The 177790-nt window shown below is 65.4% G+C and carries 146 protein-coding genes, 2 tRNA genes, 1 other RNA gene and 1 pseudogene (1 of these 150 only partly in view); 77 read left to right on the forward strand and 73 right to left on the reverse strand.

Going from position 1 to position 177790, the window contains the following annotated elements; genetic code table 11:
* Both lpxI and lpxD read right to left on the reverse strand, forming a co-directional pair.
* Window positions 1-38, reverse strand: partial view of a UDP-2,3-diacylglucosamine diphosphatase LpxI gene (lpxI, locus tag KA383_12170; GenBank protein MBP7746877.1) — the 5' portion only. The gene continues 829 nt to the left of window position 1, outside the view; only the first 38 of its 867 coding nucleotides appear in the window; its start codon is at window positions 36-38; its stop codon lies beyond the left edge, outside the window.
* A gap of 43 nt (window positions 39-81) precedes the next feature.
* A complete protein-coding gene (gene lpxD / locus KA383_12175; GenBank protein MBP7746878.1) occupies window positions 82-1101 on the reverse strand; it encodes a UDP-3-O-(3-hydroxymyristoyl)glucosamine N-acyltransferase in 1020 nt (339 codons plus the stop codon).
* A gap of 209 nt (window positions 1102-1310) precedes the next feature.
* Here lpxD and KA383_12180 point away from each other — a divergent pair, with 209 nt between their 5' ends.
* From KA383_12180 to KA383_12220, 9 genes are all read left to right on the forward strand, one after another.
* Window positions 1311-2513, forward strand: a complete 1203-nt coding sequence (locus KA383_12180) for a cofactor-independent phosphoglycerate mutase (protein ID MBP7746879.1) — start codon at window positions 1311-1313, stop codon at window positions 2511-2513.
* Between the two features lie 382 nt (window positions 2514-2895).
* On the forward strand, window positions 2896-4701 hold the full coding sequence (locus tag KA383_12185) for a hypothetical protein (protein MBP7746880.1): 1806 nt from the start codon (window positions 2896-2898) through the stop codon (window positions 4699-4701).
* Between the two features lie 192 nt (window positions 4702-4893).
* Window positions 4894-5283: a BlaI/MecI/CopY family transcriptional regulator gene (locus KA383_12190; protein MBP7746881.1), complete on the forward strand. Its 390-nt coding sequence runs from the start codon at window positions 4894-4896 to the stop codon at window positions 5281-5283.
* A gap of 52 nt (window positions 5284-5335) precedes the next feature.
* The gene (locus KA383_12195; GenBank protein ID MBP7746882.1) at window positions 5336-8635 is read left to right on the forward strand and encodes a hypothetical protein; all 3300 of its coding nucleotides are present in this window, start codon (window positions 5336-5338) and stop codon (window positions 8633-8635) included.
* A gap of 109 nt (window positions 8636-8744) precedes the next feature.
* On the forward strand, window positions 8745-11906 hold the full coding sequence (locus KA383_12200) for a tetratricopeptide repeat protein (GenBank protein MBP7746883.1): 3162 nt from the start codon (window positions 8745-8747) through the stop codon (window positions 11904-11906).
* 33 nt (window positions 11907-11939) lie between these two features.
* Window positions 11940-12716, forward strand: a complete 777-nt coding sequence (locus KA383_12205) for a MotA/TolQ/ExbB proton channel family protein (GenBank protein ID MBP7746884.1) — start codon at window positions 11940-11942, stop codon at window positions 12714-12716.
* A 7-nt stretch (window positions 12717-12723) separates the two neighbouring features.
* The gene (locus KA383_12210; GenBank protein MBP7746885.1) at window positions 12724-13134 is read left to right on the forward strand and encodes a biopolymer transporter ExbD; all 411 of its coding nucleotides are present in this window, start codon (window positions 12724-12726) and stop codon (window positions 13132-13134) included.
* A 13-nt stretch (window positions 13135-13147) separates the two neighbouring features.
* Window positions 13148-17035, forward strand: coding sequence for a PD40 domain-containing protein (locus KA383_12215; GenBank protein MBP7746886.1), 3888 nt, complete (start codon window positions 13148-13150; stop codon window positions 17033-17035).
* A gap of 354 nt (window positions 17036-17389) precedes the next feature.
* Complete coding sequence (locus tag KA383_12220; GenBank protein ID MBP7746887.1) at window positions 17390-23071, forward strand: PAS domain S-box protein; 5682 nt, start codon at window positions 17390-17392, stop codon at window positions 23069-23071.
* On the opposite strand, the gene KA383_12225 is transcribed toward KA383_12220, so the two are convergent.
* Window positions 23060-24823 (reverse strand): hypothetical protein, encoded by a 1764-nt coding sequence (locus KA383_12225; GenBank protein ID MBP7746888.1) that lies wholly within the window; start codon window positions 24821-24823, stop codon window positions 23060-23062. The genes KA383_12220 and KA383_12225 overlap by 12 nt on opposite strands.
* Window positions 24824-25106: 283 nt before the next feature.
* On the opposite strand from KA383_12225, the gene KA383_12230 reads away from it, so the two are divergent.
* The 16 genes and pseudogenes from KA383_12230 to KA383_12305 all read left to right on the forward strand — a co-directional run bounded on the left by KA383_12230 (window position 25107) and on the right by KA383_12305 (window position 45264).
* Complete coding sequence (locus KA383_12230; GenBank protein ID MBP7746889.1) at window positions 25107-26666, forward strand: YXWGXW repeat-containing protein; 1560 nt, start codon at window positions 25107-25109, stop codon at window positions 26664-26666.
* Window positions 26667-26767: 101 nt separating this feature from the next.
* A complete protein-coding gene (locus tag KA383_12235) occupies window positions 26768-29524 on the forward strand; it encodes a glycoside hydrolase family 38 (protein MBP7746890.1) in 2757 nt (918 codons plus the stop codon).
* A gap of 20 nt (window positions 29525-29544) precedes the next feature.
* Window positions 29545-30038 (forward strand): annotated as a pseudogene (gene coaD, locus KA383_12240) (pantetheine-phosphate adenylyltransferase).
* Window positions 30031-30699: a metal-dependent phosphohydrolase gene (locus KA383_12245; GenBank protein ID MBP7746891.1), complete on the forward strand. Its 669-nt coding sequence runs from the start codon at window positions 30031-30033 to the stop codon at window positions 30697-30699. Before coaD ends, KA383_12245 begins: the two are co-directional and overlap by 8 nt.
* A 142-nt stretch (window positions 30700-30841) precedes the next feature.
* Window positions 30842-32371, forward strand: coding sequence for a YifB family Mg chelatase-like AAA ATPase (locus KA383_12250; protein MBP7746892.1), 1530 nt, complete (start codon window positions 30842-30844; stop codon window positions 32369-32371).
* Window positions 32372-32547: 176 nt separating this feature from the next.
* On the forward strand, window positions 32548-33933 hold the full coding sequence (locus KA383_12255) for a hypothetical protein (GenBank protein ID MBP7746893.1): 1386 nt from the start codon (window positions 32548-32550) through the stop codon (window positions 33931-33933).
* 183 nt (window positions 33934-34116) lie between these two features.
* Window positions 34117-34875 (forward strand): PspA/IM30 family protein, encoded by a 759-nt coding sequence (locus KA383_12260; GenBank protein ID MBP7746894.1) that lies wholly within the window; start codon window positions 34117-34119, stop codon window positions 34873-34875.
* Between the two features lie 37 nt (window positions 34876-34912).
* A complete protein-coding gene (locus KA383_12265; GenBank protein ID MBP7746895.1) occupies window positions 34913-36664 on the forward strand; it encodes an ATP-binding protein in 1752 nt (583 codons plus the stop codon).
* Between the two features lie 91 nt (window positions 36665-36755).
* A complete protein-coding gene (locus tag KA383_12270; protein ID MBP7746896.1) occupies window positions 36756-37139 on the forward strand; it encodes a hypothetical protein in 384 nt (127 codons plus the stop codon).
* A 16-nt stretch (window positions 37140-37155) separates the two neighbouring features.
* Window positions 37156-37950: a VWA domain-containing protein gene (locus tag KA383_12275; GenBank protein MBP7746897.1), complete on the forward strand. Its 795-nt coding sequence runs from the start codon at window positions 37156-37158 to the stop codon at window positions 37948-37950.
* Between the two features lie 90 nt (window positions 37951-38040).
* The gene (locus tag KA383_12280; GenBank protein ID MBP7746898.1) at window positions 38041-39807 is read left to right on the forward strand and encodes an OmpA family protein; all 1767 of its coding nucleotides are present in this window, start codon (window positions 38041-38043) and stop codon (window positions 39805-39807) included.
* A gap of 291 nt (window positions 39808-40098) precedes the next feature.
* Window positions 40099-40968: an ABC transporter permease gene (locus tag KA383_12285; GenBank protein MBP7746899.1), complete on the forward strand. Its 870-nt coding sequence runs from the start codon at window positions 40099-40101 to the stop codon at window positions 40966-40968.
* Entirely contained in the window at window positions 40965-41867 is a 903-nt protein-coding gene (locus KA383_12290; GenBank protein ID MBP7746900.1) for an ABC transporter ATP-binding protein, read from the forward strand. The genes KA383_12285 and KA383_12290 overlap by 4 nt, the downstream gene beginning before the upstream one ends.
* A 32-nt stretch (window positions 41868-41899) precedes the next feature.
* Complete coding sequence (locus KA383_12295; GenBank protein MBP7746901.1) at window positions 41900-42790, forward strand: hypothetical protein; 891 nt, start codon at window positions 41900-41902, stop codon at window positions 42788-42790.
* Window positions 42791-42914: 124 nt separating this feature from the next.
* Window positions 42915-43988: a S41 family peptidase gene (locus tag KA383_12300; protein ID MBP7746902.1), complete on the forward strand. Its 1074-nt coding sequence runs from the start codon at window positions 42915-42917 to the stop codon at window positions 43986-43988.
* A complete protein-coding gene (locus KA383_12305; protein MBP7746903.1) occupies window positions 43978-45264 on the forward strand; it encodes a hypothetical protein in 1287 nt (428 codons plus the stop codon). The genes KA383_12300 and KA383_12305 overlap by 11 nt, the downstream gene beginning before the upstream one ends.
* 65 nt (window positions 45265-45329) lie before the next feature.
* Here the strand turns inward: KA383_12305 and KA383_12310 are convergent, their stop codons facing one another.
* Window positions 45330-45491, reverse strand: coding sequence for a hypothetical protein (locus KA383_12310; protein ID MBP7746904.1), 162 nt, complete (start codon window positions 45489-45491; stop codon window positions 45330-45332).
* Between the two features lie 226 nt (window positions 45492-45717).
* Between KA383_12310 and KA383_12315 the strand changes: the two genes are divergently transcribed.
* The 8 genes from KA383_12315 (at window position 45718) to KA383_12350 (ending at window position 53479) form a co-directional block, all read left to right on the forward strand.
* Window positions 45718-46491, forward strand: a complete 774-nt coding sequence (locus KA383_12315) for a response regulator transcription factor (GenBank protein MBP7746905.1) — start codon at window positions 45718-45720, stop codon at window positions 46489-46491.
* Window positions 46492-46495: 4 nt separating this feature from the next.
* Entirely contained in the window at window positions 46496-47884 is a 1389-nt protein-coding gene (locus KA383_12320) for a HAMP domain-containing protein (protein MBP7746906.1), read from the forward strand.
* 454 nt (window positions 47885-48338) lie between these two features.
* Complete coding sequence (locus tag KA383_12325; protein ID MBP7746907.1) at window positions 48339-48890, forward strand: hypothetical protein; 552 nt, start codon at window positions 48339-48341, stop codon at window positions 48888-48890.
* Window positions 48887-49867 (forward strand): site-specific DNA-methyltransferase, encoded by a 981-nt coding sequence (locus KA383_12330; protein ID MBP7746908.1) that lies wholly within the window; start codon window positions 48887-48889, stop codon window positions 49865-49867. Before KA383_12325 ends, KA383_12330 begins: the two co-directional genes overlap by 4 nt.
* Window positions 49868-49879: 12 nt before the next feature.
* The gene (locus tag KA383_12335) at window positions 49880-50113 is read left to right on the forward strand and encodes a hypothetical protein (protein ID MBP7746909.1); all 234 of its coding nucleotides are present in this window, start codon (window positions 49880-49882) and stop codon (window positions 50111-50113) included.
* Window positions 50114-50350: 237 nt separating this feature from the next.
* Window positions 50351-51151, forward strand: coding sequence for a hypothetical protein (locus KA383_12340; protein ID MBP7746910.1), 801 nt, complete (start codon window positions 50351-50353; stop codon window positions 51149-51151).
* On the forward strand, window positions 51148-52047 hold the full coding sequence (locus KA383_12345) for a DNA adenine methylase (GenBank protein ID MBP7746911.1): 900 nt from the start codon (window positions 51148-51150) through the stop codon (window positions 52045-52047). The genes KA383_12340 and KA383_12345 overlap by 4 nt, the downstream gene beginning before the upstream one ends.
* 1159 nt (window positions 52048-53206) lie before the next feature.
* Entirely contained in the window at window positions 53207-53479 is a 273-nt protein-coding gene (locus tag KA383_12350) for a hypothetical protein (GenBank protein MBP7746912.1), read from the forward strand.
* A gap of 6 nt (window positions 53480-53485) precedes the next feature.
* Here KA383_12350 and KA383_12355 read toward each other — a convergent pair whose 3' ends face one another.
* A complete protein-coding gene (locus tag KA383_12355; protein ID MBP7746913.1) occupies window positions 53486-56107 on the reverse strand; it encodes a hypothetical protein in 2622 nt (873 codons plus the stop codon).
* A 358-nt stretch (window positions 56108-56465) separates the two neighbouring features.
* Between KA383_12355 and KA383_12360 the strand changes: the two genes are divergently transcribed.
* The 10 genes from KA383_12360 (at window position 56466) to KA383_12405 (ending at window position 64624) form a co-directional block, all read left to right on the forward strand.
* Complete coding sequence (locus tag KA383_12360; protein MBP7746914.1) at window positions 56466-56729, forward strand: hypothetical protein; 264 nt, start codon at window positions 56466-56468, stop codon at window positions 56727-56729.
* 10 nt (window positions 56730-56739) lie between these two features.
* Complete coding sequence (locus KA383_12365; GenBank protein ID MBP7746915.1) at window positions 56740-57228, forward strand: hypothetical protein; 489 nt, start codon at window positions 56740-56742, stop codon at window positions 57226-57228.
* Entirely contained in the window at window positions 57191-58669 is a 1479-nt protein-coding gene (locus tag KA383_12370; GenBank protein MBP7746916.1) for a terminase family protein, read from the forward strand. The genes KA383_12365 and KA383_12370 overlap by 38 nt, the downstream gene beginning before the upstream one ends.
* A gap of 77 nt (window positions 58670-58746) precedes the next feature.
* Window positions 58747-60009: a hypothetical protein gene (locus KA383_12375; protein ID MBP7746917.1), complete on the forward strand. Its 1263-nt coding sequence runs from the start codon at window positions 58747-58749 to the stop codon at window positions 60007-60009.
* A 22-nt stretch (window positions 60010-60031) separates the two neighbouring features.
* Entirely contained in the window at window positions 60032-61144 is a 1113-nt protein-coding gene (locus tag KA383_12380) for a hypothetical protein (GenBank protein MBP7746918.1), read from the forward strand.
* Window positions 61132-61521 (forward strand): hypothetical protein, encoded by a 390-nt coding sequence (locus KA383_12385; GenBank protein ID MBP7746919.1) that lies wholly within the window; start codon window positions 61132-61134, stop codon window positions 61519-61521. Before KA383_12380 ends, KA383_12385 begins: the two co-directional genes overlap by 13 nt.
* A gap of 6 nt (window positions 61522-61527) precedes the next feature.
* Window positions 61528-62676, forward strand: coding sequence for a hypothetical protein (locus tag KA383_12390; protein ID MBP7746920.1), 1149 nt, complete (start codon window positions 61528-61530; stop codon window positions 62674-62676).
* Between the two features lies 1 nt (window position 62677).
* Window positions 62678-63178, forward strand: a complete 501-nt coding sequence (locus tag KA383_12395; protein ID MBP7746921.1) for a hypothetical protein — start codon at window positions 62678-62680, stop codon at window positions 63176-63178.
* 97 nt (window positions 63179-63275) lie between these two features.
* The gene (locus KA383_12400) at window positions 63276-63530 is read left to right on the forward strand and encodes a hypothetical protein (GenBank protein MBP7746922.1); all 255 of its coding nucleotides are present in this window, start codon (window positions 63276-63278) and stop codon (window positions 63528-63530) included.
* Window positions 63524-64624: a hypothetical protein gene (locus tag KA383_12405; protein ID MBP7746923.1), complete on the forward strand. Its 1101-nt coding sequence runs from the start codon at window positions 63524-63526 to the stop codon at window positions 64622-64624. The genes KA383_12400 and KA383_12405 overlap by 7 nt, the downstream gene beginning before the upstream one ends.
* An 895-nt stretch (window positions 64625-65519) precedes the next feature.
* Here the strand turns inward: KA383_12405 and KA383_12410 are convergent.
* Window positions 65520-66167 carry a recombinase family protein gene (locus KA383_12410; protein ID MBP7746924.1) on the reverse strand — a complete coding sequence of 216 codons (648 nt, stop codon included), beginning with the start codon at window positions 66165-66167 and terminating at the stop codon, window positions 65520-65522.
* A 199-nt stretch (window positions 66168-66366) separates the two neighbouring features.
* Window positions 66367-67875 carry a tyrosine-type recombinase/integrase gene (locus KA383_12415; protein MBP7746925.1) on the reverse strand — a complete coding sequence of 503 codons (1509 nt, stop codon included), beginning with the start codon at window positions 67873-67875 and terminating at the stop codon, window positions 66367-66369.
* 80 nt (window positions 67876-67955) lie between these two features.
* Here KA383_12415 and KA383_12420 point away from each other — a divergent pair.
* Window positions 67956-68042, forward strand: a tRNA-Ser gene (locus tag KA383_12420).
* A 58-nt stretch (window positions 68043-68100) separates the two neighbouring features.
* Here KA383_12420 and KA383_12425 read toward each other — a convergent pair.
* Entirely contained in the window at window positions 68101-68298 is a 198-nt protein-coding gene (locus KA383_12425) for a hypothetical protein (GenBank protein ID MBP7746926.1), read from the reverse strand.
* A 24-nt stretch (window positions 68299-68322) separates the two neighbouring features.
* Here KA383_12425 and KA383_12430 point away from each other — a divergent pair, with 24 nt between their 5' ends.
* Together KA383_12430 and KA383_12435 are read left to right on the forward strand one after the other, a co-directional pair.
* Window positions 68323-68637 carry a hypothetical protein gene (locus tag KA383_12430; protein MBP7746927.1) on the forward strand — a complete coding sequence of 105 codons (315 nt, stop codon included), beginning with the start codon at window positions 68323-68325 and terminating at the stop codon, window positions 68635-68637.
* Between the two features lie 27 nt (window positions 68638-68664).
* Complete coding sequence (locus KA383_12435) at window positions 68665-68826, forward strand: hypothetical protein (GenBank protein ID MBP7746928.1); 162 nt, start codon at window positions 68665-68667, stop codon at window positions 68824-68826.
* A gap of 351 nt (window positions 68827-69177) precedes the next feature.
* Here the strand turns inward: KA383_12435 and KA383_12440 are convergent, their stop codons facing one another.
* Window positions 69178-69744 (reverse strand): IPT/TIG domain-containing protein, encoded by a 567-nt coding sequence (locus KA383_12440; GenBank protein ID MBP7746929.1) that lies wholly within the window; start codon window positions 69742-69744, stop codon window positions 69178-69180.
* A gap of 374 nt (window positions 69745-70118) precedes the next feature.
* On the opposite strand from KA383_12440, the gene KA383_12445 reads away from it, so the two are divergent.
* The 3 genes from KA383_12445 (at window position 70119) to KA383_12455 (ending at window position 75332) form a co-directional block, all read left to right on the forward strand.
* Window positions 70119-70763, forward strand: a complete 645-nt coding sequence (locus KA383_12445) for a sigma-70 family RNA polymerase sigma factor (protein MBP7746930.1) — start codon at window positions 70119-70121, stop codon at window positions 70761-70763.
* Window positions 70764-70856: 93 nt separating this feature from the next.
* A complete protein-coding gene (locus tag KA383_12450; GenBank protein ID MBP7746931.1) occupies window positions 70857-73724 on the forward strand; it encodes a serine/threonine protein kinase in 2868 nt (955 codons plus the stop codon).
* 126 nt (window positions 73725-73850) lie between these two features.
* Complete coding sequence (locus KA383_12455) at window positions 73851-75332, forward strand: PD40 domain-containing protein (GenBank protein MBP7746932.1); 1482 nt, start codon at window positions 73851-73853, stop codon at window positions 75330-75332.
* A 69-nt stretch (window positions 75333-75401) separates the two neighbouring features.
* Here KA383_12455 and KA383_12460 read toward each other — a convergent pair whose 3' ends face one another.
* Window positions 75402-81632: an RHS repeat protein gene (locus tag KA383_12460; GenBank protein ID MBP7746933.1), complete on the reverse strand. Its 6231-nt coding sequence runs from the start codon at window positions 81630-81632 to the stop codon at window positions 75402-75404.
* Window positions 81633-82162: 530 nt separating this feature from the next.
* A complete protein-coding gene (locus tag KA383_12465; protein MBP7746934.1) occupies window positions 82163-86458 on the reverse strand; it encodes a hypothetical protein in 4296 nt (1431 codons plus the stop codon).
* A gap of 226 nt (window positions 86459-86684) precedes the next feature.
* On the opposite strand from KA383_12465, the gene KA383_12470 reads away from it, so the two are divergent.
* The 7 genes from KA383_12470 (at window position 86685) to KA383_12500 (ending at window position 97683) form a co-directional block, all read left to right on the forward strand.
* Entirely contained in the window at window positions 86685-87278 is a 594-nt protein-coding gene (locus tag KA383_12470; protein ID MBP7746935.1) for a sigma-70 family RNA polymerase sigma factor, read from the forward strand.
* A gap of 13 nt (window positions 87279-87291) precedes the next feature.
* Window positions 87292-90789, forward strand: coding sequence for a serine/threonine protein kinase (locus KA383_12475; GenBank protein ID MBP7746936.1), 3498 nt, complete (start codon window positions 87292-87294; stop codon window positions 90787-90789).
* A 97-nt stretch (window positions 90790-90886) separates the two neighbouring features.
* Entirely contained in the window at window positions 90887-91069 is a 183-nt protein-coding gene (locus tag KA383_12480; protein ID MBP7746937.1) for a hypothetical protein, read from the forward strand.
* A 349-nt stretch (window positions 91070-91418) separates the two neighbouring features.
* Window positions 91419-91748: a transporter substrate-binding domain-containing protein gene (locus KA383_12485; protein ID MBP7746938.1), complete on the forward strand. Its 330-nt coding sequence runs from the start codon at window positions 91419-91421 to the stop codon at window positions 91746-91748.
* Window positions 91749-91867: 119 nt separating this feature from the next.
* Window positions 91868-93160, forward strand: coding sequence for an efflux RND transporter periplasmic adaptor subunit (locus KA383_12490; GenBank protein MBP7746939.1), 1293 nt, complete (start codon window positions 91868-91870; stop codon window positions 93158-93160).
* A 13-nt stretch (window positions 93161-93173) separates the two neighbouring features.
* Window positions 93174-96359 (forward strand): efflux RND transporter permease subunit, encoded by a 3186-nt coding sequence (locus tag KA383_12495; protein ID MBP7746940.1) that lies wholly within the window; start codon window positions 93174-93176, stop codon window positions 96357-96359.
* A gap of 283 nt (window positions 96360-96642) precedes the next feature.
* Complete coding sequence (locus tag KA383_12500; GenBank protein ID MBP7746941.1) at window positions 96643-97683, forward strand: hypothetical protein; 1041 nt, start codon at window positions 96643-96645, stop codon at window positions 97681-97683.
* Between the two features lie 85 nt (window positions 97684-97768).
* Here KA383_12500 and KA383_12505 read toward each other — a convergent pair whose 3' ends face one another.
* The 3 genes from KA383_12505 to KA383_12515 all read right to left on the reverse strand — a co-directional run bounded on the left by KA383_12505 (window position 97769) and on the right by KA383_12515 (window position 101376).
* Complete coding sequence (locus KA383_12505) at window positions 97769-98710, reverse strand: prepilin-type N-terminal cleavage/methylation domain-containing protein (protein ID MBP7746942.1); 942 nt, start codon at window positions 98708-98710, stop codon at window positions 97769-97771.
* A 169-nt stretch (window positions 98711-98879) separates the two neighbouring features.
* Window positions 98880-99896, reverse strand: coding sequence for a hypothetical protein (locus KA383_12510; protein ID MBP7746943.1), 1017 nt, complete (start codon window positions 99894-99896; stop codon window positions 98880-98882).
* A 115-nt stretch (window positions 99897-100011) separates the two neighbouring features.
* Entirely contained in the window at window positions 100012-101376 is a 1365-nt protein-coding gene (locus KA383_12515) for a hypothetical protein (GenBank protein MBP7746944.1), read from the reverse strand.
* A gap of 195 nt (window positions 101377-101571) precedes the next feature.
* Between KA383_12515 and KA383_12520 the strand changes: the two genes are divergently transcribed.
* Complete coding sequence (locus tag KA383_12520) at window positions 101572-103005, forward strand: amidohydrolase family protein (protein MBP7746945.1); 1434 nt, start codon at window positions 101572-101574, stop codon at window positions 103003-103005.
* Between the two features lie 33 nt (window positions 103006-103038).
* On the opposite strand, the gene KA383_12525 is transcribed toward KA383_12520, so the two are convergent.
* From KA383_12525 to KA383_12535, 3 genes are all read right to left on the reverse strand, one after another.
* Window positions 103039-104220 (reverse strand): DUF1565 domain-containing protein, encoded by a 1182-nt coding sequence (locus tag KA383_12525; protein ID MBP7746946.1) that lies wholly within the window; start codon window positions 104218-104220, stop codon window positions 103039-103041.
* A gap of 61 nt (window positions 104221-104281) precedes the next feature.
* The gene (locus KA383_12530; GenBank protein ID MBP7746947.1) at window positions 104282-105226 is read right to left on the reverse strand and encodes a sugar phosphate isomerase/epimerase; all 945 of its coding nucleotides are present in this window, start codon (window positions 105224-105226) and stop codon (window positions 104282-104284) included.
* Between the two features lie 34 nt (window positions 105227-105260).
* Window positions 105261-107234 (reverse strand): hypothetical protein, encoded by a 1974-nt coding sequence (locus KA383_12535; protein MBP7746948.1) that lies wholly within the window; start codon window positions 107232-107234, stop codon window positions 105261-105263.
* Between the two features lie 616 nt (window positions 107235-107850).
* Between KA383_12535 and KA383_12540 the strand changes: the two genes are divergently transcribed.
* Both KA383_12540 and KA383_12545 read left to right on the forward strand, forming a co-directional pair.
* Window positions 107851-108441 carry a hypothetical protein gene (locus tag KA383_12540; GenBank protein ID MBP7746949.1) on the forward strand — a complete coding sequence of 197 codons (591 nt, stop codon included), beginning with the start codon at window positions 107851-107853 and terminating at the stop codon, window positions 108439-108441.
* Window positions 108442-108881: 440 nt separating this feature from the next.
* Window positions 108882-109265: a DUF202 domain-containing protein gene (locus KA383_12545; GenBank protein MBP7746950.1), complete on the forward strand. Its 384-nt coding sequence runs from the start codon at window positions 108882-108884 to the stop codon at window positions 109263-109265.
* Here KA383_12545 and KA383_12550 read toward each other — a convergent pair.
* A complete protein-coding gene (locus KA383_12550) occupies window positions 109201-110988 on the reverse strand; it encodes an SLC13 family permease (GenBank protein ID MBP7746951.1) in 1788 nt (595 codons plus the stop codon). The genes KA383_12545 and KA383_12550 overlap by 65 nt on opposite strands.
* Window positions 110989-111248: 260 nt before the next feature.
* On the opposite strand from KA383_12550, the gene KA383_12555 reads away from it, so the two are divergent.
* The 3 genes from KA383_12555 to KA383_12565 all read left to right on the forward strand — a co-directional run bounded on the left by KA383_12555 (window position 111249) and on the right by KA383_12565 (window position 117221).
* Complete coding sequence (locus tag KA383_12555) at window positions 111249-111857, forward strand: flavodoxin family protein (GenBank protein MBP7746952.1); 609 nt, start codon at window positions 111249-111251, stop codon at window positions 111855-111857.
* A 433-nt stretch (window positions 111858-112290) separates the two neighbouring features.
* On the forward strand, window positions 112291-112965 hold the full coding sequence (locus tag KA383_12560; protein ID MBP7746953.1) for a hypothetical protein: 675 nt from the start codon (window positions 112291-112293) through the stop codon (window positions 112963-112965).
* A gap of 542 nt (window positions 112966-113507) precedes the next feature.
* Window positions 113508-117221 (forward strand): hypothetical protein, encoded by a 3714-nt coding sequence (locus tag KA383_12565; protein MBP7746954.1) that lies wholly within the window; start codon window positions 113508-113510, stop codon window positions 117219-117221.
* A gap of 475 nt (window positions 117222-117696) precedes the next feature.
* Here KA383_12565 and KA383_12570 read toward each other — a convergent pair whose 3' ends face one another.
* The 4 genes from KA383_12570 to KA383_12585 form a co-directional block, all read right to left on the reverse strand.
* Entirely contained in the window at window positions 117697-118311 is a 615-nt protein-coding gene (locus tag KA383_12570) for a hypothetical protein (GenBank protein MBP7746955.1), read from the reverse strand.
* A 47-nt stretch (window positions 118312-118358) separates the two neighbouring features.
* Window positions 118359-118664, reverse strand: coding sequence for a hypothetical protein (locus KA383_12575; protein MBP7746956.1), 306 nt, complete (start codon window positions 118662-118664; stop codon window positions 118359-118361).
* Window positions 118665-118738: 74 nt separating this feature from the next.
* A complete protein-coding gene (locus KA383_12580) occupies window positions 118739-119158 on the reverse strand; it encodes a hypothetical protein (protein ID MBP7746957.1) in 420 nt (139 codons plus the stop codon).
* Window positions 119159-119322: 164 nt separating this feature from the next.
* The gene (locus KA383_12585; protein MBP7746958.1) at window positions 119323-120519 is read right to left on the reverse strand and encodes a site-specific integrase; all 1197 of its coding nucleotides are present in this window, start codon (window positions 120517-120519) and stop codon (window positions 119323-119325) included.
* 106 nt (window positions 120520-120625) lie between these two features.
* Here KA383_12585 and KA383_12590 point away from each other — a divergent pair, with 106 nt between their 5' ends.
* From KA383_12590 to KA383_12625, 8 genes are all read left to right on the forward strand, one after another.
* Window positions 120626-120907: a DUF1580 domain-containing protein gene (locus tag KA383_12590; protein ID MBP7746959.1), complete on the forward strand. Its 282-nt coding sequence runs from the start codon at window positions 120626-120628 to the stop codon at window positions 120905-120907.
* A gap of 203 nt (window positions 120908-121110) precedes the next feature.
* Window positions 121111-121746 carry an amidoligase family protein gene (locus KA383_12595; GenBank protein MBP7746960.1) on the forward strand — a complete coding sequence of 212 codons (636 nt, stop codon included), beginning with the start codon at window positions 121111-121113 and terminating at the stop codon, window positions 121744-121746.
* Between the two features lie 333 nt (window positions 121747-122079).
* Window positions 122080-122370, forward strand: coding sequence for a gamma-glutamylcyclotransferase (locus KA383_12600; protein MBP7746961.1), 291 nt, complete (start codon window positions 122080-122082; stop codon window positions 122368-122370).
* Window positions 122371-122372: 2 nt separating this feature from the next.
* Window positions 122373-122564 (forward strand): hypothetical protein, encoded by a 192-nt coding sequence (locus KA383_12605; protein MBP7746962.1) that lies wholly within the window; start codon window positions 122373-122375, stop codon window positions 122562-122564.
* Window positions 122565-122941: 377 nt separating this feature from the next.
* Window positions 122942-123895: an AAA family ATPase gene (locus KA383_12610; protein MBP7746963.1), complete on the forward strand. Its 954-nt coding sequence runs from the start codon at window positions 122942-122944 to the stop codon at window positions 123893-123895.
* Window position 123896: 1 nt separating this feature from the next.
* Window positions 123897-124400, forward strand: coding sequence for a hypothetical protein (locus KA383_12615; protein MBP7746964.1), 504 nt, complete (start codon window positions 123897-123899; stop codon window positions 124398-124400).
* Between the two features lie 105 nt (window positions 124401-124505).
* Window positions 124506-125243 (forward strand): tyrosine-type recombinase/integrase, encoded by a 738-nt coding sequence (locus KA383_12620; protein MBP7746965.1) that lies wholly within the window; start codon window positions 124506-124508, stop codon window positions 125241-125243.
* Window positions 125240-125797, forward strand: a complete 558-nt coding sequence (locus KA383_12625) for a hypothetical protein (protein MBP7746966.1) — start codon at window positions 125240-125242, stop codon at window positions 125795-125797. The genes KA383_12620 and KA383_12625 overlap by 4 nt, the downstream gene beginning before the upstream one ends.
* 95 nt (window positions 125798-125892) lie before the next feature.
* Here the strand turns inward: KA383_12625 and KA383_12630 are convergent, their stop codons facing one another.
* The 14 genes from KA383_12630 to KA383_12695 form a co-directional block, all read right to left on the reverse strand.
* On the reverse strand, window positions 125893-127065 hold the full coding sequence (locus KA383_12630) for a tyrosine-type recombinase/integrase (protein ID MBP7746967.1): 1173 nt from the start codon (window positions 127063-127065) through the stop codon (window positions 125893-125895).
* Between the two features lie 4 nt (window positions 127066-127069).
* On the reverse strand, window positions 127070-127636 hold the full coding sequence (locus tag KA383_12635) for a hypothetical protein (protein MBP7746968.1): 567 nt from the start codon (window positions 127634-127636) through the stop codon (window positions 127070-127072).
* 803 nt (window positions 127637-128439) lie between these two features.
* Window positions 128440-129063 carry a helix-turn-helix domain-containing protein gene (locus KA383_12640; protein ID MBP7746969.1) on the reverse strand — a complete coding sequence of 208 codons (624 nt, stop codon included), beginning with the start codon at window positions 129061-129063 and terminating at the stop codon, window positions 128440-128442.
* 10 nt (window positions 129064-129073) lie between these two features.
* The gene (locus tag KA383_12645) at window positions 129074-129280 is read right to left on the reverse strand and encodes a helix-turn-helix domain-containing protein (GenBank protein ID MBP7746970.1); all 207 of its coding nucleotides are present in this window, start codon (window positions 129278-129280) and stop codon (window positions 129074-129076) included.
* Window positions 129222-129425, reverse strand: a complete 204-nt coding sequence (locus tag KA383_12650) for a hypothetical protein (protein MBP7746971.1) — start codon at window positions 129423-129425, stop codon at window positions 129222-129224. Before KA383_12650 ends, KA383_12645 begins: the two co-directional genes overlap by 59 nt.
* Window positions 129426-129718: 293 nt before the next feature.
* Window positions 129719-129916, reverse strand: a complete 198-nt coding sequence (locus KA383_12655) for a MerR family transcriptional regulator (protein ID MBP7746972.1) — start codon at window positions 129914-129916, stop codon at window positions 129719-129721.
* Window positions 129917-130159: 243 nt separating this feature from the next.
* The gene (locus KA383_12660; protein MBP7746973.1) at window positions 130160-132736 is read right to left on the reverse strand and encodes a phage tail tape measure protein; all 2577 of its coding nucleotides are present in this window, start codon (window positions 132734-132736) and stop codon (window positions 130160-130162) included.
* Window positions 132737-132795: 59 nt separating this feature from the next.
* Window positions 132796-134592, reverse strand: coding sequence for a Mu-like prophage major head subunit gpT family protein (locus KA383_12665; protein ID MBP7746974.1), 1797 nt, complete (start codon window positions 134590-134592; stop codon window positions 132796-132798).
* 98 nt (window positions 134593-134690) lie between these two features.
* Window positions 134691-134915, reverse strand: a complete 225-nt coding sequence (locus KA383_12670) for a topoisomerase DNA-binding C4 zinc finger domain-containing protein (protein ID MBP7746975.1) — start codon at window positions 134913-134915, stop codon at window positions 134691-134693.
* Window positions 134915-135535 (reverse strand): hypothetical protein, encoded by a 621-nt coding sequence (locus tag KA383_12675; GenBank protein MBP7746976.1) that lies wholly within the window; start codon window positions 135533-135535, stop codon window positions 134915-134917. The genes KA383_12670 and KA383_12675 overlap by 1 nt, the downstream gene beginning before the upstream one ends.
* On the reverse strand, window positions 135532-136263 hold the full coding sequence (locus KA383_12680; protein MBP7746977.1) for a sigma-70 family RNA polymerase sigma factor: 732 nt from the start codon (window positions 136261-136263) through the stop codon (window positions 135532-135534). Before KA383_12680 ends, KA383_12675 begins: the two co-directional genes overlap by 4 nt.
* Before the next feature lie 908 nt (window positions 136264-137171).
* Window positions 137172-138227: a patatin-like phospholipase family protein gene (locus KA383_12685; GenBank protein MBP7746978.1), complete on the reverse strand. Its 1056-nt coding sequence runs from the start codon at window positions 138225-138227 to the stop codon at window positions 137172-137174.
* Window positions 138224-138667, reverse strand: a complete 444-nt coding sequence (locus KA383_12690; protein MBP7746979.1) for a hypothetical protein — start codon at window positions 138665-138667, stop codon at window positions 138224-138226. The genes KA383_12685 and KA383_12690 overlap by 4 nt, the downstream gene beginning before the upstream one ends.
* Entirely contained in the window at window positions 138667-139842 is a 1176-nt protein-coding gene (locus KA383_12695) for a nucleotidyltransferase (GenBank protein ID MBP7746980.1), read from the reverse strand. Before KA383_12695 ends, KA383_12690 begins: the two co-directional genes overlap by 1 nt.
* A gap of 107 nt (window positions 139843-139949) precedes the next feature.
* On the opposite strand from KA383_12695, the gene KA383_12700 reads away from it, so the two are divergent.
* A complete protein-coding gene (locus KA383_12700; GenBank protein MBP7746981.1) occupies window positions 139950-140336 on the forward strand; it encodes a helix-turn-helix transcriptional regulator in 387 nt (128 codons plus the stop codon).
* A gap of 23 nt (window positions 140337-140359) precedes the next feature.
* Entirely contained in the window at window positions 140360-140947 is a 588-nt protein-coding gene (locus KA383_12705; protein MBP7746982.1) for an ImmA/IrrE family metallo-endopeptidase, read from the forward strand.
* A 46-nt stretch (window positions 140948-140993) separates the two neighbouring features.
* On the opposite strand, the gene KA383_12710 is transcribed toward KA383_12705, so the two are convergent.
* The 33 genes from KA383_12710 to KA383_12870 all read right to left on the reverse strand — a co-directional run bounded on the left by KA383_12710 (window position 140994) and on the right by KA383_12870 (window position 171534).
* Window positions 140994-144014: a type I restriction endonuclease subunit R gene (locus KA383_12710; protein MBP7746983.1), complete on the reverse strand. Its 3021-nt coding sequence runs from the start codon at window positions 144012-144014 to the stop codon at window positions 140994-140996.
* Window positions 144015-144029: 15 nt separating this feature from the next.
* Window positions 144030-144707 carry a DUF2290 domain-containing protein gene (locus tag KA383_12715; GenBank protein MBP7746984.1) on the reverse strand — a complete coding sequence of 226 codons (678 nt, stop codon included), beginning with the start codon at window positions 144705-144707 and terminating at the stop codon, window positions 144030-144032.
* A complete protein-coding gene (locus KA383_12720; protein MBP7746985.1) occupies window positions 144704-146818 on the reverse strand; it encodes a DEAD/DEAH box helicase in 2115 nt (704 codons plus the stop codon). The genes KA383_12715 and KA383_12720 overlap by 4 nt, the downstream gene beginning before the upstream one ends.
* Window positions 146815-148179, reverse strand: a complete 1365-nt coding sequence (locus KA383_12725; GenBank protein MBP7746986.1) for a restriction endonuclease subunit S — start codon at window positions 148177-148179, stop codon at window positions 146815-146817. Before KA383_12725 ends, KA383_12720 begins: the two co-directional genes overlap by 4 nt.
* Entirely contained in the window at window positions 148176-149294 is a 1119-nt protein-coding gene (locus tag KA383_12730; protein MBP7746987.1) for a virulence RhuM family protein, read from the reverse strand. The genes KA383_12725 and KA383_12730 overlap by 4 nt, the downstream gene beginning before the upstream one ends.
* Entirely contained in the window at window positions 149291-151303 is a 2013-nt protein-coding gene (locus KA383_12735) for an SAM-dependent DNA methyltransferase (GenBank protein MBP7746988.1), read from the reverse strand. Before KA383_12735 ends, KA383_12730 begins: the two co-directional genes overlap by 4 nt.
* A gap of 43 nt (window positions 151304-151346) precedes the next feature.
* Window positions 151347-151574, reverse strand: a complete 228-nt coding sequence (locus tag KA383_12740; GenBank protein MBP7746989.1) for a helix-turn-helix transcriptional regulator — start codon at window positions 151572-151574, stop codon at window positions 151347-151349.
* Between the two features lie 158 nt (window positions 151575-151732).
* Window positions 151733-152275, reverse strand: coding sequence for a hypothetical protein (locus KA383_12745; GenBank protein ID MBP7746990.1), 543 nt, complete (start codon window positions 152273-152275; stop codon window positions 151733-151735).
* A 78-nt stretch (window positions 152276-152353) separates the two neighbouring features.
* Window positions 152354-152680 carry a hypothetical protein gene (locus tag KA383_12750; protein MBP7746991.1) on the reverse strand — a complete coding sequence of 109 codons (327 nt, stop codon included), beginning with the start codon at window positions 152678-152680 and terminating at the stop codon, window positions 152354-152356.
* A 4-nt stretch (window positions 152681-152684) separates the two neighbouring features.
* Window positions 152685-153383, reverse strand: coding sequence for a hypothetical protein (locus KA383_12755; protein MBP7746992.1), 699 nt, complete (start codon window positions 153381-153383; stop codon window positions 152685-152687).
* The gene (locus KA383_12760) at window positions 153371-156259 is read right to left on the reverse strand and encodes a hypothetical protein (protein ID MBP7746993.1); all 2889 of its coding nucleotides are present in this window, start codon (window positions 156257-156259) and stop codon (window positions 153371-153373) included. Before KA383_12760 ends, KA383_12755 begins: the two co-directional genes overlap by 13 nt.
* Window positions 156259-157449 (reverse strand): hypothetical protein, encoded by a 1191-nt coding sequence (locus KA383_12765; protein MBP7746994.1) that lies wholly within the window; start codon window positions 157447-157449, stop codon window positions 156259-156261. Before KA383_12765 ends, KA383_12760 begins: the two co-directional genes overlap by 1 nt.
* Window positions 157449-158288, reverse strand: a complete 840-nt coding sequence (locus KA383_12770; protein MBP7746995.1) for a hypothetical protein — start codon at window positions 158286-158288, stop codon at window positions 157449-157451. Before KA383_12770 ends, KA383_12765 begins: the two co-directional genes overlap by 1 nt.
* A 3-nt stretch (window positions 158289-158291) precedes the next feature.
* The gene (locus KA383_12775) at window positions 158292-159095 is read right to left on the reverse strand and encodes a hypothetical protein (protein MBP7746996.1); all 804 of its coding nucleotides are present in this window, start codon (window positions 159093-159095) and stop codon (window positions 158292-158294) included.
* Window positions 159096-159105: 10 nt separating this feature from the next.
* Window positions 159106-161094, reverse strand: coding sequence for a phage tail tape measure protein (locus KA383_12780; GenBank protein MBP7746997.1), 1989 nt, complete (start codon window positions 161092-161094; stop codon window positions 159106-159108).
* A gap of 3 nt (window positions 161095-161097) precedes the next feature.
* Window positions 161098-161535: a hypothetical protein gene (locus KA383_12785; GenBank protein ID MBP7746998.1), complete on the reverse strand. Its 438-nt coding sequence runs from the start codon at window positions 161533-161535 to the stop codon at window positions 161098-161100.
* Window positions 161532-161954, reverse strand: coding sequence for a hypothetical protein (locus tag KA383_12790; GenBank protein MBP7746999.1), 423 nt, complete (start codon window positions 161952-161954; stop codon window positions 161532-161534). The genes KA383_12785 and KA383_12790 overlap by 4 nt, the downstream gene beginning before the upstream one ends.
* 1 nt (window position 161955) lies before the next feature.
* Window positions 161956-162570, reverse strand: a complete 615-nt coding sequence (locus KA383_12795; GenBank protein MBP7747000.1) for a TRAM domain-containing protein — start codon at window positions 162568-162570, stop codon at window positions 161956-161958.
* On the reverse strand, window positions 162552-162779 hold the full coding sequence (locus KA383_12800) for a hypothetical protein (protein ID MBP7747001.1): 228 nt from the start codon (window positions 162777-162779) through the stop codon (window positions 162552-162554). The genes KA383_12795 and KA383_12800 overlap by 19 nt, the downstream gene beginning before the upstream one ends.
* Before the next feature lie 38 nt (window positions 162780-162817).
* Complete coding sequence (locus KA383_12805; GenBank protein ID MBP7747002.1) at window positions 162818-163303, reverse strand: hypothetical protein; 486 nt, start codon at window positions 163301-163303, stop codon at window positions 162818-162820.
* Window positions 163304-163377: 74 nt separating this feature from the next.
* On the reverse strand, window positions 163378-163794 hold the full coding sequence (locus KA383_12810; protein MBP7747003.1) for a hypothetical protein: 417 nt from the start codon (window positions 163792-163794) through the stop codon (window positions 163378-163380).
* A 54-nt stretch (window positions 163795-163848) separates the two neighbouring features.
* On the reverse strand, window positions 163849-164523 hold the full coding sequence (locus tag KA383_12815) for a hypothetical protein (GenBank protein ID MBP7747004.1): 675 nt from the start codon (window positions 164521-164523) through the stop codon (window positions 163849-163851).
* A gap of 8 nt (window positions 164524-164531) precedes the next feature.
* The gene (locus tag KA383_12820) at window positions 164532-165236 is read right to left on the reverse strand and encodes a hypothetical protein (GenBank protein ID MBP7747005.1); all 705 of its coding nucleotides are present in this window, start codon (window positions 165234-165236) and stop codon (window positions 164532-164534) included.
* 12 nt (window positions 165237-165248) lie between these two features.
* Window positions 165249-165593, reverse strand: coding sequence for a hypothetical protein (locus KA383_12825; protein ID MBP7747006.1), 345 nt, complete (start codon window positions 165591-165593; stop codon window positions 165249-165251).
* 4 nt (window positions 165594-165597) lie between these two features.
* Window positions 165598-166032, reverse strand: a complete 435-nt coding sequence (locus KA383_12830; protein ID MBP7747007.1) for a hypothetical protein — start codon at window positions 166030-166032, stop codon at window positions 165598-165600.
* 3 nt (window positions 166033-166035) lie between these two features.
* Window positions 166036-166296, reverse strand: coding sequence for a hypothetical protein (locus tag KA383_12835; GenBank protein MBP7747008.1), 261 nt, complete (start codon window positions 166294-166296; stop codon window positions 166036-166038).
* Window positions 166293-166679 carry a hypothetical protein gene (locus KA383_12840; protein ID MBP7747009.1) on the reverse strand — a complete coding sequence of 129 codons (387 nt, stop codon included), beginning with the start codon at window positions 166677-166679 and terminating at the stop codon, window positions 166293-166295. Before KA383_12840 ends, KA383_12835 begins: the two co-directional genes overlap by 4 nt.
* A 10-nt stretch (window positions 166680-166689) precedes the next feature.
* Window positions 166690-167025: a DUF2190 family protein gene (locus KA383_12845; protein ID MBP7747010.1), complete on the reverse strand. Its 336-nt coding sequence runs from the start codon at window positions 167023-167025 to the stop codon at window positions 166690-166692.
* A 101-nt stretch (window positions 167026-167126) separates the two neighbouring features.
* Complete coding sequence (locus KA383_12850) at window positions 167127-169160, reverse strand: hypothetical protein (protein MBP7747011.1); 2034 nt, start codon at window positions 169158-169160, stop codon at window positions 167127-167129.
* Window positions 169123-170649 (reverse strand): phage portal protein, encoded by a 1527-nt coding sequence (locus tag KA383_12855; protein ID MBP7747012.1) that lies wholly within the window; start codon window positions 170647-170649, stop codon window positions 169123-169125. The genes KA383_12850 and KA383_12855 overlap by 38 nt, the downstream gene beginning before the upstream one ends.
* A 150-nt stretch (window positions 170650-170799) precedes the next feature.
* On the reverse strand, window positions 170800-171168 hold the full coding sequence (locus KA383_12860; protein ID MBP7747013.1) for a hypothetical protein: 369 nt from the start codon (window positions 171166-171168) through the stop codon (window positions 170800-170802).
* 55 nt (window positions 171169-171223) lie between these two features.
* A tRNA-Met gene (locus KA383_12865) sits at window positions 171224-171295 on the reverse strand.
* A gap of 41 nt (window positions 171296-171336) precedes the next feature.
* Window positions 171337-171534: a hypothetical protein gene (locus KA383_12870; protein ID MBP7747014.1), complete on the reverse strand. Its 198-nt coding sequence runs from the start codon at window positions 171532-171534 to the stop codon at window positions 171337-171339.
* 194 nt (window positions 171535-171728) lie between these two features.
* On the opposite strand from KA383_12870, the gene KA383_12875 reads away from it, so the two are divergent.
* Window positions 171729-172388, forward strand: a complete 660-nt coding sequence (locus KA383_12875; GenBank protein ID MBP7747015.1) for a hypothetical protein — start codon at window positions 171729-171731, stop codon at window positions 172386-172388.
* 31 nt (window positions 172389-172419) lie between these two features.
* Here KA383_12875 and KA383_12880 read toward each other — a convergent pair whose 3' ends face one another.
* Genes KA383_12880 through KA383_12890 form a run of 3 tightly spaced genes read right to left on the reverse strand, consistent with a single transcriptional unit; the run spans window position 172420 to window position 175026 of the window.
* Window positions 172420-172611 (reverse strand): hypothetical protein, encoded by a 192-nt coding sequence (locus tag KA383_12880; GenBank protein MBP7747016.1) that lies wholly within the window; start codon window positions 172609-172611, stop codon window positions 172420-172422.
* A complete protein-coding gene (locus tag KA383_12885; GenBank protein MBP7747017.1) occupies window positions 172608-174884 on the reverse strand; it encodes a phage terminase large subunit family protein in 2277 nt (758 codons plus the stop codon). Before KA383_12885 ends, KA383_12880 begins: the two co-directional genes overlap by 4 nt.
* The gene (locus KA383_12890) at window positions 174874-175026 is read right to left on the reverse strand and encodes a hypothetical protein (protein ID MBP7747018.1); all 153 of its coding nucleotides are present in this window, start codon (window positions 175024-175026) and stop codon (window positions 174874-174876) included. Before KA383_12890 ends, KA383_12885 begins: the two co-directional genes overlap by 11 nt.
* 506 nt (window positions 175027-175532) lie before the next feature.
* Here KA383_12890 and KA383_12895 point away from each other — a divergent pair.
* The 4 genes from KA383_12895 (at window position 175533) to KA383_12910 (ending at window position 177083) form a co-directional block, all read left to right on the forward strand.
* Window positions 175533-175721 carry a hypothetical protein gene (locus KA383_12895; protein ID MBP7747019.1) on the forward strand — a complete coding sequence of 63 codons (189 nt, stop codon included), beginning with the start codon at window positions 175533-175535 and terminating at the stop codon, window positions 175719-175721.
* A 75-nt stretch (window positions 175722-175796) separates the two neighbouring features.
* Complete coding sequence (locus KA383_12900; protein MBP7747020.1) at window positions 175797-176159, forward strand: hypothetical protein; 363 nt, start codon at window positions 175797-175799, stop codon at window positions 176157-176159.
* 3 nt (window positions 176160-176162) lie between these two features.
* An RNA gene (locus KA383_12905) (hammerhead ribozyme type II) lies at window positions 176163-176230 on the forward strand.
* 10 nt (window positions 176231-176240) lie between these two features.
* Window positions 176241-177083, forward strand: coding sequence for a winged helix-turn-helix domain-containing protein (locus tag KA383_12910; protein MBP7747021.1), 843 nt, complete (start codon window positions 176241-176243; stop codon window positions 177081-177083).
* A gap of 8 nt (window positions 177084-177091) precedes the next feature.
* Here the strand turns inward: KA383_12910 and KA383_12915 are convergent.
* Window positions 177092-177790: site-specific DNA-methyltransferase (locus KA383_12915; GenBank protein ID MBP7747022.1), on the reverse strand; the 699-nt coding region annotated here is incomplete at its 5' end.

The following is a 177790-nucleotide window of genomic DNA, read 5'->3' on the forward strand; positions in this document are numbered from 1 at the left end:
CCAGCGATCAGGCCAAGTGGTGCGGGCAGTGGCGGCATGAGCTACAGGATACGTCGACCGCTTCGCGGCGCACAGGCGAAGCTAGACTTGCTCGGCCCGCTCGGCGAGCCGGGCCCGCAGCTCCGCGATTTCCTTCTCGAGACGCCGCACGGTGTCGTTCAGCTCGGGCAGGCGCATGATATAGGCGACCTGCCGGCGTTTGTCGCGGATGGGGATGGCCGGGGCGCCGAGCACGGTCTCGCCGTCGGGGATGCTGTTCGTGACGCCGGCCTGGGCGCCGATCGTGGCCCGGTCGCCGATGCGGATGTGCCCGACGACGCCGGCCTGCCCGGCCAGGGTGACGTGCTCACCGACGGTAACGGAGCCGGCGATGCCGACCTGCGCGACCATGAGGCAGTGCGCGCCGACCTGTGTGCCGTGGCCGATGGCGATCAGGTTACTGAATTTGCTGCCGCGGCCGATGCGCGTGCGGCCGAGCGTCGCGCGGTCGATGGCGCAATTGGCGCCGATCTCGACGTCGTCCTCGATCTCGACGTGACCGATCTGCGGGATTTTCACCCAGCGGTCGTGGACCGGCGCATAGCCGAGGCCGTCCTCGCCGATCACCGTGTTCGAGTGGATCGTGACACGGTGGCCCAACACGGTGTCGTCGTACAGCACCACGTTGGGGTAAAGCAGCACATCATCGCCCAGCCGGCAGCGCGGTCCGATGTAGCAGCCGGGGTAGAGAACGACGTTGCGGCCGATCACCACGTGCTCGTCGATCGTCACGCCGGGGTGAATGGTGGCATTCTCGCCGATCTGGGCGGTTGGGTGGATGTTGGCCGCCGCCGTGGGGGCGACCCGGCGGTGTTCGCGGTAGCCGTGCAGCTTGACGATGAGGACGGTGATGGCGGCGTAGGGGTCGTCGACCTGGATGAGGTCGAGTTGGTCGGGGGCCGCGACATCGGGGCGGAGGACGATCGCCGACGCGCGGGTCGTCTGTAACATCTTTTCGTATTTCGGGTTAGAGAGGAAGGACACGTCGCCGCCGGTGGCATCTTCGAGTGTGGCGACGCGCCGGATCCGTGTCTCGGGGTTCCCGCGGAGCGTGGGCTTCATCCCAAACTGTTCCAGCGCGGCGCAGAGTTCTCGGAGTGACGCTTCCATCTTGGCTCCCGGGACACCAAAGACCGGCAACGCTCGGTAAGCGCCGGCATTGTACGGGTGATGCCGCGGTGCGCAAAGTAGGCGGTGCGGCGGGGCCGACGAGCTTTGCGTCTTCGCGGCCAGGCGCTAAGATGCGGGTGATGATCCCGAGGCCATGAACTATGAAGTACGCGATTGTGTTGCCGGACGGGGCGGCGGATGAACCGCTCCCGGAACTTGGCGGACGTACGCCGTTGCAGGTTGCCCGCACTCCGCACATGGATTGGGTGGCGCAGCACGGCCGGCTGGGGCGCTCCGTGACGATACCTAATGGGTTCACCCCTGGGACGGATGTGGCGACGCTCAGCGTCTTTGGATATGACCCGCACGTGTGCTACAGCGGGCGGGCGCCGATCGAAGCTGCGGCTCGGGGGCTCGCAGTCCAGCCCGACGAGATCATTTTCCGGTGCAACTTCGTCAGCGTGCTGGACGGTCGCATGCGGGACTTCACGGCGGGTCACATCGCGCAGGCCGAGGCGGACGCGCTGATCGCCGCGCTGAATGCGGCGGGGGAGCGTGGCGATGCGGCGCTGCATGGATGCGTGTTTCACAGTGGTGTGAGTTACCGAAATCTGATGATCGCCGCGGGGGCGGATGAGCTGCAGGTGCGCTGCACACCGCCACACGACATTCCGAATCAGCCGGCGGCGGATCATTGGCCAACGGGACCCGGGCAAGCCCGGGTGCGTGGGATCATGGCGCGGGCCGGGGAGTTGATTCAAGAGCATGAAGTGAATCGCCGCCGGCGGGCGGCTGGTCGGGACCCGGTGACCGGCATTTGGCTGTGGGGGCAGGGGCGTCCGACGGCGCTGGAGCCATTCGCTAAGCGCTTCGGCGTGCGAGGTGCGGTGATTACCGGGGTGGACATCATCCGCGGCCTAGCCGTGCAGATGGGGATGAAGCTGATTCACGTGCCGGGTGCCACGGGGTACATCGACACGGACTACGCCGGCAAGGGCCGGGCAGCGGTCGTGGCGCTCGACGATTTCGATCTCGTGGTGGTGCACGTCGAAGCGCCGGACGAGGCCGCGCATCAAGGCAGCGCCCAGATGAAGATTGAGGCGCTCGAACGCGTGGACGAGCACGTCGTGGGGCCGCTGCTGGACAAGCTGCGCCGACGGGGCGAATGGCGGATGCTGATTGCCCCGGATCACGTGACGGCTGTGTCGAGCACGGCGCATGGCGCGGCGCCACCGCCGTTCTGCTATGCGGGGCAGGGCGTGGCGCCGGTCGAGGGGCGGCCTTTCTCCGAGGCGGATGCGGCGGCGGGCGGGCTGTTGCTCGATCCCGGTACGCGGCTGATGGACTTGTTCTTCGGGCGTTAGAAAGGCGTATGTGTCTGGCATGCACACGTCGCGGGCCGCGCGGCGCTGCATCAAATGGGCGCAGCGAATTTCTCCCGCGCTTACCGCGGCAAGTTCGTGTGGGCCGATAAGATCGCCTCTTTCAGCGGCAATTCTGCGATGATCTCCCTCCAGCGCCGGTAGCGCTGAAGCGTGCGGCCACTTGGCCGGCGCGGCGGGTCAATGCGCCACGCGGCGCCTTGAACGCAAGGGCGCCGACGACTAGGCTGAGAGATGTTCGGCGGGGTGTGATAACCTCCGCGCGGCCGCGTCGCTGAACACAGGGGCGTCGTTCCGGTCAGGACGAGGGCCCTGTTGCGTCGGCGGCGTCAGGGCCGCCACATCTTTGGGAAAGGAGCGAAACGTGCAACAAAGCGCTGGAAGTGGGCAGCTCATGGAGTGTGCATTGATCCTGGTGGTCGCCGGGCTGGCGGTTCCGGCCGGCGCATTCGTGGGCGATGAAACGGTGGCGGGCGGTTTGCCGGCGTCTTGCGCGTCGCGCCCCGCGGTGGCCGCTGCGCCCCTGGGGCTGGATGACATGCTGATGCCCAGCGCGGAGCCGGCGTTCGCGGCGCAACGCAGCGCGCGAGTCGCGCAGGATTCCGGTGCTGAGTCAATGCCCCCGGCGCCGGCGCTGGCAGAGCGGCTGGCAAGCTGGGACGCGCGCACGCGTGGCAACGCGCTCGTGGAAGTGGAATTGCCGACGGACGCCCCGGTGACGCTGCTGGCGACGGCGCGGACCGCCGAAGCGCTGTGGAATGCCGGTGACTATGACGAAGCCATCGCACTGGTGGCGCAGCTCGAAGCGGCGGGCGTCGGCGTGGCACTGGGGGTGGGATGGAAAGAGCCGCTGGACGTCGGTGGCGGGCGCGACTGGGCGGACGTGCGGATCGGGACGCGCACGGGTGGCAGTTTGACTGAGCTCGACTACGACGTCGACAGTGGCGCGCTGTTTGCCGTTGTGCGCTGGACGACCGATCGCGGCTGGGCGTTGTACCGGTCCACGACCGACGGCGCGAGCTGGGCGGAAACGTATTGGTGGTACGCGGGTCCGAGTGCGCAGGCCGTGGATGTCAGCATGGCCGTGGTCGCCGGATACGTCTATGTCGGTTACGTCGCCTCGGACTTCGCGGACGAACTGCGGCTGCGCCGCTGCTTCGCCGCGACGGGGCTCCCCGACACCGTGTACAGCTTCCAGGTTCCGTTGGACGCCAGCCCGTCCACGTTCACCGAAGTCGCGGTTGAGTCCAACGTGGACTCGTTCGACAACCGCATCTATTGCGCCGGTCGCCAAGCCACCGGCGCGCTCCGTTGGGCGTGGGCCGAGGGGGCCGACGGACTGCCGCCGTTTGACGAGCAGTCTCCCTCCGGCGTAAACGCTGCCGGCGGACTCGACATGCACTGGAATTTCAGCTACACGACCTGGTTCCTCATGCTCTCGTACGTTGGGGACGACGGTCGCGTCCATGTGTTGCGCAGAGCGCAGTCCGCGACCTCATGGGAGGACCTCGTGGTGGACAATACGTTCACCGGGTCGCACATGCGCACGTCCATCTCCGCCTGGGATGATGTCGTGATCTGCGCGTATGAGGAAGTGTACGCTAACGGGCAGGGCATCATTTACCGCATCAGCTACAACGCCGGTAATACATGGAACTTTGGCGACCTCGCGGTGCCCGGTGTGGGTGAGGCCGCGTATCAGATGGTGGATGTCACGGCCCGCGGCGGGCGCGGTACGGCCGTCGTGTATACGCATGAGACTGGTGAACCGGACGACGTGCTGGTGCGATACCGGCGCGGCTTCGCGCCGGGTCTGTGGATCCCCGCGCAACGGATCAACGACAACGACGTTGCGACCGGCAGTTGGACGGCGTTGAACTGGACGCCGCCCGAGTCCGCTATCGCGAGCGAGTTGAGCTACGGCTTGGTGTACTTCTTCGGGAGCACGCCGTACTTCCATCGGTTCCAGCGGCTGCCGGGCGACATGAATTGTGACGGCGTGCTGAACTTCGGCGACATCAACCCGTTCGTGCTGGCGCTGAGCAACCCGGCCGCCTACGAAGCCGCGTTCCCCGACTGCGATCTGGACAACGCCGATTGCAATGGTGACGGCGCCGTGAACTTCGGCGACATCAACCCGTTTGTGACGCTGATGACGACCGGCGGCTAGTGCCGGGGAGCATTGGTAAAGCCGGTCAGGGTCGAGTCCGTGGACTTGGCGCTGGCCGGCGTTTTTTTGCGCCCGGTCCGCCGGCCGACAAAATCCGACAAGGGGCGGGCCAGTTTTTTTTTGACAGCCTCCGACATGTGTAGTAGACTTATCCTACGACAGGTGTAGGAGGCTTGGTGCGGCGAATCTGCGATGACGGCACGCGAATACGAGTTGGGAACGGCTGAACTCGAGGTCCTCAAGGTCCTGTGGGACGAGGGCCCGGGCAGCGTGCGCGATGTGCTGGAGACGCTGCACGCCCGCTCGCGGATGGTGGCCTATACGACCGTGCAGACCATGTTGACGCGTCTGGCACAAAAAGGCTTCGTGCGGGCCGACAAGTCCGGGGCGGCGTTCGTGTATCGCGCCACGATCACGCGGGCTGAGATCAGCCAATCGCGCCTGCGCCAACTCCTGGACCAGTTGTATGACGGGGCGGCGGGCCAACTGGTGCTGCAACTGCTCAAGACCGAGCGGCTGAAGCCCGGTGAGATCGAGGAATTGCAGAAGCTGATCGAGCGCCTCGACGCCAAGCGGAAGTAGACGCGCTCCCGGAGCGGAGCGCGGACGGCGGTTCCCTCCGTGGAGGTCCACCATGGCGTGGATCGATTTCCTGGCAGCGCAGCTCTGGCAGCACGTCTGGGCCGTGATTCCCCTGGCCCTGATTGCCGCCGCCGCGTGTCGCCTGTCACGGTGCGGGCCGGTGACTCGGCACGGCCTGTGGGTGGTTGTGCTGCTGTGGTTCATCCTGCCGCCGCTGCTGCCCAAGGCGCCGTCCGCGGGCTGGCTGCGGGGGATCGAAGCGGATCTCGCGGCGGAAGCGCGACCAGAACCGTCCGCGTCGAAGGAAGGGGCTGCGCAAGCGAATGACATATCGGTGACGGCGCCAAAAGCGCCGGCCTCATACATCCTTCTTCGCCGGCCCGCGCGCACGATCCCGCCGCAGGCCAGTAATGGCGCGCAGTGCGCGCGGGCGGCCGTTCCGCACCAAGAGCACCCGGCGGATCGGGCGCTGGTGAACGCCAGCGAGCGTCTGCGCCCTCTGTCCGTTGAGCCGGATGCGACCCTGGAGATCGGTCGCGACGGCGTTGCCATAGACCCCTTCGAGTTGGCTGCTGACGCTGCCGCGCCGCCACGCGCATTGAACACGGACGGCGCGGCCTCCGTGACCGGCACCACGCCACCGACCGACCGACACAGCGCGATCGCGACGCGCTCTGTCCGCCCGCGGACTGGTGGCTGGTCCCAGCCGGCGACCGCACCGCCCGTGCGATCGCCCGTCGGGCGCCCCGCCGAAACGCAGGGCGTCACAGCCGCCGAGCCGCAGTCGCTGCGCGATAGCACGGTCGCCGTGCCGGCGCTGCAGCCGTGGCAAGTGTGGTGGCGCTCGTGGGTGGCGGCGGCGCTGGTCGTGCGGGCGACGCTGGCCCGGTTGCCGGCGATTCCCGCCGGCGTGTGGCTGGCGGGCGCGGCGCTGGTGCTGTGCTGGAACATGCTCGGAGTCGCGGTGTTCTGGCGGCGGATGCGTCGCAGTGTGCGGCCGCCGGCCTGGGTGGTGTCCGAGGTCCGCTGGGTTGCACGGCGTCTGAAGCTGCGCCAAGTCCCGACGATCCGCATGGTCCACGCGCGCATCCCGCCGCTGGTGTGGTGCGGCTGGCAGCCCGTGCTGGTTCTGCCCGTCGAACTGTGGCGCACGCTCGATTCGATCGGACGCTGTGCGATTCTGTGTCACGAGTTGGCGCATCTGCGTCGTCGGGATCACTGGGTCCGGCGGCTGGACATGCTCGTGGCGCTGTTGTTCTGGTGGCATCCGGTAGCGTGGTGGACGCGCCGGCGTGTCGAGGACGAGGCGGACACCTGCTGTGATGCGTGGGTCACCTGGTTGATGCCGCGTGAGCGGCGCGCCTACGCGGAGGCGCTGCTCAAAACGCGGGTGTTCATTGAGAAGACCAAACGGGCGACGCCCGTCCTGGGTGCCGCCGTGACGACGTCGGGCGCCAAGCGCCTGGCGAGGAGAGTTACCATGGTCATGACACAGAGTGTGCGGCCACGTCATTCCGTTTCGGGGTTCATGCTGGCAGTGGTGGTGGTAGGGCTGGGCTGGATGCTGACGCCGGCCGTATCGGTTGCACAACAGGCGACCGCGGTGGCTCCGGCCGCCGCGGCCGATGCGCCGGACGTGGCGGTCCTCGTGGCAAGCCCGCCGCCACCGGATAGGGCCGCGCCGGCCGCGCCGGCCGCGCCGGCCGTGCCGCTTTTCACGCCACCGGCGCGCGAGGCGCCCGCGGCGCCGTGGGTGGCGGTTGGCGGAACGTCGAGTAGCGAAGGAGCCGCGGACCCCGTCACGCGAGCGTACAAGCTGGCGCCGGGCAAGCTCGAAGCGCTGGCCGACCTGCTGGCGCGCGAGGACGTGCCGCTGAAGATCCGGCGACAGGCGGATGCGATCGAGGTGATCGCGCCAGCACGCGACCAGGAAGCATTCGCGGCGTTCGTCCGCGCGATTGACGCGCAGGAGGAAACGAAGGAATGGCGCGCGTATCCGCTGCCGGCGGGCAAGCGCGCGGCGCTGTACGCGCTGATGGCGCGACAAGATGTGCCCATCATGGTGAGCGAGGACGACGATGTGCTGCGGGCCGAGGTGACGCCGACGCAGGACGCGATTCTGCGGGATTTCTTGGCACTGATCAACCCGGAAGGCGCGACGCCACTTCCGCCGCGCGCGACATCCCGCGGTGGTCGGCAGCGCCGCACTGGTCTGGCGATTCCGGCGCCGGCGCCAACTCCGACACCGATGCGGTTCGGTGTGCCAGTGCCGACTCCGCCTGTGCCGCCGGTGGCTCCGACGCCCCCTGTTCCGTTGGTGGCTCCGACGCCCCCGCCGACACCGCCGCCGGCTCGGCCGAGTCGTCCGGAGGGGTTCGCGCGGGCGCGCGCCGAAGCGCGGCAGGCGTACGCCGAGCAGCTCCGTGCGCGTCAGGAACAGAAGCGCGAGCAGGCGGAGGCGAAGGCAGGGCGGCTGCGCCAGAAAGCGGCCGAAGTGCTGGAACAGGCGGCGCAGCTCGAAGCGCAGATTGAGAAGCTTCAGGCGGAGATCGAGCGTTTGTCCGACAGCGCCGGTGAGGGCCCCGACAATGCGGCGCGGGAGCGACAGCTCAGGGCGCAGGCCCGCGAGCTGGAGCGCAACGCGCGGCAGCTCGAACGGCAAATGGAGCGGCTGAATACGCTCTCCGAAGACCTGGAAGAACAGGCGGACGAGGAGGACGCGCGCGTCGATGAACTCAACGCCCGGATCGAGGAGTTCGAGGCACAGCTCGAGGAGATGGAAGACGAGCTCGACGAGGGCGCCGACGAGGAAGCGGACGACACCAGCGTGAGTGTGTGGGGCGCCGCTGACGCGGTCGTGCTGTCCGACCTGGCGCCCGCGTTTGCCGACCTGGCCGCCACGTATGGCAGCGAGAAGTTCTGGCAGGACGCATATCCGTTCAATGCACTGAAGGAAACATACTCCATCGGCACGCCGGGACTGCCGCTGGTCGTGCAGCCGCAGGTGAACATCGCGCTGCAGAAGGCGCTGGCGGGCGTGCGTTCGGCGGCCGGTGGGATGCGCACCACGGTGCGGGACGAGGTACGGCAGAGCCTGCGGACAGCGTTTGAGAATGCGGGCCGCGTGGTCGATCTGGCCGACCGCGATCTCGAGCAACTGGCGGAGCAGATCAGCGCGCTGGTAGATGCGAAAATCAGCGCGGCGATCGAACGCGCGCTGGCGGGCGTGGAACTCCGCGTGAGCGTGAGTGGACTGCCGTGCCAGGTGACGGCTGAAGCGGTGACGAGCGGTTGCCGGGCGGCGGGGACACATGCGGCCAGCGAGGCCGAGGAGCGGGAACCGTTGCCCTGACCGCTGGGATGGCGCGCCAATCCGAACCTGAGTGAATTGGGCCGTGGACCGGACGGTTCTGCGTCCGCGCGAACACTGAGTGATAGGCAGAGCCTGGACGAGGATCACCATGTTCCCTGGGATGCTGCGCGCGTCGCTAGGGTTGCTGACGCTGTTGACGCTGGTGCCGGCGGTTGGACGCGCCGACGGGCCGGGCGCGGGCGATGCGAGCGAGTTACGCGACTACTACAGCGCGAATGGGTTGCTGAATCGTGGCCTGACTGAGCTTGCCGCCGTGGAGTATCGCAAGTTTTTGGACGAGCATGGCGACCATGCGAAGGCGCCGGTGGCGCGGTACGGGCTGGCGGTGTGCTTGTGCCGGATGGAGCAGCCGGTGGCGGCGGCGCGGGAGCTGGTGCCGCTGGTGGCGCTGCGTGATTTCGAATTCGCGGGCGAGGCGGCCGTGCTGCTCGGCCAGTGCCGGCTGGCCGGCGGCGAATTCGACGCGGCGGCGCGGGTACTCGATGAAATGCTGACGGCGCGGCCGAGTCATGCGCTGGCGGCCGACGCGCTGGCGCTGCTGGTGGAGGCGTTGTATCGCGCCGACAAGTTCCAGGCGGTGGAGCAGAAAGCGGCCGTGTTCATCGAGCGTTGGCCGACGCATGCGGCGCACGAGCGCGTCATGCTGTTTCGGGCGCTGGCGCTGATGGGGCGGAGCGAGTGGGCGTCGGCGGCTGAGCGGCTTACGGAATTGCTGCGCGCCGCGCCGGCGGGACCGCTGGCCGAGCAGGCGGAACTGCGGCTGGCACAATGCCATGAACGGCGTGGCGCAGACGACGAGGCGGGGCGGGCCTATCAAGTCGTGCTGCAGCGCGAGAAGGGGCAGTATGCGCCGGATGCGCACCTTGCGCTGGCCGGGATCGCGCTGCGCAAGAACAGCCCGCGGGACGCCGTGCCGCTGCTGGAGCGCCTGCTCAAGGACGTGCCGGAGAGTCCGCTGCGCTGTGCGGCCGTCATCCTGCGAGCGCGGGCCGCACTGGCGTTGGAGCAGCCACAAGACGCACTGGCGGTGCTGAAGGACGTTGGGGCGCGCTGCGCAGAGTCCGCTGACCAGGTGGCGTACTGGCTGGCCAAGGCGGAGCTGCGCTCGGGTGCGGCGGCTGCTGCGGCGCAGCGGTTGGCGGAGGCGCTGGAGAAGCATCCGCAGAGCCCACTCGTCGCGGAGATGCGGTACGACCGGGCCGCGGCACTGGCGCAGCTGGGCGACGATGCGGCGGCCGCCCGCGCGATCGAGGAGTTCCTCGCACAACACGCGCAACATGGGTTGACGCCCGAAGCACTGTACTTGCTCGCGACGCTGGAGTGCCGGCAAGAGCGCTACGCGCCGAGTGCCGCGTTGGCGCGGTCGCTGCTGGAGCGTTTTCCGAAGCATCCGCGAACTGCCGCTGCGGAGTTTCTCGTAGCGGAAAGCCTGCTGCTTGGCAAACACGATGCGGAGGCCGCGACGGCGTACCAGCGATTTCTGGAAGGGCATCCAGATGATCCGCAGGCGCCAGCGGCGACGTTCCGGCTGGGCACCGTGCTGTATCGGCTGGGGCGCTTCGAGGACGCCGTGGCACCGCTGACGCGCGCGGCAGAGCAAATCGGACAGCATCCGGAGTTTCGCGACAGCCTGCTGCTGCTCGGCGACGGTTGTCTGCAACGCGGCGAGTGGAAGACCGCGGAGACGTGGCTCGCGAAATACCTGGCGACGCCGGACGCACCGGCGGCAGATGAGGCGCTGCTCAAGCTGGGCCTGGCGCGTGCGCGGCAGGGGTCGTCGGAGGCGGCGCTGGGGACGTTCGACGAACTGCTGGCGAAGCACACGGAGAGCGGGTACCGGGTGCAGGCCCTGTTCGAGCGCGGGCAGGCGTTGCTGGCGCTGGGACGCGCGGACGAGGCAGCGACGGCATTCGAGCGCGTGCTGGCCGACGACGCGGCCGGCGATTTCAAGCCCTATGCGCTGTCGCACTTGGGCGCGATCGCGTTGCAGCGGAAGGACTTCACGGCGGCGGCGGAACGTTTCGCGGGTGCGGCTGGCAGAGCACCGAACGATGACGCCGCCGCCGCCGCACTGCTGCAGCAGGGGCAGGCGCTGTTGGCGGCCGAGCAGTACGCGGACGCGGAGGCGGCGCTGGCGGCGGTTGTACAGCGCTTCCCCGCGAACGACCGGGTGGGCGTGGCCCGCGCGCAGCTCGCCCTGGCGCTGGCGCGCCAGGACAAGCCGGCCGCGGCGTTGAGGCTGATCGAGCAGGTGGAGCAGAGCGGTGGGGCATCGGACGAGTCATTAAAAAGTGGTCTGCAATATGAGAAAGCCTGGTGCCAGCGCAAGCTGGGGCAGACGGATGCGGCGGCGATGACGTACCGGGCGCTGCTGAAGGACGGTGGTGGGTCACAGCGGGTCTATGCGGCGTTGGAATTGGCCGAATTGCTCGCGGGGCAGGGGCAATGTGAGGAGGCGTTGAAGCTGCTGCAGCCGGTGCGGGCGACGGCGAGTGATTTCGGTGCGCTAAATGCGGATGCGCAGGCGCGGGCCCTGTACCGGATCGGCACGTGTGCGTTTGAAGCCGGCCGCAATGAGGAGGTGCTCGCGGCATTGGAGGAGATGCTGAAGGGCGCACCGCAGCATGCCTTGGCCGGCTCGGCGGAGTTCTTCTGCGGAGAGGTCTGCTTCAAGCTCAATCGGCTTCCAGCGGCAGTCGAGCACCTGACGCGCGTCGTAGAGGGGCACCAGAAGGACGACGTGTACGGGCCGAGCCTGCTGCGCCTGGGGGAATGCCTGGCAGGCCTGCAGCGTTGGCAGCGCAGCGAAGAAGTCTTCACTCAACACTTGCGCGAGTTCCCCGCGGATTCGCAGTGGTACCAGGCGCAGTTTGGCGTGGCATGGGCGCGGGAGAACCTCGGCCGGCATGACGAGGCGCTCGCGGCGTACCGCCCGATCGTCGAGCGGCACAAGGGGCCGACCGCGGCCCGTGCGCAATTTCAGATCGGCGAATGTCTGTACGCGCAGAAGAAGTTCCAGGAGGCCGTCACGGAATTCCTGAAGGTGGACATTCTCTATGGCTATGCCGAGTGGAGCGCGGCCGCGTTGTACGAGGCCGGGCGCTGCCTGGAGGAATTGGGGCAAGTCGCGACAGCCCGCCAGCAGTTCACGGCCGTCCGTGAGAAATACGGTGCGACGCGCTGGGCCGAACTGGCGGCGCAGCGCCTGGCCGCGAGTACGCCGACGGGTTTACCGGGCCGCGGCCGTTGATGCCTTGCGCGGCCGCAAGACAGTGGAGTCGTCATGTTGAGCCTGCTGAGTTTTGCATTGTTGGCCCAGGCGCCAGCCGCCGGCACGGGTGGGGCCACGATCGAGTCGATGTGGGACTTCGTCGTCAAGGGCGGCGTGCTGATGATCCCGATCGGCCTGTGCTCGCTGCTGGCGCTGGCGATCATCGTCGAGCGGGCCATGAGCCTGCGCCGCCGCAACATCATTCCGCCAGGCTTTCGGGCGGGGGTGGCGGCAGCATTCGGGCCGCATCGGAACGTGGCTGGTGCGCTGGAGTATTGCCGGTGTGCGAACGCGCCGGTGGGCGACATTGTCGCGGCGGCGCTCGCGCGCCTGCATGAGCCGATGGAGCTGCTCGAACGGCACATCGAGCAGGCGGGTGAGCGCGCGGTGGCGAAGCTGCGGAAGTACCTGCGGGCACTGACCGTGATTGCGTCGATCGCGCCGCTGCTGGGACTGCTCGGGACGATCTTCGGCATGATTACGGCGTTTCAGACGGTGGCGGCAGCGGCCGAGGCGCTGGGGCGCACCGAGCTGCTGGCGCAGGGGATTTACGAAGCGCTGATCACGACGGCGGCGGGGTTGATTGTCGCCATCCCGGTGATTGTTGCGTACCACGCGCTGGCGGCGAAGATCGATCGGCTGATCGGCGAGATCGATGCGCTGACCATCGAGTTCATCGAGGGCACAGTGCTGACTGGCGGCAGCGCGGTCGAGTCGCGGCCGAGTCTGCGGGTCGAGCCGGCGGCCGATGTGCAGGAGACTGAAGCGCTCCCGGCTGGCGCCTTGTGAGGTTGGCATGTTGATTCGATCCGCGGAAGCGAACGGGGGGCCGGCGCTCGACATGATGCCCATGATCGACATGGTCTTCAACCTGCTCATTTTCTTCCTTGTGGCGACGACGTTTCACCAGGTCGAGCGCGAGATGCAGATCGCGCTGCCGATCGCGCAAGCCGGCGGGCCGGTCAGTGCCGTGCTGCGCGAGCTGGTGATCAACGTGGACCAGGAGGGGACGATCTTCGTGGCGGGCCGGCGGACGAGCGCGGAGGACCTGCACACGGTTGTGAAGGACGCCGTCGCGGCGAATCGCGAGCAGAAGGTCACGGTGCGTGGAGATCGGCACGCGGCGTATGGGCGCGTGGTCGCGGTGCTGGACATCTGCAAGCAGGCGGGGATTCAAGAGCCATACCTTGATACGGTTCTGGAATAGGACGCGGAGGAGCGTGGGAGCGGGCGCGGACGGCCCGGCGCATGTCGGGCCGCGCGGCGGGTCGTCCGCGGGGGTGCTGATCGGCGGCGGAGTCGTGGTGCTGATCGCCATCGCAGCCGGGGCGTGGTGGCTGGCGCGGCCGACGACGCGGGCCTTCTATTCCGATGGCGTTACGATTCGTGAGACGGTACGGGGTGCGACAAAGCGCGACGTGCTCTGGCAACCGCCGATGAAGCTAGCGGCGGTGATCAACACGACCGCCGAAGACTATGAGCCGCGCCTGAGCTGGGACGAGAACACGCTGTATCTCGTGCGCGGCAAGCCGGGCGAGAACGCGGACATCTACATCGCGACGCGGACGCCCGGTGGTTTCGGCGAGCCGACACGGCTGGACGGCGTCTGCAGCGAGTACGACGATCTCGGGCCGGAGCCATCGCGAGATGGGCGGGCACTGTACTTCTACAGCAATCGACCGGGCGGGAGCGGTGGATACGACATCTGGGTGACGCGGTGTGTCGATGGAGCGTGGCAGTCGCCGACGAACCTGGGTCCGCGGGTCAACAGTGAATACAACGACTATGGGCCGGCCCTGACGCCCGACGGCGCGACGTTGTACTTCGCGTCGAACCGACCCGATCCGCGCGATACGCGCCAGCCGGATCCGGATGCCTGGCCGGCGACGGTGCGCGAGGACCTGTATCGCCGGACGTACGATCTCTATAGCTGCCCGATGACGGATGCCGGGCCGGGGCCGGCGATGGCGCTCAATAGGCTGAACACGCCGTTCAACGAAGGCGCGCCGTGCGTGGCGCCGGGCGGGGATTTCGTGTATTTCGCGTCGGATCGGCCGGGTGGGCGCGGGGGGTTTGACCTGTACCGCGCGCGGCTCGTGGGTGGGGTGTTAAGGGCGCCGGAGAATCTGGGTCCGGCGCTCAACACGGCGGCGAATGAGCTTGATCCCGGGCTGGCGGCGCTGGGTTTTGGCTTGTACTTCAGTTCGGACCGACCGCCGCAGCGCGTCGAACCCGCGCGCCCTAATGCGTACGACTTGTACTATTCCGCGTCGCGCGATGTATTTGTGGAGACGGAGACGACGCCGGCACGCGGGATCGACTGGGCGGCCCTCTGGAGTGCGATCGGACCGAACCTGCTGTGGGCGCTGCTCGCCCTGCTGCTCCTGCTGTTGCCATTGGCGCTCTGGCGCGATGCGCGGCGGCGCCGGGTGAGCCTGCTCACGCGTTGCCTGTTGGCGTCGCTGGCGGTGCACGCGGGTCTGCTGCTGGCGCTGAGTTTCTGGCAGGTGACCGCGGCCGTGGTGGACGTGGTTCGTGGGCGCGGCGCGATTCGGGTGGCGTTGTCGCCGGTAGGGGGTGATTCCCTGGCGGAGCAGATTCGCGGGGCGCTTACCGATCTGACGATGCCACAGTTCGCCGCTGCGGCGGAGCGACCGGCGGAGCCCGGGATTATTGTCACGCCGTCATATGACCCGGCGCAACTGGACACGGCGCGGAGCGCGGTCACATTCATGCCGCAGCCGAATGAGATCCGGGATGTGCGCATGGCGTCCACGGACACCGTACCGGTGTCCGTGCCACGCGCTGCGCCGCAGACGCCGGCGGCCAGATCTCTGGACGTGGCGTTGCCGGGCGACGTGTCGGTCGAGCATGCCGCCGAGCCGGCGATCGACGTTCGTGCGGCACCGGTGGACAACGACCAGCTCCAGGACGGGCCGCCGCTGGCAGTTTCGCCGGTCGATTCGGCGGTGCAGCTTGCCGTGCCGAGCGCCCACGTCTCGGAGCAGACCAGTCTCCCGATTACCCCGAGCAGTGTTCGGGATACCGGTGTTGAAGTTGCGATTCGGCCACTTGCCATGCCGCCGCCGCCACCTGCAATGACGGCGCTGGACGGGCTACGTGTTCCGGACATTGCTGACGCAGGCACCGGGGTGCGCATTGCGGACCGTGAACCGCAGCTCCGCACGCCGGCAGTCACTGCGGTACCCACGGCCTCGCGTGCGCCGCCGGTCGTGGACTTGTCGACGCTCGTGCCGCCGAGCGTGGCCGTTGCCACGACGCAGCCGCCGCGAAGCACGGCGCAGGACACGCGCCTGGCTGCTGATTTGTCGAGCTTGCCGGCCGTGTCCACAACAACACGGTTGATAACCCCGGCTGAATTGCCGCGCCTGCCCGCGGGTGTTGCCGCCGTGCCTGCCTTGCGGCTGCCGGACGAGGTTGCAGCGCCGGCCAGCGCGGGTGAGTCGGCGGCGTCGGCGATCGACGCAGCGCTAACCTGGCTTGCGGCGCACCAGAGTCCCGACGGACACTGGGATGGGGCCTCGTTCGACGCGGAGTGCGGCGGCTGCAGCGGTATGACCGCGCACCCGATGAACGTCACGCTCACGGGTTTGAGCACGCTGGCGTTTCTCGGCGCGGGGCACACGCACCTCAGCGACGGTCCGCACCGGGACACTGTGCAGCATGCCGTCGCGTGGCTGCGGGCGGGGCAGCGACCCGATGGCGACCTGCGCGGTTCGGAGACCATGTACAGTCACGCCATCGCGACGATGGCGCTGGCCGAAGCCCTGGCTGCTACGGGCGACGGGGAGCTGAAGGACGTAGTCGGCCGCGCGATGCAAGTCATCATCCACACGCCCGCGCTGCGCACCGCTCCTGCCGCGTCCGACCAGGCCGCAGGTGATACCGCCATCATCGGCTGGCAGGTTATGGCCTTGCACAGCGCGCAACTCGCGGGGCTAGACGTGCCGCCGGAGCCGTTGGCGCTCGCCCGGCGTTGGCTGGCGCGCGTCGAGGATGCGACGACACCGGGCGTATATGCGTTTCAACCTGGCTATCCGCCGTCGCCGGAGATGACAGCCGAGGGGCTTTTCATTCAGCTTGCGCTGGGCACGCCGCGGGATGATCCGCGGACGCGCGGCGCGCTGGCGTTTCTGCGGGACTATCCGCCGACGTGGGAGCCGGAGCCGAACGCTTACTACTGGCATTTCGCGACGCTGGCTCTGTTTCACGTGCAGGGCGAGCCGTGGGTGCGCTGGCACGAGGCGCTGACGGCGGAGCTGCTGCGTCACCAGGAGCGCCGCGGCAAGCCGGCGGGGAGCTGGCCGCCGGACGGGAAACAGGCGGCGGTGGGAGGGCGGGTGTACCAGACGGCGTTATGCACGCTGCTGCTGGAAGCGAGCGGAACGCTCTTGCCGATGCTAGCGGCGGGGCGCGCGGACGACTCGAGCGGTGGTTTGCGCGGGCGCGTGACCAGCGCGGCGACGGGCGCGCCGCTGGCCGGGGCACTGGTGCGGGCGGACCTGGCGGACGGCATTCCGGTGGCGGCGTACACGGGCCCGGACGGCCGGTACGAGCTGTTTTTCCCGGAGATGCCGGCGCACTTCGCGCTGACGGCGTCGCATCCCGAGGCGCTGCCGAAGACGGAGAATGTGGCGTCGGCGGCGCTGCGGGCCGGCGACATGGTGCTCGATTTCGCGCTGGAGCCGCGGGCCCGCGACCGGATCGTGCTTGAGCCGGTGCCGGACGTGCATCACCTGGGAAATGACCTGTTCGAGGGGCGCATCAACAGCCAGTTCCAGAAGCCGAGCGAAGGGCGGCGCTTTGAAGTGACCTTCGAGATTCCCGGCGACGCGGCACTGCGCCGCGCCCGGCTGACGATGATGACGCGCGGCGTGCAGTGTGCGCATCCGATCCGGATCAACGGCACCGAGGTGGCGCGGCTTGGCAACTCACCGGCGAATGGCAGCTTCGGACGGTTTGCCGCGGTTTTCGACGCGGCCGTGCTCCATGTCGGCGTGAATACGTTGGAGCTGCGCAGCACAACTTGTGCCGGCGATCTCGACGACTTTGAGTTCGTGAACGTGCAGATCCAGCTTGAACCGTAGGTGCGGCATCGGCGTGTAGGGGGGCGCCTCCGGCGCGCCACGCTGCGTACCGCTTCGGTTCCTGGAGCGCGGACCGCCGTGCGTGGCGGAAACGCGCAGTTCTTGCGCGTTTTCTCCAGGGGCCCCGCCATTTATACTTATAGGATCACTGGGTGGCGCGCGGCAACGGAGGCTGCGCGGCGCCAAGGCATGTCGTGCGCGTGCCACGCGTCGTCTTGCAGCGCTAGTCGGCAGGGTGTTGATAGCGCTCGAGTTGTCGGCGCTGGTGTCGAGTGAGGTGTGATCATGGAGCCCGATGGCAACATTCGGACTCACGCGCCCCCGGAATGCGCAAGCCGGTCCGCGACCCACGGCATGGAACCGTCGGGTCCGGGCGCGAGCTGGCAGCCGAGCGTGGAGCAGCTCCTCGCACTCGTGCCGCATCCCGTCTTCTGGAAAGACCGCGACGGCGTTTACCGCGGCTGCAACGACGCGTTTGCACGCGACGCCGGGCTACGCTGCGCCGCCGAGGTGGTCGGGAAGACCGACTTCGACCTGTGGCGGCCGCGGGTCGTGGCGGAGGGGTACCGGGCCGAAGATCGGGCGGTCATGGAAAGTCGCCAGCCACGCCGGGGGATCGTCGAGCGGCTGCAGCGGGTGGACGGGACCGAGCTGTGGGTCGAGACGACGAGAGTGCCGCTGCTAGATCCGGACGGGCAGCCCGGCGGCGTGCTCGGCTTCTACGAGGACATCACCGCGCGGAAGCAGGCCGAGGAGGCAGCCCAACAGGAACGGTATTTCTCGGAGTCGGCGCTGGAGGCCATGCCCGGTGTGTTCTTCGTGTTCGACGCGCAGGGCCGGATGTTGAAGTGGAACCGGAAGCTGGAGACGCTGACCGGGTACACGGCGGAAGAGATCGCCGAGCGCACAATCCTCGACCTACTGCATCCGGACTGCCGCGAACTGGTTACCCAGCGCGTGCAGGACGTCTTTTCGCAGGGTTGGGCGGTGGCGGAAGTGGTGGTCGTGTCCAAGGACGGATACGCCACCCCCTACTACTGCCACAGCCTGCGCACGATCCGGGACGGCCGGCCGTGCGTGATGGGCATGGGGATTGACATCTCCGAGCGCAAGCGGGGGGAGGATCTCGTTCAGGGCCTCAATCGGCTGAAGGAGGATTTGCTTGGTGAGGGCGACCTGAGTGCGAAGTTGCGGCATGTCACGGACGGCGTCGTCCGGCTCTTCGATGCCGACTTCGCGCGCATCTGGTTGAGTTTGCCCGGCGATCGATGCGCCACCGACTGTGTTCATGCCGGTGTTGCCGAGGGGCCGCACGTGTGCCGGCGGCGGGAGCGTTGTCTGCACCTGGTCGCGAGTTCCGGACGCTACACGCACCTGGATGGCGCGATGCATCGACGCGTTCCGTTTGGCTGTTACAAGATCGGCCGGATCGCGTCCGGCGACGAGCCGTCGTTCCTCACCAACACGGTGGCGGAAGACCCGCGGGTTCATGATCGCGAGTGGGCCAGGCAGCTTGGGCTGGCGTCGTTCGCGGGCTACCGCCTGCTGTCGGCCGACCAGGAGCCGATCGGCGTGCTGGCGCTGTTCTCCCGTCATCCGCTCAGCGCGGAAGATGACCGCCTGCTCGCCTCGGTGGCCGCGACGGCCTCGCAAGTCATCCTGGCTGCCCAGATCCAGGAGTCGTTGCGGGCCAGCGAGGAGCGCTGGCAGTTCGCGCTCGAGGGGGCCGGCGACGGCGTGTGGGACTGGAACCCACAGACCGGCGCGATCATCTGCTCCCGGCAGTGGAAGGCGATGTTGGGTTATGCCGAGCACGAGATCAACGTGACGATGGCGTGGTGGGAGCAGGCCCTGCACCCGGACGACCGGGCGCGAGCCCTGGCCGACCTGCACAGGCACCTGTCCGGGCAGGCCACGACGTACATGAGCGAATACCGGATGCGCTGCAAGGACGGCAGTTGGAAGTGGATCCTGGACCGGGGCAAGGTGGTGAGCTACACGCCGGAGGGCCAGCCCCTGCGCGTCGTCGGCACGCACACCGACCTGACCGAGCGAAAGCGCGTCGAGGAAGCGCTGCAGCTGAACGAGTCGCGGCTGGAAGCGCTGCTCGAACTGAACCAGAAGACGGACGCCACGCTGGCGGACATTGCCGAATTCGCGATGGAACAGGCGGTGCGGCTCACGCGCAGCCGCCTGGGCTACATCGCCTTCGTCAACGAGGACGAAAGCGTCCTCACCATGTTCGCGTGGTCCAAGACCGCCATGGCGGAGTGCGCGGTCCAGAACCGGCCGGTCGAATACCCGCTCCAGACGACCGGGCTGTGGGGTGAAGCCGTGCGCCAGCGCCGCTCCATCATCACCAACAACTACGCGGCCCCCAGCCCGTGGAAGAAGGGTACGCCGGCGGGGCACGTGACCCTGCGCCGGCACATGAACGTACCGGTCTTCGACGGGGAGCGCATCGTCATCGTAGCCGGGGTGGGCAACAAGGACACGGACTACGACGAATCCGACGTGCGGCAACTGACGCTGCTGATGAGCGGCATGTGGCGCAGCGTACAGCGCACGCGGGCGGAGGAGGAGTCGCGCGCCAGCGAAGCGCGGTTCCGTTCGCTGTACGCCAGCATGGCGGAGGGCGTGGCCCTGCACGAATTGGTTCGCAACGAGCACGGGATTCCGGTTGACTACCGCTTGCTCGAAGTGAACCCGCGCTACGAGCAGGTCACCGGGCTTTCGGCTGAGCGCGTGGTCGGAAAGCTGGCGCGGGAAGCCTACGGGACGCCGGAGCCGCCGTACCTGCGCGAGTTCGCGGGCGCGGTCGAGGCGCGCCAGCCGGCCGGTCTCGAGACGTATTTCGCGTCGCTGGCGAGGCACTTTGCGATTTCCATCGCGCCCCTCGAGGGGGATCGTTTTGCGACGATCTTCTTCGACATCACGGAGCGCAAGCAGGCCGAGGAGCAGCAGCGCCGCCGCGAGGCCGAGCTGCGCCGGCAGACCGAGGTGCTGCTGCGACTGATGATGGACGGCGCGCTGTTTGGCGGCGAGCTCGCGGCGGCGCTGGCCGAGATCACGGCGGCCGGCGCGGAGCTGCTCCAGACGGAGCGCGTCAGCGTGTGGTGGTACGAAGACGAGTACCGGACGATCCGCTGCGTGGACGCGTTTCAGCGCCGCAGCGGCCAGCATGCCCGCGGCGAGACGCTGCGCAGCGCGGATTTCCCGACGTACACGGCCAGCCACCGCAAGGGCCAGGTGATCGCGGCCACGGACGTGCGCAGCGACCCGCGCACCCGCGACATTCCTGCGACCTACTGGGATGCCCACGACATCGCCTCGCTCGTGGACGCCCCCGTGTGGCTGCACGGCCGCCTCGGCGGCCTGGTCAGCTTTGAGCAGGTAGGTGCCCCGCGCCAGTGGTCACCGGATGATGAGCGCCTCGCGGCGACGCTGGCCACCCTGGTGTCCCTGTGTGTGGAGAGCGCGGAGCGGCGGCGCAGCGAGGCGGCCCTGCGCGATAGCGAGGCCATGTTGCAGAGCATCTTCCGGGCCGCCCCGGTCGCGATCGGCATCGTGGACTCCGATCGGCACATTCGGTCTGTCAACGACTGCATCGTCAGGATCCTGGGCTACCGCCCCGCTGAGGTCATCGGCCGGGACATGCGCCACCTCTATTTCACCGCAGAGGAGTATGAGCTCGCCGGCCGGACGTTCCAGCAGCAGGCGCAGCAGCAGGACATCATCCAGACGGAACACCGCCTGCGACGCAAGGACGGCAGCGCCGTGCACGTCATGGTCAGCGGGGCGCCCCTGCGGCGCGAGGACGCGAGCGCCGGTTCGGTGTTCACGCTCATGGATATCACCGAGCGCAAACGCGCCGAGCAGGCGCTGCAGAGCCGGATTGTCGCGATGACACGGCCGCTGGACGACACCACGACGCTGCAGTTCTCCGATCTGTTCGACCTCGCGGAGATCCAGAAGATCCAGGACGCGTTTGCCGAATCCAGCGGCGTCGCGGCCCTGATCACCGACCCGGACGGCGTGCCGCTCACGCGTCCGAGCGGGTTCTGTCGCCTGTGCGCGGAGTTTGTCCGCAAAAGCCCCAAGGGACGTCAGCGGTGCGCGCAGTCCGACGCGGAACTCGGGCGCGTGAGCGCAGCAGGCCTGGTGGTGCGACCGTGCCTCAGCGCCGGCCTGTGGGGTGCCGGCGCCAGCATCACCGTCGGCGGCAAGCACATCGCCAACTGGCTGATCGGCCAGGTGCGCGATGAATCGCTTGACCTGGAGCGCATCAGTCAGTACGCCCGGGAGCTCGACGCCGATCCGGAGGAATTCCGCCGGGCCCTGCTCGAAGTGCCGGTGATGTCGGCGGCCCAGTTCCGCAAGGTTGCCCACACGTTGTCGGTCCTGTCGAACCAGTTGTCGATCAAGGCCTACCAGAACGTGCAGCAGGCGCGCTTCATCGCGGACCTGAAGCGGGCCGAGGATGAACGCGACCGGTTGTTCAACTCCTCGATCGACCTGCTCTGCGTCGCCGGGTTTGACGGGCGCCTCCGGCAGGTGAATCCGGCGTGGACACGCGCGCTGGGCTGGAGCGCGGAAGAACTGACGAAGTCGCCCTGGCTGGAGTTCGTGCACCCCGCAGACGTGCCCGCCACCATCGCGGCCGGCGAGCGCCTGCGGCGGGGGCTGGAAGTGCGCTCGTTCGAGAATCGCTATCGCTGCAAGGACGGCGCGTACCGCTGGTTGTCGTGGAACTCGTATCCGCTGATGGAACAGGAATTGATCTTCGCCGTGAGCCGCGACGTCACGGAGCTGAAGGCGGCGGCGGAGGAGCGCGCCCGGCTCGAAGTCCAGCTCCGCCAGGCGCAGAAGATGGAAGCCGTCGGCCAGCTCGCCGGTGGCGTTGCGCACGATTTCAACAACATCCTGACCGCAGTCTTCGGCCAGCTCGATCTCGCGGTCCAGGCGCTCAAGACCCAATACCCCACCGCGCGCAACCTGCTGGACGGCATGCACCAGATCGAGCGCAGTGCCCACCGCGCCTCGGCCCTGACGCGCCAGTTGCTGGCCTTTAGCCGGCGGCAGGTCATCCGGCCCGAGGTGTTGAACCTCAACGCGACGCTGCGCGACCTGGAGAAGATGTTGCGGCGACTGCTCACGGAGAACATCACGCTGAAGCAGATCCTGGCGCCGGACCTGGCGGCCACGCGGGCCGACGCCGGGCAGTTGGAGCAGGTGATCGTCAACCTCGTGGTCAATGCCCGCGACGCGATGCCGAACGGCGGGCGCCTGACGCTGGAGACCGGCAATGTCGTGCTGGACGAGGCGTATGCGGCGCTGCATCCGGGGGCGCAGCCGGGCGAACATGTCGTCCTGGCCGTGAGCGACACGGGCCACGGCATGGACCCCGCGACGCTGGAACGCATCTTCGAGCCGTTCTTCACCACCAAGCCGAAGGGCCAGGGCACGGGGTTGGGACTGTCGACCGTTTATGGCATCGTGAAACAGGCCGGCGGTCACGTGAGCGTCTACAGCGAACGCGGCAAGGGCACGACGTTCAAGGTCCACCTGCCCGCCGTCCATGAACCCGTCACGCTCGCGAAGCCGGCCCGGGCCGAGTCCGCGCCACCGGGCGGGACCGAGACGCTCATGATTTGCGAAGACGATCCCGCGGTCCGCGAGATGACCGCCCGCATGCTGGCGGGCGCAGGGTACCAGGTGCTGGTGGCGCCGGACGCGGCCCACGCGCTGGAGCTGGCGGCCGCGCACGTCGGCCCGCTCGCGCTCCTGATCACCGACGTAATCATGCCGGACATGAACGGCCGGCAACTCGCCGAGGCCCTGACGGGCGTGCGCCCCGGCGTCCGCACGCTGTTCGTGTCGGGCTACACGTCAAACGTCATCGCGCACCACGGCGTACTGGATGAGAGCGTTGACTTCCTGGAGAAGCCGTACAGCCGGCGGCAACTGCTGCAGAGAGTCCGTGAGATGCTGGACCGCGCAGCGCCGCCGGCCGGGCCGCCGCGCTCAAGGATGTGACGCGAGAACCGCCCGCAGAATCGGCTCGTAGGCCATGGCCATGCGGTGGAAGCCCAGATCCGTCGGGTGCACGCCGTCGACCGTGCCATTCTCCGGGCCGGCAAGCTGGGTGTCGCCCGGCAGGTAGTGGAGTCGGCTCACGCCCTCCTGGAGCAGGTCGGCGTACGCCTCCCGCAGGGCGCGGTTGCCGGGGTTGTCGGGCACGCCGAGCGGGCTTTCCACCAGCAGGATCGGGGTGGTCGGCCGGGCCGCCCGCAGGGCCCGCACGAACGGCCGCACGCGCTCGCGGACCATGTCCGTGGTCATGTTCGGCAGGCACTCCAGCACGAACAGCGCCGCGTCGAGCTCGCCCAGCAGGGTGGCCATCTCCGGCTCCATCTTGCCCGCACCGGAGAAGCCGAGGTTGATCACCGCGCGGTCGAGCCAACGCCCCAGGATCGCGGTGTGGCACATGCCGGCCCGCGAAGCGCAGCCGCCCTGCGTGATGGACGTGCCGTAAAAGACGATCGGCTGGGTGCGCGGCGCCGGCGGCCGGACCAGGCGGGCGCCCGGGTCGATGCCGATGAGCAGCTCTTTCACCGGGCTGTAGAGCGGCAGATACAGCAGATACTCAGTCAGCTCGCCGGGCCGGCCGCTCACAAGCGTGGCGGTCGTGCGCTGCGGCTGCGGTCGCCCGACGCCGCGGAAGACCCAGCGGCCTTCGCGCCGGGCATACAGATCGAGCCCGCTGTTGCCGGTGGCCGCCATGTGGTTCATGGCCGTGCCGCCGTCCCAGACGGCCGCGATGGTCCCCGAATCGGTTGCGAAGCGTACGGCCAATCCGGCGGTGCGCTTGCTCAGCGTCCAGACCGCCTCGGTGACGTGCGCCCTGGCGCGGGCGGGGAGTCGCTCGTAGAACGCTTCGGTGTCGGCCCAACCCTTGCCTTCGATGGCCAACTGCTGCGCGTTGTACCAGAGCAGTTTCGAGTCCGATTCCTGCGTTGCTTCCGCCGCATTGAGAACCGTCCCGCGGGTCGTGGCGCTGGTCAGCGCCTCGTCGAGCAGTCCCGCCCACACGCGGTAGCCGGCGTCGCTCAGGTGCAGGCCGTCGCGGGAGTACTCGGCGCGCAGCAGGCCCTGCGTGTCCGCCAGGCCGGGGTACGCCGCCACGAACGTGCAGCCGCAATCAGCGGCGATCTGTCGCAACCGGTCGTTCAGGTCGACGATCAAGGGGACCAGGTCGGCGTAGCGGTCGCGCGTCGGGAACAGATCGGCGATGAGCAGCGGGACGTCGGGTAGACGCGTGCGGATGCGCCGTACCACCTCGCGATAGCAGGTCTCGATTTCGTCCAGGGACGGCGTGCCGTGCCGCCAGAGCTCGCCCAGGTCGTTCACGCCGTTTTCGAGCACGATCACGCCGGGCTGGCAGTCGAACACGGAGCAATCCAGGCGGTGCAGGATGCCGCGCGCGCCGATCCCGATGCGGTCGGCCGCGATGCCGCGGTTGATGACGTGCCAGCGCGGCGCCAGCAGGCTGGCGTCGAAGCCCTCGACGTGCGATGAGCCGACGAGCACGACGTTCTGCGGCGGTACGTTCTCCCGCTCGAACTGCGCGACCCGGTCGCGGTAGTGCTGCGCCCACTGGTCGGCGACGGCCTGGGTGGCGGGGGCGCTTGCCGGCTGGCCGGCGGCCACCGCGGCGAAACCGGCGACACTGACACTCAGAACGGCCTGCACGATCGGGATGACGTGGCTCGACGGGTGGTTTCTCATATTCTCGGCTGCCCTCATGTCGCGGGCTCGCTGCGATCGTCACACGGGATCGAGTGTACACCGCGGAGGGCGAACTTGTCAGGGCCGATCGCGCGTGGGGGCGTTCACGCCGGCGAGGTGACCGCAGACGGTAACCGGCGTGACGGGCCGCGCATCAGGTTGGTGTTGCGTGCCGGTGCTGACAGCGCCTACGATAATCACGAAGCTGCCCGGCACCGTTGTCGAGCAAGGTGCAGTGGGGAAGTGTTGTTCGCAGACACGTCACCACCATGGAGACTCGATCATGAAGGCGCTCTTCCGCATCACGCTGACCGCGTTCATCCTCATGAGCGTGGACCTGCTCCCCGGTTTGTTCACGCTCACCCCCGCGTCCGCACAGTGGGCCCCGTTCCCGGTACGCCGGCGCCCAGCGCAAACTGACGCCATGCAGCAATCCGGCGTCGAGGTGTTGACGCGCGGGCCCGTCCACGAAGCTTTCGCCAGCCCGGTGAATCTCGACCCCGAGGCCGGCCTGCTCGCTCCACACGCCCCGCCCGACCCCCTCGACGAGGGCGTGCCCGACGAAGCCCCGGAGTTTACCGACGGCGACGCCGAGTGGATTCCCGGCTACTGGGCCTGGGATGACGAAGAGAACGAGTACATTTGGATCAGCGGCGTCTGGCGGGTTCCGCCGCCTGACGCCGACTGGGTGCCCGGACACTGGACCGCCACGCGGGAGGGCTATCGCTGGGTGCCGGGATTCTGGTCCACCGACGAGGATCGCGAACTGGAGTATCTGCCGCGGCCGCCGAAGAATCTGGACGAGGGTCCGGTGGGTCCGCCGCCGAGCCCCGACTACATCTGGGTACCCGGGTCATGGTACTTCGAGGCGAACTATGAGTGGGTGGCCCCGCCGACGGTCCGCGTCGAGCGCCGTGATGGCTACTTCTGGCGGCCGGGGTATTGGCTCCGGGCCCGTCCGGACTGGGTGTGGATCCCGGCCCGTTATGTCTGGTCGCCCGGTGGGGTCGTGTTCGTGGATGGCCATTGGGATTTCGTGGTCGAGCGTCGTGGCTTGCTGTTTGCGCCCGTGCGCGTCGCGCGGCCGCTGTTCTTCCACCGGCGCATCCACTATGTCCCGCAGATCGTCATCAGCACCGACATCTTCACGGTCCATCTCTTTACACGGCCGAGTTACGTTCACTACTACTTCGGGGACTATTACGCGCCCGACTACGTGCGGCGCGGGATTCAACCCTGGTTTGAAGTTCGGCGCGGCTGCTATGACCCGATCTACGTGACGTATGCCTGGCGGTATCGCGACAATGGGACCTGGCTCGACGGACTGCGTCGCACGTATGAGCGTCGGCGGGTGGTGGTCGCGGAACGGCCGCCGCGCACGTACCGGGTCCAGCTTGAACGGGTCCGCCGCGTGCCGGAGGCCGAGCGCCGCACGTTGATCGTGGGCCGGTCGGTGCGCGAGCTGCGCTCCGACGACGCGCGGTATCGATTCCGTACGCTGGATGAAGGTCGCCGGACGACGATCACCCGCAACGTGGACGGGCTGCGTGACCTGCGCCGGCAGCGCGCCACCTGGGAGGCGGATGCGCAGCGCCCGACGGGTGAACGCGGTCGTACGGCCCCGCGGCCCGGAACCGAGCGCGTGTCCCGCGAACCCGGGCAGGAGCGCCCGCGGAGCGAAGTCGCGGCGACGGAGCGCCCGTACCGCGTGAAGTTGCCTGCGTCTTCGATCAGTGGGCGGAAAGGGGAGGCGCGGCGCGCCCCGGCCGTGGAGCGCGCCCCCACGACGGATACGCCGACCCCGCGCAAGATCAAGCGCACCTCCGAGGGAACCCGCCGCTGAGGTCTGCCGGGACGTGGTCTTGTCGCACTCGGGCGCGGATCGCATGGCGCGACGCCTGCGTCCGCGCATCACGCGGGCATTAGCGCGCGGAGGATTAGTGCATGACATCACAACCGTCCCCCAGCCGCCGACGGGCGCCGGGTGCGGGCGCGCGTCGTTGCGCGCCCACGGGCTGCCTCGTGGTCAGTTCACACTGGGACCGCGAGTGGTACGAGCCGTTCCAGTACTACCGCAGCCGGCTGGTGGACGTCATCGACGCGCTGCTCGACCTGATGGAGCGCGACGCGCGGTTTCCCTATTTCCAGTTCGACGGTCAGACCGTCGTGCTGGAGGACTACCTGGAGATCAAGCCGGAAAACCGCGCCCGGCTGGAGGCGCTGATCCGCGCCGGACGCATCCAGGTCGGCCCGTGGTACGTGCAGCCGGATGAGTTTCTGCCCTGCGGCGAGGCGCTCATCCGCAACCTGCTGCGCGGCCACCAGCTCGCGGCTGAGTTCGGCGGCGTGATGAAGGTCGGCTTCGTCTGCGACACGTTCGGCCACAACTCGCAGTTGCCGCAGCTCTTCCGTGGGTGCGGGATCGATACGGCGGCGGTCTGGCGGGGGACGAACTACCCCACGCACCCCGGGCTGTTTCGCTGGCAGGCCGCCGACGGCAGCGAAGTCCTGACCTACGTGTTCGAGGATGTCGGCTACGGCCAGTACTACTTCGTCGTGCGGATGAAGTCGCACACGCCGGCGGGCAAGTTTGATTACGCCAAGGCGCTCGCGGGCCTGCGCCAGGTCTTCGAGATCGAGCAGCCGCGCGTTCCCGGTCGCGCCCTTCTCCTCTTCGACGGGCTTGATCACATGCCCGCCGAGCCGGCGACGCCCGAGCTCATTCGGCGGGCGCGGGCGGCGGGTTTGCCGGTGAGGCACACGACCCTGGCGGAGTATTTTGCCGAGGTGCGCCGCCAGAACCTGAAGCTGAAGGTCTTTCGCGGCGAACTGAGGGAAACCGCGGAAAAGAACGGCAACGTGATCCCGGGCGTGGCGAGCAGCCGCATCTACCTCAAGCAACACAACGCCGCGTGTGAACACCGCCTGCTGCACTGGCTCGAGCCCTTCGCCGTGCTGGCGCAACTGGCCGGCTGCGCGTACCCGCGCGGCTACCTCCGGCTGGCCTGGAAGTACCTGTTGCGGAATCACCCTCATGACAGCATCTGCGGATGCAGCATCGACCAGGTGCACCAGGACATGCTGTACCGCTTCGACCAGTGCCGGATGATCGCGGACCGCAACCTGTACTTCAGCCTGCGGGCGCTCACCGACCGGATGCGGTTGCCGCAGATCAAGGGCGACGAAGACTTCACGGTGACCATCTTCAATCCCACCGATCAGCCGGCTGACGGCGTGCTGGATTTTCCGCTGTATTTCAAGGCCGACACGAAGAACCGCTTTTCGGAGTGGTTCGGCTATGAACCGATCGTGGGTTTCCGGCTGTATGACGCGGACGGTCGCGAGGTCGAGTACCAGCGTCTGGACGTTGTGAAGCAGGCCAATGTGAAGACTTACGACCGGCTCGCGGGGTTCAAGGAGACGGTCAGCGAGCAGGTCCGCGTCGCCGCGCAGTTGTCACTGCCGCCACGCGGCTGGACCACGCTGCTCTGCAAGCCGACCACCGAGAAGACGCGCTCCGCCGGCACGCAGGTGCTCGACGATCACCAGATGCAGAACGACCACCTGCGCGTAAGCATTCGGCCAAACGGGACCATCGACCTGCTGCACCGCAAGTCGGGGCAGACCTACACGGAGCTGCTGACCTTCGAGGACCGGGCGGACATCGGCGATGGCTGGTATCACGGCACCGCGGTGAATGACGAGTGGTTCACGAGCCACGGCACCCAGGCGGAGATTGCGCTGGTGCACGACGGCTTCGCATTGACGACATTCCGCCTGCGCAGCGCGCTGCACGTGCCGGCGCGTTTCGAGCACGATCAGAAAGTCATGCGCCGCAGCAGCACGCTGATGCCGCTGGTGATCACCAGTTGGCTTACGCTGCGCGCCGGTGCGCCATACCTGGAGATCCGCACCGAGGTCGAGAACACGGTGCGCGACCACCGACTGCGCGTGCTGTTTCCCACGGGGCTGGGTGTGAAGACGTACTTCGCCGACAGTGCGTTCGACGTCGTCGAGCGCCCCGTGGCGCTGCGGCCGGACTGGTACAAACTCCACGAGCCGGAAGTCGAGACCAAGCCGCAGTATTCCTTCACCGCGGTCAACGACGGACAGCGCGGGTTCGCGGTGCTCAGCAGCGGCCAGCCGGAGTCGGCCGTCCGCGACCTGCCCGCGCGGCCCATCGCGCTCACGCTGTTCCGCGGCTTCCGGCGGACCGTGGGCACGCCGGGCGAGGACGGCGGGCAGATGCTCGGCCGCACGCGGCACACGTACTGGCTCTTTCCGCACGCGGGGCCGCTGCCGGTCGCCGAGCTGTTGCGGCTGGGGCAGCGCCTGGCCACCGGTATCGAGTGCATCTACACCGACGTGGTCCGACAGCGGCTGGTCGCGGGCCAGGTGCCGAAGCAGGCGGTGGTGTTACCCGCCACCGGATCGTGGCTGCGCTGCGGGCCGGGGCCATTGATCATCACGGCGTGCAAGGCCTCCGAGGACGGGCAGGCGGTGATCGTACGGGCGTTCAATCCGCTCGATGAGCCGGCGCGGCAACGGCTCGAGTTCATCGCCGATGTCCGCGCCGCCCACACGACGAACCTGCTGGAAGAGCCGCAGCAGAAGCTGGCCGTTCGCGGCAAGGCCGTGACTGTGACGGCGGCGCCGAAGCAGATTGTGACGCTGCGAGTCGTGCTCGCGCCGCTGGCGTGAGTGGGTACAGGATCGCTCCCATGCGCGAATTCGCGGTGTATGCCGGCAGTTTCGAGCCGCCCACGCTGGGGCACCAGTGGATGATTGAGCAGGGTGCGCGCGGCTCTTCGAGCGCCTGGTTGTCGCCGTGGGCGTGAACCCGGACAAGTCGGCGACCTATCCGCGCGAACTGCGGCTGCAGTGGTTGGCGGAGATCGCGTGGCCGTGGCCGAATGTGGAGGTCAGCAGTTGTGGGCACGAGTTCCTGGTGCGCTACGCGGAGCGCATCGGGGCGGGTTTCGTGCTGCGCGGCATTCGGAACGAGAGTGACTATGTCTACGGGCGCGCCATGCGCAGCGTGAACGCCGACCTGACCGACCGCGTTACGACGGTGTTTCTGATGCCGCCGCGGGAAATGGCCGAGGTCAGCTCCAGCCTGGTGAGGGGGATGATCGGGTCCGCTGGCTGGCGCGACGTGGTGCAGGCCTACGTGCCGGCGTGCGTGTTCGCGCACCTGGATCGGGAACATGTCTGATCCGGCGGCGCCAGCCCTGGCGGTGCGCTGGGAGCGCGTGTGCGCTGCTCTGGCGCAGACTGAGGCGCCGGCCGGCGACACCGTGCAGTCCGCAGCGCAACTGCTCTGGCACATCCTCGCGGCGCTGTACGCGCACCCCCCGCGCGTCTACCACACGCTCGAACATGTCGCCGCGTGCCTGCCATGGCTCGACGAGGCCCGGCCACGGATGGGGAACGTTGTGGGGGTGGAATTCGCCCTGTACCTGCACGACAGTGTGTACGTGCCGGGGCGGGCGGACAACGAGGCGCGGAGTGCGGACGTCGCGGCGATGTTCCTGACGCGGCTGGGCCCCATCGCGGTCCGGCACGAGCGCGCGGTGACCCAACTCATCCTCGCCACGCGGCACGACGGCACGGTTCTCGCGGGTGATGCGGCGTTGCTCGCCGACATCGATCTCGCCATCCTTGGATCCCTGCCGGACAACTATGATGCGTACGTGGCGGCGATCCGTGAGGAGTACGGCCAGGTGGACGACGCCCGGTATCGCGCGGGGCGGGCGCAGTTCCTGCGGAGACTCCTGCAACGGGCACGCATCTACCATTCGGAGTGGGGTGCTGAATGTTTCGAAGCTGCAGCGCGTGCGAATCTGGGTCGGGAGCTTGCGCAACTTGCAGGTTGACGGGGCGATCGCTCCATGACCAGAACTTCCCCTGCCCACCGTCGCCTGGGGTCACCATGGACTGGGACGTGCATCGCGGATTCGGACAGGGACCGGTTTGCTCCGCTTCTGTTCGCGCGCGTCCCTCAGTACAATCCCGCCCATGTTCGCCCGCATCCACAGCATGGCCCTCGCGGGGATCGAGGCCCATCCTTGCGAGGTTGAAGTCGACGTCACGGGGCATGGCTTTGGTGTGCCGGCGCTTGTGGGCCTGCCGGACTCGGCTGTCAAAGAGAGCATCGACCGCATCCGCAGCGCGCTCGCCAACTCCGGCTACGCGCTGCCCAAGACCCGCACGACGGTCAATCTCGCGCCGGCGGATATCCGCAAGGAGGGGCCGGCATTCGATCTGCCCATCGCCATTGGCTTGCTGCTGGCCGACGACCAGCTCCGCAGCGAGATGGCGGAGCAGTATCTGATCGCCGGCGAGCTGGCCCTGGACGGCCAGGTGCGGGCCATCAAGGGGGCGCTTTCCATTGCGCTGCTGTGCCGCGACAACGGCTTTCGCGGGCTGCTGATCCCGCGCGAGAACGCGGAGGAGGCTGCGGTCGTGGATGGCGTCGAGGTCTACGGCATCGACTCGCTGGCGCAGGCGGTCAGCCTGCTGGCGGGCGAGCTGCCGCTCGAACCGACGACGGTCGATCTCGATGCGCTCTTCGCGCGGGCCGCGCAATACGACGTGGATTTCGCCGACGTGCGTGGGCAGGAGCACGTGAAGCGCGCCCTGCTGGTCGCCGCCGCGGGAAGACATAACGTACTGATGATCGGCCCGCCGGGCGCCGGCAAGACGATGCTGGCCAAGCGCCTGCCCACGCTGCTGCCGCCGTTGTCCCTGCAGGAGTCGCTCGAAACCACGCGCATCTATTCCGCGTCCGGCAAGCTGCCCGGCAAGACCAGTCTGCTTGCGACGCGCCCCGTCCGCCAGCCGCACCATTCGATCAGCATCGCGGCGCTGGTCGGCGGCGGCACGATCCCCTCGGCCGGCGAGGTCTCGCTCGCGCACCATGGCGTGCTGTTCCTCGACGAGTTCCCCGAGTTCAACCGCAGCGTGCTCGAATCGCTCCGGCAGGTCATCGAGGACCACACCGTCACCATCGCCCGCTCGCACAGCGCCGCCGATTTCCCGGCCGACTTCCTGCTGGTGACGGCGATGAATCCCTGTCCATGCGGTTACTTCACCGACCCGCGTAAACCGTGCAAATGCTCCGCGCCGCAGATCGACCGCTACCTGGCACGCATTTCCGGCCCGCTGCTGGAGCGGATTGACATCCACGTCGAGGTGCCCGCGGTCCCGATCTCCGCCTTGCGCGACACGCAGCCCGGCACCGACAGCGCGACGTTGCGCCGGCAGGTCGAGCAGGCCCTCGCGGTGCAGCGCGCCCGCTTCGGCCAGGGCAGCACGACAACCAACGGCCGCATGACCTCGCGCCAGCTCCGCAAGTACGCCGTGATCGACGGCGACGGCGAACGTCTGTTGCGTCGGGCGGTCAGCGAGCTGGGCCTGTCGGCCCGCGCGCACGACAAGGTCCTGCGTGTGGCCCGCACGATCGCGGACTTGGCCGGCGCCGAGCACATCACGTCGACGCACTTGTCCGAGGCGATCCAGTACCGCCGGCTGGATCGGAGCCTCTAGCCGTTGGAATCCGCCGCCGAACCGCGACCGGCTTGTTCGCGCGTGGGCCCAGTGGTAGACTGAAACCATCGTCGGAGGTTCACGGCCCGTCGGGGTGGACGGGATGTGCCGGTCACCTCACAGTTCGCATGGCGCGATCTTCGCGGGCGGTTCCACCAGGCGAAGGAGGTGTCAGCATGTCGCGCAACCACGTCGCGCTCAGTGGGATGGTGGTCGGACTGGTGCTCGGCGCAGCACCGGCGGACTCCGACGTGCGCGGGGACTCCGGAGCCTGCTGCTACAGCGATGGTGAGTGTCGTGTGCTTCCAGCGGAGAGGTGCGCCACGCTCGTGGGTGACGTGAACTGCGATGACGACGTCGATCTCGCCGACGTCAACCCGTTTGTCAATTTGCTGTCCGGGGGGAGCGCGCCGGATTGCGCCTGGGCGAACGCCGACTGCAACCGCGACGGCGCGCTAAATTTCAGCGATATCAACCCGTTCGTCATGGTGCTCGTCCAAGACAGCCGGCTGACCGGGGCGTTCCTCGGCCCCGGCACGGATTGTGACCCCAATCCTTGTGTGCTGCCCGGCGACACGTGCGCCAATGCGAAGATCATCACGGGCGAGCCGTACACGGACCTGGGCAGCACGTGCGGCTATACCGACGACTATGACGAAAGTTGCCCCTTCAACCAGCCCGGCGCGCCGGACGTCGTCTACAGGTACGCGCCCGCGTGGGACACCGTCGTGGATATCACCCTTTGCCTGGCTGAAACCGACTACGACACCAAGCTGTATGTCTACGAGGGTGAGTGTCCCGGGAACCTGATTGCGTGCAACGATGACGCTTGCAGCACCGCGTCGCACCCGGCGGCGTTTGTATCCAAGCTATCCTGGGTGTTCCTCCAGGCCGGACATACCTACTACATCGTCGTGGATGGCTATGGCGGCGCTTGCGGCACGTATGAACTCCTGCTGATCCCGCCGCCTCCGTGCGTTGTCCCTTGTCCGCCGGGCGCGCTCGAGGAGGGTGAGCCGTGCGGGACAGACACGAATGGCGGCTGTGGGCTGAATCCGCCGGCCTACGGTCTGATCTCCGACGGCCAGACCGTGTGCGGCACGAGCTACTACGACGGCAACTTGCGCGACACGGACTGGTATCGCATCGAGGTCGAGCCCGGCGACCGGGTCCTGTACGGCATCACGGTCCAGGCCGAGTTCGACGTGCAAGTCATGTTCATCCGGGACGACGGGGAGGATTGCACGGGCCTGGAGATCTACTACGCCGAGGGCGCACCTTGCCAGGAGGTGTTTCTCGCGACCCCGCCCGCACCGACCTCGATCGACTACATCTGGATCGCTCCGCAGTTCACCACCCCGTTCGCGTGCGATGACGAGCACAGTCATTACTGGGTCAACGCGGTCTTCTACGCGTTCGACCCGCCGCCGGGGGCCTGCTGCATCGATGGTGTCTGCCACGACTACCTGACCATCTGGGAGTGTGCGGACCAGGGTGGCACCTGGATGGGGTACGAAGTGCCCTGCACGCCAGAGCTGTGCCAGCCGGCGGCGCCGCAGTAGTCCGGGCGCGTGGTCCGGGGGGCGGGTCGTTCCAAGATGGCTCCGTTCGTATAATTGACGCGACTGACGCAGTGGCATATAGGGTGCATTGTCCGGGCGCCGCTCCAGCCGACTCGAGGACCAGACCTGCGTCCGGGAGACTGCACGAGGCAGGCCGCGTATTTGGGAAAGGTCGGTGGGACGATGATTCTGGCCAAACTGTGGCGCTCGCTGCGGGCCCAGCTCAACAAGCTCGCGAATGCATTTTGGACGGCCGATCCGATCGCGCAGATGCAGTATGAATACGATCTGGCGGTCGCGCAGCTCAAGGAGGGGCGCGAGGGGCTCGAGCAGTACCGCGCGCTGGTGGAGCGCGTTTCCCGGCAGGTGGCGAACGATCAACAGCACGTCGCCAGCCTGGAGGCCAAGATCAAGGCCTACCTGCAGGCGGGCGACCGCGAGACGGCGGCCAGGTTTGCCCTGGAGCTCCAGAAGGCGAAGCAGCAGTACAGCGAGAACCAGGAGCAGCTCAAGCTCCACGAGCAGTCGTACAACAACAATCTGACCAAGATCAAGCACGCCAGCGGCAAGCTGGCCCGGGTGCGCGAGAAGATCCAGAAATACGACGCCGAGCTGAAGATGAGCCGGGCCGAGGCCGAGATGGCCAAGCTCGCGCGCGATTTCAACTTCGACGTGACGACGGACTTCGGGCAGATCGAGCAGGTCATCCAGGAGAAGATCAGCCTGAACCGTGCGAAGGCCCGCGTGGCGGCCGACCTGTCGAGCGAGGGCGTCGTCGAGGTCGAGCGCGAGCAGGCGATGGAAAAGGCCCTGGCGGACCAGGCGCTGCGCGAATTCGAGATCCAGGCCGGGCTGGTCACGCCCGAAACCGCACCGGTCGCCGAAGCGGCCAAGGAACTCGGGCCCGCGGCCAAAACGACGCAGTCCCAGGGCCAGGTATGAGTGGCGGCCCGGCCCCTGACCAGACGAGCACCCCCGCATGAACCGGCAGATGGCACTTCCGGAGACATTTCCCCCGTGGGCGCAGGCCCTCGCGGAGGCCTACTTCTCCGGCACCACCTGCGTGTTCATCCTGCACGGCAATGTCCACGACCTGATCGCCGGCCCGGAGGGAGCGCGCACCGCGTATTGCGGTCTGACGGAGTTCCTGGCCAGCCAGGTGTTCGGCTCGTGGGACATCGTCGTGCAGTACGACCTTTCGGGCGGCCTGCGGGCCCAGCCCGGGACCGACGCGCAGCGCCTGCAGGCCATGATGCCTTACCTGACAGCACGACTCGGCGATCCGGGCGCCTGGCCGCGCGAGCCGGACAGCGCGCTGCTCCTGCTCGACCGGCTGATGGAGCGGAACCTGCTGGAGAACGACCCGGCGCGGCAGAAAAGCATTGGCATCCTGCTCGACTATGCCCAGTACCTGGTCCCGGCGGCTGAGCCCGGCGCCCAGCCGCGCGGGGTGAGCACGAATGTCGTGCGGCTGCTGGGGTGGGCCCAGAACCCGTACATCAAGCGGGTGAACACCGCGATCTGCCTGGTTGCCGACAAGCTGGCGGAAGTGAACGATCGCCTGGTGCAAAGCCCCCACGTCGCGACCATCGAGATCCCCATGCCCGAGCGCGCGGCGCGCGCCGCGTTCATCGACTGGGCGGCGCGGGGCGCGCGGCTGGAAGCGCTCGCCGATTTCACGTCGGCCGAACTGGCGGAGGTGTCCAACGGCTTGAGCCTGGTGGGCCTGAACCTGCTGCTTTCGCAGGCGCGCCAGAGCGGGCGGCCGGTGGATCGCGCCCGGTTTCGCGCGCTCAAGAAGTCCATGATCGAGCGGCAGGGCCAGGGATTGCTCGAGTTCATCGAGCCCAACCACACGCTTGACATGCTTGTGGGGCAGGACGCCGCCAAGCAGCGCCTGCGCGAGGACGCGGAACTGCTGCAGCACGGGCGGCTGGAAGCCGTGCCGATGGGGTACCTGATCGCGGGGGCCGTGGGGACGGGCAAGTCGTTTCTGGCCGAGTGTTACGCCGGCTCGATCGGCATTCCCTGCGTGAAGCTGCGGAATTTCCGCTCGAAGTACGTGGGCGAGACGGAGGGCAATCTCGAGCACGTGTTGACGGTGCTCCGCTCACTCGGCCCGGTGGTCGTGGTGATCGACGAAGCCGACGCGGCCCTGGGCAGCCGCAGCGCCGAGGGCGACTCGGGCACGTCCAGCCGCGTCTTCTCGATGATTGCGAGCCAGATGGGCGACACGCGCTACCGCGGGCGGATCGTGTGGATGCTGCTGACGTGCCGGCCGGACCTGCTGCCCATCGACCTGAAGCGGCAAGGGCGGGCCGAGGTGCACATCCCGCTCTTCTATCCGCAGGATGACGCCGAGGTCCAGGCCATGCTGACTACCATGGCGCGCAAGAACAAGATCACGCTCGCCACCGACACGCTGCCGGCCGGCCTGGCCGCGCGACAACTCAGCGGCGCGGACATCGAAAGCGTGGTGCTCGAAGCCCGGCGGCGGGCGCTGGCGGCGCGGCGCGACGATGTCAGCGGTGCCGATCTGGATGCCGCGTTGGCGGATTTCATCCCCTCGGTGCAGGGGCTGGAGAAGGAGCTGCAGGAGCTGGCGGCGGTGCTGGAATGCACGCAGCTCCAGTTGCTGCCGCCGGCCTGGCGGCAGCGCGTCATGCCGCCGAACGGGCGCGTGCAGCTGCAGGAGCGCCTGGTGGCGATTCGACAGCTGATCGAGGCTTGACCGCGGGCGGCGCGTGGGGCGCACGCGTCGGGCCGTGCCTCGGCTTGGGAAATACAGTGGTCCGATGAGAGGACGCCTTGAGGGAGCGGCCGTGAAAAAGACCAAGAAGACCGTGAAGAAGGTGGCGCCGCGCAAGGCCGCGCGGCCTGTCCGGAAGAGCAAACCCCAAGCGGCACGCTCCAAGCCGGCGCGCCTGAGCTGGCTTGACGAAACCGGCACCACACCGCAGATCGACAGCTATGCCCGCAAGCTGCGCACCTTCATGGCGGCGCTGGCAGACGGCATTGTCGATGACGCGGAAGTGGCGGCGCAGGAGCAGCGGCTCGTGAAGCTGATGAAAGAGATCGAGCCGGAACTCTCGGCCACGTTACACGGACGGGTCACGGAGCTGTTGTGCGAGTTGACCGCGTACGACATCATGCGGCTGCTGCACGCGATGCACGCCACGCGGCCCAAGCACGTCTTCCGTGGTTGAAAGGCAGGTGCCACCGATGGCCAAGCGAACGCTGGCACGGCGCCCGCGGGTTGGCGCGCTCATGATCGCCGGCCTGGGGGCCCTGATCCTGTCGGCCGGCTGTGAGCAGAGCCCGCCGCCGCGCGCGCCCAGTGCCGCCGGCGGGGCTGTGGCGGGCGCGCCGCGCGGGGCGCGGACGATCAACCTGCCGCAGGTCGACCAGCGGCTGTGCACCGCGGTGGTGCTGCTGATCGACACATCCGGCAGCATGTCGCAGAACGTGCCTGACTCCGGCGGCACCCAGCGCCCCAAGCATGTGATCGCGCGCCGGGCGCTGGAAGGCATCGTGGACTACACGGCCGACTGGCAGCAGGCGCACACCGATCGGGTACTGCAGCTCTCCATTTGCCACTTCAGCAGCGCCGTGCACAAGCTGCTGCCCATGGGTGTTTTCCAAGCGGAGCAAGCGCGGTCCGCCGTCCGGAAGCTCCCCGGACCCGGGGGCGGCACGGCAATCGGGCAGGCCCTGGAGGCCGGGTTCAAGGCGCTGTATGCCTCCGGCTGTGTCCGCAAGTACGTCGTCTGCATTACGGATGGCGAAAACACCGTGGGACTGCCGCCCGACCGCATCGCACGGCAACTCTTCGCGCAGACCGGCGGCGAGGTCGAGATTCACTTTGTCGCGTTTGACACGTCAGCCGCACAGTTCGCGTTCCTGAAGTCCGCGAACGGTGCGGTGGTCGAAGCGGCCGATGGGGCGCAGTTGCAGGCGCGGTTGGCCGAAATCTATGAAAAACGGATCCTGGCCGAGGCCGCCGCCGAACAGCAGTGACGGCGGGGCCGGGCGGTCGCTGCGCCTGGAAGGTGTGCAGCGCGTGAGACACAATGCGGCTTCAAGGCAAACACAGCAGGGAGAAAGGCCATGGCGGGACAGCCTAAGATTCCGTTCTATATCGCACTTGGCGTGGTGATCATCGGCCTGATCGGCTTCGCGCTCTATCGCAGCGACATCCTCGCGCCGCAGGGGGCGCGGGAGGGCGGTGCCGCCCCGGTCGCGCCGGTGGCGACCCCGACCGGCGAGACCGCGTCCCAGCAGCCCGCTGGCACCGGCCCGGAGGCCGCCGACGCGGCCAGCGTGACGACGGTCAAGGAATACAAGTTCACCCCCGCCGAGCGGTTGCCGGAAGTGAAGGGCATCTCGGCGTACAAGCCGCTGGCCGACGAGACCGTGCGCTTCGCGCTGAACGTCTGGGCCGGCTGGGCGCCGATCATCCAGGCGAATGACGGGTTCAAGGCCGGCAAGGTCTGGAAGACGCCGGACGGGAAGTCCTTCAAGGTCGAGCTGGTCCTGATCGACAACCCGGTGGCGATGCGCGACGCGTACGCGGCGGGCGACGTGCACATCGGGTGGGCGACGCTCGACATGGTGCCGCTGTTCCTGGAGGGCTTCGTGGACGCCGGCGGCAAGCCGCGCGACAGCCGCGTGATGCCGCGGATTTACCAGCAGGTTGACTGGTCCAACGGCGGCGACGGCATTGTCGTCCGCGACGTGATCAAGACCGTCGCCGACCTGCGCGGCAAGAAGGTCGCGCTGGCCCAGAACTCGCCGTCGCACTATTTTGCGCTGAACATGCTCGTCGCGGGCGGGGTGCAGCCGAGCGAAGTCAACATGGTCTTCACCGAGGACGCGTTCCAGGCGGCGGCCGCGTTCAACGCGCAGAAGGACATCGCGGCGGCCGTGTCGTGGGCGCCGGACATCTACAACCTCGAGAAGGTGCGGGGCAATCGGCTGCTGGTCACGACCGCGACCGCAAACAAGCTGATCGCGGATGTGTGGTTCGCGCGGGCGGATTTTGCGAAGGACCATCCGGGCATCATCGAGGGCCTGGTGCGCGGGATTTTCGACGCGATGCAGGCGCTGCACGATGAGGATGTGAAGAAGCATTGTGCCGAGCTGATGGGCCAGGGCTACAACATCCCGCCCACGGAAGCGTTCAACATGTTCGGCGACGCGCACAACACGAACTGGGCCGAGAACTTCCAGTTCTTCATGAACCAGAACAACCCGACGAACTTCGAGCGCGTCTGGAACCAGGCGTATTACCTCTACCGGCGGATCGGGGCGATCCGGCACCAGCCGGTGTCGTTTGACAGCGTAATGGACTTCTCGCTGATCGCGAAGCTGGGCGGGGAAGAGAAGTACGCGTCGCAGAAGGACGAATACGAGATCCAATTCGCGCCCCGGACCGTGAGTGAGATCCGGGCCGAGGACGAGATTCTCACGAACACGGTCGTCATCCACTTCTTCCCGAACAGTTGGGACCTGGCGAAGACCGTCACGCGCCAGAAGGACGGCAAGAGCGTCGAAGAGCTTTACGATCCCACCGTGGACCTGGTGCTCGAAGAGGTCGCCAAGCTCGTCGGGCAGTTCGGCGCCGCCCGCATCGTCATCGAAGGGCATACCGACAGCTCGATGAAGGGGCAGGTGACGCCCAGCCTGGTCAAGGAGCTCTCGCTCAACCGCGCCAACGCCGTGAAAGAGGCGCTGGTCAAGAAGTACAAGCTCAACCCCAACCAGTTCGGCGTCGAGGGGCTCGGCTGGGACCGGCCGGCGGATTCGCAGGACCCGACCAACCACGCCAAGAACCGGCGCGTCGAGATCAAGGTCTACCCGGCGGAGAGGGCCTAGCGCAGCGCATGGCGCGCCAACTGCCGGCGTCGATGGCTGGCACTGAAGCCGGGGTGCCCCGCCCGGATATCGATGGGGCGTGAATGGAGCATGATGGATCAGCAACCAGCGAATCCAGCCGCGGGCCCCGGCGCCCCGTCCGAGACCCCGGCCGGTGCTGTGCCCGCGGATGCCCAGAACGTCGTGGCTGCGCCGCCGCCGACCCCCGTCGCGCGCCGCCGCGCGCGGCCGTTCTTTGCCCTTCGCCGGACCATTCCGCGCTGGCAGGCCGCGCTCAGCGGAGTGCTGGGCGTGGCCATCTGTTTGGGCGCGTGGTGGTTTGTGACGCGGGGCGAACCGGAGAGTCGCCTGCTCGGGCCGACGGTCCTGCCCAGCCCGCTGGAGACGTTCAAGACTTTTCCTACGCTGTGGTTTGACCGGGCGCTGACCCGCAATACGCTGGTCACGCTCAAGCGCGTGGCGCTCGGTTTTGCGCTGGCGGCACTGATCGGCGTGCCGGTCGGCGTGCTCTGCGGATGCTTCAGCCGGATCGCGGCGCTGCTGGCGCCGTTGACGCTGGTGGGGCGCAACATTCCCGTCGCCGCCCTGATTCCGCTCACGTTTTCGCTGTTCGGCATCGGCGAGCTGCAGAAGGTGATGTTCATCTTCATTGCGTGCGTCGCGTTCGTGATTTCTGACACCGCGGGGGCCATCGCGGACATCGGCGGCCAGTACCTCGACACCGCGTACACCCTCGGGGCCAGGCGTCGGCAGGTCGTGCTCAAGGTGCTCGTGCCGCTGGCGCTGCCGAGCGTGTTCAATTCGCTGCGCGTGCTGTTCGGGCTGGCATTTGGCTACATCATGCTCGCCGAGCTGGTGAAATTCGGCGGCGAGGCAGGCGGCCTCGGGGACATCATCATCACCTCGCAGCGCCGCGGCCAGCGTGAGCACATCCTGCTCGTACTGATGATCATTCCGCTCGTTGCGCTGGCGCTGGACCGGTTGATCTACGCCGTGCAGCGAAGCCTGTTCCCACACCGCTACGGTGGCGCCGGCCTGCTGTGGAAACTGGTGTGCGTTGTCCTGCACGGCTGGGAGTGCTTGAAAGGCATTTTCTGGAAACCCGCGGACGTCGAGCCGCTGCCGGCCGGACCCGGTACCACAGTGGGGCCACGCCCATGACCACGAATTCCACCCAGCCCGCGCCCGCCGCCGCGGCGCCCACCCACACCGTCGGCATGAGCCAGGTCCTGGAGCATCCGCGCACCGCGGCAGATGTCGTCCGGCCTCCGGTGGTGGAGTTCCGCAACGTCACGAAGACCTATGGCGCCGGCGGCCCCAAGCCCTACACCGCGATCAAGGAGGTGACCTTCGTCGTCGAGGACTTGCCGAACAAGGGCGAGTTTGTCTGCGTACTGGGGCCGAGCGGCTGCGGGAAGAGCACGATCCTGCGGCTGATTGCCGGTTTGGAGCCGCAGCATCCGCCGACGAGCGGCACGGTGCACGTCCAGGGTGCGCCGGTCGTGGCGCCGGGGGCGGACCGGGGCATGGTGTTTCAGGACTACACCAGCTTTGACCACCGCACGGTGCTGGACAACGTGGCCTTCGGTCTGGAATGCCGGGGCGTGCCGCGCCGGCCGCGCTACGAGCTGGCCCGCTGGTGGATTCGGCGGGTCGGGCTGCGCGCCGCCGACGAGGGCAAGTACCCGCACGAGCTGTCCGGGGGCATGCGTCAGCGCGTAGCGATCGCCCGCACGCTGATTCTCCGGCCGCGCATCATCCTGATGGACGAGCCCTTCGGGGCGCTGGACCCGCAGACCCGGATGCACATGCAGGACCTGCTGGTGGCGCTGTGGCGGGAAGTGCAGGCCACGGTGTTCTTTGTCACGCACTCGATCGAAGAGGCCGTTTTTCTTGGCGATCGGGCCTACGTCATGAGCAATTCGCCGGGTACCATCTTGCGCGAGCTGGTGATCGAGCCGGCCGACCGGCCGGTCAAGGAGATGCGCCGCCAGGCGCGCTTCCACGAGACGGTCGGCTACCTGCGCGATCTGATCAGCGAGTTGGAGGAAGGCCACTGAGGCCTGACGAGCGCTGACGAGGAATCACGACGGTGGAGCGCGGCGGCCCGCTGCATTTCGGCAGGTCTCTGAAGGCGGCGTTCACGCACCGCTGGAACCTGCTCGTTTTCTTCGGGGCCCTGGCGTTCGCGCTCATCAGCGGCCGTCCGGATGTCTGGGGGCCGCTCGTGCTTGCCGGCGAGTTGCTCTACGTGGGCGGGCTGGCTTCGCACCCGCGCTTCCAGGCCTACGTCGCCGCGCAGGCCGCCAAGACGGCGCGCCGGCAGGGCTCCGCGACTGCCGATGTGCTCCTGAGCCGGATCGTCGCGGCGCTGCCGCCCAAGTCGCTCCAGCGCTTCGAGGCCCTGCGTACGCGCTGCCTGGAGTTGCGGCAGCTCGCGGCGCAAATCAAGGACCCCGGCCGGGCGGGCGCGCCCGTGCCGCTGGAGGAGCTGCAATTGGCCGGCCTGGACCGGCTGCTCTGGATTTACCTGCGGCTGCTGTTCACGGAATACTCGCTCGACCGGTTCCAGCAGAAGACCGACCGCGCGCAGATCGAACGTGACATCGCCAACCTGGAAGCCCGGCTGCGGCAAACCGAGCGCATCTCCGACGAGGCCCAGCGCCAGAAGGTGCGCCGGGCGATCGAGGACAACCTGCAGACGTGCCGTGACCGGCTCGCGAATCTCCAGAAAGCGCTCGACAACTACGAGTTGGTGAAGCTCGAGATCGATCGCCTGCAGAACAAGATCTGCGCGCTCAGCGAGCTGGCGGTGAACCGCCAGGAGCCGGATTTCATCTCCACGCAGGTCGACCAGGTGGCGTCCAGCATGGTGCAGACCGAGCGGACGATGAACGAGCTGCAGTTTGCCACCGGCCTGGAGGCTGCCGACGATGCCGTGCCGGAGCTCGTCCGGCGCGAATCCGTTATCGCGAAGCGCTAGCACCGACCATGCCGCGCGACGGGGGCGGATATCCCACCCAATCCGCATGGCGCGCCCAATATAGGCGCGGCCGCTGCGAATACCCCCCCGGATGTCAACCAGGCTTGTGCAGGAGGGCGGGGTCATGGCCCGCGCGTGGACGTGCTACCGACATACGGTGGTGATCTTCGTGGTTGTAGTGGGGTTCGGCCTGCCCGCACTCGTCATGCGGCCCGTGGCGCGCGCGCAGGAGACCGAGTCCCCGAGCCTCGACGCGATCAGCAGGAAAGTCGTCGTCGGCGAGATTGCCGATCTGCTCATCACACACCATCTCACTCCGGACGTGGGCCGCGCCTGCGCGGACCACATCCGCGCGCGGCTGGCCGACGGGGCGTACGAAACCATCACGGATCCGACGCAGTTCGCCGGCCAACTGACGCGCGATCTGCACACGGTGGACGACGACGGCCATTTGCGCGTCGAGGTCGGTCCGCCGCACGCGTTTCTCGAAGTCGACCAGATCGACTCGGAGGAGACGCGGCAGCGCGTGTACGCCCTCTTTCGGCGCGACAACTTCGGCTTTCGCAAGGTCGAGATCCTGGATGACAACATTGGGTACCTCGAGCTGCGCCAGTTCGCGCCCCCGGAGGTCGGCGGCGACACCGCGGTTGCGGCGATGGCGTTGCTGGCGAATTGCGATGCACTGATCATCGACTTGCGCGCGAATGGCGGCGGAACCGGCGCGATGGTCCGGCTGCTCGCCAGCTATTTCTTCGATCGGCCCACGCATTTGATCAGCACGGAGACCCGCGGCGAGCCGCTCGTCACGCAATCCTGGACGCAGTCGTATGTGCCCGGCAAGCGGTTGTCCGCGACGCCGCTGTTCATCCTGACCAGCCGGCGCACCGGGTCCGCGGCCGAGGAGTTCACCTACGACCTGAAGCACCACGGCCGGGCAACCGTGATTGGCGAGCGGACCTGCGGCTCGGGGCATTCTGCCTTTCTGGCCCGGGTGGCCGACACGTTCAACGTCGTCATTCCGCAGGGCCGCCCGATCCATCCGGTGACGGGCACCGGCTGGGAGCGGGTGGGTGTGCAGCCCGACATCGATGTCGCTGCCTCGCAGGCGCTAACGCGAGCGCGCGTGGAAGCGATGAAGGTCATCCGCGCACGCGCCGGTGGGACCACCGGCAACACAGGAGAAATCCATGCACCGTGACCTGGAGGAAATGCCCCCGACGCGCGTCGCGGCGTGGCTCATCACGCTGGCGTGCGGCCTGCAAATCGCGCTCACGCCGGCTGCCGTCGGCCAGGAAAAGGAGGCCGGACGCGCGAACGAAGCGCTGCTGCCGATCAAGAACGACCGCTTCGCGGCGGGCGGCACAGCCGAGCAGCCGATCACCGATTGGACGTTTGAGTCGCTGTCCATGGACGTGAACCCGGACGACTTCAGCAGCACGGTGCGCATCGGTCCCAGGGGCGACGCGACGATTGCGATTCCCACGGATGGTACCGGCGTCACCCTGCAGGGCACGACGGACCTGGCGCGCGGCGACCTCGTGTCCAGCCCGTGCGCACTCAAGCCTTTCCGCTGGGTCAAGGTCGGGGTTGAATACGTCGTCGAATCCGGCGAGCCGCTGGTGTTCGTCTGCCTGCGGCCCACCAAGGACCGGTCGTTGGTCGATCTTGAGTTCCTGCCGAAGGCCGCGCCGGGCGAGAAGCGCAAGGCCTTCGTCCGCCTGCACACCGGCTCACTCGACGGCGACTACTCGATCGCCGTGTCCATCCACGGCACGGGGTCGGTGCGGTTCCTGATCGTCAAGGCGAAGGAGGACGGGGAATACCCGCGCCCCACAAGGCCGGCTGTCGTGATCGATCTGATGCACGAACGACCCGCGACGGAGGGACTGCATCGGTGGAACGAGATCTACAAGCTGGAGACCGTCTACGGTTTTCCAGCCATCCAGTTCCTGTCGTACACCGAGGTCACGCCGGCGAAGCTGAAGGCGTTGGATCCGGCGCTGATCCTGCTTTGGCCCTATGCCGACCGAGAGCAGAACCCGGACCGCCAGAAGGTCATCGCGGCGACCCGGGCCGCGGCCCGTCATGGCGCCCCGCTGATCGGTACCGGACTGGGGCACCAGATCCTGGCGCAGGCCGAGAAGAACGTCGCGATGGATCGGGAGGTCGAAGTCGGGCCGACACGCCTCGACATCGTCGCGGATGACCCTGTCTTCGCCGGCCTGCCGCGACCGTCGCATTTCTTCGCGGAGGAGTCGCACAGATTCATCGTGCGCGAAGTCCCGCCCGGTGCGGAGATCATTGCGAGTTCGGAGACCGTCGTGACCCAGGCGTTTCACTACACCGGCAAGCCCTGGTACACGTTTCAGCCCAACATCGAACGCGGCTGGGAGATCGCCTGCCCCGAGGCGTGCATCGTGTGGAAGAACCTGCTGCGCGGCTGGGGCCTGGCTCCGCCGGCAGAAAAACGCTGAGTCTGGCGACTGACGCTCGTTGTGCCACGCTCGGGACAACGGCCACAATGGCGGACGCCCGCCGACTATGCGCCAGAGGCGGCGGCCGCGACGAGTTCCTCGAGCAGCGTCGTCAGGACGTCGTACAACAGGCTCTCCGCGTCCAGCGCACAGGCGCTGGTCTGCACGATTACCGCTGCGCCGCCGATCAGTCCGGCGGCCCGCAGCCACTTCCAAACTTGCGGCATGAATCGTCACTCCCGGCGCCCGGCTGAACTGGCGCTGCCGACCACGCGGCCGTTGCGCCTCATGGGATGCGCCCACCAGGAGTATGGCCGTCCCCATGTGGCCGATCCATCGAGCACGCGCAAAGCTGCGCAAAAAACGGCTGACACTTCTTTACACGCCGCTGGTCGAAGCTTTGCCGAAACATCACGTGTATACTGTGGAGACGAGGTCCGTACGGTAGTGCCCATGCCGGAGCCAACCAGCGATTCCCCGGCCCCACGCCTTCTGCTGATCGATGACGATGCAGAGCTCTGCGAGCTACTGAACGATTACCTGGGAGCGGCCGGATTCGCCGTCACGGCGGCCCACGACGGCGCGGAGGGCATCCGGCATGCGCTCAGCGGCACGTACGCTCTGGCGGTGCTGGACGTGATGTTGCCCGGGCTCGACGGCTTCGAGGTGCTCCGCCGGATTCGCGCGCGGTCCGCCTTGCCCGTGCTGATGCTCACCGCGCGCGGCGACGATGTGGACCGGATCGTCGGCCTGGAAATCGGAGCCGACGACTACCTGCCCAAGCCGTTTAATCCGCGCGAGCTGGTGGCGCGCATCCACGCGATCCTGCGGCGTAGCGCAGCGCCGCGCGGCGCGCCGCCCGGGCGGCTGGTGGTGGGCGATGTCGAGATGGACGCCGGGGCCCGCGTCGTCCAGCGCGGCGGAACGCCGGTCGAGCTCACGGGGGCCGAATTCGCGCTGCTGGAGCTGCTGTTGCGCGGTGCCGGCCAGGTCGTCGAGCGCGACGAGCTCTCGCGCAGCGTGCTGGGGCGCAAGCTGATGCCCTTCGACCGCAGCATCGACATGCACGTCAGCAACCTGCGCCGCAAGCTGGGGCCGGCACCCGGTGGAGGTGAGCGCATCAAGACGGTGCGCGGCTGCGGCTACCTCTACGCCATTTCTGCAGGGCGGTCAGGCCCGGAACCCGCCGCGGAAGGCCCGCCGCCGCACGCCAACGAGAGGCCGTAGCGCCATGCGCACGCTGTTCCTGAAAATCTTCCTCTGGTTCTGGCCGGCGATGATCCTCGTCGTCGGCATCTTCGTGGCGCTCGATTTCTGGCAGCGCAGGTTGAATCCGCCCCCGCGCGGCGGGCTGCATGACACGATCCAGCTCTGCGGGCAGGAGGCGCTGGAAGCCTGGGAACGCGGCGGCGTGACGGAGTTGGATGCTTTCTGTGCGCGCCTGTCGGAAGTGACGAGCATGTGCGCCGTGCTCCTCGATGAGCAGCGCCGCGCGCTGTCCACGGCGCCCGTGCCGGACGGGGCGACGGACATTGCCGCGCGCCTGGACGCGGACCGGCCCGAAGCGCTGCAGCGTACGCCGGGTGGACCGCTGATTGCAGTGCGCGTGATCGGCCGCACCGGTGCGCCCCATGTCTTCGTGGCGCACGTCACACGCGGCCCGTGGAACGAAGCGCGGCTGGACTGGACCACCTTGAGCTGGCAATTGGCCGCGGTCATCGCGGTCAGTGGTGTGCTGTGCTACGGGCTGGCGCGCTACCTCAGTGCGCCGGTGCGACGGTTGCGGACCGCGGCCCGGCGGCTCGCGTCCGGGGACCTGACCGCGCGGGCCGGGTCCGCGACCAGTCGCCGCCGCGATGAGATCGCGGATCTGGCGCGGGACTTCGACTACATGGCGGAGCGCGTGGAGACGCTGGTGGCGTCGCAGCAGCGGCTACTGCGGGACATCTCGCATGAACTGCGCTCGCCCCTGGCGCGGGTGTGCGTGGCCCTGGGGTTGGCGCGGCGCGCCGCCGGTGACGCCGCGACCCCGGCGCTGGATCGCATCGAACGCGATGCCGAGCGTCTGAACGAACTGATCGGCCAACTGCTCACGCTCACGCGCCTGGCGAACAACGCGGAGCAGCCGGAACAGGTGCCGCTTGCGCTCGCCGAGCTCGTGGAACTGGTCGTGGCGGACGCGCGTTTCGAGGCCGGCGCGGCGCACCGCCAGGTCGTCTTCACGGCCAGCGCGGACTGCACAGTACTTGGGTCACCCGAGCTGCTGCGCCGCGCCATCGAGAACGTGGTCCGTAACGCCGTGCGCTACACGCTTGAAGGCACGACGGTTACCGTCACGCTGGACCAAGTGTCCGAAGGTGGCGCCCACCGCGCGCAGCTCGAGGTCCGCGACCGGGGCCCGGGCGTGCCGGCGAGTGCGCTGCAGGATATTTTCCGGCCCTTCTACCGCGTCGCCGACGCCCGCGACCGTCACAGCGGCGGCACCGGCCTCGGTCTGGCCATTACGGCCCAGGCGGTCCGCCTCCATGGCGGCCGCATCAGCGCGGAAAACGCCCCGGATGGTGGTCTGATCGTTCGGATCGAGCTGCCCGCCGCTCCGGGCAGTCCGGCGTCCGCGTAGCGTGGTCGGCGGGAACCCAGACTCGGCGCGGCCGGCGGTTGCCGTGGAGCGTGCGATCGCATAGGCTGGATGTCCGCTGGCATCGGTGCGGCGCGCACGCCGGCTGCACTGTGGAGAGGTGCCGGAGTGGCCGATCGGGCACGCTTGGAAATGGTCGCCCGACTTCGGAAACCCCTCTGGTTGCGTCAGAATGCGGTTTTTCTCGCTCACTTGGGCGGAAAATGCAACGTAAAATGCAACGGATCGGGGGGCGCTTCCGGGGGCATTCGTCCGGTGGCGTTTTGCCCCTGACCCCCTGCCGCTCCGGAAGCGCCGATGATCCGCCCGATGGGGGCAGGATACCACGGCGGCGGGCGAAAATCGACTACCAAACTTTCGCCTAACGCCTTGGCGGTCGGGGGGCAGGGGCTTCTAATGCTGGAAACCTGAAGCGGGTCACGCTAGGTTGGCGGCAATGGAGCCGCATCCGCTTGAGGTCAAACTGAACGCGCCCGCGTCCGACATCCTCAGCGCTATCGAGCGTGGGTTTCGGGCGCAGATTGACGTGAAGGGCAAGCTTGCTGAGCTGTATCTGAGTCGGCGACTTGAGGCGCTTCAAGAGGCAGGCAGGATCGCGGGCTTTGAATGGCAGGACGTGGACGGCAAGCCGGACTTCATCGTCAAGTATCGAGGGCAGGACTTGATACTTGAATGCAAAAACATCCGGAATGAATGTTTCACGCGGCCCGAGCGCTGCTTCAAGGTCGAATTGCAGCGGACCCGCAATAGCAAGGATGGGACGCTGACGCGCGGTTACCGCTTCGATGAATTCGACGTGATCGGCGTTTCGCTTTTCAATCAGACCGGCTGTTGGGACTTTCTCTTTGCCCCTGTCCGCCGTCTGGAGCGGCGTCCGGATCGTCCGGAGTTTCTGACGATCATGCAGCGCGTGCCGGTCACGCCGAATGCGCTTTGGACGCCCGATCCGTTCGCGGCGTTTGATGCTGCCTTGGAGTTACGGCAATGAGCCGACGGAGCGGCTTCAAACTTAAGCGCAAGGCGTTCTTTCAGACCGACCACGGCGCGGCATACCTGGGGGACTCACGCAAGCTGCTCGCCGACATACCGGATGGATCGGTCAACCTGATTATGACTTCTCCGCCGTATGCCCTTCACTTCAAGAAAGAATACGGCAACGCCGATCAGGGCGCATACGTCGATTGGTTTCTCGGATTCGCGGATGATTTCAAGCGCGTCCTGACCGATGACGGCTCGCTTGTGGTCGATATCGGTGGCGCGTGGACGCCCGGCAAACCGACTCGCTCCCTCTATCATTTCGAGTTACTGATTGCGCTCTGCCGTCAGGTCGGTTTTCACTTGGCGCAGGAATTCTACTGGTACAACCCTGCCAAGCTGCCCGCGCCCGCCGAATGGGTGACCGTCCGCAAGCTGCGCGTGAAGGATGCTGTTAACTGTCTCTGGTGGTTATCGAAATCGGAGAATCCCAAGGCGGACAACCGGCGCGTTCTTGTCGAATACAGCGCCGATATGAAGCGCCTGATTAAGCGGGGGTATCGGGCGAAGCAGCGCCCGAGCGGTCACAACATCACGGAGAAATTCGGCAAGGATCAGGGCGGGAGCATTCCGCCGAATATCCTGATCTTCGGTAACAATGACGCCAACGGGACGTATATGTCGCGCTGCAACGAGGCAGGGATCAAACCGCATCCGGCGCGCTTCCCTCAGCAATTGCCGACGTTTTTCATCCGCTACCTGACGGAGCCGGGCGACGTGGTGCTTGATCCGTTTTGCGGATCGAATACGACGGGCGAAGCGGCGGAGCGCGAGGGGCGGCGCTGGGTTTCATTCGAGCTGGACGAAACCTACCTGCGCGCCAGCGTCTACCGGTTTGATCCTGCCGGATGGGAGCCGATAGACCTGTCGAAGCGCAACGGCGACTTGCGCGGGCAGAAAGAGCCGTCCCTGTTTGACCAAACCAAGTGAGAGGGCACGCCGATGGGGCTTTTTGATTTCTTCACGCGACTTTTTCGCGGCGGGCCGGAGAAAGTCGGATGGGAAGATGGGGGCGCTGCGATTAAGAGCGTCGCGGACGGCCCGGATGCCGTCAACCGCGCTCACGAATTCGCCCGCCAAAACGGCGTGACGATCGCGCCGGGCAATCCGTCACAATTCAGGACGCGTGACGGCATTACCTACTTGAAATTCACGGTGGACAAGCCGCCGTCCTGATCCGCCAGCGGAAGTCACGCCAACGGATAGCTCTTGATTTGAGCCTGAAATCTGGTACGATGCGCGCCACAAGTGAATAACAGGTTGACCGTGGTCGATTGTTTCGACAGCCCGTCAACCGGTGTGACCATCCCCCGCTTGGTTCCCCTTCAATGGGGAGCGCGGCATCTGCTCCGTCCTAGGGAAATGGGCAGAGAACGGCGCGAGGTCTCCCACCTATAGGGAGATTTTGCGCTCATGCCAGCCCAATCTCTTCAACGCACGCGCCCGAAGTCCGCGCCCCACGTCACCGTAACGTCAACGCCGTCCGATGCGACCATTGAGGACACGTCTGTCCACAAAGAGACAGCAGTCTGTCCGCTTCCGGATGATGCCGTCCGATTATTGCGCGACGCGCTTGACGCGCCCCTGCCCGAGCCGGACGCGCCCGATGCAATCAAGGTCAAGTTTGTCGGCAAGCTCCATCGCGCCATTGAATGCGTGGGCAAGGTCGATCTTGAGCTTGCCTGCCGCAACGGTCAGGTGCTCGCAACCATCAAGCAGCGCGAGAAAAACGCCCACGGATGGGAAGCGTGGGCAGAATCGAAACTGCCCTTCAGCATCAAAACCGCCAACCGGTATATCGCGGTTTACGAAGGTCGCGAGCATCAGCGCGAGATTGCGCCGACAGACCCGCTGCCGGTCGGACTTTGGGAAGCCTACAAGCGCTATGGAGTCGTGACGGAGGCGACGGAGCCGACGGAGCCGCGCACCAAGGGCAAGCACAAGGGAAAGGGCAAGAGCAAGGGGACGCGCAAGGCGCTTGACAGGGACGTTGCGCCATTGGGCAGGGTCTATGATCTTCTGCGCGATTACCGGCGCGTCACGATCAAACACGGCAAGGTCTTTTTGCAGGGGGACGCGGCGCGATACCGCAAGATCGCCACGTCTTGCCTGACCTACGTTGCCAAGATCGAAGCGGAAGTCGCGGAGCTGCGAAAAGTCCTGACCCAAGCGGCAGCGGCGCTCGCGAAGACTCCGAAGGGGGTGAAGGTATGACGCGCCGCAACATCTATGCGCCCTTGCTCCGCGCCCCCGGCGCAAAGACCCGGTTTGGCGCGAAATGCGTTTCCCTGATGCCTGCCGATACGTTGGAATTCAGGGAGCCGTTTTGCTTCTCTGCTGCCGTTTACGCTCGCGTCCCGCCCACGATCCGACGATGGATCAGCGATGTAAATCCCGCTTATGCTGACTTCTACCGGTGGGTCGCGACCGATCCGAGCGCGCCCGCCCTCATAGAAACCGTCCGGCGCTTCGCGACCACGGACGAGCGCCAACGGATCGTCTATTTCTCCGCGTATTTTGGGCAGGCAGAGCGCGGATATCCGCTGCCGCTCGAAACCTTGATCCTGACGCGCCACGGTTATTGCGGCATCATCAGGCGCAAGCCCAATCATTCTCCCGCTGCTCACAAAAACGGTATGCGCGTGGTCAGTCCGGAGCGCGTCGCCTACTGGCGCGCCATCCTGCCAGGGACGCGGATAACCTGCGCCGACTACGAAGAGGTTGTGCTCGCGCCCGGACGCAACGTCACGATTTACCTTGACCCCCCTTACCTCTTGGGGGCGCGCCGTGACCACGGACAGCCCGTCTACCCCGGTTTCGATTGGGGATGGCGAGACTACCTACGTCTCGCGGAAGTCCTGAGGCGCTGCCCCCATCGGTGGATTATGACCGTGGATCAGAGCGTCCAGATGTATGACCTGTTTCGCAACGTTTCGGGCGCTCGATTTCTGCGGCGCGACTATACCGGCAGCGTCAATACCCCCAATCCCAAGCACGAATGGGTCATTACCAATTACAATCCACGGACAGTAGCGCGCCTGCAACCGGTCACTCGCGAGCAGGCATACGGACTTGCAACCTCTGTGTCCACGATTGGGGCCACAGAATAATTTTCAGATTTCCGCGAGATTTCTTTCGACCCGCCTTGGCGGCGGACTCGCCCATATATATAGGTAGAGTAGTGGTCAGGGCGGAGCGCCTGACCGGTTGACAGGGGCAGGACAACAGGGATGTTGTGCCTGCCCCCGGAGATTACGCCGTGAAGCAGTCTTTAGACGAGCAATTGGACGCAATAGCAGCACAGATAGAGGCAGCGCCCAAGGGCGCGGCATTCGACCTGAATGTTGAGGAGGATGATGATGGACAGCCCGTCAAGGTATGGGTGACGCCGAAGGATGCACCACGATATCCCCTTGTCCCTGTTTCGCGCCCTGAGTGAGGGCGCTTGTACCCGAAGCCCGCCCCTGCCGGTCTACGCGCGCCGGTTGCATCAGGGGCGGGCGCTCATTTTCTCAGCGGGCAGAAAAATCTTTCGCAGAAAAGAGGGCTCGCGCAAGAAACGTTGTATAATTACGCATGGGAAGATGGTCTAAGGGCAACAGAAAGAGTAGAAAAGACATTCCGCTCGTTCTGTTGCCCCCAAAACAGCGGACCATCAGCCCCACGGTAAGCGACCCTTGCCGTGGGGCATCCCATTTCTACAATCAATTAACCCTTGGGCTCCCGTAGGGTCGGGCGTGAAACACGGCAAGAAAGCCCCCTCGCGCAAGCGACGGATCGCCGACGGAAGCGAATAGCAGAAGAAAACTGCGGCAACAAATTGCAAGTCACGTCTCTACCCTGCGCGGATGCAATGGGATGACGTGGCACTCCGACGTAGCAGAGCGTATGCCGGATCGTCCTGGGGCTGTGACCACTATACTACAGGGCGGTCTTAAGCACGTCACTTCGCAGGGATAGTCCGGGAGAGCGAAGAAAAACAAGCCCGGTAGTCGGTCGGCTCCATACTTCGACGACAGAGCCGACGTTAAACCACTACCTATTTCCTAATAGGGAGTGGTCTCTCCACCTTCTCTGACAGGCTTGAAGGGACAAGCGCTCAACAGGCTTGAAGGGACAAGCGCTCGATAATCGCTTATGACACAGCGAATAAGACTGGCGTGATGGGTTACTGGGTCAAACGGGCTATCCGATGCTCTGATAAGCGAAGCGATTAGAGCATCGAATGGGCTGAGCAGTCTAGGAAACCGAAGAACGAAAGGAAACCATATGACAAATGCAGAGTATGAAGCGCTAATTCACAGATGGGAACAGCAAGCGATGAAAGCAGCGGGAGTAAATCGAGAGTATATGGAAACGTATTCTCAGGCGTTACTGAATTCAAATCGTAAGACTGATAAGCAAAGAGAAGCAGAAGCAGTGAGCAAGTCTGGTTATATCAAGTTACAGGCAGAAACAGAGAAGATCAAGGCAGACGCGCTGTTGCTTGTGATTAAGAGAATATTGTGTATAAAAGAACCGGAAAGTAAAGTCGCAATTTAACGAAGGTCATAACGACCCAGGGCGTTTCTCCGTCTGATACTTTGTCGCCTGAGGAAACGGACTTGGTAGGTCATTCTCTTCAAGCCGGATTAGTTGCGCAAGCCCTTTGTTAATCTCTTTGAGCTGGTCAACCTTGCGTCCTTGGTTACGGACGCGCTCTACGCGATCGTGATACTCGCGGTAAACGGGACCGTAAATCTGACTTGCAGGGACAGGCATACCGGTCTTATTCCACGGCTCCGGGTAGAGCGCAGGATTACTGATGCCCAATTCGAGCGCTTTCGCGACGTTGTGGTTGAAGTCGAATAAGACCTTCTCCCATCGACCCGCGCCAATAATCTGATCCATGCCCTTGTAGGACTGCCTTATCTGCTCGCTCGTCTGGCGCTGCTCCAGCTTCAAGCCCAAAATCTGAGCCCTGATCTTGTTTGCTTCTATGACCCCTTCCGTGGTGCTCTGATCTATGCTTTCGAGGATTTCAGTCAGGCGGGTGATTTCGACTTGAAGGGTCTGTTGCAGGGCGCGTAGCTGATTGATCGCGCCTATCGTCCCTAATGGCGTGGTCTCTGCTATCTGCGCCTGGAGCCGGGCGAGCTGAGATACTGACGCTGCCTCTTGGGCGGACAGGTCAAGGGTTACGCGCTTCGCGGCGTTGTCCTGTAGGCGCTTCAAATTGTCATTCAGGGCATCGACTTCGACTTGGGCTTTCTGCGCGTCCTGCGCTAACTTCGCGGGCGTGGTTTGCGTGGGGGTCTGCTCTGCCTGTTTGGCGGTTTCTTTCTGCGCGGCATTCAGGGCTTCTATCTGGCGGGTCAGGGCTTCGCGCCGCTTGCCCATTTCAGCGACGACCTTACGGTCGGTCTCGCTCAAATCATCCGCGCCAAAGAAACGGCGGACGAAACCACGCTTGTGCTCCTCAGAGTAGCGCCCGATTTCAAGGTCAAGGGTCTGACGCTCGCCCTTCAAGCGGGTTGCCTGATCTTGGGCGGCTTTGTTTCTTTGCGCGATTTCTGCGAAGCGCGCTTGTTGGGCGTCCGCCCGCTCTTGGGCTTCGATTAGTCCGCCGCGCTCCATCAGGTAGCCCGCGCCCATTCCGGCGCTGAGCCCCACGCCCACGGTTGCCGCCGCGACGCCCAAGCCCGCGAGGGCAGCGCCGCCGAGACCTGCCAGGGCGGGCGCTGCCGCGACTCCGCCCGGCGCTGCGAAACCGACGATCCGGGGTATGACCTGGGTCGCGGCGCGACCTGCGCCCGCCGCGCCAGCGCCGCCTAAGAGCTTGCCCCCTGCCCATTGCAGACCTTGCTTGCCCGCCCATCCGATGCCCTTGACCCCCAGGTAAGCGCCCACCGCGCCCGCGCCGACTTCAAGCCAGGACGCGCCTTGATCCGTCCCGATCTTGCCCGCCCATCCTGCCGCCTTTTCAATGGCGCTCGCGAGGTTGTCGATTTGGGGCGCGAGCTGATCGGCGAGTTTGACCACGAGCGTATCGAAAGCGTCGCCGATCCGTTGGGCGGCGCTTTCAAGGTTGGCGGCGGCTCGCAATACCGGGTCCATCGTTTGCGGAGCGCCAGCGAGTCCCTGAGAGGTTTTAAGGGCATTCAGAGCGGTCGTTACCGCCATGATGTTCTTGTCCGTCGCCGCGCCCATCAGCGCCCCCCGGACGTTGCCCCCGGCGGCGGTCTCGACAAACTGCCTGAGTTTGTCCGGCTCCAATGACTCCGTAACCGCCAGGATGATTTCGTTTGCCCTGTCCAAGCCGATCTTCTCAAGCGCCCGCTGCGCCGCCACGAGTCCGGGCAGCGCTTGCTCGCCCAAGGCAAACCGGGCGTAGGCGTTCTGCTGCTGAAACCTGCCCGCCAGGTCTGACGCCGCGAGCATATTCCGCCCGCCTGTCAGACCGCGCAACGCGGCGACCTGCCCGGGGCCGCCCGCCAAGGCAAGCGCGAATTCCTTTTGGACGGTCTCTTTGATCCGCGAAACCGCCGAGTAGATCAGGGAGCCGCCTGCCAAGAGCCCAAGGGTCTGTTTCAGGGAGCGCCCAAGTCCGAGACTGGCGCGCCCGAGACCCTGACTCGCCCGGGACGCCTGCGCCGACTCTGACCTGTATTTCCGTATTAGGTCAAGCTGCTCGCGCATCGGTTTTTGGGCTTGCTTGATGCTCTGCGCGACTTTCTGTTGGGCGCTCCGGTAGGCGTCCGTCGCCTTGGCAGCAGTCCGCGCCGCGCTGCCTGACCCCCTGATCGCGCTCTGATATCGCTTGATTGACGCCTCTGCCTTGCGAGTCTGCGCGATGAGGCGGTCAAGATGCTTGACGATGTTGTCGCCCTTAAGCGACTCGACCACCTGCAAGATGATCTTCTGTATGACGGGCTCTGTTGCTTCTGTGTCCATGAATACACATTCGTCGCGCAGAAAAGATTTCCTGCCAGAATTTTGAAGGAATGGGCGGCGGTCGCGTTGAATGAGTGAAAGAGGAGACCACCAATGGCACGCAAATACATACCACGCGGGACGCCTGTAGGACGCCCGCCCATTTATCCGCGAGATAGAATTGATGAAGCGGTCAAGGGCATCATCGCCCACGAGCCGCCACGAAAGCCTTACGGTGATACGGCGCTTGCCGCGCATCTAGAGGCATACCACGGGCTCCGCTGCTCGCCTTATGCCGCGAGGGAGTCGCGCAAGCGACTTGGGATAGAGCCCGCCAGAAAGCGGTGCAGACGTGACGGGTGATCGTTACCGCAATCTGCGCTCCAAGGCAATCGTATTCAGCTCTTGGGAGCCGATCGCGGCGACCGTCAGAAGCGGCAAGCGGAAGCCGGTTGAAGGGTCAAAGGGCATCGTGACGATTTCGTTTCGCAGAAACCCCGGCAAGTATACGTATCGGCTCACTCGACCTTTCACGATGAAAGAATGGTTGGCGTGGATGAGCGCCAACAGCGTCGGGCGTTGGTGGAATTTCAAATATCTAGGAAGGGTCTGACCTATGAAGGAAGCAATTGGACACGTCGTTTTTGAAATCAGGCGCGGTGAAGGGCTCGCCACGATGACCATCTGGACGGACGGAAGCGAAATGACCGTCTCAGTCCTGCCGGAAGCCCTACAGGCGTTGTCTCTTGGACTTGGCGAAATGGCAGGACAGGACGAAGGATATCGCGCCTATGTCGCTGATATCTTCACCAACCCTGACTTGCCCGATGATACTCCGGAGCCGGAGCCCGCCGACGGTGGGCTATCGTTAATCGACTAGGACGGTAACAGTGAGAGAATACGAATTAGCTACAACGTGGGGACTGCCGAAACAATCGTGGCTTGTGACGCGCCACGAGCGCGAGCGCTTCGGGCGGATGCTCCGCAAATGGAAGCGCGAAAACCCCAAGGCGACATTGATACAAGAAATGCTCGCCGAGTCCCTTGTCCGCCTGCATATCTGGGAGCAACGCCTCGTAGATCGGCGGACATTCTTTGACGGCGAGCGGACGGACTACCAAGAGGTAGCAGACCACAAGCCCGACGTGGATACCGAAGACCTAGAGCGCAAGATGAAAGAATGGAAAGAGCTTATGCCGCTCGTGATTAAATGGAAAACAGAGCTGCTGAAGCTTGCCCTTGCCAATGGCGTCAACCTGCAAATCACAGGGGACGCCCGAAACGTGAGCGCCCTATTCGGCGCGCTCGATCAGTCCGAAAGAGAAAAGGTCAATTCCTACCGTGGTAGTAGCGGAGAAAACGCGCAAGAAACAGATTGACCCGGCGCTGATCGTCGCCAGCTTCGATGATGACGAAATCGCCTTGGCGCGGTATCTCCGCGATGACCCCGTAGCATTCTGCCGCCACGTCCTGCAAGTCCGCCCCCATCGCAAACAGGTTGAAGTCCTCACGTCGCCATTGGAGCGTCAATCATCGCTGCTGCCGTGGGGCAGGCAATTCGGCAAGTCAACGGTTATTCGCTGGTACTTGGCTTGGAAGCTGTTTTCGAGCCGTGGATATACCGCCTACGTTATGTCGCCCTCAGGCGAGCAGTCCGCCAAATTCTTCGAGCGCCTGTTGGACGTATTTGAGCAATCGGCTTACCTGCGGACTTATGCCACCTGGAAGGTCAGCGGGCGGACGCTTCACGTCGGCGGCGATGAATGGGGCGCATCGGTCGAATGGTTGAAAGTAGGACTTGACGCGTCTAACGTCAGGGGACGCACAATCACAGACGGTAACGGGCTGGTTGTTTATGACGAAGCCGCCTCATTCCTTTACCCTGAGCAGATAATCGGCGTCACGTTGCCTTTCTGCGCCACGGGCGGCGGAGCCGTCTATCTATCATCGCCCGGTGAAATCGGCTCGTATTTCCACGCCCTGTATGAAGACTTCAAGGCGCAAGAGCGCCTTGCCCGTGAGCGCGGCGAGACCCCACGCCACCGCGTCTATGAGGCAGATTGGCGCGACGTTGACCACCTGTCCGCGGAATTCGTCGCGGAGCAAGAAAGATCGCTCACGGCGCAGGGGCGACGGTGGTTTTTCGAGCGCGAATATCTCGGGCGCTGGGTCAGGACTGAGGGGGCGTTTTTCAACGCATCAGACGTGAAACTCTGTCACGTCCGCGACCTGCCCCAAGGTGGCAGCGCCGACACCTGGATTTACTCGCTGGACCCCGGACTTGATAAGAGCCCTGCTGTCCTGATCGTCGCCCGTTGGAACCCTGTCCTGCGCCGCCTTGAAATCGGCGAGTTAATCAGTCTCGTGAGGGACGGCAACCGCTACGTCAGGCAGGGGTCAGAGCGGATCGCGGGCTACCCCGACCTACTCGACCTGATCTTGGAGTTACGGCGGACCCGCCCCATTCACCGGCTCTATTACGACCCCGGCATAGAGCAGACGTTAAGCGAAATGCTCGGCAACCGCTTCGGCGTTGCCACGGAGCCCGTCCGGGTCGGCGGTTACGCCGCAAAACTAACCGCCTTGCAGGACTTGCAGCGCGCCCTAAGCGCCCAACGGATCGTCTGGCAGGATCATCGAATAACGGCGCAATTGTTGGGCTTCTCCGCGCCCGTCAATCCGCTAACCGGGCGTCACGATTTCCCCACGTCGGACGCGGATATCGTGGTCGCGCTCTGCCAGCTTGCCCGCTACCTGGGGCAGCGCGTGGAAACGCCGTGGGCTTTTGAGGCGGTCACGCGGAAGGGGGCAACGTGGTAGGACTACTGCGCCGCCTTTTCGGATCGCCTGCCCCTGCGCCCGCGCCTGCCTTTGACGTGGCAGCGGGAGCCCAACGGGTGGTCGATACTCGACTCCTCTTGAATGCCCAGCGCTTCTACGTGGGCTTGTCCGCGTCGGATCGCCTGGATCTCTTCCGATCCATCTACTACGGGACGCCCCTTGCCGTCGGCGCGGTCAACGTCATTGTCCGGATGACCAATTCTCGCCCGCGCTTCAATTCCGGCAACCCTGACGTGGATCGGCGCTGCCGTCAGATATGGCAGACCTATCGGCTCCATCAGGTCAATGACTCGCTGATCCGGCAGAGTCTCATTTACGGCTACAGCATCGGTGAAGTCGTTTGGGGCGAGCGGGAGCCCCTGACCCTGGATCGCGTGGTCGTGCCGCCGTCCTACGAAATCCGAGTCCTGGCAGACGAGCGCGGGCAGCGGACGGGCTACCTGCAATTGCCGTCTATCGAGTCGATGCGCCCCCTGGATCGTCGGACGATACCGCCCGAGAAATGTATCGCGGTCACAAGAGACCCGACAGACCTACAGGACTACTACGGATCATCGCTTTTTGAAAGCGCCGTCGGGCAGTTTGATAGTCTCTGCCAAATCCTGAAAGCCCAAATCACGGTTATGCAGCGCTTGGGCAAGCCGCGCTTTCAGGTCGCAATACCGACAGAGGGCTTGTCTGAGGAACAATTCCGCGAGCGCCTGACCGCCGCGAAAAACGTCTTTGCCCAAATCGGCAGCGTTGACGCCGACCTATTTGTGCCTGCCGGAGTCGAAGTGAAGATCATCGGCGGCGAAACCTTGGGGGTCAAAGTCGCGGATGAAACCCGGCTTGTGGTTTCGATGTTGCTCGCTGCCGTGGGCATCCCGCCCGCGTTGCTTCACGTAACAATAACCGGCTCCGTGGGGACTGAGAGTTACGCCCGTCAAAGCATTCTCGTTATGCAGAGCATGTTAGACAACATTCAAGAGGCAACGGCGGCGGCGTGGAATACGTCATTCTGGCGGATCGTCCAACGCCTTGAAGGGATGCCCGTCGCGCCCCAAATGTCGTTTGAAAAGCCGAGACTGCTAGAGCAACAAATAGAGGAGCAAGCCCGCGCGCTCCGTTGGGAAAACGACCTGACGGAAGTCCGTTACGGAATTCGCGCCCCTGAATGGTTGGCGCAGCGTTGCGGCGCGGATGAAGCATACGACCCCGACTTACTGGCGGACAAGATCGAAGAGGAGCCGGAAGCGCCCGCCACGCCCGACGCTGCCCGGGCAGAGTCCACAACCAAGGGGACAGACGAGCGGGCAACCGGCAACAAGGAATTATGACAGAAACGGAGAAGTAAGATATATGCCACTACCACTACCAACGGACAAAGAAACGCAGTCGCAGTATGTTGATCGCTGCATCGACGATCGCGCCGTTAAGCGGGAGTATCCCAATTCCGCCGAGCGCCGCGACGCCTGCCGCCGCCTTTGGAATACCGCCAAGGCAAAGCGCCACAACCTGCGCGTGACGCCCATCCGCGAGCATAGCGCTACTGCGCCGGACTTGGACAAGATACGCGCCGTGGCGGGCAACGCCGATCTTGCCGCGGACGATGTTTTTGACTTCGGCGTCTTCGTTATCGCAAGATCAGGCGTCAACCGCAACGCGACCGACATAACGCCTGAGGGGCAACGCGCCGCCGTAGATGAATGGATCGGCAAGCCGATTTACTTCCGCGACCACGAAACCGAAGCCGCCAACCAAATCGGGCGCATCTATGACGCCTGGATCGAAGATCAGGCAGGCGAGACCGTCACGATGGGCAGGGGCTACGGCATCAGGACGGATGACCTGCGCGACGTTTTTGCGCGCATTGAAAACGGAATTCACCGTGAAATGTCCTGCGGTTACGAGCCCGTCCGGTCGGTCTGTAGCGCCTGCGGTGCAGACCTGGACGCGCCGAGTTTCAACGCCTGCCCCAAGGGGCATCGGGTCGGATCGGACGGCGTTTATGCCCGTGACCTTGCTTTCGTCCCTGACCATATTTCATTCGTCGGCAGACCTGCCGTTGAAGGGGCGGGCATCGTCTCTGCCGCCGACGTGGTGCGGATCATCCGCCAGTATGCCGCCGATCCAACGCCCCCGCCCGAGCTGGCAGGTGTCCTATCAGAGCTGGCGGACGCCCGCGACTTCCGAGACCACGCGCAGGCAGAATTCCGGCGCTACGCCCGTAGCAACCTGCCCGACCTGACCGAAAGTGACCTATCCGAAATCTGTGAGCGGCTATCCGCTCGAAACCTACTACGTCTGGCCCGAGCCGAGAAAGCCCGCTTAACCGCCGACCTGCCAGACGGCAAGCAACTAACGACCGTCGCGCCCGCCCCTGACCCGGAGTCAGGGAGCAGCGCGCCCGAGTATCGCAATCTCAAAGACCTGTTTTCCAACCTGAGAGGTAATAAGCAATGGCGAGTGTAAACCTATCATCCGGCGGCGTCCGCGCCGGAGTCCGGGCGGGCGCAGACCTGCCCGCCGACAGACTTTTCAAATACAGCAGCATCGAAAACGAAGTCGTTTTATGCGGCGCTGGCGAAGAGGCGGACGGTATCGTCCTGGCGGAAGTCCTGACAGGCGAGATTCTGAATGCCGAAGGGGTCTGTTACGCCCGAAAGACCACGGGGACGTTCTCTGACGTGACCATCGGCAGTAACTTCACCTGCGGCGCGGAGTTTATGTCCGCTGCCGATGGGGTCATAACCGCCTACGTCGCGGCAAGTGACAACCGCCCGCTTGGAAAGTTTCTGAGCAGCGGAAGCAGCGGCGAAACCGGCAAGATACTCTTTTATTCGAGGTAACAACCAATGGTAAAGACATACGAGAATGATCTCTTCCAACGTCTCGACGCGACCTATGAGCCCGCCGAGACCTGCGCCCGCCGCTTTACGGCAGGCGACTACTTACGCACCTTCAATGACCCTGCCAAGCGGGCGTCATTCGACAACCTGAAACTCAGCATTCAGACTGACGGACTAACGCCGCGACGCATCTACGAAGCCAAGGAATGGGCGGACTTCATCCCGACCGTTTACCTGGACCCGATCCTCGAAACGGTCACCTACCGCTCGGTCGCTTCGCAGCTTGCCAGCACGGCGAGCGTCAATACCGGTCTGACCTTCGTCTACCGGACTTTTGAGCATTTTCAACGGGCGCAGCGCGGAGCCGAGAATACCGAATTCGAGCGCCGCAAGGGTCAACGCGCCGTCCAACAGACGGGCTTTCATACGTTGGGCTTGCGCTCTTACGTGACCGAAGAGGAGACCCTCGATATCCCATTCTCCGCGCAGCAGCTTGAGCTAAATACGATGGGCGCGGCAATCGCCCTGGAGCGCGACCTCCTCTGGATGGACGCGCTGCATACCGCGACAGACGGGACCAATGCGACCACCTATCACAATCATCTTGTGAGCAAGGCGCAGCTTGACCTTGAAGGGCTCCACGGCGTGTTGACGTGGTTTGCAAGCCCCTTTGAGGCAGCGCTGACGACCATCGACCTGAGCAACTTTTGGGAGTCAGGGACGGCAGCGGAGCAAGTCGAAGGGCTTATGCGGATCGGTATGTTTCGCCCAACCGACGTGTTGGTCAATGCCAAGCTGTATTTCTCGATTGTGAATAACTCATTCTTGCAGCAGCAGAATATATGGACGAATTCGCGCATCCTCGATACCGGTGAATTGAGCGTCCCCTTGCTTGGCGTCAACATATGGAAGGTCAATACCGGTCACTTTGCCGATGCAAACGACCCCGATAGCTGGGTGCCTACCGATGACGTGATTGTCCTGGATCGCCGTATGGGCGGCGGCGGAACCATCAATCAGAAACAACCGCTTCAGGTTAGAAATTGGGCTACGCCTGAATTCCGGACTGAGGATTTTATGATCTACGAAAGACTCGGCGTCGCCGTCCAAAACCGACGCTCGCTTGTCCGGATCAGCAACGGAGCCGGGAGCTAAAGTGACGCGTGAGACCTTCAATAACGTCGAAGAGCTGATTTTGTGGTCGGGCTTCGACCACGGCGCATCATCCGGTCAGGCGAGCGTCACACAAGGGACTTTCGCCTACGGTCAATTCGAGCGCGCCTTGGACGAAGCCCGCCGAGAAATCTACCGGAAGACCGGGCAACGCCTGAATGATGAATTCGACGAAGATCGCGCCGATGAATTGAAGGAAGCCGAGCGCTACCTTGCCATTGCCCGCTTAATTCCCAACTACGCGAACCGGATGCAATTAGAGTTTCCGGAGAGCAACCTCGCAAGTGTTGGGGAAGTGACTGTTGGCGCGGATACCCCGAGCCCCTACGAAAAAGGCGCGCAATGGATTGAGAAGATGTATAGCGCCTATAGGTCGATGGGGCTTGCGTTGCTCGCCAACGCCCGCGACCACGCCGACATAGAGCTAGGCGACGACGTATCCTCTGAGAGTTACCCTTGTCTGTCCCCCTCTCCTTCAGGGTAACTCTCAAGAGCCGGGCGCGGCGAGACGAAGAGGTGTTCCGGCTTCCCACCTTTTCTAACGCCCCCCCGGCTCGCCCCTTTCTTCTAACGGAGCAACTATGACAGACCTTATCAGTGAAATCGAAACCAACGTCCTAAACATCGCCGAATTGCTAAACGACGCTCGCAGCGACCTGCATCGCCTGGTGCGACTGCGCTTCGCTTGCGAGTCGCAATATCGCGCAATCGAGAATATCGCAGACGAAGAGCAGTATCGCCACCTGCGCCGTCGGCTCTGGACCTGTCAGGCAGCGCTCAATCGCCTCATCGAAGCCGCGGACTTCGCGCTGCGGCAAAAGGGTTGGGAATGTTAGTTTTCGTTTCCGCCTCAGACCTGACGCAAAGCGCGGCGCTCGCCACGCCCACAACCAATATCGACTTGGGCTATTTCACGACCGGACGAATGGCGACGGTTGCCCTGCGCGTCGGCAACCAAGGCAGCACAAGCGCCGCTTGGAATTTGAATGCCCGCGACCCCTTCGATGACGGCGTGACCTGTGATATCTACCCTGATATGGGCTTTCTTGTGGCGGATGAAATCTCGGATACCGTCACGGTCGATATCACGTTGCCGCTGGACGCCTACGAAATAGGTCACGTCGCTGACCTGATCCTGACGGACGGATCGTCTGAGACGATTTGCGAGCTGACGTTTACGCCCGTCCAAGCAAACGTCGAAAGGCGCTCGCAGTATCCGTCACGCGCAGGGGACGCCACCCGGATCAGCGGTAACGTCATAGAGTCCCTTGGTGATACGCTCCAGGTCTACGTGTTTCAGCCCGTCGCCTACGATCCGTCAACCGACGACCTAATCAGCGTCGAATGGCAGGACAAGAGCATCGGCGGGCTCTATCGCGGAATGAAGATCGTGACCGCCGCCGATCCTTGCGAGCGCCTGAACCCGCATAACGAGCAATGGGGCTATACGGTTTGCCCGACCGTGGTCAGAGGGCAATTTCAACGCGAGTCGCCGAGCATCGTGACCACCGCCCTTGAAGCCACGGGCGCGCCCTTGCGTTACAACGTCTCGGCGTCCCTGATCCTGCCCGGTTGGGCAGAGCTAACCCCCAGGTTGTGGGCGATGTTTCAACCTGAAACCGAGACGGAGCCCGCGACGTATAAGCGGACGGTTTACCTCTTGAAGCGCCAAGGCGTCGTTTACGCCATTGAAAACATCCGTGGGCTTGATCTTGGATCAGACCTTTCGCATTTTGAATGCGACCTGATCGCCCTTCACGATGCCGCGATGGGAAGCGCGGACTACTACAACCCCTTTGCCGTGGTCTATCAGTATGACAGCGACAAGCCGTATGCGGTATTCACTTGCCCCACGCCGCGCCTTGACACTCTGCTGCCCGATAGCAGCGGGTCAGGATCAGGCGCAGGATGGAGCGGCAGCGGTTGGTGAAGGTATAATGCGATATCTCTGTCTCTCTGATGGGGGCGGCGGTCACTTCAAAACTCACTCTCCTGTGATACGAACCCGCCGCCCCTTTTCTTTCAAATCACAAGAGGAATGCAACGGACTTTGTTGTATAATGACTTGCTTCAATAAGAGCGTTGTTTGACGCTCCATTCTGGCGCAAGCCAGGACTTACGTGGACGCCCCCGGGGAGTATGCACCACCCACCCGGGGGCTCTTTCTTTTGGGCGCTGGCTTCCGGACAGTCTGTCCAAAAGCGGAGCGCCGCATCCGTAATTCTGTGCCCACGGCAGAAAACGGACAGGATCAAAAAGAACTTCTTAACGCCGAAAGGGGCAAAAAGAATTTCTTAACGTGGAAAGGGGCGGCGGTCGTTTTCTTCCCCCCACGTTATCCTTTCTAGACATGCTCGGCGGTCTGCAATGTCACGCCTTGTCCGCTCCAAGGCTATAGATATGTTGGCGAAGTCTACCCTTATGTTGGCGTAATGCCGCTGAATTACGTTGGCGGCTCTAGAATACTTGCAGAAAGCATCGGTAAATACAGCACTTCTGCATAGGACTGCGCGAGATATGCGTTATGTCCTTTGATTGGCGGCTATGTCCTGTCGCTTTCAAATGTCCACTTAAGGTAATGGTTATGTTGGCGTCATTCAGCTCGGCAACCTGCCGAGCGTGACACGCCAAGCTGGGTTAATGGCGGACATGCGGGTCGGTAAGCCGGGCGAGGTGGGGAGCGCCACTAATCATCGCTGCTAATCGGCGCATCGGCGGGCATCAGGCGGATCAAGCGCGTTGCTTGGGGTCGTGAAACAACAAGGGGCGCTAACGACCACGAGTCGCCAGCGCCCTTGTCTCTGAAACACGAAATACCCTGTTATCTATTCTCCGTTGGCGGGCTCTGATCCTCTGTTGAGAATGCCGTAAATCGCCTGCCGGGTGATTTTGAGTTTGTCGGCAATCTGTATCACTGAGAGACCGTCTGTCCTGAGTTTCGCAATCAGGGCGTGGCGCTTCGCGTTACGCGGGCGTCCGACGTGGCGTCCTGCTGCTTTGGCGGCTTCCATACCGGCGCGGATGCGCTCCACGGTCGTTTCACGCTCGAAAGCGGCAACCGACAAGAGGATCGAAGCGATAAGGCGTCCGGTCGAGTTTGAAAAGTCGATGTTTTCAGAGACCGAGACAACGCGGATGCCCTTGTCTGCCACGCTGGCCAGGATGCCGAGACCGTCACGGGTGGATCGGGCGAGACGGTCAAGGCGGAAGACCACGAGCGTATCGACCCTGCCCGCGTCGATTGCGCGCAAGAGACGGTGGAGCGCCGGGCGGTCGGTTGAAGCGCCGGAGCGCCGGTCTTCAAAGAACGTCACGTCTTCGGGTCTGACGTGGGCAGCGTCCGCCCATTGGCGGATTGCGTGGCGTTGTGATTGCGTGGTCTGACCCTTGTCGGTTGTCGAGACTCTGACGTATGCGCCGATCTTGGGGCGATGGGCGGCGGCGGGCTTTGATTTCTCTGCGCGGTTTTTCATCGGGCGCGACCCTTTCACGTTGGGTTGGGGGTCATTCCCCAACCCTCATACTGGGCCGCGAAACGGACGCCACGCCAAGCGAAATCCGCGGAAAATCGGGCGGAATTCTGTTGGCGCTGCGGAGTCGTCGGGGATGCCCTGAGACGTGAGCGCCCCTGCCGTGACAGGGGGCAGGGGCGTTGCGCTCGCCAGGCGGTCTCTAATGCGTTTTCTTGGCGGTCTGGCGGGCTTGTTTCGTCTGCGCGAAATACCGGTTGCCGACGGCGCGGACAAGGGGCAGCAGATAGGTTTCGTCGGCGTCGCCCGTATAGAAGCGGCTCGTGCCGTGGATTGCGTGACCGAGAATCGTATCGCTCATATCGGTGGGCAGTTTGGCGTCACGGCGGACGGTGGGGGCGACGTTGCGAAGATGCTTGAAACTCCAATACGAGTTATGTCCGGCGTCGCGCTTGAGCTGTCCGAAAACGCGGCTGATATCGTCATACGTCCAAGGCGCTTTGCGAGCGTTGCGGAAAACATACTCCGTGGGGCGCTCATATTCGCGCCACCGGATCAGCGCCCGGGCGGTCTCAGGGAGCAGGGGCGTTTTGCGGTCGATGGGTTGACCGGTTGACCATGCCGGTTTCTGTCGCGGAAAGTCGATATGCGGCGTGGGGGCATCAAGTCGGACGTGACTCCATTTCAGGGCGCAAACATCCTGATTATCGAGGGCGGCTTGGCAGGCGAGCCGGAGCAATGCGGCAAACTGGATCGCCTCGCGTTTGTCGATGATTGCCTGCGCCTTGCGTCCGTTGTCCGCGTCGGTTGCCGTGGGCAGGGCGTCAACGTCGATTGTGGCGCGTTGCTCGCAAAGGTCGATGATCGCTCGGAAAACATCAGCGGGCAGGGGTTGGCGGTTGGTGGCGGCGGCGGTCACCTGCCGGGCGTCGATTGCGTCAAGCCAGCGGATCAGGTCTGCCGGAAATGGAAACTCGGTTTTGCGGACGGCAAGGTCTAGGACGGCGCGGACTGCCTTACGCCGGAGCATATACCAATTGTTGGGGTTGCTCTGCGCGCCCTTCGGTCCCGTGGCTTTGCCCTTGGTTGCCTTGCGTGGCGCGACCTGTCCGTTAGCGCCCTTGACCATGTAGCGCTCGAATTCGGTGAAGTCGGTTTTGCGGAGCTGGTTGACGGGCTTGTCGCCGATGACGGCGATGAATTCATTGAAGACGCGGACGGTTTCAGCGACGTAAGACGGGCGGCAGCGTTTCGCCTGTTTGTCGTCGCGCCAGAAGTCGCGGCAGGTTGACAGGCGCTCGGCGGATGGGATGCTCGGGCTGTCTGGCGTGGGCTGTTGCGCGACCTGGAGCAAGCGCTCTATTCGGCGCTGCGCTTCGGGCGTGGGGACTTCGCGCATTCCCTCACGCGGCGATAGAAGGTCTTGGACAGCGATTTCAAGCTCTACGTGGGTCTCGTGGAGCCGGGTCCGCTCGGGCGTCCAATAGGTCTCTCCGGGCGTGACCTGACGGATAGCGCTCGCCAGGTCGGAGCCGAGCCGGACGCGCTTACCGTCGCGATAGGCGTAGTAGACGCCGCGCTCGGGCTCTTTCCCCTTCGGCGTGGTTCGGTGATAATGGAGCCCGTGGATTTCGCGTCCTCCCTTTGCGACGCGGCGGACGGAGCCGTCAGGTAGGTCGATGATCCGGACGAAGATCAGGTTTCGTGGCATGGTTTGTTTCTCCGCTACGCCTAACGGAGACCTTACCGCGCCAGGGTCGAAAATGCAACGGAAAATGCAACAAACTCACTGGAGAGGTGCCGGAGTGGCCGATCGGGCACGCTTGGAAAGCGTGTGTACGGGTAACTGTACCGCGGGTTCGAATCCCGCCCTCTCCGTAAAACCCCGTTCCTGAGCTCAGGGCGGCCTCGCCATGCGTTCGTACACTGCTTCCTGTTACTTCTCAGCCGCCGCGATGTCCTTGAGAACACCGGCCAGTGCCGCCTTGGCCTGCTCGCCGGCTTCTCGCTTCCGCGCGGCCTGTTCGCGCATCAGGTCGATGTGCGCCGTCGACGCGAGCGGCACGATCCCCGCCTGAAGACGCTCGGCCGCCTGTTGACCGGCGCGGGGGACGGTCACGGGCTTCGTCGTCAACGCGAGCGGCCGCTGACACCGGGCTTGTCGGTCGGACAAATGACGATCGCCGGCACCTATTCCTACTGGCAGCAGGCCGGCGGAACGCTCGAGCTCGATATCGGAGGTACGGCGCCCGGCCAATTCGACAAGCTGGTCGGCACTGGCCTCGTCGCGCTCGCCGGCGAATTGGACGTCACGTTCGTCAGCCCGTTCGAGCCGCAGCACGGCGACACGTTCGTGGTAGTGACGGCCTGCGGCGCCGGGCTGAGCGTCGCATTCGACAGCGTGACGGTGCACAACCTGCCGCCGACGATGATCCTCACGGTCGACGCGGACTACACCGCGAACTTCGCTTAGCTGACGGTGATCGGCGGCGATTGCGGCATGGACGGCGCGCTCGACTTCGACGCCTTCACGACGCTGGGCGACTGCCTGCAGGGTGCCGACAACGGCGTGCTGCCCGGATGCGACTGCCTCAACCTCAACAAGGACGGCGATGTCGATTTGAGCGACGCCGCGGAGTTTCAGGCAGCGTTCATGGGATAGCACCCCCGGGGGCCTCTCATGACCGGGAGTGTATCCATCTCTAAGACGTCATCTGCCCTTTGCGCGACGGCCGAAGCTGAAATCTGGGCGCAGCTGGGTACCGGCTCGGTTCGAAAGCTGTTCGCTATGCCACGATGCGGGCACACGTCGCGCACATCCCGCGCGAAACCGGCGCCCTGCGCGGGCCCTTCATCGATCATCCAGCGCATGGCCTACGGGCCCGCGAAAACGCGCTGAAGCTCGGCGAAGTCAGCCAACTCCGCGTCGCCATCGTCGTCCAGGTCGGCACACCGGCACTCCGGCGACACACTCGCCATCGGTCCCGCCATGCAACCGGCAAAAACGCCGAAGTCATCCAGGTCCACAAACCCATCGCCATCGCAGTCGCCGGGCTCGTGCACGACTTGGCCCGCTGGCCAGAAGCCGCCGGTCATCGCGTACGGTGAACGGGAGGCCGTTGCTGTCGCCTGCGCCGCAGTGAACGATAATGTCGCCGGAAGACGCCTGTGGGCCAATCTGAACCGCGATCCGCGTATTGCTCCAGGCGAGATAGGCGGCTGCCTGCCCACCGCCGATCGTGACCGTCGCACTCCCGCGCTGGTCGCCGAAGCCGTTGCCGTAGAGAGTCACGATGGCTCCGGCGTCGTTGTATCCGCCGTGGGAGGGGCCACTGATCAGATCGGAGAAGAAGATCCGGGGCGCGCCGGGATCGCCGAGCGACACGGGGCCATCGACGTGGATCGGCTGGTCGCCCGCGCTGCCGTTACCGCCCTGCGTTCCGTCATCGCCGTTTTGAACTTGGCCGTCGTTGGCGGTGCCGTTGTCGGTCCTTTCTTCGCCAGCCTGCGGGCAACCGCAGACGAAGATTGTCGCCACCAGGACCCAAACCGGTACTCCAGAGTTCCGGATGATGAACATCTCACACTCCTTGCGTTTGAGCCTGCTACTCGAACTCGGTGGAAGCGAGCTCGCGGGTTCGCACTGTCTGGTCTCAAACAGCAAGTTGGCAGCGCGCGCCCACGGTGCTTCTGTCTTGCGGCGCAGCCATTTGTTTCCCGCGGGCGGAGCGCGAGCGTGGGGACGACTTGCCTCATGGCCGGAGCCGGTCGTTTGATGCTGGGTTATGTGCCTGTTGCACAGGGAGTTGGGCGGCAGACTCTCGCCGGTTCCCGACCGCCACAGGGCGTGCAGACCCGGCGCCCCGGCGGGTACAATCACGCGTGCGGAGCGATGTGGGCTTCTTTGCCCCGGGCCGAGTTCCGTCGGCCGGGCGAACCGATGAATCTGTACGCATGAACGGGCCTTCCGATAGCGACGATCAGATGCTCGCCGCCGTAAAGCGTGCGGTGTCCGGTGACACAACGGCGCTGACGCTGGTACTCATGAACCTGCACGCGGACCTCTGTGCCTATCTGAACCCGCGCATCCCACCGGCATTGCGTGGCCAGTTGGATGCCGAGGACGTATTGCAGCAGACCTATGTGCAGGTGTTCCGACACGTTGCGCGGTTCGTTCCGCGAGACCCCGACGCGTTTCGGCGCTGGGTGTGCACAATTGCGTTGCGGCGATTGCGGAACGAGATCTGCAAACTACGGACTGCCAAGCGCGGCGGCGGGGCGCGAGCGGTGGACGGCCGATTGGAGCAGCGGGATTCGTGGATCGGGCTGATCGAGCTCCTCAGCGCGCCAGGACGGAGCCCGAGCCGCTGTGCCGCGCGCGCCGAGGCGGTCGCGGCCGTCGAAAGTGCCTTGTCAACGCTCCCGGAGCACTATCAACAGGCCATACGCCTCGTGTACCTGCAGGGCTGGTCGGTCGCCGCCGCCGCGACCCAGATGAACAAGACCGAGCGGGCGATTCACGGCTTGTGTCGGCGCGGGCTGGACCTGCTCCGCAGCCGAATGGGTTCTGCGAGCGGGTTCCTGAGTTCGGGCTCGTAGGTCCCGATTTTCTTTCACGGCGGCGGGCGCGCCGGGCGTTTTTGCTGTTGATAGCCGGGCTGTGACTTGTGGCGCCCGTTGGAGTTGCGCTCCGTGTCTTCGTCAGTGCCGTTCCCGAGTGATCCGGCTGACCGCCTCGGAAGTGTTCTTGCGGACGTGGTCAGTCGCCGCGCACACGGCGAATTGGTGGCGGAGGACTCGGTGGTAAGCGCGCACCCCGAGCTGATGCCGGCGCTCGGAGAGAGGCTGCGCGTTTTGCGGTTGATTCAAGAGGCGGAGCGCAGCGCGCACGCACACCCAATCAGCGGTTGCAGCGACCAAGAAGCGCCGGACCTGCCAGGGCCGGAGCCAACAATCCCCGGTTACGACATCGTCCGCCCGATTCACCGCGGCGGGCAGGGAGCGGTGTATGAGGCCGTTCAGCGCTCCACTGGGCGCACGGTTGCGGTCAAGGTGCTTCCAGGGACGCATTTTGCCGACGCACGTCACCGCGATCGGTTTGATCGGGAGGTCAAAGCGCTGTCCAGCCTGCGTCATCCGAACATCGCCGCCATTCACGATAGCGGCTCGCGGCCGGGCTTCGGCTACATCGTGATGGACTACGTGGACGGCCAGCCTCTCGATGTGCTGATCGTAGAGGATCCCAGGCCAGCGCCGAACCGGGTTCTGGAACTCTTCGCGACGATTTGCGACGCGGTCAACGCCGCACACCTGCGGGGGATCATCCATCGCGACTTGAAGCCGAGCAACATCCTGATCGATGCCCAGGGCCGGCCGTACGTACTGGATTTTGGCCTGGCCAAGCTGGTTGGTCGCGATGCCCCGGAAACCGGGGGCGAGCCGCTGACCACCACGGGCCAGTTCGTCGGGACACTTCCGTGGGCCAGCCCGGAGCAGGTGGAGGGTTTACGCGACCAGATCGACCTGCGCACGGACGTCTACTCGTTAGGCGTAATCCTGTTTCAGTTGCTGACCGGCACGTTTCCGTACGCCGTCGACGGACGGACCAGCGAGGCCATGCAGAACATTTTGCATGCCCAACCGCAGCGCCCCAGCGCCCTGCACCGTCAGGTCCCCCGCGACGTAGACACGATCGTGCTGAAATGTCTGGCCAAGGAGCGTGAGCGCCGCTACCAGACTGCCGGCGAGATAGCGCGCGACGTGAACCACCAACTGCACGGCGAGCCGCTCGACGCCAAGCGCGACAGCAGCCTGTACGTGCTGCGCAAGACGCTTGCGAAGCACTGGCTGCCGACCATAATCGTGGTCGCGTTCGTCACGCTCGCCGTCGTCTCGGCGCTGACGCTCTCGATGCTCTACAGCCGTCAGAGCCGTCTGCTACATGATATAACCGCCGCGCACACGGCCGAAGTCGCCGCCCGGCGCAGCGCCGATCGTGTGCAGGAAACACTGCGCGGCCTCTTGTTGAAGGTAGCCGAGGTCGGGCGCGGCTCGGATATCGCGCTGCGCCGTGCCCTGCTCGACGAGGCGACCCGTGGGGTCGACATGCAGCTCGGCGACGAGCCTGCGGCGCTTGCGGCAGCCCATGAGGCAATCGGCCAGACATATCAGAATATCGGTCTCTACACCGAGGCCGAGCAGCACTTGCGAAGGGCGCTGGCGATTCGCGTCGAGCTGTTCGGGGGCGAGCACGCGATCGTGGCAGCGAGTCTAAACAGCCTCGGCCTGCTATTGCTTGACAAGAGCGCTTTCGCCGAAGCTCAGCCGCTACTGGAGGAAGCGCTGGCGATCCGACAACGGGTGTGTGCCGACGATCCCACGGCAGTTGCCGAGAGTCTCGACCATCTTGGCCTGGCCAGGCAGTATCGGCAGCGGTACGAGGAGGCTGCGGCGCTGCACCGGGAGGCCTTGGCTATCCACCAGGAGATCGGCGGGAACGACCGGCCGGAGTTTGCCACGTGCCTGTCACATCTGGCAATGGCGTTGTTCAATGAGGAGCAGTACGCTGCAGCCGAACCGGTTTTTCGTCAGACGCTGGAGATGCGCCAGCGCCTGTTGGGCGAAGGCCACCGCGACGTGGCCGGCAGCAAGATCGCGCTCGCCAAGTTCCTGCACGTCAAAGGGGACTATGCCGCTGCTGAACCTCTGTATCGTGAGGCGATTGAGACGTATCGCACCCTGCTGGGGGACAGTCACGACAATGTTGCTTGGGGCCTGCACCGACTCGGTAACCTCCTGCACAGTCGCGGTCGGTACGTCGAAGCGAGGTCTGCACTGGAGGAATCGCTGAGCATCTATCGCCGCTGCCTCGGAAACGACGATCCCTACGCCGCGATGGTGCGCGACAGCCTTGGTACGCTACTGCTCGATATGGGATCATACGACGCGGCCGAGCCGTATTTCCTGGAGGCGTTGCATATTCGGCAGGCCAAGGCCGTCTCGGAGCAGGACGATCCGTGGCGATTGAACCGCATCGGCGAGTTGCGCCAGCTTCAGGGTGACCACCCGGCAGCCGAACCCCTGCTGAGGGCGGCACTAGAAAACCGAGCGGGCCAGGCCAGCGTCGAGTTTGTCTACTTGGTTCGAGCATTGCGCAGTCTGGCAACGTTGCTCATGGACCAGGGCGAATTCAGGGAGGCCGAAGCACTCTGCCAGGAGATCATCGATCTGCGACTCGGCCAGTTCGGAGAAGAGCATCCCGACAGCGCAAATGCGCTCGTCCTGCTGGCACGAGCACGCCAAGGTCAGGGCGACTACGCAACTGCTGAGCAATTGACGCGCAGAGGTCTGGAACAACAAATCCGCTTCCTTGGCGACGAGCACCCCCTGGTTGCGCAAACGCTCTACCAACTTGCTCAACTCGAAGCGCACGCGGGGCAAGGTGAGCAGGCCAAATCAACGCTCATTCGGGCGATTGAAATCTGTGACCGCACACTGCCGGTCGATCATCCGTTGCGATTGGCGCTCTTGCGAGCTTGTGAAGGTGATTTCGACAACTGACTGGCCGAAAACGGGTGCAAAGCGGCGGCCGCCCGGAACGTGCGCCGCCCAAGTGGAGAGACGAAGATGATTGCTTCAACACAACTTCGTCGCGCAGGTCAATCGGGCGCGATCGTCGCGCTGGTCATGGCGTGCGTTGCCTCGGCGTCGGGCCAGTGTACCACCCGCGTCAGCGTCGCCTCCGACGGAACGCAGGCTAACGGAGCCAGCTACTCCGCGTCTGTCTCGGCTGACGGCCGCTATGTGGCGTTTCACAGCACCGCCATGAATCTGATCCCTGACGACTGGACCAGCTACGCCGACGTCCTTGTCCACGACCGCGCGACGGGCGCCACCACCATCGTCAGCGTGCGCTCGGATGGCACCCACGGGAATCTGAACAGTTCGTCGCCGTCCCTTTCAGCCGACGGACGCTACGTGGCGTTCCAGAGTGACGCCACCAACCTCGTGGCCGGTGACACGAACACGTATCGGGACGTTTTCGTCCACGACCGGACGACCGGCGTCACCAACCGCGTCAGCATCGCCTCCAACGGCGCGCAGGCCAATTACCCCAGCCAACGCCCCGCCATCTCCGCGGACGGACGCTTCGTCGCGTTCACCAGTACCGCTTCAAACCTCGTCCCCGGCGACACGAATGGCTATGAAGACGTGTTCGTCCACGACCGCGAGAGCGTCACAACGACCCGCATCAGCGTGGCCTCCGATGGAACGCAGGGCAACAACCGTAGCGGTGATTATCTCACCACTGGCCCCGGCATCTCCATTTCAGGCGATGGGCGCTATGTGGCGTTTCAAAGCCGGGCCTCCAACCTCGTGCCCGGCGACACGAACGGCGAGGACGACGTATTTGTCCACGACGGCGACAGCGGCACCACGACCCGCGTCAGTATCGCCTTTGACGGAACGCAGGGCGGCACCGAGAGCCTGTATGCATCCATCTCGGCCGACGGGCGCTATGTGACGTTCCAAAGCTACGCGAGCAACCTGGTCCCCGGCGACACGAACGGTCGTTACGACGTTTTCGTCCGCGACCGCGAGAGCGGCACCACGAGCCGGGTCAGCATCGCTTCAGACGGAACGCAGGGCAACTCTGACAGCGGTTCATACGGTCTTTCTATCTCCGCCGATGGGCGCTACGTGGCGTTTGCAAGCGCGGCTTCCAACCTGGTCCCCGGCGACACGAACACCTTCCACGACGTTTTCGTCCACGACCGCGACAGCGGCGCCACCAGCCGCGTCAGCGTCGCCTCCGACGGGGCAGAGAGCAATCACGAGTGCTGGTACCCCGCCATTTCCGGCGACGGGCGCTACGTGGGCTTTCACAGCCTGGCGTCCAGCCTCGTGCCCGGTGACACCAACGGCTGGACAGATGTCTTCGTTCACGACCGTGGCGCCGGCTGCCCCGCGCTCGGCGACTGGAACGGCGACGGCGACGTGGACTTCGAAGATTTTGCGGAATTCCCGACTTGCATGAGTGGTCCGGTGGGCTCGCCGGACTGGGTCATGCCGTCGCAGATGTGCCGGGACGTATTCGATTTCGACGGGGATACCGACGTGGACTTCGCGGACTTCGTTCAGTTCCAGCTTGCCTTTGGCGGCCCGTAGCGTGGCAGCCGTGTAGGCACACCACGCTGGCGCTCAAGACTGCTCAACTGGGGATTCTCCGCCCATCGGCTACTTGCCGAGGCGCGCCTTGATGTAGCCTTTCGTGATGTCCGCGTCGCACCGGCCGTCGTAGCCGCAGCGTGCCTTCATGGTTGATTGGCACCACGCGTCGCAATTGGCATCGGCTGGCGCGTGGACGTTTGACACTCCGTATCCATAGTAGCGACCGTCCTTGTCTACTTTGATCTTGCCGTGTAGCGTGTCGTCCCAGTAGATACAGCAGCAAAGCTTGCCGGGCTTCGGCGGCTGCTCCTGCCGGGGGCTGTCGCGAGCGCCAGGTGGTTTTGTGCCAGGGGTTGTCGCCTTGCCATTTGGTCCGCGGCCTTCACCGAATGTGCCACGGTTTGAGCCGTGGGTTCCTCCCTCTCCGGGAACACCTCCAACCCCAGGCTCGGTCGGAAGAGGGCCACCGCTCGGATCGGGGTGGGGCCAGTGAATGCCGTGTCTCAACACGTCCCATTTCTCGGCCCACCACCCCCTCTTGCGAGCCTCGCGGGCCCGTTTGCAGTCCGGACATTCATGCTCGTCTCCTTCTTGCATCGACGGGTACATCGACCATTCGATGCCCCAACTGGTCGGGTTGTTGGCAAAGTAATCGTACGCATTCCCGAGAGACCCGGGCGCGTGCCACATTACTGCCGCACTTCTCCCTACAAGTCGCCCGACGCCAGTGTCCATGTAAGCCACCTCAACACCGACTCCACCGGCACTGCTGTAGCTATAGAATTCCAAGGGATACAGTCCGGCCTTCGGGAGATTCGCGTACCAGGACCTCGGCTGCTGGTCATCCGCGCGCACGGCGTTTGAGATGAGGTAGAACCCGGTTTCCGAGTCATAGCGGTGCCCCCGGAACAGCCACGGGTTGCCGATGTAGCTCTGGCCAATCGGGTTGCCGTATTGGTCGAAAAACGACGGCTCGCCGAAGTCGCTGTAGCTGTAGCCCTCGACGACCGCGCCCGAGTAGTCGGTGATCTTCACCGCGCTGCCCAGGTCGTCTTCGTGATAGAAGTACTGCTGGCTCCCGCGCATCATCTGCAAGGGCACGCGGCCGCCCGCGCTGTAGACATAAGTGGCGAGCGTCGTACCAGCGCCGTCCTGCTCGGAGATCGTCTGCCGGCCGGCATAATAGAAGCGCGTGACGGTCCCGCCCACGTTCTTCTCGATCCGGCGGCCGAGGCAATCGTACCGGTACGTGGTCGTTTGGCCGATGTCGGCCCGGAAGAACTCCACCAGTTGGTTGCGGTAGTCATAGGTGAACGTGCGTGTAGCGCTGTCCTGGTCGATGAGATTGCCGTTGTGATCGTACTGGTGGACGGTGCTCCCAGACCCATGCAAGCCGTTGAGCGCCCCATCAAACGAGTCGGCAACGCAGAGGTCGTCGATGGTCTGGTTGGACGTTCCCGCGGAAGGCGTGGCTTGTCTCAGCGCGTAGGCCGAAAGGGCGTAATGCACGGAGCCGGTGTGCGTAATGCGCGGACTGGCCTCGCTGATTGGGTCAACCCAGAGTTCCACGTTGCCCGTGTCGTACTCGTACGACGTGACGATGCGGTAAGTCATGCCGAAGGTCAGGCCGGCGGGCCAGGTTGCGCCGATCGTGCCCGAGGTGCCGCTCAGGCCAACGGTATAGTCGCCCAGGCTGTTGCTGGTGATGAACACGCGCGAGGCGAAGTTGGACGTGCCGGCGTCCTTGAAGTGGGCGAAATATACGTTGCCGTTACCGCCGGTGTTCGTCAGGTCGAAGGCGGCGTAGAACTTCTGACCGGCGCCCAGCGTCGCGCTCAGCAGCGCGTTCACGTCCTCACGCGAACCTGCGCCCTGCGCGAGCCGGGCGCTCCCGCCGAGGACTTGAACCGGATAGAGTCCGCTAGCACTGTGGGCCGTCCAAGTGCCGTTTCCGACGAGGTTCCCATCGGGATAATCAAAGGGCTCAGCGAGGAGAGTCGGGGGCGGCGATGAACCGCTGGAGGGCGTCGTGGTGTACTGGTTCATCTGGTAATCGCCCGGCTCGCAGAGCGTCGGATCCATCGTGTACAGGCCAGGAAGAGAACCGCCCACGACCTCCTCACGGTTACCGACGCCGTCGAGCAGGTACTGGGTCGAGGTGAACGGCGGCGTGATCTGGTCGGAAAGAGTGAGGCGGTTGGCCGCGTCGTACGTGTAGTTCCGAGTGTCGGGCGGAGTGGTAACACCGCCATGAGTCTTGTTGTGCATCGGGTCCCAGGCGTAGGTGCGCTCGTCGAAACTCTGGCCGCTGGCAATCACCGTGTGATGCGTGCCCATGATTCTGCGGACGCCGTCATAGGAAACTCCCAAGCGCGTGCCGTTGTTGTAGTCCCGGCGTTCGACGCGGTCGCGGCCCACATAGTTGAAGGTCGCAATGACTGAACCGGGGTAATCGCTGACCGTCCGGGGCCGATTCAGGCTCTCGTAGGTCTGGTCGATCATGCGACCGCCGGGATAGAAGAGCCGTGTCAGGTTGCCCTCGCCGTCGTACCAGCCGTTGAGGGTGCGATTGAAGCCGCCGGCGATCTGCTGGACCTCGGTGGTGACGTTGCTGAGCGAGTCGTAGGCCCACGTCACCAGGGAGTCATTGTCTTGGGCGCGGACCAGGCGCGATAGCCCGTCGTAGGCGTAGCTCTCGAACGTCGTATCCGCCGATACACCGGGACCGGGTGTGATTGACCGGTCGGTCAGCCGGTCAAGCAGGTCGTAGGTGCTGGCAACGATGCTGCCGTTGCCGTCGACGGTGCTCACGGCATTGTCATACACGTCATAGATCGCCGAATCCGCGGTGCAGTCAGGGTAGTCGGTGCCGATGCGCCGGTTGAGCGGGTCGTAGCTGTACGCGGTCGTGTTGCCGTTGTCGTCGGTCTGGGCGACGAGTCGGGACGAATCGTCCCAGCCTTGGGTCGTCACGATGTCGGGATTGCCGTCGCCCGGCCAGGCATCGTCCGGCCCGTCGGCGTCCATGTCGCCTACGGTTCGCACCACCCGGTTTAGGCCGTCGTAGTGGTAGCGCGTCTGGTTGTCGCGAGCATCGATGTGCAGGGCCAGGTTGTCGCGCGAGTCGTAGCGGTACTGGTGGGTATTGCTGACGTTGTCGGACGTCTGGATCAGGCGGTCCAGGTTATCGTAGACGCGCTGCGTCACGAAAGACTGGTCCGGGTTGCCCAGATCAGATTTGTCCACCTCGGTCGCCGCGATGATGTTTGAACTCGCGTCGTACGAGTAAGCGACTGTGTTGCCCCGGGCGTCGGTCACGACCGATTGCCGGTTGGCCGTGTCATAAGCGTATGAGGTGGTGTGGCCGTTGTCGTCGGTGACGGCCAGGACCTGGGAATTGTCGCTGTAGACCCACTGGGTCGTCGAAAAACCGTCGCCGATCGGGGCCTGGGTCAGCGTGTCGAAGTGGAAGTATTCTCGGTGCACGAGCGTATCCATGGCGTCATACTGGCCATACTCTTCCGCGAGCCGCTGGTTGCCGGCGCTTCCCGGGGCGTCCGTCAGTTCGCCGTCACGGCGCACCGAAATGCGGTTGCCGTTGGCGTCGTAGTGCCAGGTCGTCACGTTCCCCATCGGATCCGTCTGCGTCGTGCGCCGATCGTACCCGTCGCATGTGTACAGGGTAATTCGCGGGCTGGCATCCTCGATTCCGCGCCGCGTCGCGCGGACGTTGCCGTTGCCGTCGTAATCGGTCTGCGCCGTTGACTGGCTCGGGTGTCCCTCGGCACGGGTCTCGCGGAACACCAGGTCCCGCTCGTCGTAGGACGTGCGGACGATATTGTACGGATCGCTTCCGCTGGTCGCCTGGCCGAACCGTTCCAGCGTCCGATTGCGGTTGGCGTCGTAGCCGTACTCGGTGATCGCGTACAGGCCGTCCGACACCTCGCGGCTCGTACGAATAAGCCGGTTGAGGATCTCATAGTCGTACAGGGTCGTAAAGTACGCGTTCGGCTGGAGCAATCCTTGGTCGTCGATGTTCTGCACGTCCACGCGAACCACATTGTCGTCCGCATCGTAGTACGTGTCCCGCTGGTAGCGCACGCCGCTCCCGTCCATGATCTCGCGCGAAATCTCGCGGACGATCTGGTTTAGCTGGTTCACCACGTATTGGGTGTCGTGTCCCCGCGGGTCGGTCACGCGGACCGCGTTCCCGGCGACGTCGTACTGGTAAGTGGTTGTGAGCGCAAAGCCGCCCGCGTCCACGATCGTGCTCTGCTGGTACCCGTATTGCGCACCCGTGTCGTAATACGTGTACTCATCCCGCCGCCGGTGGCCGCTCCCGTTCTCGGGCAGGGTATGGGCCGTGACCTGACCATACGCGTTGTACTCCCAGTCTTCCACAATGCTCGGAATCCGGTGCTGGGTGTGTAGGCGGTTGCCGTGCGCGTCGTAGCTGTGCAGCGTTTCGTACTCGCGCCCATCCACATGGCGCGTGACGAAATTGGTGCCGCAGCAGCCGCCGAAGCCCGTATCGTACTCGAACAGCTCGATGATCTCGGTCTGATCGCCCCCCAGCGGTCCCGGAAGGCGATGAAGTTCCCGCAGATTGCCGCGCGAGCGCCGCGGTGCGTCGGGATCAAGCTGGAGCTCATAGACGTTGACGGTTGAGTTGCCGTTGGGGTGGCTGATACGTGTCGGCAATGCGTCGACGTTCCACTCGTAGCGCGTCTCGAAGAACTCGGGGTCGTCGGCTCTCAGCCGGCCGGTTGGGCGGTTCTCCGTCTCGGTGGTCGGCAGGTTCGGGTCGGCCCGGCCGGTGTACTCGCGCTGCGAGACGAGCCGGTTGTACGCGTCGTACAAGCACTCGCGGACGTTCCCCGCGCGATCATTCACGATTGCTTTCACAATCGCGTAGCTCGCGGGCGGCGCGGGCATCTGCGGAACGTACGCGAAGTCGATGATGTCGCCGGGGTCTCCCCAGACTTGGCGCACCACGCGGTCGAACTCGACGGTGCCAGGATCCGTGGTCGTGGCGTAGACGTTCTGAAGGTAGGTTTGGCCCTTGGGGTCAGTGATCGTCAGCAGGTTGTGGTTGAGACGCTCGTCAGCAAAGCCCCGTGAGTACGTGTAGAAGTTCGTCTTGCCCGTGGGGAAATCGTTGCCGGTCGGCGTGCCGATTACGATCGGGCTCGTTGCCGATTTGAGATCTCCGGACGAGCCGCCGGCGTCGCCGTCGTGATAGTAAGCGTAGGAAACCTGTCGTCCCGTGAAGTCCGTCACCGCGGCGATGAATCCGTCGGCGTTGTATGAGATCGAAATGTCGCGGCTGTGCGCCGGCGTATCGAGTGTGTCGTGAATGGTCACCAGCCGGCCGAGCCCGTCGTAGTCAAAGGTCATCGTGTTGCCGTTGCGGTCGACGATCCTGCCGAGTTTGCCCGCCAGCGGGCTGCCGTCGAGCGCGTGCAGGTTCCACGTTCCCGTGTCGGGGAACGTCAGCATGTAGCTGCCATCGACGTTTTGCGTGATCTCGCGGAACGACTCACGCCGCGCCCAGGTGCCGTCCGGCTGAATGTGGTACAGGTCGCGCCTGGAATTGCCGTCGTGCAGAACCAGGTTGAGCCCCTGGGCTTCGACCCAAATGTTGTATGAGAAGTCCCAGCCGTTGCCCATTGCCGTGCTCGGACCGATCCGCGAGCGGTACCTGCGGGCCCAAACGAAGTCGAATCCGCGACCGGGAATCCGCAGGTCCTCGGCGACGTAGTAGTATTCACCTGAGAACCCGTAGATCCCCGGGCTCGCATCCGGCGTTGCCCCGCCCGCGCACGTCCCGCATGGAGCGGCCGCCGGACCATGCAGCGTCCCCGGCTCCACCAGGTTCTCCACCAAACAAGCGGCGCCCGGGGCTTGGTTCGGCCCGGCGAAGCACACCTGCAGGGCGGCGAAATCGTGCAGATCCACGTCGCCGTCCTGGTCCACATCCGTGTCATCCCGGTCATGCTCGGCCGGCGGGCGATCCGGACCATTCATGGTGGCGGTCTGGATAACGAAATCGTCGGCGTCTACGTCGTAGTCGCCGTCGAAATCGCTTTGCGTACGACACCCTGATAGGGCGGCGAGCAGGCATGCGTGCAGCGCGATGCGGCGCAGCCCGGCACTGAGGCCGCCGCCGTCCTGGCGAACCGCGCTGGTGGCCCGCGGCGCGAGCATGCAGCCGTGCGCGAACACCGCGGGACTTGCCAGCTTGCAATGGTGTGAAAGCAGTGCCAAGTTCGAGCCGTTTTGGACGTGGGCAGACATGTCACAATCCTCCCCGCGGCAGAATCGCATGGCCAACCGACGTGTTCGGCTCGCTTTCGGCGGCCCAACGCATCGGCGCGGCCGATGTGTTTGCCCGGCCGCGGACTACCGAATCGCACCCGCATGCAGTATACCGCCGCAGGCCGGTCCAACACACTGCAGAAACCGCTCGCCGAGCACGCTTACAGGCGGAGAGAGCAGGAGAGATCGCGCGGCAATGGGTGCCCCCTACTTGTTGCTGCGTTGGACTGGCTACCAGATTCGCGGAGGGCTGCATCACTACGCCTGAGCGGCCTGGGTGCGAGAGGCTCATCGATCGACGCCCGGACCCGCGCGGCAAGTCCGCGCCGATACTCCGGGAAACGCCCTCGCAAGAATGGCGCACATCCCTCGAGAATCCGCGTGCCCGGTGCTGCGGTAGTCCACTTCTCCACGCCATGGCAGCGAGCCGAGAATCGGTCTTCGCGCAAGGGCTGGATGACGTTTTGGAGATGAGCACTTTTTCGGCAACGAGAGGCCCCGGGTGAGTACTATCCCATGAACGCTGCCTGAAACTCCGCGGCGTCGCGCAAATCAACATCCCCGTCCTTGTCCAGGTCGAGGCAATCACAGCCGGGGACCACGCCGTTGTCGGGGCCTTGCAGGCAACCGCCCAGCGTCGCGAAGTCGTCGAGATCGAGGGCGCCGTCGGAATCGCAGTCGCCGCCGATCACCGTTAGCGTGACCGCGTTCCCACCGTAGTCAATGTCCAGGATCTTCGTCGGCGGCAGGTTCGTCACGGCCACGCTGCCGAACGTCCCGCTCAACGTCGCCCCGGAGGTCACGACGACGAAGCTGTCGCCGTGGCTCGGCTCGAACGGGGGCACGAATGTAACCGCCAGGTCGCCGGCGAGCGAGACGTTGCCCGTGCAAACGAGCGTGTCGTATGCGCCCGGCGTTGTATCGGTCAACTCGATGTCGAGCGCGGCGCCGGCCTGCTGCGCACAGGTGCCGACGATGTCAATCTGTCCGATCGGCAGCCCCGGTGCCATCGTGCCGGCCGTGTTGACGACGTTGCCGGTGATCGTCCCGGCGCCGGTCAACAGGCCGCCGCTGATCTGGAGTGAGGCGGGGCCGGACATGAGCAGATTGCCGCCGTTGAGCACGGTTTGACCGGCGGTCTGGACATAGCTGCCGCCGTAGCCCGTGTAGAACCGGAGCACTCCGGTTTTGACCTCAACTGTGCCGGTGTTGTTCATGGACGCTTGGATCGTGCTCGTGCCGGTTCCGGCGGACTTGACCATCGTGCCCGCATTGTTGAGGGGCAGGCCGTAGCCGCCGATGACGGTGACGTCGGCTTGGAAGTCCATCACGCCGGTGGCGAGGTTGTTGACCACCGCCGAGGTGGGCCGGTTGAATCCACCGAGGAACGTGGCCGTGCCGGCGTTGTTGAACGTGCAATTGCGGAGCGACTTCTCGTCACCGTTTATGTTAACCAGCACATCGCCGTTGGCATTCACGGTTCCCGGGCCATTGAATCCGCCGCCCTGGTTCCAGGTAAGCAATCCACTGATCGTGACGGGGCTGGGACCTTGGAGAGACCCGCGTCCGATGGTGAGGTTTGCGATTTCCGCCGGGTCGCCGCTGTTGAAGTTCGCCGTTGCCCCGGTGGCTGCGGGGCCCACGCTGAACGTGTCGAAATGGATCGGCCCGCCGATGGGCGCGTTGAAGTTCACGGTCCCCGCCGGGACGTAGAACGACGAGCCGTAGCTGACGATGCCTGCGGAGGAGTCGAAGGTCACCTGGCCGCCCTGCACGGTGGTCGGCCCGGCGACATCCCAGGTCCCGTAGACGCTGTTCCAGCCGCCCCCGCCGCCGCCAAAGATGACCGTGTGGGCGACGACGCTGGAACCGGCGTAGAACACAAAGCCGCCGTCGACGAAGTGGAGCGTGGTGCCCGGGTCGCCGAGGAAGTCACCGGTGCTGCTTCCGTACAGGTAGAACTTCAGCGTGCCGGTCTGTACGTGGATCAGCCCGTTGTTCTCGGTGAACATGTAGATGGTGCTGGATCCGGGGTCGACCGATTTGATCAGCGTGCCGCCATTGACGAAGCGGTCGCTGAACCAGCCGTTGAAGAGAAGCCCGCTTCCGCGGTGGTCATAGGTCGAACCGGGCCGAATTTCGAACACGGCTGGACCGGCGAAGTCGACTCGTCCGGAAATAGTGACCGACGTGCTGTTGCCGTTGAGCACGAGTCGGTGCTGATCCAGGTGCACGATGCTGCTGATTCCCACCCCGCCGTTGGCATACGTGACGCCGGCCCCCTTCAACTTCGCGCTGTTGCTGGAATTGCTGCCGGTCCACTCGAACAGGCCGGCGATGTCGAGTTGCTGGTTCACTTGGAGCACGCTGTCGTTGTTCGCGAGGCGCAGATAGCCCCGGACGAAGGAGGGCTCGGTGACGGTGAGCGCGCGCGCGCCGGTCGTGCCTTCGATCGCCAGATTCTCGCTGCACGCCAGCGTCGCGACCTGCAGCGTGCCGGTCGAATAGGTGATCGTCTCATCGCCGAGCACGTCGATGCAGACTTCGGAGTCAGTGGTCGGCGGCGTCCCTTCAAGCCAGTTGGCCGGCGTGTGCCAGGATCCGCTGGAACCGCTCCAATGGAACATCGTCTGGCACTCGTCGGGAACACCGTCCAAATCGCAATCCGCGCTGAAGCCGCTGGCGATGTCGCACTCGTCGGGAATCAGGTTGCCGTTGCAATCCTGCGCGGATCCGCAGCCCGCCACGTTGCAGAAGTTCGGATCTAACTCGCAGTCCAGGTCCGCGGCGGACTGATCGCAGGCGATTTCGCATATGTCCAGGATTCCGTTGTTATTGCATTCTCCGACTACAAACGGGCCGAAGGTCGCCCGTGAACCCCAGTGGCCGGCGCAGTCCCGAGCGCGAATAGAGAGGTAATATTCACCCGGGTAGAAAGGCCCGCCGTGAATCCGCAAATCGCAGGACGAGAAGTCAACCAGATCCGGCAACACGTCCGGAGGCTCTCCCTCGGGATCCGTGGTCCACACATAGCTGTACTCACAAGCTCCGGTCACGTCGTCTTCCACGTCGAATTGCGGTCGCCACTCCACCGTGATACACGGCAACACGCCGAAGCTGCCCAGCGGATGCGAGGGCGAATCGAGCGACAACATGCTGGGGGGCTCGGTGTCGTCCCCTGAATCTCCGGCGAACCACGGCGAGACGTTGAACGCGGTGGGCCACAGACCGTCCGCCAGCCCGGGGTAGGCGCCGATCCACGCATCAAGAAACTGCAACACGTCCATCGGATCTTGCTCGCCGATCACCAGGAGATTCGGCGCGTCGCCAAAGCAGGTCGAGTCCCGGATGCCGTCGCCATCGTGGTCGTCCTGCCCGTAGTCGGCCATGTCCACGAGCAAGGCCGCCGCAAATCCCTCGGTCAACCGGGCATCATGGAAGTTCGCCGGATCCTCCAGACATGTTTGCGGGGTTTCGAAGGAGGCCGTGTACAGCGGTTGGTGCGGGGCTCCGCCCACGTCGAACACGTAGTCCTCCGCGAACGTTGGAGGAATCCTGTGCGAGAAGTACTGCGCGACCCCCTCCATCCAGGCAACATAGAGGCTCTCCTGGCACCAGGCACAATGCGTGCAGTCCTCACCCGGCACCTCGTCGCACCAGTCGCCGTCGTTGCAATAAGTCCACTCGGGTTCGGGCATGTCCGTACTGCACTCAAAATGGTGGCCGTACTCGTGGCATACCACGTCTTCGCACCACTGGTGATCAGCTCTCATGTGGATTTCGGACTCGTCGCCGCCCCAGCATTGGTACCAGCCGGGTGAGCTGCTGGAATCGTCCGGCCATTCCACCTCGACCTGGGGCATGTTGTAGTAACCGTTGGACCGCGTATCGACCCAACGCCGGGCGCGCGTGACGGTGCTGAGCAGATGCAGCGCCGGCATCAGGTCGGGCGCTACGGTGAGGTTGCCGAAATCGTGATACGTCCCCTGAAAGTTCCCGATCTCCTCGGTTTCCCACCAATACGTCCATTCCTCGACGGAATTGTCGTGCACGTCCACCCAGTTGGTTTCCGTCTCGAAGTAGACGACAAGGTCGGGGGGATCGCCGGAGTCATCCCACGAAAACGACCCGGTATCGAAGTAACCGGTGCTGTCCGTGTATCCCTCCCACATCGTCTCGTGACCAATCGTGTCGCTGTCCCAGATCCGTACGTCGAGCCGGTCCGCGCCGACCCATTGGCCGTCGGGCCGCTGGTACACGATGCGTCCCTCGAAGCGCAGCGTCGTGCGCCCGTCGCCGTCCTTGCCCCGGGCCCCCTCACCCTCCCCGGCGACATCGCCGACAGGCTTTCGAACCGATCGCGGCAGCTCGGACTCGGGAACGGGCACGGCGCGGTACCCCTGGCCGCGCCGGGCAAAGTACGCTCGGCCTACCTCGATCGGCTTGTTTTGCTTGAACCCGTTGAATCTCAGCGACACGACGATCGGCTCGTCGGCGTCGCGCGGCAGCGCCCGGAATGGGATCCGCAGAATGCCGGTCTGCACGCGCAGCGGCACGGCCGGCGCGTCGAAGCTGAGCACCGTCCACCCCTCGCCTCCCAAGGATAGTTCGGTCAGAATCCCATCAGTGCCCAGGTGCAATTCGAGCGCCCCGTCGTACTCCTGGCCCGACACCGCCGGCTGCGTGTCGAGCGGTATCTTGATATCGACCGGCGGGGCGACGTCTGCCTGGGCCTCTACGCAGAACGCCAGTATCGACACGCTCAGCAGGCGCGACGCGGTGCGGCAAGCTCGCCACGATGACATTCCGGCTCCTCCTTCGCATCAGCCCGCCCCCCGCGCCCTGACCGATAAGCCGCCTGATTTCCCGTCGGAATGTCTGCCATCGGGCGCGACAAATCGGCTCTCCAAACCGGTATAATGGCGCATGGCGGGTTCGAATCGGGGCCGGGCCGCTGCCCGGTTCCGCGAGCCGCCATACTTATCTCCGCCGTTCGTCGGCGAGGGCCATCAAAATGCGCAGGTTTTCTTGATGGGGAGCGGGCAGGAGGGAGACGTGACGCGCGTTCTGCAAGCGGTCGAGGCCGGCGACACCCGGGCCGCGGCCGAGTTGTTGACCTTGGTCTATTCTGAGCTGCGCAGGCTGGCGCGGGCGCGGATGGCCAGGACTCCCCCAGGAAACACCCTCCAACCCACGGCCCTCGTCCACGAAGCGTATGTGCGTCTAATGGGCAAGGACGAGCCAAAGGTCGGCAGGAGCCGAGGGCAGTTCTTCGCAGCGGCCGCTCAAGCCATGCGCGACATCCTGGTGGAGCAGGCCCGCCGCAAGAAGCGACAGAAGCGCGGTGGCGGTCGGAAACGGCTCGACCTGGACCCTGCGGACCTGGCGGACGCGTCACTCCGGTCGCCCCCCGAAGAGATCCTGGCGTTGGATGAGGCGCTTCGGAAACTGGAGCAGGACGACCCGCGCCTGGTGGAAGTCGTCAAGCTGCGCTTCTTCGCCGGACTGACGGCTGCGGAGACGGCGGCTGCGCTGGGACTCTCTGTACCGACGGTGGAGCGGGACTGGCGTTTCGCGCGCACGCTGCTTTACACGTATGTGGCGGGAACGCGAGCGGATTTGTAACGGCCCGAAGACCATGCTGGGAAACCGACTGCAACGGGCCAGGACGATCTTCGAGGGGCTGGTCGATGTGCCGTCTGATCAACGCGCCACCTTGCTGGCCAGAGAGTGCGACGGCGATCAGGAGCTGCGAGCCTTCGTGGAGCAACTCCTGGCCAATGATGGATGTATGGGGGAGTTCATGGCGACCCCGGCCCATGCCCCGGATTCCGATGCGCCTCCAACGGGTGGCGTCCGGGCACCGCAGCGCATCGGACGCTACGAGATCGTTCGCGTGGTGGGTGAGGGCGGCATGGGCGCGGTTTACGAGGCCCAGCAGGAGAACCCGAAGCGGCGTGTCGCGCTGAAGGTCATTCACCCCGGCCTGACGGCAGGCCGGGTGCTGCGGCGTTTTCAGCGCGAGGCCGACCTGCTCGGACAACTTTCCCATCCGGGGATTGCACAGATATACGAGGCCGGAATAGCGGAAGTCACTACCGAGACGGGTACCGGCGCTCGCCAGCCCTTCTTAGCAATGGAACTGATCCGTGGCGGCACGCTGAATGAGCACGCGCAGAGGGCTCGCCTCGGCACGCGTGAGCGTTTGGAACTCGTGGCGCGCGTCTGCGATGCCGTGCAGCACGCCCACCACAAGGGTGTCATCCACCGCGATCTCAAGCCTGGCAACATCCTGGTGGATGAGTCGGGGCAGCCGAAGATCCTGGATTTCGGCATAGCCTGTGTCACCGATTCGGGCATGCGGTCCGTCGCGTCACAGACCCAGATGGGCCAGATCGTGGGCACCTTGGCCTACATGAGCCCCGAGCAGGCCGCTGGTGACTGGCGACAGGTGGACACGCGGGCCGACGTCTATTCGTTGGGAGTGATCCTCTTCGAGCTCCTTAGTGGCGCACTGCCTCACGACGTGCGCACCACGTCGATTCCCGAGGCAGTTCGGAGAATATGCGCTGCCGAGCCGGTTCGGCTTGCAGCGGTCGACCGGTCGTTTCGTGGCGAAATCGAGAACATCGTCAGCAAGGCTCTGGAGAAGGAGAAAACGCGGCGCTATCAGACTGCGTCTGATCTGGCCGCAGACATCCGCCGCTACCTGCGCGGCGAACCCATCGCAGCCCGCCGTGATTCGGCGTTGTATCTGCTCCGGAAGACGGTGACGCGCTACCGCGGGATCGCGCTGACGGCGGGGCTCCTAGTCATCCTTCTGACCACGTTTGGAGTTGTTTCATTTGTTCAAGCCGAGAAGAACCGCCGCCTGGCTGCCAGTGAGCGCAAGGCGCGCGAGAACACCGTTGCGGCCCTTGAGTTGGCTCAGCGCGAAGAGCAGCGCGCCGATGCCGCCTCGGCTCGACTGCACGCCGAGCTCACCGCCAGCAACATCGAGCGTGGGCGCCTGCTCGGCCGGAAGGGAGACCTGTTTGCTGCGGAAGAGCTCATCTGGGGCGAGCACTTGCGGAACCCCGCCTCAGACCATTCTTTCTGGGCTCTCTGGGAACTGTATTCGCATAACCCCAGCCTCGCCACGCTGGGCATGCACGAGCGGACGGTGCGCGCCGTTGCGTACGCGCCGGATGGTCGGATATTCGCCTCTGCCAGCGACGATGGCGTCGTGAAGCTCTGGGATGATGCCGGCTGCAAATGCCTGGCCACTCTTGCTGAACACACGGCTCCTGTGCATGGACTCGATTTCAGCCCCGACGGGCGCTATCTCGCATCGGCGAGCCTCGATGGCACCGTCATCATCTGGGACCTCGCGACTAACGCGCCGGTGCGGATGATTGGAGGTCAGATAGACGCTCTCTACTCCGTCCGCTACACCCGCGATGGCACGCAACTGGTTTGTGGGACCGGCGACGGAGCCATCCGTGTCCTTGATGTCACGGGCGGTGAGGCCGTCAGAACGCTCAGTGGCCACGACGCTGCCGTTGCATGCCTGCGCTTCAGCCGAGATGGTTCGCTGCTCGCTTCCGCCTCGGCCGATCAGACCATCAAGCTCTGGCAGGGCCTCATGGGCCCGCCGATCGCTACGCTGTCAGGCCACGGTGGCAGCATTGCATCATTAGCTTTCTCGCACGATGGTCGACAACTGGCCTCGGGAAGCGTGGACAAGACCGTCAAGGTGTGGGACCTCGCGACGCATGAGTGTATGGGCACCATCAGCGCCGCGAACGGAACTGTCAGGTTCCTGAGCTATTCGCGCGACGAGCAGTCACTCTTGGTGGGAGGGTGGTGGCGCGTCGATGCCTGGGACTTGCGCACCCGCACGCGCCGGCCGTTGGCCGCTCATGGCGTCGAAGCTGCCGACGTCCGCCCGGACAATCGGGTCCTCGCGCGTGGCTGCGGCGATGTTCGCCTGGCGCCTGGCGCCTCCGTTCGCATTGAGGACCTCGCCACAGATGGCGGCGTGCTCACGCTCGGCCAGAGTTCCGGCCATTGGCCTGCCGCGGTCAGCCCGGATGGGCGCCTCGTCGCCGCCAGCGATGACAGCGGGCGCGTGCGCCTTTGGGAAACCGCTACTGGGTGCCTGCTCGGGGCGCTGGAGGGCCATGCCAACTACCGGTCTCGTTGCCACTTCCACCCCGCTGGCAGAATTCTGGCGACGTGCAGTCCCGGCCTGATCGAGTTCTGGGACCTTACGACTGGCGCCGTCATCAACACGCTGAGTGGCCATCACGCAGCAACCAATCACTCCCTGACCTTCAGCCCCGACGGAGACACGTTTGCAGCGACGTGGCAGGACGGAACCATCCAGATTCACGAAGTGACAGGCGGCGCGATCCTCACGACGATCCCGGCCCAGCAGTGTGAAGTGCTCAGCTTGCGCTTCAGCCCAAACGGCCGGACATTGGCCACAACGTACCGATCGGGGATGATCCGGTTGTATACGGCCCAGGGGGACTTGCTCGCGGAATTCGACGCGGCCCTCACACCCTGGACCACGGCATTCAGCGCTGACGGAACGAAACTCGCAGCCGCCTGCTGGAGTCGCCAGATTCAGATTTGGGATCTGGCAACGCGCTCGCTTGATCTGCGGCTGGAGGCGTCGCTGGCCGCGATCTGGGAGGTAGCGTATATGCCGGGGCATCCCAATCTCCTGGCCTCATGCAGTGACGACGGCTATGTGCAACTCTGGGATGTGCCAGCGCGTCGCAATGTCCTAACGATTGACCGCTTTGAGGATTCTGCCAGCTCCGTGTCGTTCACCCCCGACGGCAGGACGCTCATCGTCGCGGGGCACGGTGACGCGCCGCTTCGCCTCTGGGACCTCGATTACTACGACCGCCACATCGCTGGCAATCTCGAGCATCAGATTGCTCGTCGTCGCGACCCATTGGAAAACAGCGGGCCAACAGAACAACTGCGCGCCTGGGCCGCAGGCGTGTTACGCCGTCCCTGGCCGCGCATCGGCCCTCACGCTCCGTCGACCCAGCCCCCTCTTTCGACAAGCGCGCCTGCCGGCAGCGTGGATCCTGAGGTGATTGCCCGCTGGGGACGCCGCGGAGGCTGCGGGCGATCTTAGGCCGCCCCACGCGCTTGGGCTTCCGCCCTGTACGCTGCTCCTCAACGCAACGACAATACGTCTGCGGCGTGACGATGCCGATCACGTCCGCGACGTTGTGGTTGAGCTCCTGACCGATCACAAGCAGCCGGGCACGGTCGTCCGGGCTCGGAATGACGCGGTTACCGCCCAGCTTACGACGGAGGATCTCGACCTGGGCTTAGAGGAATCGGATGCGGGCGTCCCGGCGAGCGGCGCCAGCTTCGACAAGGAGATGAGCGAGGACGTAGAGCCACCGTAGCATCGCGAGTGAATCCTGAATGAAGAGCGTTGCAACTGCCGTGATTAACAGCCTTCGACATTTTGAACCCCCTCTCAGAATCAGGCAAACGCCCGGCTCGGCCCGGCGGCCGCTGGCGATCGGTGCCACTATCTTCCCATTGCTCTACGAAGGAGCGCAACTGGAGCCGTTGACTTGCAACTAATTCGCAACTAAAACCCCACTCGACATGCACGGCATGCGCCGCATGCTGGCGTCTTTCGGAGTCCCTAAGTTCTTGCCTCTACTGTAACTTGCGCATTTGGAAGCACTTCCGCGCTTTGAGCAGCTCGGGCTCATAACCCGGAGGCGCGCGGCGACGGCGCTGCGCGTGGGCGCTCAGCGCGGCACGCGGACGTCTGAACTGGCGGTGGCCTGCTGCGGGGCGGCGCGGATCGTGAGTTTCGACACGACGGCCGCGGCGGTGGACGCGCTGGTGGCTGGGGCGGTGGACGGGGTCACGCTGGACGACACCGAGCTGGCGGGCCAGCGGGCGCGCTCGCCGGGGCGGCTGGCGGTGCTGCCCGGTCCGGTGGCGGATGAGGTGGCGGCCTACGTGTTGCCACTCGGCGCGGACCTGACGGACGCGCTGAACGCGGCCGCGTACCAGTTGCAGGCGGAAGGGGAGACGGCGGCGCTGCTCGAGAAATGGAGCCGGTAGTGGGCGCGGCTTGTCGTCGGTCTGGCGTATCAGTATGCTCGCGGCGCGCCGGGTAGCGCGGCTTGGTCGCAGAATGTCCGTTGGTCGTGCCCACGGCGTGCACTTTCTCGAGGCCGAACATGTCTCCTGATTCTCCCGGCGTGTCAGCCCTTGGATGGTCGGTTGTCCAGCCGCGGGTGGGCCGCCACCCGGCCTGGCTGATCCTGTTGCTGGTGGGCGGCGGTCTGGCCGGATGCGACCGGCAGGCGCTCGCTCCGGCCGCGGCTGCGCCGCCGGCGGAGGTCACGGTCAGCCGGCCGCTGGTGCAGGAGGTGACGGATTGGATGGAGGGCACGGGGACGACCGCGCCGCTCGAAGAGGTCGAGGTCCGGGCGCGCGTAACGGGGTTCCTGCAGCAGGTGCACTTTGAGCCGCGCGCCCGCGTGAAGCCCGGGGAAGTGCTCTTCACGATCGACCCACGGCCGTTCCAGAACGCGCTCGACAGTGCGACGGCGGCACTCGCGGCCACGCAGGCGCAGCTCGTGAAGGCGCAGGCGGACTTGGAGAAAGTGCAGCGCCTGATCGAGCGCGGCGCGGCCAGCGAGGACGAGCTGACGAGCGCGCTGGCGACCCGCGACTCGCTGAAGGCGCAGGGCAGTGCCAATGAAGCCACCATCGCCAACGCCAGGCTGCAACTGGAGTGGTCCAGCGTGACGGCCCCGATCCATGGGCGGATCAGCCGCAACCTGGTCGATCCCGGGAACCTGGTCGCGGCGGATACGACGGTGCTCGCGACGATCGTGAACGACACGAGCATATTCGTGTATTTCAACGCGAACGAACGCGGGGTGCTGACGCTGCGCGAACACGTTCGCCGGCAACTGGCCGCCGCGGGGGCCCCGCCGGACAAGCAGCCGGAAGTACGTGAGGCGAATTGGCCCGCGTACGTGGGGCTGATGACGGAGGAGGGATGTCCGCACGCCGGGGTGATCGACTACGTCGCGCCGGCCCTGGATCCGGGCACGGGTACGCAGCAGTTGCGCATGGTGATTCCCAATGAAGGCGGGCTGCTGCTGGCGGGGCTGTTTGTGCGGGTGCGCGTGCCGGTGAGCAAGCCATACGCGGCGCTGACCGTAACGGAGCGGGCGCTGGGCTTGGACCAGGGGCAGCGTTACCTGCTGGTCGTGAATGACCAGAACGTCGTCGAGTATCGCCCGGTCACGGTGGGTACGCTCAACGCGGGCCTGCGCGGCATCACGGCCGGGCTGGCGCCCACGGACCGGGTGATCGTGAACGGGATCCAGCGCGTCCGGCCGGGTCTGACAGTCAAGCCGATCGAGGCGCCGATGCCGGTGGGACCGGATACCGCGCGCGACCGGCCGGCCGCCAGCGCGCCGGCCGCGTCTCCGGCCACGCCGCCAAAGGTCCGCTGAACGAGGATTCACCGTGCTCTCACGCTTCTTCATCGACCGGCCGATCTTCGCCGCCGTGCTCTCGATCGTGATCACGATCGCCGGCGGAGTGGCCGTGTTCACGTTGCCGATCGCCCAGTACCCGGAGATCACGCCGCCGACAGTGAACGTGTCGTGCAGCTATCCGGGCGCCAGTGCCCAGGTGGTGGCGGACACGGTGGCGGCGCCGATCGAGCAGCAGGTGAACGGGGTGGAGCGAATGCTGTACATGTCGTCGCAATGCACGAACGACGGCACGTACAGCCTGAACGTCACGTTCGAGTTGGGCGTCGACCTGGACATGGCCCAGGTACTGGTGCAGAACCGCGTCTCGATGGCGACGCCGTCGCTGCCGGACGTGGTTAAGCAGACCGGCGTGACGACGAAGAAGAAGTCGCCCAACATCATGCTGGTCGTGAACCTGTTCTCGCCGGACGGGCGCTACGACCAGCTCTACCTGAGCAACTACGCGACCATTCAGATCCGGGACGAGCTGGCGCGGCTGTCGGGCGTCGGAGACGTGTCGTTCCTGGGGCAGCAGGACTACAGCATGCGTGTGTGGCTGGATCCGGAGCAGCTCTGGGCCCGGAACCTGACCACCACGGACGTGGTGAACGCGGTCAAGGAGCAGAACGTCCAGGTTGCGGCCGGTCAGATTGGTCAGCCCCCGGTCCCCGCAGGGCAGGATTTCCAGTACACGATGAGCACGCTCGGGCGGCTGAAGGAGCCGGAGGAATTCGGTGCGATCATCGTGAAGACCGGCACCGCGGGCCAGGTGACGTACCTGCGCGACGTGGCCCGCATCGAGCTGGGTGCGAAGAGCCAGGACCAGTCGTGCACGCTGGACGGACAGCCGGCGGTCGGGCTGGCGGTGTTTCAGTTGCCCGGCTCCAACGCGCTCGCGACGGCCGACGGCGTGCGGGCCAAGATGGACGAGCTCAAGCAGCGTTTCCCGGCGGGTCTGGATTACGCGATCGTCTACGACACGACGCCCTTTGTGCGCGAGTCCATCCACGAGGTGTTCAAGACCCTGATCGAGGCGTTCGCGCTGGTCGCGGTCGTCATCATCGTGTTCCTGCAGAGCTGGCGCTCGACGCTGATTGCGCTGATCGCGATCCCCGTGTCGCTGATCGGCACGTTCGCAATCATGGCGGTGCTGGGCTTCAGCTTGAACAACCTGTCGCTGTTCGGGCTGGTGCTGGCGATCGGCATCGTCGTCGACGACGCAATCGTCGTCGTCGAGAACGTGGAGCGCTGGATCGAGCATGGCTTGTCGCCGAAAGAGGCAGCCTACAAGTCGATGGACGAGGTGACGGTGGCCGTCATCGCCATCGCCTTCGGCCTGAGCGCGGTGTTCATCCCCACCGCGTTTCTCTCCGGGATCACGGGGCAGTTCTTCCGGCAATTCGCCTTGACGATCGCGACGGCGACGCTGATCTCGGCGTTCAATTCGTTGACGCTGAGCCCGGCGCTGGCCGCCTTGCTCCTGGCGCCGCACGGAGCAAAGAAGGACGTCCTCACGCGCGCGCTGAACCTGGTGCTGGGCTGGTTCTTCCGCGGGTTCAATGCCGTGTTCAACTGGGGCACCGGCGTCTACGCGCGGCTGGTGACATACTGCCTGCGGGGTGCCGCGGTTGCGATGCTGGTGTACTTCGGCCTGCTGGGCCTGACGTACCTGGGTTTCAAGACGGTGCCGACCGGGTTCATTCCCACGCAGGACAAGGGCTACCTGCTCGCGAACGTGCAGCTGCCGGACTCCGCGTCCCTGGAGCGGACGGTGGACGTCATGCGCCGGATCGACGAGATTGCCCGCCAGACCCCGGGCGTGAAGCACACCGTCGGGATCTCCGGGCAGTCATTTCTGCTCAACGCCAACGGCTCCAACTTCGGCTCGCTTTTCGTGACGCTCGACGATTTCGACCGGCGACACAGCCCCGAGCTGCATGCCGACGCGATCAACGCCCGGCTGCGGCGACAGTACCACCAGGAGATCCAGGAAGCGCTGATCGCCGTGTTTGGCGCTCCGCCGGTGGATGGTCTGGGCACCGCCGGCGGCTTCAAGATCATGATCGAAGATCGCGGCAACGCCGGTTTGCAGATGCTGCAGGGCCAGGTCGATAACCTGGTCGAGAAGGGCAGCCGCACGCCGGGCCTGGCGGGCCTGTTCACGCAGTTTCGCGCCAACACGCCGCAGCTGTACGTGGACGTGGACCGCGTGAAGTGCAAGACGTTGGGCGTGGGGCTCAACGACGTCTTCAACACGCTGCAGACCAATCTGGGCGGGTACTACGTCAACGACTTCAACCAGTTCGGGCGGACGTGGCAGGTGAAGCTGCAGGCCGACGCCGGCTTCCGCTATCGGCCGGAGGACGTGAGGCGGCTGTACGTGCGGAACGCGGCGGGCAACATGGTGCCGCTCGGGACGGTGGCCAATGTCACGGAAGTCAGCGGGCCGGTGCTGATCAACCGCTACAACATGTACACGTCGGCCGCGATCAACGGCGCGCCCCTGCCGGGGGTCAGCTCCGGGCAGGCCATCAAGTTGATCGAGGGCCTGGCCAGGCAGGAGCTGGCGTCGTCGATGGCCTTCGAGTGGACCGAGATCACGCTCCTGCAGCTCCTGGCGGGGAGCACGGCGATCCTGATCTTCCCATTGTGCATCCTCTTTGTGTTCCTGACGCACTCGGCGGAGTACGAGAGCTGGCTGCTGCCGCTGGCGATCATCCTGATCGTGCCGATGAGCATCCTGTGCGCCCTCGCCGGCGTGTACCTGCGCGGCATGGACAACAACCTCTTCACGCAAATCGGCTTCGTGGTACTCGCGGGGCTGGCCTGCAAGAACGCCGTGCTGATCGTGGAGTTCGCCAAGCAGCAGCACGAGCACGGTCTGGATCGGCGGCAAGCCGCGATCGAGGCGTCGCGCCTGCGCCTGCGGCCGATCATGATGACCTCGTTCGCGTTCATTCTCGGCGTGCTGCCGCTGGTCGTGTCGGCCGGGGCGGGTGCCGAGATGCGGCGGACGCTGGGCACGGCCGTGTTTGCGGGCATGCTCGGCGTGACGTTCTTCGGCATTTTCCTGACGCCGGTGTTCTATTACATCCTGCAGTGGTTTGCGGACCGGCGGGCCGCTGGGGGCGCCGGCGAACGGACCGGACAGAGTGTCACCGTTCACCCGGCGTAATCACGTCGGCGGAGCTTAGCGCCATAGCTGTATGATAAATAAAGACTTAAAGGTCATCGTGACGTCGGGAGCGGTGCGCGGTGCCGGAGTTGGTTGCCTGCGTCGGAGCGCTGCGTTGCAGGGGGCCGCGCTGGATGACGCGTTATATTTGTGACGCCGGTCCGCTGTGTGGCACCGCGGCTGTGACAGGGTCCGGCGTGACTGACGTTCGGTGCGCGACGCGCGTTGTCGCCGTCGCGACCGGGGATCCCATTAGCCCGCACGCGAAGGAAGGTGGATTCACATGTGCCAAGCAAGACTGAGCCTGAGAGCGTGGTTCGTGCCGATGGTCTGTGCCATGTGGCTGGCGTCGCCGGCGCTCGCGCAGATCCCGGGCCTCGACAAGGCCAAACGTGTCATCGAGAAGAGCACGCAGGACTCCAAGGACAAGGACAAGCCGGCACCGGCGAAGGGAGCTGCGCCGGAGCAGGCGGCTCCCACCGGGAGCAGCATCGTCTTCTCGGCGACGCCGATCGACCCGGCGAAGCCGGCCAGCCTCGCGACGAGCTTCGAGAGCGGCGGCTACATCTACGGCCTGGTGCAGGTGGAAAAGACCTGGCGCGATCTGCTGGGCAAGGGCCGCGAGGATGTGACGGAAATCCAGGTGCCGATCGATATGCTGGTGGACGGCGAACAAGTCGACTTCCAGTACATCACCATCAAGAAAGCGGAGGCGCTCGACACGAAGTACCTGGTACTCGATATCGCCCCGGACCCGGAGAAGATGACCGCGTACAAGGACCCGGGGTTCTTCTACGCCGAAGGCAAGGGCCATCGCAAGATTGGACCGGACCAGTACACCTACATCCTCGGCAAACTCGCGGGCGGGAAGCACACCATTCGCTTCCAGATCCGCAGCTACGGGGACATCTTCTCGGCCGGCGAGTTCACGCTGACGGGCGACGACTACAAGTTCTACACCGAGCTGCGTGAGAAAGTGCTGGCGGCCGCCTTCCAGGTCAGCACCATGCCCAAGGCACAGATGGTCAACAAAGAGATGGAAGCGACCATGCGCAAGCTGCTCGAGAACGCCGGCTGGAAGGACATCCGCAAGCTGGTCATTACCGACAAGGACTGGTGGCTGGACCGCGCCGAGGGCGGCGACTCGCCGATCGTGTCGCGGCACATCGCGGCCGCGGCGGCCGCGAAGGGCGAGGATGGCAACTTCTTCTGGTGCATCTGCACGTTCCACCAGCAGAAGCTGATCGATGGCTCGTTCGGCCCGCTCGAACTGACGGATCAGGGCCAGAAGAAGCCGATCAAGGAAGAGAACATCGACAAGTAGCGTGAGTCCGCGCGACTGCGCGGCAGACCCCTCCCCCGTCACGGGGGAGGGGCGGAAAGGCGGGCGACGCCGGCGTGGGGGACGCTCAATACCGCCACGGCAGCGGGCTGTCGGGGTGGCTCTTGTAGTCCACGTGCGGGTCGAGGTAGTGCAGGGGGCCGTCCGGATCGGCGCCCGGGTCAAAACCCAGACCGTTCCAAAGCCCGTTGTCCTCGTAGGCCTTTCGCGGTGCGAGCCGATCGCCGTGACCGTCTGCGAAGATCGCGTTGCTCTGGCCCAGGTGCCGGTCGGACAGGTACGTGCGCGTCGTCTTCCAGGCGTACGGTTCGAGTACGCCGTCCGAGTACGAAACCAGGCTGCGCAGTGGAATGTACGTCGGATCCAGGACGTAGGCGTGATTGCCCAGCCGGTGCGGGTCGTGGTCCGCGGCGGGATGGTCCGGGCCGCGCTCCGGGCCCCAGGGCATCGTCCAGCCCGTGCCGTCGGAGTCGGCAAACGCGATCGTGCGGCCCGGTGAGCGCAACTCCTTCACCGGGAACGTCTCGTAGCGATGATATGGATTCCCGGGACCGAGGTTGTCGCGGGCACTCCCGAGATACTTGTAGTTGTAGCCATACGAGTTGTTTCGGCCGACGTCCCACTCCGGCGTCGCGGGACAGGCCTGCACGGACGCGCGGCGCGGCAGGTCGGCGCTGAGCGAGCCCGTGGCCGGTGCGCCGCCCAAGTACAGCGACATCGCGTTGAACCAGCGCAGGCGCACGTTGTCGGGCAGATACCACTGGTGGGCCGGGTAGTTGCCGTTTTCGCTGTGGTAGAGCGTCATGCCGTGGCCCAGCTCGCGGCACTGGCCGAGGCACTGGACCGAACGCGCCTGCTGGCGGGCCCGCGCCAGCGATGGCAGCAGAATCGAAATCAGCAGCGCAATGATCGCGACGACCACGAGCAGCTCGATGAGCGTGAAGGCGCAGGCAAGCCGCCGACGGCTTCCTCGCCCGGGAGTGGACCGTGGTGGAAGGACCGTCCGCATGTTGGCAATCCCCGTGTGCAATCAGGTTGCGGCACAACCGGCGCGGCCAGCGCTCGCGCGCTGTACGCACGCGCGTGGCGCGCAGTGTACGGACCCGGCGTGGCCGCGTAAAGTGCACATGCTGCGGCCAGCATAGAACGTACGGCGCGCGGCTCAGCGTGAGGTCGGATCAGCCCGGCAGCGTGTTGCCGCCTTGGATCCACGCGCTGTAGATGGGCTCGGTGAAGAGCTCGTTGGCCACGGCTGCCGGGCTCGTTCCGAAAGTCAGCGCGTGAATAAAGCCGTTCCTCTCCACGAGGACGGTGTGCAGGATCTTGTTGTTGGGGTTCTTGAAGAGCTGGATGTCGAGTCGACCATCGAGCGCGTGGCAACGCTTCCGATCAGGGAGTTCCGCGCACTCCAGGCGCGTCAACTGGCCGCAGCGGGCGATCATTTCCACCGTGCGGCGGTATGTGCCACCGTTCGGGCCGACGACCTTCTTTCCGTCCACCTCGATCTCGCGGTCGTCGTAGGCGACCACGCCGGCGTAGTGGCGCGGGCTGCGCTGGAGCCATTCGAGCAGCTTCTCGGCGTGGCGCTCGTCGTCGCTGTAGCCGTAGTTGGCGTCGAGCCAGACGATGCGCTCCAGCCAGTCCGGGAGCTGCGTGACCGCGTTGAGGTAGCCGTTGAGGAAGCTGCCGCCGCCGCTGTGGGCGGTGAGGGCGACGGTCGTACGCTCGTCCGGGAACAGGGCGCGCAGCTCGTCGACGAGCGCGACGATGCGTGCGCTGCTGTCGGCGTGCTTCTTGCGCCAGGTGGGCCAACTGCGCCCGCCGGCCTCGAGGTAGGCGACCACGAGGTTCACGTCGGTGCGCCGGGCGCGCAGCAGGCGTGTCTGGGCGCCGATGTGCTGGATGTAGAAGTGCCAATCGAGGTCGGGGGCTTTCTGGCAGCCGATCGTCTGCGCGATCGTGTTCCCATTGGGCAGGGCGTAGATGACGAGCAGCGTCGGTTTGCGGGCGTCGAAGGCGGTCGCGGGCGGCGCATTGATGTGGACCGTCACCTCCGGCTCGCATATGTACGTCCGCACCTGCTCATCGAAGTAGGGGCTGCGCGTGAAGCCGGTCAGCGTCGTGTTACGCTGGGCGCAGCCGCCTGCGACCAGCAGAATCGCGCACATTCCAACGCCCAGCTCCCATCCTCGCATTGACCGCATCGTCGCGACCCTCACGTCTCTGTCAGCCCCTAACTCGCATGATATGTCCACCGCGCCGCGGTGCACAGCGCCCGGCGGCGGGCCTGCGCGGTGGCCAACGCGATGTTCACTCGGTCACCTCCGGCGCTGCCCCTGCCAGGCGGTGACTGGCCACGGCTTCCATAGCCATGGCGGTGGTCAGCGCGGCGGACATCCAGATCGCCTCCGGCCCGCCGTCGAACCGCCCGCGAAAGAACGCGCCGGCGTCCCAGGAGCCGTCGACAGGATTCTGCTCCGCCAGCAGATAGTCGACCGCCCGCGACGCGATATCCCGCCGGCGGTCCGCTTGCAGCAAGGCGAGTGCGCCGAACGCCGTGTTGAGGTGGGGGTCCCCCCGGTTCCAGAACACCGTTCCGGACGCGGTGGTCTGCATCGTCGCCAGGAGGTCCGCGACGAGCATCTCGACGGCGGGTGCCAGTGCGGCGACGCCACCCTCGCGATACGCCCGCGCCACGCAGTAATGGAAACACAGGTTGTCCGGGTAGTAGAGGCTGATGCTATCGGGAGCGCTCGCCAGCGCCCCGCTATCCGCGGCTGCTACGATCAGGTCCACTGCTTCGGCTACGCCCGGGGTTTCCAGCCGTCCATAGCGCCCCAGCGCGTAGAGCACGTTGGCATTCACCACGGCGTCCACGTCGTTTGGCCGCACGCTCTGAGCGCCGTCGTCATAGGCCAGCCACGTCAGGAACGCTCCGCTCGGTATGGGCACCCACGGCGCAGCATTGCGCTGCGGCACCTGTCCGAGGTCGCGCCAGTCTCCAAAGCAGCGCTCGAAACAGGTCGTCACCGCGGCGCCGCCGTCCAGCAGGTGATGATCCAGGAGCACCGCGTAGATGGTCGCGGTATCATCCGCATCACTGGGGACCGCGAAGCCGGGCGGGATGAATGACACGTTCACCGGTGCCCGTGATCCCCACAACTGCGGTCCCTGGGCCTTCAGAACGAACACCGCCGCCAGCAGCATGTCACCGGGCAGCCATACGTCGTTCTGCGGAGGCCAGAAGCCATACTTGCTGGCGTCGATCCCCGGCGGGTCGTGGCGGAAACGGGCCATGAGGTCCACGGCCGCGACCCGCATGGCGCGTGCGGCGGCGACATCCTCAGCGCTGACCGCCAGCGCGTCTCGATTCGCCGCGCTCACCATTGCCAGGGCATGGTGCACGAAGGTGGCCATGAAAGGGCTCGCGTCCCGCAGCCACGGCCCGCCGCGATGCCGGGCCGCGCATTGCGGCCAGTCGCCGGCATAGTCCACCTGATGGATGACGCGTTGGTCGGTGGACAACTGCGTGCCGCGCAAGTAGTGCAGAGCGCGCTGAATGCTCGAGCGGGTCTCGTCGGGCCTGTTGACCTGCATCGCTGCGCCGCCCGGCGGGGCACACTCGTCCTGGAACAACCCGAACAGGCCGCAGCCGCCGGACGCCAGCGCCAGCATGAAACCAACCAGGCATGTGGATCGGCGGATCAATCGTTGACCGCTCCAGATGATGGTGCCAGGGCCGCGCGTTGCACCGGCGGGCTGGTCATTCTTGGGTCTTGAGCCGCGCGCGTCAAAGGCGCGGCGGTGAAACTGGCCCTGCGGCAAGGTACCATGCACCGGTTCATGCATTGGCCTATGCAGGAGCGGGCGATGTCCAGCGAAAAGACACGTATCACGCGGCGCAGCGCGTTGATGGCGATGGGGGCTTGGGGAACCGCGGCGACGGTCGGGCCGGCGGCGCGGGGCGAGCCGCCCGCCGAGCAGATGCCGGCGGAGCGGCACGAAAGCTTCCAGCACGAACTGCAGCGCCTGGTGGACCAGACGCCGCTCGTGGATACGCACGAGCATCTCCCCGACGAGGAGGAGCGCCTGCGTGGCGAGTGGGTGCCCTGCGACGACTGGAGCGTGCTGCTGAGCCACTATCTCGACTCCGATCTCGCCACCGCCGGTATGCCGGACCACGATCTGGAGCGGCTGCTGTCGCGGGACGTGGATCCGGTGGCCAAGTGGCCGCTGCTGGCGCCGGTGTGGCCCGCCGTGAAGAACACGGGTTACGCGCGGGCCGTGCGGATCGCGATGCAGGAGCTGTACGACATCGACGAGCTCAGTGAGCAGACCGTCGCGCGGCTGCAGGCCGGCTACGAAGCGGTCCGCCAGCCCGGTTTCTACCAGCGCATCCTGGTCGATCTGGCGCGCATCGAGTCCTGCCAGGTAGACAGCCTGGGCTCGTTTCGCGAGTCGCGCCAGCCGCTTCTGCTCATGCAGGACCTGAATTTCCTCGGGATGCACATGGGGCCGGACATTCAGGGCCTGGCCGGCCCGACCGGGAAGGAAGTGCGCAGCCTCGACGATTGGCACGCGGTGATCCGCTGGTGGTTTGACCAGTACGGCCCCTACGCGGTGGCGGTAAAGAGCCAGGCCGCCTACCGGCGTGGCCTGGACTACGAGCAGGTGCCCGCGGAGACCGCCGCGCCCGTCTTCCAGCGTGTGCTGGAGGAAGCGCCGGTGTCGCCGGAGGAGCGCAAGCGCCTGGAGGATCACCTCTTTTGGTTCGCCGTGGAGCAGGCCACCCGGCACGGTTTGCCCGTGAAGCTGCACACCGGCTACTTCGGGGGGCACAACTACATGCCCCTGGAGCGGCTGGCGGGCAATGCAGCGCAAGCGGCCAACCTGTGCCGCCGGTCGCCGGACACGCAGTGGGTGTTCATGCACATCGCGTATCCGTATTGGCAGGAACTGCTGGCGGTGGCGAAGCACTACCGGAACGCGCACATCGACATGTGCTGGGCGTGGATCATCGACCCCGTGAGCTCGACCCGCTTTCTCAAGAGCCACCTGCTGACCGCACCGGCGAACAAGGTGTTCGTGTTCGGCGGCGACTACATCCCGGTGGAGTGCGTGCTGGGCCACGCGCGGCTGGCGCGGCAGGGTGTCGCGCGGGCGCTGCATGAACTGGTTGAAGAGGGCTATCTGAGCCGCGACGACGCCGTGGCGCTCGTCGAGCCGCTGCTGCGCGGCAACGCACGGAGCCTCTATCGCTTGTCGGCCAAGGCGGAGAAGCTCCGCCAGGCGCCGTGGGCGTGAAGCGGTGCGGTAGCGTGCGGGAGGCGCGGGTCCTTACTCCGGCAGCACGTCACGATCTGGCAGCGAGATACGAGCGGCGTGCTTCGCGCTGACCGGGCCGGTCAACTGGCCGTCAATCCGCTCGATGTTGATGTTGGCGCCGGTGGTGGCCTCGACGCGGCCCACGTCGCCGTTGAACCGTCCCACGAACATCGAGCCGCTGCTGGCCCACAGGCAGTAATCATACTTGCCGCGCAGCTCGACCGCGTTGCACGTGAGCGTACTGGCTTTCTGGAGGGCGATCGCCATGTCGTTGGCGCTGGTGATGATCACGCGGGCGCCTTCACCGAGCAGGTGCCCGTCGTGCTCCAGGCCGATCGGCGTGTTGCGGCGCTGCTTTGCGTCGAGCGTCAGGGTTGTGTTGTGCAGGTCGATCCGACCGCTGTTGTTGATCGCCAGGTTGTTGGACTGCTCGTTCCAGCTTGTGATCCGCGCGGTCGCGCAGCCCAACTCGATCACGCCATAGTAACGCGCCGAGAGGCTCCCGTTGCCCATATCCAGCGACGCCCCGTCGCGTTCCCGGAAGCGGACCACGCCGTGATACTCGGCGACGATCCCGCAGAACGTCTCCGGGTCCGCTTGGGCGTGCAGGTGGTCATTCAGCGCGATGTGGCCGCGCAGCTCAACCTGTCCGCCCCGCTGGGCATGGATGCCGGCGTCGCTCAGGCTGCGCAGCCGGAACGCGACGTTCTTGAGCGTGACCTCCCCGGGGCCGGTCACCTGCACGCCGCGCCGTTGACGCGTGGTGAACGTGCCGATCTGCAGATTCTCAAGCCACCACGCGCCCTCGCGGACGTCAATCAGCGCCGTGTCGCTCTCCCACGCCAGGATTGGCGGCGCCCCAGCGCTCACATCGCCCACCATGCGCACCAGCACACCGGGGCGCGTGCGGCGCATGAGCTCGAGCCGCGACTCAGGCATGCCGCGCCCGCCCGTGGTCGTATATTGACCGGGCGCGAGGTGGATCGTCACCGATTGTTCCAGCGGGTCGGGCAGCAGGGCGAGCGCCGCCGATATCGTCTTGAGCGGCTTCTGTTCGCTGCCCGCATTCTGGTCGTTACCCTGCGCCGGGTTGACCCAGATTGCATCCGGCGTGGCCGCCAGCGTGCCGTGCGCCGCGCCGCCACCGACTGCCCAGGCACAAATGAGAGTCGTCACGGCTGTCATCCGTCTCATGACTGTCTCCTGTCCAACAGTACTGCGCGTGTGCACCGGCTTCTTTGGATGACGACGGCGCTCAGGCCAATGTGCTCCGCAGCAGTGCGAGGCTCTTCGGCACGCCGGTCGCGGCGTCCTCTTTTCCCTCGAACTCCAAGGAGATCCAGCCTCTGAAGCCGGCCTGGCGGAGGATGGTGGCCACGCGGGCGTAATCGATGTCCAGCGTGTACCATTCGCCGCCGCCGAAGTACGTCTTGGCCTGGATCATCTCCGCGTGCGGGGCGATCTGCGCCATCTGCTCGTACGTGTTGTCGAGGAAGTTGCCCGTGTCCAGCAGCAGTTTGAGCCAGGGCGACTGGATGGCGTGGTAGATGCGCAGGAGGCCGGCCGCCGTTCGCCCGATTCCCCAGTGGTTCTCCAGCGCGAGCGTGACACCGCACTCCTCGGCCCTGGGCAGGCACTGCTCGATCGAATCAATGCACCACTTGAAGCCTTCATCCTCCGTGTGGCCGGGGAGGATGGGCTCGATGCCCCGGTTGGCCATGAGTTCGTCGAAGCTCGCGATCGTGTTCCAGTGGCCGGTGTTGAGTCGCAGCACCGGGATGCCCATCTTGTACGCCAGCTCGATGCAGTGGTGGGTGTGCCTGATGTTCTCCTGGCGTTTTTCGGCGTCGGGATAGACGAAGCCCTGGTGGATGGAAAAGCCCATCAGACACAGGCCGTTGGCGTGGGCCCGCCGCTTGAGGTCCTGCAGGTAACCGTCACTCTCGCTGCTCATCTGCCGGTGGAGGATTTCGATGCCGTCAAAGCCCATCTCGGCGGCGCGGTCGATGCAGTTGGCGACCTCGATCTTCTCGTCCTTGAAGTGCCAGAACGAATACGTAGAGACGCCGATATGCCAGGGGCAAGTTCGGCTTGGGTGCGTGGTCGGCGTGTCCGCCGCTCTGCCCAGCGCGCTGCTGACCGTGCTCGCGGCCAGCGCGCCCGCCGCCGCGCCTATCATCTCTCGTCGGGTCAGTTGCATCACATGCTCCCTATCGCCGTTCACTGCCGGCGTGTTATGAGGGTTGTTTCGCCAGCAATTCCAGCCCAGTTCGCGGCGCCGGCTCCACGTCCAGGTTCACGAGCACCGCATAGGCCAGCTTGTGCTCGACCAGCACCCAGCCGACCAGGCTCTCGTGTGCCGGCCGCCCCCTTGTTTTCAACAGGTGCATCAGCGGCTCGGCCACGTCGAACCGCAAAAGCACCAGGTCCTTTTCCGGCCCGGTGCGACCAGGTACCCGCAGCCAGGCCATGGACTTCCAGTTGTAGTCGAGATCATTGTTGAGCGCCGCATTATCCTCGGCCGGCGCATCGATCCGCGGCGAAGTCACGGCGTCGGCCGGCACCTCCAGGAAAAGATGCTGCGGCGGTTCGTATTCCTCGCCGTCGGCGCCGCGTCGCGGCGCGCCGTTGGTGCGAATCCGCAGCCCATCGATGCCGGTCAGTGCACGCAATTCCGCTTCGCCGAGCCGCGGCAGCTTCGTCCACGGCATGTCGTTCACATCCGCCCAGGCATGGAAGCGCGGCTGCCTGAAATCGTGCACCGCCGGGGTGGCGAGCGCGACCGGTGTGCGCTCGCCGCGCTGCGGAAACGTCGTGATCCCCGCCGGCAGCCGGCCCGAGGCGTCCGTGTCGCAGAACCGCACGCGGAATTCGACCGCCGGGCCGTCATTCGGCAACACCAGCACGAGCGTATTCACACCCTGCTCCAGCGTCGCGTACGTGACCTTCTCGATCAGGCGGCCATCATCATCCGCATAGTTCCAGCCCCAGCCGTCGCGGATCTGCACGCCGTTGAGCCAGAGCTGAAATCGTTCGTCGCCGGCCGCCCAGAGCCGCACCTCCTGGCGCTGCTCCGACGCCGCGTAAGTGCGGAAATAGTACGTCCCATTCGCGATCTCCGCGTGTTGCCCATCCGGCGTTTGCGCCGTGGCGAGATTGAACTGTGTGTACTTCTCCATGGGCATCGCGACCAACACGCCATCGGCATCGGCGGCGGTCGTCAGTTCGCGCGCTCGATCCGGTGCGGTCGGTCCAAACATGATCCACTGCCCGATGGCCGTCGAGACGTACGGGTCGATCGCGGTCCAGCGCCGCCACATGCCCGGCCGGATGATCTGCGTCATCGTATCCCGCCGAAGCGAGAGCCACGGCCAGTCGTCCAGCGCGACATCCTCGCGGTAACCGATCCTCTCGAGCACGTAGTTGTTCCAGAGCGTTTCGCCGTCCGGGTATGGCATCATATTGCTCGTGGCGGAGCACTGCTGGTTCAGCCATTCGTGCAGGGCCACGTAACCGGTGCGGTTGGCCACGCGGCCCTCGCCGAAGTACGCCGTGTCCGACGTGCCACAGCCCTTGATGCCGCCCACGGCGCCGACCGTCCCGCCGTGCGGATTGGCCCCCAGCTCCTTCGAGCAGTAGATCGAGTTGTAGCTCTGGTAGTCGCCGCGCTCGAACGGCACGTACTTGTCCAGCAACTCGCGGTGCTGCCCGGCCCAGAATTCCCAGTTCTCGTCGGTCCGCACCTGGATCGGCTGGTCGATGATCTTGACATCGGTGCGCAGCCAGGCGTTGCCCCCCGAGTACACGTACACCATGTCCTCGAACTGCCGCCATTGCTCGAGCGTCGACTTGATCTCGGCCGCGGTCATCTCTGCCGAGCGGTGCCCGATCACAACCTCGCGCTCGCCGTCCGGTTTCACCGCGGTCGCCTCCACGCGCGGCAACACGAGCAGAACGGCCCGGAGCGTGTTCGGCGGTGCGGGATTCGCCGCGGCCTTCTTTTTCAACAGCGCGTACTGCTCCCACACCAGATTCGGCGTCGGCCAGTTACGGCCGAGGTCGCCGTACTGGTTGACCTCGATCTTGTAGTCCCCCCAGACGAGGTACTGACCGCGCGGATTCTCGATGGGCGCCCCGAGTGGCACATCGGCCGACGCGGCCGCCAGCACGTGGGCGCACATGATGAGTGGGGCGACGAATCTGGCCATGGGCCGCCTCCGAGATAACGATGGCTCCAGCCTTTCGCGCCGGCTCGCGCCGGTGGGCATGTCGGCCCCAGCCCGACATTCGACCGGCGGCAGAGGGAGCGCCTGATCGTACAGCGGGCCGGCTCCGCCGCGTAGCCCGCGACGGAGCTCCACCTGGGGCGGACGCTGCCGCTGCGGGACCGATTGTCTTGGCTGACAGCGCCGCTGCGCAGCCCCCAAGCAGCGGCGACGGGTAGCCAAGTCGACTATTATCAGACATACCTGTTGCTGGGCCAAGCTTTGCGCGGCTCGGTGAGCCAGCCCGGTGATCGGCGCAGCAGCGTGGCCGGTGGGCTTCCACTGAAAACAACGCCAGGACCGGGAATCTGGCTTGCCCTCGCCGCGCGCGACGCGGTAGCATGCGCACTTAGGATGGAGTGCGCCGCGGCTGGCTGCGGCAGGGGCTGCCTCGCGGGGAAGGATGCAGTCACCTTGAATCGCCGCTGGGGCGACTGAGCGTCCCGGCTCGTGCGTGCCCAGCCGCGCACGTCAATCGTGTCGTCTCGAGGAGGCGGGAAGGACAAGTCTCGCGCGTCTGGTATTGTGGAATCATTTCACTTTGCGAGGAGGAAGCGTCATGAAGTTATTGGGTTTGTTGGCGGTTCTGGCAGTCGCGCCGCTGCTCAGTGCCCAGGCGTTGCTCGATATCGACATCAACTCGTCGACGCCGGGTTTGACCGGCCTGACGTTCGGGATGGACGATATCCTCAACCAGGAAGTCGGCAAGAAGTACTTCGCGGGCTGGGGTTGGCCGGTCTTCGAGCTGACGTTTGCCCCGGTGGACGTGACCGGCGGCGACATCGATCTGCTGCTGCACAGCCGTTACCACCGAGACGACGGGAATTATGCCGATGCCCAGATTTGGCTGCTCGTCTTCGATGCCGACGGCACCGAGCTCAATCTCGAGTGGAGCGGGCACCCGGACAACGGCCAGGGACACTGGACCGGGGACTATTGGCGGTACGAGCTGCGCGACCTGGATCTCTGGCTACAGACCGCATCGCCCGCCTTCGACGGCACCCAGGTCAGCAAGCTCATGGTTCGCTCGACGAACTGGGGCGGCAACCCGGCCGTGGATTATCTGGCGTTCTCGAACCTGACGATCACGCCGGAGCCGGCCTCGCTGGCCGCGCTGGCCTTGGCGCTGGTTGTGCTGCGCCGCCGCTAGCTGAACGGCGCGGGTCGACGACGGGCTGCCAGCGAGCGCTGTACCGCCGGGTGCGCTGGCGTCGATTACGTGCCTGACGCCTGGAGCCGGCGCAGCGTTTGAATGGGCTTTTCGCGAGCGGGGTCTTGGCGAATTGCGAGACCCCGCTCGTTTTGCGCGCGGCGCTTTGTCCGTGCGGCGGGTTTGATCATTCTGCCCCGTGAACGGTGCCCGTAAGGACGCGCACCTGGCGTGATTGGCTCGCGCGGGCGGCGGACGCGGACTGCGGGACTCTCCACTTGTTGCCTGCGTGGTGCACCAGCAGAATACGCGCGATCCTGCGGTCCGCGACCCAGCGCCGGGTTCATGCCACCTGGCTCCCGTGGCCGCCAGTCGCGCGCGGAGGACCAGGACCGGCCCACGTGTGACGGGGCGCGCCGTGGGCCGCAAGGAGTGCGAGCATGCGACGCGCACCGTACAGTGAGTTTCGCGGGCAGAAGTTGACGCTCAACGACTATCTCGCTATCGATCGGACCATGCTCGCTAACGAACGCACACTGCTCGCGTATGGCCGGACGGCCCTCGCGCTCGCCGTCGTCGGCGGCAGCGGCATGAAGTTCTTTACCGCAACCTGGATCCAAGTGGTCGGAGCCCTGTTCATTCTCGCCGGCGTGCTGGTGGCAGCCCGCGGCTGGCAGCGTTACGCGTACACCAAGAAGCTCCTGGCGGCCGCGCTGGAACGACAGACCGGCGCCGCGGAGCACCCGCTGCAGGAGGAGGTTAAGCCGTCGCCGGAAGAGGCTGCCAAAACAGCAGAATCAGGGGCAGACCCACGCCCCAGGTGATCAGCGTCACCGGCAGACCGAGCCGGACATAGTCGCTGAAGCGATACCCGCCCGGCCCGAGCACGAGGGTGTTCGATTGATGGCCGATCGGCGTGAGGTACGCGGAGGAGGCCCCCAACGCCACGGCCATCAGCAGGGGGTCGGCCGTGATTGACAGGCCCTCGGCGATGCGGATGGCGAGCGGCGCCATCAGGACGGCTGCGGCGGCATTGTTGATCGCGTTGGAGAGCAGCGTCGTCCCGATGAGCAGCATCGCGATGGTTGCCGCCGCCGGGAGGTCCCGCGACAGCGTGAGCAGGCCCGTGGCGATCACCTGTGCCCCGCCGGTGGACTCCAGGGCCTCGCCCACCGGGATCATGGCCGCCAGCAGCACGATGATCGGCCAGTCGATGGCTGCATAGGCCTCGCGCAACGTCAGGAGCTTCGTCAGTACCATGGCAGCCGCGCAACTGGACAGGGCGATCTGCACCGGGAGCCAGCCGAGTGCCATCGCAGCCAGCGCCGCGACAAACAGCCCAAGCGCGATCAGCACCCGCCGCGGCTGACCCAGGCGCAGTCCACGGCGTGCGAGCGGGAGGCAGCCGAGCGTGCTGACCGCTTCCTGCAGCGCCTGACCGTCGCCCTGCAAGAGCAGGATATCACCGACCCGCAGGCGGACATCGCGCAGCCGCTGCCGCAGCCGCCGGCCATGCCGTGCCACACCCAGCAGATTCACGCCGAAACGCCGCCGCAGGTTGAGCTGCGCGACGGTGCGCCGCTCAATGTAGGAATTGGGCGTTACGATCGCCTCGGACACCTCGATCGCCTCCGATTTCAGCAGCTCCTGTCGCAGCTCCTTGTCGCCGACGAGCTCCAGTCCGAGCGCATCGGCCAGCGTCTTGATGGACTCGGCGTCGCCCTCCACCAGCAGCACGTCATCGGCGGCGAGGGTCTCGTACAGGGCGGGCATCGCGACACGCCGTTTGCCACGCGCCAGCCCGACGATCGACGCCTCCGCATCGACCTCCTGCGCGATCTGCCGGATCGTCATCCCGCCGGCCTTCGAGTCCTTCGTCACCCGCAGTTCAGACGTGTACTTGTCGATTTCGAACAACTCTTCGGCGGATCTGTCGCCCGGGCGGTCGGGGATCAGGCGCCATCCGCCGAGGCTGATGAATAGAATGCCGGCCAGCGCGACCCCGACGCCGACGTACGCGAAGTCGAACATGGCGAACGGCGCACCGCACACGTCGGCGCGAATGGTGGCGATGATGACGTTGGACGGCGTGCCGATCAGCGTGGTCAAGCCCCCGAGCAGCGAGCCGAACGCCAGTGGCATCAGCAGGTACGAAGGCGAACGCCGTGACCCGCGCGCGAGCTGGATGGCGGCCGGCATGAGAATGGCCAGCGCGCCCACGTTGTTCATAAACCCGGAGCACAAAGCCACCAGCAGGGCCAGCGCCCCGACCTGGATGCTGCGCGACTCGCCCACGCGTTCCAACCCGCGAATCAGCACATCAACTACGCCGGAGCTGCGCAGGGCCGCAGAGATGATCAGCACGGCCGCCACGGTGACCACGGCGGGATGCCCAAAACCCAGGAATGCGGCTGCCGGCGGCACTATTCCCGCCAGGCACAAACTTAGCAGTGCGAGTAGGGCCACGAGGTCGTACCGCCACGTGCCGCGGACGAACAGCGCCAGGGCGGCGACGAGTGTTCCGAAGACGATCCAGCGCTCGACCATGCGGCCACATCCGCGACCAGCGACCGGCTCAGCCGCAGTCTACCGCGGGCGGCTGCGGGCAGCACGCGGGAGCCCCGTGCTGAAATCCGCCGCACGGTGGGGTGGTGCCACCCGACCATCGTGGCGGCGCTGGGCTCTCCAGCCGCACAGGCTGCTGCGACATGCGCCCGGTCGCCACGCGCATCGTGGTTGCGGGCGGCGTCGGCTGCGGGGTAGGATGCCATGGTGCCGCGCGGCAGCACAGCAGCAGAGCGATTGTCATGCACGTAGTCGCCTTTAATGGTAGCGCTCGCGCGGGGGGCAACACGAGCATCCTCCTCGAGCACGTCCTCGCGCCGATCCGGGCCCACGGTATTCAGACTGAGGTGCTTCAGCTCGGCGGCAGCGATATCCAGCCTTGCCGGGCATGCCACACCTGTACGCGTACGCGAGACGGTCGCTGCGTCAACGATGACGATGTGGCCAATGTCTTCATCGCCAAGATGGTCGCCGCGAACGGCATCCTGCTCGGCTCGCCGTCCCACTTCGCCAACCTCACCGCGGAGACAAAGGCGCTGATCGCCCGCGCCGGTGCCGTGGCCCGGGCGAACGATGGCCTGTTCAGGGGCAAGATCGCGGCCGCGGTGATCGCCGCCCGCCGCGACGGGGAAATCCACGCGTTCGACGCGATCAACCACTTCTTCCTGACGAACCAGATGATCGTGCCCGGCTCCTGTCACTGGAACGTGGGGGTAGGACGGGAGAAAGGCGACGTCACGCGGGACGAGGAAGGGCTGCGGACGATGCGGGTCCTCGGCGAGAACATGGCGTGGCTGCTGCAGTGCGTGGCGCGGCAGCCGCAACCCAGCGCCACCGCGGCGCGGCGGTAAACGGTCGTCGGTTTGCGTGGTGCTTCGGCAGGCTGATGCTGGTTATTATCGGTCATTTTCCGCGGCCGCGGCGTCTTCTTGGCTGCTCATCACGAGATCGCGACCCGCCACTGGAAGACGCGGCGCCCTGCTCCACGCGTGTGTTCTGAGTTGGGGGCTGCCGTGAGTTGCACCTGCGCGCCGGCCCAGATCAGCGGAAGATTCTCGGACGCTGGCCCGCGGGACCGGCCGAACCCGCCCCTGCAGCCGCGGGGCCCGCACAATAATCGGAACAATGTATGCGCAAGTCGGCTGTGGCTGTATAATGACAATGCGTGGCCCGGCGGAGGAGTCGGGCCGGTCATGTCGGTTGTGTGCAGGCAGGCGGAAGGAAACTCACACTCCCTGCGTCACATTTCTCGTCTGGGCATCGGCCCCGGACAGGAGGACTGGTATGAGACAAGTTTTGACAGTGCTGGCTGTGCTCACTCTCGCAGCCGCAGCCGCCTCGGCGAACTGGTTGGACGACTTTGATGCCTACGCGCCCGGCTCCATCAACGGGCAGGGCGGGTGGCAGGGCTGGGACAACTCGGCCGCCGCGGCAGGCGTCGTTTCCGGTGATCAGGCGCTGAGCCCCACTCAATCGCAGGCCATCTTCGGCGGCGCCGATTCGGTCCACCAGTATTCCGGCTACACGTCGGGACAATGGACCTACACGGCGTGGACGTATATCCCGAGCGCCAGCACCGGCCTCACGTACTTCATCCTGCTGAACACCTACAACGACCTCGGGCCGTACAACTGGAGCGTTCAGCTCCCCATGGACTTGGACACCAACCTGCTGAACGATGATATGGCCGGCGGAACGGAGAACATCCCGCTGCTCAGGGACGAGTGGGTGAAGCTCCAGTTCGACATCGACCTCGATGCCAACACCGTTGTGACGTGGTACGGCGCCACGCTCGTGTCCACCCATGCGTGGCAGGACGGTACCGGCGCGAATGCCATCGCGGCGGTCGATCTGTACGCGAACGGCGCTGAAGTGGTCTATTACGATTCAATGTCGCTCACGCCCGAGCCGGCCGCGCTGGCGTTGCTGGCCCTGGGAGTGCTGCTCCGTCGCCGCTAGGCAAGCGGCGTCACGGAAACGAGGGACAGACGCACCGGGCCGCTGCGGCGGCCCGGCTTTTTGCGCCAGCGTGGTTCCACCGTCCGCGCATTCGCGCGATGCGGGCTGGTCCCCTGAGTTCCGCCTGATCCATAGCCGCCAGCGTCGATCCTCGCCAGCGCCGGTTACTGGCAAACCAGATCGCAAGGGTTGGGGTCGCGCGATGCGGCCTTTTACCCAGTCGTGGACGGCATTGGACAAACGCCGCTGCCGCAGTACATCCAGTATGTGGTCCATCCGGGGGCCCGATCGCTTTTTCCTGGATAACTACCAGCCAACTCTCGTAGAAGAAGAGCCAGTAACAAAGCCACGGCACGATCGTGGTCGCAAGTGGCAAGTCGGATCGGAAATCGCTGTGAAAGAGGCACGGACAATCGTCTGCGAACGTGTGCGGGATGCGCTCTTCCGGTTTTCGACGCCGGAGTTTTGGCTCCTCGACCCACACTTTCGGCCTCTCCCGGATGCCGTATTCGATTCGCACACGATAGCTCGAGTTCATCGGTGTGGGCTTTAGCACAGATGGGTGCTACGATGTATGTATTGAGGATCACCCAAGTTACAAACCCGAGATCGACGCGGACTATCATCCCGACGGGACGACCTGGGTCGTCGTAAACGACGCGACCGATGCGCCTCGACGGCTTGAGCTCTATTCGGGTTGCGGGCCCTGCCGGTTGATTGAGAATCTGCCGGAGGACTCACAGGACAAGCAGGCGGTGGCGTGGTCGCCGGATCGCACCCGGATCGCCTACGCGTATCGCGATCGGGGGTTTTCACCATCCAAGGCGATGCTGAAGATCCGAACCGCCCCGACCTGCTCGGACAGCGGAACCGTGGTGGCGTCGATCGAGATTGCGAGCGGGGTGAGTCCTGGCGGAGTCGCTTGGTCACGCGATTCGGCGTTGGTTGCGGTGGCGAACGGTGAAGGACTTGTTCGTATTTACAACCGCGATGGTGGCACTGAAGGCGTTCCTGTAACGAATCTCATACTGGAGGTGCAATATGCCGGTTCGCTGGCCTGGTCGCATGATGGGCAGTACTTAGCGGTTCATCCAAACTATCGCCCGGTGTCAGTCTTCGACACACTGACGGGTGTGGAGGTGATTAGGTGCAACGGACCCACTGGCGACGACACGGACACGGATGACCTCGCTTGGTTGTCAGACCGACTGGTGCTTGTCACCACCGGACAATTCGCGGGCCCGATACGGGTTTTCGCGCCATTTGACGGAACGGAGCCCGAGCTGAGTGTCTCGAGCCCGGCTCCGGGGACGATCACGGACGCGGGCAGCATTGCTGTGACTGGGTATGCGATCGATGAGACAGGTCTGTTCCCGGGGAGCCTGAGGTGGCGCATAGATGGAGGGGGCTGGGAAACGACATCGATTGCGCAGGATGGGCAATTCGAGGTCGATGTAACGCTGTCGCTTGGATTGCATACGATTCAGTTGGAGCTAACTGATCTGGCGGGCAACATCGACACGGAGTCGTTGGTGGTCGAGCGGGTCCCACCTGCCGGCATCGTCGTCTGGCTTGGCGAGACCGAGATTGCTGATGGACAAGGCGTTCCGGTCGATTTCGGCATCGTGGAACAATGTCTGGCCGGTACAACTCGAGCGTTTACGGTCTGCAACACCGGAGGCATGCCTTTGACGCTCGGCCCCATCGATCTTGCTACGGGCTACAGTCTTGCTGGCGAGTTCCCGGTGACCATAGGTGCGGGCCAGTGCGGTGTATTCACCGCGCGGCTCGACGCCGGAATCGCCGGCACGTGGGTCGGTGAAATCAGCTTTGCGACAAATGTTCCTGACCACAACCCCTTCAACTATCCGGTGACGGGCACGGTCCTGCCTGGAGAAGTCGAGATCGTTGCTAACCCCAGCGACCAGACCACATGTGAAGGTGGAGCAGCGGAATTCTGCGTTGAGGCGGCCGGGACGCCACCCCTGGAGTTTCAATGGCAGCGAGACGGTGCCGATATACCCGGTGCGACGGATCCTTGCTACACGACCGCCCAGGCTGGTGAATACCGCTGTGTTGTCGGCAACGGTTGTGGCTCACTTCTCAGCGGGTCGGCGACGTTGACGGTCGAAGCGCGGCCGGCCATCTCGCAGCAGCCCCTATCTCAGGTCGCCTGCGAAGGAGGCGCAGTCACGTTCAGCGTCGCGGCGGGCGGTACCGTGCCGCTGAGCTATCAGTGGCGGAAGTACGGTCAGCCGATTGCCGGCGGTACGGGAGCAACGTATACCATCAACCCCGTAGGGCCGGGTGACACCGGAGTCTATGACGTCGTGATAGCCAACGAGTGTGGCATGGTGATCAGCAATGCCGCGACCCTCACCGTGTGCGGCGCCGTCCCGAGCATTGAGGACCAACCGGACGACGCAGCGGTTTGCGCCGGTGACAGTGCCACGTTCATTGTCCAAGGAGCGGGCTGTGGTCCGTTGGCGTATCAGTGGCACAAAGATGGCGAGCCTGTCGGCGGCAACACCCCTGCGCTGGGGCTCGAGAACGTGCAGCCGTCGGACGACGGCGCTCAAATCACCTGTCTTGTGACGGATGACTGCGGGGCGGCCGTAAGCGATGCCGCGGCGCTTGCGGTCAACACCCCGCCGTCGATCATGGATGATCCAGACTCTGAAACGATCTGCGCGGGCGAGTCGCACGAATTCTGCGTCAGCGCCGGCGGGACGGTCCCACTGAGCTACCAGTGGCGCCGGAGCGGCTCGGACATCCCCGACGCCACATCGTCGTGCTACGTCGCCACGGAGGCAGGGTCGTACGATTGCGTCGTAAGCAATGCCTGCGGGTCGGACACCAGCGCGGCAGCAACGCTGACGATCAACATGCCGCCCTCGGTCACACATGGGCCGGATTCGGCGACGATCTGTCAAGGGCAGTCGCACGAGTTCTGCGTGAGCGCCGGCGGGACAGCCCCACTGGGCTATCAGTGGCGCCGGAACAGCTTGGACATCCCCGACGCCACGTCGTCGTGCTACGTTGCCACGCAGGCTGGATTGTACGATTGCTTCGTCAGCAACGCGTGTGGCTCGGACACCAGCGCGGCGGCAACGCTGACCGTGGAGGTCGCTCTCCGGTGGTATCGCGACGCGGACGGCGACGGGTACGGCGACGCTGCACAGTACGTCGATCAGTGCGACCAGCCGGCCGATTACGTAGCCAACGACGACGATTGTGACGACGGCTGTGCGACGTGCCATCCGGGCGCCGCGGAAGTCTGCGACGGGGTCGACAACGACTGCGATGGCCAGATCGATGAGGGCGGCGTCTGCGATCAACCTGATTCCGACGGCGACGGCGATCCCGACGACACCGACTGTGACGATTCAGATGGGAGCATCCACCACGCCGCCACTGAGGTCTGCGACGGGGTCGACAACGACTGCGACGGCCAGATTGACGAGGGCGGCGTGTGCGACGAGCCCGATTCGGACGGTGACGGCGATCCCGACGACACCGACTGCAACGATTCAGACCCGAGGATCCATCATGGCGCGACTGAGGTCTGCGACGGCCGGGACAATGACTGCAATGGCCAGGTCGATGAGGACGGCGTCTGTGATCAACCTGATTCCGACGGCGACGGCGAGTCCGACATGACCGACTGCAACGCGTCCGATCCGGCCATCCATCACGGCGCAACCGAGGTCTGCGACGGTGTCGACAACGACTGCGACGGCCAAGTCGACGAGGGCGGCGTGTGCGACGAGCCCGATTCGGACGGTGACGGCGATCCCGACCCCACCGACTGCAACGATTCAGATCCGAGGATCCATCATGGCGCGACTGAAGTCTGCGATGGCCGGGACAATGACTGCGATGGCCAGGTCGATGAGGGTGGCGCCTGCGACCAGCCGCGCACTTGGTACCGCGACGCCGACGGCGACGGGTACGGGAACCCGAGCGTGACGACGCAGGCGGTTCAGCAGCCGGTAGGCTATGTGTTGACCGACGACGATTGCGACGACAGCGACGCGGACGTCAACCCGGCGGCGACTGAGCTCTGCAACGAGATTGATGACGACTGCGACGGTGAGATCGACGAAGGCGGCGTATGCGACAATGGCCAGTCCGGGCAAGGCCAACCTGGCGGCCTGTGTCCGGTTGTGGCCACGATCCTGCTTGCGGTTCCGTGCGTCGGACTAGCGCGCAGTCGTCGCAGCCGTCGGGACGTTGGGACTGACATGAACCAGTGACGCGCTTGGAGGGCATCCCGGCGAACGGCGGGCTCGGTATCGAAATCCCCGCGAGCGATCAGCGCTCCGAACGCGTGAGTTAACCACGAGAGCCGCGGCGGGGTGAGAGTCTGAGAGTTGGTCCCTGATCCGGGCCGAAGACGGCCCGTTCGGCGCCGGCCCCGGCGTCGTATCATCAAAACCGAGAGCGCGGGTCCGACCCACCAGAATCGCCGTAACTCTTTTCCAGCAACGGGATATAGCCGCCAGCGGCTGGTCGGCCCGCCGCTCGCCCCCTGTAAACAAACCGGTCCGCCTCGGCTTGAGACGGACCCTCGTATCTCCCCGAGGCCGCGTCGCCGGTCGTAGCGCCCATCGACGCCGACGGCGATGCGTGCAATTTCAACCTCCCCGCGACCGAGCCGCCGGTCAACGCGCCCATCGAAATCGTGGCCGTGCTTGCCCCCGTCCTGGTCTGGAAGGCCGCGTAGCCGTCTTATCGGCCAACTCGACGCGGTCGGGCGTCAATGCCGATGCGGGCTGACTCGGCATCGAATCTGGCTCCGCGCCGCCTGAAGAAGTCGATGGCGTCTTCACGCTCCGTGTCCGGGAGCAGTCGGATGAAGTCCTCCACCAGGACGCGGACGTGTCCCGCCAGCGCTCCCTCCCGATCCAGTTGACCGAACCCGATGGCGTCGTCCTCTACCCCGCGCTGGAGTTTGACGGGCACTCCACCGTTTTTGATCCGCAGCCAGTGAGCCAGGCAATTCGCGCGGGTCGCAGACACTCTCGTGATCGCCCTGTCCGGTGCCTGCTTCTGCGTGGGAAGGACTGCATCCAGCAGCGTGTCGTCTACTCGGACCCGCCTCGCCTTTAGCATGGCTATCGCGCCGGATCGTTCACGCTTGGGCAGGAGGAGCACGAAAACTTCAGCAAGGACGGTGACGCAGTAAACGTGCTGGCCGTCTGTAGCGAACCAGTGGAACGTCAGCACATCGTCCTCAGGTCCACGGACGATTCCGATCCGGCCCGTGGAATCACGGAGCCCCTTCCAACATCGAAGGCAGTTAGCTCTCGACGCTTTCACAATGACGACCTTGCACTTTGGCATCGGGACAGCCCTCGGCCCGTATGGGCTGGTCTGTGGGTGGTTGGACGTTACGCGGTGGGCAGCGCCAAGTAGACTTCGAGCGGCATGTCGATGAGGCCCTCGCCCAACTCGGCCAGTTCTCGCGTTCGCTTGCCGTGGACGGGCAGGATCACGATGCACCGCATGACGTTCGCGTAGGGGCCAGATTCCTGCTTGTGAGCGTGTGCCTCCACGACCGGCAGTTTGACGGTCGGATCGAGTCCGGCGATGTAGTCGTCCGTTAGGAACTGGTTGAAGTGGAACGTGTCGGTCTCCAGCGACCGGATCTTGGTCAGGATGCTCTTTGTTACATACGCCACAGGATTGTCATTCATGTTTGCACTCCGCAACAACTACCAGGAGCGTGGTAAATCTCCGGGTTTTGGGCAAAACGGACACATCGAAATTGTCATGGCCGGTCCCGCCTCGATTGCTCGGTCGTCGGATGCGCTTCACGGCTGCACGGGCTCGCCACTTTGAGTGCAATCGCCGAGGCCCGCTTCACGTCGCTCGTTCCCAGCACGACCAGATCGCCGTTGCCCGTGTAGCTGTATTCCACCGGGATCGCCTGACCCGCCAGCACGCCGGTGAGCCGGCTCAGCCCGTTCAGATCCGATCCGATGTGCAGCGCCAGCACCTTCTCCGTCGAAAACTGGAAATCCGCCTTGCGCAGCGCCTTCTTGGTCAGCCCGAGCGGCATGACGATCATCCGGGCGACTTGAGCCCCGCCATCGGTTGCGAACGCTGCGGCTTCGACCGCGACCCCGGCTCGGCGCAGGGTGGAAATCAGCTTCGCGAACGAACGGGCGTCGTCGTCAATGTTGACCACGAACTGGTCTCGCTGTGGCACGGTTCTGCTCCTTCAGTAAGCACGGCCGGGCGTCGCCGCTCGCCGTGGGAGGCGAACGCGCTCGGACCCACGCGGGTCCGATATAGCGGGACGCCCGATAGCTCGGGCTCATGATGGCAGGTTTCAAATGAATTTCTGGAGCGTCAAACGCTGGGCGCGGCCACGGCGCAGGAGCCATCGCGTTCGGGTAGCGCCGCTGGACTGAGCCCGGCCACAAACCGCCGCATCGCCTTCTGTGCGAACTCGTTCCGCAGGCGGTAGTAGTGCATGACCATCGCCATCTCGTCGTGCCCGACCCACTCCATCACGGTCGCCATCGGGATGCCGACTTCCGCGCAATGGCTGACAAAGAACCGGCGGAAGTTGTGCAGCGTCAGCTTGCTCTCCTCGATCCCCGTCGCGGTGGCGAGCGCCTTCAACCGGCCCAGGTAGGTCCGCTCGAAGTAGTCGGCGCGTGAACCGACCGGCGGCAGCGGGACCACGTAGCCGCCTTGACTTTCGGTCCCCAACTCGTCGAGCGCCTGCCAAACCAGCGGGCTGACCGGAATGACGCGGTCAGTCTTGTCCTTGGGTAAAAAGTAGACGCCGTCGGCCGTGATTTTTCGACGGACCTGCAAGATGTTCAGGTCGCGGTCGAGATCGCTCCACTCCAGCATGCCGAGTTCGGAGCAGCGCATGCCCGTGCTGGCGAGCATCACGAAAACGGAGCGGTCGCCCGGTTCGGCGGCGTCCCTGATCCGTCGATACTCGGCTTCGGTATAAGTCACCTTACGCGGCGATTCCTCGTCAAAAAGCAGGCGCACTCCGTAGCGTTGCTGCGATGCTGGGTTGACGTGGAGCCGGCCCGTCGCCTTGCACCAGTTGAAGAAGCTGCGCAGCGCAATGAGCTTGTTGTCCACCGTCACCCGGTCGTTGCCCTGGTCGAGCGACCACTGTCGGAAGTCGAGCACGGTCTCGGTCGTGATGCTGGGCAGCCGCGTGATGGATCGCTTGGTGGACAGGAACTTGCGGAAGCCGGCGACGATGCTGCGGTAGCTCGAATACGTGTTTGGCGTGTTCTGGACGCGCTGGTATTCGAGCCAGCCGTCGAGCGCCGACTCGACGCGATCATCGGCCCGAAGAGCCGGTGGCTCGGGTAGGCCGAACTCGGCCCGCGTCAGCTTGAGCGACATGCCCTCCGCCCAAAGAAGCGCACCCTTCTTGTCGCGGTGCCGGGTTGAGAGACTGCGCCACACGCCCCGTTCGTCGCGGAAGTGAAAATGCCAGATGCGTTTGAGCTTCCGCAGGATGCCCCTGCCCGCATGCACCTTGTCCTGTTCGTTCTTGCTCCACTTTGGCATGATCGGTTCTCCAGTTTGGACGTGTTCTGTGCGTCGGCATGGGGCCAATGGGAGCCCCACCGAGCGGCCGCTTTGCTGGAATTATCAATCGCCAGGAAGGAGAGACATGATCGACCCCGCCACCGAACAGCTTTTCTTGCTCACAGAAGCCCCCGCAATCATCAACCCGTCGCACCCGCCGCACATCGCGACAATATGGCGATGGGCAATCGGCGGCCTGAAAGGCGGAGTTCGACTCGAATCCATAAAAGTCGGCGGCCAGCGGTTCACGAGCCGCGAAGCGATCCGGCGGTTTCTGGTGCGGATTAACGAGCCGGCTGCGATGCCAATGGAGCCGAGCGCGGCAGCCATTGCGGCAGGAAAGAAACTGGAGGAGATGGGGGCGTGATTGAACACGTGCCTGTCATGGCCGGGTTATGCGCCGCCCAACGTCTCGGTCTCTCAGCCTCCGCCCTGTGAAGTTGCGGGGCTTACTTGCGTGGTCGGCACCGCAGCGGGCTTCGCCGCCGTCGCGGACGCCCAGCGCCAGACCGCCGTGCCCGCAACAACGCCCAGCGACAGGAGAACGACGACAAGCGCCGCGAGCCAGCGGTGCTTGGGCTTGGGTGGCGGCGCAGCGATGCGACGGAGGATGCGCTCTCGTTCGGCTCGGTCACCGGGTTGCACGTCCACCACCACCTGCCCGAGGCGGTTGAGCGCCCCGAAGTCATCCGCAACCTCGCGCACTTGTGGTGGCGTTTCCATCCTGTGATTTACGGCCTCGTCGCCCCGAGCCGACAGAACAACCAATACTGTCGGAAACCAACGCAAGCCGATGCGACGATGTTCGACCACGTTCGAACGTATCCAAATTTGACCGCGAAGCTGGCCCGCTGCGACCGCTACATGGGCCTGAACCTGACGAACCTGACCAACCGCGACCGAATGACAGTCGAGTTTCGCGTTCACGGCGGCAGCACCGATTGGACGAAGATCGGCGCTTGGATTCTCGCCACGCAGCGTTGGGTTGAGCATGCCGTCGCCCGATCTTGCCACTACCGCCCCGAGCCGGTGCCCAACACGCAGGCTGGGCTGAATGCGTTGCTGATCGCGACTGGCTTGAAACCGAACAGCCGGATTTACAAGCGGATCGATAAGCCGCTGCGGCAGGCCGGACGTTTTCTGCTGCGGCGCTGGCAGCACTTCAACCGGCCGCCGGAACCGAAGGCCAAGGGCGAGGCGGCATGACGAAAATCGTGGCACCGAAAAGGAGAGCAGCCGTGCGGATGGACGGATACCCGGCAACCGTCGTGGAAATTCTGGATGATCGGATGACCTTCAGGCCCGCCGCTCTGCGAGCAATGCGGGAATTTCGTGCATCGCATCCGTGGCGTGGCGATAACGACCAGCGCAAGGCCAAGTTCCAGGAGTTGGTTGTCGGTCTGGCCGAGGCGTATCAGGTCGCCGCGCCCGAGCTACTCATCGACCGCCTGGACGGCTCCAGCAGTGGGGCGAGTTCCTACGACCCGTCGCGGCACCGAATTGTCCTGCGGGGGCGACTGAGCGTGATCACCCTGCTGCATGAGTTTGCCCATGGGGGCGTTCCCGGCGCTCGTGCCCGGCGACGGGATCGTTCGCGGCGTTGTGCTCGACATCAACCCCGACGGGCTGCTGATCACCGACCAGGTCGAGGGACACCGGCCCGACGCGCGAGCTTGCTTCTACCAGCGACAGAAGGTTGAGATCCGCCTGGACGACGGTGGAACCTTGCGGGGTTGGACCTACTTCTACGGCCGCCCTGTTTCCGTGTCTGACTCCCGCCGACTTGTGGTCGGTGAGCAGGACGGCGTTCCTATCTATGCGTGGAGATGAAGATGAAAGCTGGCGAGAAACTGACCTACTCCGAAGTGTGCGAGCGAATCCGACTGGCGGTGGCGTCGATCCTGGACGATGCCGACGACGCAGCGAAACTGCACAATGAAGTAGCCCAGGGGAAGGTCATACTGGACGAGAGCGACCCCACACGCGACACCTACGTCTGCGTTGAGGGCGACGAGAGCGACTGAGCATCGTGTCGCTCAGGGGCATCCGGCTGCGATACTTGGTCCCGGATGTCCCCCGCAGGCATCCGCGTTGAACACGGGGCTCGTGTGTTGCTCTGGCGGGCCTTCTGCGAGGGGGATCGGGCCGCGGACGCGGCCCCGGCCCTATCCCGTGCGATGCGCCTCGTCGAGCACCTGGCCGGCGCATGCTCCACCTGACATCAGTGCGCGTGAGGGGCCTTGAGCTACGCCGATTCTGCCCTTGAAAAACCGGGCAAAGCGTGGCGCACTGCGATGATGAGAAAATCGCGGGAAACATCGGATTCGACTTGCGCGACGACCAAACCGCGCGAACACTCTACGTATGTGATGTAGATGAGGCGACGACGGAGAACTGCCCGATGCTGATGCCGCCGACGGTCGATCATTTCCAGGGACAACCTGAAGCTGTTGCTCTACTGCGGACCGCGCTGGAGGCCGCGTGGAACGACGGCACGCGCTTGCCGCACATGCTGCTCACCGGTCCACCGGGTGTCGGCAAAACGACGCTGGCCAACCTCGCTGCCCGTGAGATGGGTGTCGTCGTTCACGAGCGGCTGGGACAGACGCTTGAAGTGCCCGCGATGGTCAACGGCGTGCTGATGGAGGCGGAAGATAAGGATGTCGTCTTTGTGGATGAAGCGCACGAGCTTCCCCGGCAGTGCCAGACCGTGCTGTATCGGGCGATGGAGGATCGCTCGGTCTTCCTTCACAACCAGCAGCGGAACTCGCTGAAGCTGCCGCTGGCGGACTTCACGCTCGTCCTGGCGACCACCGACGAATACTGCCTGCTGCAACCGCTGCGGGATCGCTGCAAGCTGACGATTCCATTCCGCTGGTATCAGCCCGATGACCTTGCCACCATCGTGCGGCAGCGGGCGCACATGATGAGCGTTGAGATCGCCGACGGTGTCCCCGACATGATCGCCAGCCGGGCCAAGGGCACGCCACGACTCGCCATCCGCCTGCTCGAAGCTTGCCACCGTTATGCCCGCAGCCGGAACGACCAGTCCGTCGGGGCGGAGCATTTCAACGCGACCGTGGCGCTGGAACAGATCGACGAGTTGGGGCTCGGCCGCGATGAACGGCGCTATCTTGCGCTGTTGGCGGAGAAACATGGCGAGCCCGTGCGGCTGATCACGGCCGAATCCGCCCTCGGGCTGCACCGCCGGACGATACAAACGGTGCTGGAGCCGTTCCTGATCCGCACCGGCCTCTGCGAACGGCTGCCGACGGGACGAGCGATCACGCCCAAGGGGTTGCACCACTTGGCCCGCAGCGCCGAGGGTTATCAATCGGACGCACGAGAGGAATGAAATGCCGTTGAACGACGCTTCACCACCTAAAGAAATCGTGACGGTCAGCGAGATGGCGTGGACGCTCGGGCTGTCGCGTGCCCGGTTCTACCAACTTGTCGGTCAGGGCGTTTTTCCCACGCCGTCCCGGAATCCGACGACACGACGACCGTTCTACTCGCGGGATCAGCAGGCGCAATGCCGCGAGATTCGGCGGACGAATCGGGGGGCCAACGGCAAGAGCGTCCTCTTCTACGCCGTGGCACCGAAACCACCGCCGGCCCCGAAGAGATCACGTTCAGCGAAGCAGCCGGCGTCTGCCGCTGCGCTATCGACCGACTTGCTGGACCACCTGCGCGACGGGCTCGGGCAGCTTGGGCTACGCGATGTCCCCGACGCTCGGCTGCGGGCCGCGTTGACGGAGGCCTGTCCGATTGGCCACGACGGCGTCGAGCCAGCAGCGCTGCTGACCGCCGTTTACCGCTGCCTGAAGCGCCAGAATTCTCCAGATAATGTGGCGGGATAACAGCCATTATCCCGCGAGTAAGACCGAGGAACTGTCTACTGTGTGTCTGATTTCTGTGGAGAAGGCGTTGAACATTCGCCAGATAATGTTTTCTGAGGGGTCCAGATGATCCTGCCCAGCACCGTTGAGCAATACCTGACCAGCCGGGATTTCAGCCCACACACTCAAAAGGCGATCCGGGCGGACCTGCGGAAGTTCGCGGCGTGGTTCGTCGCGGCCAACAACGAGCCATTCAACGTCACGAGGATCACCGTGGCCGACCTGACCGCATTCCGCGACCACCTGGTCGGCGTCCGTCGTCAGGCCGTGGCGAGCGTCAACCGGGCACTGGTTTCGCTGCGGCGGTTTCTTGGGCATCTTGTGCAGAGCGGCGAGCTTCCGACAAACCCCGCGATAGCGGTGAAAGAGCTTCGCCGCGTGCCTCTGGCACCGAAAGGTCTGACTGCGGCCCAGATCCGGCGGATCATGCGGGAGATTGAGATCCGGCAGGACGTGCGGGCGGGAGCGATCATCGCGCTGATGGCCCTTGGTGGTCTCCGCGTGTCCGACGTAGTCGGCCTGGACCTTCAGGATGTCGTGATCAACCCCCGTTCGGGCAGCGTCATCTGCCGGCACGGGAAAGGGAACAAGCAGCGGGTCGTTCCGCTCTGCCGCGAGGCCCGTCGGCTGCTGACTGCATACCTGGAGGTCCGGCCACCGACGGCCGCAACCCGCGTGTTCATTGGCGAGCGAGGCCCGCTGACCGACGACGGCGTGCGGGCAATCTGTGAGCGATACGCCGCGACTTGCGGCGTGGACTTCACGCCTCACCGCCTGCGGCACGCTGCGATGCGTGGTGCGTGAACGTCGAGAAGCTGAAAAAGTTCATATTCGGTGAGATTCAGCGGCGGGTCTCGACGGAGGAGTTTCGGGCAGCGCTACGGGCATACCTGGTGGGCCGCCTTGGGCAGTTGCTCCGGAGCGAGGTGCTCGACACCCGCATGATCGACCGCGACATCGCCCAGGCCGAGCAGAGGAAGCGGCGGCTCATCGACAGCATCGCCGAGGGCCTCCTTGACCGGCATGACCCCGTCGTGGCCCGGAAGCTCGCCGAGATCGACGACGAGCTACTCATCCTGGCCACCCGCCGGGAAGAAATCATCCGCGTCGTCGGCTGTGACCTGGACGCCGACGCCATCGCGGCCAGGTTGCTGGAGCGGGTCAACGACCTGGCGGGCTTCCTGGAGAGCCAGGACGTAGAGACCCAGCGGACGGCCCTGTTCGCCTTCTGCCGCCGGATCGTGGCGGACGCTCGGAAGAAGGAAATCGTGATCGAGACCGACCTGCTTGGGCTGGCGCAAAATGAAACCCCGCCGGGACTTCCAGCGGGGTTGTGCATAAATCGACTCCCCGAGTAGGACTCGAAGCTATCGCACGAAACCGCCTCAGCGCTCGCAGAATGCCGTTTTTGCCTTGTTTTATAGGTGTTTTTCATCATTGCACCTTTGCCAGCCTATGCCATCTGGCGCCCTTCCGTGCCGATCATTGGGTGACGTATTGCGTCCGGCGCCGCCTGTCTGTACTCCGGCAGTCGCCCGACGGCGCCCGCTGTGTCCAGTACACGCGGGTCAGTGTACGTGCCGGCCGTGAGCTTGTAGTCCGTGTGCCGCATCAATTGCATGATCGTGCGAGGCGATACGCCGGCCCGTTCCAGCTCGGAGCAGAACGTCACACGCAAGCTGTGAAAGCCGACTGTCAGCACGTCGCCAACGCGGCACTCGATTCCCGCCCGCTCGCAATCGGCCCAAAAGGTTTCACACCTGGGGATCGTGACGAACACAGGGGCGCCAGGATCAACGCCAGCCGGCCTAGATTCGCGCAGGCGCAACGCAAGCCCCGGGGGTAGGGGGATCGTGTCAGCCCGCCGGCTTTTCGTGGCTTCCGGCCGCAGCTCCAGGCGCGGACGGTCATCGTCTAGCCGCACGTCCTGCCATTGGAGCTTGCCGAGTTCGCCCAGGCGCAGCCCGGTCCCGAGCGCCACGCGATAGAGCAACTCACGCGGACCGGCCACGGCCAGTAGCCGGAGCACTTCGTCTGGAGCAAGCGCCCGCCGCTGGCGCCGCCGGCAGCCCCGGTCGTCAATCGTCGGCAGCGAGGCGAGGGGGTTTCGGTCCAGCCGGCCGGCGCCCACGGCCCACAGACAAAACGCAACGGCCGTCGCCCGGTCGTTTTTGATCGTCCTGGGCGACGCACCGGCAGCCCGGCGCGATTCAAGATACTGGATCATCGCCTCGCGGCCCACGTCCGGCAGCCGGCGCCAGCCACACGCGGAGCCAATCGCAGTCAACGCCGCATTCACGTGTGCAATGTAGGCCGGGTCACGTCCGCCCAACCGCAGCTCCGCAACGTAGTCCGCGACGTTTTCAGCGAACGTCCCGCGCCGCTTGTTCGTCAACTTGTCCACGAGCCCGAACGATTCCAACAGGCGCCGGGGGAGCGTCCGCTCCATGTCCGGCGTGATAGGATCACCGGCCGCCTTGCGGTCCACCGCCTGTTGCAGCATGGCGTGCCACCGCGCGGATACCGAGCGGTCCGCACAGAACCTGGCCCGCTTGTGCGCGTATGGCCCCAAGGCAATCGAGCCGTGCCAATCGTCGCGCCCCGCAACCTTGATTAGCTTCGCCACGACGTTACCCTCCAGCGTTCGCCTGCTTCGTCTTCGATTCGGCCAGCCACTCATCAAAGCTCGCAATCATGATCCGCTTCGCTTCCCCGAATGCGATTTTGCGTCGCACGAGCAATGCCTCCGCGAGTTTTCGAACGGCGTAGTGGTTGTGTTGGATCATGTTCCGCGCGCGGTATTTCAGATAGGCTAAGTAGGCGTCGAGTTCCATCGTGTCGCGTGACGCGCGCCCCTGCATGTAGGTCAGATAGCTTAGGCACTCGCATGCGTTGCCATAGTCGGCATCGGCGCCGCATTCGTCAAAGTCCTCCCCGATGCACAATCCGGCGCCGGCCGCACCAGCCAGAGAACACAGCGCCAGCGATTCCACATACGCCCGGTCGCGCGCTTTCGGCTTAAGTTCGCTCGCCAGCCGTTCGCGTCGCTTGGGATCATGGGTTTTCTTATGCAAAACGTGCCCGAGCGAGTCGCCCTCGGGCTCAATCGTGACATGCCGACACGCTAGCCCGAGCAGCCACGCCACGACAGCGTGCCCGGCCTCGTGATACGCCGTTCGCTTTTCGTCCTGTTCCACGCCGCACCTCCTAGTTTTCGCCACTATGATGCATTTCGCATTTCACGAGTGCGACAATTGCGGCCCGTTACTCGATCAGCAGCAACGTGGTACAGGCCACAGAGCGGACATCGCCAAACCCCCAGGCGCACGCGATTCCAAAAGCCTTCAAAATACCGCCGGTTTAACTCACAACATGCTGTCACGTCCGGCAGGCACACCCGATGCCAGCTCAAGTGCGTAGGCGCCGGCCAGCCGCGACGCTGCCACGCCGTCCGATTGTCACGCGACAGCGCGACCGCCAGCGATTGACGCCCGACGCCCCGCGCCAGCGACCGCGACAACCTGGGGTAGCCGTGGTCATCGAGCCAGACCGCCACCGCCGGCCGATCAGCCGGCGCCAGCTTCGCGAGTTCACGCGGAGCCAGGCGATACGGCAGCTCGGCGCAGCACTCGACACACCACGCCCCGGGGTAGTGGCCCGAGCCGTCCCGGTACTGCTCGCCAACCGGGACCGGACCGGAGTGCCAGGGGCAGGAACACGCGAACACAGCCAACGCCGGGGGGCCGGTCGGAAAGTTCAAGTCGTCCATGTTGTCACCCTCAGAACGGGGCTCGGCGAGGGTCGGCTATTCGCCCACAAGTGGCGACCGGGGCCTTACGGCTTGCCGCGACACCTCGCCGAGCTGTTCATCGCGCGCGAGAAAGCGCGCTTCCGGTAAATGGGGGGCTTGTGGTTCATAGCACCTGAAGTATCGGCCATGTTTTGGCCCGCGTCAAGTTCCCGAGCAGAAAAACAACGCCAAGCCGAACACACGGGGGGGTCAAAACGGCAGCCCGTCGCTTTCGTCTGGCGCCCCTGGCTCGCCGGCTACGCTCGGGCTACGCCGGCGAGCTTCGTCGTCGTCATAGAACAAGTCGCGCGGGTCGGGCACGTCGTCGGGGTATTCCTCGTCATCAGGGCGATGTGATTCTCGAGAGTCTTTCCCTGTAATGGGGGACACGGCCGCCGCTCTTGCGGCGTCGGCCGTGTTCCCCTTCTGTAGTTCTGTAAGGGGGGCACTTTTTGTCCCCAATAATGGGTACTTTTTGTCCCCCATCGGGGTACTTTTTGTCCCCCATCGGGGTACTTTTTGTCCCCTATCATTGGGGTACTTTTTGTCCCCTATATGGGGGCACTTTTTGTCCCCTATTGGCAACGCCAGCACCAGCACCGCCGGCCCGGTCGCGCGGCTGCCCGGCGTGACCACCGTCACGAGCCCGAGCCGCCGCAACTTCGTCAACGCCCGGCGCACCGTCCGCACGTGACACCCGAGCGCTCGCGTGATGCGCGACTGCGAGACTGATACCCGACCGTCGCGGTCCGCGTGTCGGAACAGCAGCAACCAAACGGCCACGGCAGCCACGCCAAGCCCGTGCGCATGATGATCCGCAAAGTCGTTTAGCATGGCCCACCGGCTACCCCGTTCCATCCGTCACCTCTACGCGGTCCGGTCGCTTGCAGCCGCACTCGATAAACCGCGCCAAGTCCGAAGCACGCCACCGACACGAGCCGCCAAGCTTCACGGCCGGGGGAATGTCACCGCTGGCCGCCAGCCGCCACACGCTACGGACGGCCACGCCGAGCAGCTCGGCTACCTCGCGCACCCTCAAAAGCTTGTCCATCGTCCAGGACCACCACGCCACCGCCCGGGCACCGAGCCCGCGCCGCATCGCTGATAACCCGCGAGTCGAAGTAGACCCGCCGGCCACGCCGGATCACGTCCAGCGAACCAATCCGCGCCCAACGCCGCACCGCGTCGGCGCTCACCCCCAGCACCTGGCCCGCCTCGCGAGCCGTCAAAAGTCGCACGCGTCACCCCTTATTGAGAATCAACTATCAATCAAACTAACCGCTAGAATTGATTCATCCCGGACGAGTCGGGAGCGCTTTTTGTTTTTTGTAGTACCTTCAGGGCCACTCAAACCGCTCCCGATTGTTTTGGGGGGTAGTTTGGTACCACCCTGGCCCGTTGCGTCGAACCTTGTCGCCAGATGTACGCCTGGTGCGTGTCTGTGGCGATTGTGGGGCCCGCGTGTCATCTAGTGGAGCGAAGCTCCGCTTCAATGGCACGCCTTGGCTTGAGCCATGCGGGCGAGCTCGCTCTTGATGCGCGGCAACTGATCGGAGCTGTAGACGAATTTCCCGCCAACCGTGTCAATTGGCTGAATGTGTCTTGACTTCAGGCAATAGCGCAGGACGTGAATCTCAACGCCGCATTCCTTCGCTAGCTGGCCGATGCTGTAAATCTGTTTTGTCATTGCAAAATCCTTTCTTCAACGTGATACCAAAAGCCAAAAAAGGGGGACCGGGGGGGGTCGCTGGCGTGGGTTAGTATCACCAGGCGTTGCCACGCCCCGGTCTTGTGTCCTATGCCCGCCGCCGATCCAGCGTTAGAGGCAACCTCGAAGCCAGACCACCGGCCGACGGCGAGCGAAACAGGCCCCAGACTGCGGGGGACGAACAAGAGGCAAGAGGGAGCTCCGCAGCCTGGGGGGAGCGGGTCACGCGTCCGCCGTTAACACCTGTTCCAGATTGCCGGCTGCCCGCTCGCTGATCTGCACAAGCTTCTCGACGCCGCGTGCCGTCCGTTCGGCTGTACTGGCACCCGCCAGGCCGCCGACGCTGGACGCCAGGAACGTACCTTGCACGGCTATCTTCTGCTCCATCGCTGCCGCAAGGTTTGCTGCGGTTGGCAACGCCATAGCCGGCATCGCCGGCAGCTCGCCTAATGCACCGGGAGCTGCCCAGCCCTCGGCCGATTCACGCAGCAACTTCGCCTGTGCGAGCGCATACCGCAGCCGGCCTTGCGCTTCCTTCAATGCCGCTTGGGCCGCGTTGATGCGCCCGGCCGATGCGGTCACCAATGCAGACTCAAACTCCGCTTGGGCATCGGCTACAGCTTTCATCGCCCGGTCGCGCTGGCCCTTGGCAACGTCGGCCGCGTCCCGGCGGGCTTGCTCGATCTGTGCCCGCTTGGCGTCCGCCTCGTCGGCAATCCGCGCTTGCCGCTGGTCCGCCCGCTCGCTCGCCGACGCCCTCGCGGCCTCAACGTCATACCACGGATCGACCGTGCCGCGCAGCTCGATCCATTCCTCCTCGACACGGGCTACCAGTTTTCCCGTGGTGCCGAGGAACCACTCGGTGAAGCCGACCCACAGTCGCTTCAAAAAGGCTATAACCTCGTGGATTGCGCGGGCAATTCCGTAGCATGTGTAAATGAACACGCGCTCCATCCGCGTCGCGAAATCAGACATCGCGGTATACGCGCCCGTGCGCAGGTTTTCGAGCACCTCTAGCAAGCCCGCCGCCCCGGTTTGCCACGTGGCTTTGAGCGCTGCCCACAAGACAACCGCCGCCGCTTGCACGTCGCCGGTTGCCATTGCGTCGGCAATGCCGCCCATCACGCGGCCCGCGACCCGCTGGAGCTCACCAAAACGCTGCATCAACCATTGCAACGCCGTCGCCGCTGTGCCAGTCTGGTAGACCACAACCGCGCCAAGCGTGCCCAAGGCCGCGACCACCAGGCCAATCGGGCTAGCCAGCGCAGCGAGAGCCGCACCGCCGGCTAACGTGGCGGCCTTCAAGCCGCCGAGCACGGCCGCCAAGCCAGAGATCGCAACGCCAGCCGTTTTGAATGCTACACCGGCCGCAACCAGCGCAGCACTGGCCCCAATCACGCCGGCCGCGATGCCGCCAATCGTCACGACCAGGGACCGATTCGCATCGACCCAAGAAGCCACACCTCGCGCAACCACCGTCAGCCGCGTGATGATCTCCGTCAGCGCTGGTGCGAGCGCACCGCCGATGGTGAATACCGCCGACTGGAGCACCCGCCGCAAGCGACTGAAAGCGTCCGAAAGCCTGGCCGCCGCCGCGGCATCCTGTGTGCTAATCGTGATGCCGAGCGCTCGCGCTTCGGCCCGCATTGCCGCGAGCCCCCCCGTAGCCTCACGCACAAAAGGGAGCAGCGACCGAGCACCTTTGCCGAACACAGCCAGGGCCGCCGCCGCACGTTGACCAGGGTCGGGCAACTTGGCTAGTGCTTCGGACACCACGGCAAACTGTGTGTCCAGCTTCAGGCCCGCGAGGTCGCCGGCAGACAATCCCAAGCGTCCCAACGCATCGGCCGCCGTCTTGCTGCCGTCCGCTGCTGCCCGGATCGTCTGTGAAAGCTTGACGATCGAATCATCGACGTCATCGCGCAGCGCACCACCAGCCGCACTAGCCGCTTGACGCAAGCCAGCCAGGCCATCGGCCGCCGTTACCAGCGTTGGGAGCAACGCCCGGCCATTGTCGCCGAAGATCGAAAGCGCCAGGGCCGCACGCCTGGCCGGATTCTGGACACGTGACAACGCATCGGCCACGGTTTCCGCTTTGCGACCAGCTCCCAACCCCGCGAGGGCCTCAGCACTAACGCCGAGCCCGGCGCCGGCCAACGCCCTATCATTCACCACCAGGCCAAGCCGAGCCACCGCCGCAGCCGCCGTCCCGGCTGCATTCTCGACGCCAGCGAGCATCGGCAATAGGTTTGTGCCAGAGCGACCGAAGATCTGCAACGCAGCCGCCGTTCGCGTGGCCGGATCGGACACACGCGCGAGCGCTGCACTCACCGCGTCGAATTGCTGATCGGCGTTGAGCCGCATGAGCGCATCAACGCTCAAGCCAAGCCGCTGGAATGCTTCGCGTGCAACCTTGGAACCCTGTCCAGCTTCCACGAGCGAACGCTGCATCAACCGTGCAGCCTTTTCCACGTCGCCGATAGATGTTCCGCTCAGCTCGGCCGCATAAGACAGCTCCGAGAGTGACTCGACCGACATCCCGGTACGCTTGCTCATTTTGTCCAGCGTGTCGCCCTGGCTCGCAAACGAGCGCACCGCTAGCCCGAGCGCACCGGCCGCACCCACGCCGAAAGCCGCCATGCGCACGCCGACGCGCTGAAATGAATCACCAATACCGCGCAGCGTCGCCGAGAATGCCAGAAGCCGCGCACGCGCACGCGCCAAGCCGGCCGCTATCTTGTCATTAACGCCGAGCTCGACGTAGGCGCGACCAGCCCGAATACCACCAGCATCAGCCATAGTCTATCCTCGCGAGGGGGGCGCGGTTTGCGCCGCGCCCCCCGAGTCTAGTGGTATTGCTACTCAGCTTCGCCAGTACACTTCGTCGCCGCCAGGGGTTCAACCAGCGAGCAACCAACGTCGATATAGCCTCGCCATTGCAGGCCGAGCGTATTAAAGTCCTGCTCGGCTTGCTCGATAGTCGGCGAGTCTTTGCCGTCGAGGAAGCTCACAACCACCGCGCCGTCGGCCGGGGCCGCGAACAGATACCACGCCACGGCAGACGTGCCGGTAAACAACGTGCTATTGCTCAGCCGGGGTTCAACCGCGAGCGTCAGTGCGTTAAAATGCACGTTGCCCTCGGGTTGCCGGTCCGTGCCGTCCGCGACGTAGCGCGCGACGGTTGTAGATGCGAGCAGTTCACGCGCGGAGTTTTCCAGGGCCGGCGGAACCAGCAGCACGCGCGCCCGCAAGTCGAGGTTGTGTCCGGCCGCGTCCGTGCGAGCCGCCATATCGGCCAGGGCAACCGTTAACGCGTGCGAAGAAAGCGCCGTGTCCGTGCCGGCCAGCAAGTTACTGTTGCCGACGCTGAAGAAGTCCGCGTCCGCGCTGTCCTTGTTCGCCAGCAGGCGCGTGTAAATCAGGTCGCTGACTGTGCGCGCGCCAGCCCGGCCGATGTGCGCGGCCGTCTGCTGGAAAATGCCGAGATCGTCGTTGATGATATCACGCCGATCAATGCTGAGCATCATCGCCCGCGTGCTAGCCGTGACCGTCTGCTGCGAATCCTCAAGCGTGCCGTGGTGAATCTCGCCGCCAGGTGGCAATTCGGAGAAGTCCGAGCCACACAAGATGCGAATCAGCTTTTTCGACTTGAAATCCGAGCAACTCACCACGTTTGCGAATGCGCGCCAACTCGACGGGGTTTCGCGATAGCTTTCAAGTGCAAACTTGCCGGCCGCATCGGCCAGCGCGTTGCTGAGATCGATGCTAGACAGCGCTGCGCGAATCAATCCCACCCGGTCACGCGGGGGCACCTGGCCAGACGCACGGACTGCCGTAGCGCAAATGTCCAGCAGCGAATGGCACCGCAAGTCCGCCGCTTGCTGCGCGACCCGCGCGCCGAGCTGCTTCTCGGCAATGTCCGGCCGCCCCGCCCGAAGCAGCAACGCTGCCGTGAGCAGCTCGTGCGGCTTCGCATATTCCTGCGGCGTGGTCGCGAAGCAAGGCTTGAGCACCGGCCGCTTAGCCCGCAGAATTTCCAGCTCCACCTTGTTCAAGTCCCAACCCTCGGCAATGGCCTTCGCCTCGATGGCGGGGAAAGCCGTGCCGCACAGCCGCGCGATGCCCGCCAACCGCTGTGATTCTTTCACGTCCACCGTTTCGGTGTCAGTCGCCACCGATTCATCATCGGTCGCGGTAATGATCCTGTCTTCGTCCAATCCAGTGTTTCCTGTGTTTGCTGCGGCGCGCCTCGCCGCCAGGGATACTCTTGTGTCAGCGTCCGCCGCCAGCGCGACGATGCTTACCTCTTTCAGCTCGCCCTTCGATACGAGCGTCAATCCGTTGGCCCCAGCTTCGATGCTGCGGCCGTTCACGCGGACAGTTTGCCCCGGCTTGATGTAACTCGACACGTTCGGAGCGACTCCGACCGAAGCGCCGAGCCCCACACCAGCCTTGAGCAGGTCCGCGACGTGCACACCGGCCGACGTTCCAACCAACGTGCCGGTGATTGTGAGCTGATTATCCTTCACCTGGGGACGGCCCGTACCGACCACGGAGCCCAGCGCGTTTTCGTGGTCCGCGAGCAGTGTCAACTGCTCCGGCATCTTGAGCCCGCGCAGGTCGATTGCCACGTCGCCCCAGCCGTCAACCTTCATCGAGCCGCCGGTGTATGCCAGAATGCGCACACGCGGGGGGCCTTTGCCGGCCTTCGCCCGCACGAGCGTATCCGCCGCTGGAAATGTTAAAAGCTTGTTCACGTGAGCACCTCGCATTTTGGCCAGGTCGCGCGCTGCGGCGCTGGCTTTGTCTTTCTCTTGTGTCGCCGACCCCTGTACAGCTCGCGAGCCTCGTCGCAATTGCGTGTGCCACGACATGGCGGATACAGACTACAGCCCCAGAATTGCCGGCCGCAGCTTTCGCGCAGCCGCATCGCCGCGCCGCAGAGCGGACACGGAACGAAATACTCATCACGCGCCATCAGCAGGCCCCTCGGGGCTGCGTTGCCTCGCGTATAAACTCGTCAGAGCATGCCCGGTCGCGCCTCGGCGTCTTCGGTTCGCGTGACAGTTTCCATTGCCTCGAAGCGAGCCCGATCCGCGCGAGTTCCTTCGCGACGTGGAGCAATGCTTCTTCGCGCTTTGCATCGCCGTCCGATGGTGGACAATCCGCCAACCCATCGTGCAGGCAATGCCAGCATGCCAGCGCGAGCCGCCAGGCCGCAAAGCCAGTCTCGAGCTTGGCCAGGCCGTCGGCGTCAGCCCACGCCAGCGTGAGTGTGCGCACCGGCTTGCACTGTTCCCCGGTATCGCAATCGTACACCAAGGAATCAGCGCCGACGCATACGGGGGCGTCGTAAAACTCGCGCGTTACGGTCACACGCGGGGGGCCGTCGCCGTCCGCCGGGCCATGCCAACCGAGCCAGACAACCTCCGAGCGCATGCCGGGGCGATGATCGTCGCCAACAAACCCCGCTTGTACGCTCACGGATAGCACCGTCTGTATCCCTTGCGGCACGCCGAGCTGGCCGAGCGATTCTTCCAACCACGCGACGGATTTCGTCGCAATGTTCATCACCTGTTTGAGGGTGATCTCTTTCATTCTGCATCCTCTAGAAGTTTCAGAAGCGCCAGCACCGGCGGCGCTACGTCGTCAATTTCCGAAAGCGCCGCGTCGAGGTCACGCTTGGCCGCGCGGAGCCGCTTTTCCCAGGTTGACACCGGGATTTGATGTTCTTGTGCAAGGTCTTCTTTTGACGCCCCCGGACGGTCAGCCAACCGGGCTAGTGTTCGTTTTGTTGTTGGCGACAATCGCCCGAGCACGGCCACCGCCTGTTTTCGCGCGTCGCCGCCGCGGGCCTCGCGTCGCGAAATCCGCAGGGGTTCGGGCTGCTCAACCGGGGGCGCGTCTTCTGGTACGTCCGCGTCCGGGTCAACCAGCCGATCCTCGACGACCCGCACGCCGCATTGCCGCCGCGCCGTTCGGCGTGCATTCTGCAAGGCGTACTTGATTCTCGCCTTTACGTGCCCCTCGCACCCGCCAGGGCCAGCCCGCGACGGGTCATAGTTTGCCACGGCGTCCCACGCCGCCAAGCGGGCAACCTGGGCTAGATCGTCTTCGTCAAGGCCGGCGTTGTCCGCCCGCGTCGGCCGTTGCCAGTCCTGGATTTCTGTCGGCTGTGAATCAGCGTCCTGATCCAACCCCGGGTCGATGTCCCGGCCCCAGTCATCTTCGCTGGGCTCGTGGTCGTCGTCGAAATCCGCCCGGCCATGCTCTAGGTGTTTCGTCAGATCGGCCCGTCGGCGGAAGTGCCAGACGGCCTCGCGCACCCAACGCTCGATTGAATCGGCGCCGGGCACGTCGTCCCCATTGCGACGTGTCATCGCACCCTCTTATATCTACCCGGAAACGTCCCGGATTTTGAAGATTTGTCGGGATTTTTTTCCGAAATCCCTCACGGCGACCCGGCCGCGCGCGGACCGGGCGCTTCCCCCTGACACCAGTAACGTACCAAAAAAAGTCAACGGCGTCAAGGGTATTCGGGCTATGAATGCGATTTTCTCGCAAGGTACGCCGGGGGCGCGGGTTACGGCGTTGATCTTTCACGATGTTACCCCGTCCGCCGGCAATTCGACGCACCGCCGAGCCCGCAAGGCTGCCGACCGCAGCCGCTGAGCAGCTCGGCGCACCGCCACGGCAGGGGGGAAGCCGTCGGCTAGTGATAACCAACTCTCAGAAAGCAACGCCGCCGGGTCGTCGCCGTACCACCGCCGGTAGCGCGCGCATTCCCTGAGCAGCTCGGCTACGGCCGGATCGTCCGGCGCGTTAGTGACGTATTGCGTCCGGCGCGGTATGCCTTGATCGTAAGTCTTGTGTTTTCCCGCCCTTAAGCAACTCCCCGAGCGCAACCCTCTTCATAACCACTCTCGCGCTCGGTCGCAGCTTTCACGCCTACGCGCTGCCCCCGTCCCTCCCCGCGGGCAAGCACCGTCCGTACCCGGTCACCGACCTCGACTCGCGCGTCCGGCCGGTCCCGGTCCTGGGCCATAAGCGCGCCGTAGGGCGTTCACGGCATCACGGCATGGCGACGTGGGCGGTCACCGCCAGACGGATGGCGACCTCGTCGCAGCTTTACGCGGCCGCCGAACGCCCGCCGCGGCCACTGCACTTCTGGTAGGCCTACACCGCGATGAGCCTTACAAGGCGGGTGCCAAGCCAAGCAATCAGGCTCGACAGTTCAGCGAAGGCTGACCAGATCCCGAGAGACGGCGGAGCGAGTCTCGTCGGTGTCGAACTTCCAATTGGTCTCTCTGGTTATCCCGTCGAGAACCCAATTACGAAGCGGCGCAAGCTGCCGGTGGGCCTCCTCGCGACCGAAGTGAATCAGCTGCTCGATATGTTCGACGCTGTCCAGGTGCCAAGTACTATCGGGGAGGTCGAAGTCAACGCGATGAAAATGTTCGCCTAGCATGAACTCGGCCACGCGCATCGTCCCCTCGCTTTGAGAAAGCGACATCACATCGATGAGCCGCGGACCCCACCAGGCGAGGCCCGCACCGTTGGGGGGCACAAGCGAATACCGACCTCGTCCCGTACCGACGGAGAGCGCCTGTACACCGTCGAAATCGCGTGGTCCAGGGTTGCGAAGGCGAAGCACCTCCGCGAGGGCGATGAGCACGGGATTATTCGCCCAGAGGCCGCCGTCGCTGTAGGCGCTGCCGGGACCGATCGCCGCGTGCGGGAAGTACGTGGGTGCCGCGGCTGTCGCCAGGGCGATATCAACTGCCTGGAAGTTCCGATCGCGAGTACTCGCGTCTGGAAGATGAGGCGTCTTGAAGACAACTGGCGAGCCGCGCGACAGATCGACGGCCGGGATGAGCACGCGCATCTTCGCGTGGAGGAGGGTCTTGGTTCCGAAGACCTCCTGGAGCGCGCGCCGAAGCTCTGCCGAGTCGTAGCGCGCCTGGAACAGATCGTCATACGTGAGGCCCAGATGACGAAGGCGGCGAGCAAGGAGCGCTCGCGCAATGCCCCCGAACCAGCCGCACTTCATCGGCGCCGCGCGGGTGAACACCTTTGGGCCGGCGTTTCTGTAGAAGTCGACGATCCGGCTGGCCGGCTCGCCAAGTGCCACGGCCAGCGCGATGATCCCACCTGTTGAGGTGCCGGCCGCCAAGTCGAAGTACCGGCCAATCGGTGCCCCGATCTCGCGTTCGAGCTCTGCAAGGAAAGACGCAGTGAAGGCGCCACGAATTCCACCGCCGTCGAGACTGAGAATGCGAAACCGGCTCACGCCGCGGCCTCCGTATCGAGGTGGACCAGTACGGGATGGACGCCACCGCCTTGCCACGCCCCGGTTACCAGCCAACTCTCGTAGAAGAAGAGCCAGTAACAAAGCCACGGCACGATCGTGGTCGCAAGTGGCAAGTCGGATCGGAAATCGCTGTGAAAGAGGCACGGACAATCGTCTGCGAACGTGTGCGGGATGCGCTCTTCCGGTTTTCGACGCCGGAGTTTTGGCTCCTCGACCCACACTTTCGGCCTCTCCCGGATGCCGTATTCGATTCGCACACGATAGCTCGAGTTCATCGGTGTGGGCTGAACCACGCCGCGACAGACGAGCACGGTCCGCCCCTTCCGCTTCGAGAACCAGCAGCGAAAGCCAGGGTGAAGCTGCATCATCCACATCCGCTGTTCGTGCGGCCCGATGGTAGCGATCCGGGTGGGGTGCATCAGTAGTTGGCTCCGAAGAAGGTGTTGGGCCGGATGGTCCTGGCCTGCGGGGTAGCGGCCACGGCGACGAGCCCACTTCGCCGCGGAACGAACCCGATCTCGCACCGCTCGCGACTCTGCTGAAACCGGGCAGTGTATGCTTCTACCGCGCGCCGAACGATCCCGCTTCCCTTCGGGTCAAACAGCTCGTCCAGGATCTCGGCGATCCGCTCGGTGCCCCGAGCCGCTCGAAGGCGCTCCATTCCATCCTGAAACACAAGGACGAACTCGACGAACTTCGCGAAATGACGGTGATCCTCGCGCCAGTGGCGAGCCAGATTCTCGCTCGGGTCGGTCGGATTCGCGACGATTGGAGGACCGCCACCATTCGATCGTGCTCCCCAGGCCACGAGTTTGTCGAGGATCTGAGTCATCGACTTCAGCAGGGAACCCTCGCCATCATAGAGCAGGCCGTCAATCGTCGTGAGCAGAATAGACCGCGGAGCGAACTCGTTCCTGTCGAAATGTACATCGCGCCGGCGCTTGAAGAGCTGCACGATGCGGTGAAGGACGGTCTTCTCCGAAAGGCCGAGATTCGGCGGAAGCGGCTCCACGGACGCAGCGTATCGATATGCCTCCGCAGGCACCGCTCGGGTTCGAAACCACAGGGCATAGCCTCGGGGGTTCGTGGGAACCCAGACGCGCCGATCCCGATCAGAGATTACGATCGCGAGCTCACCCCACGGTGCTCCGAGTCGACGAGAGGGGCAGGCGGGGATCACGTCGAGGTGAAACTGCCCGGCATAGTCAATTCGAATGCAGCGGTCCTTCGGCCTGAGCTTTGGGCGGTAGCGATCGCTCTCCCGCAGCCGACCGAGCACCGCTTCATACACGGCGGTCGGGCTCGCTCGTGTCGGGTCGAGCCCGAGCAGGAGGCAAACGAGATCAACGTCGAACTCCTCGCGATCCCGTGGCTTGTTCGTCGTGCCGAGCGCCATCGACCCCTGAGGGAAGATCGTCGGCGCAAAGGGCGCAAGGCTGGTCCCCGGCCGGTCCAAAAACTCGCCTACCGCCGTGTAGCTGCGTGTCGCGTCATCGTACTGCGTCTGCGTGAGTTGAAGCTCCGCGCAGACTAGTTCTAGGAGGGCGTCGAGCTGGGCATTGACGGAATCGAGGTGAAGCGCCAACATGGTCACGTCCTTTGGCCGTTGAAACCAAGTCCTGAAATAGGATACAATGCCAGGCGTGCTTGTCAACGTGAACAGGAAAAAGCATTCCCGTAACAGGACGAGAGCGAACGGCGATGGACCTCTTTGAACATATCTCCATGCGAATACGAGACTTGCGTACAGGCTACGGTGGCGAGGGCGTCTCCCAAGAGGCACTCGCCAACGCACTCGAGACGACGGCAAACACGATCTCCAGGTGGGAGACTGGCACGTACAAGCCTTCCATCCAAGACCTGGATCGCTTGAGCCGCTTCTTCGGTGTTTCGATCTTGACGTTTTTCCCGGGCGACGAGGAGCGCGGGGCGAACGATCAGGTTGCCGCCCTCCTCCGCGCAGCCAAGCAGTTGAAGCCGGCCGACGTGGAGGAACTCCGGCGCTATGCTGAGTTCCGAAAGGCGAGAAGCCTGTATGGTGCGGGGCAGCGCCCCCGTCGGGGTCGCAAGCGGGAGAAGTTCACGTGAACCGATTTACTTACTACGAGAGCATGAAGGCGCTCGCCCGAGAGGTTCGGGCGAGGAACCACCTTGCAGGGCCGCGCGTTTCGCGGAGCGATCTTCGGCGCGTGTACAAAGCCTGCGGGATCACGTTGGATCTCAGGTCGGGTTTCAAGAACTTGCGGGGAGCGTACTTCAACGACGAGTGTGGCCCGACGGTTGTCATCGACAAAGGGCTTCCTGAGGACCCGCGCGTCTTTACGATGGGCCATGAATTAAAGCATCATCTCGCTGATCGGGAGCGCCCGGGCTTCCGCTGCGACATGGCCAATGTTGGCACGGACCCCATCGAGATTGGAGCCGAGGTCTTTGCCGCCGAGCTTCTCTTTCCGGAGGCGGACTTCAGCGCGCTGCTCGCTCAGATGGGCGTGACTTCCGGATCGTGCATGCCGGAGCATCTGGTCCGCCTCAAGCACGAGACCAGGACGACGCTTAGCTACCAGGGGCTCGCGAAGCGCGCCGAGTTCATGGGACTCGCCAATCCCGGTACGTTCGACCGCATCCAATTCAAGAAGCTCGAAGAGCAGATGTTCGGCAAGCCGTTTCGACGCGCTCGCAAGCGCACCGGTCGGGGATAGGGTCCGATCCATCCCACCTGTCACGGGGCGCCCCAAAAGCAGCCATCTATTGGCGAGTCTCATCTTCGTTCCGGATGTGGTCGTACACGTCCTTGAGGAGGTGCTGGCTGACCGCCTCGCGGAACCGCTCTTCATTCATGAAGCGAGCCGTGATTTCTTCGTTCTGGTCCATGCGATCGATGAACAGCCCTTCCAGCGCCTTGCGGAAGACGTAACCGAAGTTCTCCATCGTGTTCGCCCTCGCCGCCTGCCGCAGGTTGTTGTCCGCCACGGCGTCTTCGCGAATTGACTCGAAGAAGAGCTGATCGCCGGGCTTGAACTCGGTGCCGAAGCGCTCGTTCAGGATGTCGATCAGCCGCGACAGCTCGATGTCGTCGGGGTGGGCCGCCTTCGTCCCCACGGATGTCGGCCCGTCGATCGGTTCGGTCTTGCCCGCCTCCAGGTCAATCGAACCCTCGCCGATCTTCTGCAGCCGGTAATACTTGAGCGACACTTCATCGTCGAAGTGGTACACCGGCCCGGTGTCGCCTCGTGGCAGCTTCGTCAGCAGGAACCGGATGTAAGAATACAGCTTCTCCAGGTCGGTGTCCTGAAACGGGATGACCTGCGAGAGGAACGAGTAGAGGTTCCGAAACGCGGTGAGCGTCTTGCGGAACTCCTCTCGCTCTTCGTCGCCCAATGCGGCGAACCGCCCGACGGCCGGATCGATACACGCGTTCATCCGCGCATGATCCATCGGCGTTTGGTCTCGCTTGGGCTTGTAGAACACCCGGCAGAACTCTTCGACCTCGGCCTTGTGGTAGACCTGCTGGGCGTCGAGCTTCGCCTGAAGCTCGTAGAGCTGCTTCGGGTCGGCTTGTTCGCCGACCAGCGTCTGCTCGTAGTACGGCTGAAACGCGGCGAGGATCTCGTCCGGCTCGTTCACGAAGTCGAGGACGAATGTGTCTTCCTTGCCCGGATGCGTCCGGTTCAGGCGTGACAGCGTCTGCACGGCCTGGATGCCCGCCAGACGCTTGTCGACGTACATCGTGTGCAGCAACGGCTGGTCAAACCCTGTCTGGTACTTCTCGGCCACGAGCAGCACCTGGTATTCCTCGGTCGCGAACCGCTCGGGCAACTCCTTCTGGCCGATGTGCTTGCCCTGGGCGTCCACGTCCATCCCCGACTCGGTGTACTCGATCCCGGGCGCATCCGGGTCGATCACGGTGCCGCTGAAGGCCACCAGCGTCTTGATCTCCTTGTAGCCCTTCTCCGCGATGTACTTGTCGAACGCCTGCTTGTACCTGACCGCGTGCAAACGACTGGACGTGACCACCATCGCCTTGGCCTTGCCGCCGATCTTGTGCAGCGTGAAGTGGCGGAAGTGCTCGACCATCACTTCGGTCTTCTGCGCGATGTTGTGCGGGTGCAGGCTCATGAACCGCGCCAGCGCCCGCGCCGCCTTGCGTTTGTCAACCCTCGGGTCGTCCTCGATCGACTTGATCAGCCGGTAGTAGGTTCTGTACGTCGTGTAGTGCTGCAGCACGTCGAGGATGAAGCCTTCGTCGATAGCCTGCCGCATGCTGTAAAGATGGAACGGCTGCGGCTTGCCATCCGGCCCCGGCCGGCCGAAGACCTCCAGCGTCTTGTACTTGGGCGTGGCCGTGAAGGCGAAGAAGCTAATGTTCGGCTGCTTGCCGCGCTTGGCCATCGCCTTGAGGATCTCCTCCTCGTAGTCCGGCAGGCCCTCTGCTTCGGCCTTGGCCTTGGCCTCCTCCTTGATCGCCGCGCCCGCCAGCACGCCCTTGAGCTCAGTCGCTGTTTCGCCGCCCTGGGAACTGTGCGCCTCGTCCACGATGACCGCGTAGCGCTTCTTCGGCAGGTCGCCGATCTTCTCCGTCACGAACGGGAATTTCTGCAGCGTCGTGATGACAACCGGCACGCCCGCACCGAGCGCCTCGGCCAGCTGCGTCGAGTTGATGTCGATCTTCTGCACCACGCCTTGCTTGTGCTCGAACTGGTAAATCGTGTTCTGAAGCTGCTGGTCGAGCACGACCCGGTCGGTCACCACGATCACCGAATCGAAGACCTTCTCGTCCTGCGCGTCGTACAAGCTGCTCAGTCGGTGGGCCAGCCAGGCGATGGAGTTGCTCTTACCGCTGCCCGCCGAGTGCTGCACGAGGCAGTTGTTCCCGACGCCGCGCTGCCGGGCGTCGGCCACCATCTTCCGCACGCAGTCGAGCTGGTGGTAGCGGGGGAAGATCATCGTCTGCTTCCTGACCTTCTTGTCGCCGAGCTTCTTTTCCTCAACCTGCAGGTGGATGAACCGCGCCAGGATGTCCAGGAAGCTGTGCCGCTCCAGCACCGCTTCCCACAGGTACGCCGTCTTGTACCCGCCCGGGTTCTCCGGGTTTCCGCCGCCGCCACCGCAACCCCGGTTGAACGGCAGGAAGTAGGTCTTGCCGCCCGCCAGCCGCGTGGTCATGTAGACCTCGTCGGTGTCCAGCGCGAAATGCACCAGCGTCCGCCGCTTGAACTGGAAGACCAGGTCGCTCGGATCACGGTCGTTCTTGTACTGCGTCACCGCGTGCCGCCAGGTCTGAACGGTCATGGGGTTCTTCAGTTCCGCTGTGGCGACCGGGATGCCGTTGAGTGCCAGCGTGACGTCTAGCGTGTTCCCGTGCCTGGCTGAGTACCGCAACTGCCGCGTGACCGTCAGCCGGTTGGCCTCGTAGCGCCTCTTCGTCTCGGGGTTCATCCCGCTGGCCGGCGCGAAGTAGGCGACGTGAAACAGCTTCCCAAAGCACTTGAACCCGTGCCGCAGCACCGACAAGCAGCCCTCGTGCTCGGAGTCCAGCGCCCGACACAGGTCGTCCAGCAACGTCTCCCCAGCCCTGTCCTTCTGGATGCCCTCCAAGTACGCCCAATCATCAGGCTGCGTCGCTTTGATGAACGCGAGCGCGTCGACCGGGAAGATCGCCCGGTGCGGATCAAAGCCATCGCGGTCGCCCGGGACATACCCGCCGGCCGTCGTCAGGTGGTGCTCTATAGCGGCTTCAAAGGCGTACTCAGTGTGCCGGCCGGGCATTGGCTGTCCTCCGGTTCAGCTCCAGGAAACCTGAAGACAGTGGGCAAGGGGATCACATTGAGCATCTTCGTGCTCGATAGCCTGCTCGTGAATAGCCTCGATATCCGGGTGCGCTGTCCACTGGTCACGATAGAAGGTACGCAGCACCTTCTTCATGAAAGCGGGAAAGCACATCGCCTGCTGAACGCTCATCCGTGTGTCCTCGAACTGAGTATGCAGATGGACCAGCGGGTGATCGTCGCTTTCCCTTCCAGGGTCGAAATCGAACCGCATCGGTGTTCGCATCGTCAGGTCCAAGATCTCGCGTGCTCTGCGTGGCGATTCAAGGCACATCTCAAGTCCGTCACACAGATCGCTCAGGGTCTCCACCTCACTGAGGAAGCCGATGGGGCAGGGCCAATACAGGAGACTATGTCCGACGACCGTGTTGCCCATGCACTCGTAGGAAGCACGGATTAGCGAGTAGTCGAACAGCAAACATGTGAATTCACCCTCGCGCACCCATGCAAGATACTGCTCAAGTGATCCGAACGGGTACGCCGTCGCGCTGCTGGACCCCTTGGTCGGCCAACACACCTGCTCGCCTCCACCCGAATCGACCACACACGGGCTGTTGTGCGCAAAGACGAGTCGCAGCGAATGCAAGTCGCGGCAGGTGTTCGCGATGACCTGTGCGATCTGCTTGGCGTTCATTGTTGCTCGCCCTTGCGCTTTCGCATTTCCCTGAGCAACTCCTGAAGCTGCGGCATGGCCTCTGCCGAGATCACGCCCTGGCGCAGAAGCTCCAGGATCTCCTCAAGGCTCCGCTCGGCCTTCTTGATCTGGCCCTTCTCTTGCGCAGTTCGATCACGATTAATCCGTCGGATGTGCTCAAGCTCCGGCGGCGTCGGCACGGCGAACGTGAGCTTGAAGTTGTTGTTGACGACCTGATCAACCTCTCGCTGGAGTACCGCCATCCGGTCCCCCAAGCCGCACAACCGCACCCAGGCGCGCGAGCGCGTGATCCCTGTGAAGAGGATATTCCGTAGTCGGATCAGCTCGTGACCGACAGCGCAGTGATCAGCATTCGCGATGTACACCATCGGGGCTTCGTTGCCCTTGGCCCGGTAGATTCCGGATACCGTCACCGCACCCGGCTGCACGAAGGCGTCGCGGTCATTCGTGATCCCAGCCAGGTTTGACTGAATACCGTGTGATTCGAGGTGTCGACGAAGCTCGTAGTATTCCGACTTCTGGCTGATTGGCTCGGTGAGCACCACGATGATGTCATCCGGATCAAGCTCATCCCGCTCGATGTTCTTCTTGATCTCCTCAGCGATCCAAGCGTACTGCTCGTCCCGTGACCCAAAGGCATGCGACGCGACCGCGTCGGCGGGTGAAAGCAAGTTGCTGAAGAACTGCGGGTAAGAGCGTGGTGCACGCACCAGCGTCACTTGCTGGCCTGCGTCCAGCACGCCGCTTTCCGCCATGTAGCCGATTTCGGCCCACATGCGCGGCTCATCAAAGTGCTGTACCAAGCCGGCATCACGGAACAGCCCGAACCCAAGCGCATGTGCCAGAGTCAACGCCCAGGGCGTGTTGCGGTAACAGACGGGGAGGATGATGTCTTGCTGCGGGGCGTCCGGCGCGTTTGTGAGCGTGAGCTCGCGGTCGAACAGATCCGGCGGCGCCGCCATTCCCGCTTCAGACAGATTCTGGAGCTCGTCGTAAGCCCAGATGATACGCTTGGGCTGCTTCGTCAGCGCATCCACGATGCGAAAGAACGACGGCGGCAGGTCTTGTGCCTCGTCAATCAGCACGGCATCGTACAGGTCTAGTTGCTTGCCCCTCACCGCAGCCGCCAGTTCATTGCAGACGCCTGTGAAAGCCCTCAGCGAGCCATACCGCGATTTGGCCGTCAGGTAATTCGTGGGAAGCAGGTTGACGGCATTGCACGCGATGGAGTAGATGCCCTCCTGGCCCGACGCTCCCCAGGAATGGACGATCTGGAGTTGCTGCCAGTCAGGCTTGTCCCCCATGTGTTCGAGAGTGAACCGCTCGATCAGGTCTTTGAACTGCTGGTACAGCGAGCGGGTGTGGAACGTGACGGCGATCTTCCACTCCGGATGCTGTGTGTGCAGGTACGCCGCCTTCAGCGCCAGCACGACCGTCTTGCCGGACCCCGCGAGCCCCCGTATTCGCTGCGGCCCCTCGGGCGTCTCGATCGCCGCCGCCTTCTGCCATCGGTCGAGATTAGCGATCTCCTTCTCAATCTTCCGCAGGATCGCGCCCTTCGAGTCCGCCTTGGCGACGTTGGTTCGTTTCTTCGTCGGCTTGATCGTCGTAACCCGCTGGACGGCGGCAGACAGCTTCCGGTAGAGCGTCTCATCCGCAACGCCCTCAGCGTTCTGCAAGGCATGCACCAGGTTGTTGACGCTAGTCGCCGGGTAACTCTCGTCCGCGTCCGCGGGAACATCTCCCTCGGGGAAGATCGACATGATATTGATCGGAACGCCGAGCTTGCGGCCCGACCGCAACGACTCGTGCCTACTGAGGTTCGCCTCCAGGACGTAGTACAGCCGGTCCTGGCACTCCCGGTAGTTCTGGCCCTGTTCAACAAGGTGGAACGCCACGAAGCCGGGGGTCTGCGATACCAACAACGCGTCGACGGTCAGACTTGAGTCGGAGGAGGCCATCACCGGATAGCCGATGTAGAACGTGCCCTTGATTGCGGCCTGGCGGAGCGCCCGCGTGATACCATTGAGCACTGCCGGATTGTGCTGGCTGCTGCCGTAGACGACCTCAAGATCAACTTGCCAGTTCACGACGTTGCCTCCTTTGTCCGCACGTCGATCTTGCCCGTCACAGCTGCCGAGATCAGGGCGGTTCGTAACTCGCGGAGCCCCTCAATGCTCTGCTCGACCTTCTCAACAAGCGAGTCGATACGGCCGGTCGCTGCATCAACGTGGGCCGCGATCGCCTGCTGCTCTTTGGGTGGCGGGATGCAAATCACGATCCCAGCGGCGATCGGTTGGTAGATCGTCTTGTGCGTCGATCCCATCGTGATCGCCTCGAACTCCTGCCGCATTGCTCGAAACAGGCACAGGAGATACTCCGGCACCAACGACGGCAGGCAGATCCAGTTCCAGAAGTCCTGACTGGTCGCCATCGGCTGCGGCATGATGCCGGAGAATCCCACGGATGCCGTGCGAGAGAAGACAACGGTGCCCTGCGGCAGTAGCTCCGCCGCCGAGTTGGCCAGTCCCAGTTCGCTGATCTTCTCCTTGGTCTCCCCGAGGTACTTCCTGCGGCCGTCGCGAAGCTGCCAGACGTCGGCGAGCGTGAACCAGGGAATCGTGCAGTCGTGCCAATACTCGGGATTCGTGCGGCTGGGAGTATGTCCGGTTCGCATCTTGGCGAAACGCCGGATGTTCGCCACGGTCCAGTGCGCAGGCACCGCGCCCAGCCATTCGATGCCGGAGTCTTTCATGGGGGCGTTGGGGTCGAGGCCCTTGGTGACGGCGTGGCTGATCAGGGCGGAGCGCTTCTCCTGGAGAAGCTCGATCTGGCGGCGCTTCTTCTCGATCAGCGTGTCGATTCGCGCCGTCTCCTGATCCAGGAATGCAGCGATGGCTTTCTGCTCGCCGTAGGGCGGAAACGGGAACCGATACACACGGAATTTCTCTGCCGTTAAGTGCGCTATCGTATTGGGGTTGCCGTGCGCGACGAAGAACCCGGAATCGGCAGCTGCTCGCATCACGTAGAAGAAGAAGCGAGACACCTCTGCCTTTGTCCGCGGCCGAAGACGATGAATCGCCTTCTGGAACCCGCAGCTCGCCAAGTCGCCTTGCCAGATCGCTGACCGGCCGACTTCGCCACCCTCGCACACGAGGAGGTCGCCCGCCTCGAGTGTGAATCGCCCTCGCTCTGCCGGCGTGATGTCCATCTCGGGCAGGTCATCCGTATTGACCCGATCCCACTGAACGTCGACGTTGCGGACGTAGGGCAGCGAGCATTCACCGGTGATTTGCTTTGCGTCAAGCATCTTACCCAACTCGACCTTGTAGCGAGCGTATAGCGGAGAAATGTGCCAATGCTCCGGCACATCACCAAGCCACGGAACACGCGACGCCCTGTAGGTCGGATAGGTCGCGCGCTTGCCTGGCTGCGCGGTAACGCCGGTCACAACTGGCCCCCCTTGCCAGGTCCGCGCTTGCGGCCGTTCTTCTTCGTCTTTAGCTGCTTCTTCTTCTGCGGCGCCTTCTTCTTGCGATCGTGCTCAAGTGCCTGGGCCGACGCACGCAGGTCTTCGACGTAGTGGGACTCGGCGTGGGCTTCGGCCTCGAGCCGGCGGCGCTCGGCGTAGGCGTCGTACTGCGCGTGGGCCCATTCGAGGGCCTCTTCGTGGCTGATGGAACCCGCGTCGGCCAGGACGGGTAGCTCGGTGTCGCGCAGGAACTTGTCCAGGAACGCCTGCCAGTCATGCATGTGAATATCCTGGCGGCGCTGGGCGCGGAACTCGGCCTGGTCGAGGAACATCACGGTGATGCGGTTGAGCATGTCGATCTCGCCCGCGGCGAGGTAGTTCTTGGCCGTGCTGACGTCGCGCTTGATGACGCGGTCGCCTTTCCAGGTGGTCAGGCCCATGTTGGGCCGAGTGCTATCCGCCCGCCGACGGATGATTTCGGCGGCGGTCAGGCCCGTGGCGGCGTAGTGCATCTTGTTCTGCATCGTCGCGAAGAAACGCTGGGTCTCCCGCTCACCCTCGCGATAGTCGACCGCCAGCGCGAAGATTTCGCGGATGCGCTGGTAGACGCGAGCCTCGCTGGCGCGAATCTCGCGAATGCGGGCCAGCAGTTCGTCGAAGTAGTCGGTGACGGCGTCGGTGCCCTTCAGGCGGTCGTCGTTGAGCGTGAAGCCCTTGACGAGGTACTCGCGCAGGCGGGCGGTCGCCCACTGGCGGAACCGCGTGGCCACCGGCGACTTCACGCGGTAGCCGACGGCCAGGATCGCATCCAGGCTGTAATGCAGGACCTTGCGGGAGACCTGCCGGCTGCCCTCGTGGCGAACTATTAAGTATTCCTTAATGGTTGCCGACTGGTCGAGCTCGCCTTCCTCGTAAATGTTCTTCAGATGGATGTTTACGTTCGGGACCGACGTCTGAAACAACTCCGCGATCAGGGCCTGGGGGAGCCAGACCGTCTCGCCTTCGAGCAGGACACGGATCTGCTCGGTGCCCCGCTGGGGCTGGTAAAGCACGATCTCGCCGGCGGGACGGATGGAGCCGGGGTCGCCGCTCATTCGGTCACCTCCGCGAGCATGCCGGCGATCTCGCCCTCAATCCGCTTCAAGTCCGCCTCGATTTCCTCGAGCGGACGCGGCGGCGAGTATTTGTAGAAGTAGCGGTTGAAGTTGATTTCGTAGCCGATCTTGGTCTTCGATTCATCGACCCAGGCGTCGGGCACGTGCGGCAGGACCTCCCGCTGCATGTACGCGCCGATGTCTTCCTTAAGCGGGACGTTTTCGTAGTCGCGCAGCTCGGGGTCGGGCTCGGGGTTGCCCTTGGCGTCGGTGCAGACCTCGGCCGTCTCATCCCGCTCGGCAAGGGCCATAAGGATCGCCTTGAACAGCGCGGCGGGCACCTTCAGATCGGCCTTCTTGAACGCGGCCTTCATCTGCTCACTGAACGCTTCGCGGTTCCTGACGACGCCTTGTCCGGCAAGCGTGCGCAAGGTGGCGAGGATCGCTTCCTGTTCTCGGCGGCCCGCTTCGATCTCGGCCTGGGCGGCCTTGGTGTCCTTGCGCTTGCGGCTTGTGGCGAGTGCGGCAAAGGCGGCGGCCTCCTGGACACGGGCGAGGCGCTCATCGTCCACGGCGAAATTCAGCCGAAGTGGGCGCTCGACGGTGATGCGCTGATAGCCGAAGTCGGCATTGTCGAAAACGCGGACGTGCTCGCCGTCGACGAGTTGGCCGTAGAGGCGGGTGATATCGTCGCGCTGGCCATCGCAGACTTCATTGCGCTTGTTGCCGAGGCTCTTGCGCATCTTCTTGAAGAAGCTGGTGCCGTCGACAAGTTGAATCTTGCCCCTGCGTCCGCGCTCCTTGCGGTTCGTGACGATCCACAGATAGGTGTAGATGCCGGTGTTGTAGAAGAGCTGATCGGGCAGGGCCACGATCGCTTCGAGCCAGTCGTTCTCGATGATCCAGCGGCGAATTTCGCTTTCGCCCGATCCGGCGCTGCCCGTGAACAGGGGCGAGCCGTTGAAGACGATGGCCAGGCGAGTGCCGCCGTCCGCCGGGTCCTTCATCTTGCTGATCATGTGCTGCAGAAACAGCAGCGATCCGTCGTTGATGCGTGGCAGGCCTGCGCCGAAGCGGCCGCCGAACCCCTGGTTCTCGTGCTCGCGCGTGATGAAATCGGCCTCGGGCTTCCACTCCACGCCGAAGGGCGGGTTGGCGAGCATGTAGTCGAACTTGTGTTGGGGGAAGCGGTCGTCGGTGAAGCTGTCGCCAAAGGCGATGTGATCGATGTTCTGGCCCTTGATCATCATGTCTGAGCCACAGATGGCGTTGGCCTGGGCGTTGTAGTCCTGGCCGAAAACCTCCAGCTGGGCGTCGGGGTTGAGTTCGCGGACGTAATCCTCGGCAACCGAGAGCATGCCGCCGGTTCCGCAGGCGGGGTCATAGAGCGTCTTGATGATGCCCTTGGTGGTCAGCACGTCGCCGTCGGGCATGAACAGCAGGTTGACCATGAGGCGGATGACCTCGCGCGGCGTGAAGTGGTCGCCAGCCTCCTCGTTGGATGCCTCGTTGAACCGCCGGATCAGCTCTTCGAAGATGTAGCCCATCTCGATGTTCGAGACGCGGTCCGGGTGAAGGTCGATTTGGCAGAAGCGGGAGACGATCAAGTAGAGGCGGTCGGCCTTGTCGAGACGGCCAATGTGCTCCTCGAAGCCGAAGCGCTCGATGATCTCGCGGGCGCGGGCGGAGAAGCCCTTGATGTAGTTCGTGAGGTTGGCGGCGACGTTGTTCGGATCTCCCCTCAGCTTGTCGAAGGTGTAGCGGCTGGTGTTGTAGAACGGCACGCCGGTCACGCGGCACAGGATCGGTTCGACATTCTTGACCTTGCCGCCTTCGAGCTTCTTCATGCGGTCGAGGACTTTGTCCTTCGTGGGTTCCAGTACGCAGTCGAGCCGACGCAGGACGGTCAGCGGGAGCATGACGTCCTTGTATTGATTCGGCCGGTACGGGCCGCGTAGCAGGTCTGCCACCGACCAGATGAAGCTGACCTTTTCGCCGAAGTTGTTCACCTCAACGCGCCTCTCTCAATCACGGCCATTTTCCCGGCCAACATCACACGTTGGAGAATCGAGCCGCCAGGTCCTTGCCGTCGTTGCCCATGCTCGCGACCAGATCCCGCAGATTGCGTATCGCCAGCGGAGAGGGCTTCGTCCTGCCGTTTTCCCACCGGTTGATTGTCGGGAGTGTCACCCCCAGCTTTGCGGCGAACTTCTCCTGCGTCAGCCCGAGGCGCGCTCGGACTTCGCGGATCAACGCCGCGGGGTCGTTGCCCTGGGTCAACTCAGTGCCTCCTGGCGGGCGGCCGATTAATCACATGCTCAATCAGATGATCAATTGTGGGCCGGCCGGAATGCTCTGTCAACGGCGATCGTTCGGCGATGTGCGGCCCGATTGACTGAAGGCATTGAGCGTCTAGTCACCCTTCGGAACGACGGGGCTTACCCGCCGCAGCCTTTGCAGCCGGCACGACTGGGGGGTGCGTCGGCGGCGCGGGCCGGCGGCGGCGAGACGTGAAACGCTGCCAGTATCACCGCGGCGCCAGAGTACGCCGCTGCGGAGAACAGCCATGCCGCCGGGGCGGTGACGCCCTCCGTGACGGCGTAGATCACGACGGCCGCCCAGAAGGTCTGGCAGGCCCAGCAGCCGAGGAGGTACTGGAGTGCCCGTCGGAGCAGGGACGTACTCGACAGGCGCCGGAGCTCAGCGCGGCGGGCGTCGAGTTCGGGCTCGGTGAGCGGGACGGCGACGGCGTGCTGCGAGCCGCGGGCGACACCCTCGTCCCACTTCGTCCGGTTCGCGACCTCCCAGTTGAGCCGGTTGATCCGTTGGCGGCGCGGGTTGTCGCGGAGCGCGAGCCGGTATTGGAGTTCGGCCGCCGGGAACGACCCGAAGATCGCCTTCGCCAGCGCGCAGACCGCCAGGGTCCAGACGAAGAAGGACGCCACGTGCGCCCAATCGTTGATCTCGAAGATGCTCGTCATGTTCCGGGCCTCCATGCCTCCAAATGTCGTTCGATCGGCGGGCAGCCTGCCTGCCGCGTATTCACAAGCGGTGCGGCGTCAACCGTTCCGCGCCGCGCACTGCTCCATCCGTTCCCGCATCAGATGCCGCACGATTCGCGCTTCGGCCGGCGCGTCGCTCGGGTCCACCGTCAGGTCGCCGTTCTTCGGCAGCTTCCAGCCGGCGTCGAGCTTCGCGAACAGCGACGCGATGGCCGGGTCCCGCTCGATCAACCACCGCCGAAGCTCGGCTTCCGTGCTGCCGTTCAGCAGCTTGGCGGCGCGGGCGAGCACGTAGTCGCAGGCCAGCAGCCCGAGCTCGTCGTCCGGGCAGTACGCCGTCAGATGCACGCGCTTCGGACCGACGTTGATCGACACGACCGGCATCGCCTCAAGCTCCTTTCGCCCCGCCGACCACTAGCCGGCGCTCCCACATCCAGTGAATCTCCGGCGCCCAAGACGCCGACGCGAACGCCACGAGCCGCTGGAGCTCCTCAAAGCGCGTCGCGCCGGGATCGCGGTACTCGAAACCGATGTTGATGGCGCCAACGTTGGGCACGCCGGCGAGCTTGGCGACCTCACGCGCCAGCCGGCGGCAACGGCCCCAGACGTTCGCGTCCAGCATCATGTAGACCATGCGGAAGAACGGCACCGCGGCCACGACCATCCCGACCTGCGCATCCGTCGGCAGCGAGCCGAAGAACGCGGTAGCGACCGAGTCGTTGTCCGGTGTAATCGCCGCCGTGACCATCAGCGCGTCGAACGGCCCCTCGACCACGAACAGCGTGTTCCCACCGGCCTGCACGCGGTCGGCGTCGTAGATCGTCGTCTTGTGCCCGCCTTCGACCGGGTAGCTCAACCAGCGCTTCCGCTCCCTCGCGTCGATGGCCCGCGCCGTGTAGCCGAGTTCCCGGCCATCCTCACGCACGGGGAACGCCACGCGCCGCTCCTCTTCGTCGAAGCGCAGGTCGAACCGCGGGATGAGCTCGTCCAGTCGCTCCGCGGGCACGCCGCGTCCGACCAGGTAGTCGTAGCCGGGCTGGGCAACGCCCTTCGGCGTCAACGGCGATAGCGCGCTCACATCACGCACGTTCCCGCTCCTGTCCACGTCTCGCACGGGCAATCGTGCATCCACGTCGCCGGGTCCTTGGTCAGGTCGTAGTTCCGCAGACGTGGCACGCCGCGGCCCTCGTACGGCGGCAAGCCGCCGTTGCGCCCAGGGGAGTGCCGATACGGCCGGCCGGAGCCATCGAGGTTCAGATCGACCGCGACCCAGGCGGCCTCGCCCTTGCACACCGGGAAGTCGCCCAGCGAGCACTGGCAGATGTGGCCGGTGCAGCACGCGCTCCCCGCCCATGCCGAGAAGCACCCGCTCTGCGAATCGACGAACTGCGCGCACAGCGGCCCGTACTCGCCGTGGTAGCCGTAGCCGGGGATCGCCGGCGGCAGCGCCAGCGTGTCGCCGAACGAGCAGTCCGGGCTGCAACCCGGCATCCCATCGCAGCCGGAGTACCACGACGGCACCAGCCCGCGCCAGTAGATGCCGGTCACCTCGTGGAACCACAGCCCGCTGTCCGGTCCCATCGGGTAGGTTTCGCCGCAGCCGAACATGTCGCCCAGGCAGTTGCCGCTGAACTCACTGCCCGGTGGACCGGTTGCCTTGAAGTACAGGCCGGGGTGCCAGACGTGGTCGAGGCGGTTCTTCTTGAACTGCCCGCCATGCGTCGCGTCCCAGCCGTGGTTGCAGGTGTCCGGCGTGCAGGCGTAGTAGCTGTAGCCCTCGACGCGGCGGAGGCAGTTGTAGCCGGCGTGCGGATCATCGACGCAGTGCTGCGTCTGCCAGTCCCATGAACGGCAACCCTTTTCGTTGCGGTGATAGCCGCAGCCGGGCGAGGCCTCCATGTCATCGCCGTAGCCGTCGCAGACCGTGTCCTCCCAATAGCCGCGCTCGCAGGGGCAGTCCGGGCTCGTCTCGGGCGAATACTGCGAGTAGCCGTGCTTGCGGCTCATCATGTGGCACTTGGCCGACTGGCAGTTCTGCGTGCACTCCTGCCACGTCGGCACCGGCCACGCCTCGCACGTGTCGGGGTACTCGGTCCACTGGTCGTCGTAGCCCGGCCCCCACTGGTGATACCAGTAGCCCAGGGCGTGGTCGTACGGCCAGCACGCTTCGGCGTTGGCGCAGCACTTGTCGCAGCCCTTGCGGTACTCGACGTGCGCCGTGCCGTAGCAGTCGTGATAGTCCGCGGCGTAGTGGTAGCCACAGTCCTTGCCCATGAACTGGCCGGGCGTGCGCTTGCGTGTGCACAGGCCGATCGAGGTCCACACGCCGTAGTCGATCAGGTAATCGACGGCGTCGATGATCTCCCGGATGTGGACGGCCTCGATCACGTCGCCCGGGCGCAGGCCCCACGACGGGTACTTCGCCCACACCTTGGCGAAGTCATCCCAGGTGGGCTCGTACATCAGGACGAACGTGCCCGGCGCCGTGCCCCACGAGTAGCCGCCGCCGTAGAACGGGTTGTTGAAGTGCAGGTCGTCGGCGTAGAGCATGTTGATGCCGCGCCAGGTCTTCCGCGCCGCGGCGCTGCCCCACGTCTCGCCCTGGCCGGGCTGGTGGTTCGGGTGATTGTGTAGCGGGCGCGGATCGGGCGTGGAACCGCCGACGAGGCCCTTGCCGCCGGTCATGTAGTGCGGGTGCACGTTGCTGCCCGACCAGCGGAAGCGGATCGGCATGGGCACGCAGCACAGGCCGTCATCGCCGCCGCGGAAGCGCGGGTTGTGGTGGAAGGCGTCGCAGCGGTCGTCGGTCTCAGCGCAGGTGTCGTACTCGCCCGTGCAGCAATCGCCGCCCAGCCACGACAGCACGAAGCGCACCATGTTGATGAGCGCCGGCTGGATCGTCTCGCCGCCGTCGCAGGCGAAGAAGTCGGTCCCGCGCCGGACGTCGACGCCGCCGTAGTCCTCCAGCATCTCCGGCAGCCCGTAGGCGTACGGGTTGAAGTGGGTGAACCACTGGAGGTAGTAGGCGTCCGCGTCCGCCGGCGGGCTGTCGCCGCCCGGGTCGTACTTCGTGATGTCCGGGTCTTCGGGGTCCGGGTCGTTATAGAAGTAGCGCACATACCAGCGCATCTCGGTCCCGTGCGCGTACGGGCCGCGCTGCGCCGTGTACGTCGTCGGCCCGCCGGACATAGCGACGAACGACCACGCCGACCACGCGCCGCCGGGCGCTTTGGTCTGGTAGTACAGCCGCACGTTCGTCGGCGTCGGCACGCCGCCCGGCTTCGTGTACGTGAACGTGACGACCTGCCCGGTCTTCTGGACGTAGCCAACGCCGTCTTGGCGGCCGGGCTGCGTGGCGCCAAACCAGCCGGAACCCTCAGGGTCGAACGGGTCGCTGGCCTGGTCGCGCGCGACGCTGCCCAGCGGGAAGTACGTCCGGTCGTGCGTGCCCGTCGCGAACTGCCCGGCCGGATCACCCGACCGCGTGCGGATCGGCACGCTGGGCTTGGGCATCGGGCAGCAGGGCGGATTCTCGCCCAGAGCGGCGTACTCCTTGCCCGACGGCTGATAGTCCCAGCAGGTGCCGGTCTCGTTGCAGCCGATCGGCCCCAGAATCAGCCGGCGCTCCCACATCTCCGGCCCCCACAGGCAGCGCGGGTGCTGGCGGTCGTACCACTGGCGCTTCGGGCTGCCGTTCGGCCGTGAGCCGAACACCGCGTAGAGCAGGCCTTCGAGCTTCTCCAGCGCCAGCGCGAACTTGCCGCCCAGCGTGTCCTCCCAGTTGATCTCGCCCGCGCCGGCCGGCGGTGAGCCCTTGGGCAACACTTTCACCCCGGGCGGATGCAGGTCCGACCACTTCAGTTGCCCCGGATACGTGCCGCCGGGCGCAGCGAAGCCTTCCTCGCCGTGCGAGTGCGTGCCGTACGTCGCGTGCTTGTCGCTGGTGATGTCCACGTACGGCATCAGACCCCCTCCAACTGGAAGCGCACCTTGCCGGGCACGCGCAGCGTGTCGCCGTTGGGCACGCTCGCCGGCGGGTCGATCGGAGTGAGCCACATGAGCTCGTTGCTTCCGCCCACCACGCCGTACACGGCCAGCCCGCCGAACGGGCCGATGGCCGCACCACTCGTGTTCTGCCACTGCGGGACGGTGGCGGATTCCACACGCGGCGGCGGGCCCGCGACGTACGTCCACGAGCTGAGCGCGACCGCGGCGAACTGCGCGTGGAAGAACGGCGAGAGGTCGGCGTACGTCGTCCGGCGCGTGACCGCCGGCGCTGTTGCCAACAGTGGCCGGCAGTAGATCGTCGTGTACCGGCTGCCGGTCTTCTGGAATGCGTACTTCGCGAAGCGCAGCGCGAAGTCGCGCGTGATCCGACCGAAGATCCGGGCCTGGTAGATGACGTGCAGCGCCGTTCCCGGGCGCAGCAACGCGGGCGCCCGGAACCCCGCCGCGGCTATCAGCTTGTTCCGCGACGTGTCGGCGACGAACGCCAGCGTGATGGGGAACCCGCCCATCTTGCGGAAGTCGCACAGCCAGTCGAGCTCGCCCGACGGGTCCCACTGGTACATGTACGGCCGCAGACACACGTTCGGGTTGTACGGGTCGCAATCCGTGCCGCAGCGCTTGCGTGGCCGCTGCCAGGGATAGCCGACCTCGGGCTCCCACGACTCCTTCGGCGTCCACTCGGGCGGCGGCTGCTCGATCTCCTCGGGCGTCCAGGGGAAGTCCCAGTCCGCCGCGGCCTGCGGCGACCACGAGTGATTGTTCGGGAACGTGACCTCCTGCGAGAGAAAGCCGCCGCCGTCGGCCTCCATCGAAGCCGTGAAGTTCAGCGCCTGCCGGGCGTAGCCAAACGACGTCCGCATGGGGCTGGTGTAACAGCCGCCTTCATTGGCCTGCGCGTTCGTACACTGGGCAAACGTGAGCGTCGGGCCGAAGCCCGCGCCGCCGCCGGTGTTCGGCCGATCGTTCGGGTAGCTGGGCGTCGGGCCGGCAACGCCCATCTGGAACGTCATCGCCGCCTGATACGCAGGGAAGAGCTGCCGGTAGACGTACTCGATCCCCTCGTACGCCAGCAGATTCGGCAGCGCGAACCGCGCGAGCTCGCCGCCGGAGTCCAGATCAACATGTCGCACCAGGAACCGGCCCATCAGTACGTCCCCCGGTAGTGCGACCGCGTGCAGACGAAGGCATCCACACCCGGATCGGGCGCGGCGAAGATCAGCACCACGTCGCCGGCGACGAGCGGGTTGACCCACTGCCCGCCGGCGCCCTGTTCCTCCAGGTTGAAAACGTTGTTGTACGCCGCGCCGCCGCCGACCTGCGTCCAGACCCCGTCTTCGTCCATCGTGGCCTGCACCGCGGCGTAGCGGTACGGCGGCGCACTGCCCGACTTCGACGTGATCATCGCAAACGCCGCCGCCATCGACGCCGCGCCCGTCGGCAGGCCGATCTTCGCCACGACCCACGCAACCGTCGGGTCGGGGTCGCGTTCGCTGGGCGGCTGCACCCACAGCAGGCAGGCGGAGCCCGCCGCGCCGCTGTCGAGCTTGTCGGCCTGGCCGTCCTTCGCCTCGGCGAAGACGTGGCCCTCGTCATTCATCTTCACACGGGCGACGCAGACGCCGTCCACGCAGCCGCGACCAAACAAGCCGTTCTTCACAGGCTCGAGCAGGATCACGAACCGGCCGGCGTGCGCCGCGGTGGGCGTGACGCCCTTCAGCGCCACACGTTCCTTGAATGCGTCAGCGTTGTCCGTGGGTTTGATGACGGTGCCGGCCACACCGAGCACGTCGAAGCGCTGGCGATCGGCGCCGCTGTCGTTGCGGATCAGGACGATCCCCGTCTGCCGCCAATCGGGCAGCCCGTCACGGGTGGCGCTGCGCTGGCGCTCCTGGTAGTCCCGTGCCACATCCACGAAGGCATTGAACGTCGCCGCCGGGATGACGAGCGGGTCGCCGCTGCGGACTTTCTTGAGCGTCGTGCTCATGGCTCACCCGATCCCCAGCAGGCTCAGGTTACCGTCGTCGTACACCCGTTCGATGTAGACCGCGATCGGCTTCTTCACGAGGGCCTTGGCGATGGTGTCCTCGCTGTCCGCGTAGCGCACCCACAGGTACTCCCAGCCCTTCTTGTTGATGCCGGTGATGTCACCGATCGTGAGGTTCGTGACGTTCGAGCTGGCCGCGAAGCGGAACGTGATCTCCCAGTCGCCGTAACCGCGCCGCGAGCCGGAGGCCCCCAGGAACAGCACCTCGCCCGCGCTGAAGCCCTTGAACGCGCCGCTGTTCACGCGGCCGGTGAGTTGGAACAGCGTCATGCGGTACGCCGGCGTGACCGTCGTGTCCGGCAGGTAGTGTGTCTCGGCGAACTGATAGACCGGGACGGTGATATCGACGCCTTCGACGCTGTCCGCCGTGACGCCGATCGCCCCCTTGAAGTCCGGCGCTGTGCCCGCCGGGTATTTCGCGATCGTCTGTTTGCTCTGCGTGACGTGCTGCGTGCCGCCGCCGGTGTCGAAGGCGAACGTCGACTCGTTCGTCGGTGTGAACGGGCCGTACCGGACGATCCCCTCCCACAGCTCCTCACCAATCGGCTGCACGCTGACGGTGTCCCGCGGCAGGAAGAACCAGCCGCTGCCCCACGGGTCGTACGTGGCCGGGCTGCCGGCGACCAGGGCGTTGCGCGCTGCGACGTCGTCGTTCGTGCCACGGATGGTGTACCGCAGCTCGACCGAAGGGCTCGTGCCGGTGGTGACCAGCCGGCTCTCGAACTTCTCGACGACCTCGACAGGCAACGCAGGTCTCCTACGCGAAAGTCAGGCGTCCGGCGGATTCGGCCAGACGCTTCGTGTGCTTGGCGGTCTCCTCGGTGGCGCGCGCGGTTCGCTCGGCAGCGCTGCCGCCGCCCAGCCCCGCCGCGCCGAGTGGGTTGAACGTGCCGATCACGCTGATCTTCTGCGCCAGCAGGCTGCCCAGCCCGGCGAGCTGATCATCCAGGCCGGCCAGGGGATCGACCGGGGGGCGCTTCGGCGCCGCGCCTTCGGCATCGGCGGCCTCGCGCTTGCGCCGCGCTTCCGCCACGGCGTCGTCCAGGGCCTTGCGGGCTTCGTCCAGTTGCTGCTGTGTTGCCTTGACGCGCGCGTCGGTTTCCTGATCGAGCTGGCGCTGCGCGTCCTGGTCCTGGCGGCCGATCTCCTCGAGCGCCCCCTCGTGCGTGCTCTTGGCGCGCTCGCGCTCGGCCTGGCGCTGCGCTTCGCGGGCCTGCCGCGCCGCGTCACGCTGCCGGTCGATCTCCGCGTTGACCGACGCGAGGTCCTCGTCGGCCATCTGCTTGGCGGCGTCGACGTCGAGCGTCTCGTCGAACAGGCCCCACAACTCGAGCAGGCGCTTGGTGGTCCAGTTTATCGCCGCGTTCCAGGCCTTCTGGAACCCCGCCGTGAAGCTGGTCCAGGTCTGCGAGAGGAACGACGTGGTCTCGATCCAGGCGACCTCGAGCGCGTGGAAGCCGATCTCGGCTGCGGCGAGGGCCCCGTACCACATGCCGTAGGCGACGCTCAGGAAGAAGCGCTTCGCTTCCAGCCACGCCCGGTTCAGCGCGGCCACACCCTGCTGCCACGCTAACTTCAGGCTCAGCCAGAGGATCTGCGCGGCCAGGTTGATGTCCCCCGCGGCCAGGGCGTCTGCGATCCCGCCCATTACCTTATATACAGTGTCGCGCAGCCGGCCGAACTGCTCGCCCAGCCAGGTCAGCGCGTCGCTCCCGGCGCCTGTGACGACCAATAACGTCGTGCCGAGTGCCACGGCCGCGGTGATGACCAGCCCGATCGGCGAGATGATGGCCGCCAGCGCCGTGCCAATCGCGCCGAAGGCCGCGCCGATCCCCGTCACAACCGTGGCCAGCCAGCCGAACACAGCGCCGACACCCGAGATCAGCGTTCCCGCCACAATCAGGCCCACACCCACAGCGGTGACGGCGGCGGCCACCTGCAGCGCGGTGACGATCAGGGCTTTGTTCTGCCTGAGCCACTCCGTGACGCGCACGACGGCGCGCGTAACCGCGTCGCCCAGATCTTTGATGGTCGGTGCCAGGGCGGCGCCGATCGTGAACGCAGACTGCTTGAGCACGCGCCAGAGCGTGTCGAGCGTGTCCGCCAGTGCAGCCGCATCTTTGGCGGTTTCGGTGGAGACGGTGAGGCCGAGCTCGCGGGCCTTGCGCTGGTATTCCTCCAGTCCCCTTGCCCCATCCGCCAGCAGTGGCAGCAAACGCGTCCCGCTCTTGCCGAAGACCTCCATCGCCAGCGCGGCGCGCAACGTCGGGTCCTGCACCTTCGAGAGCCGATCGGCGATGAGCTTGAACTGCTGCTCGGGATTGAGATTGATCAGGTCGGTGACGCTCAGCCCCAGCCGCGCCAGGGCCTCGGTCGCCGACTTCGACCCCGTCGCCGCCTCTGTGACGACCTTCTGCATCTTGCGCAGGCCGGTTTCCAGGGTCTCCAGGTCGGTGCCGGCCAGGTCGGCCGCCCAGCCGAGTTCCGAGAGCGTCTCGACGCTCACGCCGGTGCGGGCCGACATCTCGTCCAGCGCATCGCCGGTGTCCACGAAGGCCTTCACCGTGCCGCCCAGGAACGTCAGCGCCGCCGAGCCCAGCGCCCCGAGCTTGAGCCCCACGGAGCGCACACCCTCGCCGAAAGCCCTCAGCCGCTGCTCGGCCTTCTGCAGCCCCTTGGCGATCTTGTCGTCCACGCCGAGCTCGACGAACGCCCGGCCGGCGCGGATGCCCTTCGTGTTCGCCACGGACTACCCTCCGCGCACGCTGCCGCCCCAACGCTTCGGGAGCTGCGGCCGCTCCTTCTCCAGCGCCGGGCCCATGAACGCGCGCCGATCGATCGTCACGCGCGTGCGCACGACCTTGCCGTGCCGGCGGCGCTGGATTTCAGTCTTCCCGCCGAATTCCAGGACATTCGGCGCCGTGCCCCGCTTGAACCCGACCGGGCCGACGACGACCGAATTGCTGGCCGGGTCGTATCCGAAGTAGATCAGCCGGCGCAGCGAGCCTTCGTGCGAATGCGGCGGTTTGCCGGGCGGCGCGGAGCCCTTCTTCGTGCGGATGCTGTGCTTGGCGGTCGTGCGGATGAACGCGCCGGCCTTCGACAGTACGGCGCGTTTCGCTTTGTCGACTGCGCGCAGCACGGTCTGCTTGTCGAAAAACAGGGCCTTGATCCGCATCGTGATCATGTCTGGAGCTTCCCGCACGGATGCGCCGGGCCGTGCTTACCGTTCTGCTTGATCCGCAGCATCTCGCGCCGGTGACTGAGCACCAGCGCGAGCAGCAGCGCCAGCGCCACAACCAGCGTGGCGCCGACGCCGAATTCGCTGCGGTAGCCCGCGACGTCGCCGCCAACGCCCGTCGCCTGAACTTCGGCGCGGAGCGTGTTTTCGACGGTGGTTTCAATGGAGCTGGTGAGTTTCGCCTGCACGCCCGCGACGATCTGGCCGCTGAGTTGCTGCACGTCGAATGCGGAGGCCTCGGCCGCAGGATGCGACGTCGCGGGCGGCGGCGCCACGGCCAGTCGCGGTTGCGACTGGCTCGCGGCGCAGCCGGCCAGCAATGGGGCGAGCGCGACGAGCACGACAATCAGCACTCGCGCGCTCACGTCAGTGTCCTTCGGCGAGGCGCGCGGTGACCAGGCGGCCCTCGCGTGCGGTGACCTCCGCGGCGACGGACTGGCCCAGTCTGTCCGCCGCGCCCTGGACCACGACCAGCGTCCCGTCTGGGAGCCGCGCGAAACCCTTGTTCTCGTTGCGATCCACATCGGTGATGGTCACCTGGATCGTCGCCGGCAAGTCGGCGATTGCCCCGGCTTCCGCCGGGCGCGACGCCGCGGCCGGCTGCGTGGTGGGCGGCGACACTTTCTCCTTCTGGTGCGGGCTGCTCTCGGTCTCCTCGTTGCTCGTGCTGGAGACTTGGAGCTGACCGGCGATGCCTTCGACACCGACCGACGCGGCGCCCTCCACGCCGGTGACCCACTTGCCCGAGAACTTCACGACGTACGTCGGGTTGATGCCCTGGGCGCCGGCCTGGATCACGAGCTGCTCGACGCCCTGCGACAGCCCTTCGCGCACGGCGGGGATGATCGCCTCGTCGGCCAGCTTGTTGGCAAAGTGCTCCACCGGCGGCTGCGGGTTGAGCGTCGAGCAACCGGAAAGCCCCAGCAGCGCCAGGATGGCCAGCAGAATGCCGGCAAACGTCTTCAGGTAGCAGAACCACATACACTGTCCTCCGTCCTTGGAGCCACGGTGCGAGGGAACCGTCCCTCGAGGAACACCGCTTTGAGATCGTCCATGTCGATCGGGATGGGCGCCGGCCGCTTGGCGAACGGATCGAAGTCAGCCGGTTTGAACGCCCGGGTCTTCTTCGGATCGCGGTGGCAGTTGGCGAGCAGAGCCATCAGCGCGCTGTTGCGCGCCCACTCGTCCATCGCCCGCGCCTCGGCCATCGCCAGCAGTTCGCGGAGCGTCAGCCGGCCGGGCTCGACGCCGATGATGCCGGCGCAGCGCCAGACGAGCTGCCAGACGTCGCGAGCGCCTGGGCGACGAGGGCTTCGGTGTCCACTGTCGCCAGCCTGGCGTCGATCACGTCCCGCGCCTTGTCCATCACGTTCCACGTCGTCGCGAGGATGCGTTGGAGGTTCGCCCGATCCCTCGGGCTCGGGGAAAAACCCACGAGTTCCTCCAGCAGTGCCTTCGTCGCGTGCTCGATGGCATCGCCCGCCATCGCGCGGCCGAGGTCCTCGTCGGTGACGCTCTTGGCGTCCGCCTCGGGCTTGCACACGGCGTAGATGACGTCACACAGCAGCACCGGGTCGCGGTAGAGCCTCTCGATCAGCTTGCCGTCGAGAATCTCCAGCAAATCCACGCTGAGCAGGCCGCGCACGCGTTTGATCGCGTCCACGTTGATCGCGACCGTCCACGTCCGACCGGCGTTGTCGGTAAAGGTCTTCATAGAAAAGCCCTTAGTCTTCAGCCATCAACCATCAGCCAGAACCATCAGCCCGCCTTCCGGCTGAAAGCTGACAGCTATGTCCCTGTGACCCAGTTGCGGAACGCGGCGAGCTTCGCGGTCACGCTGACGGTGATCGCCTCCTCCAACTCTTCGCTGCGGCTGAACGACGTGATCGAGAAGTCGCCGTCCGGCCCCTGGCCGCCTTCCTTGTCGAGCACCTTCAGGGCTATCAGGCCGGCGGTGAGGTAGGCGTTCTTGATCGCGGTGAACCCGGCATCCGCCGGGTCCCAGATCATCTCAAACTCGACCGAGCATTCGCGCAGCGTGGGCGCCGTCGCGCGCCAGCCCTGATTGGCTCGTGTGGTGACATCCGCCTCGCCCGCCTCCAGATTCAGCGTGACGTTGCGGACGTTGGTCATTTCGGTGGATGCGGGGTTTCCGGCCGCGCCGTGGTACAGCTTGGCGTTCATCCCCAGTACGAAGTTCGCCATGTTCAGTCCTCCGTGACTGCCGCGCGTGCGCTGCCCTGCGGTGTCCCTGCGGCGCTACGTCAGCCCGAGTTCGATCACCGTGCCGGCCGTGGCCCGCAGGTACACCGTCTGGCCGTAGGACGGGCCGAGCATGACCATCGAGTCGGCCGGGATCGTCAGCTTCGCGGTCGCACCAGACACGTCCCGCACCTCCACGTTCGCCGCCAGCGGATGCACCACCAGCGAGGCGCCGCGCGGCACCTCGACGGCCTGGTCCGAGCCCGTCGCTGTCAGCGCCTCGAGCGCCTTGAAATTCATGGGCCACTCCTTCGGTTTGAGAGGCACGACGGGCGGCGTGTGCAGCAGCACGTGCAGTCCGGCCGCAGTGGCCCGCAGGCCATAGCCCGTATTGACGACCGCCCCGACCAGCGCGGCGTTGACCTCCGCGCGCGTCCACGGCTTGGCCGTCGCAGGGGAGTTGCGGGCAAACACGAAAACCGTGTCGTACGCACCGCCGGGCAGGAAGTTCGCGGTGGCCTGCTCGGCGCCGCCGACGCGCAGCGTGACCCGCCCGTTCCCGCTGCTGCTGTTGCGCCAGCACACCGCTGCGGCCGCCGCCACGACCTTTTCGCCGGGCGCGAGCGCCACGTCGGCGGCGCCCACGTTGAACGCCGCACCGGGGTAGCTGCCGTCGAGGTACGTGCTGTCGCCATCCTGTGGTACCTGTGCCACGTATTCCCAGTAGTCCACGGCTCACCTCAGGGCACGGCTTCCGGGGGCGGCTCGTCCGGCGGGTACGGGTACCAGCCGTACTGTGTCCCGTTGGCGTTGACGTTCAGCCGGGCGACGCGCGTCGTCGGCCCGTAGAACTGGCCGTCGTCGCACGTGTAGATGTCATCCACGTCCAGCGTGTAGCCCTGCGAGGCGAGGTTGAACCGCTTGCCGAGCGCGGCGCTGTTCATCGACCCGCCCGGCGACGCAAGCCCTTGCGCCACGACGCGACCGTCCATCCGCCAGACGTAGCGCTCGAACAGCACCGCGAGTTCGCAGTGGTACCAGCGGCCGAGCACGACCGGCCCGAAGCTGGCGATGTACGGAGCGCCCGACGCGCCGATGTGCAGGCGGAGCGTGCCGTCCTGTCCCAGTCGCAACGAAGCCCGGTGGGTGCTGGACGAGGCGATGTAGAGCAGGTACTCCCACGTGCCCGGCGACTGCGGCAGCGCCATCAACCGCATCCCGAAGCCCAGCGTGTACGCCGTTCGGCTGATGCTGGTTGGATTGCCGTTGGCGTCGAAGCCATTGGCCACTGAGAGGAACGCGGTACTGGTGCTCTGCGGGACGACGATTCGGCAGCCGTAGTTGCCGCTGCGCTTGTAGAGCATGCCGACGCTGACCGAGCCGCCGATTGCGACCAGCTCGTTCGTGTCGGCCGCCTCGAAGCCCGCGAACCACTGCACCGGCATTGCCGCCGCCTCCTACTTCGGCTCTCCGCCAACCTCGCCGCCGACTTCACCGACTCCCTGCCGGTGCTCCCAGCGCGGGCCGTCGAACGGACACTCCTTCTCCCGCGTCAGCACGACGCTGCGGATGGCGCCGTCGTCCTCGAAATCCACCCATAGCCGTTGCGGTTCGAGCAGCTCCGCATCGACAAACGTCGCCCGCACCGCCGCCAGCACCGAGTCGCGTCTCTCGGCCGGCGACCGGCCCGCGGCACGCGTGAACTGATCGGCCAACCACGCGCGGGTGACCGTGATCTCCCGCCCGCTCACGAGCGTGATGACAGCCCGGTCCTCGGCGACGGCGAGTGATTGCACGTTCACGGCGTCATCTCCGCACGCGATACGTCACGGTCAGGACGCTGGTGAACTGGCGGTGCTGCTCCAGATGCTCCGGCGCGAAGACGGGCTCGTTTTCGAGCGACAGCCACACGGCGGCCGTGAAGCCGTCGAGCTGCTTGCCGCGCAGGTGATCGCCGATCTCCTCGACCAGCCTCATCAGCGCATCGAGCTCGGCCGGCTCGTCCGGGTTCACCTTGCGCTGCACGCCGATGTCGATCGCGCAGTCATAGAAGCCGTCGGCACGCGTGGCGGCACTGATCGCCAGGCTCTTGGGGATGACGGTGACCTTCACCGCCGCCAGCGCCGGCAGTTCGATCACCGGTCGATAGCCGCGCTCGGCCTCGAACGGCAGGCTGAACGTGCCGTCCTGGAGCTTGGCGACGATCGCGTCGGCGAGCGCAATGAGTGTGCTGTCTGCCATCGGTCACGACCCCTTCATCAGGCTTTCGATCCACGTCCCGACGAACTTCAGCAGCAGCGTGCCGACGCCACAGAGTGTTGCGAAGGACAGCTTCTGGATCACCGCCAGTCGGGACTCGACGCGCTCCATCCGCACGAGCAGCGACTTCTCGGGATGCCCGTTGCCGAAGACGACCGAACGGATCTCCCGCACGTCCTTCAGGCACGCCGGCTCGTGCGGGCATCCCGCCGGCTGCGTCGTCGTTGTTGCTCCGTCATGGCTCATGTGCCGCGCTCCATCCCGATGAACTTCGTGTGAACCCGCAGCGTCCGGCGATACGGGTCGCTGTAGCGCCAGGGCGGTTCGCCGCCCGGCGCCATCACCTCGTAGAGGAAGATCTGCTCGCCGTCCGTCTCGCGAATCCGGTCGCCGGCTTGCGGCAGTACGACCTTGCCGCCAAGCACCAATTGGGCGGCCGATACCAGGAAGTCCCGCGATTCGGTGCGGTGGATCACGCCGTATTCGTCGGCCTGCTCGAACTCCGTTCGGCCGATCGTGGCCGGCAGGTCCGCGCTGTCGCCGCCGCGGAGGTACGCGACCGTCCGCGACATGTGCCGCGTACGCTGGTCTTCCAGCCACGCCGCGCCTTGTTCGAGCAGGTCCGCCACGCCAGCGCTCCTACTGGCTCATCCGCACGCGCACCGTCGCATCGCCGTCCGCCGCCGCCTTGACGCACTTGCCGATGAGCTTGTTGCCCGCGGCGGTCGTCGTGGCGACGTTGTTCGTGTCGTCCCAGTACACGTTGGCGCCGGCGCTGATTGCGGTGCCGCCGCCCGTGGCCTTGGCGAAGTCGAGCACGCCGTCCACGGCCAGCGAGCCCAGCACGCCCGCCGCGATCGGCGTGCGGGCCACGCCGATGAGTTCGCCTTGTACGATCACGTCGCCGGCCGCGACCGCCGAACCCGGCGTGTAGTCGATCGACGCTCCCTCGTGCACGAATGTTGCCTGTGCCATGTGAACCTCCGAGTGCAGAGTTCTGAGTAGCAGGTAGCGAGTGATCGATGCCGCATCGTGGGTATCAACTCGCTACTCGCCACTCGCTATTCGCGACCCCGCTACACTTCGCCCTTGCTCTTGGTCCCGCCACGCGGTTCCTGCAGATTCACACCGAAATCGTGGTAGCCGCGCATCTGCACGCCGAGCACGTTGAAGTCGGCGTCGGCGGTCTCGATCGTCGGGGCCTCCTGCCCGTTGAGGAACGCGACCTCGATCACCGGCAGGTCGATCGGGTCGGCCAGGAGATACCAGGCCTTCTCCGAGTAGCCGGTGTACTGCTGGTTGCTCAGATACCGGCTGACCTCGACGCGGAACTTGCCCGTGTGCGGGTTGGCGACCGGGTAGGTCTGGTCGTCCACCGCGCTGCGGATTTCCAGCGACTTGTACAGCACCGTCGCGATCGCGCTCAGCGCGGTCGGCACGAGCACCACCGCCGGCATCGCCCCGAGCGGCTTGCCGTCCGGGTCGGTCTGGTTGAGGAACGCGACCTCGGCCTTGCTGAGCCCCTCGATCGACAAAGCCGTGTCGGCCCCGCTGAGGAAGTTCTTGTTGGCAACGCTGAAAAAAGCGGCGTTGTTCATGAAGACCGACCAGAACACGTCGTTGATCTTCAGGCCGGACCCACGGCCGAGCTTGCGGGGCACCGTGGTGATCGCACCCAGGTCGTCGTTGATGATGTCGCGACGGTCGATCGACAGGAGCAGACCGTACGTGTCGGCCTTGTTCGTGTAGGCCTGCTCACCGAGCGTGCCGTGCTTCAGCTCGCCGCCCGGGGCGACCTGCTCGTACTGGTCCTTGCCGATCAGCCGGTAGCTGGTGACCGTCTTGAAGTCCGACACGTTGCGGACCGCGCAGATGTTCCGCCACGTGCGCTCGACGCTGGAGAAGCCCTCCAGCAGGAACTTGTTGGCGACGTTGCTGAGGATGCCGCCGATGTCGATGGTCGAGAAACCGGCCTGGAGGTTCTGGCCGAAGGCGAAACGCAGCACCTCACGGCTGTCGCGAAAGTTGCGGCCGGTGTAGCCGTTGGCCCAGGCGGCCTCGAGCAGCAGTTCCTGAAGCCCGATCCCGCCGCGAAAGCGCCGCGCCGCTGTGTCGAGCGTCTGCTCGTCGTACAGCGCTTCGATCTTCGTGACCTTGCCGGTGAGCAAGCAGGCCGCTTCGAGGACCTGGCCGCTCATCGTGTCGCTGGAGACGTGGACCGCCGGCGCCTTGGGACGACTGGCACGCAGCTTCTCCAGCTCGGTCTTCTCCTCGGTCCACCCCTCGGCGATCGCCTGCTCCTCGATCTGCGCGAACTTGCTCCCGCAGATGCGGCGGATGGCGGCGATGCGCTTGCTCTCGGCCAGCGCCTGCGCGCGGATTTCGCTCGTCGGGTAGACGGACGGGTTGGCCTCCGTGCCATTCCCGTCCGTCAGACCCGCGCGCGTGGATTCCGGCGTAGCCGGTGGCTTGGTCTCAGCGGTCTGTGTGACCGGCGTGTCGTTGTTGTCATCCATGACGTCGTTCTCCTGCTGCTGAGCCGCAATGGTCGCGGTGGTGCCGCCGTCGGCGCCGAGGTCCACAAAACTGATCTCCCCCAGCACCGTCCGCCGGGCGACGTAGAGCGGGCCGTCGAACGTCCGGCCGTTGACGGTGACGCTCTTGCCCGCCCGCACGAAGTCGGCCTGGGCCACCTGCGCCCCGATCGACGCCTGCCACGGGAAGCCGCGCTTGCCGCTGGCCACGACCTCCCGCGCCACAGCGGTCTCGCGGCTCACGACGCCCTCGGCGATCAGCCGGCCGCCCTCGATGACAATTCGCTCGGTGTGCCCCACGCCGGCGTACATGCTGTGGCCGAAGCGCACCGGCCGACGCTGCGACGGGATCGAAAGGCCCTCGAGGTCGACCACCACCGGGTAGCGCCAGCCCTCGACGTGCATCGGCTCGCCGGTGTAGGCCAGCATCGTGAAGCGCGGGACGACCGGGGCATCGCCCTCCACGGCCGCCGCTTCCAGAGTGATGCGTTCGGCCTTGCACACGAGCGACAACTGATCGGGAACCTGCTCCGCAGCCTCACGCGGCCTGGCGGGCGTCTTCGTCGTCCGTGACATCGCCCTCATCCTCCTGTTCGTCTTCCGTGACCGCGGGCGCCACCTGCGCCGTCGTCAGTCCCAGCTCGCGCATCAACGCAAGCTCGCGCCCGCGCTGGCGCAATTCGCTCTCCCAGTCGAGTCCCTGCTTGGCGTACTCGGCCGCCAGCGTCGTCGTGCTGCTTGCCAGGCGCGTTGCCTGGGCACTGGCTTCCTTGGCGGGGTCGACGTGCTCGAAGCCGTCCCAGAACCACTGGTGCGGGAACTCGGCATCGCGCGTCCGCAGCGACTGCGGTAGATAGCCCTCGATCAGCACGGCCTCATTCAGCCAGGCGGTCAGCACGCGGTCGAGCACCATGTCGCTCAGATAGACCTGGTCGATGCGGATGGCTTTGAAGAAGGCTTGGTGGTCGAGCCGCCCCGAGGCGTAGTTGTAGCCCGAGGAGTTCCCGGCCGCGATGTTGAACGGCATGTTCAGGCACCGCGCGATCTCGTTGAGGATCTCCCGCTTGAACATGTCGTAGGTCGTGGCCGGCTGCTCGGCCTTGATCTGCGACGGCTCCCAGCCCTCGGGCGTGAACACGGCCATGTTCGGGGCGAACTCCATCTCCGTCATGGGTTCGACCTCGGCCGCCTCGCCGCCCGGGGGCGCACTGGTCTTCATCAGCACGGCGATGTTCGCCGCGCTTTCCGCCGCCGCGATCACCGCCAGCGTGTACCGCCGGAGCTGCGCGAATAGCGGCAGCGCCGGCGTGATCTCGGGAATGCCGCGGCTTTGGCCGGGTCGCTCTGGACGGAACAGGTGGATGACCGACTCGGCCGGCAGCACGTCGAACTCGGGCCCACTGCTGTGGAACGCCGAGCTGTCGCCGGGGTGCCGGCGCAGGACCGTGTACGCGACGGCGTTGCCGAACTCATCGAAGGCGATGCCGTCGACGATGTTGGCCAGGGCATCGAGACCGCGAACCCGCTGCTCACGCGGCGGCGACGCGACTTGGTCGGCCTCGATCAACCGCAGGTCGAGCGTGACTGGCACGCTGGCGGGCGGGGACGCCCGCCCCACCCCGGGATTGCTGGTCAGGAGCCCGAAACACTCGCCGCTTTCGCACTGCCCGACACGCATCGCGCGGAGCTTGTGGGCCAGGCCGACCGCTTTCGCCCAGCGCGTGAACTCCTTCTCGACGATGCGGTTCGCGTCGGGATCGTCAGTCAGCATCTGGAGCCGCGGTCCGGTGCCGACGACATAGTTCGCCAGCGTCAGGACGATGCCCTTGGCGTAGCTGTTGTTGGCAACTTCGTAGCGCGCCCGGCTGCGCAGGATGCGCCGCACGTTGGGGCTGGCGGCGACGTTGGGCGACAGGTGATCGGCGCTGGCCCAGTGCTTGCGGTTGTCAGGCGTGGTCTGCGCCGCGTCGTACTTGCCGCGCACGACGACCAGACGGCCGCGCGGCGCAGTAGCGCCGCCGGCCGTCCGCAGCCCGAGATGTCGCAGCCACTTGAACAAATTCACACCGCTCCGGGCCGGACAACCATCTCTCACCGTTCCATTCGCGTCACGAGGCCGCCGGTCGCGCCGTGCAGCCAGCGCGCCCATCGAACCAGCCACCACGCCCACCACGGCCGGCGGCGCGTGGTGAGCGTGATGATGCTGGAGGGGCCGCTACTCACGGACATGGTCCGCCACGCGCGCCAGGATCGAGTACGGCCGGCCCGGCTCGGCGATCGTGAACTCGCGCGTCGCCGGCTCGCCCTCGACCAGGTCGAGCTCGAACACCTGCGCGCCGTTGAACTGGAGCGCCGCGTCGAAGTCGTTGCGGTACAGCTCGGCGGTAGCCGCGTCCGCCTGGATCACGACCGCCTGGCCGAACGTCAGACCGGAAAGCGGCGAGCCGTCGGCGTCCGTGGTAGGCGGCGTGAGCGTGAACTCGCCGGCGTGGTTGGAGATCTGCCGCGCCGACAGGCCGGGCGCGCCGGGGGCCTGAATGTTCATCGTGTCGAGCGTCGCGATCGTGACCGGGCCAAACGACATCCGTTTCTCCTTGAAGATGAGGATCAACCGGCGCCGCGACCGTCGCGCCGCCGACTTGCGGGAGCGGGATTCGAACCCGCAGCTCCGGCTCATGAGGCCGGCATGTTGCCGCTACACCATCCCGCCACACCGGCGGCGCAGGGCGGCCGCCTGCTGGCTGCTTGCGCGTTACGTCGTGCCGGGTGGCACGATCTTGACGCGGGCCAGCGCCTTGGCGGGGTTTTTGGCCGCCTCCTTGGACGCCAGGTACTTGTCCGCCTCGATCTGGTCCTGCAGATCGTGCTGCTCGACGCTGCCCGCGTCGCCCTGGGCGCGTTTGGGACCCTCGGCGTTCTGCTTGATCGCGTCGGTCAGGTCTTCCGGCACGGCATCACCTCTCCTTCACTACCTACCGCCGTGCCGGCGGAACTGTCCGCCGCGGGCGCGTCTAGCCGGGCAAGTGCTCGCGCTCTCGTGGGGCGGGTTCCATATCTGGAAAGAAATTGCCCCAGCCTTCGGTTGGCCGTATCGTTTCCCGCACTACAAACGCAGCGCGACCGGAATCAATGCGGAGGTGGCCGATGCCGTTGTCGCAAGCGGCAAAGCAGGTGCTGGTTAATCGGATACGCAGAGCGATTGATCGAGCAAGGAGCCTGTATGACCGCATGGTCGTCAACGGAATGACCCGAAACCACGCAGGTACCCCCGTTCATCTGCGTCAGGTTGATCGGCGCGATGCTGCGCAGTTCATCTTCTTCGAGCTGGCCGCCAAGTTTGAGTCGTTCCTCGTGGATGCCTTTGCGATGGAAGCCCGGATCAAGTTCGACGTGCAGCCGCAAAGAGCGGAGTACATAGTGGGCCACATTGACCGCGGCCTGGATGGTGTCATGGGCTGGGCTGTCCCCAGGAACATTCGCGACCGTGCACGTCATTTGCACGGCGTAAGCGGGTTCTTTGCGCGCCTCGATTCCCTCCTAGGAAACACGACTTATCAACGGCTGCACCACGCCCACGTGGTTCGCAATCGCATTGCCCATGCGTCAGGCAGTGCCGTGTCTCAGTACCGCCAGATTCTCGGCGCTCTTCAAGTCCCTGGGGCCAGCCGGCAGGGGCTGAGTCCTGGTCGCTTGCTGGTGGAATACCCATCAGCCACGGCTGTTGGGGATAGGTGGTTCCATCGCTTCGTAAGCGCCTACACGCAATGCGTCGACAGCTTCAACCGCAGCGTTCGAGTGTCGTGACGCGGCGCCCCAAGCTCTTCTGCAAGTTTGATCACCTGACCGCCCGTTCGCAGGTGGTCATCCGCTGCCCGCAGTGCCGACAGCGGCGGTAGCGGACGATCATGCCGTTGGCCCGGCGGGTGTGATCCACGAAGAAGTGTCGGCAGCCGCACTTGCGGCACTCGAGCCCCCGCTCGTCCTTGTCGGGCGGCCAGCTCCCCCGTTCTCTGCGAAGCCCGGTCATGCGCCCTTCCTCCGCAGATCCGCCTGCGTGTAGCGCTTGCGCGGCCGCGTGGGCAGCGCTTCGCCGGGGGCCTTAACGCCCGCCAGCGACGCGGCGGCGGCGCAGCCCACCAGGCAGTCGAACCAGTGGTTGTCGGGCCGCGTCGGGCGCGGTGACCACTCGCGCACCACGCGCCCCAGGCCCTGCACCTCGACCCACGTCTCGGACTGCGCGACGTGCTCGGCGAACAGCTCGTGCTCGCGGCCGTCCTTGCCGAACAGCGCGATGCAGCCGCGATCGCCGGCGGCCGTGGCCAGGCCGGCATGCACGAACGTCTTCCAGTAGTTCACGTCCACCAGCACGTGCTGGAACTCGGCGGTGCGGCGGACGTTGGGGATGTACCAGTAGTGACCATGCACCTCGCCGGGGTGGCGGGTGTACGTAGAAAGCGGCTTGCGGGCGGCGCGGATGCCGACGCCTTTGGCCAGCATCATCGCGGCGCCGCCGACCTTGCGCTTGACGTCGGCGGCGATGCCCGGTTTGTACCCCATGTCCACCAGCAGCCGGTCGATCTTCATCAACCCGTCGCCGCGCTGCCACTCCCGCGCGAGGTACGCCGATACGAGCTTCTCCAATCCGGCGTGGATCGCTCCGTCGGTTCCGGTCCCCGGAAACGCCCGCCCCAGCGTGCGTTTGGCGGTCGCCAGCGTGAAGCCGTAGCGTTTCTGCTCGGGGAAGGTGCCGTAGTCGATGACGTAGCCGGTGAAGTTCTCCTCCCACGCGCAGACGCAGTAGTAGAGCAGCCGATCGTGCACATCGATGAACATGGTCAACCGCGTGCAGGCCAGCGGCACCTGGCCGCGCAAGTAGCCGCTCGTCTTCTGGCAAACCTGCTCCGGCGTCAGGACCTGGTCGTCGAACTGCGTCAGCACCGGCTCGTTCTGGTACTCGCTGGCGAACGCCTCGGGGCCGACTTTGAGCTTCAGATTCATGGCGTGCTGGATGGCGGAGAGCTCGGTCCGGGCGTCGTACCGGGCCGGCCAGGCGACGACCGCGCCCGCATCCATCCCCGCGCGACGCTGGCCGTAGAACTCGGTCGCGGCCTCGGTGCCCTCGGTGCGGCGGACGTTGGCGTACTCGTCCCACAGCTTGTCGTTCGTCGGAAAGGCATAGACGAGCTTCGTGCATTCGCTGTCCCACTCTGGGTTCTTCTCCCGGTCCAGCACCTGGTCGGCGAGGTCGCCGTCGTAAATCTTCGTGCAGGTCAGCACCGCCGCGATCTGCTCGCCGGGACCGGCCATGCCCAGCACGTCGCCGTTGAGCAGCTCCATGCGCCGTCGGGTCTGCGTCGGTGACGCCGCCGACTGGCGGGTCTGCGGGTCGTCGAGCAACACCAGCGACGGGCGGATCACCGAGCCGTCCACGCGCGTGTGCTGCTGTCCGCGCATGTTCGCATCCAGGCTGGTGGTCGTGATGATCGACCCGCTCGACGGGCTGACCTCGTGGCCCTCCTCGCGCAGGGCGCACGGCAGGTGGTCGCCCTCGATGGTCGGGAAGACCAGTTTCTCCTGGCCCCAGTGAACGTGCGTCAAACGGCCTTCGATGTGTTGTTGAAGCTGCCGCTTGGAGCTGTTCTCCAGGCAGCGCAGCGGGTAGACGGTCTCGGGGAAGTCGGCCAGCAGCAGCGGGTTTTCGACGATGTGCTTCTTGATCGGCAGCAGCAGCTCCTTCGCCCGGTCGTCCGCTGCGCCGATCAGGCACACGAACGGTCGATAGCCGTAGAGCACCGCCCACAGCGCCGAGCAGCGCGCCAGCGTCGTCTTGCCGCTGCCGCGCGGCATGGCGAAGGCGAATAGCCCGCCGGCGCGCACGGCCCGCTCGATCCGCTCGATGACGCGGAGGTGGTCGCCCGACCACTCGCGGTGGAACGCCGCCGGGAAGTAGGTCTCACAGAACTCGCGGAACGATTCCTCGCAGCGCCGGCGTCGCTCGAAGTCCACGATCTCAGGGATGGGATGGATGTCCTGCGACGCCTTGGTCGCGGCGCGGTTGCGTTCGGCCTGCCGCCGCCGCGCCTCGGCGTAGTCCATCCGAGCGGGCCGCGGCCGGTCCAACTCGTCGATGAGCCAGCGCACGTAGCGCACCAGGTGGACGTGCGCGCCGTCGCCGAATTTCAGCGCCCCGGCGTCCATCTGCCGGCGCAGGCGCGAGCGCGTCAGCACCGTCCCCAGCGGCGTCGCGTTCACCATCTGGAGCAGCTCGCTCTGCGTCAGCCGGGACGGGTCAATCGCCATCGCGCTCCTTCAACTGCCGGTTCAGCCAGGCCGTGTAGCGCACGAGGTTGATTCGCCCGTCCGCGCTGACCGGCGCGCCGCGGGCCACATGCTCGCGGACTTTCTCTTCGGCCACGCCCAGCAGCCGGGCGAGTTGGGCCACGGTCAGCGCCGCCGGGTCCAGTCGCGCTTGGGCAGCGGCTGCACCTGCCTGCACCGCGGCAGGCCGGTCGGTTCGGCTTGCCGAACGGCTGTCGTGGTCGCCTGTCACGCCGCCGCCCTCCAGTTCGCGCCCTCGGGCCGCCGCTGCGCCGCGGGGCGCGTCCCGCCGTGGTCCGGTACGCCTAGGGCCGTCTGGTCGCCCCACGGGCCAACCCTGGCCGCGTGGGGGGCCACGTGGGGGTCGGCCAGACGCCGCGGCCCGGCGGCCTGGCCGCCGACTCGGACCTGGCGCCAAGATATGCAAGGAATTCTCGGAATTCTCTCAGGGTCGCCTTGCTTTCCGGCCGACCGGCTGGACTCATGTGGATGTACGCACGGCGCGTACGCGGAGACAGGCAGATGACCAAGAAGCGGAACACGATGTCGTTCGACGCGACCTTCGCCCGGGCCAAGCGGATCAAGGACGCCCGGTGCCAGGCCGCCCGAACCGGCAACCACGACGAGCTCATCGAAGCCCGGATCGCGGACATCGCCGCGACCCACCTGGTCGGCGTCGAGACGCTCGAGACGCGGAACAGCGACCGGCTCGACTTCCACGAGGTCTCGGTCGCGACGCTGCGGCAGGCCCTGCGGGCGGCGTACCTTGCCGGCCACAGCGACGCCCTTGAGTTCGCGAGCGGCCGGCCGATCCGCTAGTGACCCGAACGCGAGCGCCCCGCGGGGTGCCAGCGCCCGGGCCGCGATGGGGCGGCCGGTAGCAGGAGCACAAGCATGGCGAGCAGATTCGATGGAGCGGTACACGACGAGGCCAGCGCCGACATCGGCAGCAACCGCGACGGCGAGCGCGTCGTCCGCCTGGACCTGATGTACACGCGCGGAACGGCGCCCAGCCAGACGACGATGATCCTGACACTCGACGCGGCAATCGCGCTTCGCAACCAACTCGACGGCCTGTTCGCCGCCGCCGGCGTCGACGACAGCGGCGGCCTGGTCGACGAGGACGACGCCTGCCCGAACTGCGGGGAACGTCGCCAGGACATGCTGGTGTGGATCGAGAACTCGGCTGTCGAGAACGAGGTGCAGTGCGAAGCCTGCGGGATGGTCTACCGGCTGAGCCACACCGCCCAGCAGTAACGCCGCCGAAACGCGGGGATGACCCGCGTCGCCCGGGCGCGTGAGACCCGGGCCTGACGAGGCAACACGAAGGAGACGTGCATGAAGAAGAACGACGTCGAGACTGGCGCGACGTATGTCGCCAAGGTGAGCGGCAAGCTGGCCCGCGTGCGAATCCAGCGCGAAAGCCCGCACGGCGGCTGGGACGCGGTGAACGTCGACACCGGCCGGCATGTGCGGATCAAGAGCGCGCAGCGCCTGCGCTTCGAGGCCGCCGGCCCGAAGCGCGCGAAGGCGATCGCCGCGGCCGACCAGGAGAACGCCCGGCTGCGCGACGAGCGCGAGCGGTCGCCCGATGGGATGACCGCCAGCGAGCGGGCGATGGCGGAAAGCGCCGTCGCGACCGTAACGGCAAGCGATGAAGTGGAAGCCGCACCTGACGCCGGTGACCCCGATGTGTGCGCGACGGTGGGCTGCGGCCGGCCGGCGGCGCTGACGTACCTGGGCCGCCCGCGGTGCCAGGAGTGTTACGAGGACGATGTCGCCGATGGCGACGAGACGAGTGAGACCCCCAACCACGAGGAGATCGACATGGCAAAGGCGAAGAAGACGACGAAGAAGAGCGCGGCGAAGACCACGAAGGCTCCGAAAGCGGCCAAGCAGCCCAAGGCCCCAAAACCGAAGGCTGCCAAGCCCGCCGGCGAAGCGAAGCCGAAGCGCGTCAGCGCCCTGGACGCGGCCGCCGAGGTTCTGAAGAAGGCGGGCAAGCCGATGCGGAGCCAGGAGATGATCGCCACGATGGCCGAGCAGGGCCTGTGGACCAGCCCCGGCGGCAAGACGCCGCACGCCACGCTCTACGCGGCGATCCTGCGCGAGATCGGCGCCAAGGGCAGCGAGGCCCGCTTCCGCAAGACCGACCGCGGGCAGTTCGAGTACGCCGGCTAGCGCCGACATCACGCACCCTCCCCTGAAGCCTCGGCGACAACCGGGGCTTCCTCTTCGGCCTGAGCGTTTTGGGCGTCCCCGCCGATCCGCTCCGCCTTCCGGCCCGTGAACTTCTCCCAGCGCTGCACAATCACATCGCAGTACAGCGGGTCGAGCTCCATCAGGAACGCCCGCCGCCCAGTCTGCTCGGCGGCGATCAGTGTCGAGCCGCTGCCGCCGAAGAGGTCCAGCACGTTCTCGCCCGATCGCGACGAGTACTGCATGGCCCGCACCGCCAGCTCGACCGGCTTCTCGGTCAAATGGATCATCGATTGCGGGTTGACCTTCTTGACGCGCCACAGATCAGTGACATTGTTGGGGCCGAAGAACCGGTGGGCGGCGCCCTCCTTCCAGCAGTAGAAGCACCACTCGTGCGCGCCCATGAAGTCCTTCCGCGTCAGGACCGGGTGCTCCTTGTCCCAGATGATGGCCTGCGAGAAGTACAGGCCGACCTCCTTGAGCACCGGCGGGTAGTTGCCGCAGTTCGCGTAGCCACCCCAGATGTAGGCGATATGACCCGGAAGCAGCACGCGGGCCAATTGGCCGAACCAGGCGCGCAGCAGCCGGTTGAACTCGTCCTGGCTCACGAAGTCGTTGGCCAGCGGGCGGTCCTTGGGGCGCATCTTCGCCGTGGTCGCGCCCTTGGCGCCCTGCCGCGCCACGTCGAA

The sequence above is a fragment of the Phycisphaerae bacterium genome (assembly GCA_017999985.1).
Taxonomy (GTDB): domain Bacteria; phylum Planctomycetota; class Phycisphaerae; order UBA1845; family Fen-1342; genus JAGNKU01.

Excerpts from the sequence above, each read along its gene's own strand:
- lpxD (MBP7746878.1), bottom strand. The coding sequence starts at position 1,101 with ATGAAGCCCACGCTCCGCGGGAACCCCGAGACACGGATCCGGCGCGTC.
- KA383_12180 (MBP7746879.1), top strand. The coding sequence starts at position 1,311 with ATGAAGTACGCGATTGTGTTGCCGGACGGGGCGGCGGATGAACCGCTC.
- KA383_12190 (MBP7746881.1), top strand. The coding sequence starts at position 4,894 with ATGACGGCACGCGAATACGAGTTGGGAACGGCTGAACTCGAGGTCCTC.
- KA383_12195 (MBP7746882.1), top strand. The coding sequence starts at position 5,336 with ATGGCGTGGATCGATTTCCTGGCAGCGCAGCTCTGGCAGCACGTCTGG.
- KA383_12200 (MBP7746883.1), top strand. The coding sequence starts at position 8,745 with ATGTTCCCTGGGATGCTGCGCGCGTCGCTAGGGTTGCTGACGCTGTTG.
- KA383_12205 (MBP7746884.1), top strand. The coding sequence starts at position 11,940 with ATGTTGAGCCTGCTGAGTTTTGCATTGTTGGCCCAGGCGCCAGCCGCC.
- KA383_12210 (MBP7746885.1), top strand. The coding sequence starts at position 12,724 with ATGTTGATTCGATCCGCGGAAGCGAACGGGGGGCCGGCGCTCGACATG.
- KA383_12220 (MBP7746887.1), top strand. The coding sequence starts at position 17,390 with ATGGAACCGTCGGGTCCGGGCGCGAGCTGGCAGCCGAGCGTGGAGCAG.
- KA383_12225 (MBP7746888.1), bottom strand. The coding sequence starts at position 24,823 with ATGAGAAACCACCCGTCGAGCCACGTCATCCCGATCGTGCAGGCCGTT.
- KA383_12230 (MBP7746889.1), top strand. The coding sequence starts at position 25,107 with ATGAAGGCGCTCTTCCGCATCACGCTGACCGCGTTCATCCTCATGAGC.
- KA383_12235 (MBP7746890.1), top strand. The coding sequence starts at position 26,768 with ATGACATCACAACCGTCCCCCAGCCGCCGACGGGCGCCGGGTGCGGGC.
- KA383_12245 (MBP7746891.1), top strand. The coding sequence starts at position 30,031 with ATGTCTGATCCGGCGGCGCCAGCCCTGGCGGTGCGCTGGGAGCGCGTG.
- KA383_12250 (MBP7746892.1), top strand. The coding sequence starts at position 30,842 with ATGTTCGCCCGCATCCACAGCATGGCCCTCGCGGGGATCGAGGCCCAT.
- KA383_12255 (MBP7746893.1), top strand. The coding sequence starts at position 32,548 with ATGTCGCGCAACCACGTCGCGCTCAGTGGGATGGTGGTCGGACTGGTG.
- KA383_12260 (MBP7746894.1), top strand. The coding sequence starts at position 34,117 with ATGATTCTGGCCAAACTGTGGCGCTCGCTGCGGGCCCAGCTCAACAAG.
- KA383_12265 (MBP7746895.1), top strand. The coding sequence starts at position 34,913 with ATGAACCGGCAGATGGCACTTCCGGAGACATTTCCCCCGTGGGCGCAG.
- KA383_12275 (MBP7746897.1), top strand. The coding sequence starts at position 37,156 with ATGGCCAAGCGAACGCTGGCACGGCGCCCGCGGGTTGGCGCGCTCATG.
- KA383_12280 (MBP7746898.1), top strand. The coding sequence starts at position 38,041 with ATGGCGGGACAGCCTAAGATTCCGTTCTATATCGCACTTGGCGTGGTG.
- KA383_12290 (MBP7746900.1), top strand. The coding sequence starts at position 40,965 with ATGACCACGAATTCCACCCAGCCCGCGCCCGCCGCCGCGGCGCCCACC.
- KA383_12300 (MBP7746902.1), top strand. The coding sequence starts at position 42,915 with ATGGCCCGCGCGTGGACGTGCTACCGACATACGGTGGTGATCTTCGTG.
- KA383_12305 (MBP7746903.1), top strand. The coding sequence starts at position 43,978 with ATGCACCGTGACCTGGAGGAAATGCCCCCGACGCGCGTCGCGGCGTGG.
- KA383_12310 (MBP7746904.1), bottom strand. The coding sequence starts at position 45,491 with ATGCCGCAAGTTTGGAAGTGGCTGCGGGCCGCCGGACTGATCGGCGGC.
- KA383_12315 (MBP7746905.1), top strand. The coding sequence starts at position 45,718 with ATGCCGGAGCCAACCAGCGATTCCCCGGCCCCACGCCTTCTGCTGATC.
- KA383_12320 (MBP7746906.1), top strand. The coding sequence starts at position 46,496 with ATGCGCACGCTGTTCCTGAAAATCTTCCTCTGGTTCTGGCCGGCGATG.
- KA383_12325 (MBP7746907.1), top strand. The coding sequence starts at position 48,339 with ATGGAGCCGCATCCGCTTGAGGTCAAACTGAACGCGCCCGCGTCCGAC.
- KA383_12330 (MBP7746908.1), top strand. The coding sequence starts at position 48,887 with ATGAGCCGACGGAGCGGCTTCAAACTTAAGCGCAAGGCGTTCTTTCAG.
- KA383_12335 (MBP7746909.1), top strand. The coding sequence starts at position 49,880 with ATGGGGCTTTTTGATTTCTTCACGCGACTTTTTCGCGGCGGGCCGGAG.
- KA383_12340 (MBP7746910.1), top strand. The coding sequence starts at position 50,351 with ATGCCAGCCCAATCTCTTCAACGCACGCGCCCGAAGTCCGCGCCCCAC.
- KA383_12345 (MBP7746911.1), top strand. The coding sequence starts at position 51,148 with ATGACGCGCCGCAACATCTATGCGCCCTTGCTCCGCGCCCCCGGCGCA.
- KA383_12350 (MBP7746912.1), top strand. The coding sequence starts at position 53,207 with ATGACAAATGCAGAGTATGAAGCGCTAATTCACAGATGGGAACAGCAA.
- KA383_12355 (MBP7746913.1), bottom strand. The coding sequence starts at position 56,107 with ATGCGCGGCAAGCGCCGTATCACCGTAAGGCTTTCGTGGCGGCTCGTG.
- KA383_12360 (MBP7746914.1), top strand. The coding sequence starts at position 56,466 with ATGAAGGAAGCAATTGGACACGTCGTTTTTGAAATCAGGCGCGGTGAA.
- KA383_12380 (MBP7746918.1), top strand. The coding sequence starts at position 60,032 with ATGCCACTACCACTACCAACGGACAAAGAAACGCAGTCGCAGTATGTT.
- KA383_12385 (MBP7746919.1), top strand. The coding sequence starts at position 61,132 with ATGGCGAGTGTAAACCTATCATCCGGCGGCGTCCGCGCCGGAGTCCGG.
- KA383_12390 (MBP7746920.1), top strand. The coding sequence starts at position 61,528 with ATGGTAAAGACATACGAGAATGATCTCTTCCAACGTCTCGACGCGACC.
- KA383_12400 (MBP7746922.1), top strand. The coding sequence starts at position 63,276 with ATGACAGACCTTATCAGTGAAATCGAAACCAACGTCCTAAACATCGCC.
- KA383_12405 (MBP7746923.1), top strand. The coding sequence starts at position 63,524 with ATGTTAGTTTTCGTTTCCGCCTCAGACCTGACGCAAAGCGCGGCGCTC.
- KA383_12410 (MBP7746924.1), bottom strand. The coding sequence starts at position 66,167 with ATGAAAAACCGCGCAGAGAAATCAAAGCCCGCCGCCGCCCATCGCCCC.
- KA383_12415 (MBP7746925.1), bottom strand. The coding sequence starts at position 67,875 with ATGCCACGAAACCTGATCTTCGTCCGGATCATCGACCTACCTGACGGC.
- KA383_12435 (MBP7746928.1), top strand. The coding sequence starts at position 68,665 with ATGGACGGCGCGCTCGACTTCGACGCCTTCACGACGCTGGGCGACTGC.
- KA383_12440 (MBP7746929.1), bottom strand. The coding sequence starts at position 69,744 with ATGTTCATCATCCGGAACTCTGGAGTACCGGTTTGGGTCCTGGTGGCG.
- KA383_12445 (MBP7746930.1), top strand. The coding sequence starts at position 70,119 with ATGAACGGGCCTTCCGATAGCGACGATCAGATGCTCGCCGCCGTAAAG.
- KA383_12455 (MBP7746932.1), top strand. The coding sequence starts at position 73,851 with ATGGCGTGCGTTGCCTCGGCGTCGGGCCAGTGTACCACCCGCGTCAGC.
- KA383_12460 (MBP7746933.1), bottom strand. The coding sequence starts at position 81,632 with ATGTCTGCCCACGTCCAAAACGGCTCGAACTTGGCACTGCTTTCACAC.
- KA383_12465 (MBP7746934.1), bottom strand. The coding sequence starts at position 86,458 with ATGTCATCGTGGCGAGCTTGCCGCACCGCGTCGCGCCTGCTGAGCGTG.
- KA383_12470 (MBP7746935.1), top strand. The coding sequence starts at position 86,685 with ATGGGGAGCGGGCAGGAGGGAGACGTGACGCGCGTTCTGCAAGCGGTC.
- KA383_12475 (MBP7746936.1), top strand. The coding sequence starts at position 87,292 with ATGCTGGGAAACCGACTGCAACGGGCCAGGACGATCTTCGAGGGGCTG.
- KA383_12490 (MBP7746939.1), top strand. The coding sequence starts at position 91,868 with ATGTCTCCTGATTCTCCCGGCGTGTCAGCCCTTGGATGGTCGGTTGTC.
- KA383_12500 (MBP7746941.1), top strand. The coding sequence starts at position 96,643 with ATGTGCCAAGCAAGACTGAGCCTGAGAGCGTGGTTCGTGCCGATGGTC.
- KA383_12505 (MBP7746942.1), bottom strand. The coding sequence starts at position 98,710 with ATGCGGACGGTCCTTCCACCACGGTCCACTCCCGGGCGAGGAAGCCGT.
- KA383_12510 (MBP7746943.1), bottom strand. The coding sequence starts at position 99,896 with ATGCGAGGATGGGAGCTGGGCGTTGGAATGTGCGCGATTCTGCTGGTC.
- KA383_12515 (MBP7746944.1), bottom strand. The coding sequence starts at position 101,376 with ATGCTGGCGCTGGCGTCCGGCGGCTGCGGCCTGTTCGGGTTGTTCCAG.
- KA383_12520 (MBP7746945.1), top strand. The coding sequence starts at position 101,572 with ATGTCCAGCGAAAAGACACGTATCACGCGGCGCAGCGCGTTGATGGCG.
- KA383_12525 (MBP7746946.1), bottom strand. The coding sequence starts at position 104,220 with ATGAGACGGATGACAGCCGTGACGACTCTCATTTGTGCCTGGGCAGTC.
- KA383_12530 (MBP7746947.1), bottom strand. The coding sequence starts at position 105,226 with ATGCAACTGACCCGACGAGAGATGATAGGCGCGGCGGCGGGCGCGCTG.
- KA383_12535 (MBP7746948.1), bottom strand. The coding sequence starts at position 107,234 with ATGGCCAGATTCGTCGCCCCACTCATCATGTGCGCCCACGTGCTGGCG.
- KA383_12540 (MBP7746949.1), top strand. The coding sequence starts at position 107,851 with ATGAAGTTATTGGGTTTGTTGGCGGTTCTGGCAGTCGCGCCGCTGCTC.
- KA383_12545 (MBP7746950.1), top strand. The coding sequence starts at position 108,882 with ATGCGACGCGCACCGTACAGTGAGTTTCGCGGGCAGAAGTTGACGCTC.
- KA383_12550 (MBP7746951.1), bottom strand. The coding sequence starts at position 110,988 with ATGGTCGAGCGCTGGATCGTCTTCGGAACACTCGTCGCCGCCCTGGCG.
- KA383_12555 (MBP7746952.1), top strand. The coding sequence starts at position 111,249 with ATGCACGTAGTCGCCTTTAATGGTAGCGCTCGCGCGGGGGGCAACACG.
- KA383_12560 (MBP7746953.1), top strand. The coding sequence starts at position 112,291 with ATGAGACAAGTTTTGACAGTGCTGGCTGTGCTCACTCTCGCAGCCGCA.
- KA383_12570 (MBP7746955.1), bottom strand. The coding sequence starts at position 118,311 with ATGCCAAAGTGCAAGGTCGTCATTGTGAAAGCGTCGAGAGCTAACTGC.
- KA383_12575 (MBP7746956.1), bottom strand. The coding sequence starts at position 118,664 with ATGAATGACAATCCTGTGGCGTATGTAACAAAGAGCATCCTGACCAAG.
- KA383_12585 (MBP7746958.1), bottom strand. The coding sequence starts at position 120,519 with ATGCCAAAGTGGAGCAAGAACGAACAGGACAAGGTGCATGCGGGCAGG.
- KA383_12590 (MBP7746959.1), top strand. The coding sequence starts at position 120,626 with ATGATCGACCCCGCCACCGAACAGCTTTTCTTGCTCACAGAAGCCCCC.
- KA383_12600 (MBP7746961.1), top strand. The coding sequence starts at position 122,080 with ATGAGTTTGCCCATGGGGGCGTTCCCGGCGCTCGTGCCCGGCGACGGG.
- KA383_12605 (MBP7746962.1), top strand. The coding sequence starts at position 122,373 with ATGAAAGCTGGCGAGAAACTGACCTACTCCGAAGTGTGCGAGCGAATC.
- KA383_12610 (MBP7746963.1), top strand. The coding sequence starts at position 122,942 with ATGCTGATGCCGCCGACGGTCGATCATTTCCAGGGACAACCTGAAGCT.
- KA383_12615 (MBP7746964.1), top strand. The coding sequence starts at position 123,897 with ATGCCGTTGAACGACGCTTCACCACCTAAAGAAATCGTGACGGTCAGC.
- KA383_12620 (MBP7746965.1), top strand. The coding sequence starts at position 124,506 with ATGATCCTGCCCAGCACCGTTGAGCAATACCTGACCAGCCGGGATTTC.
- KA383_12640 (MBP7746969.1), bottom strand. The coding sequence starts at position 129,063 with ATGCTAAACGACTTTGCGGATCATCATGCGCACGGGCTTGGCGTGGCT.
- KA383_12645 (MBP7746970.1), bottom strand. The coding sequence starts at position 129,280 with ATGGACAAGCTTTTGAGGGTGCGCGAGGTAGCCGAGCTGCTCGGCGTG.
- KA383_12655 (MBP7746972.1), bottom strand. The coding sequence starts at position 129,916 with ATGACAAAACAGATTTACAGCATCGGCCAGCTAGCGAAGGAATGCGGC.
- KA383_12660 (MBP7746973.1), bottom strand. The coding sequence starts at position 132,736 with ATGGCTGATGCTGGTGGTATTCGGGCTGGTCGCGCCTACGTCGAGCTC.
- KA383_12665 (MBP7746974.1), bottom strand. The coding sequence starts at position 134,592 with ATGAAGGTTGACGGCTGGGGCGACGTGGCAATCGACCTGCGCGGGCTC.
- KA383_12670 (MBP7746975.1), bottom strand. The coding sequence starts at position 134,915 with ATGGCGCGTGATGAGTATTTCGTTCCGTGTCCGCTCTGCGGCGCGGCG.
- KA383_12675 (MBP7746976.1), bottom strand. The coding sequence starts at position 135,535 with ATGAAAGAGATCACCCTCAAACAGGTGATGAACATTGCGACGAAATCC.
- KA383_12690 (MBP7746979.1), bottom strand. The coding sequence starts at position 138,667 with ATGCACCCCACCCGGATCGCTACCATCGGGCCGCACGAACAGCGGATG.
- KA383_12700 (MBP7746981.1), top strand. The coding sequence starts at position 139,950 with ATGGACCTCTTTGAACATATCTCCATGCGAATACGAGACTTGCGTACA.
- KA383_12705 (MBP7746982.1), top strand. The coding sequence starts at position 140,360 with ATGAAGGCGCTCGCCCGAGAGGTTCGGGCGAGGAACCACCTTGCAGGG.
- KA383_12710 (MBP7746983.1), bottom strand. The coding sequence starts at position 144,014 with ATGCCCGGCCGGCACACTGAGTACGCCTTTGAAGCCGCTATAGAGCAC.
- KA383_12715 (MBP7746984.1), bottom strand. The coding sequence starts at position 144,707 with ATGAACGCCAAGCAGATCGCACAGGTCATCGCGAACACCTGCCGCGAC.
- KA383_12730 (MBP7746987.1), bottom strand. The coding sequence starts at position 149,294 with ATGAGCGGCGACCCCGGCTCCATCCGTCCCGCCGGCGAGATCGTGCTT.
- KA383_12745 (MBP7746990.1), bottom strand. The coding sequence starts at position 152,275 with ATGACGAGCATCTTCGAGATCAACGATTGGGCGCACGTGGCGTCCTTC.
- KA383_12750 (MBP7746991.1), bottom strand. The coding sequence starts at position 152,680 with ATGCCGGTCGTGTCGATCAACGTCGGTCCGAAGCGCGTGCATCTGACG.
- KA383_12760 (MBP7746993.1), bottom strand. The coding sequence starts at position 156,259 with ATGCCGTACGTGGACATCACCAGCGACAAGCACGCGACGTACGGCACG.
- KA383_12765 (MBP7746994.1), bottom strand. The coding sequence starts at position 157,449 with ATGGGCCGGTTCCTGGTGCGACATGTTGATCTGGACTCCGGCGGCGAG.
- KA383_12770 (MBP7746995.1), bottom strand. The coding sequence starts at position 158,288 with ATGAGCACGACGCTCAAGAAAGTCCGCAGCGGCGACCCGCTCGTCATC.
- KA383_12785 (MBP7746998.1), bottom strand. The coding sequence starts at position 161,535 with ATGATCACGATGCGGATCAAGGCCCTGTTTTTCGACAAGCAGACCGTG.
- KA383_12795 (MBP7747000.1), bottom strand. The coding sequence starts at position 162,570 with ATGTGGTTCTGCTACCTGAAGACGTTTGCCGGCATTCTGCTGGCCATC.
- KA383_12800 (MBP7747001.1), bottom strand. The coding sequence starts at position 162,779 with ATGGACGAGTGGGCGCGCAACAGCGCGCTGATGGCTCTGCTCGCCAAC.
- KA383_12805 (MBP7747002.1), bottom strand. The coding sequence starts at position 163,303 with ATGAAGACCTTTACCGACAACGCCGGTCGGACGTGGACGGTCGCGATC.
- KA383_12810 (MBP7747003.1), bottom strand. The coding sequence starts at position 163,794 with ATGGCGAACTTCGTACTGGGGATGAACGCCAAGCTGTACCACGGCGCG.
- KA383_12820 (MBP7747005.1), bottom strand. The coding sequence starts at position 165,236 with ATGCCGGTGCAGTGGTTCGCGGGCTTCGAGGCGGCCGACACGAACGAG.
- KA383_12830 (MBP7747007.1), bottom strand. The coding sequence starts at position 166,032 with ATGGCAGACAGCACACTCATTGCGCTCGCCGACGCGATCGTCGCCAAG.
- KA383_12835 (MBP7747008.1), bottom strand. The coding sequence starts at position 166,296 with ATGAGCCATGACGGAGCAACAACGACGACGCAGCCGGCGGGATGCCCG.
- KA383_12845 (MBP7747010.1), bottom strand. The coding sequence starts at position 167,025 with ATGGCACAGGCAACATTCGTGCACGAGGGAGCGTCGATCGACTACACG.
- KA383_12850 (MBP7747011.1), bottom strand. The coding sequence starts at position 169,160 with ATGTCACGGACGACGAAGACGCCCGCCAGGCCGCGTGAGGCTGCGGAG.
- KA383_12860 (MBP7747013.1), bottom strand. The coding sequence starts at position 171,168 with ATGTCGTTTGGCCCGGTCACGATCGCGACGCTCGACACGATGAACATT.
- KA383_12875 (MBP7747015.1), top strand. The coding sequence starts at position 171,729 with ATGCCGTTGTCGCAAGCGGCAAAGCAGGTGCTGGTTAATCGGATACGC.
- KA383_12880 (MBP7747016.1), bottom strand. The coding sequence starts at position 172,611 with ATGACCGGGCTTCGCAGAGAACGGGGGAGCTGGCCGCCCGACAAGGAC.
- KA383_12885 (MBP7747017.1), bottom strand. The coding sequence starts at position 174,884 with ATGGCGATTGACCCGTCCCGGCTGACGCAGAGCGAGCTGCTCCAGATG.
- KA383_12900 (MBP7747020.1), top strand. The coding sequence starts at position 175,797 with ATGGCGAGCAGATTCGATGGAGCGGTACACGACGAGGCCAGCGCCGAC.
- KA383_12910 (MBP7747021.1), top strand. The coding sequence starts at position 176,241 with ATGAAGAAGAACGACGTCGAGACTGGCGCGACGTATGTCGCCAAGGTG.